The organism is Aequorivita marisscotiae (genome assembly GCF_029814825.1).
Classification (GTDB): domain Bacteria; phylum Bacteroidota; class Bacteroidia; order Flavobacteriales; family Flavobacteriaceae; genus Aequorivita; species Aequorivita marisscotiae.
Map to the genome: position 1 here is coordinate 1 of NZ_CP122379.1, position 230686 is coordinate 230686.

The 230686-nt window shown below is 37.5% G+C and carries 217 protein-coding genes, 4 tRNA genes, 3 rRNA genes, 1 pseudogene and 1 riboswitch (1 of these 226 cut by a window edge); of the genes and pseudogenes, 100 read left to right on the top strand and 125 right to left on the bottom strand.

Annotated elements, in window-relative coordinates; all coding sequences use genetic code 11:
* The 4 genes from dnaA to QCQ61_RS00020 all read left to right on the top strand — a co-directional run bounded on the left by dnaA (window position 1) and on the right by QCQ61_RS00020 (window position 4140).
* Window positions 1-1428 carry a chromosomal replication initiator protein DnaA gene (gene dnaA / locus QCQ61_RS00005; protein WP_279448651.1) on the top strand — a complete coding sequence of 476 codons (1428 nt, stop codon included), beginning with the start codon at window positions 1-3 and terminating at the stop codon, window positions 1426-1428.
* 128 nt (window positions 1429-1556) lie between these two features.
* Window positions 1557-1991, top strand: a complete 435-nt coding sequence (locus tag QCQ61_RS00010) for a low molecular weight protein-tyrosine-phosphatase (protein ID WP_279450278.1) — start codon at window positions 1557-1559, stop codon at window positions 1989-1991.
* Between the two features lie 53 nt (window positions 1992-2044).
* Window positions 2045-3424, top strand: a complete 1380-nt coding sequence (locus QCQ61_RS00015; protein WP_279448653.1) for a PQQ-dependent sugar dehydrogenase — start codon at window positions 2045-2047, stop codon at window positions 3422-3424.
* Window positions 3424-4140: an SAM-dependent methyltransferase gene (locus QCQ61_RS00020; protein ID WP_279448654.1), complete on the top strand. Its 717-nt coding sequence runs from the start codon at window positions 3424-3426 to the stop codon at window positions 4138-4140. The genes QCQ61_RS00015 and QCQ61_RS00020 overlap by 1 nt, the downstream gene beginning before the upstream one ends.
* Here the strand turns inward: QCQ61_RS00020 and QCQ61_RS00025 are convergent, their stop codons facing one another.
* The 6 genes from QCQ61_RS00025 to QCQ61_RS00050 all read right to left on the bottom strand — a co-directional run bounded on the left by QCQ61_RS00025 (window position 4141) and on the right by QCQ61_RS00050 (window position 8428).
* Window positions 4141-4788: a peptidoglycan-binding protein LysM gene (locus QCQ61_RS00025; RefSeq protein WP_279448655.1), complete on the bottom strand. Its 648-nt coding sequence runs from the start codon at window positions 4786-4788 to the stop codon at window positions 4141-4143.
* Between the two features lie 139 nt (window positions 4789-4927).
* Window positions 4928-5569 (bottom strand): hypothetical protein, encoded by a 642-nt coding sequence (locus QCQ61_RS00030; RefSeq protein ID WP_279448656.1) that lies wholly within the window; start codon window positions 5567-5569, stop codon window positions 4928-4930.
* Between the two features lie 271 nt (window positions 5570-5840).
* Complete coding sequence (gene mltG / locus QCQ61_RS00035; protein ID WP_279448658.1) at window positions 5841-6884, bottom strand: endolytic transglycosylase MltG; 1044 nt, start codon at window positions 6882-6884, stop codon at window positions 5841-5843.
* A 22-nt stretch (window positions 6885-6906) separates the two neighbouring features.
* On the bottom strand, window positions 6907-7437 hold the full coding sequence (locus tag QCQ61_RS00040; RefSeq protein ID WP_279448660.1) for a GNAT family N-acetyltransferase: 531 nt from the start codon (window positions 7435-7437) through the stop codon (window positions 6907-6909).
* On the bottom strand, window positions 7425-8207 hold the full coding sequence (gene dapF / locus QCQ61_RS00045; RefSeq protein ID WP_279448663.1) for a diaminopimelate epimerase: 783 nt from the start codon (window positions 8205-8207) through the stop codon (window positions 7425-7427). The genes QCQ61_RS00040 and dapF overlap by 13 nt, the downstream gene beginning before the upstream one ends.
* 83 nt (window positions 8208-8290) lie before the next feature.
* Window positions 8291-8428, bottom strand: coding sequence for a hypothetical protein (locus QCQ61_RS00050; protein ID WP_279448664.1), 138 nt, complete (start codon window positions 8426-8428; stop codon window positions 8291-8293).
* Window positions 8429-8465: 37 nt separating this feature from the next.
* Between QCQ61_RS00050 and QCQ61_RS00055 the strand changes: the two genes are divergently transcribed.
* From QCQ61_RS00055 to QCQ61_RS00150, 20 genes are all read left to right on the top strand, one after another.
* Window positions 8466-9854 (top strand): trypsin-like peptidase domain-containing protein, encoded by a 1389-nt coding sequence (locus QCQ61_RS00055; protein WP_279448665.1) that lies wholly within the window; start codon window positions 8466-8468, stop codon window positions 9852-9854.
* A 180-nt stretch (window positions 9855-10034) separates the two neighbouring features.
* A complete protein-coding gene (locus tag QCQ61_RS00060) occupies window positions 10035-11483 on the top strand; it encodes a glyceraldehyde-3-phosphate dehydrogenase (RefSeq protein WP_279448667.1) in 1449 nt (482 codons plus the stop codon).
* Window positions 11484-11578: 95 nt separating this feature from the next.
* Window positions 11579-13018 carry a cadherin repeat domain-containing protein gene (locus QCQ61_RS00065; protein WP_279448669.1) on the top strand — a complete coding sequence of 480 codons (1440 nt, stop codon included), beginning with the start codon at window positions 11579-11581 and terminating at the stop codon, window positions 13016-13018.
* Window positions 13019-13034: 16 nt separating this feature from the next.
* Window positions 13035-14603 carry a cadherin repeat domain-containing protein gene (locus QCQ61_RS00070; RefSeq protein WP_279448670.1) on the top strand — a complete coding sequence of 523 codons (1569 nt, stop codon included), beginning with the start codon at window positions 13035-13037 and terminating at the stop codon, window positions 14601-14603.
* Window positions 14604-14613: 10 nt separating this feature from the next.
* Window positions 14614-16047 (top strand): cadherin repeat domain-containing protein, encoded by a 1434-nt coding sequence (locus QCQ61_RS00075; protein ID WP_279448671.1) that lies wholly within the window; start codon window positions 14614-14616, stop codon window positions 16045-16047.
* Window positions 16048-16170: 123 nt separating this feature from the next.
* A complete protein-coding gene (locus QCQ61_RS00080; RefSeq protein WP_279448673.1) occupies window positions 16171-17334 on the top strand; it encodes a DUF748 domain-containing protein in 1164 nt (387 codons plus the stop codon).
* A gap of 17 nt (window positions 17335-17351) precedes the next feature.
* Window positions 17352-17750 carry a GNAT family N-acetyltransferase gene (locus QCQ61_RS00085; RefSeq protein ID WP_279448674.1) on the top strand — a complete coding sequence of 133 codons (399 nt, stop codon included), beginning with the start codon at window positions 17352-17354 and terminating at the stop codon, window positions 17748-17750.
* Window positions 17751-17896: 146 nt separating this feature from the next.
* Window positions 17897-18571 carry a tRNA (guanosine(37)-N1)-methyltransferase TrmD gene (gene trmD, locus QCQ61_RS00090; RefSeq protein ID WP_279448675.1) on the top strand — a complete coding sequence of 225 codons (675 nt, stop codon included), beginning with the start codon at window positions 17897-17899 and terminating at the stop codon, window positions 18569-18571.
* 89 nt (window positions 18572-18660) lie between these two features.
* Window positions 18661-18906, top strand: coding sequence for a DUF6364 family protein (locus QCQ61_RS00095; RefSeq protein ID WP_279448676.1), 246 nt, complete (start codon window positions 18661-18663; stop codon window positions 18904-18906).
* Complete coding sequence (locus QCQ61_RS00100) at window positions 18903-19316, top strand: type II toxin-antitoxin system VapC family toxin (RefSeq protein ID WP_279448677.1); 414 nt, start codon at window positions 18903-18905, stop codon at window positions 19314-19316. Before QCQ61_RS00095 ends, QCQ61_RS00100 begins: the two co-directional genes overlap by 4 nt.
* Window positions 19317-19347: 31 nt before the next feature.
* On the top strand, window positions 19348-19734 hold the full coding sequence (locus QCQ61_RS00105) for a hypothetical protein (protein ID WP_279448678.1): 387 nt from the start codon (window positions 19348-19350) through the stop codon (window positions 19732-19734).
* Between the two features lie 45 nt (window positions 19735-19779).
* Entirely contained in the window at window positions 19780-21579 is a 1800-nt protein-coding gene (locus tag QCQ61_RS00110) for a DUF885 domain-containing protein (protein ID WP_279448680.1), read from the top strand.
* Between the two features lie 115 nt (window positions 21580-21694).
* Window positions 21695-21949: an autorepressor SdpR family transcription factor gene (locus QCQ61_RS00115; protein WP_279448681.1), complete on the top strand. Its 255-nt coding sequence runs from the start codon at window positions 21695-21697 to the stop codon at window positions 21947-21949.
* A gap of 5 nt (window positions 21950-21954) precedes the next feature.
* On the top strand, window positions 21955-23676 hold the full coding sequence (locus QCQ61_RS00120) for an alpha/beta fold hydrolase (protein ID WP_279448682.1): 1722 nt from the start codon (window positions 21955-21957) through the stop codon (window positions 23674-23676).
* Between the two features lie 138 nt (window positions 23677-23814).
* Window positions 23815-24165, top strand: coding sequence for a 50S ribosomal protein L19 (rplS, locus tag QCQ61_RS00125; RefSeq protein WP_279448683.1), 351 nt, complete (start codon window positions 23815-23817; stop codon window positions 24163-24165).
* A 675-nt stretch (window positions 24166-24840) separates the two neighbouring features.
* Window positions 24841-27069, top strand: coding sequence for an NADP-dependent isocitrate dehydrogenase (locus QCQ61_RS00130; protein ID WP_279448684.1), 2229 nt, complete (start codon window positions 24841-24843; stop codon window positions 27067-27069).
* 65 nt (window positions 27070-27134) lie between these two features.
* The gene (locus tag QCQ61_RS00135) at window positions 27135-29495 is read left to right on the top strand and encodes a TonB-dependent receptor (protein ID WP_279448685.1); all 2361 of its coding nucleotides are present in this window, start codon (window positions 27135-27137) and stop codon (window positions 29493-29495) included.
* 4 nt (window positions 29496-29499) lie between these two features.
* On the top strand, window positions 29500-30303 hold the full coding sequence (locus tag QCQ61_RS00140) for a DUF4249 domain-containing protein (RefSeq protein ID WP_279448686.1): 804 nt from the start codon (window positions 29500-29502) through the stop codon (window positions 30301-30303).
* 59 nt (window positions 30304-30362) lie between these two features.
* Window positions 30363-31178, top strand: coding sequence for an N-acetylmuramic acid 6-phosphate etherase (murQ, locus tag QCQ61_RS00145; RefSeq protein WP_279448687.1), 816 nt, complete (start codon window positions 30363-30365; stop codon window positions 31176-31178).
* Window positions 31171-31401: a DUF6095 family protein gene (locus QCQ61_RS00150; RefSeq protein ID WP_279448688.1), complete on the top strand. Its 231-nt coding sequence runs from the start codon at window positions 31171-31173 to the stop codon at window positions 31399-31401. Before murQ ends, QCQ61_RS00150 begins: the two co-directional genes overlap by 8 nt.
* Before the next feature lie 261 nt (window positions 31402-31662).
* Here the strand turns inward: QCQ61_RS00150 and rrf are convergent.
* The 5 genes from rrf to QCQ61_RS00175 form a co-directional block, all read right to left on the bottom strand.
* Window positions 31663-31772: ribosomal RNA gene (rrf, locus tag QCQ61_RS00155) — 5S ribosomal RNA — on the bottom strand.
* Window positions 31773-31951: 179 nt separating this feature from the next.
* Window positions 31952-34781: ribosomal RNA gene (locus tag QCQ61_RS00160) — 23S ribosomal RNA — on the bottom strand.
* Window positions 34782-34954: 173 nt separating this feature from the next.
* A tRNA-Ala gene (locus tag QCQ61_RS00165) sits at window positions 34955-35031 on the bottom strand.
* 141 nt (window positions 35032-35172) lie between these two features.
* A tRNA-Ile gene (locus QCQ61_RS00170) sits at window positions 35173-35246 on the bottom strand.
* A 183-nt stretch (window positions 35247-35429) separates the two neighbouring features.
* Window positions 35430-36953: ribosomal RNA gene (locus QCQ61_RS00175) — 16S ribosomal RNA — on the bottom strand.
* Together the 16S, 23S and 5S rRNA genes with 2 tRNA genes alongside form the textbook arrangement of a ribosomal RNA operon.
* Before the next feature lie 680 nt (window positions 36954-37633).
* Between QCQ61_RS00175 and thrS the strand changes: the two genes are divergently transcribed.
* The 5 genes from thrS (at window position 37634) to QCQ61_RS00200 (ending at window position 41962) form a co-directional block, all read left to right on the top strand.
* Complete coding sequence (thrS, locus tag QCQ61_RS00180; RefSeq protein ID WP_279448689.1) at window positions 37634-39580, top strand: threonine--tRNA ligase; 1947 nt, start codon at window positions 37634-37636, stop codon at window positions 39578-39580.
* Window positions 39581-39638: 58 nt separating this feature from the next.
* On the top strand, window positions 39639-40151 hold the full coding sequence (infC, locus tag QCQ61_RS00185; RefSeq protein ID WP_279450210.1) for a translation initiation factor IF-3: 513 nt from the start codon (window positions 39639-39641) through the stop codon (window positions 40149-40151).
* Window positions 40152-40217: 66 nt separating this feature from the next.
* Complete coding sequence (gene rpmI / locus QCQ61_RS00190) at window positions 40218-40415, top strand: 50S ribosomal protein L35 (RefSeq protein WP_111844725.1); 198 nt, start codon at window positions 40218-40220, stop codon at window positions 40413-40415.
* Window positions 40416-40558: 143 nt separating this feature from the next.
* Window positions 40559-40903, top strand: coding sequence for a 50S ribosomal protein L20 (rplT, locus tag QCQ61_RS00195; protein ID WP_045081426.1), 345 nt, complete (start codon window positions 40559-40561; stop codon window positions 40901-40903).
* A 111-nt stretch (window positions 40904-41014) separates the two neighbouring features.
* Window positions 41015-41962 carry an OmpA family protein gene (locus QCQ61_RS00200; RefSeq protein ID WP_279448691.1) on the top strand — a complete coding sequence of 316 codons (948 nt, stop codon included), beginning with the start codon at window positions 41015-41017 and terminating at the stop codon, window positions 41960-41962.
* Between the two features lie 73 nt (window positions 41963-42035).
* Here QCQ61_RS00200 and QCQ61_RS00205 read toward each other — a convergent pair whose 3' ends face one another.
* The 6 genes from QCQ61_RS00205 to tgt all read right to left on the bottom strand — a co-directional run bounded on the left by QCQ61_RS00205 (window position 42036) and on the right by tgt (window position 49169).
* On the bottom strand, window positions 42036-43295 hold the full coding sequence (locus QCQ61_RS00205; RefSeq protein ID WP_279448692.1) for an asparagine synthetase B: 1260 nt from the start codon (window positions 43293-43295) through the stop codon (window positions 42036-42038).
* Window positions 43296-43341: 46 nt separating this feature from the next.
* The gene (gene dnaB / locus QCQ61_RS00210; protein WP_279448693.1) at window positions 43342-44895 is read right to left on the bottom strand and encodes a replicative DNA helicase; all 1554 of its coding nucleotides are present in this window, start codon (window positions 44893-44895) and stop codon (window positions 43342-43344) included.
* Between the two features lie 168 nt (window positions 44896-45063).
* On the bottom strand, window positions 45064-46017 hold the full coding sequence (locus QCQ61_RS00215; RefSeq protein WP_279448695.1) for an acetyl-CoA carboxylase carboxyltransferase subunit alpha: 954 nt from the start codon (window positions 46015-46017) through the stop codon (window positions 45064-45066).
* A 51-nt stretch (window positions 46018-46068) separates the two neighbouring features.
* Window positions 46069-46971: a DMT family transporter gene (locus tag QCQ61_RS00220; RefSeq protein WP_279448697.1), complete on the bottom strand. Its 903-nt coding sequence runs from the start codon at window positions 46969-46971 to the stop codon at window positions 46069-46071.
* Window positions 46958-48037: an LptF/LptG family permease gene (locus tag QCQ61_RS00225; RefSeq protein WP_279448698.1), complete on the bottom strand. Its 1080-nt coding sequence runs from the start codon at window positions 48035-48037 to the stop codon at window positions 46958-46960. Before QCQ61_RS00225 ends, QCQ61_RS00220 begins: the two co-directional genes overlap by 14 nt.
* 1 nt (window position 48038) lies before the next feature.
* Window positions 48039-49169 carry a tRNA guanosine(34) transglycosylase Tgt gene (gene tgt, locus QCQ61_RS00230; protein ID WP_279448699.1) on the bottom strand — a complete coding sequence of 377 codons (1131 nt, stop codon included), beginning with the start codon at window positions 49167-49169 and terminating at the stop codon, window positions 48039-48041.
* 257 nt (window positions 49170-49426) lie between these two features.
* Between tgt and QCQ61_RS00235 the strand changes: the two genes are divergently transcribed.
* Window positions 49427-50272: a transketolase gene (locus tag QCQ61_RS00235; protein WP_279448700.1), complete on the top strand. Its 846-nt coding sequence runs from the start codon at window positions 49427-49429 to the stop codon at window positions 50270-50272.
* 105 nt (window positions 50273-50377) lie between these two features.
* Window positions 50378-51331, top strand: coding sequence for a transketolase family protein (locus tag QCQ61_RS00240; RefSeq protein WP_279448701.1), 954 nt, complete (start codon window positions 50378-50380; stop codon window positions 51329-51331).
* A gap of 81 nt (window positions 51332-51412) precedes the next feature.
* On the opposite strand, the gene QCQ61_RS00245 is transcribed toward QCQ61_RS00240, so the two are convergent.
* Window positions 51413-52336: an FKBP-type peptidyl-prolyl cis-trans isomerase gene (locus QCQ61_RS00245; RefSeq protein WP_279448702.1), complete on the bottom strand. Its 924-nt coding sequence runs from the start codon at window positions 52334-52336 to the stop codon at window positions 51413-51415.
* 77 nt (window positions 52337-52413) lie between these two features.
* Between QCQ61_RS00245 and QCQ61_RS00250 the strand changes: the two genes are divergently transcribed.
* Window positions 52414-52812: an RNA-binding S4 domain-containing protein gene (locus QCQ61_RS00250; RefSeq protein WP_279448703.1), complete on the top strand. Its 399-nt coding sequence runs from the start codon at window positions 52414-52416 to the stop codon at window positions 52810-52812.
* Between the two features lie 17 nt (window positions 52813-52829).
* Window positions 52830-53333 (top strand): phosphoribosyltransferase family protein, encoded by a 504-nt coding sequence (locus tag QCQ61_RS00255; RefSeq protein WP_279448704.1) that lies wholly within the window; start codon window positions 52830-52832, stop codon window positions 53331-53333.
* Here the strand turns inward: QCQ61_RS00255 and QCQ61_RS00260 are convergent.
* Window positions 53325-53846, bottom strand: coding sequence for a shikimate kinase (locus QCQ61_RS00260; protein WP_279448705.1), 522 nt, complete (start codon window positions 53844-53846; stop codon window positions 53325-53327). The two genes, QCQ61_RS00255 and QCQ61_RS00260, sit on opposite strands and share 9 nt — an antisense overlap.
* Before the next feature lie 288 nt (window positions 53847-54134).
* On the opposite strand from QCQ61_RS00260, the gene QCQ61_RS00265 reads away from it, so the two are divergent.
* Together QCQ61_RS00265 and QCQ61_RS00270 are read left to right on the top strand one after the other, a co-directional pair.
* Window positions 54135-54207: transfer RNA gene (locus QCQ61_RS00265), tRNA-Lys, on the top strand.
* 588 nt (window positions 54208-54795) lie between these two features.
* Entirely contained in the window at window positions 54796-54972 is a 177-nt protein-coding gene (locus tag QCQ61_RS00270) for a hypothetical protein (RefSeq protein ID WP_279448706.1), read from the top strand.
* A gap of 129 nt (window positions 54973-55101) precedes the next feature.
* Here the strand turns inward: QCQ61_RS00270 and QCQ61_RS00275 are convergent, their stop codons facing one another.
* The 6 genes from QCQ61_RS00275 to QCQ61_RS00300 all read right to left on the bottom strand — a co-directional run bounded on the left by QCQ61_RS00275 (window position 55102) and on the right by QCQ61_RS00300 (window position 60179).
* Window positions 55102-55521, bottom strand: a complete 420-nt coding sequence (locus QCQ61_RS00275) for a DUF6557 family protein (RefSeq protein WP_279448708.1) — start codon at window positions 55519-55521, stop codon at window positions 55102-55104.
* Between the two features lie 207 nt (window positions 55522-55728).
* Entirely contained in the window at window positions 55729-56532 is an 804-nt protein-coding gene (locus QCQ61_RS00280) for a 5' nucleotidase, NT5C type (protein ID WP_279448709.1), read from the bottom strand.
* A gap of 48 nt (window positions 56533-56580) precedes the next feature.
* On the bottom strand, window positions 56581-56868 hold the full coding sequence (locus QCQ61_RS00285; RefSeq protein WP_279448710.1) for a hypothetical protein: 288 nt from the start codon (window positions 56866-56868) through the stop codon (window positions 56581-56583).
* 173 nt (window positions 56869-57041) lie between these two features.
* A riboswitch (SAM-I-IV-variant riboswitch) is annotated at window positions 57042-57139 on the bottom strand.
* Between the two features lie 143 nt (window positions 57140-57282).
* A complete protein-coding gene (locus QCQ61_RS00290; RefSeq protein WP_279448711.1) occupies window positions 57283-58644 on the bottom strand; it encodes a TIR domain-containing protein in 1362 nt (453 codons plus the stop codon).
* A gap of 11 nt (window positions 58645-58655) precedes the next feature.
* Window positions 58656-59057: a hypothetical protein gene (locus QCQ61_RS00295; protein ID WP_279448712.1), complete on the bottom strand. Its 402-nt coding sequence runs from the start codon at window positions 59055-59057 to the stop codon at window positions 58656-58658.
* 249 nt (window positions 59058-59306) lie between these two features.
* Window positions 59307-60179 carry a hypothetical protein gene (locus QCQ61_RS00300; protein WP_279448713.1) on the bottom strand — a complete coding sequence of 291 codons (873 nt, stop codon included), beginning with the start codon at window positions 60177-60179 and terminating at the stop codon, window positions 59307-59309.
* Window positions 60180-60706: 527 nt separating this feature from the next.
* On the opposite strand from QCQ61_RS00300, the gene QCQ61_RS00305 reads away from it, so the two are divergent.
* From QCQ61_RS00305 to QCQ61_RS00355, 11 genes are all read left to right on the top strand, one after another.
* A complete protein-coding gene (locus QCQ61_RS00305) occupies window positions 60707-60862 on the top strand; it encodes a hypothetical protein (protein WP_279448714.1) in 156 nt (51 codons plus the stop codon).
* A 96-nt stretch (window positions 60863-60958) separates the two neighbouring features.
* The gene (locus tag QCQ61_RS00310; RefSeq protein WP_279448715.1) at window positions 60959-62548 is read left to right on the top strand and encodes a tetratricopeptide repeat-containing sensor histidine kinase; all 1590 of its coding nucleotides are present in this window, start codon (window positions 60959-60961) and stop codon (window positions 62546-62548) included.
* A 2-nt stretch (window positions 62549-62550) separates the two neighbouring features.
* Window positions 62551-63216 (top strand): response regulator, encoded by a 666-nt coding sequence (locus QCQ61_RS00315; protein ID WP_279448717.1) that lies wholly within the window; start codon window positions 62551-62553, stop codon window positions 63214-63216.
* Between the two features lie 450 nt (window positions 63217-63666).
* Window positions 63667-64938 (top strand): hypothetical protein, encoded by a 1272-nt coding sequence (locus tag QCQ61_RS00320; RefSeq protein ID WP_279448719.1) that lies wholly within the window; start codon window positions 63667-63669, stop codon window positions 64936-64938.
* A 218-nt stretch (window positions 64939-65156) separates the two neighbouring features.
* A tRNA-Leu gene (locus tag QCQ61_RS00325) sits at window positions 65157-65239 on the top strand.
* A gap of 136 nt (window positions 65240-65375) precedes the next feature.
* Window positions 65376-66278: a MerR family transcriptional regulator gene (locus tag QCQ61_RS00330; protein ID WP_279448720.1), complete on the top strand. Its 903-nt coding sequence runs from the start codon at window positions 65376-65378 to the stop codon at window positions 66276-66278.
* A gap of 120 nt (window positions 66279-66398) precedes the next feature.
* Entirely contained in the window at window positions 66399-67862 is a 1464-nt protein-coding gene (locus tag QCQ61_RS00335; RefSeq protein ID WP_279448721.1) for a phytoene desaturase family protein, read from the top strand.
* On the top strand, window positions 67859-68701 hold the full coding sequence (locus tag QCQ61_RS00340; RefSeq protein ID WP_279448722.1) for a phytoene/squalene synthase family protein: 843 nt from the start codon (window positions 67859-67861) through the stop codon (window positions 68699-68701). The genes QCQ61_RS00335 and QCQ61_RS00340 overlap by 4 nt, the downstream gene beginning before the upstream one ends.
* Before the next feature lie 67 nt (window positions 68702-68768).
* A complete protein-coding gene (locus tag QCQ61_RS00345) occupies window positions 68769-69218 on the top strand; it encodes a sterol desaturase family protein (RefSeq protein WP_279448723.1) in 450 nt (149 codons plus the stop codon).
* Window positions 69219-69221: 3 nt separating this feature from the next.
* A complete protein-coding gene (locus tag QCQ61_RS00350) occupies window positions 69222-69920 on the top strand; it encodes a lycopene cyclase domain-containing protein (RefSeq protein ID WP_279448724.1) in 699 nt (232 codons plus the stop codon).
* Between the two features lie 122 nt (window positions 69921-70042).
* A complete protein-coding gene (locus QCQ61_RS00355; RefSeq protein ID WP_279448725.1) occupies window positions 70043-70627 on the top strand; it encodes an SET domain-containing protein in 585 nt (194 codons plus the stop codon).
* 9 nt (window positions 70628-70636) lie between these two features.
* Here the strand turns inward: QCQ61_RS00355 and QCQ61_RS00360 are convergent, their stop codons facing one another.
* From QCQ61_RS00360 to QCQ61_RS00385, 6 genes are all read right to left on the bottom strand, one after another.
* On the bottom strand, window positions 70637-71200 hold the full coding sequence (locus tag QCQ61_RS00360; RefSeq protein ID WP_279448726.1) for a TlpA family protein disulfide reductase: 564 nt from the start codon (window positions 71198-71200) through the stop codon (window positions 70637-70639).
* A gap of 68 nt (window positions 71201-71268) precedes the next feature.
* Window positions 71269-73533 (bottom strand): aconitate hydratase, encoded by a 2265-nt coding sequence (locus QCQ61_RS00365; protein ID WP_279448727.1) that lies wholly within the window; start codon window positions 73531-73533, stop codon window positions 71269-71271.
* Between the two features lie 216 nt (window positions 73534-73749).
* Window positions 73750-74703 carry an AAA family ATPase gene (locus tag QCQ61_RS00370; RefSeq protein ID WP_279448729.1) on the bottom strand — a complete coding sequence of 318 codons (954 nt, stop codon included), beginning with the start codon at window positions 74701-74703 and terminating at the stop codon, window positions 73750-73752.
* Between the two features lie 14 nt (window positions 74704-74717).
* On the bottom strand, window positions 74718-76154 hold the full coding sequence (locus QCQ61_RS00375) for a peptidylprolyl isomerase (RefSeq protein WP_279448730.1): 1437 nt from the start codon (window positions 76152-76154) through the stop codon (window positions 74718-74720).
* Window positions 76147-77004 (bottom strand): peptidyl-prolyl cis-trans isomerase, encoded by an 858-nt coding sequence (locus tag QCQ61_RS00380; protein WP_279448731.1) that lies wholly within the window; start codon window positions 77002-77004, stop codon window positions 76147-76149. The genes QCQ61_RS00375 and QCQ61_RS00380 overlap by 8 nt, the downstream gene beginning before the upstream one ends.
* On the bottom strand, window positions 77001-78956 hold the full coding sequence (locus tag QCQ61_RS00385) for a peptidylprolyl isomerase (RefSeq protein WP_279448732.1): 1956 nt from the start codon (window positions 78954-78956) through the stop codon (window positions 77001-77003). The genes QCQ61_RS00380 and QCQ61_RS00385 overlap by 4 nt, the downstream gene beginning before the upstream one ends.
* A gap of 213 nt (window positions 78957-79169) precedes the next feature.
* Between QCQ61_RS00385 and QCQ61_RS00390 the strand changes: the two genes are divergently transcribed.
* The 5 genes from QCQ61_RS00390 (at window position 79170) to QCQ61_RS00410 (ending at window position 81481) form a co-directional block, all read left to right on the top strand.
* Window positions 79170-79409, top strand: a complete 240-nt coding sequence (locus tag QCQ61_RS00390) for a hypothetical protein (RefSeq protein ID WP_279448733.1) — start codon at window positions 79170-79172, stop codon at window positions 79407-79409.
* The gene (locus tag QCQ61_RS00395; RefSeq protein ID WP_279448734.1) at window positions 79409-79852 is read left to right on the top strand and encodes a DinB family protein; all 444 of its coding nucleotides are present in this window, start codon (window positions 79409-79411) and stop codon (window positions 79850-79852) included. The genes QCQ61_RS00390 and QCQ61_RS00395 overlap by 1 nt, the downstream gene beginning before the upstream one ends.
* 66 nt (window positions 79853-79918) lie before the next feature.
* Window positions 79919-80437: an OmpH/Skp family outer membrane protein gene (locus QCQ61_RS00400; protein WP_279448735.1), complete on the top strand. Its 519-nt coding sequence runs from the start codon at window positions 79919-79921 to the stop codon at window positions 80435-80437.
* Between the two features lie 107 nt (window positions 80438-80544).
* On the top strand, window positions 80545-81075 hold the full coding sequence (locus QCQ61_RS00405; protein WP_279448736.1) for a hypothetical protein: 531 nt from the start codon (window positions 80545-80547) through the stop codon (window positions 81073-81075).
* Entirely contained in the window at window positions 81065-81481 is a 417-nt protein-coding gene (locus tag QCQ61_RS00410; protein WP_279448737.1) for a hypothetical protein, read from the top strand. Before QCQ61_RS00405 ends, QCQ61_RS00410 begins: the two co-directional genes overlap by 11 nt.
* A gap of 69 nt (window positions 81482-81550) precedes the next feature.
* Here QCQ61_RS00410 and guaB read toward each other — a convergent pair whose 3' ends face one another.
* The 10 genes from guaB to QCQ61_RS00460 all read right to left on the bottom strand — a co-directional run bounded on the left by guaB (window position 81551) and on the right by QCQ61_RS00460 (window position 94246).
* Window positions 81551-83023, bottom strand: a complete 1473-nt coding sequence (gene guaB / locus QCQ61_RS00415; protein ID WP_279448738.1) for an IMP dehydrogenase — start codon at window positions 83021-83023, stop codon at window positions 81551-81553.
* Between the two features lie 132 nt (window positions 83024-83155).
* Window positions 83156-85588: a TonB-dependent receptor domain-containing protein gene (locus tag QCQ61_RS00420; protein ID WP_279448739.1), complete on the bottom strand. Its 2433-nt coding sequence runs from the start codon at window positions 85586-85588 to the stop codon at window positions 83156-83158.
* Between the two features lie 9 nt (window positions 85589-85597).
* On the bottom strand, window positions 85598-86962 hold the full coding sequence (locus tag QCQ61_RS00425) for an HTTM domain-containing protein (RefSeq protein WP_279448740.1): 1365 nt from the start codon (window positions 86960-86962) through the stop codon (window positions 85598-85600).
* A complete protein-coding gene (locus tag QCQ61_RS00430) occupies window positions 86962-88086 on the bottom strand; it encodes an imelysin family protein (RefSeq protein ID WP_347814822.1) in 1125 nt (374 codons plus the stop codon). The genes QCQ61_RS00425 and QCQ61_RS00430 overlap by 1 nt, the downstream gene beginning before the upstream one ends.
* Before the next feature lie 65 nt (window positions 88087-88151).
* The gene (locus QCQ61_RS00435) at window positions 88152-89372 is read right to left on the bottom strand and encodes a DUF4856 domain-containing protein (RefSeq protein ID WP_279448741.1); all 1221 of its coding nucleotides are present in this window, start codon (window positions 89370-89372) and stop codon (window positions 88152-88154) included.
* A gap of 113 nt (window positions 89373-89485) precedes the next feature.
* On the bottom strand, window positions 89486-89965 hold the full coding sequence (locus QCQ61_RS00440; protein WP_279448742.1) for a heme-binding domain-containing protein: 480 nt from the start codon (window positions 89963-89965) through the stop codon (window positions 89486-89488).
* A 3-nt stretch (window positions 89966-89968) separates the two neighbouring features.
* On the bottom strand, window positions 89969-91516 hold the full coding sequence (locus tag QCQ61_RS00445) for a bifunctional metallophosphatase/5'-nucleotidase (RefSeq protein ID WP_279448743.1): 1548 nt from the start codon (window positions 91514-91516) through the stop codon (window positions 89969-89971).
* A gap of 2 nt (window positions 91517-91518) precedes the next feature.
* Window positions 91519-92382 (bottom strand): hydroxymethylglutaryl-CoA lyase, encoded by an 864-nt coding sequence (locus QCQ61_RS00450; RefSeq protein WP_279448744.1) that lies wholly within the window; start codon window positions 92380-92382, stop codon window positions 91519-91521.
* Between the two features lie 62 nt (window positions 92383-92444).
* Window positions 92445-93059 (bottom strand): LysE family translocator, encoded by a 615-nt coding sequence (locus QCQ61_RS00455; RefSeq protein WP_279448745.1) that lies wholly within the window; start codon window positions 93057-93059, stop codon window positions 92445-92447.
* A 122-nt stretch (window positions 93060-93181) separates the two neighbouring features.
* The gene (locus QCQ61_RS00460) at window positions 93182-94246 is read right to left on the bottom strand and encodes a quinone-dependent dihydroorotate dehydrogenase (protein WP_279448746.1); all 1065 of its coding nucleotides are present in this window, start codon (window positions 94244-94246) and stop codon (window positions 93182-93184) included.
* 85 nt (window positions 94247-94331) lie between these two features.
* Here QCQ61_RS00460 and pepT point away from each other — a divergent pair, with 85 nt between their 5' ends.
* Window positions 94332-95594, top strand: coding sequence for a peptidase T (pepT, locus tag QCQ61_RS00465; protein ID WP_279448747.1), 1263 nt, complete (start codon window positions 94332-94334; stop codon window positions 95592-95594).
* Window positions 95595-95675: 81 nt separating this feature from the next.
* On the opposite strand, the gene yajC is transcribed toward pepT, so the two are convergent.
* The 4 genes from yajC to QCQ61_RS00485 all read right to left on the bottom strand — a co-directional run bounded on the left by yajC (window position 95676) and on the right by QCQ61_RS00485 (window position 98666).
* Window positions 95676-95966 carry a preprotein translocase subunit YajC gene (yajC, locus tag QCQ61_RS00470; protein WP_279448748.1) on the bottom strand — a complete coding sequence of 97 codons (291 nt, stop codon included), beginning with the start codon at window positions 95964-95966 and terminating at the stop codon, window positions 95676-95678.
* Window positions 95967-95995: 29 nt separating this feature from the next.
* A complete protein-coding gene (locus QCQ61_RS00475; protein ID WP_279448749.1) occupies window positions 95996-96481 on the bottom strand; it encodes a DUF1573 domain-containing protein in 486 nt (161 codons plus the stop codon).
* A 55-nt stretch (window positions 96482-96536) separates the two neighbouring features.
* A complete protein-coding gene (nusB, locus tag QCQ61_RS00480) occupies window positions 96537-97481 on the bottom strand; it encodes a transcription antitermination factor NusB (RefSeq protein WP_279448750.1) in 945 nt (314 codons plus the stop codon).
* Window positions 97482-97568: 87 nt separating this feature from the next.
* On the bottom strand, window positions 97569-98666 hold the full coding sequence (locus tag QCQ61_RS00485) for a Glu/Leu/Phe/Val family dehydrogenase (protein WP_279448751.1): 1098 nt from the start codon (window positions 98664-98666) through the stop codon (window positions 97569-97571).
* Window positions 98667-98856: 190 nt separating this feature from the next.
* On the opposite strand from QCQ61_RS00485, the gene QCQ61_RS00490 reads away from it, so the two are divergent.
* From QCQ61_RS00490 to QCQ61_RS00515, 6 genes are all read left to right on the top strand, one after another.
* Window positions 98857-100614, top strand: a complete 1758-nt coding sequence (locus QCQ61_RS00490; protein ID WP_279448752.1) for an ABC transporter ATP-binding protein — start codon at window positions 98857-98859, stop codon at window positions 100612-100614.
* A 65-nt stretch (window positions 100615-100679) separates the two neighbouring features.
* A complete protein-coding gene (locus QCQ61_RS00495; RefSeq protein ID WP_279448753.1) occupies window positions 100680-101096 on the top strand; it encodes a PUR family DNA/RNA-binding protein in 417 nt (138 codons plus the stop codon).
* Between the two features lie 204 nt (window positions 101097-101300).
* Window positions 101301-103181: a mechanosensitive ion channel family protein gene (locus tag QCQ61_RS00500; protein ID WP_279448754.1), complete on the top strand. Its 1881-nt coding sequence runs from the start codon at window positions 101301-101303 to the stop codon at window positions 103179-103181.
* Window positions 103182-103248: 67 nt separating this feature from the next.
* Complete coding sequence (locus QCQ61_RS00505; protein WP_279448755.1) at window positions 103249-104865, top strand: SulP family inorganic anion transporter; 1617 nt, start codon at window positions 103249-103251, stop codon at window positions 104863-104865.
* A gap of 97 nt (window positions 104866-104962) precedes the next feature.
* Window positions 104963-105385: a transglycosylase SLT domain-containing protein gene (locus tag QCQ61_RS00510; protein ID WP_279448757.1), complete on the top strand. Its 423-nt coding sequence runs from the start codon at window positions 104963-104965 to the stop codon at window positions 105383-105385.
* Window positions 105382-106338, top strand: a complete 957-nt coding sequence (locus QCQ61_RS00515) for a cation diffusion facilitator family transporter (RefSeq protein WP_279448758.1) — start codon at window positions 105382-105384, stop codon at window positions 106336-106338. Before QCQ61_RS00510 ends, QCQ61_RS00515 begins: the two co-directional genes overlap by 4 nt.
* Window positions 106339-106348: 10 nt before the next feature.
* On the opposite strand, the gene QCQ61_RS00520 is transcribed toward QCQ61_RS00515, so the two are convergent.
* On the bottom strand, window positions 106349-106849 hold the full coding sequence (locus QCQ61_RS00520; RefSeq protein WP_279448759.1) for a DUF6265 family protein: 501 nt from the start codon (window positions 106847-106849) through the stop codon (window positions 106349-106351).
* Between the two features lie 220 nt (window positions 106850-107069).
* Between QCQ61_RS00520 and QCQ61_RS00525 the strand changes: the two genes are divergently transcribed.
* Window positions 107070-108023, top strand: a complete 954-nt coding sequence (locus QCQ61_RS00525) for a hypothetical protein (protein WP_279448760.1) — start codon at window positions 107070-107072, stop codon at window positions 108021-108023.
* A 2-nt stretch (window positions 108024-108025) separates the two neighbouring features.
* Complete coding sequence (locus QCQ61_RS00530; RefSeq protein ID WP_279448761.1) at window positions 108026-108835, top strand: hypothetical protein; 810 nt, start codon at window positions 108026-108028, stop codon at window positions 108833-108835.
* 10 nt (window positions 108836-108845) lie between these two features.
* Here QCQ61_RS00530 and QCQ61_RS00535 read toward each other — a convergent pair whose 3' ends face one another.
* Both QCQ61_RS00535 and QCQ61_RS00540 read right to left on the bottom strand, forming a co-directional pair.
* Window positions 108846-109184 carry a tRNA-binding protein gene (locus QCQ61_RS00535; protein ID WP_279448762.1) on the bottom strand — a complete coding sequence of 113 codons (339 nt, stop codon included), beginning with the start codon at window positions 109182-109184 and terminating at the stop codon, window positions 108846-108848.
* Window positions 109174-109485, bottom strand: a complete 312-nt coding sequence (locus QCQ61_RS00540; protein WP_279448763.1) for a phosphoribosylpyrophosphate synthetase — start codon at window positions 109483-109485, stop codon at window positions 109174-109176. Before QCQ61_RS00540 ends, QCQ61_RS00535 begins: the two co-directional genes overlap by 11 nt.
* A 190-nt stretch (window positions 109486-109675) precedes the next feature.
* Here QCQ61_RS00540 and QCQ61_RS00545 point away from each other — a divergent pair, with 190 nt between their 5' ends.
* Window positions 109676-110233, top strand: coding sequence for a thioredoxin family protein (locus tag QCQ61_RS00545; protein WP_279448764.1), 558 nt, complete (start codon window positions 109676-109678; stop codon window positions 110231-110233).
* Between the two features lie 60 nt (window positions 110234-110293).
* Here QCQ61_RS00545 and QCQ61_RS00550 read toward each other — a convergent pair whose 3' ends face one another.
* Window positions 110294-111226, bottom strand: coding sequence for a peptidylprolyl isomerase (locus tag QCQ61_RS00550; protein WP_279448765.1), 933 nt, complete (start codon window positions 111224-111226; stop codon window positions 110294-110296).
* Between the two features lie 130 nt (window positions 111227-111356).
* On the opposite strand from QCQ61_RS00550, the gene QCQ61_RS00555 reads away from it, so the two are divergent.
* The 6 genes from QCQ61_RS00555 to tnpA (QCQ61_RS00580) all read left to right on the top strand — a co-directional run bounded on the left by QCQ61_RS00555 (window position 111357) and on the right by tnpA (QCQ61_RS00580) (window position 118304).
* On the top strand, window positions 111357-112253 hold the full coding sequence (locus QCQ61_RS00555; protein WP_279448766.1) for an ABC transporter ATP-binding protein: 897 nt from the start codon (window positions 111357-111359) through the stop codon (window positions 112251-112253).
* A gap of 5 nt (window positions 112254-112258) precedes the next feature.
* On the top strand, window positions 112259-113095 hold the full coding sequence (locus QCQ61_RS00560; RefSeq protein WP_279448768.1) for an ABC transporter permease: 837 nt from the start codon (window positions 112259-112261) through the stop codon (window positions 113093-113095).
* 62 nt (window positions 113096-113157) lie between these two features.
* Window positions 113158-115584, top strand: a complete 2427-nt coding sequence (locus QCQ61_RS00565; RefSeq protein ID WP_279448769.1) for a T9SS type B sorting domain-containing protein — start codon at window positions 113158-113160, stop codon at window positions 115582-115584.
* A gap of 440 nt (window positions 115585-116024) precedes the next feature.
* The gene (gene tnpA, locus QCQ61_RS00570; protein WP_279448770.1) at window positions 116025-116486 is read left to right on the top strand and encodes an IS200/IS605 family transposase; all 462 of its coding nucleotides are present in this window, start codon (window positions 116025-116027) and stop codon (window positions 116484-116486) included.
* A gap of 349 nt (window positions 116487-116835) precedes the next feature.
* The gene (gene tnpA / locus QCQ61_RS00575; RefSeq protein WP_279448770.1) at window positions 116836-117297 is read left to right on the top strand and encodes an IS200/IS605 family transposase; all 462 of its coding nucleotides are present in this window, start codon (window positions 116836-116838) and stop codon (window positions 117295-117297) included.
* A gap of 545 nt (window positions 117298-117842) precedes the next feature.
* Window positions 117843-118304: an IS200/IS605 family transposase gene (gene tnpA, locus QCQ61_RS00580; protein ID WP_279448770.1), complete on the top strand. Its 462-nt coding sequence runs from the start codon at window positions 117843-117845 to the stop codon at window positions 118302-118304.
* A gap of 420 nt (window positions 118305-118724) precedes the next feature.
* Here tnpA (QCQ61_RS00580) and QCQ61_RS00585 read toward each other — a convergent pair whose 3' ends face one another.
* Entirely contained in the window at window positions 118725-120629 is a 1905-nt protein-coding gene (locus tag QCQ61_RS00585) for a vWA domain-containing protein (protein WP_279448771.1), read from the bottom strand.
* Window positions 120630-120795: 166 nt separating this feature from the next.
* A complete protein-coding gene (locus QCQ61_RS00590) occupies window positions 120796-121545 on the bottom strand; it encodes a lipopolysaccharide kinase InaA family protein (protein WP_279448772.1) in 750 nt (249 codons plus the stop codon).
* A gap of 48 nt (window positions 121546-121593) precedes the next feature.
* Between QCQ61_RS00590 and QCQ61_RS00595 the strand changes: the two genes are divergently transcribed.
* Entirely contained in the window at window positions 121594-122667 is a 1074-nt protein-coding gene (locus tag QCQ61_RS00595) for a glycosyltransferase family 9 protein (protein WP_279448773.1), read from the top strand.
* Window positions 122664-123245, top strand: a complete 582-nt coding sequence (locus QCQ61_RS00600) for a class I SAM-dependent methyltransferase (protein WP_279448774.1) — start codon at window positions 122664-122666, stop codon at window positions 123243-123245. The genes QCQ61_RS00595 and QCQ61_RS00600 overlap by 4 nt, the downstream gene beginning before the upstream one ends.
* A 4-nt stretch (window positions 123246-123249) precedes the next feature.
* Here the strand turns inward: QCQ61_RS00600 and QCQ61_RS00605 are convergent, their stop codons facing one another.
* The 3 genes and pseudogenes from QCQ61_RS00605 to QCQ61_RS00615 form a co-directional block, all read right to left on the bottom strand.
* Entirely contained in the window at window positions 123250-124110 is an 861-nt protein-coding gene (locus tag QCQ61_RS00605; RefSeq protein ID WP_347814830.1) for a glycosyltransferase family 2 protein, read from the bottom strand.
* A pseudogene (locus QCQ61_RS00610) lies at window positions 124102-124917 on the bottom strand (glycosyltransferase family 2 protein); the annotation flags it as partial. The gene QCQ61_RS00605 and the pseudogene QCQ61_RS00610, both read right to left, overlap by 9 nt.
* Before the next feature lie 18 nt (window positions 124918-124935).
* The gene (locus tag QCQ61_RS00615; RefSeq protein ID WP_279448775.1) at window positions 124936-125895 is read right to left on the bottom strand and encodes a class I SAM-dependent methyltransferase; all 960 of its coding nucleotides are present in this window, start codon (window positions 125893-125895) and stop codon (window positions 124936-124938) included.
* Between the two features lie 55 nt (window positions 125896-125950).
* Between QCQ61_RS00615 and QCQ61_RS00620 the strand changes: the two genes are divergently transcribed.
* Entirely contained in the window at window positions 125951-126688 is a 738-nt protein-coding gene (locus QCQ61_RS00620; protein ID WP_279448776.1) for a glycosyltransferase family 2 protein, read from the top strand.
* A gap of 73 nt (window positions 126689-126761) precedes the next feature.
* Here QCQ61_RS00620 and QCQ61_RS00625 read toward each other — a convergent pair whose 3' ends face one another.
* On the bottom strand, window positions 126762-127466 hold the full coding sequence (locus QCQ61_RS00625; RefSeq protein WP_279448777.1) for a polysaccharide deacetylase family protein: 705 nt from the start codon (window positions 127464-127466) through the stop codon (window positions 126762-126764).
* A gap of 109 nt (window positions 127467-127575) precedes the next feature.
* Here QCQ61_RS00625 and QCQ61_RS00630 point away from each other — a divergent pair, with 109 nt between their 5' ends.
* The 9 genes from QCQ61_RS00630 to QCQ61_RS00670 all read left to right on the top strand — a co-directional run bounded on the left by QCQ61_RS00630 (window position 127576) and on the right by QCQ61_RS00670 (window position 135782).
* Window positions 127576-128337, top strand: coding sequence for a glycosyltransferase family 2 protein (locus QCQ61_RS00630; RefSeq protein WP_279448778.1), 762 nt, complete (start codon window positions 127576-127578; stop codon window positions 128335-128337).
* Window positions 128338-128352: 15 nt separating this feature from the next.
* Entirely contained in the window at window positions 128353-129417 is a 1065-nt protein-coding gene (locus tag QCQ61_RS00635) for a glycosyltransferase family 4 protein (RefSeq protein ID WP_279448779.1), read from the top strand.
* Window positions 129418-129514: 97 nt separating this feature from the next.
* A complete protein-coding gene (locus tag QCQ61_RS00640) occupies window positions 129515-130426 on the top strand; it encodes a glycosyltransferase family 2 protein (protein ID WP_279448780.1) in 912 nt (303 codons plus the stop codon).
* Window positions 130416-130976 (top strand): L-threonylcarbamoyladenylate synthase, encoded by a 561-nt coding sequence (locus QCQ61_RS00645; protein WP_279448781.1) that lies wholly within the window; start codon window positions 130416-130418, stop codon window positions 130974-130976. The genes QCQ61_RS00640 and QCQ61_RS00645 overlap by 11 nt, the downstream gene beginning before the upstream one ends.
* Before the next feature lie 48 nt (window positions 130977-131024).
* The gene (locus QCQ61_RS00650; protein ID WP_279448782.1) at window positions 131025-131399 is read left to right on the top strand and encodes a GxxExxY protein; all 375 of its coding nucleotides are present in this window, start codon (window positions 131025-131027) and stop codon (window positions 131397-131399) included.
* Window positions 131400-131459: 60 nt separating this feature from the next.
* A complete protein-coding gene (locus QCQ61_RS00655) occupies window positions 131460-132884 on the top strand; it encodes a CCA tRNA nucleotidyltransferase (protein WP_279448783.1) in 1425 nt (474 codons plus the stop codon).
* A 106-nt stretch (window positions 132885-132990) separates the two neighbouring features.
* On the top strand, window positions 132991-134010 hold the full coding sequence (locus tag QCQ61_RS00660) for a COX15/CtaA family protein (RefSeq protein WP_279448784.1): 1020 nt from the start codon (window positions 132991-132993) through the stop codon (window positions 134008-134010).
* A 77-nt stretch (window positions 134011-134087) separates the two neighbouring features.
* Window positions 134088-134600, top strand: coding sequence for an IS1096 element passenger TnpR family protein (locus QCQ61_RS00665; protein WP_279448786.1), 513 nt, complete (start codon window positions 134088-134090; stop codon window positions 134598-134600).
* A 123-nt stretch (window positions 134601-134723) separates the two neighbouring features.
* Window positions 134724-135782 (top strand): nucleoid-associated protein, encoded by a 1059-nt coding sequence (locus QCQ61_RS00670; protein ID WP_279448787.1) that lies wholly within the window; start codon window positions 134724-134726, stop codon window positions 135780-135782.
* Between the two features lie 93 nt (window positions 135783-135875).
* Here the strand turns inward: QCQ61_RS00670 and QCQ61_RS00675 are convergent, their stop codons facing one another.
* Entirely contained in the window at window positions 135876-138068 is a 2193-nt protein-coding gene (locus tag QCQ61_RS00675) for a RecQ family ATP-dependent DNA helicase (RefSeq protein WP_279448789.1), read from the bottom strand.
* A gap of 202 nt (window positions 138069-138270) precedes the next feature.
* On the opposite strand from QCQ61_RS00675, the gene QCQ61_RS00680 reads away from it, so the two are divergent.
* From QCQ61_RS00680 to lptB, 4 genes are all read left to right on the top strand, one after another.
* Entirely contained in the window at window positions 138271-139236 is a 966-nt protein-coding gene (locus QCQ61_RS00680) for a KpsF/GutQ family sugar-phosphate isomerase (RefSeq protein WP_279448790.1), read from the top strand.
* The gene (gene tatC, locus QCQ61_RS00685; RefSeq protein ID WP_279448791.1) at window positions 139236-140072 is read left to right on the top strand and encodes a twin-arginine translocase subunit TatC; all 837 of its coding nucleotides are present in this window, start codon (window positions 139236-139238) and stop codon (window positions 140070-140072) included. Before QCQ61_RS00680 ends, tatC begins: the two co-directional genes overlap by 1 nt.
* A gap of 85 nt (window positions 140073-140157) precedes the next feature.
* On the top strand, window positions 140158-140508 hold the full coding sequence (locus QCQ61_RS00690) for a carboxymuconolactone decarboxylase family protein (RefSeq protein ID WP_279448792.1): 351 nt from the start codon (window positions 140158-140160) through the stop codon (window positions 140506-140508).
* Between the two features lie 319 nt (window positions 140509-140827).
* The gene (gene lptB, locus QCQ61_RS00695; RefSeq protein WP_272855090.1) at window positions 140828-141568 is read left to right on the top strand and encodes an LPS export ABC transporter ATP-binding protein; all 741 of its coding nucleotides are present in this window, start codon (window positions 140828-140830) and stop codon (window positions 141566-141568) included.
* 142 nt (window positions 141569-141710) lie between these two features.
* Here the strand turns inward: lptB and QCQ61_RS00700 are convergent, their stop codons facing one another.
* Together QCQ61_RS00700 and QCQ61_RS00705 are read right to left on the bottom strand one after the other, a co-directional pair.
* A complete protein-coding gene (locus QCQ61_RS00700; protein WP_279450213.1) occupies window positions 141711-142076 on the bottom strand; it encodes a GxxExxY protein in 366 nt (121 codons plus the stop codon).
* 196 nt (window positions 142077-142272) lie between these two features.
* Window positions 142273-143016 (bottom strand): CDP-alcohol phosphatidyltransferase family protein, encoded by a 744-nt coding sequence (locus QCQ61_RS00705; protein WP_279448793.1) that lies wholly within the window; start codon window positions 143014-143016, stop codon window positions 142273-142275.
* A 186-nt stretch (window positions 143017-143202) separates the two neighbouring features.
* On the opposite strand from QCQ61_RS00705, the gene QCQ61_RS00710 reads away from it, so the two are divergent.
* Window positions 143203-144270, top strand: a complete 1068-nt coding sequence (locus tag QCQ61_RS00710) for a putative type IX sorting system protein PorV2 (RefSeq protein ID WP_279448794.1) — start codon at window positions 143203-143205, stop codon at window positions 144268-144270.
* A 155-nt stretch (window positions 144271-144425) separates the two neighbouring features.
* The gene (locus tag QCQ61_RS00715) at window positions 144426-145565 is read left to right on the top strand and encodes a lipoprotein N-acyltransferase Lnb domain-containing protein (RefSeq protein ID WP_279448795.1); all 1140 of its coding nucleotides are present in this window, start codon (window positions 144426-144428) and stop codon (window positions 145563-145565) included.
* Window positions 145566-145871: 306 nt separating this feature from the next.
* Here QCQ61_RS00715 and QCQ61_RS00720 read toward each other — a convergent pair whose 3' ends face one another.
* The 25 genes from QCQ61_RS00720 to QCQ61_RS00840 all read right to left on the bottom strand — a co-directional run bounded on the left by QCQ61_RS00720 (window position 145872) and on the right by QCQ61_RS00840 (window position 172598).
* Entirely contained in the window at window positions 145872-147263 is a 1392-nt protein-coding gene (locus QCQ61_RS00720) for a sugar transferase (RefSeq protein WP_279448796.1), read from the bottom strand.
* A 773-nt stretch (window positions 147264-148036) separates the two neighbouring features.
* Window positions 148037-149062 (bottom strand): glycosyltransferase family 4 protein, encoded by a 1026-nt coding sequence (locus tag QCQ61_RS00725; protein ID WP_279448797.1) that lies wholly within the window; start codon window positions 149060-149062, stop codon window positions 148037-148039.
* Window positions 149025-150338 (bottom strand): O-antigen ligase family protein, encoded by a 1314-nt coding sequence (locus tag QCQ61_RS00730; protein WP_279448798.1) that lies wholly within the window; start codon window positions 150336-150338, stop codon window positions 149025-149027. Before QCQ61_RS00730 ends, QCQ61_RS00725 begins: the two co-directional genes overlap by 38 nt.
* A 32-nt stretch (window positions 150339-150370) precedes the next feature.
* The gene (locus QCQ61_RS00735) at window positions 150371-151438 is read right to left on the bottom strand and encodes a glycosyltransferase (protein ID WP_279448799.1); all 1068 of its coding nucleotides are present in this window, start codon (window positions 151436-151438) and stop codon (window positions 150371-150373) included.
* A complete protein-coding gene (locus QCQ61_RS00740) occupies window positions 151438-152550 on the bottom strand; it encodes a glycosyltransferase (protein ID WP_279448800.1) in 1113 nt (370 codons plus the stop codon). The genes QCQ61_RS00735 and QCQ61_RS00740 overlap by 1 nt, the downstream gene beginning before the upstream one ends.
* Window positions 152547-153557: a glycosyltransferase family 2 protein gene (locus tag QCQ61_RS00745; protein ID WP_279448801.1), complete on the bottom strand. Its 1011-nt coding sequence runs from the start codon at window positions 153555-153557 to the stop codon at window positions 152547-152549. The genes QCQ61_RS00740 and QCQ61_RS00745 overlap by 4 nt, the downstream gene beginning before the upstream one ends.
* Window position 153558: 1 nt before the next feature.
* A complete protein-coding gene (locus tag QCQ61_RS00750; protein ID WP_279448802.1) occupies window positions 153559-154563 on the bottom strand; it encodes an exostosin domain-containing protein in 1005 nt (334 codons plus the stop codon).
* Window positions 154564-154597: 34 nt separating this feature from the next.
* Window positions 154598-155443 carry an FkbM family methyltransferase gene (locus QCQ61_RS00755; protein ID WP_279448803.1) on the bottom strand — a complete coding sequence of 282 codons (846 nt, stop codon included), beginning with the start codon at window positions 155441-155443 and terminating at the stop codon, window positions 154598-154600.
* Window positions 155427-156986 carry a glycosyltransferase family 2 protein gene (locus QCQ61_RS00760; RefSeq protein ID WP_279448804.1) on the bottom strand — a complete coding sequence of 520 codons (1560 nt, stop codon included), beginning with the start codon at window positions 156984-156986 and terminating at the stop codon, window positions 155427-155429. Before QCQ61_RS00760 ends, QCQ61_RS00755 begins: the two co-directional genes overlap by 17 nt.
* Window positions 156983-158155 (bottom strand): glycosyltransferase family 4 protein, encoded by a 1173-nt coding sequence (locus tag QCQ61_RS00765; protein WP_279448805.1) that lies wholly within the window; start codon window positions 158153-158155, stop codon window positions 156983-156985. The genes QCQ61_RS00760 and QCQ61_RS00765 overlap by 4 nt, the downstream gene beginning before the upstream one ends.
* Complete coding sequence (locus QCQ61_RS00770; RefSeq protein ID WP_279448806.1) at window positions 158125-159522, bottom strand: CDP-glycerol glycerophosphotransferase family protein; 1398 nt, start codon at window positions 159520-159522, stop codon at window positions 158125-158127. Before QCQ61_RS00770 ends, QCQ61_RS00765 begins: the two co-directional genes overlap by 31 nt.
* A 7-nt stretch (window positions 159523-159529) precedes the next feature.
* Window positions 159530-160405, bottom strand: coding sequence for an N-acetylneuraminate synthase family protein (locus tag QCQ61_RS00775; RefSeq protein WP_279448807.1), 876 nt, complete (start codon window positions 160403-160405; stop codon window positions 159530-159532).
* A 13-nt stretch (window positions 160406-160418) separates the two neighbouring features.
* Window positions 160419-161573 carry a cytidylyltransferase domain-containing protein gene (locus tag QCQ61_RS00780; protein WP_279448808.1) on the bottom strand — a complete coding sequence of 385 codons (1155 nt, stop codon included), beginning with the start codon at window positions 161571-161573 and terminating at the stop codon, window positions 160419-160421.
* A gap of 1 nt (window position 161574) precedes the next feature.
* On the bottom strand, window positions 161575-162357 hold the full coding sequence (locus QCQ61_RS00785) for a glycosyltransferase family 2 protein (protein WP_279448809.1): 783 nt from the start codon (window positions 162355-162357) through the stop codon (window positions 161575-161577).
* 9 nt (window positions 162358-162366) lie between these two features.
* Entirely contained in the window at window positions 162367-163455 is a 1089-nt protein-coding gene (locus QCQ61_RS00790; protein ID WP_279448810.1) for a glycosyltransferase family 2 protein, read from the bottom strand.
* The gene (locus QCQ61_RS00795; RefSeq protein WP_279448811.1) at window positions 163452-164045 is read right to left on the bottom strand and encodes a methyltransferase domain-containing protein; all 594 of its coding nucleotides are present in this window, start codon (window positions 164043-164045) and stop codon (window positions 163452-163454) included. The genes QCQ61_RS00790 and QCQ61_RS00795 overlap by 4 nt, the downstream gene beginning before the upstream one ends.
* 15 nt (window positions 164046-164060) lie before the next feature.
* Window positions 164061-165086: a glycosyltransferase gene (locus QCQ61_RS00800; protein WP_279448812.1), complete on the bottom strand. Its 1026-nt coding sequence runs from the start codon at window positions 165084-165086 to the stop codon at window positions 164061-164063.
* Window positions 165087-165911, bottom strand: a complete 825-nt coding sequence (locus QCQ61_RS00805; RefSeq protein ID WP_279448813.1) for a glycosyltransferase family 2 protein — start codon at window positions 165909-165911, stop codon at window positions 165087-165089.
* Window positions 165901-166896: a glycosyltransferase family 2 protein gene (locus QCQ61_RS00810; RefSeq protein WP_279448814.1), complete on the bottom strand. Its 996-nt coding sequence runs from the start codon at window positions 166894-166896 to the stop codon at window positions 165901-165903. The genes QCQ61_RS00805 and QCQ61_RS00810 overlap by 11 nt, the downstream gene beginning before the upstream one ends.
* A gap of 61 nt (window positions 166897-166957) precedes the next feature.
* Window positions 166958-168064 carry a glycosyltransferase gene (locus tag QCQ61_RS00815; RefSeq protein WP_279448815.1) on the bottom strand — a complete coding sequence of 369 codons (1107 nt, stop codon included), beginning with the start codon at window positions 168062-168064 and terminating at the stop codon, window positions 166958-166960.
* Window positions 168045-168746, bottom strand: a complete 702-nt coding sequence (locus QCQ61_RS00820) for a class I SAM-dependent methyltransferase (protein WP_279448816.1) — start codon at window positions 168744-168746, stop codon at window positions 168045-168047. The genes QCQ61_RS00815 and QCQ61_RS00820 overlap by 20 nt, the downstream gene beginning before the upstream one ends.
* A 4-nt stretch (window positions 168747-168750) precedes the next feature.
* Window positions 168751-169647: a class I SAM-dependent methyltransferase gene (locus QCQ61_RS00825; RefSeq protein ID WP_279448818.1), complete on the bottom strand. Its 897-nt coding sequence runs from the start codon at window positions 169645-169647 to the stop codon at window positions 168751-168753.
* A complete protein-coding gene (locus QCQ61_RS00830; protein ID WP_279448819.1) occupies window positions 169640-170914 on the bottom strand; it encodes an ABC transporter ATP-binding protein in 1275 nt (424 codons plus the stop codon). The genes QCQ61_RS00825 and QCQ61_RS00830 overlap by 8 nt, the downstream gene beginning before the upstream one ends.
* 2 nt (window positions 170915-170916) lie before the next feature.
* Window positions 170917-171729: a polysaccharide pyruvyl transferase family protein gene (locus QCQ61_RS00835; RefSeq protein WP_279448820.1), complete on the bottom strand. Its 813-nt coding sequence runs from the start codon at window positions 171727-171729 to the stop codon at window positions 170917-170919.
* Window positions 171730-171731: 2 nt separating this feature from the next.
* The gene (locus QCQ61_RS00840; RefSeq protein ID WP_279448821.1) at window positions 171732-172598 is read right to left on the bottom strand and encodes an ABC transporter permease; all 867 of its coding nucleotides are present in this window, start codon (window positions 172596-172598) and stop codon (window positions 171732-171734) included.
* Between the two features lie 296 nt (window positions 172599-172894).
* Here QCQ61_RS00840 and QCQ61_RS00845 point away from each other — a divergent pair, with 296 nt between their 5' ends.
* Window positions 172895-174736 carry a tetratricopeptide repeat protein gene (locus tag QCQ61_RS00845; RefSeq protein ID WP_279448822.1) on the top strand — a complete coding sequence of 614 codons (1842 nt, stop codon included), beginning with the start codon at window positions 172895-172897 and terminating at the stop codon, window positions 174734-174736.
* Between the two features lie 415 nt (window positions 174737-175151).
* On the opposite strand, the gene QCQ61_RS00850 is transcribed toward QCQ61_RS00845, so the two are convergent.
* From QCQ61_RS00850 to QCQ61_RS00870, 5 genes are all read right to left on the bottom strand, one after another.
* Window positions 175152-177626, bottom strand: coding sequence for an exopolysaccharide transport family protein (locus QCQ61_RS00850; RefSeq protein WP_279448823.1), 2475 nt, complete (start codon window positions 177624-177626; stop codon window positions 175152-175154).
* 4 nt (window positions 177627-177630) lie between these two features.
* Complete coding sequence (locus QCQ61_RS00855) at window positions 177631-178425, bottom strand: polysaccharide biosynthesis/export family protein (RefSeq protein WP_279448824.1); 795 nt, start codon at window positions 178423-178425, stop codon at window positions 177631-177633.
* 121 nt (window positions 178426-178546) lie between these two features.
* Window positions 178547-179308: a peroxide stress protein YaaA gene (gene yaaA / locus QCQ61_RS00860; protein ID WP_279448825.1), complete on the bottom strand. Its 762-nt coding sequence runs from the start codon at window positions 179306-179308 to the stop codon at window positions 178547-178549.
* A 365-nt stretch (window positions 179309-179673) separates the two neighbouring features.
* On the bottom strand, window positions 179674-180213 hold the full coding sequence (locus QCQ61_RS00865; RefSeq protein WP_279448826.1) for a DUF3124 domain-containing protein: 540 nt from the start codon (window positions 180211-180213) through the stop codon (window positions 179674-179676).
* Between the two features lie 131 nt (window positions 180214-180344).
* Window positions 180345-181820 carry a potassium/proton antiporter gene (locus tag QCQ61_RS00870; protein ID WP_279448827.1) on the bottom strand — a complete coding sequence of 492 codons (1476 nt, stop codon included), beginning with the start codon at window positions 181818-181820 and terminating at the stop codon, window positions 180345-180347.
* Window positions 181821-182180: 360 nt separating this feature from the next.
* On the opposite strand from QCQ61_RS00870, the gene QCQ61_RS00875 reads away from it, so the two are divergent.
* Window positions 182181-182978: a HipA family kinase gene (locus QCQ61_RS00875; RefSeq protein WP_279448828.1), complete on the top strand. Its 798-nt coding sequence runs from the start codon at window positions 182181-182183 to the stop codon at window positions 182976-182978.
* A complete protein-coding gene (locus tag QCQ61_RS00880) occupies window positions 182956-183339 on the top strand; it encodes a DUF3037 domain-containing protein (protein ID WP_279448829.1) in 384 nt (127 codons plus the stop codon). Before QCQ61_RS00875 ends, QCQ61_RS00880 begins: the two co-directional genes overlap by 23 nt.
* Before the next feature lie 83 nt (window positions 183340-183422).
* Here QCQ61_RS00880 and QCQ61_RS00885 read toward each other — a convergent pair whose 3' ends face one another.
* The gene (locus tag QCQ61_RS00885; protein ID WP_279448830.1) at window positions 183423-183800 is read right to left on the bottom strand and encodes a PH domain-containing protein; all 378 of its coding nucleotides are present in this window, start codon (window positions 183798-183800) and stop codon (window positions 183423-183425) included.
* 137 nt (window positions 183801-183937) lie between these two features.
* Between QCQ61_RS00885 and QCQ61_RS00890 the strand changes: the two genes are divergently transcribed.
* From QCQ61_RS00890 to QCQ61_RS00905, 4 genes are all read left to right on the top strand, one after another.
* Window positions 183938-184615: a response regulator transcription factor gene (locus QCQ61_RS00890; protein ID WP_279448831.1), complete on the top strand. Its 678-nt coding sequence runs from the start codon at window positions 183938-183940 to the stop codon at window positions 184613-184615.
* On the top strand, window positions 184612-185892 hold the full coding sequence (locus QCQ61_RS00895) for a sensor histidine kinase (RefSeq protein WP_279448832.1): 1281 nt from the start codon (window positions 184612-184614) through the stop codon (window positions 185890-185892). Before QCQ61_RS00890 ends, QCQ61_RS00895 begins: the two co-directional genes overlap by 4 nt.
* 65 nt (window positions 185893-185957) lie before the next feature.
* Window positions 185958-186401: a PepSY-like domain-containing protein gene (locus tag QCQ61_RS00900; protein WP_279448833.1), complete on the top strand. Its 444-nt coding sequence runs from the start codon at window positions 185958-185960 to the stop codon at window positions 186399-186401.
* 2 nt (window positions 186402-186403) lie between these two features.
* Window positions 186404-186853 (top strand): PepSY-like domain-containing protein, encoded by a 450-nt coding sequence (locus QCQ61_RS00905; protein ID WP_279448834.1) that lies wholly within the window; start codon window positions 186404-186406, stop codon window positions 186851-186853.
* Window positions 186854-186935: 82 nt separating this feature from the next.
* Here QCQ61_RS00905 and QCQ61_RS00910 read toward each other — a convergent pair whose 3' ends face one another.
* The 5 genes from QCQ61_RS00910 to QCQ61_RS00930 all read right to left on the bottom strand — a co-directional run bounded on the left by QCQ61_RS00910 (window position 186936) and on the right by QCQ61_RS00930 (window position 192836).
* A complete protein-coding gene (locus tag QCQ61_RS00910; protein ID WP_279448835.1) occupies window positions 186936-187439 on the bottom strand; it encodes a DUF4251 domain-containing protein in 504 nt (167 codons plus the stop codon).
* A gap of 106 nt (window positions 187440-187545) precedes the next feature.
* A complete protein-coding gene (locus QCQ61_RS00915; protein WP_279448836.1) occupies window positions 187546-188256 on the bottom strand; it encodes a flavodoxin family protein in 711 nt (236 codons plus the stop codon).
* 86 nt (window positions 188257-188342) lie between these two features.
* Window positions 188343-188744: a response regulator gene (locus QCQ61_RS00920; protein ID WP_279448837.1), complete on the bottom strand. Its 402-nt coding sequence runs from the start codon at window positions 188742-188744 to the stop codon at window positions 188343-188345.
* Between the two features lie 135 nt (window positions 188745-188879).
* Window positions 188880-191108: a PAS domain-containing sensor histidine kinase gene (locus tag QCQ61_RS00925; RefSeq protein ID WP_279448838.1), complete on the bottom strand. Its 2229-nt coding sequence runs from the start codon at window positions 191106-191108 to the stop codon at window positions 188880-188882.
* 96 nt (window positions 191109-191204) lie between these two features.
* Complete coding sequence (locus QCQ61_RS00930; RefSeq protein ID WP_279448839.1) at window positions 191205-192836, bottom strand: ABC-F family ATP-binding cassette domain-containing protein; 1632 nt, start codon at window positions 192834-192836, stop codon at window positions 191205-191207.
* A gap of 356 nt (window positions 192837-193192) precedes the next feature.
* On the opposite strand from QCQ61_RS00930, the gene QCQ61_RS00935 reads away from it, so the two are divergent.
* The gene (locus QCQ61_RS00935; protein ID WP_279448840.1) at window positions 193193-193501 is read left to right on the top strand and encodes an STAS domain-containing protein; all 309 of its coding nucleotides are present in this window, start codon (window positions 193193-193195) and stop codon (window positions 193499-193501) included.
* Window positions 193502-194440: 939 nt separating this feature from the next.
* Here the strand turns inward: QCQ61_RS00935 and QCQ61_RS00940 are convergent.
* The 4 genes from QCQ61_RS00940 to QCQ61_RS00955 all read right to left on the bottom strand — a co-directional run bounded on the left by QCQ61_RS00940 (window position 194441) and on the right by QCQ61_RS00955 (window position 200837).
* Window positions 194441-196846, bottom strand: a complete 2406-nt coding sequence (locus QCQ61_RS00940) for a TonB-dependent receptor (protein WP_279448841.1) — start codon at window positions 196844-196846, stop codon at window positions 194441-194443.
* A 171-nt stretch (window positions 196847-197017) separates the two neighbouring features.
* Window positions 197018-197557 carry a hypothetical protein gene (locus tag QCQ61_RS00945; RefSeq protein WP_279448842.1) on the bottom strand — a complete coding sequence of 180 codons (540 nt, stop codon included), beginning with the start codon at window positions 197555-197557 and terminating at the stop codon, window positions 197018-197020.
* Window positions 197558-197701: 144 nt separating this feature from the next.
* Window positions 197702-198577, bottom strand: coding sequence for a DUF808 domain-containing protein (locus QCQ61_RS00950; RefSeq protein ID WP_279448843.1), 876 nt, complete (start codon window positions 198575-198577; stop codon window positions 197702-197704).
* A gap of 121 nt (window positions 198578-198698) precedes the next feature.
* Window positions 198699-200837 (bottom strand): S46 family peptidase, encoded by a 2139-nt coding sequence (locus tag QCQ61_RS00955; RefSeq protein WP_279448844.1) that lies wholly within the window; start codon window positions 200835-200837, stop codon window positions 198699-198701.
* 413 nt (window positions 200838-201250) lie between these two features.
* On the opposite strand from QCQ61_RS00955, the gene QCQ61_RS00960 reads away from it, so the two are divergent.
* The 3 genes from QCQ61_RS00960 (at window position 201251) to QCQ61_RS15515 (ending at window position 203567) form a co-directional block, all read left to right on the top strand.
* Window positions 201251-203008: a T9SS type A sorting domain-containing protein gene (locus QCQ61_RS00960; protein WP_279448845.1), complete on the top strand. Its 1758-nt coding sequence runs from the start codon at window positions 201251-201253 to the stop codon at window positions 203006-203008.
* A gap of 88 nt (window positions 203009-203096) precedes the next feature.
* A complete protein-coding gene (locus QCQ61_RS00965; RefSeq protein WP_279448846.1) occupies window positions 203097-203267 on the top strand; it encodes a hypothetical protein in 171 nt (56 codons plus the stop codon).
* Between the two features lie 21 nt (window positions 203268-203288).
* Window positions 203289-203567: a type II toxin-antitoxin system RelE/ParE family toxin gene (locus tag QCQ61_RS15515; protein WP_431605807.1), complete on the top strand. Its 279-nt coding sequence runs from the start codon at window positions 203289-203291 to the stop codon at window positions 203565-203567.
* Window positions 203568-203571: 4 nt separating this feature from the next.
* Here the strand turns inward: QCQ61_RS15515 and QCQ61_RS00970 are convergent, their stop codons facing one another.
* The gene (locus QCQ61_RS00970; RefSeq protein WP_279448847.1) at window positions 203572-204615 is read right to left on the bottom strand and encodes an RluA family pseudouridine synthase; all 1044 of its coding nucleotides are present in this window, start codon (window positions 204613-204615) and stop codon (window positions 203572-203574) included.
* A complete protein-coding gene (locus tag QCQ61_RS00975; protein WP_279448848.1) occupies window positions 204605-205231 on the bottom strand; it encodes a PASTA domain-containing protein in 627 nt (208 codons plus the stop codon). The genes QCQ61_RS00970 and QCQ61_RS00975 overlap by 11 nt, the downstream gene beginning before the upstream one ends.
* Before the next feature lie 180 nt (window positions 205232-205411).
* Here QCQ61_RS00975 and QCQ61_RS00980 point away from each other — a divergent pair, with 180 nt between their 5' ends.
* The 4 genes from QCQ61_RS00980 to QCQ61_RS00995 all read left to right on the top strand — a co-directional run bounded on the left by QCQ61_RS00980 (window position 205412) and on the right by QCQ61_RS00995 (window position 210372).
* On the top strand, window positions 205412-206386 hold the full coding sequence (locus tag QCQ61_RS00980; protein WP_279448849.1) for a D-alanine--D-alanine ligase: 975 nt from the start codon (window positions 205412-205414) through the stop codon (window positions 206384-206386).
* Between the two features lie 73 nt (window positions 206387-206459).
* On the top strand, window positions 206460-207575 hold the full coding sequence (gene lpxB / locus QCQ61_RS00985; protein WP_279448850.1) for a lipid-A-disaccharide synthase: 1116 nt from the start codon (window positions 206460-206462) through the stop codon (window positions 207573-207575).
* A gap of 44 nt (window positions 207576-207619) precedes the next feature.
* Entirely contained in the window at window positions 207620-208204 is a 585-nt protein-coding gene (locus tag QCQ61_RS00990; RefSeq protein ID WP_279448851.1) for a C40 family peptidase, read from the top strand.
* Between the two features lie 140 nt (window positions 208205-208344).
* Window positions 208345-210372 (top strand): ComEC/Rec2 family competence protein, encoded by a 2028-nt coding sequence (locus QCQ61_RS00995; protein ID WP_279448852.1) that lies wholly within the window; start codon window positions 208345-208347, stop codon window positions 210370-210372.
* 27 nt (window positions 210373-210399) lie between these two features.
* Here the strand turns inward: QCQ61_RS00995 and QCQ61_RS01000 are convergent, their stop codons facing one another.
* The 25 genes from QCQ61_RS01000 to rplX form a co-directional block, all read right to left on the bottom strand.
* The gene (locus QCQ61_RS01000; protein ID WP_279448853.1) at window positions 210400-210933 is read right to left on the bottom strand and encodes a thioredoxin family protein; all 534 of its coding nucleotides are present in this window, start codon (window positions 210931-210933) and stop codon (window positions 210400-210402) included.
* 85 nt (window positions 210934-211018) lie between these two features.
* A complete protein-coding gene (locus tag QCQ61_RS01005) occupies window positions 211019-212809 on the bottom strand; it encodes a peptide MFS transporter (protein WP_279448854.1) in 1791 nt (596 codons plus the stop codon).
* Window positions 212810-212843: 34 nt separating this feature from the next.
* Window positions 212844-214247: a peptide MFS transporter gene (locus QCQ61_RS01010; protein ID WP_279448855.1), complete on the bottom strand. Its 1404-nt coding sequence runs from the start codon at window positions 214245-214247 to the stop codon at window positions 212844-212846.
* A 26-nt stretch (window positions 214248-214273) separates the two neighbouring features.
* Window positions 214274-216454 carry a S9 family peptidase gene (locus tag QCQ61_RS01015; protein ID WP_279448856.1) on the bottom strand — a complete coding sequence of 727 codons (2181 nt, stop codon included), beginning with the start codon at window positions 216452-216454 and terminating at the stop codon, window positions 214274-214276.
* Between the two features lie 475 nt (window positions 216455-216929).
* Window positions 216930-217844: a dimethylarginine dimethylaminohydrolase family protein gene (locus QCQ61_RS01020; RefSeq protein ID WP_279448857.1), complete on the bottom strand. Its 915-nt coding sequence runs from the start codon at window positions 217842-217844 to the stop codon at window positions 216930-216932.
* Window positions 217845-217907: 63 nt separating this feature from the next.
* Window positions 217908-219194, bottom strand: a complete 1287-nt coding sequence (locus QCQ61_RS01025; RefSeq protein ID WP_279448858.1) for a citrate synthase — start codon at window positions 219192-219194, stop codon at window positions 217908-217910.
* 178 nt (window positions 219195-219372) lie between these two features.
* Complete coding sequence (gene eno, locus QCQ61_RS01030; RefSeq protein ID WP_279448859.1) at window positions 219373-220659, bottom strand: phosphopyruvate hydratase; 1287 nt, start codon at window positions 220657-220659, stop codon at window positions 219373-219375.
* Window positions 220660-220733: 74 nt separating this feature from the next.
* Entirely contained in the window at window positions 220734-221855 is a 1122-nt protein-coding gene (carA, locus tag QCQ61_RS01035) for a glutamine-hydrolyzing carbamoyl-phosphate synthase small subunit (protein WP_279448860.1), read from the bottom strand.
* Between the two features lie 138 nt (window positions 221856-221993).
* Window positions 221994-222491, bottom strand: a complete 498-nt coding sequence (gene rplQ, locus QCQ61_RS01040; protein WP_279448861.1) for a 50S ribosomal protein L17 — start codon at window positions 222489-222491, stop codon at window positions 221994-221996.
* A gap of 153 nt (window positions 222492-222644) precedes the next feature.
* Complete coding sequence (locus QCQ61_RS01045; protein WP_279448862.1) at window positions 222645-223637, bottom strand: DNA-directed RNA polymerase subunit alpha; 993 nt, start codon at window positions 223635-223637, stop codon at window positions 222645-222647.
* A gap of 19 nt (window positions 223638-223656) precedes the next feature.
* Complete coding sequence (gene rpsD / locus QCQ61_RS01050) at window positions 223657-224262, bottom strand: 30S ribosomal protein S4 (protein WP_279448863.1); 606 nt, start codon at window positions 224260-224262, stop codon at window positions 223657-223659.
* A gap of 191 nt (window positions 224263-224453) precedes the next feature.
* On the bottom strand, window positions 224454-224855 hold the full coding sequence (gene rpsK / locus QCQ61_RS01055) for a 30S ribosomal protein S11 (protein ID WP_279448864.1): 402 nt from the start codon (window positions 224853-224855) through the stop codon (window positions 224454-224456).
* An 11-nt stretch (window positions 224856-224866) separates the two neighbouring features.
* The gene (gene rpsM, locus QCQ61_RS01060) at window positions 224867-225241 is read right to left on the bottom strand and encodes a 30S ribosomal protein S13 (RefSeq protein WP_045079257.1); all 375 of its coding nucleotides are present in this window, start codon (window positions 225239-225241) and stop codon (window positions 224867-224869) included.
* A 3-nt stretch (window positions 225242-225244) separates the two neighbouring features.
* Window positions 225245-225361 (bottom strand): type B 50S ribosomal protein L36, encoded by a 117-nt coding sequence (gene ykgO / locus QCQ61_RS01065; protein ID WP_009779203.1) that lies wholly within the window; start codon window positions 225359-225361, stop codon window positions 225245-225247.
* 44 nt (window positions 225362-225405) lie between these two features.
* Window positions 225406-225621, bottom strand: coding sequence for a translation initiation factor IF-1 (gene infA, locus QCQ61_RS01070; protein WP_026452613.1), 216 nt, complete (start codon window positions 225619-225621; stop codon window positions 225406-225408).
* A 2-nt stretch (window positions 225622-225623) separates the two neighbouring features.
* Window positions 225624-226967 carry a preprotein translocase subunit SecY gene (secY, locus tag QCQ61_RS01075; RefSeq protein ID WP_279448865.1) on the bottom strand — a complete coding sequence of 448 codons (1344 nt, stop codon included), beginning with the start codon at window positions 226965-226967 and terminating at the stop codon, window positions 225624-225626.
* A 12-nt stretch (window positions 226968-226979) separates the two neighbouring features.
* Complete coding sequence (gene rplO / locus QCQ61_RS01080; RefSeq protein ID WP_279448866.1) at window positions 226980-227432, bottom strand: 50S ribosomal protein L15; 453 nt, start codon at window positions 227430-227432, stop codon at window positions 226980-226982.
* A gap of 13 nt (window positions 227433-227445) precedes the next feature.
* Window positions 227446-227625 (bottom strand): 50S ribosomal protein L30, encoded by a 180-nt coding sequence (gene rpmD, locus QCQ61_RS01085; RefSeq protein ID WP_279448868.1) that lies wholly within the window; start codon window positions 227623-227625, stop codon window positions 227446-227448.
* Between the two features lie 11 nt (window positions 227626-227636).
* Window positions 227637-228161 carry a 30S ribosomal protein S5 gene (rpsE, locus tag QCQ61_RS01090; RefSeq protein ID WP_237602245.1) on the bottom strand — a complete coding sequence of 175 codons (525 nt, stop codon included), beginning with the start codon at window positions 228159-228161 and terminating at the stop codon, window positions 227637-227639.
* A gap of 8 nt (window positions 228162-228169) precedes the next feature.
* The gene (gene rplR / locus QCQ61_RS01095; RefSeq protein ID WP_279448869.1) at window positions 228170-228526 is read right to left on the bottom strand and encodes a 50S ribosomal protein L18; all 357 of its coding nucleotides are present in this window, start codon (window positions 228524-228526) and stop codon (window positions 228170-228172) included.
* An 11-nt stretch (window positions 228527-228537) separates the two neighbouring features.
* A complete protein-coding gene (gene rplF / locus QCQ61_RS01100; RefSeq protein ID WP_279448870.1) occupies window positions 228538-229083 on the bottom strand; it encodes a 50S ribosomal protein L6 in 546 nt (181 codons plus the stop codon).
* Window positions 229084-229098: 15 nt separating this feature from the next.
* Window positions 229099-229500: a 30S ribosomal protein S8 gene (gene rpsH / locus QCQ61_RS01105; protein ID WP_279448871.1), complete on the bottom strand. Its 402-nt coding sequence runs from the start codon at window positions 229498-229500 to the stop codon at window positions 229099-229101.
* A 93-nt stretch (window positions 229501-229593) separates the two neighbouring features.
* Window positions 229594-229863 carry a 30S ribosomal protein S14 gene (rpsN, locus tag QCQ61_RS01110; RefSeq protein ID WP_279448872.1) on the bottom strand — a complete coding sequence of 90 codons (270 nt, stop codon included), beginning with the start codon at window positions 229861-229863 and terminating at the stop codon, window positions 229594-229596.
* 3 nt (window positions 229864-229866) lie between these two features.
* On the bottom strand, window positions 229867-230418 hold the full coding sequence (gene rplE, locus QCQ61_RS01115; RefSeq protein WP_279448873.1) for a 50S ribosomal protein L5: 552 nt from the start codon (window positions 230416-230418) through the stop codon (window positions 229867-229869).
* 2 nt (window positions 230419-230420) lie between these two features.
* Window positions 230421-230686, bottom strand: partial view of a 50S ribosomal protein L24 gene (rplX, locus tag QCQ61_RS01120; protein ID WP_279448874.1) — the 3' portion only. 49 nt of this gene lie beyond the right edge of the window; only the last 266 of its 315 coding nucleotides appear in the window; its start codon lies beyond the right edge, outside the window — the gene reads right to left on this strand; the stop codon is at window positions 230421-230423.

The following is a 230686-nucleotide window of genomic DNA, read 5'->3' on the forward strand; positions in this document are numbered from 1 at the left end:
ATGAGCAAAACTGCGGAATCGGTTTGGAACAATTGTTTGGCTTTTATCGAAGATAACATCACTTCGCAGGCTTTTAAAACTTGGTTCGAGCCAATTAAAGCGGTTAAGCTAACGGACAATGCCCTGAGCATTCAAGTGCCAAGCAAGTTTTTTTACGAATGGCTTGAAGAACACTATGTTAAAATCTTAAAAGTAGCACTTACTAAAGAATTAGGTTCCACTGCCAAATTGGTGTACATTATTAGAATGGAAAACACCTATGGCAACAAACAACCCTTTACTGAAAAAATACCGAGTGCCAACCGAAGTAACCTACAATCGCAAGAAATAGATGTACCGGTAAAGAACAAAAGCCCAGAGCTTAAAAATCCATTTGTTATTCCCGGTATTCGCAATGTAAAAATCGAATCGCAACTCAATCCAAATTATAATTTTGAAAGTTTTCTGGAAGGCGAATCTAACCGTTTGGCCCGCTCGGCCGGACTGGCTGTTGCCAACAAACCTGGCGGAACTTCATTTAACCCTTTACTTATTTTTGGAGGCGTTGGATTAGGAAAAACCCATTTGGGGCACGCGATTGGAGTAGATATAAAAGATAAATATCCCGAAAAAACCGTACTCTATATTTCTGCTGAAAAGTTTACGCAACAATATATTGAATCGGTTAAAAAGAACAACCGTAACGATTTTATTCACTTCTATCAAATTATAGATGTGTTGATTGTGGACGATATACAATTGCTTTCTGGAAAAGCAGGCACACAGGATGTTTTCTTTCATATTTTCAATCACTTACACCAAAATGGCAAGCAAGTTATATTAACCAGCGACAAAGCTCCCGTTGATATGATTGACATAGAGCAACGTCTGCTCTCGCGTTTTAAATGGGGACTTTCAGCCGAATTAAACCACCCAGATTACGATACCCGGGTTGCCATTATAAAAAACAAACTGTATCGCGACGGGGTAGAAATGCCCGATGATATTATAGAGTTTTTGGCCAATAATATAAAGACCAATATTCGCGAACTGGAAGGCGCCATAATTTCGTTGATTGCCCACTCCTCCTTTAACAAAAAGGAAATTACAATAGAACTCGCCCGAAAAATAGTAGATAACTATGTAAAACACACCAAACGCGAAGTTTCTATAGACTACATTCAAAAAGTAGTGAGTGATTATTTCCAAATGGATGTAGATACACTGCAATCAAAAACACGAAAAAGACACATTGTACAAGCCCGACAATTGGCCATGTTTTTTGCGAAGAAATTTACAAAAGCCTCCCTTGCCTCCATTGGTTCGCAAATTGGGCAACGTGATCACGCTACGGTTCTACACGCTTGTAAAACGGTTGATAACCTCTCAAGTACCGATAAGCAATTTCGAAAATACGTAGAAGATTTAAGTAAAAAATTGACACTTTAATTATAGTTGAATTGCTCCGCTCCTCCGATGAGCGTGCACTCAGGTTTACGATTCAATTTTTTCTATAAATTTTTAAATTATACTAACTTCTAAACTACAATTCAGTTTTGAAAAAACACAAAATCCTTATGGTCTGTCTTGGCAATATTTGCCGATCGCCCTTGGCCGAGGGAATTTTAAAGTCGAAGATAGACACTTCAAAAGTACACGTAGATTCTGCCGGAACAGGACATTGGCACGTGGGCGATACGCCAGATAAAAGAAGTATTGCGGTAGGAAAAAAATACAATATTGATATTACCCAACAACGCGGAAGACAATTTAATGTAAAGGATTTTGATGAATTCGATTTAATTTACGTTATGGACAACAGCAATAAAGATGATGTTTTGGCCCTTGCTAAAACCGACGCGCATCGCCAAAAGGTAAAATTGATTCTCGATGAAATCTTCCCCGACGAAAATGTAGATGTTCCCGACCCATATTTTGGCGGAGATTCCGGATTTGAAAATGTGTATAAAATGCTCGATGAAGCTTGCACGCAAATTGCCCAAAGGTTTTAATACTATTTACGGCTGATTTTCTTATATTTAATACATCACTAAAAAAATTAGCTATGAAAAACACACTACTCTCCCTACTCTTTTTTATAATTTCAGCATCGGTTTTTTCTCAAGATGTAAGCATAGAATTGTTTAAAGACAACTTTAATCAACCTTTGAGCTTACAGCATGCCAACGACGACCGTTTATTTGTTGTTGAAAAAGGTGGGCAGATAAAAGTAATTCAGGGCGATGGCACCATAAATAGCACACCATTTTTAAACATTTCGGCCCAAATATCAACAAATAGCGAGCGTGGCTTGCTTGGCATGGCTTTTCATCCAGAATATGCTAATAACGGTTATTTTTATGTGAATTACACCGATATAAGCGGCAACACACAAATTTCAAGATTTACGGTAGATAGCACAAATCCCGATTTGGCAGATCCAGCTTCAGAATTACCAATTCTTGACTATTCCCAGCCGGCTCCAAACCACAACGGCGGTAATTTGGCTTTCGGACCTGATGGGTATTTGTATATTGCTTCCGGAGATGGCGGCAGTAGTGGCGATCCTGACAACCGAGGACAGAATTTAGGTTCTCTTTTAGGAAAAATCCTGCGCATTGATATTGATAATCCCAGCGGCGGTAACAACTACGGAATTCCAGCGAGCAATCCGTTTGTGGGAAATCCGGATGCGCTTGATGAAATTTGGGCATACGGTTTACGTAATCCGTGGCGATTTTCGTTTGATTTTGTCGCGAATAATCTATGGATTGCAGATGTAGGCCAAACAAGCCGCGAAGAAATAAACAGAGTTAATGTTACCGAAGCAGGCATAAATTACGGATGGAGATGCTATGAAGGCACCCAGCCCTTTAACACACAAAATTGCCCGCCACAGTCTGAATTAACCTTTCCATTAGCAGAATATACCCATAGTAGCGGCAATTGTTCCATTTCGGGAGGATATGTTTACAGAGGCTCCATTTATACAGATATTTCTGGACTTTACTTTTTCGCAGACTTTTGTAGTGGGCTTATTGGAACTGTGGACAATGCCGGAACTTTAGTAGAACACGGCACTTTTACTGGAAGTTGGGTTTCTTTTGGTGAAGATGTTAATAACGAACTTTATATAATAGATCTTGGCGGCTCCATTTATAAAGTTAAAGGAGGCGAAATTGCCAATACTGAAGCCTTTTTAATGGAAAATAGTTTGCATATGCTTCCAAATCCCGCTTCAGAAAATGTTTCTTTTCATTTAAAGGATGGCGTTCTCAAAACTATTTCACTTTTTAATATTGAAGGGCGTTTAGTTCTTTCGGAAGAAAATATTTTAAGTAGTGAAAAAGTAATTTCGATTTCAAATTTAGAGACGGGAATTTATTTTGCCAAAATTATTTCAGCCAAGGAACAAACAACCGTAAAAAAACTAATTATTCAATAATGCATTCAAAAAAAGGAAATTTATACCTTATTCCCTGCCCGATGGGCGATGTTCAGCCCCTGGCAGTACTTCCCATTTCAGTAAAAAAGGCAATCGAAAAAATAGACCATTACATTGTTGAACACGAAAAAAATACCCGGCGCTTTATAAAAACAATTGTACCTGAAAAAAAACAACCCAACCTAAAGTTTCAGGAAATAAATAAATTTACCCAACCTGAGGAAATTCCTGCGATGCTCAATCCGTGTTTAGAGGGTTTTGATGTTGGTGTAATTAGCGATGCCGGCTGTCCGGGAATTGCAGACCCTGGCGCGCGTGCCGTACATTATGCCCACGAACTTGGCATTAAGGTGGTTCCTTTAGTGGGACCATCTTCCATACTTTTGGCAATGATGGCCAGTGGGTTTAACGGTCAGAATTTTGCATTTAACGGATATTTACCCATTGATAAAAGTGAACGTAAAAGGGAATTAAAACGTCTGGAAAAAATTTCAAAAGAGCTTGATCAATCGCAGCTCTTTATTGAAACGCCCTACCGCAATAATCAAATGCTACAAAGCCTCACCGAAAATCTTAATCCGCAGACACAAATTTGTGTTGCTTGCGATATTACTCTTGCTTCAGAATATATAAAAACCGCAACTGTGAATTCATGGAAAAAAATAAAGGTGGACCTTCATAAAAGACCCACCTTATTTATAATTCAAGGATATTAACTATATAATTCTCGGCTTTTTATTCGCCACAATATGCGAAGTATCGTAGCCGGAAAACTTGCGCAAATAATAACGAATTGAAGTACCGTTAGCATCTTCAAAACGATTTGTTCCTGCGCTTCTAAGGAATTTTTTTACATTGCCTGCTCCCGCTAAATGGGCAGCAGCTAAAATTCCCGATTCGGTAATTTTTACCCCGGCCATGGTTTTGCCAACTGAGCGCTTAATATCTTTGCGCAAAATCCACTTGTTTAATGAAGTATAGGCCATAAAGGCGGCTTCCTGTTGGCGCGTATCGTAAAGAAAATTATCGGCATTTTTAAGCCCCATCATTCTAAGGGTGGCTTTTGAAAACTGATATTTTCCCATATAACCATAATCGTTAACGATCTGGTAATCTCCTCTTGATTCTTTAAAACCAAGAGCTTCTTTAAACCCTAAATAGGATTTACCCAAAAATAAATTATATTGTGGGATCACAGGTGCTAATAATGGAGTGAGTTCAGCTTCTGTGGGAACGTGATAGTATAACTCTAATCCTTCCGTGCTAAATGCAGAAAAATCGTGGCTATCTTTTGAAATGAAACCTGTCCCTACTAGTACAGTAACGACAAGTAATACTGCAATTAGATATATTCTTTTTTTCATTAAGTTTAAAATTCGGATGTAAAATTACATCGTCGTTTCAGCCGGCAAAGATAATACTTTTTTTTAATAATCTGATTTGTAGGCTGTTAAAATAATATTAAATAAAAAACCAGGCTTGTCAACCTGGTTTCTTCAATAATTATAATGTCGCTCTAGCGTTGTTGTCAGGGAGTATATGGGAGATATCGTAATCTACAAAGCGTTTCATATATTTTGTAATGGGTACATGATTCGCATCTCTAAAAACGTATTCTCCTTGGCTATCCAGAAATTTTTTTACATTTCCGGCTCCTCCCAAATGTGCCGCAGCCAAAAGGCCCGATTCGGATATTTTAACACCATTAATAATTTTGCCGTTATATTCATCAATATAATCCCTAAGCACCCATTTGTTTTTAGAAATTAACGCTTTAAACGCTTTTTCCTGTAACAAAGGGCTGTTTAAAAATAGGGACGTATTGGTAATTCCTACCCAGTGAAGGGTAGAACGGCCAAACTGGTATTTGCCCAAATAACCCAATCTGTTCACGGCTCTGTAATTTCCACTGCTTTCGCTAAAGCCGAGGTCATGACAGAAACCCTGGAACGACTTCCCAAGAAAAGGAACACTATCTTGAGAATTCAAATTCACTTCGTATTCGTAAGGAACATGGGCTACGTTCCCTACAATATCTGTAGCGAATATAGAACTGCTGTAATCTACTCTTTTTGAAGAGAATGCCATTGCAACAAATGCTGCAACAGCCAGCAGCGCAGACAATTTCATAAAACGTTTTGTCATGTTTTACTTAGTTTTAAATTATAATTATCGCGTCATCGCTTTGTGCGAGACGAAATAAAATCTTTAAAAAAACAAACACACATTTTTGGCAAACGTATATTCGCCGCGCTATATGAAAAAACTATGCCAAAGAACGATTGACTATCGCATTTACACTTGACGGTCAATATCTTATAAATTAAAAGATAAGAAAAATGATAAAAACATTAGCAGGATTAACAAAATTTAACCTGCCTAGTAATTGGTTTTAACAAGATTTAAAAACCATTTATTACCTCATTAATCCCTGATTATTTACCCAACGCACATATTCTGCCTTGTTAACATTGTGCTGTGCTAAGCTTTTGGCAAACTTGTGATAACCAAAGTTGGTTACATCGGCAACAAAATAGTAATAGTCGTGCTTTTCGGGGTTTAATACGGCGTCTATTGAAGAAATATCGGGCATTGTAATGGGTCCTGGTGGTATGCCTGCATATTTGTACGTGTTATAAGGCGAATCTAATTCCAAATCTTTATAAAGTACTCGTTTTATAATTTGGTTATAATCACCACTTTCGCGTTTAATCGCATAGATAACCGTGGGGTCTGCCTGAAGCAACATACCCACTCGCAGCCTGTTAAGGTAAACCCCTGCCACCCTTGGCCGTTCATCTACCTTTGCTGTTTCTTTTTGTACAATAGATGCTAACGCCATAACTTGTTCTTTCGTAAGATTTAAGTTTTTAGCCTTTTTAATTCTAGCTTCGTTCCAAAATCTTTCGTATTCGGTTTTCATTCTATCGCGAAAAGTTTTCGCAGAGCTATTCCAATAAAATTCGTAGGTATTTGGGATATACATAGATAGGCCCGTTTCTTTAGTCATTCCCACTTCTTTTAAAAACTCGGGATCGGTCATTGCCTGCAAGAGCGATAGGCTATCGGCTTCAATTTGGTTTGCAATATGGCCGGCCAAATCTTCCAACCGTTCCTGATTGTTGAATTTTACATTGATAGGAATATTTCTACTTCGGAGCGTGTTTACTATATCATTATTGGTCATTCCCTTCCTAATTATAAAATGACCCGGTTTAATATTTGAAGTATATTGCTTTTGGTCTGCAATAGTTCTAAACGATTCGGCATCCTTTAAGAGCGGTTCAATTTCTTCAACCACATCAATTATTGTAGCATTGGTAGGAATATAAACATGCGCTTCCTTGTTGTTAAAAGCGGTATTTCCAGTAAATGCTGTGTCGTAAATATACCACGCAAAGAAGCCCATTACAACGGCTCCGAGGAAAAAGATGGCTATTAATATTTTTTTTATATACATTTTTTAAAGTGTGATCGCAGTACTACGAATTGTTGATTAATTGATAAAAATATTCACTTTTATATCTTCCGTTTGCAAATACCCAGTCCCTTTTTAGACCGGCTTTTATAAAACCTGCCTTTTCAAATAGATTTATACTGCCTTCATTTTCTTCCGTAATTCCCGCAAAAATCTGATGCACCTTTAAATGTTCAAAAACGTAATTGCAGGTAAGCTGCAATGCTTCTGCCGCAAAGCCCTTTCGTTTATGGGCTTCAGAAAATATTACAATACCTACCCCTACTCTGCTGTGTTTTGGATCAAAGTCAAACAAATCTATAAAACCTACTTGAGCAGAATCATTATTTTTACAAATTACGAGTCGCAATTGCTGCACATCGTAAATAGAGCGATGGCTATTTTCTAAATATTGTTGCAAAATATACTTAGAGTAGGGCGTTGTGGTATTGCTAACTTCCCAAAGCGATTCGTCGTTTTCTAGAGTATAAAGAAAATCCAGATCTGAAAGTTCCAAAGCGCGTAAAAAAATATTTTCTCCTCTTAACGTTTCCATTGCCAAATTCCTTTAAAAACCATGGTTGCAGGTCCTTCTAAATATATATCTGTATAATGCGAATCTATTTTATTAAAGCGCACTTGCAGTTGCCCGCCGGGGGTATTTAGCGTTAATTTATTTTCTGAAGTATTCTCCGTTTCAAACATTGCCAGTGCCACAGCAGTTACACCTGTTCCGCACGAAAGAGTTTCATTTTCCACTCCCCGCTCGTAGGTACGGACTGAAAAAGTGGAAGCGTTTTGCTTTTCAACAAAGTTTACATTTGCACCATCTGTTCCGTAAATTTTATTTCGAATATTTCTACCTTCCCCAAAAACATCAAAGTTTTGCAAATCTGAAACCATTTCAACGTGATGCGGTGAGCCCGTATTCAAAAAAGTATAAGCGTCTGTAACTTCAAAAGTTTCTACATCATTCATTTTTAATGAAACCCCTTCATTATTAATGGTAGCCTCGTGCATCCCGTCAACGGCTTCAAAAGTGGTGCGTCCGGAAATAATTTCCAGATAATTGGCAAAGTGAACAATACACCTTCCACCGTTACCGCACATTGTACTTAGGTTTCCGTCACTATTGTAATAAACCATTTTAAAATCTGCAGTAGGATGGTTTTCCAACAGAAGCAAGCCATCTGCACCTACGCCAAAACGGCGGTCGCAAATTTTGGCCACAAGCTGCGAATCTTTCTTCGGGAAAAATTCTTCGCGATTATCGAGAATCACAAAATCGTTGCCTGTGCCCTGATATTTGTAGAAAGTAAATTCCATAGTGCGCAAAGATATAAAAAGCCATGAGGTGTATCGTTGATATTTAGACGTTAAATGCAAGTTAAAACCAAAAACTTGGCATACTATTTTCGGACTATCTTGGTTAAATTTGTAGAGGTATTCGTAAATATTTCTTCAGAAAACAGATTTTCAGATCCATCTTCCGCGATTGAAAATGCTGAAACATTAAAAAATGAAAAACTTGAAAACAAAGTTTTCATATAAAATAAAGTTAGTATTAATTAAAAATTTTATACAATGAAGCAAACAATCCGTTTATTTCTTGTTGCGCTATTTGCTGGCGCCATTACGCTTGGAGGCTATAAATACTTTGAAGAAAAGGAGCTTATTGCCATTGAAACACCTTCACAAACTAAATTTATTCCTACCAATTATGCTGGTTCGGCGGCAGAAATGACAACCGATTTTACCGAAGCTGCAGAAAAAACAGTACACGCTGTGGTTCACGTAAAAAACACTACTGTTAGCAGACAACCCACCAATATATTCGAGTATTTGCAAGGCGGTGGCCAACCACGCGCTATGGTTGGCAGTGGTAGCGGAGTAATTATTTCGCCGGATGGTTATATAGTAACCAACAATCACGTTATTGCCAATGCTACAAATCTTGAAGTTACCTTAAACAACAACAAAACATTTAAGGCCGAATTGATTGGAACGGACCCAAATACAGACATAGCGCTGATAAAGATTGAAGACGAAAACGACTTTCCCTACATACCCTTTGGCGACTCGAACAATGTAAAAATTGGCGAATGGGTACTCGCGGTGGGAAATCCGTTTAACTTAACCTCAACGGTTACCGCCGGAATTATTAGTGCCAAGGCACGCGATTTAAATCAGTTTGACGGTAATACGCAATCCTTCATCCAAACTGATGCCGCTGTAAACCGTGGAAACAGCGGTGGTGCACTGGTAAATACGCGAGGCGAATTAATTGGCATAAACACAGCTATTACCTCAGAAACTGGAAGTTATGTGGGGTATTCGTTTGCGGTTCCATCAAATAATGCCCGAAAAGTAATTGAAGACATCTTAGAATACGGCGATGTACAGCGTGGAATATTAGGAATACAAGTTGGCAATATTAGTCCGCAAATAATTGAAAAATTTGGACTTAACGAAACCCAAGGGGTATTTGTAGGCGGCATTGAAAAAGGAAGCGGTGCCGATAAAGCTGGTATAAAAAAAGGCGATATTATAAAGCAATTGGACGGTTACAAGGTTAGAAAATTTGCCGACCTTTCGGGCTATTTAGGATCTAAACGCCCCAAGGATATTGTAGAAGTAACCGTAATGCGCGACGGAGAAATTAAGAAATTTCCTGTAAAACTTATTAAACTGGAAACTTTTTCGATTGATGATTTGGGGGTAGAAGTAAAAAATATTTCAACCGAAGAATTAAAAGCGCGCGGTCTTAAAAATGGCGTGGAGGTAACGCGAGCCTTATCACCAGAAATTGCGCGCTATAAATTGGAAGGGATTATTATTACAGCTATAAATGATGAACCCATTCACAATATTGAAGATGCAAAACGAATTATGAGTCAGCGCGATTATCGTACCCCGATAAAGATGACTTTTATGGATAATGCCGGAAACATCAATTCGTTTATTTTTAGATAGAACTATTTTTTAAAAAATTTATCACCGCTGAAATTCCAAAATTTCAGCGGTGTTTTTATTATGACTTTTTATTTCCTCAAGCCGATGAAAATAAGTAGTTTTGCACAAAATTTTAACACGCTCCACGTACTTCAAACTACACAACCAAACTGAAGACGCGGACTTAAAAAATGTATCCTTATGAGTTTTGATGACGTTTATGAAAAAGAACTGTCTTTTCAAACTGACCGCCGAAAAGCTTCAGTAGAATTTATTAAAATCATTAGCGACCTTTGGTACGATAAGTCCATTGAACTGGTACTTTTCCGCAACCAACTTATAGACCGCAATGTGAGTGAAATTTTAAACCTGCACGAATATGCAGGTGAATTTGTAAAAAAGCCAATTTCAATTTTTGATTCTGTTGAAATTGCGCAGGCGATTAAAACATTAGATCTCCCTCCAGCAAAGTTAGACATTGGGAAACTTACTTACGAGTTTCATCTAGAAGACGATAAATATTCGAATGCGTTGGCTTTTGTTTCAGATAAATTGAAAAATGCCAAAGAAGCCAAAACAGTGGTGCCAAAAGACGTAGTACTTTACGGTTTTGGACGTATTGGCCGTTTGCTCGCTCGCGAGCTTATGACACGAACAGGGCAAGGCAACCAACTTCGACTTCGCGCTATTGTAGTTCGCGGCAAGATGGACCAAACGGTTTTAGACAAGCGTGCTTCATTATTGCAATTTGATTCGGTTCATGGCGATTTCCCCGGAACTGTGCGCACAGATCTTGAAAACAACGCCTTAATAATTAATGGCACCACCGTTCATATTATTAACGCCAATAATCCAGAGGATATTGACTACACACAATACGGTATTGAAGATGCTTTAATTATTGACAATACGGGTGCATTCCGCGACGATAAAGAATTAGGCCGCCATTTAAAAGCGAAAGGCGCTGCAAAGGTATTGCTCACTGCCCCGGGAAAAGGCGTGCCAAATATTGTTCACGGTGTAAACCAGAATGAATACGACCCAAATACGGTTGATATATTTTCGGCAGCTTCTTGTACAACTAATGCCATCACTCCTATTTTAAAGGCAATTGAAGATTCTTTCGGCGTAGTTCGTGGGCATTTGGAAACCATTCACGCCTATACAAACGACCAAAATTTGGTTGATAATATGCACAGCAAATACCGTCGCGGTCGTGCTGCAGCATTAAATATGGTAATAACAGAAACTGGTGCTGGAAGTGCGGTTGCAAAGGCGTTACCTGAATTAGCCGGCAAACTTACCTCCAACGCTATTCGTGTTCCTGTTCCAAACGGGTCATTGGTTGTTTTAAATCTAGAGGTTGGAAAATCAACTTCAAAAGATGATCTTAACGCAACGATGAAACAATATGCATTGGAAGGTGATTTAGTTGAGCAAATTCAATATTCAATAAACAACGAATTGGTTTCTAGCGATATCGTTGGTTCTTGCTCTCCCGCAATTTTTGATAGCAATGCCACCATTGTTACGGAAGACGGTAACAACGTAGTGCTTTACGTTTGGTACGACAATGAATATGGCTACAGCCACCAAGTAATTCGCTTGGCGAAATATATTGCGCAGGTTAGAAGATTTACTTACTACTAGAAAATTCATTTTATTGATTAATAGGAAAAATCCCGTCGTTTGCACACGGGATTTTTTTTATATTTGAAATCTCACTTTTTAACATAATTTTAATAATGATATACTTTTTCAGAAATTATTTCTACATTCTTTTTATTCTTTCAACTTTCACCTTCATTTCCTGCTCAAAAGACAGCGATGACCCAGTGCCCCAAGAAACTGAAATAACCGTTACCACTAGTGATTTTTCCATAACAATAGATGAAAACCCAACAAATGGGCAAGTTATTGGAAGCGTTCAAGGAAGCACGAATGACGGCTCGGTTACATTTTCAATTACAGAACAAACACCTTCGGGCGCCTTTTCTATTGATGCAAGTTCTGGCGAACTAAAAGTTGCTGATGAATCTCTTTTTGATTTTGAAACAAATCCCACCATTACGGGAATTGTAAAAGTAACGAGTGAACCTGTTTCTGAGATTGCGTTGGCAACAATTTTCTTAACCGATTTGACTGAAAACCCTGTTTATGAAGGAGATATCCAATTAAAAACACAACAGGAAGTAATAGCTTTTGGAGCTCATAGAACCAAGCATATTACTGGAACGCTTACTATTGGAGAGACTCAATCTAATTATAGTAACATTACAGATTTAACACCTTTATCGGGACTTGAAAACATAGATGGCAACTTATATATTGTTTTTAATGGAGAATTGGTTTCTACAGCCGGACTTGAAAATATATCTAGTATTGGTGGTGATATTGCCTTTGTAGAAAACCTTTCTTTAGAACGGATTGAAGGCCTACAAAATATTACTGAAATTTTTGGCGGACTATCACTTCAAACAAATTTGAAATTAAAAACATTTAATGGATTCAATCAAATTAGAACCGTTGCTGACAAGATTATATTGAATGATAACCCAGAAATTTTAAACCTAGACTGGCTAAGTAATTTGGAGTCAATTGGGCAACCAATTAGTATGAGCTATAATACCAAAATCACTAATATTGATGGGCTTTCAAATTTGACGAATATGGGTATTGGTTTTTTGTCAATTCAAGAAAACCCTTCCCTTGAAGATTTGGATGGGTTAGAAAATGTGACTGCTACGGTTACACATCTTCTTATTAATAATAACGATTCATTACTCAATATTAATGGAGTGCGAAATATCACTCCCACAGAACATGTTTCCATTCAAGACAACGAGCTAATAACAAACCTAAGCAGCCTTTCAAATGTTGTGAGTTTAAATTACCTTACAATTGAAGGCAACGATTCTCTATTAAATTTAGAAGGGCTTAATAATCTGCAAAATATAAACAACGATTTATCTATTGGGGGCAATTTGAACCTAAAAACACTAACGGGTCTAAGTGGACTAACCAATGTTACTAATGAAATGAAAATTCTTGGCAACTACCGTCTTGAAGATTTATGTGAATTAAGAAATTTTCTAACCAATGGTAATCTAGGGTCATATAATGTCTATGGTAATTTTTTCAACCCCACTAAACAAGATATTATAGATGGAAACTGCAGTTTATAATTTAAATTAAAAAACAATGAATTTAGTTTATCAATACAAAATAATAATTGCTCTTTTTTTACTTACAGTTATTTCATGCTCTAAAGATGAGAGCGATTCATCACAAGAAATTCCAATAAGCGTCTTAGCTGCCAATTTTTCCAAAACAATGGATGAAAATCCAGATACTGGAGCAACTATAGGCACTATTACTGCATCAACAAATGAAGGGAACGTTACATTTTCAATCTCAGAACAAAATCCTTCTGGAGCATTTTCCGTTGATAATGCAACCGGCGAACTAAAAGTTGTAAATAAATCGCTTTTTGATTTTGAAACCAATCCAACAATCACGGGTATTGTAAAAGTAGCGAATGGATCTATATCTAAAAATGCTTTCGTGACCATAAATTTGAATGATATAAACGAGGATAGGGTTTTTGAAGGGCTAATTAATTTAAAAACTCAGGCAGAGGTAAATGCTTTTGGAGCAAATCAATATACTCATATTACTGGAACTTTAGATATTGGAGTATTCTTAGATGGCGGAGTTTCAGATATAAATGATCTTACACCTTTAAATTCAATAGTTTCAATTGGAAATAATTTAATTGTAGGTGCCAATCCTAATCTTGAAAATTTGCAAGGTTTGGAAAATGTTACCACGATTGTAGGACAACTTGTAATTCTTGAAAATGAATCTTTAAAGCATATTGAAAGTTTATTGAATGTTCGTGATTTTAATAATAACATCGTTATTATGGATAATCCCAACTTAATTAACTTAGATGGTTTAGAATTTTTTGAAAGAGCTAGGGATATTAGTATTAATGAAAATAACTCACTCCAAAATGTTGATGGACTTACAAATATTACTGAAGCTTTTACGGTTTCTATTGTAGATAATCCACTTTTAACAAACATACAAGGCTTAAATAGTCTAACAAGCGCAACGGGAGGTTTAAATATTGGAGATAACAGTTCATTAAATAGTATTAACGGCTTAGAAAACCTCACCAATTTAGGAGATCATCTATCCATTTTCAATAATGATTTAATTTTAAACATTAATAGTCTGCAAAATGTAAGTCAATTTCCAGAAAGCATTTTAATTAACGATAACCAGTCTCTTGAAAGTATCTCTGCTTTAAACGGAATTGAAATTGCCAGTTATCTCTACATTAATGGAAATCTCTCATTAAACAATTTAGAAGGATTGAATAGTATAACCATTGTTTCACAATCCTTTTCAATAAAGGATACTAAAATTCAAAACCTAGATGAACTAAATAACCTCACCCTGGTAAGATCCCTTACTATAGAGTCAAATAACAGACTAGAAAATATAGACGGCCTACAAAATCTTGAGATTGCAACAAACAGTTTGAATATAAGAGAAAATAACTCACTAACAAACTTAAATGGATTATCAAGTTTGAGAAATGTTGACAGAAATTTATCCATAAATTACAATCAATACCTTTCAGATTTTTGCGGTTTGCAAACACTACTCATTAATAATGGACTTAGGGGAAATTATTCGGTAAGTGATAATGCCTACAACCCAACAAAACAAGACATCATAGACGGCAATTGTAGGCTTTAAAAACGAAATAATGAATAGACTTTTAACTTTCAGAATAATAATAGCCACTGTTTTTCTCACCTTCATTTCCTGCTCAAAAGACAGCGATGATCCAGCGCCCCAAGAAACTGAAATAACCGTTTCAACCAGTGATTTTTCCATAACAATGGATGAAAACCCAATAAACGGGCAGGTAATTGGAAGTGTTCAAGGAAGCACGAATGACGGCTCGGTTACTTTTTCAATAACCGAACAAACACCTTCGGGCGCCTTTTCTATCGATGCAAGTTCTGGCGAACTAAAAGTTGCTGATGAAACCCTTTTTGATTTTGAATCAAATCCTACAATTACTGGGACAGTGCAAGTAGCCAATGGCGCTGTGTCTGAAAATGCTTCGATTACAATTACTTTGAATGATTTAATGGAGGAGAATGTTTATGAAGGGGATCTAATTTTAAGATCACAGCAAGAAGTAAACGATTTTGGAGCAAATAATTATGCGGCAATAATTGGAACATTGCATATTGGTGATCCTGAAGAAGGAACAACAACAGATATAATCGACTTATCTCCCCTCCAAAGTTTAAGATCGATAAATGGTGATTTAGGGATTACCAATAATCCATCATTGATCTCTACATTAGGTTTAAATATTCACTATTTATATGGCAAACTTATCATTGTAGTTAATGATACTTTAGAAAAAATCGAAGGATTTAACCGTTTAACCTCGGTTCAAGAACTGGTGTTATCTCTTAATCCAAGATTATATGATCTTTCTGGATTATATCAACTTACTTCCATAGGAGATGGATTAGTCCTAGTTTCTTGTCCTCAAATATCCAATCTTGATTGGCTAAGCAACTTGACTTCATTTGGCGGTGATTTAACTATTATAAATTGTAATTCGCTAGCAAATATTGATGGGCTCAGTAATTTAACAACTGCAACCGGAGAATATAATTATTTCCGTATTACATATAATAATTCGCTTTTAAACTTGAACGGCATTGAAAATTTAAATACTGAAATATATCACTTGGAAATAGCAGCGAATTCTTCGCTTACAAGTATTGAAGGCTTGCAAAATAAACGAGTGACTACTACATTAAAGATAATAGAAAATCCCTTTTTAGAAAATCTTCATGGTTTAGAATCAACCATCAATATTTCTCATGAACTTACCGTACAGAACAATAATTCTCTAATAAATATTCAAGGATTAAGGAATTTAGAAACTGCTGAAAGTTTTCAAATATTTAATAATGAAAGCCTACCAAATTTGGTTGGCTTAAACAATTTAGAAAGATGTCGTAATTTAGATATAAGAGGCAATAATGAACTTACAGATTTTTGTGACTTACAAAACCTCTTTATAAATGGCAGTAATAATAGCTACATCGCAATATACAACGCCTACAACCCCACAAAACAAGATATCATCGACGGCAATTGTAGTTTATAAAACTATTTCAATGAGTTTAAAAAAAAGAGATTCCTGCCTGCGCGGGAATTTTTTTTATGACTTCATTAACTGAAAATCTGCATTCTTTCAATCACATTTGGTAAAATTATTTAGTTTTTAGAAATGTCTGTAACTGAAAAGAAACGCGGTTTAAAAAAGAAGCGCTATATCGTACCAATTATAATTTTGGCGCTGCTAATTGCCTTCCGAATCTACCTTCCTACCCTCGTAAAAAATAATATAAACAAAGTTTTAGCAAACATTCCCGGCTATTACGGACAGGTGGATGATGTTGATATTTCGCTTTATCGCGGCGCTTACGTAATCAACGGAATGTATTTAAACAAAGGCACGGCAGAATCGCAAATCCCATTTTTAAGTTTTCCGAAAAGCGATATCTCCATCGAATGGAAATCGCTCTTTAAAGGCAAAATTGTCAGCGAAATAATAATGACCAGCCCTGAAGTTATCTACGTTTTTGAAGACCAAAAAGCAAAAAGTGGCGATGCAGATGTAGATGATTGGACCAAGGCGCTAACCGATATTGTACCAATAGACATAAACCATTTAAAAGTACACGACGGTAAAGTGGCATTTGTACAACTTTCGGCAGATCCGAACATAGATTTGCGAATAGACAAACTGGAGCTCACCGCAGACAACCTCAGAAACGTGGTTGAAAGAGAACGAATTCTTCCGTCTAAGATTCGCGCTACGGGAGTTTCAATCGGGAACGGGAAAGTTTCGTTAGAAGCAAATATGAATTTGATAAAAAAAATACCCGACATGGACGTTTCCTTTTCACTAGAAAATGCAGATGCTTCGGCGCTAAACGATTTCACAAATTATTACGCAGGTCTCGATTTTAACAAAGGCACCTTTTCGCTTTTTAGTGAAATTGCCATTGCGGACGGCCACATGATTGGCTACGTAAAGCCGCTTTTAACAAACACTAAATTAATTGGAAAAGAAGATGGTTTCCTTGAAGTTTTATGGGAAGGCTTTGCAGGTTTTTTCAAATTCATTCTAAAAAACCAAGGCACAGATACGCTCGCAACTAAAGTTCCTTTTGAAGGCGATCTTACAAAAGTGGAAGCTGGCGTTTGGCCTACAGTTATAAATATTTTCGGCAATGCGTGGATTAAAGCCTTTACGGGCAATATTGATGGCGAAATAGAATTTAAGGATGCTTTAAAAAAGAAAAATTTAACTCGGGAAGAAAAAAGTGAACTTCGCAAAAAAGAGCGCGAAAAACGAAAAAAAGCACGGCAAATAAAAAACGGTTAATTATAAATTATTTTAATATGAAGGTAATTGCGGCAACAATCAAAAATCTTGAACAACTGGCTCCACTATTTAATGCGTATCGTGTTTTTTACAAACAAACTCCGAATATTGATGCGGCCAGCGCATTTTTAAAAGAAAGATTCGCAAAGCAAGATTCTACAATATTTTTGTGTTTAGATGCAGCTGATAAAGGTTTGGGATTTACGCAGCTTTACCCCAGTTTTTCGTCGGTTTCCTTGCAACGGGTTTATATTTTGAACGACTTATTTGTAACTTCAGAAGCTAGAAAACAAGGCGTTGGCGAGGCGTTGATGGAACGCGCAAAACAATTCGCTATCAAAGAAGGCAGCAAAGGAATTACCCTAGAAACTGATGCCGACAATCCCGCCCAAAAACTTTATAAAAAACTGGGCTAGAAAAATGACGATGGCGTAAATCATTATACTTGGGAAGTATAATACCACTCAATTACCGTATTTTTACACTTTAAAATATATTGCAACATATCATTGCAGCCATTAGGTTTCCTTGACTGATGCGCACCGAAAAAAGAACTACCATAATGCGAATTGACATAATAACCGTAGTGCCCGAATTGCTCCAAAGCCCTTTTGAAGTTTCAATCCTAAAACGCGCCATTGAAAAAGGAATCGTGGAAGTACACACGCATAACCTTCGCGATTGGTCATCCAATGCCTATAGGCAAATTGACGATTATCAATTTGGCGGGGGCGCAGGAATGGTGATGATGATTGAACCCATTGATAAATGTCTTTCAGAATTAAAAGCCGAAAGAGATTACGACGAAATAATCTATATGACGCCCGATGGCAAAACGTTTAATCAGCACACGGCCAACGAACTTTCGTTGAAAGAAAATATAATTATCCTCTGTGGGCATTATAAAGGAGTGGACCAACGTGTGCGCGATCATTTTATAACCCGAGAAATTTCGGTGGGCGATTTTGTATTAAGTGGCGGCGAGCTAGCTGCTGCCATTGTTTGTGATGCTATTATACGATTGGTTCCGGGGGTTTTGGGCAATGAAACCAGCGCGTTGACAGATTCATTTCAAGATAATTTATTAGCGCCACCAATATACACCCGCCCAGCCGAATATAAAGGCTGGACCGTACCCGAAATCTTAACGAGCGGCAATACCGGTAAAATTGAAGAATGGCGCGAAGATCAGGCGTATAAACGCACAAAGGAGCGACGGCCGGATTTGCTGGAATAACCTCTTAACGCGTGAGTTAGCTGAAAAAAAATGAGTTCTCTCTAACATTACGTGAAAATTCATTATTTTTGTACGTAAAATATTTCACCATGGACAAAAAACTCACATTAAGTCTTAACGGAACTATTATTGAAAACGCGAAAATATACGCTAAATCGAACAATATTAGTCTGTCGAAATTAATTGAATCGTATTTAACTACACTCACAAAGCGCAAAACGAACGGTGCCAACATTACTCCATTAGTAGAGAGTTTAAGTGGTGTTATAACCCTCGATGAAGATTTTGATGCCAAAGATTCTTACACAGAGTATTTAATCGAGAAATACAAATGAGCAAAATTTTAATCGATACCAATATTGTTATAGACTTATTATCGCGACGAAAAGACTTCTATGATGAAGCTGCAGATTTGTTTTCACGAGCGGATAATAAAGAGTTACATTTAACGATTTCCGCTTTAACGTTTGCAAACACTAATTACATTCTTACCAAATTGAAATCCGCGAAAGAAGCACGAGAAATATTACGGAAATTTAAAATTCTAGTTGAAATATTAAGCTTGGACGAAAAAATAACGCAATTAGCTCTCAGCGATGATAATTTCTTCGATTTCGAAGACGGCTTGCAATATTATTCGGCATTGGAAAATCATATAGATGTTATTATCACTCGCAATAAAAAAGACTTTAAGAATTCAAAAATTCCCGTTTTAACGGCGAAAGAGTTTTTGGCAAAAAAATAATGTCAGAAGCTTTTATTTTAGAATAAACAATATGACTAAAATTATCTATACATTTATTCTCATCTGTTTTATTTCCAGTTGCTCCGAAGATTATTGTCTATTAAAAGACGGAACATATAAAGTGGAATTTGATGAGGAGTTTTTTTCCTTTCAATACAAAGTCAAAGCTGATACAATTGAAGCAAATTATGGTGACCAAACTATGACTTCTATTGTAGAATGGATTTCTGATAACGAATGTTTTCTAAATGATCTTCCTTCTCATATAACTTATAAAGATGATTTGAATAAATCTACCTATACATTTAGCAAACCATTTTATCGATTGATTGAATGTAGCAAAGACACTATTTATTTTAATTTAATGCGAAATGAAAATAATGTTGTCAATTCAGGAAAACTAATTAAAATAGATTAAAAAATTTCAGATTGTTGAAAATAGCAACCAAAAATTCAAAATAAAATGAATATCAAACAAATTGCAACAATACTACTAACAGTCGTCCTTTTCACTGCTTGTAAAAATGAAACAAAAGAAAAGGAGGATTCAAAGACAAACAGTAACGTGAGCGAAGATTTCAACACCCTATTGGATAATTATTACGAAGATGGCTTAAAGCTCAACCCACTGAGTGCTACATTTTCTGGAGATACGCGCTACAACGATAGTTTTCCAAATATCCTTTCAGACGAATATATTTCTGAATTAAAAAATTATTATACAAACTACAAAGAAGAGGTTTCAAAGTTTAATGACGAAGATTTAAACGAAACCGAAAAAATGAGTAAAGACGTGCTATTGTGGGAATGCAATAGTAACTTAGAAACGCTAACATTCAAAAATGGAATATATTTTCCCATAGACCAAATGTGGTCGGTAAATTTAGTAATGGGCCAATTGGCTAGCGGCGGCAGCGCCCAACCTTTTTCAACGGTTAAAGATTATACCAATTGGTTAAAACGCGTAGATGGATTCGTTGTTTGGTTAAATACCGCAAAAGTGAAAATGAAAGAGGGCATGGCGGCAGGTTATGTACTTCCAAAATCGTTAATTGTAAAAATAATTCCACAGCTAAAGGCGATGACTGAGCCAGATTTAAAAAAGAATCTATTTTATTCACCTATAAAAAATCTTCCCGACACTTTTTCTGAAATACAACAGCAGGAACTTTCGAAAGCCTATTCAAAAATGATTTCAGAAAAAATAATTCCAGCGTACCAAAACCTTCACGATTTTATGGCTGAAGAATATTTAAATGCCGGCCGATCTACTACCGGAATTGCAGATACTCCCAATGGCGAGGCATATTACAGGCACCAAATTAAAAAATATACAACCACCGAAATGACCGCTGATGAAATCCACCAATTAGGTTTAAGTGAAGTGGCGCGTATTGCGTCGGAAATGGAGAAAGTGAAGCAACAAATTGGTTTTAAAGGCGATTTGAAAGCGTTTTTCAATTTTGTTCGTACTAATAAAGAATTGATGCCGTACAAAGAGCCACAGCAAATTATAGACCATTTTTATGCTATTTACGATACGATGAAACCAAAACTGGAGCTGCTTTTCGACAAAAAACCGAAAACTGCTTTTGAAGTAAAACAGACCGAAAAATTCCGTGAAAATTCTGCAAGTGCCGAATACAATCCAGGCAGTTTGGACGGATCACGGGCAGGAAGGTTTTATGTGCCAATTCCGAATGCTTCAGCATACAATATTTACAGTGACGAATCGCTCTTTTTGCACGAAGCTATTCCGGGGCACCATTACCAAATTTCGCTAACACAGGAAAATGACGAGTTGCCCATGTTCCGCAAAACCCTTTTTTATAGTGGTTATGGCGAAGGTTGGGCGCTTTATAGCGAATCGCTCGGAAAAGAACTTGGACTCTATACAGATCCGTATCAATATTTCGGGATGCTGGGTGCCGAAATGCACAGAGCTGTACGCTTGGTGGTAGATACAGGAATGCACGCAAAAGGTTGGACGCGTGAGGAAGCTATTCAATATTGTCTAGAGAACGAAGCAGAGCCAGAAGCGGGAATTATTTCAGAAATTGAACGCTATATGGCAAATCCCGGACAGGCCTTGGCCTATAAAATTGGGCAATTAAAGATTTTGGAACTTCGTCATAAAGCCGAAAAGGAATTGGGCGACAAATTCCAAATCGGCGAATTCCACAACCAAGTTTTAGAAACAGGTTGCATCCCGTTGCAATTATTAGATAATAAAATAAATGCTTGGATTGCCCAAACGCAATAAAACTAAACTACAACTATTATATACTGAAAAGAGGCTTTTAATGGCCTCTTTTTATTTGGATTTATTTGGAAATTGAAAAAAGTATTTAGATATTTGTCTAAATAACTAAACAATAGTGAAAGATATTTTTAAAGCCCTTAACGACGAAACCCGAAGGGAAATACTGGAATTGCTAAAAAAAGACGACTTAACGGCGGGAGAAATTGCCGAAAACTTTAAAATTTCAAAACCAAGTATTTCGCATCATTTAGATATTTTACAACGTGCAGACTTAATATCGGGCGAAAAAAAGGGACAGTTTATTCATTATTCTATAAACACAACAATTCTTGACGACGTTTTTACGTGGCTACTAACCCTAAAAAAATAGAAATTATGAAATTCAATTTTAAAAAAGAATTGCCCCTCCTCCTACTTTCATTATTACCGGCTGTGTATCTTGCCATTGTTTGGCAAAACTTACCATCACAAGTGCCCTTACAGTGGGGATTAGACGGTACAATTAATAGATATGGCAGTAAAATGGAATTACTTTTTTTAGGGATTTTACCTTTCGTACTGTATTTATTATTTCTTTTTATCCCTAAAATTGATCCTAAGAAACGGGTGAATTCCATGGGGAATAAATATTACAGTATTCGCTTAATAACCGCCCTTTTTATCACTGTTCTCTTTGTATATATAATTTATGCCGTAAACGAACAATCGCTGGGACATCCTACATTTATCCTAATGCTTATAGGCGCATTTTTTGTTTTACTTGGAAATTATTTTAAAACTATCAGACCCAATTACTTTGTAGGCATTAGAACCCCTTGGACGTTGGAAAACGACACTATTTGGAAAAACACCCACAAGTTTGCTGGTAAGTTTTGGGTAGCTGGAGGGTTACTTATAATATTTGCATGCGCTGTTTTTAACGAACCAATAGCGGTAACACTGTTTATAATAATTACCGCAATTATAACAATTGTGCCAATTGCCTATTCATATATTCAATTTAAGAAAATGGCTTCTTTAATTGTTTTAATAATACTTTGCACGAGCAGTTTTGCACAACAAAAATTAAACCGTCCCCAAACCCCAGAAGCACCATTTTTATATACCATAGAAGAAGTAGCGTTTACAAATACCCAGGATAATGTAAAATTGGCAGGAACGTTAACCTACCCCGCAGAAGGAACCAATTTTCCTGCCGTAATTTTAATCACCGGCAGTGGCCCACAAGACAGAAATGAAGAAATTTTTAATCACAAGCCCTTTTGGGTGTTAGCAGATTATTTAACAAATAGAGGCATTGCTGTATTACGCTATGACGATAGAGGCGTTGGCGAATCTACTGGTGATTTTTCGAGATCTACTTCCGTAGATTTTGCAAGAGACGTAGTAGCCGCAATAGAATTTTTAAAAAATAGAAAAGAAATTAACACCCAAAAAATTGGGTTAATTGGCCACAGCGAAGGCGGCGTTATTGCACCACTCGTAGCTTCAGCTGGCAATAATATTGCTTTTGTAGTTACCTTGGCAGGCGTAATGATTCCCGGAAGGGAATTAATGCTTCGTCAAAAAGAAATGCAACTTAGAGCCATGGGATCTAATGAAAACTTTATTTCAAAAGAATTGGAATTTGATTCTGGTATAATGAATACTATAACTACTTCTGAAACCGATTCCTTAAAGACTAATTTAGAAAAGTACACCACCGAATATTTCGAAACGAATCCAACTTTTGCGTCAGAGCACGGAATGACTGAAGCATACTATAAAAATCTAATCGTAGGCTCCTACTCCAGTCCTTGGCTCAGTAATTTTATAAAATACGACCCGAAGAATTCACTGGAAAATCTAAATGTTCCGCTACTGGCATTAAACGGCGAAAAAGATTTGCAAGTACCAGCCACCGAAAACCTTGAAGCTTTAAGAGCAATAATGGCAAAGGACACAACAAAAAACTTCACTTTAAAAACGTACCCAAATTTAAACCATCTATTTCAGGAATGCCAAACTGGAATGTTGCAGGAATACGGACAAATTGAGCAAACTATTTCGCCTAAAGTGTTACACGATATTGCAGCATGGATACTGTCCCAAAATTAAATTTATGCCTTAGACCTATAACAATCAATAAATTTTCTTGCCTACTAACTTAAATTGCTTACTTTTGCACCCACTTAATTCAACCTCTGGCGAAAACCGCGAATGTTGTTTTAATTTAAACCTTATCAAGTTATTAAAATGGAAGCATTAATAAAATTTGTAGAAGACGAATTTGTTACAAAAAAGGATTTTCCTGAATTCGGAGCGGGTGATACAATTACCGTTTACTACGAAATTCGTGAAGGCGAAAAAACCAGAACACAGTTTTTTAGAGGAGTTGTAATCCAGGTTAAAGGAACAGGTTCTACTAAAACTTTTACAATCCGTAAAATGAGTGGTACAATTGGTGTGGAACGTATTTTCCCACTTAATATGCCAGCGCTTCAAAAAATTGAAGTCAACAAAAAAGGTAGTGTGCGTAGAGCTCGTATCTTTTACTTTAGAGGACTTACCGGGAAGAAAGCCCGTATCAAAGAAAAACGTTCATAGTTTATTCTTTGTTGAAAACTCTCAAAAGCCTTGCAATTGCAAGGCTTTTTTTATGAACAATTGTTAACAAACCGTGTTTGTAAACTGTGGATTTTTAATAGGTTACAAATTCTTGCACATTCGGTTTTCTGTTCTATATTAGCCATATCAATATATGCCAAACGGCTTATTTGATAACCTAAAGTAACGTTCTTTTACATTGTTTTTTCATAATTGTACACGAAGCTAACGCTCTTTGCGAATGTTAGCCTCTAAATTTTGAAAAAATAAAGAGAAACACACTTTACAAACTTTTTTTGATTGTTTGAGGTACTCACGATCTTTAGATTATTAGTATTGAGATCAAAAAAGTTTATGAGTCGCTTTTTTAATAGCCGCACCTGTTTTACAGCTATGCGAAACTAAAAAAATGTGAACTCGTGTAAGTAAATCACATCTGCAAGTAAATAATAAACTTGTCTTGATTCCGCTTAGACGGATTGATGGTAACGATTTACTTTACAAGGAGCCATATCACAATGTATTTATACAGTGATATGGCTTTTCTTGTTTTAGAAAATACCCCCTATCAGTGTAAAACCGAGGAGTAATTAAGGAGCTACTTCTCTTTTAAAAACGCCTCCAAATGGTTATATTTGCACTCTTAAAATTTAATATTTCCAAAAATAATTTTCAATGACAAATTCTTCAAAAATTATATATACCAAAACCGACGAAGCGCCGGCTTTGGCCACCCACTCATTTTTGCCCATTGTTGAAGCTTTTACTTCTACTGCAAACATAAAGTTAGAAAGTCGCGACATTTCGCTTGCAGCAAGAATTTTAGCAGTTTTTCCAGAATTCCTAACGGAAGACCAACGCGTATCGGACGATTTGGCCGAGCTGGGCGAATTGGCAAAAACGCCCGAAGCCAACATTATTAAACTTCCGAATATAAGTGCTTCCATTCCACAGTTAAATGAAGCTATCGCCGAACTTCAAAAAAAAGGATTTAAAATTCCAAATTACCCAGAGGATCCTAAAACCACTGAAGAAAAAGAAATAAAATTAAAATACGACAAAGTAAAAGGAAGTGCCGTAAATCCAGTACTTCGCGAAGGCAATAGCGATCGCCGAGCACCAAAAGCGGTAAAAAATTACGCTAAAAAACACCCGCACAGTATGGGCGCGTGGAGCAGCGACAGTAAAAGCCACGTGGCAACTATGCAAGACGGCGATTTTTTCCACAATGAAAAGTCGCTTACTCTCAGCGCAGACGACGAGTTACAGATTGTTTTGGTTGAAAAGGACGGAAATAAAATAACTTTAAAGGAAAATCTCAAAGTTTTAAAGGGCGAAATTATCGATGCAACGGTAATGAGCAAAAAAGCATTGGTTTCCTTTTTGGAAGATCAGGTAAAGGATGCCACAGAAAAGAAAGTATTGTTTTCAATACATTTAAAAGCAACGATGATGAAAGTGAGCGACCCAATAATTTTTGGTTACGCTGTAAAAGTATATTTTGAAGATTTGTTTAAAAAATACGCAGATACATTCAAAAAATTGGGCGTTGACGCTAACAATGGCTTGGGCGATTTGGAAAACAAACTCTCCGAATTAAGTAAAAATGAACGCGATGCCATTCTTCAAGACATTCAAAAAATAATGTCCGAAAATGCAGATTTGGCAATGGTTAATAGCGATAAAGGTATTACTAATTTGCACGTTCCAAGCGACGTAATAGTAGATGCATCAATGCCTGCAATGATTCGCAATTCTGGGCAAATGTGGGGTCCTGACGGAAAAAGCCACGATACCAAAGCTGTAATTCCAGATAGTAGTTACGCAGGAGTTTTTGAAACCACTATTGAATTCTGCAAAAAACACGGAGCTTTTGATCCTACCACTATGGGCACCGTACCAAATGTAGGTTTAATGGCGCAAAAAGCCGAAGAATACGGAAGCCACGACAAAACTTTTGAAATTCCAGCAGATGGAATAGTTCAGGTTATAGACAATTCCGGAAAGGTGATAATTAAACACACCGTTGAAAAGGGTGATATTTGGAGAATGTGCCAAGTAAAAGATCTACCTATACAAGATTGGGTTAAGTTAGCGGTAAATCGCGCCCAAGCAACCGGCTATCCCGCAATTTTCTGGTTGGACGAAAACCGTGCCCACGATGCCGAACTCATCAAAAAAACAAACAAGTATTTACCCGAACACGATACTGCTGGGTTAACAATAAAAATTCTTTCCCCTGAAAAAGCTACTGAATATACATTAGAACGCGTAAAAGCCGGACAAAATACTATTTCGGTTACCGGTAACGTTTTACGCGACTATTTAACGGATCTTTTTCCTATTTTGGAATTAGGTACCAGTGCAAAAATGCTTTCAATAGTTCCCTTAATGAATGGTGGAGGTTTATTTGAAACTGGCGCAGGAGGTTCTGCTCCAAAACACGTTGAACAATTTTTAGAACAAAACCATTTACGCTGGGACTCTTTGGGCGAGTTTCTGGCTTTAGCAGTTTCTTTGGAACATTTGGGCACAAAATACAATAACCCTAAGGCAATTGTTTTAGCAGATGCCTTAGATGAAGCCACCGAAAAATATCTCGAAAACAGCAAATCGCCTTCACGAAATGTAAATGAAATAGATAACCGTGGAAGTCATTTTTATTTAGCTATGTATTGGGCAGACGCACTTTCAAAGCAAAGTAAAGACGAAGATTTAAAGACCATCTTTACTCCCGTTGCACAAAAATTAATGGAAAACGAGGCCAAGATAAACGAGGAATTAATCGCAGCTCAAGGTGATAAAGTAGCCATTGGGGGGTATTACGAACCAACTGAAAAACTGGTTTTTGAAACCATGCGACCCAGCAAAACATTTAATACAATACTTACCGGATTAAAATAAAATCCAATTTATTCTAAAAACCTTCGGCCTCGCCGAAGGTTTTTTTTACTAATAAAATAAAGCCTTTGAAAAAAATATTCACTTTGTTGCTTTTGTTCGTAAGTATAGCTGCTTTCGCACAAGAAAAATTTACCATCAGCGGCACTATTTTGGAAGCCGAATCAGGCGAAACACTGTTTGGGGTAAACGTAATTATCCCTTCCATACAAGCGGGAACGGCAACCAATCAATATGGGTATTATTCAATTACACTTCCAAAAGGCAACTACAAAATTTATTACAGCAGCATTGGTTTTGAAACCCAAATTGTTGACGTTTCACTTACCGAAAACATCAAAAAAGATTTAGCGCTTACCACAGATTCCCAAAGTTTAGACGAAGTAGTTATTGAGGCAAATGCCGAAAGACTCAACGTGCGAAGCTCTCAAATGAGTAAAAATACGCTTTCAACAACAACCATTAAAAAAATCCCCGTGGTATTAGGCGAAGTTGATGTTATTAAAGCAATTACGCTACTTCCGGGTGTTACTAGTGCCGGCGAAGGCGCTAGCGGATTTAACGTTCGTGGCGGTGCGGCAGACCAAAATTTAATTTTACTAGACGAAGCAACCCTCTATAATTCTTCGCATTTATTTGGTTTTTTTTCGGTATTTAATCCGGATGCCATCAAGGATTTAACCCTTTACAAAGGAGGAATTCCCGCAAGATATGGCGGTCGGATTTCTTCGGTTTTAGATATTTATCAAAAAGACGGCAACAAAAAAAACTATCACGCCAGCGGTGGTATTGGGCTGGTGGCAAGCCGTTTACTTTTGGAAGGTCCCATTAAAAAAGACACTGCATCATTTTTAATAGGCGGCCGAAGTAGTTATGCGCACTTATTTCTTCCTTTATTCAACAATGATAATATTGCTTATTTTTATGATTTAAATACAAAGTTAAGTTACAATCTCAACGAAAATAACCGTTTATTTTTATCGGGTTATTTTGGAAGAGATGTTTTTGAAATCTCAGACAGTTTCGCGAATAGTTTTGGCAACACAACATTAAATCTTCGTTGGAACCATCTCTTTTCAAGTAAATTGTTTTCAAATCTATCCCTAATTTATTCGGATTATTACTACGGTTTAGAGCTGAAATTTGTAGAATTTGATTTTTACAGTGGTATTCGAAATTTCAATGTAAAGTATGATTTTACGCATTATATATCAAACAACGTAGATTTACGCTATGGCGTCAACAGTATTTACTACAAATTTAATCCGGGCGATGTAACGCCAACCACGGAAGATTCCGGAATCAACCCTTTTAAACTAACAGATAAATATGCTTGGGAAAATGCGGCCTATGTTGATGCTGAAATTAATCTGTCTGATAAAATTTCGGTCCAAGCGGGGCTTCGATTGTCAAACTTTAACCGGTTGGGGCAGGATGAACTGTTTCTGTACCAAGATAACAATCCGATAATATATAACGAAAATCTTGATATTTATCAAAAAGCCAAACCCATAGACACCGTTTCATTCAGTAGAAGTGAAACCATAAAATCCTTCGCCAATTTAGAGCCTCGCTTCGCTATTTCCTATTTGTTGAACGATAACGCTTCCATTAAGGCCAGCTACAACCGTATGGCGCAGTATATTCACTTAATCAGTAATACCACTTCGCCTACCCCTTTTGATATTTATGCCCCCAGTGGAAAATATATTGAGCCGCAACTGGCAGATCAAGTAGCATTGGGGTATTTTAGAAATTTTAAAAACTATTCCTTAGAAGTAGAAACCTTTTACAAAAAGGTACAAAACCGTTTGGATTATGTAGATGATGCAGATTTAATTGCCAACAATGCTATAGAGCAAATTTTGCTCAATGGCGAAGCACGGGCATATGGTCTTGAAGTGCTTTTTAAAAAAAATACTGGCAAATTACAGGGTTGGATTGCCTACACTCTTTCTAAAAGTGAGCAGCGTACACCGGGAAGATCGGCGATTGAAACTGGTATAAATAATGGCGAATGGTACAATAGCGCTTGGGATAAAACGCACGATATTTCTATCACTGGACAATATGAATTAACAAATAAATGGTCTTTCGGCACCAATTTTATTTTCCAAACGGGTATCCCAACAACATATCCCGAAGGACAATATAGCTACAACGGGGTGGTAGTACCGGTTTACGAAGCCCGAAATAAAAGTCGCCTCTCAACATTTAATCGTCTAGATTTGTCTGCCACGTGGACCCCAAAACCCGAAAGCACTAAGCGTTGGAAAGGCGAATGGGTTTTCAGCATCTATAATGTATATAACAGAAAAAATGCAGCGTCTATAAGTTTTAGGGAGAATACTGATATTCGCCAAAATGAAGCGGTTCGACTTTCAATTTTCGGAATAATTCCATCGGTAACTTATAATTTTAAATTTTAAGAATATGAAGAAGCTATTTATTTTTATAATTTTCTTCGGAATTTTTTCTTCCTGTGAAGACGTTATTGAAGTTGAACTTAATGAAGCTCCTCCCAGATTAGTTATAGAAGCAAATTGTAATAAAAATATTGATGAAGAACAAGTTCAAGCAACTGTGAGATTAACGACAACAAAACCGTTTTTCGGAAATGAAAACACAGAAATTGCAGATGCGGAGGTAAAGATTATTACGGAAGAAGGATTTATTATAAATCTTGAATATTTTAACAATGGGAGGTATTCTGCCACTTTTCCGATAGAAGCTGAAAAAGAATACACCTTGGAAATTGTACACCAAGGCGAAACATATAGCGCAACTGAAGTACTGTATAATGTTTCACCATTAGAATTTGTGGAACAGCGAAATGATGGCGGATTTACGGGAGAAGATATTGAACTAAAAGTATTTTTTACAGATCCGGCTGACCAAAGAAATTTCTACTTTTTTGAAGGGCTATCTGAAAAAGGTGATGTTTTAGACGTTTATAATGATGAATTTTTTGACGGAAATACGATTTTTGGATATTTTTTGGTTGACGATTTAGCGCCAGAGGACCAAGTACAATTTAATATTTACGGTGTAAGTCAAGCATATTACAACTTTATGTTTATTCTTTTACAACAAACCAGCGACCAAGGCGGTGGCCCTTTTGAAACACAGCCTGCAACCGTTCGAGGCAATATTGTAAACGAAACTAATCCGGATAACTATCCTTTGGGATATTTTAGAATTTCTGAAGTTTCTACGCTTAATTATACAGTACAGTAAAATATTATACCTTAGCAACAACGACGCTTCGGGATACATTATACAATGAATAATAAAAAATGGATTTTACAAAAACCACTGAGCAGGATTCAAAATACAACCATTTGGAAAAAATGAGTGTCTCTGAACTGCTTCAAAATATAAACAACGAGGATAAAACCGTTGCCTATGCTGTAGAAAATGCACTTCCCCAAATTGAATCGCTCACTAACGAAGTAGTTAATAAATTAAAGAACGGCGGAAGGTTATTTTACATCGGTGCAGGCACCAGCGGTCGATTAGGTATTTTGGACGCCAGTGAATGCCCACCAACCTTCGGTGTACCTCACGAATTGGTTATAGGTTTAATAGCAGGGGGCGATTCGGCCATTCGCAAAGCTGTAGAATTTGCCGAAGATTCGGAAAGACATGGTTGGAAAGACCTTCAGAAAGAAAACATTACCGATAAGGATTTTGTAATTGGTATCGCTGCTTCCGGTACAACACCTTATGTTATTGGCGCCTTAAAAAAGTGTCACGAAAACAATATTTCTACCGGGTGTATAACCTGTAACGCTGGTAGCCCATTAGCCAATACAGCACAATATCCAGTGGTTGTAGTAGTAGGTGCTGAGTTTGTAACTGGAAGTTCACGAATGAAAGCTGGCACAGCTCAAAAGTTAGTTTTAAATATGGTTTCTACAGCAGCAATGGTTCAATTAGGCAAAGTGAAGGGAAACAAAATGATTGATATGCAGCTAAGTAACAATAAGCTGGTAGATCGTGGAGTGAGAATGATTATGAGCGAATTACGCATTTCAGAAAATGAAGCACAAAGGCTTTTGGAAAAATATAAAAATGTTCGAAACGTTATAAATAATTTTAAAAATGAGTAAAACACACACAAATTTCGATTTACTAAAAAAGGGTTTAAAGTTTTTAGCATTTGCGCTACCCTTGTTGTTTTTGAGCCCTTATTTAATCACTTTATCATTTTTAAATAAAGAAACCTTTATGCTATTTGTATTTCTTTTCTTCGGAGTAATAGCTGGAGCGGGAGCTATCTTCCTCCTTTTTAAAGGTATCAATACAATTATGAGCGCCATTTTCTACAAATAGGTACCAACAAATTTTGAAGATACTTCCGGAATAAAAAAGATGTTTTCAAAAAGAATTAAAAAATTAATCAAGCTATCTGATCGAGCAGGATCACGACCTGATAGGAAGTTAGGAGCTCAAAGTTCTCGACTGCGCTCGAACAGACACCAAGAGTTACGCTTTATGTAACGACTCCCAACCCACCCACGGCAGTGGGAGCGCAGGTGCACGGGTTCAATGCAAAAAAAAAGACCCAATCAAATAAATGATTGGGTCTTTAAAGGAAGGCGGCGACCTACTCTCCCACTGGATAGCAGTACCATCGGCGCAAACGGGCTTAACTACTCTGTTCGGAATGGTAAGAGGTGAGCCCCGTCGCTATAACCACCTTAAATCAGCCCCCTAGCCCCCGAAGGGGGAACCACTTGGCGCCCGTATGGGCGCGAGGGTGTATATCGTGACATATCGGAAAACAAACAATAGAAGAAAAGTGAATTTTACTTTAAAAAAGAGTGTGCCGCCCCTGCCACCACCGGAGTGATGGCTCCCCCTTTGGGGGTTGGGGGGCTTTGTACATAAGCTTATGGGCTATTAGTACCGCTCGGCTGGGACATTACTGCCCTTACACCTACGGCCTATCAACGTGGTAGTCTCCCACGGCCCTTTAAAGAAATCTCATCTTGTGGTGGGTTTCGCGCTTATATGCTTTCAGCGCTTATCCCTTCCCGACGTAGCTACCCAGCGGTGCCCCTGGCGGGACAACTGGTGCACCAGCGGTCGGTCCAACTCGGTCCTCTCGTACTAGAGTCAGATCCACTCAAATTTCTTGCGCCCACTGTAGATAGAGACCGAACTGTCTCACGACGTTCTGAACCCAGCTCGCGTGCCACTTTAATGGGCGAACAGCCCAACCCTTGGGACCTTCTCCAGCCCCAGGATGTGACGAGCCGACATCGAGGTGCCAAACCCCCCCGTCGATGTGAGCTCTTGGGGGAGATCAGCCTGTTATCCCCGGCGTACCTTTTATCCTTTGAGCGATGGCCCTTCCATGCGGAACCACCGGATCACTATGCTCTACTTTCGTACCTGATCGACTTGTAGGTCTCTCAGTCAAGCTCCCTTATGCCATTGCACTCTACACACGATTGCCAACCGTATTGAGGGAACCTTTAGAAGCCTCCGTTACTCTTTTGGAGGCGACCACCCCAGTCAAACTACCCACCAAGCACTGTCCCCTTTTGTGAAGGGTTAGACTCTAGACAAGCAAAGGGTGGTATTTCAACAATGACTCCACCACGCCTGGCGACGCAGCTTCAAAGTCTCCCACCTATCCTACACATTACTTGTCCAAAACCAATACTAAGCTATAGTAAAGGTGCACGGGGTCTTTTCGTCCCACAGCGGGTAATCGGCATCTTCACCGATACTACAATTTCACCGAGCTCATGGCTGAGACAGTGTCCAGATCGTTACACCATTCGTGCAGGTCGGAACTTACCCGACAAGGAATTTCGCTACCTTAGGACCGTTATAGTTACGGCCGCCGTTTACTGGGGCTTCAATTCAATGCTTCGCCGAAGCTAACATCTCCTCTTAACCTTCCAGCACCGGGCAGGTGTCAAGCCTTATACATCATCTTTCGATTTAGCAAAGCTCTGTGTTTTTGATAAACAGTCGCCTGGACTCTTTCACTGCGGCCCCCCTTGAGAGGGGCGACGCTTCTCCCGAAGTTACGCGTCTATTTTGCCTAGTTCCTTAGCCATGAATCACTCGAGCTCCTTAGAATTCTCATCCCAACCACCTGTGTCGGTTTAGGGTACGGGCTGCTTCACTCGCTTTTCTTGGAAGTCGCTACTCTGGATTATCACCTTGACCGAAGTCTCAGTGTACTATCGCCGTGTTGCCACTGGCTTCAACGAACTATTCCGTCAGTTCGCACCAAATTTACGCCTCCGTCACTTTTAGCGTGAGCAGGTACAGGAATATTAACCTGTTGTCCATCCACTACCCCTTTCGGGTTCGCGTTAGGCCCCGACTAACCCTCAGCTGATTAGCATAGCTGAGGAAACCTTGGTCTTTCGGAGTGCGGGTTTCTCGCCCGCATTATCGTTACTTATGCCTACATTTTCTTTTCTGTACGCTCCAGCATACCTCACGGTACACCTTCAACGCAGACAGAATGCTCCCCTACCACTTATATAAATATAAGTCCATAGCTTCGGTAGTATGTTTATGCCCGATTATTATCCATGCCGGACCGCTCGACTAGTGAGCTGTTACGCACTCTTTAAATGAATGGCTGCTTCCAAGCCAACATCCTAGCTGTCTGTGCAGTCCAACCTCGTTTTTTCAACTTAACATACATTTGGGGACCTTAGCTGATGGTCTGGGTTCTTTCCCTCTCGGACATGGACCTTAGCACCCATGCCCTCACTGCTGATCAACATTTTATAGCATTCGGAGTTTGTCAGGAATTGGTAGGCGGTGAAGCCCCCGCATCCAATCAGTAGCTCTACCTCTATAAAACTATAAATCAACGCTGCACCTAAATGCATTTCGGGGAGTACGAGCTATTTCCGAGTTTGATTGGCCTTTCACCCCTACCCTCAGGTCATCCCAAGACTTTTCAACGTCAACGGGTTCGGTCCTCCATTTGGTGTTACCCAAACTTCAACCTGCCCAAGGGTAGATCACACGGTTTCGCGTCTACTACTACCAACTATGGCGCCCTATTCAGACTCGCTTTCGCTGCGGCTCCAGTTCTTAAAACTTTAACCTTGCTGGCAACAGTAACTCGTAGGCTCATTATGCAAAAGGCACGCCGTCACCAATAAATTGGCTCCGACCGCTTGTAAGCGTATGGTTTCAGGATCTGTTTCACTCCGTTGTTCACGGTTCTTTTCACCTTTCCCTCACGGTACTGGTTCACTATCGGTCTCTCAGGAGTATTTAGCCTTGGCGGATGGTCCCGCCGGATTCATACAGGGTTTCACGTGCCCCGCACTACTCAGGATACCACTATCGGTAACTGTCCTTACTAATACCGGGCTATCACCGTCTATGGCCACGCTTTCCAACGTGTTCTTATTCGTAAAGCACCAAATGTCGTGGTCCTACAACCCCGCACAGTCCGTAAACTGTACGGTTTGGGCTAATCCGATTTCGCTCGCCGCTACTATCGGAATCACTATTGTTTTCTCTTCCTCCGGGTACTTAGATGTTTCAGTTCCCCGGGTTCGCCTCCTTGCGGATACTATGTCTTCAACATAGTGGGTTGCCCCATTCGGATATCTGCGGATCAACTTGTATGTGCCAATCCCCGCAGCTTTTCGCAGCTTATCACGTCCTTCTTCGCCTCTGAGAGCCTAGGCATTCCCCATACGCTCTTATTTTGCTTATTGTACTTTTTTGCTCTTTAATGAGTTATTCAAAAATTCGGTATACCCTAAGTATACCTCTTTATTATTACTTTTCTCGTATTCTTTATTTCCAATATGTCAATGAACTGTCTGGATCCCCGTATTCTTCAAGCCCGGATAACGGGCAGCTAATGAAAAACAACGGTTGTTGTCCGTGGTGGAGAATATCGGAGTCGAACCGATGACCTCCTGCGTGCAAGGCAGGCGCTCTAGCCAGCTGAGCTAATCCCCCGTAATCGATTTCAGATTGTTGATTTACGATTAACGATTGTTGAACTCACTCAACTTCTTAAAATCTCTATTTTTATTTAAATGAACTTTTGCAGACCAAAAGATCGGCAATCGCCAATCTCCAATCTAATATTTCTATTCGTAGTCTCAGGCAGACTCGAACTGCCGACCTCTACATTATCAGTGTAGCGCTCTAACCAGCTGAGCTATGAGACTGTACCTAAGAGTAAAGATTAAAGAGGAAAGAGAAAAGACATCCTTGCGGCATCCCTCTTTGTTCTTTGTTCTTTCTTCTTTTCTCTCAAAAAATTATAAAATTGACAGCTAAACCAAGCAAGACTCCCTTGTTCTTTTCATATAAGAGCCTCTCTTTGTTGAATTTCGGTCGTCTTTCTCTAGAAAGGAGGTGTTCCAGCCGCACCTTCCGGTACGGCTACCTTGTTACGACTTAGCCCTAGTTACCAGCTTCACCCTAGGCCGCTCCTTGCGGTGACGGACTTCAGGTGCTTCCAGCTTCCATGGCTTGACGGGCGGTGTGTACAAGGCCCGGGAACGTATTCACCGGATCATGGCTGATATCCGATTACTAGCGATTCCAGCTTCACGGGGTCGAGTTGCAGACCCCGATCCGAACTGAGACAGGTTTTGTGGATTCGCTCCGCCTTGCGGCGTGGCTGCCCATTGTACCTGCCATTGTAGCACGTGTGTGGCCCAGGACGTAAGGGCCGTGATGATTTGACGTCATCCCCACCTTCCTCACGGTTTGCACCGGCAGTCTTGTTAGAGTTCCCGACTTGACTCGCTGGCAACTAACAACAGGGGTTGCGCTCGTTATAGGACTTAACCTGACACCTCACGGCACGAGCTGACGACAACCATGCAGCACCTTGTAATCTGTCCGAAGAAAAGGGTGTTTCCACCCCTGTCAGACTACATTTAAGCCCTGGTAAGGTTCCTCGCGTATCATCGAATTAAACCACATGCTCCACCGCTTGTGCGGGCCCCCGTCAATTCCTTTGAGTTTCATTCTTGCGAACGTACTCCCCAGGTGGGATACTTATCACTTTCGCTTGGCCACCCAGCGCACCAATGTGCGCCGGACAGCTAGTATCCATCGTTTACGGCGTGGACTACCAGGGTATCTAATCCTGTTCGCTCCCCACGCTTTCGTCCATCAGCGTCAATGCGTTGTTAGTGACCTGCCTTCGCAATCGGTATTCTATGTGATATCTAAGCATTTCACCGCTACACCACATATTCTAGCCACTTCACAACGATTCAAGACGACCAGTATCAATGGCAGGTCTACAGTTGAGCTGCAGAATTTCACCACTGACTTAATCGCCCGCCTACGGACCCTTTAAACCCAATGATTCCGGATAACGCTCGGACCCTCCGTATTACCGCGGCTGCTGGCACGGAGTTAGCCGGTCCTTATTCGTACGGTACCGTCAAGCCGCTACACGTAGCGGTGTTTCTTCCCGTAAAAAAGCAGTTTACAACCCATAGGGCAGTCTTCCTGCACGCGGCATGGCTGGATCAGGCTCTCGCCCATTGTCCAATATTCCTCACTGCTGCCTCCCGTAGGAGTCTGGTCCGTGTCTCAGTACCAGTGTGGGGGATCCCCCTCTCAGGGCCCCTACCCATCGTAGCCTTGGTGTGCCGTTACCACACCAACTAGCTAATGGGACGCATGATCATCTTGTACCGATAAATCTTTAATTATAAAGCAATGCCGCTCTATAATGCTATGGGGCATTAATCCAAGTTTCCCTGGGCTATTCCCCTGTACAAGGCAGATTCCATACGCGTTACTCACCCGTGCGCCGGTCTCTATGGTGCAAGCACCATATACCCCTCGACTTGCATGTGTTAGGCCTGCCGCTAGCGTTCATCCTGAGCCAGGATCAAACTCTTCATCGTATAATCTTCAATAATATTGCGACCATACATCAGTAAGAGCTCGACTCTCAAAAAAATCCCAGAAAATCTCACTTAGTTTAGTTTCTTTGTTGACCGACACCCTTTCGGATGCCGATCTACGCTGTCAATTTCAATATCTCAATGAACTTTTTTTCTATTCTTCTCGCCTCGCAAACTCGTGTTCTGTAGTCACTCATTCGCTAAGCGGGTGCAAATATACAACTCTTTTTTAATCCCGCAATACTTTTTAAAAAAATATTTCAAAAAAATTTCAGAGCGTCCGGCTTAACTCTTTTTGAACAGCTATCTGTCCTGCTAAGCGGGTGCAAATATAAAACCCTTTTCTGTTCCCGCAACATTATTTAAAGGTTTTTTTGAATTATTTTATTGCAATTTTATTAAGCTATTGAACCGCTATAACTTAGCTTCAAAATAATATTTCACTTCATTTATACCTTAATATATATACTATGAATCTCTATAATTTCATTTCGCACGAATAATACGCTGCGTATATAAACCTTCAACGTCTTTACGCGCCCAATATATACTATATTGAGCAATTCATCCTTAATCACACATCAAGAAAAAATTCAACAAAAAGAAGTAACAATCTATAAAGTGATTATTGCAAGGCGCCAAAACTAATAGTATCTTTGCACCCTAAAATTTTTCAGTATATGATAGCCATTACCTTACCAGACGGAAGTGTAAAGCATTTTGATGCCGGAGTTACGCCAATGGACGTAGCTAAAAACATTAGTGAAGGGTTTGCACGAAACGTTATTTCGGCATCCTTTAATGATAAAACAGTTGAAACAGCTACCCCCTTAACCGAAGATGGCAACCTTATACTTTATACATGGAACAATGAAGAAGGTAAAAAAGCTTTCTGGCATTCTTCGGCACATATTCTTGCGCAAGCACTTGAGCAGCTATATCCCGGTGTTAAATTAACGATTGGCCCTGCTATAGAAAATGGTTTTTATTACGATGTTGATTTTGGCGACAAGACCATTTCGGAAAAGGACCTCAAGGATGTTGAAGATAAAATGATTGCCATTGCGCGAGGAAAGCACGAGTTTTCAATCCGCGAAGCTTCAAAAGAAGACGCACTGGAGTTTTACAAAAAGCAAAATAACGAGTACAAAGTTGAGCTTATTGAAAATTTAGAAGACGGGACCATTACCTTTTGCGATCACGATACTTTTACAGATTTGTGTCGCGGCGGACACATACCAAACACCGGCATTGTAAAGGCGATAAAACTTATGAGCATCGCAGGGGCCTATTGGAGGGGCGATGAAAATAACAAACAACTAACCCGTATTTACGGTATTAGTTTTCCAAAACAAAAAGATTTAATCGAATACCTAGAACTTCTAGAAAAGGCCAAACAACGCGATCACAGAAAACTTGGAAAAGAACTTGAGCTTTTTACTTTTTCGCAAAAAGTGGGTCAAGGTCTTCCACTGTGGCTTCCCAAAGGTGCTGCACTTCGTGAAAGACTTGAAAATTTCTTAAAGAAAGCTCAGAAAAAAGCGGGTTACGAAATGGTAATTAGCCCACATATTGGCCAAAAGGAACTTTACGTAACCTCCGGGCATTACGCAAAATATGGCGCCGATAGCTTTCAACCTATACACACCCCCAACGAAGGCGAAGAGTTTCTGTTAAAACCCATGAACTGTCCGCACCACTGCGAAATTTACAACAGCAAACCGTGGTCTTACAAAGATTTACCAAAGCGATTTGCCGAATTTGGCACCGTTTATCGTTATGAACAAAGTGGCGAACTTCACGGCTTAACGCGTGTTCGCGGATTTACCCAGGACGACGCGCATATTTTTTGCACCCCTGACCAACTAGACACAGAGTTTAAAAAGGTAATAGACTTAGTATTATATGTGTTTGGGTCTTTAGGTTTTGAAAACTTCTATACCCAAGTTTCATTACGCGATCCAGAAAATCCTGAAAAATACATAGGTAGTATCGAAAATTGGGAAAAAGCCGAAAAGGCCATTATAAGTGCTGCCGAAGCTAAAGAATTAGATTATAAAATAGAGTATGGCGAAGCTGCATTCTACGGCCCAAAATTAGACTTTATGGTGAAGGATGCACTTGGCAGAAGCTGGCAGCTAGGCACCATACAGGTAGATTATAACCTTCCGGAACGATTTGAACTGGAATACAAAGGCAGTGATAACGAAACCCACCGCCCCGTTATGATCCATCGTGCCCCCTTTGGTAGTATGGAGCGTTTTGTAGCAATTTTATTAGAACATACGGGCGGAAATTTTCCGCTTTGGTTAATGCCTGAACAGGTAACTATCTTATCATTAAGTGAAAAATATGAAAAATACTCCCAAAAAGTTTTAAATTTGCTTGAAAATGACGAAATTCGCGCCCTTGTTGATAATAGAAACGAAACAATTGGCAAGAAAATCAGGGAGGCTGAAATGAACAAAATCCCATATATGTTGATTGTTGGAGAGCAGGAGGAAAAAGATGGAACGGTTTCTGTACGTAAACACGGCGAAGGCGATCTAGGAACTATGACTCCCGAAGCTTTCTCAAGGTTGATTCAACAAGCAGTAAAAGAAGAATCGAAAGAATTTAATGTTTAACTAAAATTAGTAAGCCATAGCAATACGAAGAAAAAGAAGTAGAGGACCTGCAAGGGTAATTAAAGAAGATCAACACAGAATCAACGGAAAGATTCGTGCAGAAGAAGTCCGTCTTGTAGGAGACAATGTTGAAATAGGAATTTATCCTTTAAAAAAAGCACGTGAAATTGCGCAGGAACAAGAGTTGGATCTTGTAGAAATTTCACCAAATGCAAACCCTCCCGTTTGTAAAGTAATAGATTACAAAAAATTTGTTTACGAACAGAAGAAGCGTGAAAAAGCTTTAAAGGCGAAAGCCACTAAAGTAACCATTAAGGAAATCCGCTTTGGTCCGAATACAGACGACCACGATTACGAGTTTAAAAAGAAACACGGCGAGAAATTTTTACAGGAAGGCTCAAAATTAAAAGCATACGTTTTCTTTAAAGGCCGTTCCATAATCTACAAAGACCAAGGTGAAATTTTGCTTTTGCGTCTTGCCCGAGATTTGGAAGAATTCGGAAAGGTAGAGCAAATGCCAAAATTAGAAGGGAAACGAATGATTATGTTCATTGCCCCTAAAAAGAAATAAAACTTCATTTTACAACAGAAATGTAAGTTCACAATAAAGCGAAATAATATATAAAAAGAAAGAAACATGCCGAAACAAAAAACAAAATCCAGTGCCAAAAAGCGTTTTAAGCTTACAGGTACCGGTAAAATCAAAAGAAAGCATGCGTTTAAAAGCCACATCTTAACAAAGAAAAGCAAAAAACGCAAACTTGCATTAACCCATGATGGGTTGGTAGACAAGGCCGACGAAAGCAATGTTAAGCAAATGCTTCGACTGAAGTAATAATGCCTAACCGGTTAAAACAATTATTTAAACCCTGGAGTAGTGCCAAAATGATTTTAAATTAACGATTTACGATTGTTGATTTAAGAAGTTTGAAAACAAGTGTCGATTATCGACCGCCTGCTACAAAAACAATTAAAATTATGCCAAGATCAGTAAATTCAGTTGCGAAGAGAGCCCGCCGTAAAAAGGTTCTTAAACAAGCCAAAGGTTACTTTGGAAGACGTAAAAACGTATGGACAGTTGCAAAAAACGCTGTGGACAAAGCAATGCTTTATTCATATCGTGACCGTCGTGCAAAAAAGAGAAATTTCAGATCCTTATGGATTACCCGTATCAACGCGGGGGCAAGACAGCATGGAATGTCTTATTCACAGTTTATGGGAAGTTTAAAAAACAGTGGAATCGAACTTAACCGTAAGGTTTTGGCAGATTTGGCTATGAACCACCCAGAGGCTTTTGCCGCAATCGTTAAACAAGTAAAATAAGACAATAACTTATATTATTTCGCCTAAAAACCGCTTCAGAAATGAGGCGGTTTTTTTATGCGCTTAATTCATAATTAAGAAGTTTCAGTATCTTCGTTAAAAATAGCCCTAATGTTGCGTTTCAATTTGCTGCTTTGTTTTCTTTTTCTTTTACCGGGCAAACATCTATTTGCCCAAAACCAAACCGGAAAACGTTATAAAATTGATCGCTACAACTCTATTTATCTTCCGTTGGGGGAAATTTCATTTGCAGATAAGTTGGTTCAATTTAAAGTAGGAAACCCGCCGCCAATAAAAAAATACAGAGATAGCACACAATGCCTGCACGAACCAAATTACCGAAATTACCAAACCCCAAATTTTATTTCCTTGGGTTGTGGCGGCACTTTAACCGTGGCATTTACCGATAACGGGTTTATGAACCTTCCCGGCGACGACCTTTATATATTTGAAGTTGGCCCGTCTCGAGAAGCTGCTAAAATAGAAATTTCACAAAACGGCAAAGAATGGGTGTATGCAGGAAAAATAGCTGGGGGAAAATCGTCTATAGAACTTAGTGATGCAGGAATTGACAATGAAACTGTGTTTTATTTTCTTCGAATTACAGATTTAAAAGAACTCTGCAGAAGCATTAGCGCCGGCGCCGATATAGACGCCATTGGAGCTATAAACAGCGTTATAAAACTTACCATAAACGCCGACGTTCTCTTTGATGTGGCAAAATACAACCTAAAGGAAACCGCCAAAGAAAGTCTAGATTCCTTGGCAAAAATCATTAAAAAAGTTGATAAAGCAACCATATTAATTGAAGGCCACACCGACAGCGATGGCGATGAAATTTCAAATTTAACCCTATCTAAAAATAGAAGCATTTCTGTAAAGGAACGATTGCTGAAAATTTTTAATAATTATGAAGGATACGATTTTGAGGTTAAAGCTTTCGGTGAAAGCACTCCCCGATTTCCGAATGATTCTGATGAAAATAAACAATTAAATAGAAGGGTAGAAATTACCGTTCTCCCCCCAAAAGATTACTATGAAAACTTAATTAATAAATAACTATTTGGAATTTTACCCTTCGACTGCGCGCAGGGAGACAAAAATAGAAATTGTGATTTGGAATTTAAAAAACCTACGTTTTCTGCTTTTTCTTCTTCGCTGCCGGAAATAAAACATTGTTTAAAATAAGTCTGTATCCCGGTGATTTTGGATGGAGCGCTAATTCGGTTTTCGCATCCCCTACCCTGTGCTGATAGTCTTCGGGATCGTGACCGCCGTAGAAGGTAAAAAATCCTTTTCCTTTTATTCCGTGAATATAGCGTGCTTCGCCATTAGTTTTATTTTCGCCCATCACCAAAACATTACTTTTAATGAGGTTGGCATCAAACGAAGTAGTTTGTCCCATAAATCCTTTAACCAAAGATGTGTGGTTTTGGCAGAGCATTGTAGGTATGGGGTCCCATTTTGCCGAATAATCCATTAGTGAAAAATAGTCCGACTCCTTGATTATTCGTCTTTTTTCGGTCATATCTATACTTGAAAATTCGTAAACCATTGGGCTCCGTTCCAAAATATAATCCTTAAATGCAAAGGTTTTATTGTAATCTATTTTGCTTTGGTAATTGGGTTCGCTGGGGTCGCCATCAAACATAGGCTCACAAATATCTACTCCTTCGGCAGAAAGTGCAATGTCAAAACTATCGGTAGCGCTACACATGGCAAACATAAAACCACCCCCGATTACATAGTCGCGAATTTTTTTTGCCACTGCCAATTTTGCTTCCGAAACTTTATTGAAGCCCAATTTTGCGGCAAGTGCTTCGGCCTTGGCTTTTTCTTCTATATACCAAGGTGCGGCACGATAGGCACGGTAAAATTTTCCGTATTGCCCGGTAAAGTCTTCGTGGTGTAAATGAAGCCAATCGTAGAGAATTAATTGATCGTTTAACACCTCTTCGTCATAAATTACGGTATATGGAATCTCGGCATAGGTTAAAACCATGGTTACTGCATCGTCCCAAGGCAAATTACCCTTAGGGGAATAGACTGCAATTTTTGGTGCCTTTTCTAAAACTACAGCGTCCATATTTTTTGACGGACTGCTTATTTCTGTAAGAATTTGTTCGGTTTTGCTGTTGGAAATTACTTCAAAAGAAACCCCGCGAACCTGGCATTCCTTCTGAATTTCGGCAGAATCGGGCATTAAAAAGGAACCGCCTCTATAATTCAGCAGCCATTTTACTTTTTGATTTTTTTCCAAAACCCAATAAGTAATTCCATAGGCCTTTAAATGCTCCTTTTGGCTCTCGGCATCCATGGGAATTAGGATATAAGAAGCTGAAGCTTTTATTGAAAAAAGGAATAGAAATACAATTATAATAATACGTGCCATTGTGCGAATATAACGACAATTTCCAAGCCAAAGTACTTATACAATATTAAAACGGCACATCATTGTCGTCATCTGTCAAAAAATCTTCATTCATTGAACTTCCGAAGGCTTCGTTTGCAGAAGGGAGGTTTTTGGTTCTAAACGTATCGTCGTTTGCAGCGTCGTTCATTCTGGAGTGAATTTCGGTAGGATGATCAAAGTGCTCCAAATTATCAAATTTACCGAGGTTTCCAATAAATTTAAGCCGTATTTCATCTAAACCACCGTTACGGTGCTTTGCTATTATAAGTTCGGCCTGGCCTGCGGTTGGGGTGTGTTCTTCATCATCCCACTCATCAATTTTATAATATTCCGGACGGTAAATAAATGATACGATATCTGCATCCTGTTCAATTGCTCCAGATTCACGAAGATCTGAAAGCAGCGGTCTTTTACTGCCACCACGGGTTTCCACTGCACGAGAAAGCTGGGATAGTGCAATTACGGGAACACTCAATTCTTTGGCCAGGGCTTTTAGGTTTCGTGAAATGGTAGAAATTTCCTGTTCCCTATTGCCTCCTTTTTGGCTTCCACCTGCGGTCATTAATTGCAAATAATCTACTATTATTAGCTTAATACCGTGTTGCGAAGAAAGTCTTCTTGCCTTGGCGCGTAAATCGAAAATTGAAAGCGAAGGAGTATCGTCAATAAAGAGTGGGGCTTTTTCGAGGCCTTTAACTTTTACATTTAATTGTTCCCACTCGTGTTTCTCGAGATTTCCGGTACGTAATTTTTCGGAACTCAATTGCGTTTCTGAGCTAATTAAACGAGTTATAAGTTGAACGGACGACATTTCCAAAGAGAAAAAAGCAACAGGAGTATTGTGCTCCACTGCCATATTTCGGGCCATAGAGAGCGTTAATGCGGTTTTACCCATACCTGGACGAGCAGCTATAATAATTAAATCGCTGGGTTGCCAGCCCGAAGTAAGTTTATCGAGTTTTGTAAATCCAGACGGTACTCCAGAAAGTCCTTCTTTGTTGGCAATTTCCTCAATTCGTTTTTTTGCTTGTATTACAAGATTTTGGGCCGTTTCGGAAGAACGCTTTATATTTCCCTGTGTAACTTCGTAAAGTTTTGCTTCGGCATTGTCTAAGAGGTCAAAAACATCTGTACCTTCATTATAGGAATCTTCAATAATTTCATTCGAGATTTTTATTAAACTTCGCTGAATATATTTTTGAAGTATGATGCGCGCGTGAAACTCAATATGTGCCGAAGAAGACACTTTTTGGGTTAATTGTATTAAATAAAATTCGCCTCCTACGAGTTCTAATTTCCCTTGTTTCTTTAATTGCGTAGAAACGGTTAATAAGTCTACGGGTTGGCTATCTTCAAACAATTTATGAATAGCCTCAAAAATGTATTGGTGCGCCTGTTTATAGAAAACTTCGGCGTGTAGGATATCTATTACCTCATCTACACCTTTTTTATCAATCATCAAAGCGCCAAGCACAACCTCTTCTAAATCAAGCGCTTGTGGCGGTATTTTGCCTTTTTCGAGCGATATAACTTGCGAAGGTCGAGTTGAAAAACTGGTTTGAGGTTTGATTTTTTCCATGAAGCGAATGTAAAGAAAATGTTAAGAGAAATGAAGTGTTTCTGGTCTTACTATATTAACCATTCTTCAACAATTGAACTGTTGAAAACTCCAAATTATTGTTAATAACCCGTAAAAAAATCCAAGGCTCTCGCCTCGGATTTACGGTAAGATAAGCTATAGTTCAATTTAACCTTTGAACTCGCCCATTTCTAAATATTTATTCATTCTATTTTTAACCAAATCGGTTGGGGATAACATTTTTAATGCGTTATAAGTCTTATCAATTACCCCGGCAACGGTTCTAAAAGTTGTTTCCCGATCGCTATGTGCACCTCCTAGAGGTTCTTTAACTATTTCATCAATAAGTTTAAGCTTTTTCATGTCTTTTGCCGTAAGTTTTAGGGCTTCGGCAGCTTGCTCTTTAAATTCCCAACTTCGCCATAATATAGACGAGCAGCTTTCTGGACTAATAACGGAGTACCACGTATTTTCCAACATTAAAACCTTATCGCCAACGCCTATTCCGAGTGCACCGCCGCTGGCTCCTTCTCCAATAATTACGACAATAATTGGCACTTTAAGGCGTGTCATTTCCAAAATATTGCGAGCTATTGCCTCGCCTTGGCCGCGTTCTTCTGCCTCGAGCCCCGGAAATGCTCCAGGCGTATCTACAAAACACACAACGGGAATTCCAAACTTTTCGGCAGATTTCATTAATCGTAATGCCTTTCGGTATCCTTCTGGATTTGCCATCCCGAAATTTCTATACTGGCGTGTTTTGGTATTATAACCTTTTTGCTGGCCCACGAACATATAACTTTGATCGCCTATTTTTCCGAGGCCACCAACCATAGCTTTATCGTCTTTAAAGGCACGATCTCCGTGTAACTCCAAAAACGAATCGCCACAGATAGCTTTTATGTAATCTATAGTATATGGCCGATCTGGGTGGCGGGATAATTGTACGCGCTGCCATGGGGTTAGCTTTTTATAAATTTCCTTTTTAGTATCCTTTAGCTTCTTTTCAATCTGTTTGCAGGTGTTGCTTACATCTACATCGCTCTCCTGGCCAATAAGGCAGGCTTTTTCGTATTGCTCCTGCAATTCTTTTATAGGGAGTTCAAAATCAAGATATTCCATAATTTTTTCCTTCTTTTAATAAAGGTTTGCTTACAAAGATAAAATTTTGTTTTAGGTGTTACTCAATCTTCTTCGATTTCTTTCTTGAGTAATTTTAATGATACCGTTGGCAATAACCGTAATTAATATTATTACAGCTCCGTAATAAAATTGCGCGCTCATATTTTCTGAATCGCCAAGGACAATAAGCGCCAAAATAATACCGTACACTGGTTCCATATTTATGGTTAGCATTACGGTGTACGGACTTATCCATTTCATTACATGTATTGATGCAATAAAGGCATAGGCGGTGCAAACGGATGCCAAAATTAGTAAATAGATCCAATCGTGGGCAGAGATTGTAAAAAATTCAGTTGTAAATTTTTCAGCAAATGCCAGATAAATAGTAATTCCCAGAACTCCAAACATTAATTCGTAAAATGAAATTGCTGACGCTTTGTATTTTAAAACAAATTTGCCATTAATTACCGAAAACAAGGCACTTAAAAATGCTGATATTAATGCAAGAATAATTCCTAAAGTATATGAACCTTCAACGTCAAAAATAATATATAAACCGCCCACTACGATGAGGCCGAAGAGCACTTCGTAAATAATTATTTTGCGTTTATAAAAAAGCGGTTCCAAAATTGAGGTGAAAAATGCGCCGGAAGAAATTACCGCCAACGTTACCGATACGTTCGAAGCTTTAATGGCTCCGAAAAATGTGAGCCAGTGCAGGGCAATTATAATTCCCGCCAAGGCAAAGCCACTCAACGTTTTTAGTGAAAACTTTAAATTTTCCTTTCTAATTTTTAAAAATGCAAATATAATTAGGGTAGCTAAAAGCATGCGGTACCAAACCAGCGGAATGGCTTCTAAGGTAATTAAGGCGCCCAAGACTGCGGTAAACCCCCAAATAAAAATTATAAAGTGGAGATGGAGATAGTTTAATAATTTATCGTTTCGCATTTCTTAGAAGATAAATTGCCAAAATTGCAAATAGAAAATTAGGAAACCAAGTAGCAACGAGGGGTGAAAAATCGCTCTGTTCGGCCATGGTGCCAAATACCTTATCGAAGAACACAAAAATCATCCCAATACTAATGCCTATTGCCAGATTAAGCCCCATTCCTCCGCGTCTTTTCACCGAAGAAACAGCCACTGCAATAATGGTTAATATATAGGCCGAAACTGGCAAACTCCAGCGTTTGTAGCGCACCACTTCATACCTATTAATATAAGACGAACCACGCGCTTTTTCCTTTTCAATAAAGTCGTTGAGCTCCGTAAAATTCAAGGTTTCGGCTATGTATGTAACCGGTGTTAAATCTTCCAAATCGAAGGAAAAAACGGTATCTAATTTAGGCTTGCTTTCCAAAATATCGTTTTTCTCGCCAATTATTCGTTTTTTATAATGAAATAGGGAATATGTGCTATCCTTTTCATTGTATTTTATCTGTCCGGCCGAAATTTTATACGTCATCTCATTTCCTTCAAAATGTTCCAATGTAAAGTTGCTTCCAATTTTATCGGAAACATTAAAGTAGCTTACATATATGTAGTCGTTTTCATTAATTTGCGTATAAACATTACTTTGATCCCTATCCTGTTTTCCCTTTTTTAAATACGTATATGCAAATTCGTTAAATCCCTTGCTAGCCTTTGGCGCTAAATACATACTGAAAACAAGCGCGGCAATACAAACTATGGTGGCTCCAATAATATACGGACGCAGAAAACGATAATACGAAACACCACTGCTTAAAAATGCAATTACCTCCGTATCGTTGGCCAGTTTTGAGGTAAACCAAATAACTGAAAGAAAAAGAAACAACGGAAATAACAAGTTGGCAAAATAAATAGTGAAATTATAGAGATAGATCATCACCTCCATAAACGGCACTTCATTTTCAAGGATTTTGTCAATTTTTTCGGCGAGATGAACTGTAATACCAATTGGTATAAAAAGCAATAACAGCAGCGTAAAAGTGCCCAAATATTTCTTTAATATGTACCTATCGAGTATGCTGAGCATTTTACAATCTTTGCGCGAGTTTTTTAACCATGCCGTTTTTCCAATCCAGAAAATCTCCTGCTAAGATATGTTTTCTGGCTTCGCGAACCAACCACAAATAGAAACCGAGGTTGTGAATGGTAGCTATCTGTCTTCCCAACATTTCATTTACGGTAAATAAGTGGCGCAGATACGCTCTGTTGTATTCTGTATCTACCCACGTAATTGCCATCGGGTCTATTACCGAAAGATCGGCTTCCCACTTTTTGTTTTTTATGTTAATAATACCTTCCGAAGTAAAGAGCATTCCGTTCCTCCCGTTTCGCGTAGGCATTACACAGTCGAACATATCTACTCCAAGTGCTATATTTTCAAGAATATTGGCGGGAGTTCCTACGCCCATTAAATAGCGCGGTTTATCCTGTGGAAGAATTTCGGTTACCACCGCCGTCATTTCATACATCTCATCTGCTGGCTCGCCAACTGAAAGTCCGCCAATAGCGTTGCCCTCTGCTCCAACCGAAGCAATGTACTCTGCCGATTGTTTTCGCAAATCTTTATAAGTACTGCCTTGAACAATAGGAAAAAACGTTTGTCCGTAATCGTATTTTAGAGGGGTTTTATCTAAATGTTTTATGCATCGGTCCAGCCAACGATGCGTCATATGCATAGAACGTTTTGCGTAGTTATATTCGCATGGGTACGGTGTACACTCATCAAAGGCCATAATGATATCCGCGCCAATTGTACGCTGAATTTCCATAACATTTTCTGGCGTGAAAACGTGATAACTGCCATCTATATGGCTCTTAAATTTTACGCCTTCCTCCTTAATTTTTCTATTTGCTGAAAGCGAATACACCTGATACCCTCCACTGTCGGTTAAGATATTTCGGTCCCAGTTCATAAATTTATGAAGGCCGCCCGCCTTCTCAAGGATTGTAGTTTGCGGTCTTAGGTATAAATGATATGTATTTCCCAAAATAATATCTGGATTAATATCTTCCCTTAGTTCGCGTTGATGTACGCCTTTTACAGTACCTACGGTACCAACGGGCATAAAAATAGGAGTTTCAATAACGCCGTGATCGGTCGTAATAGTTGCGGCGCGGGCGCTACTTTGCGGGTCTGTGGCTTCTAATTTAAATTGCATGCAGCAGATTTTATTGAGGGGGCAAAGATAACGGTTATTAAATTCCAAATCCCAAATTTCAAATAACAAAATTACACAACGGCTCTTCCGATTTAAGTATGGCTGATGTAGTGATTTTGTAATCTTCTGTCTTCGTGCATCGCGCATCAGACAGTTTTCTGTTAACAAAACCCTGAAATCGTTAATAAAAGCCTTCGTGTACCTTTTGCCTCCCCCCGATAATACATTACTTTTGACACTGAATTTTAAAACACATTATGGCAGATTATAAAGCACTTGAGGATTTGGTAGTTCAAGTTCGAAGAGATATTTTACGGCAGGTACACAAAGTGAATTCTGGGCATCCGGGAGGTTCACTTGGTTGTGCCGAGTTTTTCGTTGCACTTTATAACGAATTGATGGAACGCAATGATACTTTTGAGATGGACGGCATAGGCGAAGATCTTTTCTTCCTATCAAACGGGCATATTTCACCAGTATTTTACAGTGTTTTAGCACGTGCGGGTTACTTTCCGGTAGAAGAGTTAAATACCTTCCGCCTTTTAAACTCGCGTTTGCAGGGGCATCCAACTACCCACGAAGGCTTACCTGGGGTTCGTATTGCGTCGGGATCACTCGGACAAGGAATTTCAGTTTCAATTGGAGCGGCACTCACAAAAAAATTAAATAACGATAACCACCTAATTTACACACTTTGTGGCGATGGCGAATTGCAGGAAGGTCAGAATTGGGAGGCAATTATGTACGCGGCAGGAAATGGGGTAGATAATTTAATTTTAACTGTAGATTTAAATGGCCAGCAGATAGACGGTTCCACAGACAATGTGCTACCCATGGGCAATGTTAAAGCGAAATTTGAAGCATTTGGTTGGGATGTAATGGAAATTAAGAAAGGAAATGATCTAAGTGCAATTATTTCTGGCATGAAAAAAGCAAAAGACAAATCGGGTAACGGAAAGCCAATTTGCGTTTTGCTTCATACGGTTATGGGCAATGGTGTAGATTTTATGATGCATACGCACGATTGGCACGGAAAAGCGCCCAATGACGAGCAATTAGAGAATGCTCTTTCACAAAACCCTGTAACCTTGGGTGATTATTAAAGCCCCCCTAGCCCCCGAAGGGGGAACTCAGACTCTAAAATGAAATTATTAATTTAAAATATAACCCGCTATAAGCCCCTCCTTCGGAGGGGTTTGGGGAGGCTTATGAAAAAATACACAGATACAGGTAAAAAAGACACACGTTCAGGTTTTGGTGATGGACTTACGGAACTGGGAAAGAAAAACAAAAACGTTGTAGCACTTTGCGCAGATCTTACAGGATCCTTAAAAATGGACGACTTTAAAGCAAACCATCCGGAGCGCTTTTATCAAGTAGGAATTGCCGAAGCAAATATGATTGGTATGGCAGCAGGGATGACCATTGGTGGGAAAATTCCATTTACGGGAACATTTGCTAATTTTTCTACCGGAAGGGTTTACGACCAAATTAGACAGAGCGTAGCATACAGCGGAAAAAATGTAAAAATTTGCGCATCGCACGCAGGTTTAACTTTAGGGGAAGACGGGGCAACGCACCAGATATTGGAGGATATTGGCTTGATGAAAATGCTTCCAGGAATGACCGTAATAAACACTTGCGATTACAATCAAACTAAAGCTGCAACTATAGCAATTGCAGATTATAATGGTCCTGTTTATTTACGTTTTGGAAGACCCAAAGTTGCAAACTTTACACCTGCCGATCAAAACTTTCAGATAGGCAAGGCGGTACAATTGCAAGAAGGTACCGATGTAACTATTGTAGCAACCGGTCATTTAGTTTGGGAAGCGTTACAAGCTGCAGAAACTTTAAACGAAAACGGAATTACGGCAGATGTTATAAACATTCACACCATAAAACCCTTGGACGACGCCGCGGTTTTAAAAAGCGTTAAAAAAACCGGCTGCGTAGTTACTGCCGAAGAGCATAACTTTTTAGGCGGTCTTGGCGAAAGCATTGCACGTTTGCTAGCAACTCAGCATCCTGCACCCCAAGAATTTATTGCCACCAACGATACCTTTGGTGAATCTGGCACACCGGAACAATTAATGGACAAATACGGTCTAAATGCCGCAGCAATTGTAGGTGCGGTAAAAAAGGTAATTGCTAGAAAATAGCATTTTAAACTATGGTAAATTAAAAAGCCCTATGCTAGAATTGCATAGGGCTTTTTATATACGTTCTATCTAAACGCTTCTTTAAATAGTAGGGTCTAGATAATCTGGAGTTCCGTTTCCGTTGGTATCTGGGAAGGTAATATTGCCGTCGCCATCTATCTCTATTTCATACTTGGTTAAACGGCCGTCGCCATCGTCATCGTCATCCAAATAATTCGGGATTCCATCCCCATCGGTATCTTCATCCATTAAATAACCATTGCCGCTAAGGTCTTCCATATAAGACGGTATTCCGTCATTATCGTGATCTGCCACTTCAGAATCAAACAATTCAAAAGAGAAAATAAGCTGATCATAAGCATTCAAACCGCCTGTAGCTGGAGGATAATTATAGTATCCCAAACCTGATGGAATAAAAACGGCACCTATACCAAAATCTTCAAAAGAAAGTGTGCCGTCAGGATTGGAGATTACGTTTGCAGCCCCTTTAAACTGAATAATTGCTTGCTGCAAACCTCTAATTATACCTGAGGTAGTTGGAGAGTCAACCAAGCTAAACCGAACGGGAATAACCGAACTATCAAACAAATCCAGGTTCATAAGCCGCCCTTCATAAGTGTTAATGGTATAATCTGAAAAATGGGGTTTGTCGCCCCCACCCTCGCGAACGTTTAGGTAATACAGTTTATAGGTAACATCGGTATCAATTACATCGGCAACTTCTATAAAATCTACTTGTTCAAATAAGGGGGTTTTTCCAGCATTGTCTCCCGCAATGGTATCAAACTTAATTTTAAAATTTTCGGGATCTGTCTGAAAATCCTCGTAATTATAGAAATGGGTTTTTAAAAACGTTTCAATTTCATCTTGCGCTCTTGTTGCCTCTACGCTACGATCTCTGGGCGGGGGTGGTTCTGGCCCGTCATCTTCATTCTTTTTACAGGAAACTGTAACAACTAGCATTACAACTAATAAAGCAAAAGCATATTTAATTTTTATCATCATCAATTTTTTGTGGGCGCAAGATACAATTTTCCGCTATTTTTGCACACTACATTAACGTTGTTTTGAACATATTAATTATGAGGATTGACAAATATTTATGGGCCGTTCGATATTTAAAGACTAGAAATATCGCCACACAAGCTTGTAAAAAAGGTGCCATTCGGGTTAACGGCGATATTGTAAAAGCTTCGCGAAATGTATATCCGGGTGATAAGATTACACTTCGAAAAAATCAAATAAATTACCAGTTAGAAGTTTTAGACCTCCCCCAAAGCAGAGTTGGCGCCAAGTTAGTAGATCTGTATAGAAAAGACACAACTCCCAAAGAAGCTTTTGAAACAAATGAAATGCTGCAATATGCAAAATCGTACTACCGTAAAAAAGGCGTGGGAAGACCTACTAAAAAAGACCGTAGGGATTTAGAAGATTTTACTGAAGAAGCAACCAATGACGACATTGACACCCAACAACCATAATTTTTAAAATTTAGACAATGCAAGAAATAACATCCGTAATACTAGACAAAAAGCAAATAGCCCACAAGATTAAAAGAATTGCTTACCAAATTTACGAAACCAACGTAGAAGAAAAAGAAGTTGTAGTAGCCGGTATTACGGGCAACGGTTTTATATTGGCAGAAAAAATTAAGGTAGAAGTCGAAAAAATTTCGCCTATAAAAGTTTTGCTTTGCGAAGTTTTAATCGATAAAAAAAATCCTGCTGAGCCTCTGGAAACCACTCTGAAAAAAGAGAATTACGCGAATAAGTCACTTCTATTGGTAGATGATGTATTACATTCTGGAACCACTTTAATTTACGGCGTAAAACATTTTTTAGAAGTGCCTCTTAAACAATTTAAAACTGCGGTATTGGTAGATAGAAATCACAAAAAGTACCCAATAAAAGCAGACTTTAAAGGCATTTCGCTCTCTACATCCTTAAACGAAAACGTCTCGGTTATTTTTGAAAAAGGAAACGATAGAGCAATTTTAGAATAGACGTCCAACTATTTCTTCGGTAGTTTCCGCTATATTTTTAGCACTACTTTCTACAATAATATTGGCTTGATTGTAATAAAAAGTTCGTTCAAAAAGATGTTTTCGTATAAAATCATTAACCTCCTCTTCCGAATTTAAATGCGCCAATAGCGGCCTGTGCTCCTTTTCTAAAAGCAATCTATTGGTTAAAACTTCTAATGAATTTTTTAAATACACCAAAATTGTATTGGGCTCTTCCAACATAAAGGTAAGCGAATCTGCATAGCAGGGAGTGCCGCCACCGGTAGCCAAAACAAAGCTGCCAGCCTGTTTTAACAAAGTCTTTAATACTTTGTTTTCTGTTTTTCGAAAATAGATTTCTCCCTTTTGTGAAAAAATTTCAGAGACAGACAGATTTTCTGATTGTTCAATTTCGGTATCCAAATCCTTAAAAGGCAAGTTTAATACCGAAGCGAGTTTTTTTCCTACGGAAGATTTGCCGCTTCCCATATATCCTATTAAAATTATTTTCATCAGTATATTATATTTGAGAAATAAAGAGATGGAATGCCCCACTATTCATCTTCGGGTATTTTAAATTTGGTTTTGGGCATTTTATAGTTGTAAAATTGCAAAGTTCTCCTTTTTTACGACAAGAATCTTTAAAAAGAGTAAAGATAATTCAGAAAATATCGAAAAATTTAAAAATAATTCATTTGTGAAGCCTTGTTTTTCAGAGGTTTTAAAATTTCTTTAAATTTATTGCAGTTTCGTTTTGAGAATTTAATTTAATGATAGTATATTTGCACCCGCATTAAGGAAGACCTGGTAGCTCAGTTGGTAGAGCACCTCCCTTTTAAGGAGGTGGTCCTGGGTTCGAGCCCCAGCCAGGTCACTAATAATGTTTAAAGCCTCTTGAGTTCTTCAAGAGGTTTTTTTATTTAGACACATATATTTAAGGCGAGAAGTTTAGGGATCAAGACCAATTGTTGTGTTTATACAGAGCGGGTTTTTTTATGGCTATTCTGAAATGTTTTGGGTTAAGAAGCCGAATCGAGATCTAATCTTGTGCTGATGAGCCGTAAAAACTCTTGTAAATCTATTGCAGAAGCGTGATTGGGCAGACGAAATTGAAACTGACATAAGACCGCTGCGCGGGATGGATGCGCCAGCCGGGTTCGATAGCCTTTTGCTGGGCTACTTGGCTCCTAAAATTTTGACGGTAGATAGTTTTAAATTGAGTATTAATTAGCAGGTACTGCACAGAAAGGGAGTTTAAAGACCTATAATATTTTATAGTATTTTAATACTATAAACATACTATACAGATACTATAAACATACTATATAGATACTATAAATATACTTTACACATATTATACTATTATTTTAACCACACTATAAACTTGACCTACGGTGCTTAATGTGTTGTATTAGTTATATTTAAATTTTAGATTATGGTATAGCAGGTAGGAATTATAAAATTGAAAGGAACTATTGGAGGTATTAATCTTTACGAAACCAATAATGGAGAACGCTTAGACAGTGAAGCGGGAGGTGTTTTAGTAAAAGCAAATAAGAGAGACCTGTGCGAACCGTGGAGAATGCTTCGGAATTTGAACGTTGCAGTAAGAGCAAATTTTTATAATTGCGAAGGATAGTTTGACAAATTTTAGTTTATGAGTTAATGCAGGTTCTAAGGGAGTGTACATTAAAGTGAGTCATCGGTTAGAAATTCGTTTTCAAAATAATCTACATGGTTAGGAATATGTGTAAATAAAATATTCGTACTATCTCTCTCTATGTATTGCTTTTTGAATATCTTCCTCAGACAGGCTAACATAAGTCATCTCATAAAAACAATGCACAAGGATTTCCGGTTCTGAAAAGTTTATTAGACTGTCTTTACTAATCTCCATTCCCAACCATTGGCACCAGGGTAAAAATTCAATGCCTTGCGGATACTTTTCTTCCAAGCTTTTGGGATGGTTATAAATTCCCGCAACATCTATAAAGTAATCGCCATCGATAATATCGGTTTCCTTAGAAATCACAATAGCCATAGCTATACTTTTCGGATCCATTTCTTTCAATTTTTCGAACACCATTTTATAGCCTTCCAAATTGTTTTTTGCTTCTGGGTAGCTTTTTAAAAATTGGACTGAAATGGTTTCCCAAGTATGGTTGTGCATTAATTCATTTAAGATCATTACTCTTGTTGTTTAGAATTTTTAATTTTAGAATGTCTAACTTATAAGTTTGAATTTCTGTTCGAGCCCTTCCGGCAGGCTCGAGATAGAATATAGGCGAGAGCTACAAAATCCTAACGATAAATAAGGTCTCGACTGCGAACGAACGGACATTGCCAAACGGTTTCCCGATTAGAGATATTTGTTAATTCCTTTTGTATGCCGCAGTTATGCCAGGTTTTTCATATAGCTAATTACCGCCTTCCAATCGGCAAAGTCTTTTCCTTCTGGACCAAAGTGAATGTGTTTTCCTACAAATGCTCCGGCCCCATTTGCGGTTCTATCGTCGATAAGGAAATCCCCTTTCGCCAAATGTTTGTTATGCGAAAGAATCAATCTTTTATGGGCTGCCTTCGGCAAGTATTTCTTCACCCACAGTAATTTATCAGACCAGGCACTCGGATTCTCCCAAGGCGCGGTTGATAAAATGTAGGTGTCAAAATTCGCACACAACCATTTATATCCTTCAATAGCGCCGTCATATGGATCCATCAGAGAGAAAATGCCCGGAACCTCATCCAGCTTCTTATCATATTTTAATTTATCTTCCTCGCTAATTTTATCTATTCCACTTTGGAAATCTACCAGCACACTGTCCATATCCACAAAGACAGTTTGCTTGGCATTTCGCTTCTTCAGTTCTAACAGCTCATTGTAATTTTTAGTGTGGCGCACTACTTCCTCACAGAATAGTTTTGAGGAACTATCCGCTCCAAATCCCGAAGCGTCCACGGGATTCACCCCGAAGGCTTTCCTTTTTCTATTAACGCGGTTCGTAGCTTCCTGTGACATTGGATTGCGGGCAGAATCCATCATAAAATCCCATTCCTCCGCAAATAGCGCCAATTGTAATTGTTTTACCTGTGCAGCAAAGTCTGTTTTTTCTCTTTGGACTTTTCTTAATTGTTCAATTTCATAATCCGTTAAATATTCTTTGTATTCTTTTAAAATTTTTCCAATAGTTAAATGCATAATTTGTTTTTTGTTAAGTATTAATAATTGATAGTTAAGGGTTTTTGGTTAATCGCTTGTTACAAAATTAAAATTTACAAAGGTGTACTTCTCCCCTTTTTTGTAGGTCATTTCGGTATTTTCCTTTACCAATGCTGTGCATAGGGCCACTTCGTGCCTTACTTGGTCTTCATTCAAATGGGCAATGTCGTCATTAAGAAAGATTACGCTCTCGGCATAGATTCCATCCCAGTACCATTTTTGATACACTACATCAAAGTCTTCTATTACGGCTTCGGTGCTTAAAATAATTTTTGTGCCTTCCTCGACGGGCAGGTCTTTAAATTTTTCTGTCATAATTTTAGTTTTAGGGTTATTAATAAATTAATTTTTAATGCGTTTTTCGCATAGCTTTCCCACCTGACACTTAGCGTCGTTCCCAGTATTGGAACGGCGGTGGCAGCAGCAAATTTTGTTTAGTGTTTTTAGTTTTAAAAACACTGTTTTTTGTTGTTATCGGTAAAAAAAGGAATAAGACATATTTTTCCTAAAAGTAGGCTCATTGTTTAAGCACCTTCGCCTGCTTGGGCAGGTTGCTATCACTTTCTTGTGATTCGTAATGACGATTAAATATACGGAATTTTTATTTTTTGGGCAAGGGGTTTTAGGGAATACTTAATTCAGATGGAAGTTATTAATTACAGATACATGAAGCGTTATAATTAAAACTAGAAATATCATGTGAGAATTCTAATTCCTTTAGTTTGAAGATTATACCAAAATTAACTCTAAGCTAGAACTATGTGCAATTTTTTTTATTATTACTAAATCGTTTGAGGTAAGGTCTTCAGTCGTGATTACTTTAATGTCATCATTAAAATCAACAAACTTATTTTGCTCCTGTATTTTCAATTTTGAAGAATCGATTACAATAAACTTATTTTTACAGTTCTTTAAAATTTCACTTTTTGACCTTATTTCGTAAGTGCTATGTACGGCAAAACCTTCATTTCTATAAACGCCGTTTGCACCCACAAAACAGATGTCCGCCCCGCCAAGTTTCGATATTGTTTCTTGAAAACCCGAATCTACATTTTGATATATTTCATCATCATTAACTACAGCGAGTGAATTGGGCCTAATACGACCTTCTGTCATGAATACACTCAAAATATTATTATTATCCACAAGCCCTAATTTACTTGAATACATGAATAGCTCTTGTGCAATAGGAATTGAATTCGTAACAACTTTTAAGTTATCCCATAGTCCCATTTCTAGTCCTTTATTGATTTCTTTGGCTATTGCCAAAGTTGTTGAACCTGAATCTAAGGCTATAATATAATTTGAATTTATAAATTTAATTGCTCGTTTCGCAATTTTCTCCTTATTTTTTGAATGAATAGCTAATTTCCAAGAATAATGTTCTTGTTTAACCCAGATGTACTCACCATCACTAACTATTCCTGTTAAATGATTCTGTTTTATTATTCTTGCAATTAATTCTTTAAAAGTAAATATAGAAATATCAACTAGCTCATTTTGTTCTTTTAACATATCTAAAAGTTGCAGTAAATCGAGAGGGTTGTTTTGACGATAGGGATAAACTAACAATCTTACCTTTTCAGCAATTTCCTTTATAAAATTGTCGGCTTCATCCAATAAGTCTAAAGATGATTTTTGATCTGATTCTAACCCGCTTCCATATAATTCTTTACACGTCCATGCAAATAATTGATTAATTAAATTTTTAGCGGTCACGGCAATAGCTTCATCCGAAAACTCATAGCAAGGAAGAAATAATCGCTTTTTAATATTATTATCTTCAAGTGAATCCCAAATATCCTTTTCTAACACAATGGGAAGTACGAATGGTCTACTAAGTTTAAGTTCCTTTTTTATGCCCCATTCAAATTCTTGCATTACCCAATTTGATTCAACGGCATTCCTGTCAATAATCAATACCAAAAAATGAATATCCTCGTCGATCGTTTTCTTTATGGTATTTTGGACTTCCTCTCCAATAAGAAGTTTCTTTTCGTCAATCCATAATTCAATAAAGTCAGGCAAATGTTTTCTTAACTCCTTAATAAATAATTTTTGTCTTTGACTATGACTAATAAATATTTTCATTTTATATACATTTAAGAGTTTCTTAAAAATAAATATGCGCCTATAAGTAAAATGATTAATATTAAATACAATAAGAAAATTGAGAATCTAAACAATAACGGGGAAAATAAAATTTCCTTTTTCAATGAGGTGATATCCATGTTAAAATTAATTTGGTGATTTTCAATTTCGATGGTATAATGTGCTCGGTAGATTTTTTCCAACCATAAGTAATAGGTATCTAAAAACCAAAAAATAACAATTATTGGTAACCCTATAATCAGAATTACAAACTTTTGATTATCCAAACTTAATGCAATTAAACCTGTAATCAGTGTTATGCACCATCCTTTAATTAAAAAAGAATTTGTGCTCAGGCGAGAAATAACATTCTGAATAAATTCAAGATGTTTGATTTTCAATTGTTCACTCATTAATTTTCAATTTAATGCTTATATGCATTTATTATATCATTGATAGATATTTTAATTATACATATCAGCAAGCTATTCTAAAATAAGTATTTCCATTAAAGATATCCTGAAAACACCTCTTAGACAATGGTTAAATTAATTAGGGAGAGTAGTAAATATATAAAAAATTGGCTTATGAGCAATAGACGTTTCTTTTTCTTCTATAAGATTTCAAATGCTATTAGAGAGAATTGACCAATGTAATCTTATTCAATAATACTCCTTAATATACCCATAAGCCCGCTCAAAAAGCACCTGATCTTTATGAAGCTTATATTTCAATAGCGCCTTTCTAAGCGACTGCTGAACTTCCCGCTCACCTGAACTTGTTGTTTGCCAACCGGGAAAACTTACCATCCTTACAATACCATCTATATCATTTACAATTCGTTCTACAACCGCAGGGGTTTGATCGGTTTTAAGTTCTAAAAACAATTCAGTTAATGCTGCTTGCGGCGTTTTTTCCTGTATCTTTTCTTCAATTTCCTTTTCCGCTTGAACTGTTTCCTTAGCAAGTTTACAAAGTTCTTTTACAAACTCTATGGAAGTAATTAATCCCTGTTCGGCTTGATCTCTTAACGCTTCCAAACGCTCACTTAATTTTTTAAATTTTGGGTCACCAGAATGCTTTTTAAATCTCTTTACTAGTATTTTCTCAAGCTTTTTGGCATTGGCAGGATCGGGATTATTAAAAATGGTCTCAATAACATCTGCATCAAGTCTATATTCTTCCAAAGTATGTACATCGCCCACATGAATATTTTCATGCATTAATTTAGTGGTCTGGGCTCCCAAAGCAATCCATAACAATTTACCCAAATTGTCACCAGCAGGCCTAACAGACTCGAAAACTTGAGATAACCATTTATAATCTTCTTGATAAATATCAAGCATTCTATCTGGTGATAAAGACTCCCATAATTTGGATAGATACTTATAATCTTTTGCAAAGGCATCTTTCTTTACGTCATCCTTAATAGCATTTTGCGCTTTTTCCAATCCCTCAAAGCCCTCAATCGTTCTATCTACTCCTTCAAAATGAGCTAAAGCATTCTTTACAGCTTCAGGTAGTTTAGTTCGCAATAAGGATAGATTGGTAATTTATAATAATCTCTCAACCTTCTTTCACCAAACTGAAAATCTTGGTGTTCTTCAATATAATCTGACAAAATATTAGCCAAACGGGATTTAGAAGGATTCAAATTTCCTAAAACCTCTTCCTGTTGTAAAGCCTTTTCAAAGCTTTCTATTATTAATCTGTTATGCACCTTCAGCGATTTATCCAATGCTTAAAACTACAAAATTCACTTGGAAATTCTTTGGAAGATCATTTCCAAGTTGTTTCCAATCCTTTTCCAACTCTTTTTTCAGTATCTCTCTTTATTTGTTCCATCATTGAGAATCTAGAAGCTTTAAAGATTTTAATATCAGTAAGGAGGCAATAAGTAATGCCATTAGATGAAGTGGGGAAATAAGTCTTCCGCATAACTTCAGTATCTCCTTCTTCCCCTTTACGAGACAAGACCAGTCCTCAACATTTCATTTTAAAAAATCACAACAGATTTTTTAAAACAATCACCCTATTGTTTATCCAAAAAATTCACGTTCAAATGAAAAAAGCAACATTATTAATCGTCATGTTACTATCTATTATTTCGATAAGCTCTTGTACACCAGAAGCTAGAATAGACCAAATAGAACCACAAAGCTGTTGTGGTGATGATGGAAATCTTCCTCCACCACCTCCATTTGGTGGCGGCAATTAACAATTTCCAAAAATAAGTTCCTATTTTTGAGGAATGAAGAAGCCCCAATTTTCATTCCTCCTTTTTTGTTTTGTATCAATCATTTTACCACAAAAAATGATTGGTCAATATAAAATTGACAGCACTGCCTATCACTTCAAACGTATTCTAAATCCGCAGCACAGCTCAGATTTCCCGAAAGCAATTAGTTATTATACCCGTTTAAAGGAAAAGCATCTAAAAGATAAAAACACTTATAAGGCCATCCAAGACCTACAGATGATCGCCATTGCTGAATTTGAAATGGGCAATAGTTATGATAGTGAAGCCGCAACCGTGGAAGCTTTTGAATTAATAGATACGTCCTTACATACAGATACTTTAGTTGATGCCAAAAAAGGTTTGTACAATCAATTGGGTAGAATTTACCGGGCTACTTACAGATATGAGGAAACTATAAAAGCCTACACGAATGCCTTAAAATTCTCTTCAAATAGAAACGACAGCCTTACGCTTTTAAACAATACCGGCAATGTATATATGGATATGGGCCGCTATAAAAAAGCTTTGGAAAAATTTAACCTTGCTTTGCTAAAAAAGGGAGTGAAGCAAAACACGCTTTCCTATGCTAGGTTATTGAACAATAAAGGTGTGGCACAGGCCAAAATTGGTAATAATGAGGAGGGTCTAAATAATATGCAACAGGCCTTAGAACTAAGAGAACTCAAAAACGATATGCCTGGTAAATATTCCAGCTATAAAAGTTTGGCGCGCTATTATTTTGAGCAAGGGGATAAAAAACAGGCTTTGGAATTTGCAAATAAAGCGTATGGGGTGGCTAACAACATTAACAGCCTTTCCTTTTTAGAAGATGCCCTTTCGCTTTTTGCAAGTATGAGTGAAGATATAAAAACAGTACAGTTTGAAAAAATTACCGATAGCATAACCAAGGAAAAACAACTGGCAGAAAATAAGAATGCTTTTATGAAGTACAATGTGGAGAAGGAACGCAAAAATACCCTTGCCGCCCAGTTGGAAAAAGAGAGGCAGAAAACGTGGACTATTTTAATATTGGCATTGGCCATAGTGGGATTTTTGATGAGTATTGTTCTTTATTTCACTATAAAGAACAAGCACAGACAGGAGAAGATCAAGCAGGTACATATAACTGAAAAGCGCATCTCCAAAAAAGTACACGACGAAGTGGCAAACGATGTATATAGACTTATGGCGAAACTACAGAGCAAGCCTGCTGGAAAGGATGAAATTTTGGATGATCTGGAATCTATTTATGATAAGAGCAGAGACATTTCTAAGGAAAACAGTGCCGTTGCTGTTGAAAACTTTCAAGATACCCTGTCTGATTTGTTGTTGGGTTATGAAAACGAAAATGTGTCTGTAATCCAAAGAGATAGTTCTCCTATTGATTGGAGCAAGGTAAGCACTATTAAAAAAACCAATCTCTTTAGGGTATTGCAGGAGTTGATGACGAATATGGCCAAGCACAGCAACGCCACCGCGGTGGTGCTGAATTTTGAGCAAAAAGGAAAAACTATTGCCATTAAATATGCCGATAATGGGAAGGGCTGTTTATTAAATAGCAAGAATGGACTTCAGAATGCGGAATCCCGCATAAAAGCGATTAACGGAACGATTACTTTTGAATCAGAACCAAATAAAGGGTTTAAGGCAACTATAATTATTTGAGTATGTTTAAGAAAGTGCTAATTTCAGACGACCTCGATTGTATTAACCAAGGCGTAATAGCGGTATTGCAAGCCTTAAAGGTTGAGGCTATTGCCGAAGTTGTGTATTGCGATGATGCTTTCCTAAAAATAGAAAAGGCAATTTTAGAGAAAGCCCCGTTTGATTTGTTGATAACAGATCTATCATATACCCCTGACCATAGGGAACAAACCTTTTCGTCTGGCGAAGACTTGATAGCTGCACTAAAGAAAAAGCATCCCGAATTACCTATTATAGCCTATTCGGTAGAAGACCGATTGCAACGAGTGCGTTCCCTTGTTGTCAATCACAAGCTTAACGGCTACGTATGTAAAGGCAGAAGAGGCCTTGAAGAATTGAAGACTGCAATACATAAAGTATTTGAGGGAGAAACCTATCTATCACCACAAGTTGAAAATGCACTCTCTAAAAAGTCCACCCCTATTATAGAAGATTATGATATTGCGTTAATGGAGCAATTGGCAAATGGGCTGTCTCAAAAGGAAATCAGTGAACATTTTAGGAGTGTAAATATCGTGCCTAGTAGTTTAAGCTCCATAGAAAAGCGAGTAGGAAAACTTTGTATTCATTTTAAAGTGAAAAATGCCATTCACCTCGTAGCAACGGTTAAAGACCTAGGATTAATTTAGTTAAATGGCTTTTGGATTTAGGGAGGCTTAGAATTTGTAAAAAAAATCGCCGCTTTACGGAATCCCGCAAAGAAATGGTTTGATAACTCCCTTTATTTGTAAAGGGAATAAAAGTTCGTATTCTGGGGAGAACTATTTTGAACTTTCCCGATAGCCGTTCTATCTTTTGATAGAACGGTTTTTTTTAAAGTTGTATATAGGGTTTAGCCAAATATCTTTCTGTATTAGCATATCACCTATTTTTTTGGAAAGAATGAGTTAAGTATGGTAAGCTGCAAATTTGAGAAGTCCGTGCCGAGAAAAGCGATCAAATTATTTTTTAAACTTTAAACTAAGGATTAGCTGGCTAATTTTTTAAATACTTCAAAGTCGCGTTAAAATTTTCCTATAATTTATTTTGAAGCTTTCAATAATTATGATGTTTTATACTTTTATGTAAAACAATCTATTTTGAAAAAAGCAATACTCGTATCTCTTGGGCTTATTATAGCTATTATTGGGATTATTTACATTTCATTATGGAGCAAGCCAGCTAATCCGGAAACCGACGTAATTATAGCTGCAGACAACATAGATGCAATCGATTTTAATAAAATTGATAGCGTTACCGTTGCAGCCAGTACTTTGTATAAAGGAGATATGCTAAAAAAGCTTATGCAAGGCGAACAATATAGAGATGTATGGGCAACCCCGGTAAAAGTACCCGTAGTTTATTTAGGCCAACTACACGGAGGTCTCTCTATTATAAAAAAGGGCGGGGGAAAACAAACTAAATCGTTGCGCCTAAAAAATGAAAAAGGAGTGGTTTATACCCTTCGGAGCGTTGCAAAGGATCCCGATCCGTTAATTCCCGAATTCGCTAAAACCCTAGGTATTGAAAATATAATAATTGATGGGGTTTCGGCGCAACATCCATACGGCGCAATGGTTGCTGCAAAATTATCAGAAAAGATAAATATTCAACATACACATCCATCGTTGGTATTTGTACCTAAACAAAAACAACTCGACCAATATAATGAGGAATATGGCAATAAGCTGTATTGGTTGGAATATGAAACTAAAGGAGAAAAAAATTGGTCTAATCTAGAAAATATTATTGATCTCATTGACACCGAAAAATTACAGGAAAGAAAACTTAAATACCGAGATAGCCTCAAAATAGACAAAGCAGCCTTAATACGAAACCGATTGTTTGATATTGTTATTGGCGATTGGGACAGACATGCCAAACAATGGGGATGGTTTTTTCAAAAAAACCAAAATCACTATACCGCAATTCCATTAGCGAGCGATAGAGATAATGCATTCTTTTCCATAGATGGGGTTTTGCCTAGCATTATTTCATCCAAAAATATACAACCTCGGTTGCGACCTTTTGAGCGGGAGATAGCGTATATGCCCGGTCTTGTATATCCGTTTGATGTATATTTTTTAAAAAACACACCAAAGGAATTATTTATAGAAGAAGCTAATTATATTAAAGCCAACTTATCGGAAACGGCAATTGACGAAGCATTTGCAATATGGCCTAAAGCAATTTACGATATTCACGGTGAAAAAATTAAAGAAATACTAATCTCCCGCCGCAACGATTTAGAAAAATACGCTGTGCAATTTTATGAAGTTCTGCAAACAAACGAATATTTACAAAAGCCGTTAAAAGGTTCAGAAGATACTGATATACCTAAGAATTTGCAGCAGTGTTTTGAATGCCTATAAACCTTCAAGATTTCAACATTCAATACAAAAATACTTCATTATTTAATTGCATTCGTCAGCTATTTTATTGAAAGCATTTTAAAAGTATGCTTCATTTTTTTGCTTGTCTATTAAGGTGATTAGTTTTACATTTGCGCTCGCACTAAAAAAGTTGCACTTACCGTTTCAATTTTACTTAAAGCACAGATATTGCTTTATAAAAACTGAAAAATGTATCCACCCGGGTGCTGGAATTGGTAGACAGGCATGGTTGAGGGCCATGTGTCCTTTGGGCGTGTGGGTTCAAGTCCCATCCCGGGTACAATTTTAAATACTTCACTTTTAAAATTATCTTTTGTAGTTATATATTACACTGTTTGTTTAGAGTTTTTGAACTTTATATAAACAATCTCACTTCTTTTTTGTACTTTTCCCTTTAAATAATAAATTATTGTTCTGTGATTAAAACTCAATTTGGTATTAAGGATCTAGAAAATCTTTCAAATGTAAAGGCTCATACCATCAGGATTTGGGAAAAGAGATACAACCTGCTTGAACCTGACAGAACAGATACAAATATTAGAAAGTACGACCTTCAAAACTTAAAAAAACTCCTCAATGTAACCTATCTCTACAATGCAGGTTATAAAATTTCAAAAATTGCAAGTTTAGATCCGGCGCAGATGCAAGCGTTGATAATGCAAAATATTGATGGTATTGATTCTGAATATTTAGGCAATGTTTTTAAATCTGCCATGTTCGAATTTGACGGCGAACTTTTTGACGCTACTTTGGAAAAGCTTTTAGAGAAAAAATCGTTTCGCAGTATTTTTGCCGAAATATTCGTTCCACTGCTTAATGAAATGGGCATACTGTGGCACTCGGGTACTATTGACCCCTCTCACGAACATTTTATTTCAGAAAAAATTAAGCAGAGTATCATTGTGCACTCGGCAAAAAATAAAAAAACGCAGATCGATAAAAATGCGCATTTGTTCGCACTTTATTTACCCTATCGCGAAATCCACGAAATTAGCCTGCTTTACGCCAATTTTGAATTGATTTCTGCTGGCTTTAGAACCATCTATTTAGGTGCTAATATTCCATTAGACAGCTTAAAGCACATTCTTAAAACCAAAACGAAAGTAATTTTCGTAACCTATTTAACCGTACTTCCGGAGAACGATAATCTTGAAAAATATCTGAAGGATTTTCAAAATGAAGTGGGCTCCAAAGGTCCAAGCGAAGTTTGGGTATTGGGTCGCAAAGCGAAAAACAATATTAAGAATTCAAAAAACATAAAACTTTTTAGGGAAATTGAAAATTTCACCGAAAAAGTAGATAGTCTTTCAAACCCGTAGTTTTATTAACTATACCACTAAATTTTAATCATTTATAATTCGATTATTTTCATAATTAAAAGCCAAAAAATTTTCAAACTTCTTTTTTTGTTTAAATAATACGTACTTTTGTTAAACAATATGAAAGAAATAGCAATTATTGGTTCCGGATTTTCATCTATTGCAGCTGCTTGTTATCTAGCACAGACGGGCGCTACGGTAACTATTTACGAAAAAAACAGTACTATTGGCGGTAGGGCAAGACAGCTAAAAAAGGATGGCTTTACTTTTGATATGGGACCTACTTGGTATTGGATGCCCGACGTTTTTGAACGTTTTTTTAATGATTTCGATAAAAGTCCTGCAGATTATTACGAACTCGAAAAACTAAATCCTGCCTATCGCGTTTATTTTGGCAAGGACGACTTTATAACTATTGAAGATACATTAGAAAAAATTTGTATCGCCTTTGAAAAAGAGGAGGCTGGAAGTTCAAAAAAACTTCGCAAATTTATGGCGCAGGCTTTAGACAATTATAACATAGCTATAAAAGACTTGGTTTACAGACCTGGGGTTTCGCCTTTAGAATTGGTAACGGCTGCGACTATGAAAAAAATTGGGCAGTTTTTTAGCACCATAAGCAGAGATGTACGCAAGGAGTTTAACAATCCAAAACTGATTTCCATTTTAGAATTTCCCGTGTTGTTTTTAGGTGCAAAACCTTCTAAAACGCCTTCGTTCTACAGTTTTATGAATTACGCCGATTTTGGCTTGGGCACATTTCACCCTAAAAAAGGAATGTACTCCGTTATAGATGGCATGAAAACCTTGGCCGAAAATCTTGGAGTAACCATTAAAACCAATCAAAATGTAGAAAAAATTTGCATTGAAAACGGCAAAGCGAACGCCCTGATTATTAATGGAGAAAAAATAAATGCCGATGTTGTTTTGAGCGGCGCAGACTACCATCATACCGAAACGCTTTTAGACAAATCGTTCCGGCAATATTCTGAAGAGTATTGGAATAAAAAAACCTTTGCGCCTTCAGCATTACTATTTTATGTAGGATTTAATAAAGAACTTAAAAATGTAGATCACCACACATTGTTTTTTGATGTAGATTTTGAAAAGCATTCACAGGAAATATACGACTCCCCACAATGGCCGGACTCCCCTTTGTTTTATGCCAGTTTTCCTTCCAAAACAGACAAAAGTGTTTCGCCTGAAGGCAAGGAAGCTGGCATTTTTTTAATCCCATTGGCCCCGGGCTTAGACGATATTCCCGAAATTAGAGAAGAATATTTCGAAAATATAATGGATCGCTTTGAAAAAATTACAAACCAAGAGGTTACAAAAAACGTTATATTTAAAGAATCCTTTTGTATTAACGATTTTGTTTCAGATTACAACAGTTATAAAGGCAATGCATATGGGCTGGCCAATACTTTGATGCAAACAGCCTTTTTAAGACCAAAATTGAAAAGCAGTAAAGTGAAAAATTTGTTTTTTACTGGCCAACTTACCGTTCCGGGACCGGGGGTTCCACCAGCACTCATTTCTGGAAAGTTAGTAGCAGGATTAATTGAAAAAGAAAACCAACATTGAAAGAACTTTTTGACATAGTATCTAAAGAATGTAGCAAAAAGGTTACTGAAACTTACAGCACCTCCTTTTCGCTCGCCACGCGTATGCTTGGCACCTCAATAAGGCAAGATATTTATAACATCTACGGGTTTGTGCGTTTTGCTGACGAAATTGTAGATTCGTTTCACGAGTACGACAAAGAGGTGCTTTTTAATAGGTTTGAAACCTCCTTAGATCAAGCCCTGTTGGATGGTATAAGTTTAAACCCAATTCTTAATTCCTTTCAAGAAACCGTTCGCAAATACGATATTGACAGAGAACTTATAGATACTTTTATGGCGAGTATGCGGTTAGATTTAACCAAAAGCGTTTATAAAACTACCGAAGAATTTAACCAGTATATTTATGGCTCTGCAGATGTGGTTGGCCTTATGTGCTTAAAGGTTTTTGTAAAAGGCGATAAAGAAAAATACAACCAATTAAAAGACGCTGCGATGAGCTTAGGCTCGGCTTTTCAAAAAGTGAATTTTTTACGCGATCTAAAGGACGACTACGAAAATTTGAGTAGAACGTATTTTCCCAATACCAATTTAGATGCGTTAAACGAAGATTCAAAAATCGAAATAATTAAAGAAATAGAAGCAAATTTCAGTCACGGGTATCAAGGTATTTTAAATTTGCCCCGCGAAGCAAAATTGGGGGTTTTTGTGGCGTATAGATATTACAAGCGCTTACTCAGAAAACTTCAACAAACGCCAGCAATAGAAATTAAAAATGCCCGTATTCGAGTTCCAAATACCGAAAAAATTGGACTTTTAACGCGTAGCTATGTAAAATATCAATTAAATTTGGTGAAGTAAATTTCGGGAATGTTGCTACTATAAAAATTCACCATAGCATTACAAAAACTATAAATTACAAGTAAAAATGACGACAGTTCTTTGGATATTAATTTTCATACTTACATTTTGTATTATGGAATTTATGGCGTGGTTTACGCATAAATACGTAATGCACGGGTTTTTATGGAAATTGCACAAAGATCATCACCACAAAGACCACAGCAGTTGGTGGGAGCGCAACGATTTCTTTTTTATATTTTATGCTTTGGTTAGCATTTTTTGTTTTGTAAGTTGGAGTTTTTACGGCTTTTGGGCCGGGTTGCCAATAGGTCTTGGAATATTTGCATACGGACTCACCTATTTTTTTGTACACGATATTTTTATTCACCAGCGTTTTAAAATGTTCCGAAATGCCAATAATTGGTACGCTCGCGGTATTAGGCGTGCACATAAAATGCATCATAAACATTTAGGAAAAGATAAAGGTGAGTGCTTCGGAATGTTGTTCCCCCCATTAAAATATTTTAAAAAGTAAACCATGTGGCACCTATATTTTATGCTCAATCTCGCTTCGTTGAGCATTCCTTTTATATTTAGCTTTCATCCAAAATTGAAGTTTTATAGACTTTGGAAATACTTCTTCCCTGCCACCTTTATTATGATGGCATTTTTTATACCTTGGGATATTATTTTTACCCAAAATGGTATCTGGGGTTTTAATGAAAAATACTTGTCGGGAATAACTATTGCCAACCTGCCTTTGGAGGAATGGCTTTTCTTTGTTTGTATTCCCTATGCCTGTCTTTTCACCATTTATGCGTTTAAGGATTTAATGCCAAAGTTTCAACTTTCAAATAATACTACAGCTGTAGTTTACTTCAGTTTACAGACTATTTTAATCGTGCTCCTGCTATATTTTTACGATCGCTGGTACACTGCTATAAATTTTGGATACGCTATTGTACTATTAGCTTTAGTGTATAATTATAAGAGGGCGATTTTAAATGTATTCTTTCCGGTGTTTAGTATTCTGTTAATTCCATTTTTTATAGTGAATGGATTTCTTACAGGCAGTTGGATACAGGAACCGGTAGTCTGGTATAACGACGCCGAAAATCTAGGAATCAGGCTCGGCACCGTACCAATTGAAGATAGTATCTACGCTTTAACTATGCTTTTAACCATTTTTGTTTTGATGGAAAAATTTAAAGAGAAGTACAGTTCAAAAATCGGTTAAAGGGTAACTTTTTTAAAAAATACCTCCAAAATAACCACAATAAAATTTGCTATACAATAGATAGGTTTTGTAAAACGATTGAGATTTTGTACTACATTTAATCCCAAAAATTACAATTGTTTATGATTCATCCTAAAACAGAACTTAAATTTATTAGCGAACAAATAGGGTATGGCGTTGTTGCTACTGAAATGATTCCCGCCGGCACGATAACCTGGGCATTAGACGATTTAGACAGGGAGTTTTCTCCAGCTAAAATCAGCAAAATGAACCCGCTATATCAAGATATTTTAGAAACCTATTGCTACAGAAACAGAAAAGGCAATTATGTACTTTGCTGGGATTACGGTCGCTTTGTAAACCATAGTTTTAAAAGCAATTGTCTATCTACCGCCTATGAATTTGAAATTGCGATTCGCGATATTCAAGCTGGTGAAGAACTTACCAACGATTATGGCTATTTAAATATTTCCGAACCATTTAAGGGAATTGATGAAGGTACGCGTCGTAAAACGGTATATCCAGATGACCTCTTAAACCACTACGAGGTTTGGGACAAAAAGCTTATTAAAAACTTTCCAAAAATTACGGAAGTGGAACAACCCTTAAAATCGTTGATAAACGAAAAGTTATGGAACGATATTCAAGCTATTATAAAAGGCAAAAAAACAATGAAGTCTATTAAGGAAATTTACTTTGCAGGATAATTTTAAAATCTATTCTGAAAGAAGTGTCTCTAAAAGTGCTCTCATTTTTTTACTGTTCCAATCGGCCGCGCCTTCTTCATCTATAACTATTTCACCTGTTTTTGAAATTAAATAAGTAGTAGGTAGTGCTTGCGATTCCAACTGTTTTGGAGCTTTATATTGCTGAATAAATACCGGCAATGTATATTCGTTCTTCTGAAGAAATTTATGCACCTTTTCAGAATCTTCGGACGTAACAAAATAGAAATCTACCCTTTCGCCATAACTATCATATAATTTTTGAAACGATGGCATTTCGGCAACGCAGGGCGGACACCATGTAGCCCAAAAATTTACCACTACAACCTTTCCTTTAGATTTTGAGAAATCTACACTCTTGCCATTTAAAAGCTGTAAATTCCATTGATAATCCTGTAGTGTTTCGCGTTCGGCCTCCGTTTTTTCAGACGGTGAAAACGAAATAAGCCGCTGTACGAAAACCTGAATGGGCATTCGTGTTTGTGGAATTATCAGCAATGCCAAAAATGTAAAAAAGAGCACGTTGCTCCAGTTCTTCTTTAAAAAACCTTTCATATTTTAATTGAATAAAAAACCTCACAAATCGTGAAGATCGGTGAGGTTTAAATAATAATATAAAAAAACTATGCGTTCTGTTTTTTAATCAAATTTAATGCAGACCCTTCTCTATACCATTTTATTTGTGCATCGTTATAGGTATGATTAACCTTTATGGTGTCTTTACTGCCATCCTTATGCACAATTTCCAAAGTAAGCGGTTTATTGGGTGTAAATTCGGTAATATCAACAAAATTAAAGGTATCGTCTTCTTGAATTTTGTCATAGTCCGCTTCATTGTCAAAAGTAAGACCCAACATACCTTGTTTCTTTAAATTGGTTTCGTGAATTCTGGCAAAAGATTTTACCAAAACCGCTGCAACACCCAAATGTCTAGGCTGCATTGCTGCGTGCTCGCGAGACGAACCTTCGCCGTAATTATGGTCGCCCACAACAATTGTTTTAACACCTTTTGCTTTGTACTCACGTTGCACATCCGGCACGCCGCCATACTCACCAGTGAATTGGTTTTTAACAAAATTGGTTTGCTTGTTAAATGCATTTACAGCGCCAATTAGGGTATTGTTTGCTATATTGTCCAAATGTCCGCGGTAACGCAGCCACGGCCCAGCCATAGAAATATGGTCGGTAGTACATTTTCCAAAAGCTTTAATCAATAATTTTACACCCTGTAATTCCGAGTCCTTTATAGGAACGAACGGCTCCAATAGCTGTAAACGTTCGCTATCGTTGGCTACTTTTACTTCAACGGAACTTCCGTCTTCTCTTGGCGCCAAATATCCGTTATCGTCCACCTCAAAACCTTTTGGCGGCAATTCCAAACCACGTGGCTCATCGAGTTTCACCTCTTGTCCCTCGTCGTTTAGAAGCGTATCGTTCATCGGATCAAAATCTAAACGGCCCGAGATTGCAATTGCGGCCACCATTTCTGGAGAGCCAACAAATGCATGTGTATTTGGATTTCCATCGGCACGTTTTGAAAAGTTTCTGTTAAAAGAGTGTACAATGGTGTTTTTTTCATCGCCCTTTCTATCGCTTCGGTCCCACTGACCAATACAGGGGCCGCACGCATTTGTAAAAATTGTAGCGCCTAAATTTTCAAATACATCTAATAGTCCATCCCGCTCGGCAGTAAATCGAATTTGTTCCGAACCAGGATTTATCCCAAAGTCGCTTTTTGGCTTTAATTTCTTATCAATGGCCTGTTGCGCGATAGAAGCAGCACGCGTTAAATCTTCATAAGAAGAGTTGGTACAACTACCAATTAATCCCCAATCTACTTTAATTGGCCAATCATTTTTCTTGGCCTTGTCGCCCAATTGCCCAACAGGAGTTGCCAAATCGGGTGTAAATGGACCATTAAGATGTGGACGCAATGTGGTTAAATCTATTTCGATAACTTGATCAAAATATGTTTCGGGATTTGCGTAAACTTCATCATCGCCCGTTAAATATTCACGTATTTTATTGGCCTCGTCTGCAATATCGGCTCTGTCTGTAGCTCTTAAAAATCGCTCCATGGCATCGTCGTACCCAAACGTAGAAGTAGTTGCTCCAATTTCGGCACCCATATTGCAGATGGTTCCTTTTCCTGTACAGGAAAGATTTTTTGCCCCAGGGCCAAAGTATTCAACAATAGCACCTGTTCCACCTTTTACGGTAAGGATTCCGGCTACTTTTAAAATAACATCTTTTGAAGCCGTCCAACCGTTTAGTTCGCCGGTTAATTTAACTCCTATTAACTTTGGAAATTTTAATTCCCAAGGCATGCCAGCCATAACATCTACCGCATCTGCTCCACCAACACCAATTGCCACCATCCCCAGACCACCTGCATTTACAGTATGGCTATCGGTACCAATCATCATTCCGCCAGGAAATGCATAATTTTCCAGTACTACTTGGTGAATAATTCCTGCGCCCGGTTTCCAAAAACCAATTCCATATTTATTTGAAACAGATTCCAAAAAGTCAAAAACCTCGTTACTGGTTTCGTTGGCGCGTTTTAAATCCGGTGCAGCACCTTGTTTAGCTTGTATTAAGTGGTCGCAGTGTACGGTAGTTGGTACTGCTACAGTTTTTTTTCCCGCTTGCATAAATTGCAGAAGTGCCATTTGTGCTGTTGCATCTTGACAGGCAATTCTGTCGGGGGCAAAATCTACATAATCCTTTCCGCGTTGGAAAGCTTTATCGGGATTGCCATCCCAAAGGTGGGAGTATAATATTTTTTCAGAAAGGGTAAGTGGTTTTCCCGTGATTTCGCGCGCTTTATCAACACGTTCAGCCATTTGGGCGTAAACCTTTTTAATCATATCAATGTCAAATGCCATAGTTGTATTTTTTGTAAGTGCAAAATTACAAAATTTTATAATATTTAAAAAGTATTTAATGAAATTGCTTATTCAGTGAATATAATTCACTGAATATCAATTTTTATTGCGCAAAATTATCGAATTACTAATTTTGAATGTCTAATATTAAGAAATTCAAAATTTTTAATGATCGTAGTCGAATGAAATTCGGAACAGATAAATAAAAGTCATTAATTAATAAAGACTCTTTATAATTTCTTCAATCGTTAGACCTTCTGCTTCCGCTTTGTAATTTTTAATTAATCTGTGGCGTAGAATTGCAACTGCGGCTTTTTGTACATCCTCAATATCCGGGGAATATTTTCCGTGAATTGCAGCGTTTGTTTTAGCCGCCAAAATCAGGTTTTGCGACGCGCGTGGCCCTGCGCCCCAATCTATGTAATTTTTAACCATTTCAGGCGCTGTGGGACTATTGGGACGGGTTTTGCCCACTAGGCCTACAGCATACTCCACTACATTATCCGCAACGGGGATTCTTCGAATTAGTTTTTGATATTCAATAATTTCTTGAGCGGTAAAAAGTGCATTAACAGTTTGTACCTCACCGGTAGTGGTTTGTTTTACAACTTCCACTTCTTCAGCAAAAGAAGGGTATTCAAGATTAATGGCAACCATAAAACGGTCTAATTGTGCCTCCGGCAATGGGTACGTTCCCTCCTGCTCTATGGGGTTTTGGGTAGCTAGTACAAAATAAGGCAAATCTAATTTGTAGTGATGGCCGGCAACAGTAACCGCACGTTCCTGCATAGCCTCCAAGAGTGCCGCCTGCGTTTTTGGTGGAGTTCTGTTAATTTCGTCTGCAAGAATGATATTGGCGAAAATTGGCCCTTTAATAAATTTAAATTCGCGATTTTGGTCTAAGATTTCAGAACCTAAAATGTCGCTGGGCATTAAATCTGGCGTAAATTGAATTCTTTTAAATTGCAGTCCAAGTGCTTCGGCAACAGTATTAACCAATAAGGTTTTTGCCAGTCCGGGAACGCCTATTAGCAGTGCGTGGCCACCAGAAAAAATAGCGATCAAAACTTGGTCCACCACTTCATCTTGACCGACGATTACTTTTTTTATTTCTTTTTTTAGGGCGTTATATTTTGAAACTAGTTGTGTTACCGCTGCTACGTCTGACATAGTATTTTTCTATATTATTTTTTTAACCAATCGCCTGCAAACTCGCAATCTTGGTAGTCTTCATTAATGCTAATATACGTATCTTTTATCTTCTCGTTCTGCCACTTATTTATAACCTTAATTTGCTTTTCGCGCAATGCCAATTTTTTTATTCGCTCGTAATCCTTAGAAAAATCTGCTTTGTGTTCTTCGTATTTTTGGGTTACGGTTAAAATCTTTAAGCTACTTTTCCCTGTTCTGTCGCGATCTGTAAATACTTCAGACACTTCCCCTTCTTTTAAGTTATAAACCTGCTGGCTTAGCGTTGGATCCATTTTGGTAAGATCAAACTTTGTGTCGAAAGAAATAGGATTTACCAATTGGCCACCGTTATTGCGTGTTTCCTTATCGTCAGAATTTTTTCGAGCTGCTTCGGCAAAGGAAATTTCACCTGCCTCAATCTGGTTTTTTAAGTCTTCAATTTTCTTTTGAGCTTCATCAATAGATTTTTGTGAAACCTCTGGAAACATTAAAATATGCCTAACATCTACTTCTTGACCACGAATTTTTTCAACATAAAGTAAGTGCCAGCCAAATTCAGTTTCAAACGGCTCGCTAATTTCACCTTCTAAAAGTGAGAATGCTTGATCCTTAAACTCTTTTGCCCAAGGAGAATCGCGTTTAACGCCCGTGTATAATCCACCTTTTGAATTAGACCCGGGATCTTTGGAATAAAGCACAGCTTTTGTAGAAAAACTGGCGCCATTATCTATAATATCTGCGCGAATGGCATTTAGCCGTCCTTTTACCTCGTCAATTGCTTGTTTTGTGATTTTTGGATCTACCACTATTTGGGCAATTTCAATTTCAGCTCCAAAAACAGGACGTTCTTCTTCAGGTATGGAAAAGAAAAACGTGCGTACTTCTTCGGGAGTTACTTCTACTTTTTCAATTACTTTTTGCTGCATTAAACTCGCTAGCTTTATGCTTTTATTGGCTTCAAATAAATCTCTTCTTAAATCGGCAATGTTATCCTTTCTGTAATAGGCGGCAACTTTTTCTTCACTTCCCAATTCGCCAATCATATATTGTAATTGCTGATCTATCATTCCATTAATTTCGGCATCTGGAACCATAATACTGTCCTGTTTTGCTTGATGGGCATATAATTTATCTTCCATTAGTTTGCCCATTAACTGGCAGCGGGTAATGTCTTCAATAGACATTCCTTGCGATTGCATTTCTACATATGCCTTGTCTATATCGCTGTCTAGAATAACGTATTCGCCAACTACGGCGCTTACACCTTCGGCTTTAAATCTTTCAAAAGGTTTTACAGTGTCGCGCGTTGTTGTTTTTTGCACAACCAATGAATCATTGCTTTTTACCACACCGGTGCTATCAGGTTCTACAACGGTTTGTGCTTGAAGCATTGCCGTAGAAAAAAGCAATACCAATAAAAATTTATTCATTTTTATAGATTTCAAAATTATTTGTTTCAATAGCATCTTTTGTAATATCTGTTTCTAATTTTTTTATAAGTTCAAGCTTTCTTTTATTGAGAATTATCTGACGTAAAGTAGGCTTAATATAGGAGATTGGCGCTGTATCGTTTAGATTGAGCACATCTTCAATTTTCACCAAATATACTCCTAATGAATCTTGCAATTGTGTAAAATTGGATTTTTTTAACACTTGTTCGCTGTTGTCTCTAATTATTGGCAGCGCACTTAAAAGCACATCCTTTTTTACCCAAACCGAATCGTTAAAGTTTGATGAAATAAACTGGTAGTTTTGACCGGTAAGAGCCGCTTGATCTTTTTCATTATAGCGGTTCAACTTTTCCTTAACAGCTGCCAATCCATCGAAGTTTAAGGGTAATTGAACATACCGTATTTTTACGAGTAAATCTTTTAATTTAAAGTTTTCCTTATTTGTATTGTAATATTCTTGAAATTCCTGTTCAGTAATTACACTGTCTAATTGCTTGCTTACGATTACATTTTTATACGCTTCGGTGAGCAAATCGTTGTGATATTCCTGAACAAGTTTGTCGTATTGTTCGAGCTTATCGGCCGGAATATTTATTCGCGCCTGACCAATAAGCAATTGTTGCGTTGCCCAACGATTAATGTAATTGTTTACTATTAGGGTACTGTCTTCGGGCGAGGTACCTGCGTCTATTAGTTTTTTAAGATCTGCTTCGTATAAATAGGTGTCGTTTACACGAGCAACCACGTTCTCTTCTGTTTTCCTTTGGAAATATTCGCAGGAAACAAAGCTAACACTGGCAAGCAATATATACAACAGCGATTTTATCACTTCAATTCTCTTTTAACGTGTTTTAAAGCTTTTTTATCTACTTTAACGGTGTATTTTTTTCGAAGGCTTTCCATCCAAGATTTTTCCAAATCGGTTTGATAATTGCTCAATACTTTTCCCTTCACTTCGTCTAAAGTTTTGTAACCAGAAGCGAGCACCTCTTTTACAAAAACCACGACAAAAGAATCATTACTCGGGTAAATATCGGAAACCCCTTCTTTTATTGCCAAATTGGTTGGCAATTCTGATTGGTCTATTTCAAAAATACCGGGAGTTATTAAAACATTTACTTTGTCTTCGGTATTTAGCGCTGCTTTTATTTCTTCGGAAGTTTTGCCTTGCGCGAGCATTGTTTGAATTTGCTTTGCGAAACCGTCAGAAGTAGCGGCATAAATTTCGGCATCAACGCGCTGTTTCCACTTATAATTATCTTTGGTTTTTGCGTAATATTCCTGAACGGCCAGGGTGTCTTCCTTGGCTTTATTCCAAATATTTTTATTCATTACGTCAAAAATCAAAAGGCCGTCGCGGTATTCCGTAAGCACAGCGGCATACTCTTCATTGTCGTCTTTTAATTTATCTTTAAAGTATTCTTTTAATTGCTCTGTTTCAAATTCATCGTAAAGTTCAACAAGCAGGGCATCTTTCTGTCTAAAAAGTCTTGTGGTTTTTTGACGGGCATCTATAAAGTTTGCAAAATCTGAAAACTTTACGGCTTTATCGCCAATGGTAAAGAGGGTTTTATCTTCAGCCGTTGGAATTGGTTCCATTTTCCATTTTCTTTTTAGTACTTCGTCGCTTACATAATTTGTAAAATACGAAAGAAAGTTGGCTTCTTTTTTATAACCGTACTTTTCCTTTATTTTATTGTTGGTAGCAGTGGTTACCAATTTTGAACGGTCGCCTTCCGAAACTCTTTTCTCCAAACTCAGTCTTTGCTCCTCAAATGTTTCCATCGGTAACTTTTCATCCAAACGGATAATATGCCAGCCAAAATCTGTTTTTATGGGCTTGCTAATTTCGCCAATGTTTTTGAGGGCGTACGCCGCCTCCTCAAATTCGGGAGCGCGAAGATCGCCTTTGGTAAAGGCTTTTAGCTTTCCTCCTTTTACTGCGGAATTTTTATCGTCAGAAAATTGTTTTGCCAAACTTTCAAAAGATTCGCCTTGCTTAAGCATAGTGTAAAGCTCGTTGATGCGTTCCTCTGGATTGAAGTTGCGCGCACCCTTTTTATCTGAAATCATAATATGCGACACAACAATCTTCGGCATTTTGGCTCTGCGGTCGTTTACTTTTATAAGGTGATATCCAAAACTGGTACGGACAATATTCGAAATTTCGCCCGGTTTTGTATTATATGCTTCGGTTTCAAAAGGGTAAACCATATTAAAAACCGTAAAATAGCCCAATGCGCCCGCTCGTTCTTTGGCCCCAGGTTCTTCGGAAAACGTTTTTGCCAACTCGCCAAAATCTTCGCCTTTTAATGCTCTTTCGCGAATCGTCTTCATTTTGTTGTAGGCCGCCAGTGTATCCTGTGGCGCAGATTCATAATCTACACGGATTAATATATGCGAAGCATCAATTTCAAATTTACTGCGTTCAAATGCTTCCTTTGCCAATTCTTCGGTTACCTTATCTTCAAATAAATAGTTTCTTGAAAGCTGGTCGCGATATTTGGAAAACTCACTTTTATAGGCACTTTCTTTGTCTAAGCCTTGCGCTTGTGCCTCGGCAATTTTTAATTTGTAATCTATAAAAAGTTGCAAATAGCCATCTATGTCTTTTTGCGATTCGTCTTGAACAAGGTCGAGGTTCTTTTTATAAACGCGCTTAAATTCGCTGGTATAAACCGGCTCATCGTTTATGGTCATCAACACTTCCTTTTTATTTTGTGCAACTACCGCGGTGGCACTCAAAAGGACCAAAATAAATAGGGAAAGAAAATTTTTCATCGTTTAATTGATTGTTTATTTTTAATTGAAGCGTGGCAAAAATAGCAAAAAGCTACGGTAACACACATCAGAAAGGCTAACGAATTTAATATAATTATAGTGTTTTGCAGTTTTAATAAATATGTTGAAAACCCGTAACTTGCACTAGTTTTTAAAATGAAGGAATTCTTTGAATTTACTGAGACTTAATTATTGATAAAAAATGCTACTTAAATGACTGAAAGAGTAAAACTTATATGGGATTTTCGAGGTCCAAATGCAAAGCATATTGCCGAACATCACGCCAAGCATCTCAATGAATTTATAGAAACAAAAAATCTGCAACACAGTTTTACCGGACACGAAGAAATTTCGCCTATGTTTTCTATCGCTTTTATGGTGGTTGAAAAATCGCTAATGCAAAGTCTGCGCGAAACCTTAAAACCCACACGTGGCCAACTTTACGATGAGTGATGAAAACTTTCTTTAAAGATAAATTTGAATATACCCATCATTGCAATCAGCAATTAATTAAACTGTTGCTTAAAAACCCGACGGTTTATCAAAACAAGATAAGCGCCCTAACCAGCCATATCCTCAACGCCCATCATATTTGGAACCACAGAATATTTGGGGTTGCACCGGCCCTTTCAGTTTGGCAAAATCTGGAAATAAATCACTTGAAAAAAATTGATGCCGAAAACGCAACACACAGCTTACAGCTACTTAAGCAAAAAGAATTAAGCAACACAATTAATTATACCAATAGCAAAGGGCAAGAATATACCAATACTGTTAGCAACCTACTGTTTCATATTATAAACCACAGCACGTATCACCGAGGACAACTAATGAGTTTTTTAAAACTTGAAAATGTGGAACCTATTGTTACAGACTATATTTTTTACAAACGATAAATTCTTGGCCTTACATTTGCAATATTTATAGTAATATTGTGCTCTAAAATTTAAAAACCCATTACAATGAAATTTCTTAAAATCGCTATATTCTTTATTAGCATCTCCACATTCGCCCAAAGTAAAGTAGGCGCGGTAGATGTAGAGTATATTCTATCTAAAATGCCAGAATTGGAAAATGTAAAAACCCAATTAGAAACTTATGGCAAACAATTAGATATTGATCTCAATAAAAAAATTGACGAATACAAAGTTTTGGCCGAAGGCTATAAAGCCGGTGAAGCTACTTTTACGCCAACCCAGAAAAAAGAAAAACAAACCGAACTGATGACTTTGGAAGCCGATATCCAAAAATTTCAACAAAATGGCGCCAAACTGTTGGAAATAAAGCGTCAAGAGAGCCTTAAACCGCTTTATAGAAAAATAGGTGTAGCTTTGGAAAAAGTGGCGAAAGCACAAGGTTATACTCAGGTAATGCAAACAACGCAAGACGTGGTTTTTCTAGATCCAAATTACGATCTTACCATGCCCATTTTGGCCGAATTGGGCATTAGTGTTACAGCCGATGATGAAGAAGGAAAATAAACATTTTCTGTTTTAAGATACAAACGTGAGGTACTTCAACCTCACGTTTTTTTATGCCAGAACTTTTAAAAAAAGGTATATTTGGAAAATCCCAATGAACCGAATTGATGAATCTTATTAAGAATTTTGCCGAAAACGAAGGCGGAAGCTATGAAGAAGAAAGCGTTAAAAATGTGTTTTCGCAAATTGGCCGACTGATTTACCAGCCCAAAAAAGCATTGTTTAAAATTGGCAATTCTCAATTCAGTATAAATCTGGATGAAGTGGGCGGCGCCATTCCTACGGCAGAACCTTTTAGGATAACACTTCACTTAGATAAAAATTTCCAAAATACCCTGGAAATTTATCCTTCAAGTTTTGTGGAAAAAATTCTTCAAAAAATGTTATCAGCTAAAAAAAAATTACGCAACAACTATACCTTTATCGGCAACGCCAGTATAATTGAACAATTAATAAAAAACAAGCTATTGCTCACACGGCTTCAAAAAAACCGTGTTTATATAAGAATTCCAAAAGAAAATACTTCAAAAATAATCTTAACGCCTCCATATGGAATTAAAGACGAAATGCAACTGGCAGATTTTATTGAAATTTTAAAATGTATTGAAACAACTCTTAAAACTAAGTATGGTTCTTGAGATTATTGAAAGAATTAAAAAAAATGCATCGGGAGAAAGTGAAGATTGCATCAACATAAACGGAGTTGCATTTCAGCTACACTGCAAATGGCGTAAACGGGTTTTTATTTCTATTTCACCGAAACAGCCAACGCTTATTGAAACCACCGTTTCTACCATAAAAAAAGCGCCCTTAATGAGTATTATTGTACGCACTCCACAATACAGAATTCAGGGAGCACGAACTAAGACTACCGAAAATTTATTGGCCAATAAATTTACGCCCGCGCTGCTACACTATCCTTTTTCCGAATTACGTTGTATTAATAAAAATATAGCATTTACCGCCACTCTTAAAAAAAAGCACATTATTCAATTAGAAAAAATGGTATTATATTTTGAAGCTTTGTTGCGCACGGTAAAATAATTAGTTCCAAAACCAAAAAGCGTCTAGGAAGTACCCGACGCTTTTGTTTTATACTTTACTAATATATAATTATCTGCTGTAATTTGGGGACTCGCTGGTAATGGTAACATCGTGCGGATGGCTCTCATTAATTCCTGAAGCGGTAATTTTTACAAATTGTCCCGATTGTTTTAAAGTTTCAATATCTTTTGAACCACAGTAGCCCATACCTGCTCTAAGTCCGCCAATAAACTGTGTCATGCTCTCAAACAATTCACCTTTATAAGGTACGCGACCCACGATTCCTTCCGGCACCAGCTTTTTAATATCGTCTTCCACATCCTGAAAATAACGATCTTTAGAACCTTCGCGCATAGCTTCTACAGAACCCATTCCGCGATACGATTTATATTTTCTTCCTTCGTAAATAATAGTTACTCCGGGCGATTCTTTAGTACCTGCCAATAACGAACCTAACATAACACAATCTGCACCTGCAGCAATTGCTTTTGGAATGTCGCCAGTATAACGAATTCCACCATCGGCAATCACGGGCACACCGCTATCTTTTAACGCTGCAGCAACTTCCAGCACCGCTGAAAATTGTGGAAAACCAACTCCGGCAACTACTCGCGTTGTACAAATAGAACCTGGTCCGATGCCTACTTTAACCGCATCTGCGCCGGCATCTACTAGATATTTTGCCGCTTCGGCTGTTGCAATGTTTCCAACAATTACATCTAAATCCGGGAATTTCTGTTTTACTTTTTTCAACACCTCAACCACGCCCTTTGTATGTCCGTGTGCGGTATCGATAATTACGGCATCAATCTGTGCGTTTACCAATGCCTCGGCTCTTTCAACAGCATCGGCAGTAACGCCGAGCGCAGCGGCAACGCGAAGTCTTCCGTATTGGTCTTTATTTGCATTGGGTTTTTGGGTTAGTTTGGTAATATCCCTAAACGTAATTAGCCCCAATAATTTGCCATCGTCGCTAACAACGGGCAGTTTTTCAATTTTATTTTTTTGAAGAATTATCTCCGCCTCTTTTAAAGAAGTACCCTGAGCCACCGTTACTAGATTCTCGGTAGTCATTACTTCGCTCAGCGGGCGCTTTAAATCTTTTTCAAAACGCAAATCGCGATTGGTTACAATGCCAATTAAACTTCCGTTTTTGTCGGTAATTGGTATTCCGCCAATGCTGTATTCGCGCATTGTGTTTTGGGCATCGCCTACCGTATTTTCTTTGTGAAGCGTAATTGGATCTATAATCATTCCACTTTCAGCACGCTTTACTTTGCGCACTTCGGCAGCTTGCTCCTCAATACTCATATTTTTATGAATTACCCCAATACCACCCTCACGTGCAATGGCAATAGCCATGGCGCTTTCGGTAACGGTATCCATAGCTGCGGAAACAATTGGAACGTTTAATGAAATATTACGAGAAAACTTTGTGGCGATAGAAACTTCGCGAGGTAAAACTTCAGAATAGGCAGGCACTAAAAGTACATCGTCGTACGTAAGGCCTTCTCCTAGAATTTTGTTGTTGTGTGCGGTCATTGCAATTAAATTAATATCCGAGGCTTAACGGTAGAAGTAACAGGATCGGAATGTGATTATGGCTTAATTGCGTGCAAATGTACGGTAATTAATTCAGAATTATGAACTATGAATTATGAATTATGGATTGTTTTACAATCGCACCTGCACCGTAGCATACCAAGTACGCGGTTGGCTGGGAAGAATTCCAGGGCCTGGATAGCCAGTAGCCCTTCGTGTAAAATAGCTATTATCCAACACATTGTTGATTCCACTTTCCAACTTAAACCGGCCAAAGGTGTAAGAAAGTGAAAGGTCTAGAATATCATAAGCCGGGATTTCGCCAACAATACCGCTCTGGCTTTCAAAATCACGCCCGCTGTTGGTGGCATCGGTAAATTGCTTGCTCAAATATGTATATTGCAAACTTCCCAAAAAGTTTTTATAGCCGAAACCAAGACCCGTTTTTAGATTGATTGCAGGAATAAATTCCACTTTTTTGCCTTCCACATTATTTTCTTCGGATGAAGTGTACTCGCTATCGGTTAATGCCAGATTCACGAAATAATTCATCCTGAAATTTCGGTTTGTTGAAAAGGTTTCCATAATATTCCAATCTATAAAACTTTCCAGACCATAGGTAACCGCATCGCCAATATTACCACGGAAGCGCTCCTCTTGAATATCGCTCACTTCGCGAACAATAACCCCTAACCTATCCTGATAACTTAGAAAAAATCCACCGATATCATACGAAAGGTATTTGCCAACCCTGCCGCGTGCGCCTAAATCAAAAGTGTAACCTTGTTCATCGGTAATATTTGGATCCACTACCAAAGAAGGATTTGTAATCCGAATGTCATTAAAAGTTACCGATCGGTAATTCTGGCTAAGGTTTCCGTACACCTCTAAGGATTTCACGGGTTTGTAGCTCAACCCCACTCCCAAAAGCACAAAAGCACGATCAAACATGCGGTTATCTGCAATATCCTCGTTTAAAATTGGATTGCCAGCAATGTCGAAATTTATTTTTTTGTACTCCCCTTTACTCTGTGTTTTTATATATTCAAATCGGAAACCGGGCGTAACCGAAAACTTTGGAGTAAGGTTGAAGATATTTTCTCCAAAAGCAGCAAAATTCAGGTTCGGGAATTCAAAATCGCTTTGGCGGGGATAATTCGGAAATGCTTCCGAAGCAAAATCAAAATTTGCGTCACTACCATTGGTTCCCGGGCCTTGGCGTTCGCTATTGTTGGATTGGTAATATTTTCCGCCGAACAGCACCACATGCTCCTTTCCAAATAAATTATAGTGCGTTAAAAGTCTAGCCTCGGCACCCCAATTATTGAAATTTCCAGAAATCAATTCTCGCGGCGCATCCAAATTATCCTGCTGCGAAACCCTGTTTTCACGGAAACCCACAGATTTTCTAAACGCATCCAGCGCAAAAAGATTAATGCTTACATCTGTTTTTTCAGAAAAACTGTGGTCCAAGCGCAACGAATACAACTTCCAATCTACCTTAAACCAATTCCGTGTCCGGTTGCTAAATGTTGGATCCTCCTCAAACTGACTATCCGTAAGTCCTCCCGGCTGCTGTGCCAAATAGTTTAAATAGCTCATTTCAAAAGCGAGCTTTGTGTTTTCAGAAAAATTATATTCCAAATGGGCGTAGGCGTTGTGCGAATCAAACTCAGAATTTGGCCTAAAATCGTCGCCTGTTTTAAAGTTGTAATATGCGTAATAGCCAAACTTCCCCACTGTGCCGCCCAGGCTGTTAAAACTGTTGAAAAGGTTATACGAACCTAAGGATTGTCGGGAAACCCATTCTATTTTTTTCTTCGAATTGGGTTGGTGCAATTTAAAATTTATCAATCCGCCAAACTGCGTTCCGTACTGAAGGGATGCCGCGCCCCGCACTACTTCAATCTCACTAATAGCATCTGCCGGTGGCGTATAATAACTTTCGGGATAGCCCAAAACATCTGCCGAAATATCGTACCCGTTTTGGCGTGTATTAAAGTTTGCGGTTCGGTTTGGGTTTAAACCGCGTCCGCCAATGTTCAACTGTAAACCGCCGTCGTTGTTTTCATAAATATTAAGCCCCACAACCTGCGCATAAATCTGGCGCGCGTTGTTTGTTGCCGTATTAAGGGTAAGGTTTTCTACCATAACCACTTCGCTCTTTTTCCCTGCGTAAATGGCAGTGCCTTCTACCTGTTTTAGATTTCGCAAAGCAAAAATTTCCTCTTTACGTTTTGTGATCAGTACTTCGGAAAGCTGCTCGCCCAGCAATTCCAATTCAAAGGTAATTGCAGTATTTTCCGAAATGGTTAGTTGGTTTTTTAGAACTTCATATTCCAAATTGAAAACCGCAAATTCATAAGTTCCCGTGGGAATATCAAGAAATTCAAAATTTCCTTCGGCATCACTTACTTTAGACCTTCCGAGGTCGAGAATATACACTTCGGCATAGGCTATAGGCGTTTTGGTTTCCTTTGAAATCACTTTTCCGGAAACAGAAAATTGTGCAAATGCCGAAATATTTGCAAATACGAATAATAAAAATAAGGCGTTTTTCAACATTGTATTATATTAAAATCCTTTAATGGTATCGTTAAATGGCAAAATCCAATCTTTTCTTCGGAAGGATTCGCGTTGTTTCATCAAATCTGTATTTGGGTTTACGTAGGGCTGGCTCAACCTGCCGTTAAGTGCTACGTAACTTTCTGCATACACCGCTACATTTTGGTGACCTTGGGCTTTAAAATGATTTCCCAAAAAATGTGCGTATTGCAATATAAAATCCGGTTGGGTGCTCATTTGCTTCTCCTGAAATGGCGACAGAAAATCTGTATTATCTACTAAAAATTGCTCTCCCGTTTCAGTATTTTTTATTTTGAATTGTGCATATCCAGCTTTCTCCATTAACATAACCCGCCACGAAAAACGATAGCCTTCTTCCGTCCAAAAAAGTTCGTTGGGATACGCCAAATAGCGCCACGGAAACAATAGCTGAATCACGAAAAACACAGCTAAAATTGGCAGGGCAATATTTCTTTTAAAACGGTATTTCTTTGTTTGGGACAATGCTACCATTTTAGAATAATCAATTCGCAATAATTTTGAAATAAAACGAATTATTTTTTGATGAAAACCCGCGTCAAAAAAGATAAGCGTACTAACAATCATTATATAGGGGAACATTCCGATAGGAAATAAAACCCGCGTCATTACGTGAAAAATTACGACCAAGGCAAAAGCAAACCAACGCGTAGGCCGATAAAGCAATAAAAAGGGAATAGCTAAATCATACAAGGCACCACTCCAACTGAAAGCGTAATGCACCCATTGCTGCTGCATCAAGTCTCCCAAAAAAGGAAGGTCGTATTTGGAGGGAAGCCAAATTTTCAGCGGCATAGCGTTAAAGAGCCAATCGCTATTCAGTTTTGCCAAACCTGCATAAAAATACACGGTACCCAACATAAGCTTAATACTGTCCACCGTCCATTTTGGAACAAGCTGAAAGGCTTTTTCGGGATTTCTGTAGGCATCTACCGAAAAGTATGCATTTGCGGGAAGAAAAATCATTAAAAACGCAACGCAGCTAATAAAATAATAATGGTTGAGATAAGTGGTTTTATCCATCAACTCAATATAGGTGAAGCTTAAAAAGAAAACGATTATTGCAATTCGGTATTTATATCCCAAAGCCACAAACAGCGCTGCAACTCCACAGATTAAAAATAAAAGATATGTGTAATCGCCAATTGGCTTTATCCATTCAAAACCATAATAACTGAAGAAAAATTTGGGTTGGATATAAAGTTTTTCAATCCAACCATTCATCCAAAAACGAACAATGGACAAAGCCATCATAAATCCGAAAAGAACACGAAAGACCGCGAGAGGTGCGGCCTGTGTGTGTTTTCTAAAATATGTTTGAAAGGCTGTAAACATTAGTCGCCGTCGGCATCAACGTAATCTATATTTACGTCCAAAGCCTGTATCATATCAACTTTTAGCAATACTACCAAACGCTGCAATTCGTCGTAAGTCTCGAGCATTTTTGAGTTATCGGTCTCAATCTGCTGCACAAAGTTGGCATTAAGCTCGTTCGCTTTATTTTTTGCAACTGTGAATTGATTGTTTATTAAAGCACTTAGATTTTCACCATTTTTAATAGTATTCAAATAATCTAAATATGTTTTAAAACTCTGTCCAGGGGTGGCTCCGTTAAAACTTTTCCCGTTGAAGAAATTTACACTGGCATCAATAGCTTCCAGCAAAAGTTCTTTTGAAATATCCTTTTTGTAAAAAGCTTCTACGTTTTGTGGCAAAGTGCCGTTTGAAAATATTCCTGCGGGAATACCCACTTTACCTGCCCGAAGCGCTTTTTCAAAATAAAAAATATAGTCATTCGTGAGCTTATCTACCGCCCCGGAAGCCGATGAACTTGTATTTGTCACAAAGGTATCGCGATAGCCACCTGTCCAGCTAGCAAGCACCTCGCTGCTTAAACTTTTTATGGTTTGCGAAAGGGTTGAAAGGTAGTTTTTGTACCCTTCAGCATTGGAATTTGTAGTGTAAAAAGTTACAATTTCGGCATCATTTTCGGCTAGACCGTTCAGCATATAATCCAAAGCCGGAAAACCTTGTTTGTCTATAGTAGAAGGCAAGTTGAAATCATAAGTACCGCTGGCGATGAAATCTTCAATCTGTGCCACTTTTGTAGGGTACACGTTTAAACGATTTCTAAAACGGATATCCTCTGCTTTACCAATTTCAAACATAGAAACATGTTGAAACGACACATAAGCATCTTTCCAGGCCGCACGCAACGATTGCAGATTTTCTACTGTGGGTGCTGCGTTAAAGGCAGCGGTGGCAGCTTCCATTTCAGCTACTTTTGAGTTAAAGCTTGTATATGCCGGAATGATGATATTATCGGCCCAATTGGCGAGCATAGCGCCCCGATCAAAATTATCGTTAGTTTCTGCAGGGCCGTCATTATCGCTGGAACAAGCTGAAATTGCCACAGCTATAATTGCCAAAAGGATTCCTAGTTTTAAAAATTTCATCATAAAATATTTTAATTAAAAACACAATCGGCCAGAATAACTGACCGATTGTTTATAAAATTACTAAATTACATACTACCGGCCTCCGCAACGGTGAAGTCGAACTTCTCCGCCATAGCTTCCGATACCGCATCCAAGGTTTCTGGAGTTATGTCCCAGAAGCCGTTATTGGATGATTCAGTTAACAAATCTAATAAGGTGTCAACCTCGGTTCTCGTAAAAAGTGGGGTACTATTATCAGAACTTCTGGTGAAACGGAGACTGTAAACAAAACCGTACGCTTCTGAAAGTGCGTGAAAAGCACCTTCGCGATTGCCATCTACTATTTTGTTTTTGCCAGCTTGTAAATAATAAATACCACGCACGGCGATTACTTCGGAAACTTTCTCTCGAATAATTGCTACCTGCTCGTCACGCACCTCGTAATTTTTAGCTACAATTGCCGCACGACCTAATTTAAAGGCATCAAATATTTCTGCCGCGATGGTATTAAAATCTGGATCATCATTTACTCGACCAACATATTCATTTAAGAACTTATCGTCTTCACCGATGGTTAAATTTGGATTTTCAGGATTTGCAGATGCTCCATACAGATATCCATAAGCCTCATCCCACTTGTGCTCCATGGTAGTGTAGGTTTTGCCTTCTTCGGTAATATTATTGTCGTTTTTTTCGCGATTATCTCCTTCATCGAGAACAGCGGTACTTAGATAGTTGTTCAACATTTGGTCTGTCATCAAGGCACCTAAAAGGCTTTTTGCAAATGCTTGATTATACTCTAAGCCTTTGCCATTTACGTAACGTGTTTTAGTGCCATCGGCAATCTGACCGGCAACGCCTGGCGAAGCTACCGTCATTCTGTTTGGAAATACCTCGTTGAATTGTGCAGAAATGTACGAGTCAAAAGTAGCTTTAATAGCAGCACTTTCAGAAGTATTTGTAAAGAAATAATCGTAGGAAGCTGCAGTTTTGCTTCTAAGATTTTTATCGGATGCGTTAAGATCTGCGTCGCTAAAATCGTTGTTTCCCGCCTGGTGATTGAACATTGCAAGCACTGAGGCTTCCGTACTATTATCAAAATCGGTAAATGCACTCGATGTTTCTCCTGCCATTAATATTCTGGTTGTCTGTCCGTTAAAACTAACTGTGGACTCGGCACCTCGCATAAAAGTGTAGGTAGCGGGAGCCTCAACTGTATTTTGTACGATAGGCTGATCGTCATCGGATGAGCAAGATGCGAAAAGAAGTACTGATAAAACTGATATTGAAAGAATTAAATTCTTCATTTAAGTTATTATTTAGACTGAATTAAAATAGATTGGTTTTTCAGCCGCAAAAATAATAGTGAAAAATAAACCTCACAAGTTTATTTAGAACAAATTTAAATAAACTTTAAAAATTATTGGTTTGAGGAAACCTCCAATTGTTGCTTATATTGAAGTCTTGCTACCCCTGCCCATTGCAGCAATAGTTTTTTTTCCGCTTCGGAAATATCGCCGTGTAGGATAGTGTACGATTCCAAGGGCATTTCACCCTCTTCAACCATTTCAACGAGTTCTTCTAGTTTGTGCTCTTTCTTTTTAAGGGTATAATCGTTCCAAGCCGAAACATTGAAATGTTTTTTTCCGTGCTCAATATGATCGTCGAGCCAAAATGACATTGGAGCAATTTCGGCATACCACGGATATACCGTTTGATCACTATGGCAATCGTAGCAGTTTTCTTTTAAAATAGCAGCTACTTTTGCCGAAGGTTTTGTTTCTGTTTCAAATAGTGTAACATTTTCATATCCGCCACTATTTTTTTCAGGACGAATAAATTGAATTGCCACCAGTGCAATGAGCGCTACTATTAATACAATTTTTATAACTCTTTTCATTTCTTAGTTTTTTTGCGACTTTAAATAATATATAATTGCTTTTCGGATATCGGCCGGTGTTTCAGAATCTTTTGGGTAATAAATTTTTACAATGCCTTTATTCTCGGGAGTTAAAAAAGGTATGTCCAATCCTTTCAGCAAAAAGTCGCTAAAAGCTACGGTATATGTTTTTGAATCGACAATAGTTTCAATGCCATCGCCAATTTGCCAAGCACCTTTATTATTTCTTGAAAAATTATAGCGCTGTAAATACGCTCCTTCACCACTCTGTAATTCGCCATAATCTAATATTTCCTTTAATAGCTTTCCTTTTAAAGCTACTTTTAACACACTTCCACCAAAGGGAAGCACTCTAAAAATATCTATACTTGTAATATCGCCTTCCAGTTTATCGTCAATTCTAATAGAGCCACCATTTACTAAAGCGCCTGCCACTTCATTATTATATGAATACGCCATTGAACGCGCAATTAACTCACCCAAATTGGTTTGTTTGCTTCGGCTGGGGGTGTCTGTGCCATCTAATGGAATTGTGGCGGTGTAAATAACTTCTTCTGGATTTTCAACTACTTCCTTTAGTTTTTCATCTACAATTTCAGTCCATTTGTCCACCACAGCTTTTACTTTTGGCGAAGACGCTATCTTATCGGTTACCATTACCAATTCAGAATCTAGCTGGAGGTATTTATTTTTTAAATTATATGTAAATGTATGTACATACAAGCTTTTAGCATTGGCATCTGCTTTGCTAATTATTGTATTGCCAACTTTTTCCAACATGTTAAAATGTTCGTGTCCGCCCATTATTAACGGTACTGATCCTACTCTTTTTGCAATTTCAATATCTTCATCAATCGCTACATGGGTGAGCCCTACAACAAAGTCTGACTCCTGCAAGGCCAAATTATATGCTCTTTCAGCTTCGTTATAAATATCGCCGTAAAAAACATAATCTTTGGGGTTTGATGGTAATGTTACCCCAAAAACTCCAAACTTTAAACTATTACCGGCTGCATTATTCGCTTTAAAAATTGAATAATCTGTTGCTGGAACTGTAGTGTTGTTTTGTTTGCTTTTAAAAAATTTGTTTCCACCTTCAGAAACTTGGCGCACGTTTGCCGACGTCCATTCAAAAGTTGATTCGTTTAATCTTTTTTGCAAATCGTCTTCGTCCAAATCAAATTCGTGGTTGCCAAATGTTACCAAATCTATCTCCATCGCATTAAGCACTTCCACCATCTGTTTGCCATTTACACGTTCGCCATCTACTTTTAGTGTTCCTATTAAAGAAGGGTTTAAAAAATCGCCTGCTAAAAACATATAGGTATTTGGAAATTTTTCTTTGATTGAATCCCGAATATGTGCTACTCGTGCCAAACCTCCGTATTCGCCACCGCTTAAGGGTGCAATTTCATAAACATCGTTAATTTGAACAAATTTTAGCGTAACTGTCTCATCACCTTTATTTTGCTCATTAACCGTAGGTTTCACTGAGGAGCAGCCTACCGCGAAATATCCCAGAAGAATTGCAAAAAATATTGTTTTATTCATAATCAATGGTATTTAGTAAAAATTTTTGTTGCTTCGTTATGTGCACTTTCAAAAGACATAGGATTAATATTGCTCGAAATCTTTTCAGCCGTAAAATAACTCAGCATTTTTTCGGTGGGCATATTTCCCGTTAACTCATCTTTTGCCATCGGGCAACCACCAAAACCTTGAATAGCACCATCAAACCTTCTGCAACCGGATTTATAGGCAGCATCCACCTTTTCGTACCAAGCCGTTGGCGTGGTGTGCAAATGCGCGCCAAACTCTATGTGGGGATATTTGGGTATTAAATTACTAAATAAATATGAAATAATCTCGGGAGTGGATGAACCCACGGTATCGCTTAACGAAAGTATTTTTACCCCCATGCCTGAAAGCTTTTCCGTCCACTCGCCTACTATGTCAACATTCCAAGGATCGCCGTAGGGGTTTCCGAAGCCCATAGATAAATAGGCAACCACTTCCTTGTTATTTTTATGGGCGAGATTTAATATATTTTGAAGTATTACTAAAGACTCCGCAATAGTTTTATGCGTATTGCGCATTTGAAAATTTTCTGAAATGGAAAAAGGATATCCCAAATAATCAATTTCAGGGTGTTTTACCGCATCTTCGGCACCGCGAAGATTGGCTATAATTGCAAGCAGTTTACTTTTGGTCGTTGATAGATCTAGTTTTGAAAGTACTTCGGCAGTGTCTTGCATTTGCGGAATTGCCTTCGGGGAAACAAAACTTCCGAAGTCTATTGTATCAAAGCCACAGCGCAAAAGCGACTGTATATATTTCACTTTTTGATCGGTGGGAATCCAATCTCTAATGCCTTGCATGGCATCGCGCGGACATTCTATAATTTTTACGTGCTGCATTGGTTCAAAGATAGCAATTCCTACGCAGGCAGGAATCTTTCAATTTTAAAAAATTAATAGGTTTATGGAATTAATATAAAAACAGCAATACCTACAAATACCAGTATTTGCAGCCACTTTAAAACTACCCCCATATTTTTTGAGTCCCTAAGCAAGCTTGAAATTCTACCGGCAGCAAGGGCAATTGTGCTAAAAGTTAAAAAGGAAACTACCATAAAAGTAATTCCCAAAATATAAAATTGAATGACCGTATTTTCGGTTTCATTCCACAGAAAACCAGGGAAAAAGGCCAAAAAGAATATCATCACTTTTGGGTTAACCAAATTCATTATCACCCCTGTTTTAAAAAGTTGGACGTATGATTTTTTAGGAGCATTTTCTGCCAATGAAATATTCACATCGCTTTTGTAAACTTTATAGGCCAAGTAAACCAAGTAGCAAGCTCCCAAAACTTTTATAGCGTAAAACATGTTGTCGGAAGCAGTTATAATTGCAGAAATACCAAAAGCCAAAAGTGTAGTGTGTACAATGCAACCACTTATTAAACCAGCAGTTGTAGCAATACCGCTTTTGGTTCCATTTACCAAGGATTGCGTAAGCACATAAATATTATCTGGCCCTGGGGAAATGGCTAGCGCTAAAGTGGCGATTGAAAAAGAAATTAGCGTTTCGAGCATAAAATAAGACGTAAGACCGCTGCGCTAAAAGACGTAAGATTTAAGACTCGCAGTTCATTGAATTCGGGATATATATTTAATGTCATTTTATTATTATAAAAATTGTCCTACGTCTTAAGTCTTCAAGTCCTATGTCTTTTCAATATCGCTTTGTTAATTTGCTTTATCAATCCCGGTCCTTCATAAATAAAACCTGTATAAAGCTGCACCAAGCTGGCGCCGGCTTCGAGTTTTTCCAAAGCATCAGCAGCAGAATGAATGCCCCCAACCCCAATTATCGGGAAACTTTTATTGCTTTTTTCAGAAAGAAAACGGATTACCTCAGTTGCTCTCTTCGTTAGAGGTTTGCCACTTAGGCCGCCCATTTCTTCTCTGTTTCCTGAAGAAATCCCTTCGCGCGAAATAGTTGTATTGGTTGCGATTACACCGTCAATTTTGGTTACGGCAACAATTTCAATAATGTCTAAAAGTTGCTCATCGGTTAAATCTGGCGCAATTTTTAAAAGAATTGGTTTGCGTTTTGCTTTTAAATTATTTCTATCTTGAAGTGTTTGCAGCAAATCTGTCAATGGTTTCTTTTCCTGCAACGCGCGAAGATTAGGCGTATTGGGCGAACTTACGTTTACAACAAAATAATCTACATAATCAAAAAGTGCTTCAAAGCAAATAAAGTAATCGTTTACAGCTTCCTCGTTGGGAGTGATTTTGTTTTTGCCTATGTTTCCTCCGATCAAAACCCTTCCATGGGGCCTGTCCTGAGTGGAGTTGAAGGGCTCCGAGTGACAGTTCATCTTCAATCTTTCAACCGCTTCATCTACTCCACCATTGTTAAAACCCATCCGATTTATAATTGCGGAATCTTCCTTTAAGCGAAACAATCGTGGCTTTTCATTTCCGGGTTGCGGTCTTGGCGTAACGGTACCTATTTCAATAAAGCCAAAACCAAAATTTGAAAGTTCTTTATATAACTTTGCATCTTTATCAAAACCCGCTGCGAGACCTACGGGATTTGGAAATTTTAACCCAAAAACTTCGCGCTCCAACTTCGGATTTTCTACCTTATACATACTTCGGAAAAGACTTCCGAAGCCAATTTTATTAAAAAATCGAATTAAGGTAAATGTAAAATGATGAATATTTTCAGGATCGAATCGAAAAAATATAGGACGAATAATACTTTTGTACATAGTTGAAAAAATGTGCTACAAAAATACACAAACAATGTATTTGTTATTTTGAATATGCGTTATTTTGCAGAGTAAATATAAAGTTATGATTAAAAAACAACATATTATTGACCGCTTTACCGGGTATGTAAAAATTGATACTGAAAGCGATCCAAACAGCAACTCCACACCTAGCACCAAAAAGCAATGGAACCTTGCCAATACCCTGGCCGACGAATTAAAAGCCATTGGGATGGAAGACGTTACTATAGACGAAAACGCCTATATTATGGCAACTTTGCCTTCTAACGTTTCGCATCCGGTTCCTGTTATTGGTTTTGTTTCGCATTTTGATACTTCGCCAGATTTTACCGGCGCCAATGTAAATCCGCAAATAGTTGAAAATTATAATGGAAAGGATATTGTTCTCAACAAGGAGCAAAATATTATTCTTTCGCCAGATTATTTTGAAGATTTGTTGCTTTACAAAGGGCAAACCCTAATCACAACAGACGGCACCACCCTTTTGGGAGCAGATGATAAAGCGGGTATTACCGAAATAGTTTCGGCTATGGAGTACCTTATAAACAATCCCGAAATAAAGCATGGAAAAATACGTGTTGGCTTTACTCCCGACGAAGAAATTGGCCGCGGAGCACATAAATTTGACGTGAAAAAATTTGGGGCAGATTGGGCTTATACCATGGACGGTAGCCAAGTAGGCGAGCTTGAGTACGAAAATTTTAATGCTGCTGGGGCCGTAGTTACCATAAAAGGAAAAATTGTTCATCCGGGATACGCAAAAGGCAAAATGGTGAACAGCATGTATATTGCCACAGACTATATAAATTCGTTACCTAGACTTGAAACCCCAGAACACACCGAGGGTCGCGAAGGTTTTTTTCACCTTCACAATATTAACGGGACGGTAGATGAAACCAAATTGCAATACATTATTCGCGATCACGATAAAAAGCATTTTGAAGCCAGAAAACAAATGGTTCAGCAATTAGCAGACGAGCTAAATGAACAATTTGAAATGGAGGTTATTTCTGTTGAAATTAAGGATCAATATTTTAATATGCGCGAAAAGATTGAACCTGTAATGCACATTGTAAAAATTGCCAAACTGGCGATGGAACAAGCAAATATAAAACCGCTCATTAAGCCAATACGCGGCGGTACGGATGGGTCGCAATTAAGTTTTATGGGGCTTCCGTGCCCAAATATATTTGCAGGCGGGCACAATTTTCACGGAAGGTTTGAATATGTGCCGGTTGAAAGTATGATAAAAGCGGTAGAGGTAATTGTAAATATTGCACAAATTACCGCCCAGGATCTTTCAAAATTTAAAAACGAAGAGGAGTAAATTTTAAGATTTCCAATAATAAAAAAAGCACCAAATTTCAAGTTGAAGTTTGGTGCTTTTCTTTTGGAATTTTAGTTTTACCTATTTCTTTTCCTTCACTGGTGCGTTTAGTTTTGCCGTTCTTTCCATAGAAATGGCAGAACGTTCAAACTTCATTTTTCCGGCTCCACTTTCAATAATGCAAGTGCCGTCGTCATAAAGTTCAAGTACTTTACCGTGCAAACCACCCGTGGTAATAACTTTATCGCCTTTTTTAAGTTGAGCGACAAACTGTTTTTCCTGTTTGGCCTTTTTCATTTGTGGGCGTATCAAAAAAAGATACATTACCAAAAACAATAGGATTATAGGTAAAAAATTTTGTATTTCTGCCATAGCAATTATTTATTCCTAAGCTTTATAAATTAGGATGTTGGGGTTTTTATTGGTTGTGCAGCCGCCGCACCTGCTTTAGGATTTACAAACGCTTTAATGGTTAAAGTTTCGGTTCCAGCTTTTGTGTTTGTAGTTAGGGTAACTGTTTTACTAACTTGGTTTTGGCCGCTACCGTTAAATTTCACCAACAATTGACCTTCTTCTCCTGGTGCAACTGGCTCCTTGGTATATTCTGGCACAGTACAACCGCAGCTACTTTTTGCGTTTACGATCATTAAAGGTGCTTCGCCCGTGTTTTTAAATTTAAAAACGTGCTCCACATTAGTTCCTTGATCGATAGTTCCAAAATCGAACTGACTTTCTTCAAAAGTAATTACAGGAAATTTGCCCGATTCTGCGTCGCGAGCTTCTGCAGTAGCAATGTTTTCTTCATTTACTTTGTCTGCAGCGTTGTCTTTACAAGATGAAAAGGCAAAAACAGATAGTATTGCTACTAATAAAACTGATTTTTTCATGATAATTTAGATTTTTTATGTTTTTAGCACGCCAAAAATAAGGATTTTTTTACTCTTATTGAAGCCCCCGCCCAATTTTATTAAGTTTTCCATTTTCCTCAAATTCCTTTACAATTTTATCTAAAATACCGTTGACGAAAATACTGCTTTTGGGGGTTGAATATTCTTTGGAAACCTCTAAATACTCATTGATGGTAGCTCGTACTGGAATTGAAGGAAAGTATAGAAATTCGGCTATACCCATTTTTAGAATTATTAAATCTAAATCGGCAATTCGCTCTTGATCCCAGTTTGGAGTTTTACCTTCAATCTGTACGTTTAACTTAGTGTCGTTTAAAATTACTTTTCTAAAAAGTTGAAGTGCATATTCGCGGTCTTCAGAATTTTTATACAAATTAGGCACCAACAGTGCTGAAGCGTTGTTTTCTGAAAGTTTGCTGAGCATTTTAACAATTGCCGTGTTCACTATTGGAAAATCATCTATCCACGTTAGGCGTTTGTCTTCCAGATATTCGTAGATTTTTTCATTGGGCGCAATCACTTCTTTGTAAACACGAAGTACAAAATCTTTGTCTTCTTTAAATGTAGTTTCATTTAAAGTCAGATAGGTTTCGTACCAATCTAATTGACGCAGTTCGTTAAAAAGCAAAACTGCGTATTCGTTATCTAACTGCCAATAATTGAGTTTTTTCTTTTCAATTACATCAGAAAAAGTAGTGTTGTCGGCAATTATTTTCAGTAACTTATTATCGACAAAGGTGCGACTCGGATTTTTTTCTATTGCCGTGGCAAGGTGCTTTTTTTGGGAGCGGCTTAAAAAACTCTCGGCTTGATCCTGCATGGCCAATAGCAACTGAATCAACAATAAATACAGATCCTGCATTTGGTCTATACTGTGTAGTAGAAATTTTTCCTGAATATCAATATTCGGATCGGGACGCTGATTATAAGCATAAACGGATTGCAAAACTTTTACGCGGATATGTCTTCTTGTAAGCATATATTTTTTGAAAGAACGGGTTTAAAGAAACAACGCACAAGATACATCCTGTGCGTTGCAAAGATAGTGTTTTAAGAAAAAAGAATGTTATTTTTCATTTTTTCTTGCATCAATTCGGGCTTGAGCCACGTTAAATGCTGCTTGATAGGTAGTAATATTATCGGTATCGGCTTTCTTTAAAATTTCGATTGTAGTATTGTATATATTTTCAGTTTTACGCATTATTTCCTTTCGGTCGTAATTTTCTAGTTCAGCATATACATTAATAATTCCTCCAGCGTTTATAAGAAAATCTGGTGCGTACACAATACCTTTTTCACGAAGCATGGTTCCGTGCTTTTGTTCTTCAGCTAACTGGTTATTGGCAGCGCCCGCAATTATTTTAGTATTTAATTGGTTAATGGTAATATCGTTTATGGTAGCTCCCAGTGCGCAAGGCGCATAGATGTCCATTTTTTCTTTGTAGATGTTATCGCCACCGTAAATCTGAACACCGTACTTATCGCGAACTTCTTCCAAACGCTCTTGATTTATATCGGTAATATAAACTTTGGCGCCTTCGTTGCTTAAATTTTCAACCAAAGCTTCGCCTACATTGCCAATTCCTTGAACATACACTATTTTATCTTCAAGAACATCGCTTCCAAATTTATATTTTGCCGCAGCTTTCATTCCCATAAACACCCCGTACGCAGTAATTGGGGATGGATTTCCGGCTCCGCCGTTTGCTTCAGAAATACCTGTTACATACGGAGTTACCGTACGCACCAAATCCATATCTGAGGTTGCCATACCCACATCTTCTGCAGTTATGTATTTACCGCCCAAGGAATGTACAAACTCACCAAACTTTAACATTAGTTCGGGTGTTTTCTGTGTTTTTGCATCTCCAATTAAAACAGCTTTTCCGCCGCCGAGGTTTAAACCTGTAATTGCGCTTTTATACGTCATACCACGCGATAGGCGAAGCACGTCGTTCAGGGCTTCCCATTCACTGGTGTAATTCCACATTCTAGTACCGCCAAGCGCTGGTCCTAAAACGGTATTGTGAATACCAATTATTGCTTTTAAACCAGTATCTTTGTCATTGCAAAAAACGATTTGCTCGTGATTGTCAAAGGACATTTGCCCAAAAACGGGGTCCATTTTATGAAGTTCATTCGTATTTATTACCTCGGTTACCATAGCTTATTTATTATATTATATATCCTTTAAAACGGCGGTGCAAAAGTAACCCTTTGTTGTTAATTTCACAAAGCATCGACCTATAATTTAAGAATATTTAAATAATACACAAATCTATAAAATGAGGCGTAGTGTGGGCAGCATATTTTGCAGGGTAACAATAGTGTGTGCAATAACTCAAATAGAGTAAATGAAAGAATTAAAATATCTAAATAAATATTTTTTAAAATATAAAGGACGCCTACTCTTGGGCGTTTTTATAACTGTAATCGCCACTGTTTTTAAATTGGTAGTACCAATGAAAGTAGGCGATTCGGTAACCTCGGTAAAACAGTACTTAAATGGTGAAATATCAAGTATAAGCGTTGTAGAGCAACAGCTTCTTATTAATATCCTATTGCTTTTAGGTGCCGCATTACTCTCGGCGTTCTTCACTTTTATGATGCGCCAAACCTTTATTGTGGTTTCCAGATATGTAGAGTACGATCTTAAAAACGAAGTGTTTCGGCATTACGAAAAACTACATCTTGGCTTTTACAAACAAAACCGTACAGGCGATTTAATGAACCGCATTAGCGAAGATGTTTCAAAAGTACGTATGTATGTAGGCCCTGCATTAATGTACAGCATAACCACAATTACTTTATTTGTGGTGGTAATTAGCTATATGTTTTACAAAGCCCCAGTTTTAACTTGGTACGCTATTGCGCCATTGCCCATTTTGTCTATTGCTATTTACAGATTGAGCGTTTTAATAAACAGGCGTACCACAATTGTACAGCAATACCTTTCAAAACTCACCACCTTTACACAAGAAAGTTTTAGCGGAATAGCCGTAATAAAAGCCTATGGAATAGAATCTCGTACCAATACTAATTTTGAAGAGCTCGCAGAAGGCAGCAAAGTAAAAAATATAGATCTGGCAAAAGTTCAAGCTCTGTTTTTTCCGCTAATGATGTTGCTTATTGGCGTTAGTAACATTCTGGTTATTTATATTGGTGGCACACGGTATATTAATGGCCAAATTGCCGAATTTGGAACTATTGTTGAGTTTTTAATCTATGTAAATATGCTCACCTGGCCCGTTGCAGTCGTGGGTTGGGTAACCTCTATGGTGCAACAGGCCGAAGCTTCGCAAAAACGTATAAACGAATTTTTGAAAACCGAACCTGACATTCAAAATTTAGTTTCAGAAAGCACTCCTATAAACGGTTTAATTGAATTTAACAAGCTCTCCTTTACCTATCCAGATACGGGAATAACGGCGCTAAAAGATGTTTCATTTACGGTAAAACCAGGCGAAACCTTGGCTATTATTGGCAATACGGGTTCGGGTAAATCTACCATTCTAGAATTAATAGGAAGGCTTTATGACGTAGAAGAAAACATGTTAAAAATTGATAGCAAAGCCATAAAAAACCTCAACCTCGATAATTTGCGCGATAGTATTGGCTATGTGCCACAGGACGCCTTTCTGTTTAGCGATACACTTCGCAATAATATTCGTTTTGGAAAGGAAAATGCTGTAGAAGAAGAAGTAATTGAAGCTGCAAAAAATGCGGCCGTGCACAAAAACATAATTGGTTTTTCTAAAGGGTACGACACCGTTCTGGGCGAACGGGGCATATCATTGAGCGGAGGACAAAAACAACGTGTTTCCATAGCACGCGCGTTAATTAAAGATCCACAGATTTTGCTTTTTGACGATTGCCTCTCGGCGGTAGACACTGAAACGGAGGAGGAAATTCTTCAAAATTTATATAAAATTTCAAAAAATAAAACTACCCTCATTGTTAGCCATAGAATCTCGTCGGTTAAAAACGCAAATAAAATAATAGTATTGGAAAACGGTAAGATAATTCAAAATGGAACGCATAATGAGCTGGTAAATTCTGAAGGATATTACAAAGAACTTTACGCCAAACAACTCTTGGAAAAAGAAATGTAAATTTACCTTGGCAAGTTTGGATTTTTTTTGGATTTTTGGCACAACCTAAGCAAAAAACAGAAATTATGAGTGAGCACTATACGATGGAGCAAGAAGAAATTTTTTCAAAAGTAATGCGCGCCGGCAGACGCACCTATTTTTTTGACGTAAGATCTACAAAGGCGGGGGATTTTTACCTAACCATTACTGAAAGTAAAAAATTTACCAACGACGATGGTTCCTATCATTACAAAAAACACAAAATCTATCTTTATAAAGAAGATTTTAGTGAATTTAAAGATACCCTAGCAGAAATGATAGATTATATTATAGACGAAAAAGGGGAAGAAGTAATTAGCGAACGCCACCAAAAAGATTACAAACCCGCTCAGCCCGCAGATGAAAATGAAAAAACCGAAACACCAGTGGCTGCAAAAGCAACAGACGAAACATTAAAGACAGATACCAGCAATTTTACCGATATTGAATTTGACGATATTTAAAAAATTGTATTCCAACTACAAAACCGGCACGGCTAAAACCGCTGCCGGTTTTTTTATTGTAATATTCTGTTTGCCTTTTGCAGCTAACGCATTCATATTCTTAAACTTCCTCTTTGGATTAGAATAACCTATAAATTTTTCAAACTTGTAAAAAGCGCGTAAACAGCTTGGTTTTTTGATTACTTTAGCCCAAATTTTAAGCGTATGAAGCAGTTCAAAAAATGTTTACCCTTTTTAGGAATAATCTTTAGCATAGCCCTAGGTTATTCGCAGGAAGACACGGCTTCGGTTAAAAAAGATTCCGTTAATATCGCATTGTTGGAAAACTACAACAAACGACTTTCCGAAATTGAGAAACAACGGGTAGAAGACTCCATAAATAAAAGTAATCTTGAGGCACAGATTAACGCGTTAAAAACTACGGATAACCTTAAGAAAGAAGAGCTACAAGCACAACTTACGGCCCTCACGCTAAAAGAAAAAACACGCATAGCCAACAAAAAGGCGAAAATAGATTCATTAAAAAATACTACGCAGGGGTTTCCGGTAATAGGCTTTTTTAACGATACCCTCTTTGTGCTCTATTCCAAATTGGGCAGTTTTTCTCCGAAGGAACGAGCCGATATTATTTCGGAAAGAATAAAGAAGTTAGTAAACAATTACGACTTTAAAGCCAACTCATTAAAGGTTGAAGACGCCGAAACTGTAAAAGATATTGTCTGGGATTCAAACATAATTATGAGCATTTCAGAAACCGATGCGCTTTGGAACGACACCTCCAAAACTGAGCTTGCAGAAGTGTACCGCGAAAAAATAACCGCGGCCGTTTTGGAATATAGGGACCAAACCAGCTTTGCAACCCTGGCCAAACAAATTGGGCTCGCGCTATTAGTATTGCTGGTAATTATTCTATTGATCTACTATATTTCAAAAGCCTTTAATTGGACCGCTCATAAAATTCAACTGCAAGAAAACCAAAAAATTCAAGGTATAAAAATCAAAAACTACGTTTTATTCGATGCCAAAAGACAGGTAAACGCACTGCTTTTGGCGAATAAATTAATAAAGTGGTTTGTAATTCTTATTGCCGTTTATATTGCATTACCTATTCTATTTGGTTTATTTCCGTGGACCGAACACTTTGCAGATACCCTGTTTGGTTATATTCTGAACCCACTGAAAAACATTCTAATGTCTTTCTGGAACTACTTACCAAACCTAATTACCATTCTAGTAATTATTATCGTGTTTAGGTATGCCCTAAAAGGAATTAGCTTTTTAAAAGATGAAATAGCCAAAGGCAATTTAACAATTAATGGGTTTTATGCAGATTGGGCCGCCCCCACCTATCAAATAATCAGAATTTTGGTAATTGCCTTTATGTTTATCGTTATCTTTCCGTACTTACCGGGAAGCGAATCGCCAATTTTTAAGGGAGTTTCGGTCTTTTTAGGTTTTCTATTTACCTTCGGCTCAGCGGGTTCACTCTCTAATATTATTGCTGGTTTGGTATTAACGTATATGCGTTTGTTTACCATTGGGGATCGCGTTAAAATTGGCGAAGTTACAGGCGATGTAATTGAAAAATCGTCGTTGGTAACACGTGTACGTACGGCTAAAAATGAAATTATTTCCATTCCAAATTCCACGGTAATGAATAGCCATACCATTAATTACAGCAGTGACGCTCCCGCTAAAGGGCTTATAATTCATACTACGGTAACTATAGGATACGATGTACCTTGGAAAGATATGTACGAAGTTTTAATTGAAGCTGCATTGCGCACCGATTTAGTTTTAAAAGAACCCAAACCCTTTGTTTTACAAACTAGTTTAGAAGATTTTTATGTGGCATATCAAATTAATGCCTACGTTCGGGAAGCCAATAAACAAGCTACAATTTACTCAGATTTGCATCAAAATATACAGGATGTTTGTAATGAGCGCGGCATAGAAATACTCTCACCCCATTATCGTGCAGCCCGCGATGGCAACGCAACCACAATTCCTTCAGATTATTTGCCTAAGGATTATGTAGCACCTAGTTTTAATGTGAAAACCAAAACTGAAGATAAACAAACTTAATTTTTAACTTTAAGCCCATTCATTTTCAAAATCATATCTTTGCCGCCTTTAATTAAAAAATAACTAAATGCTCGCAAAATACTTATTATCGTTTACCCAAAACCCTAAAAACGATATCCTCTCCGGATTAACGGTAGCCTTGGCTTTGGTTCCAGAAGCGGTTGCCTTTGCGTTTGTTGCCGGAATTGACCCGTTGGTGGGGCTTTATGGCGCATTTATTATGGGGCTTGTAACCGCACTTTTTGGCGGCCGCCCTGGAATGATTTCTGGTGCTACTGGCGCTATGGCTGTGGTCATGGTCCATTTAATTCAAAAGGGAAACGAAGTAGGCCTTTCACTGGCAGATCCAGTAGAATATCTCGGACTACAATGGTTGTTTATAACGCTTCTTTTTGTGGGAGCCATTCAAATAATGGCAGGTGTTTTTAGGCTCGGAAAATTTGTTCGGCTAATTCCGCATCCAGTAATGATGGGTTTTGTAAACGGCTTGGCCATTGTTATTTTTCTTTCGCAATTAGGACTTTTTAAAGAAAGTCGCGGCACGGTTCCACAATGGCTTTCTGGCATGGATTTATGGGTAATGTTAGCCTTGGTCGGACTTACCATGGCAATTATGTTCGGGCTACCAAAACTAACCAAGAAACTACCCGCAGCCCTTATTGCAATAATTGTGGTAGCCTGTATTACCATTTTCGGAAATTTAGATGTGAGTACCGTAGGCTCCTTTATTCGCGATGGTGGAGGAAGTGGCCTAAAAGGATCCCTACCTGTTTTCCAAACCCAGATTTTTACGTTTATTGATACCCTAAGTGGGCATTGGGATTTAATACTTTCCACGGCATTTCTATTGGCTGCCGTTGGTTTAATTGAATCGTTAATGACGCTAAATTTAATTGATGAAATGACCGAAACCCGCGGTAGCGGCAATCGTGAATGTGTTGCTCAAGGCGGCGCAAATATATTAAACGGACTTTTCGGTGGGATGGGCGGTTGTGCCATGATTGGGCAATCAATTATCAACGTGAGCTCTGGTGGACGCGGCAGACTATCGGGCGCTACCGCGGCAATTGCGCTTTTATGTTTTGTGCTTTTTGGTGCACCACTCATTGAAAAAATACCTATTGCGGCATTAGTAGGCGTAATGTTTATGGTGGTAATTGGCACCTTTGCTTGGAGCAGCTTTAGAATATTGCACAAAATTCCAATTGCTGATGCAGTTGTTCTAATTACCGTTTCGGCTGTAACCGTTTGGCAGGATTTGGCAATAGCCGTATTTGTAGGTGTAATTATGAGCGCTCTCGTTTTTGCTTGGAAAAGCGCTACGCGAATTCGCGCACGCAAACGAATTAAAGACGATGGCACAAAAGTTTACGAAATCTGGGGCCCTTTATTTTTTGGTTCCACTACCGCTTTCAATACAAAATTTGATGTGTCTGACGATCCAAATTCTGTGGAAATTGATTTTATAGAATCAAAGATTTCCGACCATTCGGGTGTGGAGGCAGTGCGAAATATTGCCAATAAATATTTAGATAGCGGCAGACAAATTAAGCTAACACATCTGAGTCCAGACTGCAAGGCGCTACTTTTAAAATGGAATCCGGAATTTGATACCATTATTGAAAACTCCATTGAAGATCCACGGTATTATGTTGTTACCGACACTTTAGATGCAGAGGCATAATTGCAGTAAAAAGTTATACAGTTTCTGTTAATCTGCATTTTAGCAAAAATTTATAATTGCCCTTATAACATTCTTTATAATTTTATAAGAAAATGTTATGCGCGAAATTACCCTATTGGGAATATTGCTAATGTTCGTATTTTTTAGCAGCTCATGCAATTTCCCAAAAGACCCGAACAATTCTTTCGAAAACGCAAAAAAATCTTCCCTGCGGATAGGAGTTGTTCCGAAAATTGATTCCACTACTATTTCATTCGAAAAAAATCTAATCGAGCGATTTGCCCAAAAGGAAAATCTGCAGACGCAATTTATTAGTGAAAATGAGACAGCATTGGTAAAAAAGCTGGAAAACTTTGAATTAGATATAGTTTTGGGTGGATTTGAAAAGAAATCGAATTGGAAATCTAAGGTAGGGATGACCAAGCCCTATGATGGCAAACATGTATTGTTTATTCCGCGCGGGGAAAACCGATTACTTTTTCAGCTTGAAGAATTCATCGAAAAAAATCAAAAGCCATGAGAACAGAAGCCTTTGAACTACCCGAGGATTTAAAACCGAAACTAAAAAAAGCCAAAAGATTGGAATGGATTACGCTGGTGTATTTGGCAACCGTAGTTGTGCTTATGTACTTGGTTATGGGTTCATCCCAAGCCATGAAAACCGCTTGGTTGGAAGACGCTTTAAGTATGATTCCGGCAATTTCATTTTTAATAGCATCGTGCATTTATAACAGAAAACCCAACAAAAAATTTCAATTTGGCTTCCACCGTGTGTTTACCATTGCATTCTTAACGGGAAGCGTTGCCCTGTTTGGAATGGGTCTTTTTTTAATGGTAGATTCGGCTATTACCCTTATGAAGGCCGAACATCCTACCATTGGAACAATAATGCTCTTTGGCAAGCAAATTTGGATGGGTTGGATTATGATTGCAGTATTGATTTATAGTTCGCTGCCCGCGATGTATTTAGGCTATAAAAAATTACCCTTGGCTAAAAAACTTCACAATAAAATTTTATATACAGACGCCAATGCACAAAAGGCCGATTATATGACCGGTTTTGCGGCCATGGCCGGAATTTTGGGTATTGGTATGGGTTGGTGGTGGGCCGATGCCAGCGCCGCGCTGTTTATTTCCCTTTCGGTTTTAAAGGATGGATATACCAATTTAAAAGATGCCGTGGAAGATTTAATGGACAGACAGCCGCTACATATTAAAGACGAAAAACCCGATGAATTGGTAGTGAAAGCAGAAAACTTCGTAAAATCGTGGGAATGGGTTTTGGATGCAAAAGCACGGTTTAGGGAGGAAGGACAGGTATATTTTGGCGATGTGCAAATAATAGCGAAACCGGGCACAGATATTCCGAAAGCCATTGAAGAAGGATTAAAAAAACTTCACGAATTTCATTGGAAAATATACGATGTAACCCTTATGCCAGTAGAAAAAATAAAGGACTATTCAGAAAAATAATTCCAAATTTTTAATGTTTTGCAAAATAAAAATCGATTTTTTTAGGTTCTCCGTTTTCAGTTCCTTCAATCCAAGCGTGGAGTGAGTCTTTGGCAGGATTTGTATAAATTATGCGCTGTGGAAAATCGTGGCTTTTATTTTCAAAGGTGAAATGTCCTTTTTCTGAATTTATCATTCTAAAAGTAACAGGTTTTTTCTCCTTTGTTTTGGCAGAAGCAACTGTTAATTCTAAATTGTTTCCTTTCAGCTCCAGCGCCATGGTTTCTGCAAAAACAACTTTCCCGTCATGTTCCACAAAACTATAGCCGGTAAAAGTACTGTCATTTTCGCGCGACCAGGTTTCTTGCGAAAAAATGGTATCAACTTCCTTAGTCCAAGTACCTAACATCCATTGCAAGTTTTTAAGTTTTTCAAATCTATTTTCATCGAGAGCAGTAGTTTCAGTTGTATTGTTTTTACACGAAACAAAACCAATAGCCACGAGGCTCAATAGAATGATAGTATTTTTCATAATTACTTTTTTATTATTTTAAATTGCCAAATCTTTAAAACTTAAATGGCGCAGCGCATCTGCTTATGCGAAAATAGTTTAAAAATTGAGATTGGTTGCAAATAGCTTTAAAAGCTCATAATAAAATTGGGCTACTACATTGTTTAAAAACAAAATTCATATATTTATCTACGTATTAGTTACTTAATGCAGCGCTCCCCACTTTTTAAATATTTAATCCATGATAAAAAGTATTGCCATACTTATTTTAATGGTTTTCTGTTTCAACGGAAATGCGCAAGTCACGGAGCCCATTGACGATCTACGTTTGGGTTTTGGTATAAATATTACCGCAGAATATCAGGTAAAACACGGATTAAAATTTAGAGTAGCTGCTACAGGTGGCGTTGCCAATTACGTACCGTTGGCAAAAAATAATTTTGGAGTTTTACCAGCCGTACATATTGGGGTATTGTTTTATAATAAAGGGATTTTAGGGAGCAATCTAAACAAAGATTATTACCGATCTACCTTCTTCGATTTTTTTGCTAATGCAACCGTAACCCCCGGATTTACAAATAATACGACCACATCAGAGTTAGAATATAGGTTTGTACCACTCTATCATTTTTCAGATTTTGTTGCCAATCCTTTACAAAACACATTTGATTATTCCTTTTCAATTGGTTCTAATTGGTTAATGAATCCCGATAAAAACAGAGCTTCGCAAACGGTGGGTTTCTTTAACCTAAACATTGCCAGACGCGTGCAAATTTCGTATTACAATGACGGCGGACCCGTACTTGATTATTTTGGCGATCGGGAAGATCGGTTTTATACAGGCGGACTTGTACTCTCGGCGCATTTTAACGAAACCGCATATATAGGTTTGGTAGAGCTCAGCTTTCATAAGTTTACCGGTTGGCAGCAATATGCTGTAGATACTGCGGACAAGTTGCAATTAGACCATATTCCCTATAATAATGGAGATGCTTTTGGTTTTAACCAACAACAATGGAAACTCAACGCCACCAGCTTTCGCCAAGGCTATAGCGCATACATAACCCTGTACGATTTTAATGCTTTTGACCTTCAGGATTTTTTACACTTTAACTCAGATTTTCCGTATCATCCCGATTATTATTGGGGTTGGCGTATTGCCGGTGGAGTTTCTTCACAATTTAAAACCGACTAATTATGAAGCTACTTCAATACATTTTACTAACGGTTATTTTAATTAGCCTTTCGTATTCCTGCAGCAGTTCGAAAAATATTCCGGTAACTGAAACTATTGCTATTTCAGAATACAATATTTATGTTTTTAGATTGTGCGAATACAGAAATTCATACGGAAATGAACGTTACTTTCTTTGCGATGAGCCCTGTACTACCAACAATGTGCAGGCCGTTGATACCACCCAGATAATTGAAGAATTATATATTTTGCGTTCGCGTGCCAATCCACAGGATATAATTTACATAACCTCTAAATCTGATAAGTACATTCAAAGAAATCGCGGTATTTTTAACGATACGCTCTACAAAAAATATATTATGGCGTCAGATTTTGAGTATGTGTATTTCGGCACAATTACCAATTCTGATAAAATTGATTTTATTAACCCCACCGAAAACCTGTTGTTTACCTATAAATCTGAATCGGATAAATGTAGTTTTATGTTAGACAGTATTTATTGTCAAACTGCAGTAAAAAACACAATTCGGAATCAGCAATTAAAAATTTCCGAACTTTTTAAGGTGCCTATTCAGTTTTTAGAATCTGAACGCAAAATAGTGGTGAACAAAAAAAGTTTAGATCCCGTTAAAACGTTGCAGTTAAAAGACAACCGAATGTATTTTAATGGCGAAACTAAAAGTATAAGTTTATCGCAACGCAAGCGCTTAAAATATCACCCAATTTATCGCCCAATTTACAAATCGGCTGTAAGAAAAATTATTAGCGATAGCCTACAAAATCAAGTTATTTTAAAAGGAAAGGCTTTTTAAAATTATAGCATTACAAAATTCGCAAACCATTTTTTACCAGTTTTTCCGGCTGAAGTAAAGTAACGTCCTTACCTTCAACGGCGCCGAGAACCAGACATTCGCTCATAAAATTGGCAATTTGTTTCTTCGGAAAATTAACTACGGCAATTACTTGTTTGCCAATCAATTCTTCCTTTGAATAGAGCGAAGTGAGCTGCGCCGATGTTTTTCGCCGCCCCAATTCATTTCCAAAATCGATTAAAAGTTGAAACGAAGGATTTCGCGCTTCGGGAAAATCATTGACCTCAATGACGGTTCCTACCCGCATTTCTACTTTTTCAAAATCGGCCCAACTAAGGTTATTCGTCATGGTGAAGGGAAAGTTTTTTAATCAATTCTGGAGAAATTTCGCCTTGGTCGGCACCATAAACATCTACGAGCAAACCTCTCTGCCCGTCGTGGGTTTCTATTAAATAAAGAATGGTGTTATCTCCCGGATCCGTCATTCCTTCAAAGCGATAAAACTTTATAACATCCAGTTCTCCGGCCTTCCATTCCCTTTTCAGATTTTTAGATTCAATACCTTCACCCACAAGATTAAAATCTTCGGTAAAGCCGTTTTTTTGTAAATCTTCTATTGCTACTGATAATGATGAATATGAATTTTTCATAGTATTAAGTTTAAATTTTAAAGTTAGTAGAGTTATTCTTTAACAACAAACTTTTATAACTTCTTTAATAGAATTTGAATTACTTTTTGAAACTTGTACAATTGCAGCTAACCGATATTTCATACGGCAAGTACTGCTTAAAATACGTAACTTTATTCCGTGATTTGAAATTAATATCGAAAAGAAAAAAATGGCGAGAACAGAATCTAAAATGCTTCCTTTAGGCACTGAAGCACCCGATTTCACACTAGTTGATTCGGTTACCAACAAGCCGGTTTCACTAAAACATATTCAAGGTGAAAAAGGCACTGTGGTTATGTTTATATGCAATCATTGCCCTTATGTAAAGCACGTGCTGGACGAACTTGTACGCATAAGTAATGATTATCGCGTAACTGGTTTCGGATTTGTAGCGATAAGCAGTAACGACGTTATTAAATATCCGCAAGATGCCCCCGCCGAAATGTGGCGAACTGCGCGAAAATACAACTTTTCCTTTCCGTACTTATTTGACGAAACCCAAGAAGTAGCCAAGGCTTACCACGCTGCTTGCACTCCGGATTTATATCTTTTTAATGACGAATTAGCGCTTGTATATAGGGGACAGATAGACAATAGTCGCCCGGGGAATGGTATTCCCGTAAACGGTCGCGACCTTCGTGAAGCACTGGATAATATTCTTAACAACAATCCACAACGAAAAGATCAAAAACCAAGTATGGGGTGTAATATTAAGTGGAAGGAATAAATTCAGGAGTCGTTAATTGGGGATCGGGATTCGAATTTACAAATCCCGAATCCCGAATCACTATTTTACGTCCATTAATTCAACATCAAAAATTAAGGTAGCGTTTGGAGGAATTACCCCGCCGGCACCACGTTCGCCATAACCAAGATGCGAAGGGATTACGAAACGTGCTTTATCGCCCACCTGTAACAATTGGATGCCTTCATCCCAACCGGAGATTACCTGCCCAACGCCCAATTGAAAATCGATTGGTTGTTTTCTTTTGTAAGACGAATCAAATTCAGTTCCATCAGTCAAAGCACCTTTGTAATGCACGGAAACAGTTTTTCCCTTTTCGGCTTTTTTCCCGCTTCCTTTTTGGATTATTTTATATAGCAAGCCGCTATCGGTTCTATCAAAACCTTCAGAAACTTTCTTCAGCTCTGCTTCTTGGGCTGCTTTCATCTTTGCAATTCGCTGTTCCCTTTCACCCGTAAAACTTCTAAAGGCTTCCACGGCGTTCCAGTTTTTGGCTTCTTCGCCTACACGGATAATTTCAACCTTTTGCATGGTATCGCCCTGCGCAACACTATCAACAACATCCTGACCTTCTACAACATTTCCAAAAACCGTGTGTTTGTTATCTAACCAAGGAGTAGCTACATGCGTAATAAAAAATTGGCTCCCATTACTTGCCGGTCCAGCGTTTGCCATAGAAAGTACACCCGGCGTATCGTGGCGCAGGTCTTGGTGGAATTCATCCTCAAAATTGTAACCTGGCCCTCCAGAGCCCGTTCCATTGGGATCGCCTCCTTGGATCATAAAATCTGGAATTACACGGTGAAATTTTAACCCATCGTAATACGGTGTTCCCTGTGGTTTTGCTGAATTTTCCAAGTTTCCTTCTGCCAAGGCCACAAAGTTCCCAACTGTTCCCGGGGTTTTGTCGTGAGTAAGTTTTATTAGGATTTCTCCTTTTTCGGTAGTTATTTTCACGTAGATTCCGTCTTGCATTTTTCTAAGTTTTTTAAAAGATGTGCAAAGTTACTTAATTCTAAATTTAGAATTCTAAATTGCAGTTGAAATTGTAACAAATACATTCCCCACTCGTCATACAAACAAGAACCATCCAAAAAACAATTCCGTGGAAAATATTCTCACAATAAACAATCTCACCAAAAAATTTGGCTCGCTTACCGCTGTGGACAACCTTTCCTTTTCTATTGAAAAAGGTAATGTTTACGGCATCCTCGGTCCAAACGGCAGTGGAAAAAGTACCACTCTCGGTATCGTGCTGAACGTGGTAAACAAAACCGCTGGCGACTATAAATGGTTTGATGGCACCATCGATACGCACAACGCATTAAAAAAAGTAGGCGCCATTATTGAACGGCCCAACTTTTACCCGTATATGACTGCGGTCCAAAACCTGCAATTGGTCTGTAAAATAAAAGAAGTTTCTGATAAAAAGATTAACGAAAAACTGGAACTTGTTGGGTTAATAGACCGGAAAGACAGCAAGTTTAGCACTTTTTCCTTGGGGATGAAACAACGTTTGGCAATCGCTTCGGCATTGTTGAACGATCCCGAAATTTTGATATTGGATGAACCTACAAATGGCCTTGACCCGCAAGGGATTCACCAAATTAGGGAAATCATAAAAACAATTGCTTCACAGGGAACCACTATTTTATTGGCTTCACATCTATTGGACGAAGTAGAAAAAGTCTGCACACATGTAGTGATTTTAAGAAAGGGTGTTAGTTTGTATTCGGGCAGTGTAGATGGAATGATTGCAAGTCATGGATTTCTAACCATGCAGAGTAATAATATGCAATTGTTGCAAAATGCTTTGGAAGGAAACACGGCCTTTGGCACGGTAAAACGCGAAGGCGATTATCTAATCGCTTACCTAAACGCTCCAATGGATGCTTCGGAAGTAAATAAATTACTTTTTGAAAAAGGCATTACACTATCACACCTCGTAAAACGCAAGGAAAGCCTTGAAGAACAATTTCTTGAACTTACCAAACAAAACTAACCGCAATGCTACGATTATTAAATATAGAACTCCAAAAACTGCGCTATAACCGTTCAGCAAAGGTTATTTCCATTATCTATTTTATTCTTATAACCTTTATTGCCCTTATTGCTTCCATAGAATTTAATTTTGGCGATTTTCACTTTCGGGTTGCCGATCAGGGCATATTCAACTTTCCGTATATCTGGCATTTTAACACTTATGTGGCGGCAATTTTAAAACTGTTTTTAGCTATCGTGATTGTTTCCATGATGAGCAACGAATACAGTTACCGAACGCTAAAACAAAACTTGATTGACGGCCTTAGCAAGAAAGAATTTGTACTGTCTAAATTTCTTACTGTCTTGCTTTTCGCTGGTATTTCAACCGTATTTATTTTTTTGGTATCGCTTATTTTGGGTTTAAGTTTTTCAGATTATAACGAAATCGGAATCATTTTCAGCGATTTGGAATATATTGCAGCCTATTTTGTAAAATTAGTCGCCTTTTTCTCCTTCTGTCTCTTCCTTGGAGTTTTGGTAAAACGCTCCGCCTTTGCACTTGGTTTTTTAATTGTTTGGCAAATTGTGGAATGGCTTTGTTACGGTTTAATGAAATGGCAATTTTTTAAGGACACGGAAATTGCCGATACTGTTGCACAATTCTTTCCGCTAAATGCAATGGCGAATCTTATAAAAGAACCGATGAGCCGTTTGGGCGCCATTCAATCTGCCGCGAACCAATTGGGTGAAAATTTCACAAAAGATTATCAGGTAACCTGGCTTAATGTTTTGATAGTTCTTGTTTGGACTTCTCTTTTTATTTATTGGTCGTACGCCATTTTAAAGAAAAGAGACTTGTAAAAAAGTAATTACTCGTTGATTTTTTGCCTATATTTAGCAAGCAATCAACCTTTATATTTTCTTTGAAGCGATATCTTTCTATAGTTTGTTTCCTGATTTACAACCTAATCTTTTCACAGGACATTTCGCTGTATCAACAGTTTAATGGGCAATATGATTACACCGCTTTTGGAAATACCTTAAATGTGGAGGAAAACGGCCAAGGTGGGCAATGTTTTATACTTACCAGCAGCAGTGCAGACTTTCAATTACAACCTAATCAAGAAGTAGTTGCCGCATATCTGTATTGGGCGGGATCCGGTCCGGGAGATTTCAATGTTACCTTCAATCAAGTTCCAATTATTGCGGAACGCACTTTTAATGTTACTTACAATAGTGGCGGTAATGATTATATCTATTTCTCGGCTTTTGCCGATGTTACGCAGCAAATTCAATCTACCGGAAATGGCAATTACACCCTTGCCGATTTAGATCTTACCTTCATAATTCCGGCCTATTGCAGTCCGCCGGGCTCGGGTACAAATTTTGGCGGCTGGGCCGTGACGGTGGTTTATGAAGACCCGTCGCTTCCCAATAACCAACTAAATGTTTTTGATGGGTTAGAAAGTGTTTCTCGCAATAACCAAACGCTCGAAATTACCCTGGATAATTTAATGGTTTTAGATTCGCAGGGAGCAAAAATTGGCTTTCTTGCTTGGGAAGGCGACAGCCAATTGGCCGTGAACGAAACCCTTCGTATAAATGGAAACATTCTTAGCAATCCCCCGCTAAACCCTGCAGATAACGCCTTTAACGGCACCAATAGTTTTACTGGCAGCGATGTGCTTTATAATATGGATATTGATGTGTACCCTATTTCAAATTATATAAATCCGGGCGATACTTCGGCAACAGTTCAACTTACCAGCGGGCAGGATTTTGTAATGGTGAACAACATAATTACCGTTTTAAATACCGAACTGCCCGATGCAACAATTTCCATAGACAATATAATAGGTGGCACCGAATGTGGCAACCGGGAACTCAGTGTAAATTACACAGTTTATAATCTTAACAGCACTGAAGCCTTGCCCGCCGGAACGCCTATTGCTTTTTATGCGAATGAATCCTTGGTTGCGCAAACTGCGACCGTAGCTATAATTCCTATTGACGGGGAAGAAAGTGGAACGATTACGTTTACAGTTCCCAGCAATATTGAAGCAGATTTTATTCTGAAAGCTGTAGTAGACGATACTGGAAACGGCACCGGAATTGTACACGAAATAAACGAAGATAACAACGAAGACCAAACACCTATTCATCTACTAGTAAACCCAATTATTACAGGCCTTCACAACTTAGAAACCTGTGATGTTATAGGGGAAGAATATTTCAATTTAACCGAAGCTACTTCCGAAATAGACCCCTTGTACGAGCTGAGTTTTCACCTTTCGGAAGTAGATGCACAAAACAACGAAAACCCAATTACTAATCCCGAAAACTTTCAAAATACCGAAAATCCGCAGACTATTTACATTCGTGTTTCAAACCCAGATTGTTTTTTAACGGCGAGTTTTACGGTAAAAGTTGTCCCCTGCCCGCTTCCAGATGCTACTATTGTAATTTCAGAAGTTTCAGCCTGTCGCAATAGAGTTTTACCATTACCTTTCACAGTTTTTAATTTGGAAGCCACAGGGCCACTTCCTGCAAATACTTCCATAGCATTTTATGTTGAAAACGTGCTGTTGGCACTTTCACAAACAAGGCAGAGTATTCCCATAGGCGGGAGCGAAAATGGCGAAGTAGCACTCCTCTTGCCCAACGGTTTGCCAAATACTTTTACAATTACAGCGATAGTTGATGATGACGGCAATGGCAATGGTACTGTGGAAGAACTTCGGGAGGACAACAATAGTTTTACCCAAGTTATTTCTTTTGAAAGCATCCCTCCCATTCCCAGTTTACCAAATCTTTTAAAATGCGACAAAGGGTTTGACACCGCAATTTTCGACTTAACCCAGCAGGATGATTTAATTAGAATGGGGCCGGAAGATGTGGTGCTATATTTCACTACCGCCGAAGATGCCCTGCAAAATGCAAACCCCATTACAAATCCAACCGAATATGAAAATGAAACAGATCCGCAGACCATATATGTTCGTCTAGAAAACGAAATCTGCTTTGCCACATCCTCCTTTTTATTGACGACTGAAAACTGCGCTCCCTTTATCCCGCAAGGCTTTTCACCAAATGGCGATGGTATAAACGATACTTTTGAAATAAGTAATCTACTGAACATTTACGAAAACTTTGAATTGCATATTTACTCCCGTGATGGCAATTTAATTCACACAGCCCATAATGCCGATGGCTTTTGGGATGGCATAGCTACACAAGGATTATTGTTCACAGGAAGCGTCGTTCCCGTAGGCACTTATTACTATGTGCTAATTTTAAATGACCCGAAATATCCAGAACCATTTATTGGTTGGGTTTATGTGAATTATTGATTTTTTAGAATTATATTTTATTGTGTTTTAATCGTGAACATTTGTTATACCTAACCGCACAATAAGACCTCTTTTCGTACCTTTTGCTACCCATATGTTGTCCCTAATAGAGCATAATATAGGCATATTATGATTTCGAAAAGAAGTGAAACCTGTTTTGTAAAGACTATATTTGAATAAAATCGACAAACCAACAAAAGTATATCTTATCCCGTTAGAGGCGCCATATCGGTAAAAGAAAAAACCAAATCAAAAACTAATCGTGTCAGCAGAAAATACGGGTAAACAAATAACGCGAGAAAGCCTGTCCCGTTAGGGACAAAATATGGGTAAAAGCGTCCAAATCAAAAACCAAAAACTTGTCCCGTTAGGGACAACATATGTGTAACCAACACAACAAACTAAAGAACCTTTCCTTTTAGGGAGAAAACATCAGTAAAATGGCAAATACTTATACACAAATTCACATTCAGGTAATTTTTGCAGTACAGAACAGACAGAGCCTGATAAAACCGCAGTGGAAAGATGAGTTATACAAGTATATCACAGGGATAGTTCAAAGTTACAACCATAAGGTTTTACAGATAAATGGAATGCCAGACCACATCCACATCCTTTTTGGAATGCGCCCCACGCAGTCGATTTCTGATTTGATGAAAAAATTAAAACAAGATTCCTCAAAATGGATAAACAATAAAGGATTTGTAAACGGAAAATTTTCCTGGCAAGAGGGTTATGGTGCATTTTCATATTCAAGATCACATGTTCCAAAGGTCATTAAATATATTGCAAATCAAGAGGAGCATCATAAGTCAAAAACATTCGGTGAGGAATATTTGGAAATATTAAAAGAATCAGGAATCGATTACGATGAACGTTATATTTTGAAATCAATAACATAATATATGCTGTACCTAACGGCACAGAAAAACATTTTCCCTCCAATTTCTACCGATATATCGTCCCTAACGGGACATTAAATAGCACATTTATGGTGTCAGAAAATAACGAATCCTGAACCGTTAACGATCCACAGGCTGGGTATGGAATAATAATTTTTAAAATAATTCATCTAGTCAGCAGAAAATGCGGGTAAACAACTAACGCGAGAAAGCCTGTCCCGTTAGGGACAAAATATGGGTAAAAGCGTCCAAATCAAAAACCAAAAACTTGTCCCGTTAGGGACAACATATGTGTAACCAACACAACAAACTAAAGAACCTTTCCTTTTAGGGAGAAAACATCAGTAAAATGGCAAATACTTATACACAAATTCACATTCAGGTAATTTTTGCAGTACAGAACAGACAGAGCCTGATAAAACCGCAGTGGAAAGATGAGTTATACAAGTATATCACAGGGATAGTTCAAAGTTACAACCATAAGGTTTTACAGATAAATGGAATGCCAGACCACATCCACATCCTTTTTGGAATGCGCCCCACGCAGTCGATTTCTGATTTGATGAAAAAATTAAAACAAGATTCCTCAAAATGGATAAACAATAAAGGATTTGTAAACGGAAAATTTTCCTGGCAAGAGGGTTATGGTGCATTTTCATATTCAAGATCACATGTTCCAAAGGTCATTAAATATATTGCAAATCAAGAGGAGCATCATAAGTCAAAAACATTCGGTGAGGAATATTTGGAAATATTAAAAGAATCAGGAATCGATTACGATGAACGTTATATTTTGAAATCAATAACATAATATATGCTGTACCTAACGGCACAGAAAACATTTTCCCTACAATTTCTACCGATATATTGTCCCTAACGGGACATAAATAGCACAACAGATAGACATTTATGGTGTCAGAAAATAACGAATCCTGAACCGTTAACGATCCACAGGCTGGGTATGGAATAATAATTTTTAAAATAATTCATGATCGTTACAATACGCTGCCTAACGGCACAGAAAACATTTTCCCTCCAATTTCTACCGATATATTGTCCCTAACGAGACATTAAATAGCACAACAGATAGACATTTATGGTGTCAGAAAATAACGAATCCTGAACCGTTAACGATCCACAGGCTGGATATGGAATAATAATTTTTAAAATAATTCATCTCGTCAGCAGAAAATGCGGGTAAACAACTAACGCGAGAAAGCCTGTCCCGTTAGGGACAAAATATGGGTAAAAGCGTCCAAATGAAAAACCAAAAACTTGTCCCGTCAGGGACAACATATGGGTAACCAACACAACAAACTAAAGAACCTTTCCTTTTAGGGAGAAAACATCAGTAAAATGGCAAATACTTATACACAAATTCACATTCAGGTAATTTTTGCAGTACAGAACAGACAGAGCCTGATAAAACCGCAGTGGAAAGATGAGTTATACAAGTATATCACAGGGATAGTTCAAAGTTACAACCATAAGGTTTTACAGATAAATGGAATGCCAGACCACATCCACATCCTTTTTGGAATGCGCCCCACGCAGTCGATTTCTGATTTGATGAAAAAATTAAAACAAGATTCCTCAAAATGGATAAACAATAAAGGATTTGTAAACGGAAAATTTTCCTGGCAAGAGGGTTATGGTGCATTTTCATATTCAAGATCACATGTTCCAAAGGTCATTAAATATATTGCAAATCAAGAGGAGCATCATAAGTCAAAAACATTCGGTGAGGAATATTTGGAAATATTAAAAGAATCAGGAATCGATTACGATGAACGTTATATTTTGAAATCAATAACATAATATATGCTGTACCTAACGGCACAGAAAAACATTTTCCCTCCAATTTCTACCTATATATCGTCCCTAACGGGACATTAAATAGCACATTTATGGTGTCAGAAAATAACGAATCCTGAACCGTTAACGATCCACAGGCTGGGTATGGAATAATAATTTATTAAAACAATTCATCTCGTCAGCAGAAAATGCGGGTAAACAACTAACGCGAGAAAGCCTGTCCCGTTAGGGACAAAATATGGGTAAAAGCGTCTAAATCAAAAAACAAAAACTTGTCCCGCTAGGGACAGCATATGGGTAACCGCTATAATACACGAAAAAACCTATCCCATTACGAAAATAAATTTGGGTAAAGTAAAAAGAGCGCTTTCGCGCCCCCTTCTTCAAAAAAACCAAACCACCAATCAAGATTTGCGTTCAGGATTATTTACTACTTTTCACCAAGCGGATAAACTCGGCTCGGTAGCCGTCTTTGTCGGTTCCCTTGCCCGCTTCGGCCAAAGCAATTACGTCTGCTTTCTTTTTGGTGTCAATAAACTCCGAATTGCGAAGCTGCATCCCGAAAAGTGCCACTGCTGCCGAAAACTTTAAATCTTCTGAAGCATTTTCTATAGTGCTATTTTCATCTTTCACCGTTTTTACAATGAGTTTACTCACATCGCCATCGGGTTCCTTATAGCGAAACTTTACTGTGAGCATTTCGTCTGTGTAATTTCCTGCAACCTGTTTCGTGTATTTCAAATTATCGATATCTTTCAAATACTTACTTTTTATTCCAACCGGGATTATTTCATATAAAGCCGTTACGGTGTGGCCGCTACCCAATTCGCCAGCATCTTTGGTGTCGTCTTTAAAATCTTCATCGTTCAGCAATCGGTTTTCGTAGCCAATTAATCGGTAGGCTTGCACTTTTGCCGGGTTGAATTCTACTTGAATTTTTACATCTTTCGCAATGGTGTAAAGCGTTCCAAAAAACTCTGTACCCAGCACTTTCTGAGCTTCTTGCATAGTATCAATATAAGCGTGGTTTCCGTTGCCTTTATCGGCTAAGGTCTCCAATTTGCTGTCTTTGTAATTCCCCATTCCAAAACCTAAACAGGTTAGGAATACACCGCTTTTGCGCTTTTCTTCTATTAAGTTTTCCATGGAACGGTCGCTGGATTTACCCACGTTAAAATCGCCATCGGTAGCAAGTATAACACGGTTATTTCCATCTTTGCTGAAATTTTCAGCGGCGATTTTATATGCCAACTCAATGCCAGCTCCGCCTGCAGTAGAACCGCCAGCTCTTAAGTTTTCAATAGCATTTTTTATTAGCTGCTTTTCCGCACCGGAAGTTGGAGGCAGCACCAATCCCGCCGCCCCTGCATAAACCACAATGGCGACTTTGTCTTTTTCACGCAACCGGTCCACCAGTACATTTAGGGCAGCTTTTAGCAATGGTAATTTGTTGGGCGAATCCATAGATCCGGAGACGTCTAATAGGAATACCAGGTTTGAGGGCGGCACATTTTCCAAGGAAATATCCTTTCCTTTTAAACCAATCCGCACCAATTTGGCATCTGCATTCCACGGCGAATTAACCATATCTGCCGTTATTGAGAAAGGATCCTTTCCGCTGGGTTGTGGGTAATTATATGCAAAGTAGTTTACCATTTCTTCAATCTTTACGGCGTCCTCAGGTACTTTTTGCCCGTTGTTGAGCATACGGCGAATATTGCTATAACCCGCTTTGTCAACATCAATTGAAAAGGTTGAAAGCGGTGCGGTGGTAACACTTTTAAAGATATTTTCCTCTATGCGACCATAAGATTCGTTTTCGGAAACGGGGTTTGAAATATTGGAAGATGTTCCACGAATAACAAAAGTGGGTGACGCTCCTACATTACTATTTGTTACTTTAACTCCTGCTGCTTTGCCCTGCAATTTACTCTCCAAATTTGCAGTACGGCTCCTATTTCTTCGAATTCCATACCCTTTTGCATTTCGTATGGCATCATTATTTACAGAATATGCCGTAACAACAACTTCACTTAAACTAGCACTGGGCAGCAATGAAACATCTATAATTTTGTTTGTTCCTACTCGCACTTCTTGGGTTTCAAAACCTACGTACGAATAAACCAGTGTTTGTCCTAGTTGCGCTTCAATGGAATAACGCCCATCAAAATCTGTTTGTGTGCCGGTGCTGGTGCCCCTAATTATAACGTTTGCTCCCGGTAGTGGCAGTCCGCCGTCATCGGTTACCGTGCCGCTTATGGCAACGTTCTGTGCATGCAGTTGGAATCCCAACAATGCTATTGCTAAAAATGTGAATAATGCTTTCATACTATGTGGTTTTAGTGTTAAACTTGAAGTAAAACTACCACGCGAGAAAGCATAATAAAATATGCAATGAGCGAACGGGAGGTTTGAATGAGGGAAGTATGGGTGTAAGTAATTTAAATTTGAAATAGTAAAAGGCTTCAAACATTTAATCAAGTGTAACAATAAATTATCGCTTGCGCCTTCGCAGTTTTTTACTGTTTATTTTTTTCTGGAATGCCCTGCTGTGCTTCAACATTAATTGGTGTGTTTCTGAGTAAGTCTTGCCGTAAAGTTTAGCATATTCCGCAGCCATTATTTTTACCATTGTTTTTGAAAGCCACAACCTGCGGAAGTTATGCATGCGTTTTTCAAAAGTCATTTTTTCAAAACGCATCCGGTTTAAATCAATTAAATAAAATTCGTAATTGTCGTTTCCGTTGTCCATTATCAGCGTATTTCCTGGAGAATGATCCAAGAAATTAACGCCGTTTTCATGAAGCTTAAAAGTGAATTGTGTAAACTGATTTAAAATTTCTTTACGCTTTTTAAATTGCGGATTGTGGATAAGTTCACGAAAGTCAAAATCGTAATTAACCTGTTCGCTTACATAAAAACTCTCTTTTAGCCCGCCAGAAAAACGTTCAAAATACGCGACGGGAAAAGGTGTTTTTATTCCAAAGCCAATCAGTTTTAGGGCGTATTCATAGGAGCGTTTCGCCTTACTTTTTCGCAAATATTGATATACTTGGGATTGAAAGACATTCGGCGTTTTAAACTTTTTTATATTTAATGAATTACCTTCAACAACCACCGTTTTTATAACATTGCGCTCCCCTTTGGTTACGTATTCCCCTTTTTTGGAAAAATTGTTAAGCACATGGCGTAGCTTTGTAGCCATTTGCGAATAATCTGGGTGAATAACAAAATTTTCCTGCATTTTTAAAGAAGATAAAACCAAAAAAGGTATTTTGCGAAGGTAATCTATATGAAGAAAATTCTCGTTATACAAAACAAAAGAATTGGCGATGTTCTAATTAGCTCCGTCATTGCCAACAATATAAAAAAAGTCTTCCCACAAAGTGAAGTAACTTATTTTGTGTATGATTATACCACAGGCGTATTGGAGCAAAACCCAAATATAGACCGCGTAATTTCAGTAAAGGAAAAGGAACTTAAAAAATTCCCGAAACTGTTACAGACCATTGCAAAAATTAAAAAGGAGAAATACGATATTATTTTTGATCCGTATTCAAAATTCCAAAGTAGGATGATCTGTTTGTTTTCTGGCGCCGAATACCGCATTGGCTTAAAACGGGCACACAAGGAATTAAAACTTCCTTTTTACACCCACCCCATTAGCTTTTTGGATCATCGTTCCAAAAATTGTGGCAAGGCAATTGAAGACCGAATTAATATGATTGCTTCGGTTTTCGATTTAAAAGCACCCGAATACGCCCCAAAAATATTCTTAACTGAAGAAGAAACAAAATACTCCAAAGTCCATTCCCTTCAAAAACCAATAATAATGTTGGGCATTTTGGGCAGCACGCCGCAAAAATCAATGCCGTACGATTATATGGTTGAAATAATAGATTTTATTACCGCGCATTACAAAGCCACGATTCTTTTTAACTATGCACCGCACCAAAAAGAAGAAGCGTTAAAGGTTTACGAAATGTGCCAAAATAAAGACCAAATAAATCTTGATATTTACGAAGATTCAATCCGCGGATTTATAAAACTGATGAACCAATGCGACCTTTTGGTTTCCAACGAAGGTGGCAGTGTACATATTACAAAAGCGCTTAAAAAGCCCACATTTACCATTTATTCGCCTTATGTAAACAAGGAACATTGGTGTAGTTTTGAAGATGGCGACCAGCACGATTCCATACATTTACTGGAAGAAAAACCCAATCTCTTCAGCAGTTTTACATTAGAAGAGCGAAGACGCATTGAGCAAGACCCGCATTCGCTCTACAAACAATTGACCCCCGAAATGATTTTTGAAAAGCTAAAGCCATTTTTGGCACATCACCTCCAAAAAACCCATAGATGAATTTACTCGACAAATTTCATAATTGGAGACGCAAACAACGGTGGAACCGCCAATATAAAAAAGGGCGATGGGAAAGCCTACGGAGCGAAAAAGAAGCCAGTCGCTACCATAAGATCATTGAATTTATCAATCGTTTTTCACCTAAAAATCCCAGTATTTTAGATATTGGTTGCGGCGATGGTTTGCTTACCGAACGGATGGCTCCAGAAGCGTATTCTTACTTTTTGGGATTGGATTTTTCAAAAGAATCCATAAAAATAGCTTCCAAAAAGAAATTGCCAAAAGCTGAATTTCTTGCTGCCGATGCCGTAAAATTCCAACCAAAACAATCTTTTGATGTAATCGTTTTTAACGAAGCCTTTTACTATATCCACGAAACGGAAAAGCAAAATGTTTTAGACAGAATGTTGAAGAGCCTCACAAAAGACGGAATTATTATAACCTCCATTTATCGGGAAGGTCACGGCTGCTGGGAATATTTTAAGGAAGATAAAAGGTTGAAAGAACTCGATTTTACTACAGTAACTACCGATGAAGAACTCCGGTATTGGAAAATTGGCGTTTATAAAAAGAAATGAAATATCAATTGGCGGCGTCAGTTTCCTTTTCGGTGGACACAATACCGTAATTTGTCCAAACCCGCTTCTCCTTTTTTGTCACTCTCCGGATGGCTTTGTTTTTAATAAACATTTCCTTTCGCACATAACCGCGTTCATGGTCCAGATGCAGGGTAACGGTACTATACCTAATTTGCAGTGGTTTTATACCGTAATTCATCAAACGCTCGCCCATTTCGCGATCTTCACCACCGTATTGCATCCGCTCGTCAAAGCCATTAACGGCAAGTACATCCTTTTTCCAACCCGAGGCATTATTGCCATCCCAAGTAGCGCTGGTAGGGGTAAAAGTGTTTAAAATATCTTCCTTTAGGCCGTAGGAAGTCAGTTTGTTTATTTTAAAGGTTTTCTTTAGGCCGTGTTTTAAGAGCCATTTCGCATTAAAGCAGCGTTGGGTTTCAATATCTTCCCGAGTAATTTGTTTTGAAATTTTCATCGATAATTTAAAATATCCTGCGGAAAGAAAACAACCCGGACGGCTCAATCCCAAGTGGGTTGAAACCAAATCGTTTCTCGGAATACAGTCGCCATCGGTAAAAATTAAATATTCGCCCTTAGCCACTTTTATGGCTTTATTTAAAATTTTCGTTTTTTGGAAACCGTGGTCCTCTTGCCACACATGTTTTATTTGCAATGACGAATTCGCAATAAAAGAATCTATCAAATGCTTGGTTTCTTCCGTAGAACCATCGTCGGCAATTATTATTTCAAAATTCTTTTCCAGTTGTTGTTCAAATCCCCAAAGCGCTTTTTTAAGCCATTCCGGCTGATTGTAGGTACTTACAATTACCGAAACAAAAGGAGCTATATTGTCGTCCTTTACAATTCCGAAGGGTGTCCATTGCTTTTTTTTATCGCGCGTTTGTTTACGGATCGCCAAGTTTTTATTGATGGAATCTTCGTTTTTATAGCCCCGCGGATGATCTAAATGAAGCACCACTGCGTTATAGCGAATCTGTTTACTTTTAATTCCAGAATTCATCAATCGCTCGCCAAGCTCACGGTCCTGCCCGCCGTATTGCATGCGCTCATCAAATCCGTTTACGGCAATGATATCCTTTTTCCAACCCGAAGCATTGTGTCCGTTCCAACTGGCGTTGGTGGGCGTAAATCTGTTGAGAAGAAATGCTTTAAATGGTCCAGAATACAGCTTGTTATTTTTAAATGAAGATTGTAAGCCGTGCTTTTTAAGCCAGGAAACGTCAAAACATTTTTCAGAATAAATATCATCTTTGGTAATATCTTTAGAAATACCCAAGGGTAGCATAAAATACCCGCCCGATAAAAAATAGCCTTCCTCGCGATATTTTACGTGCTGCTCCACAAAATCCTTTCGCGGAATACAGTCGCCATCGCTCATAATAATATATTCGGTATTGCATTGCTGAATTGCCTTATTGAGAATCTGTGATTTTTGAAAACCTTTGTCTTCATGCCAAACGTGAATTATGGGGTAAAACATTTCGGCCTCCAACCTTTTTAATAGCTGCCGCGTCTCGTCGTTAGAGCCATCATCTGCAATTACAACCTCAAACTGTCTGTATGTCTGATTGTTATACCCATAGAGTACTTTTTCCAGCCATTCGCAGGAATTGTAGGTACTGATAATTACCGAAGTATCAATTACAGTCATAGTTTGGCAAAGATAAAGTTATTTCTTGCGTAAATAAAAAGCCGCCTGATCGCCACTTTTTTCTTTGTTGAGTTGTTTGGCCTTTTGACCGTATTGATAATTTTGGACTTTACGCTGTAGTGAAGCCGAAAAACCTTTTGTTTTTGGCGCCGAAAGCGGAATATCCTTTATATATTTTTCGCTTCCCGTAAACTGGAAGTGGGTAGAATCGTATTCAATTTTATACAAATCAAAATTAGAATTGTCTGCCAGTAGCTGCATGCTTTTTTGCGAATGCAGAAAAAAGTGCCGGGGCGCATCCAATTGAACCCAATTAACGCCATAATGCTTCCAGGCAAAGGAAGAAACCGTTGGAATACGAATAATGCAAACGCCGCCGGGAGCAAGTAGTTCGTGTACTTTCTGAAGGTTCTCCAATGGGTCGGGCAGATGTTCAAAGGCGTGATGATATGTTATTATATCAAATGTGCCATCCATATCAAACACACTGCTTTTCTTTATTGTTAGCCCATTTTCATATTGAATTGTTTCCTTTAAATACGGGTCGCATCCCATTACGTTTTTAAACCCGACTTCCGCCAGCGGATACACAAAATTGCGGCCATTTCCACAACCCACATCAAGAATACGAGTTATTTTTGTTACATCGAGGTCGTTAAAAATTTCATATTCCTTTTTTCCAATTAAATGGGCCAAAGTATTTTTATAGACGGTTCCACCTATCGCAGCATATTCGTACTGCTTCTTTTTTATGGCGCCTTTTGCTCCTTCAAATTTCTTACCGTCATAGGTATCGAAACTGTAATAGTCCCCTGGATAATATTTACCCATATCTGCAGGAAATTCACTAATCTGCAAACAACCGCAATTGGAACATTCAAAATATTCAAAAGTTTCCCGCAGGCCGTACATCATTTCTTTTGCCACGAAAGTTTTGTTTTCTTCGGAATTGCCACATATTCTGCAAGTGTTTGCCATAAAGCGAATTTAATTTTAAGCATCAAAGATAAAGTTATTTACTAATTTTGCTGTAATGGCGAAACTTTCAGTTATCATCCCAACTTTCAACGAAGAAGCATACATTGAAGACGCCCTGTTTTCAGTTGCTTTCGCCGATGAAATTATAGTAATTGATTCCTTCAGCACCGATAATACTCCAGAAATTGCCAAGAAATACGCCACCAAGTTTCTTCAGCGAAAGTTTGATAATTTTTCAAATCAGAAAAATTTCGCTTTAAAAGAAGCTACTGGCGACTGGGTTTTATTTTTGGATGCCGATGAACGGGTGACGCATTCTTTGGAAGCTGAAATTAAAGCAACCCTTCAAAATCCAAAGCACGGTGGTTACAAAATAAATTTTCCGCATTTTTATATGAACCGTTTTCTCTATCATCACAGCGACGACGTGCTTCGGCTCGTAAAACGTGAAGGTGCGCAATATGCCGGCTCGGTACACGAAAAACTTACTTGCAATGGTAGCGTCGGAAAGCTGAAAAACAAAATGCTCCATTTTACCTATAAGGGATTGGAGAATTACATCTCAAAAAAAGAATCGTACGCTTGGTTTCAAGCACAGCAACAGTTTGAAAAAGGTAAAAAAGCAACGTGGCTCCATCTTTTATTTAAACCGAGCTACCGGTTTTTTCGTTCCTTTATTTTAAAGGGCGGGTTCCGTGATGGCGTTCCGGGAATGACGGTTGCTGCCGTGAATGCTTATGGCGTTTTTGAACGTTACGTAAAATTGATGCTGCTTAAAAAAGGGATGCGTTAGCCAGTCCCCTTAACCCCCAAAGGGGGAGATTACAACATTGCCTTCCTCTCCCCTTGGGGAGGCCGAAAGGGGACTAAAAAAGCTTCCCAAACCGAATTTTCTGCCGAAACTTTAACATTGAAAATTCGCCCTTTACATCAATTCGCTGGATTTCATAGGGTTTTTTAAAAGGGAAAGGGTTAATTCTATTCCCGATGCGTAGCCCATATTCAATGCCGTTTTGGGAAAGCATCTTCTTAAAGATTTCATTTAACTTTTTTTCCTTCGGAAATTTGCCGTAGGGATATGCCAAAACGGGTGAAAAATTCAATTTGTTCTCTGCAACAAATTCTACGCAACGGCGGGTATCGGCTTCAATTTCGGCATTGGAAAGCGCTGTATATTTTTTGTGATAAAAGGAATGAAAACCAAGCTCCACAATTTTAGGGTCTAACTTTTTTACTTGTTCCAAAGTCATAATTTCCAAAGAAGAAGTATTCCAAGTATCGGTTTTGCCCAAAAAATTCAAAGGCACAAAAAATGTAGCTTTTAACTTGTATTTCTTCAATAACGGCAGCGCCAGTTCCATTTGGCTTACGTATGCATCGTCAAAAGTAATAACGATGTTTTTGCCTTTTGGCAATGCTTTCAACTTATGCAATTCGCTAAAATGATAGGTTTTATAACCATTTTCGGCTAGATATTTAAATTGCTTTTCAAGGTTTACTACCGAAATGGTCAAACCATTCCCCTTTTCGGCAGTAACGTGGTGGTACATCAAAATAGGAAGTTTTGCCATGGACTACTTTATAAATTCTAAAAAAAACATTTTAACTTAAACTTCTCCCCGCTTACATCTCCCGTCTCAAGTCTAAAATTACTACTTTTACGCAAACTACAAGTTGTTTTTGGAAAACCCTGTAAAAATCTCTGCCATTGCCATTACGCTCAACGAGGCGCACAATATTGAAGGCTATTTAAAAAGTCTTTGGTTTGCGGATGAAATTATAATTGTAGATTCCTTTAGCAGCGATAAAACGGTAGCTTTGGCTTCCGCGCACAAAAAAGTAACGGTTTACCAACGGGTGTTCGACAATTTTTCGGCACAGAAAAACTTCGCCATTTCAAAAGCTAAAAATGAGTGGGTAACATTTTTTGATTTAGATGAAGAAATAACTCCCGAACTCGCCAATGAAATTGTAGCGAAATTTAAAAATCCCGCTGCCATTGCCTATTTTGTTAAACGCGACTTCTATTTTATGGGGAAACGCATTAAATACAGTGGTTTGCAAAACGATTTTATCATTCGTTTCTTTAATAAAAACCACTGTCGTTACAACGCAAATTTAGTCCATGAAACTTTAGAAGCCGACGGTAAAACCGAAAATTTAAAAAATAGTCTACCGCACCACACCTACAAATCCTTTGACGATTATACCGCCAAAATGCACCAATACAGTGCGCTACAGGCTAAAATGCTTTATAAAAAAGGAAAGCGACCCAATTATTATCATTTCCTGTTCCGACCGTTTTACAGATTTTGGAACCAGTTTATTTTCCGATTGGGAATTTTGGACGGAAAGGAAGGCTTTATCCTCGCTTATGTAAGCGCTTTTTCAGTGTTTAAACGGTATGTGAACCTTTGGCTTTTATATCGAAAAATTGACTAATCTTAAATTGCAACTTTGAAACAAGTTTTTTTAGAATCGCATAATTTAAAAAACCGTTATTCTGGCTTTGGGCAGTTTAACTATCACTTTATTAAAGCTTTGGCAGCAGAACGGCCAAATGATTTTGAAATAGTTTTAAATGCGAAGAATATTTCAGAATTAAAAAATGAATTCGGCGATACTTTTAAATACCGAAAATACAATTCGCTTACACGCCATAAACCTTTCCGCATAAAGAAAAAGTACAATCTTTGGCATTGCTTAAACCAAAATATAAAGATTGAACCATTTTTCAATATTCCGTATTTACTCACGGTACACGATGTACATTTTGTAACCGAAGGTTCTGCGGAATTGCAGCAAAAATTAAAAAAACAATTTGACGAAAAGCTTAAACGCAGCAGCGCCATCGCCTATATTTCAGAGTTCGCAAAACAGGATACACACGCACATTTTGAAGTTCCCAATATTCCCGAATACGTAATTTACAACGGCAATACAATTACCGATATTTCAATTCCGACAGATTACAAACCTTCCATTTTACCACCAAAACCCTATCTTTTTTCCATCGGGGATTTCAGCGAACGGAAAAATTTTATGAGTCTGGTAGAAATGTTGCGGTTTTTGCCGGAATATAATTTGGTGCTGGCAGGCAGTAACAGTTCGAATTACGCCGAAAAGCTTTCTGAAAAAGTAAAACATTTCGGTTTTGAAAACAGGGTATTTCAACCTGGAAAAATAGCCGATTTAGACAAACAGTATTATCTGCAAAATTGCGAAGCTTTTGTTTTCCCATCGCATCGGGAAGGTTTCGGCATTCCACCAATTGAAGCAATGCGTTTTGGGAAACCAGTATTTCTTTCAAATAACACTTCCCTACCCGAAATTGGTGGCGAGCACAGCTTTTTTTGGGATCACTACGAGCCCGAATATATGGCGAATGTGTTGAAAGATGGAATGAATACGTATAACAACAACAAAGCGTTTTATGAAAATTGGTACATCGAACGCGCCAAAAGTTTTAGTTGGCAAACAACCGCCAAAAAATATATTGAGGTGTATAAAAGCTTGCTATAACCATATAAATATTTAAAATTTTCGGCCATCTGCCACAGTTGGTAATTGTATCTTTGCCAAAATAAATCTTAAAAATTCCGCTGCTAAAAATTATGGGATGGATGTAGCCATTATCATTGTTAATTACAACTCTTCAAAATACACTTTGGAGTGCGTAAACACTGTGGTTGAAAAAACTTCAGAAGCCATTTCCTACCAAATAATTGTGGTGGATAACAATTCCACAGCTGTAGAATATAAAATTTTAAAGGAAGGTTTTCCCACCAAACCTAACATTTCACTGCACCGAAGCAACATAAACACGGGCTTTGGCGGCGGCAATATGTTCGGGGCGCAATTCGCAAATGCAGATTATTTACTTTTTCTGAATAACGATGCAATGTTGCTCAACGACTGCTTGCATATTTTGCTGAATTTTATGAAAGCGAATCCAAAAGTGGGGGTTTCAACAGCGCAAAATTTTGATGAGAACAATGATTTTGTTCCTTCTTTTGACCATAATAAAGGCTTGCGAAGATTACTTTTCGGTAGAAGTTTTCTTGAAAAAAACAATCCGGAATTATATCCCAAGCGCAAAAAAGAATATTCCGAACCAGTAAAAGTAAATTGGGTAAATGGTGCTTTTCTTTTTTTTGACAGCAAGGCATTTGCAGAGGTAGGCGGGTTTGACACCAATATTTTTCTGTATTGGGAGGAGATGGATATTTGCCATCGCTTAAAAAAATTGGGGTATGAAAGTTGGCTGGTCCCCGAAGCGCAAATTTTGCACCATCAAGGGGTAAGTACGGGTACTTCGCAAGCGATGAATAGGGAGAGTTATATTTCGTATTTATATGTGCTTCGGAAAAATTACGGCTTTGGAAAGTATTTGCTTATCAGAACTTATTTGTGTGTGGCACTATTGCTGAAACCCAAAAAATGGCACTTGTTGCCGATAATTTTAAAGAGCAACAACCAAACACAATCTTTAAAACGAAAACAAAAAATGAGCTTTTTAGATGAAAACTGAAATTGAAAATTGTTTGGATATTTTAAAAAAGGGAGGGTTAATTCTTTATCCAACTGACACTGTTTGGGGCATTGGCTGCGATGCCACTAATCATGAGGCTGTTGAAAGAATATTTCAACTTAAAAAACGAAGCGATAAAAAGTCGCTAATCTGCTTGGTAAGCGATTTTAGAATGCTGAACGAATATATTGAAAACGTACCCGAAGTGGCATACGATATTTTAAAATATGCCAAAAAGCCCACGACAATTATTTACGACGACCCAATTCGCGTAGCGGAAAATTTAATTGCCGAAGACAATTCGCTTGCAGTGCGGGTTCCAAAAGACGATTTTTGCAAAACATTGATCAAGAAATTACGGCATCCATTGGTCTCAACTTCCGCAAATATAAGCGGCACAAATACGCCGCAAAGTTTTAAGGAAATAGACCCTTTAATTTTGGAAGGCGTGGACTATGTTGTAAATTTGCATCACGAAAAAAAATCGGGAAAACCCTCGGCTATTATTAAGTTGAAAAACGATGGTTCCGTAAAGGTTATTCGGAAGTAAGTATTGCCACGAATTCACGATTTTTTTTTTAAACAACACTCTAATACAATGGCAAATATTATATATAAAGAGGATAGCTATGCTATTGTCGGCTGTATGTTTGACGTGTATAATGAATTGGGTAGTGGTTTTTCCGAAATTGTTTATAAAGATGCTATTGAATATGAATTTAAACAAAAGGATATTCCATTCGAAAGAGAAAAGCAATATTCAGTAAAATATAAAGACATTACTTTACCACATAAATTTTATGCAGATTTTGTGGTTATGGATAAAATAATTTTGGAAGTTAAATCTGTTGAAATGCTTAACGATAAACATTTAGCTCAATGCATTAACTATTTAAAAGTTTCAGAATGTAAGCTGGCACTTTTAGTGAATTTCCAAAAAGAATTTTTAGACCATAAGAGAATTGTCCTATAAATAAAAATAATAAAAGCCCACCACACCATATTAGTGTATTCGTGGCAAAAAAAAATATTAGTGGTCAACCCATCCTACATATCAGCATTACAAAACCCAATCTTTAGAACCATTTCCAAAGCCGCTTCAAACTTAAACTTGGAGAGCTATGTAATTGGGGGCTATGTGCGCGACTATATTTTAAATCGCGGTGAAGCCAAGGATATTGATATTGTTGCTGTAGGAAGTGGCATTGAACTGGCACAGGAAGTTTCAAGATTGCTTCCGGGAAAACCAAAAGTTTCCGTCTTTAAAACCTATGGCACGGCCATGCTGAAAAGTGGGGGGATAGAGCTTGAGTTTGTAGGCGCACGTAAGGAATCGTATTCCGAAGAAAGCAGAAATCCTGCTGTGGAAAACGGCAGTTTGGCTGACGATCAAAACCGAAGGGATTTTACCATTAACGCCCTAGCCTTGAGTCTGAATGATGAAAATTTTGGTAAGCTATTAGATCCTTTTAACGGAATTGCCGATCTGGAAAACCATATAATCCGAACTCCGCTCGATCCAGATATAACGTATAGCGACGACCCATTGCGGATGTTGCGGGCCATTCGTTTTGCAACCCAATTAAATTTTATTATTGAAAAAGATTCCTTGGCAGCTATTAAGCGAAATGCCAAAAGAATAAAAATAATTTCAAAGGAACGAATTGTTGACGAGCTGAATAAAATGCTGCTCGCCGATGTACCTTCAAAAGGTTTCGCTCTTTTGCACAAAACGGGTTTATTACCCTATATACTACCAGAATTGGTGGCATTACAGGGCATTGACGAAAAAGAAGGGCAAACCCATAAAGACAATTTTTGGCATACACTGGAGGTGGTCGATAATATTTCAAAAGCAACGGACGACCTTTGGCTTCGATGGGCTGCATTGCTTCACGATATCGGAAAAGCGCCAACAAAAAGATTCGACAAAAAATTGGGGTGGACCTTTCACACACACGAGTTTGTTGGTGCAAAAATGGTTTACAAACTTTTTAAAAGGCTGAAAATGCCGCTGAACGATAAAATGAAGTTCGTTCAGAAAATGGTTTTAATGAGCTCCCGTCCCATCGCCTTAGCCAGCGATGTAACCGATAGTGCCGTGCGTCGCTTAATTTTTGACGCAGGTGAAAATGTAGAAGATCTAATGACTCTTTGCGAGGCCGATATTACTACGAAAAATCCGAAAAAGTTTAAAAAATATCACGCCAATTTTCAATTGGTGCGCGATAAAATTGTAGAGGTTGAAGAACGAGACCATGTTCGCAACTTTCAGCCCCCAGTAAGCGGTGAAGAAATCATGAAAACCTTTAATTTAAAACCTTCGCGCGAGATCGGACTTATTAAAGACGCCATAAAAGAAGCAATTCTCGAAGGAGAAATCCCAAATGAATACGAAGCGGCAAAGGAGTTTATGTTGAAGAAAGGGGCTGAAATTGGATTGACGATTGATGATTAACGATTGAGGATTGACGATTGTTGATTGCTGAACTTAAATCTGTCACCCTGAGCGCAGTCGAAGGATGGAATACAAAAAATAGTATCATATAATAATTAGTGAATTCGTGGTAAAAAAAGACAACAAAAAAGTAATTTACTGGCTCCTCACAGGATGTTTCCTGATTTTTATAATGGTTGTGGTTGGCGGTATAACGCGGCTTACCCATTCGGGGCTTTCAATTTCCAGTTATAAATTGGTCTCTGGCACCATTCCGCCGTTAAACGAAGCCGAATGGATAGCCGAATTTGAACATTACCAGCAATTTCCGGAATATCAAAAACTTCACAATCACTTCGATTTGGAGGATTTTAAGGATATTTACTTCTGGGAATACATTCATCGAGTTTTGGGCAGATTGTTGGGTATCGTATTTCTAGTGCCGTTTTTCTATTTTCTGCTGAAAAAACAACTCACCAAACCCACTATTAAAAAAGCGATCATCCTCCTATTTCTGGGTGGTTTCCAAGGGTTTTTGGGCTGGTATATGGTAAAAAGCGGGTTGATAGATAGGCCTAGTGTGAGTCATTACAGGCTGGCCATGCATCTTACAACCGCCTTTTTAACTTTTGCATATACCTTTTGGGTAGCCTTAGATTTAATTTATCCGGTTAAAAAAGAAATAAACACCCATATCCGAAACATTATTCGTTTTGGAATGGCGGTATTGCTCATTCAAATTATATGGGGCGCCTTTGTAGCTGGGCTCGATGCGGGTTGGATTCACAACCATTGGCCCTTTATGAACGAAGGAAAATTAATACACGAAACTGTTTATACAGAGCAAGTGCCCCTGTGGAAAAACTTTGTAGAAGGTAAAAGCGGGGTGCAATTTGTGCATCGCTATATGGCGTATTTGGTGGTTGCCGTAATACTATTTATTTGGTACAAAACCCGAAAATTATCCCTAACAAACCTGCAACAAAAAAGTATAAACGCTTTACTTATCTTGGTTTTCACACAGTTTATATTGGGTGTTTACACATTGATTCTGCAAGTTCCCGTAGTTTTGGGTGTGTTGCATCAGGTTACCGCCTTTTTTCTCTTGGCCTCTATGACTTTTGTGCTACATAGATTTTCAAAATAAAAGGAAGTCAAAAACCGTAAATTACAACTAAAACTGCCTACTTTTTAATACCTTTGCAACCCAAAAAATTAAACAAAATGATTTACCGTTTCAGAGTTATTTTAGACACCCACGAAGATGTTTTTCGCGATATTGAAATTAACGCTTCTGCTTCATTGGAAGATTTTCACAACGCAATAACCCAATCTTTTGGCTTTGATGGTCTGGAAATGGCTTCCTTTTACATCAGTAACGATTTATGGGAAGAAGGTGAAGAAATCTCACTATTTGACGTTAGCGACGAAGAAGGAGGTACGCGCGTAATGAACGAAACCTATTTGAAAGATGTAGTTGATGAAAATAGCACCCGATTGCTTTATGTGTACGATTTTCTAAATATGTGGACGTTTATGGTGGAACTTGCCGATATTGCCGAAGCGGAAACCGGGCAGATATATCCAAACTTGATGTACTCGCACGGTCAAATTCCCGAAGAAGCTCCAGAAAAAGAATTTATTGCAGAAGAAATTGAAGACGACGACCTTGACGAAGAATTTGATCTTGATCCGGAAGATTACGACAATCTCGATTTTGACGAAAACTGGAATTGATTCGGTTGTCGGTTGTCGGTTGTCGGTTGTCGGTTGTCGGTTGTCGGTTGTCGGTTGTCGGTTGTCGGTTGTCGGTTAAAAAATTTTACTTATTTACATATTCACTTACTCACTTTTTAAAAAATGATCAATCTTTTTAGCACCCATATTGCATCCCTTTCCATTCATAGAGTGGGTAATAAAAGTAGAAACGAAAGTATTTTCCTTTCTGAAAGTCCGTATAAAATGGACGACGAAATTACGCCATTGCTCAAAGAGTTTTTTCTAAAACCTTTCCGTGAAAAAGAAGAAAATTACTTCCAATTTGCGCACGAAGCCGATTTGGAATTTCACGAACTTTACAACAGTGCCACTAAGATTTTCGACAATCCGAATAGCATTCACGAAGAAAGCCGAAAGATTGCAACCTACCTTTACAACCAATCGGAACATCCGCATATAAAAAGCGGCGAAGTGTATGTTGCCTATCTTGAAAATGTGCAATTGGACAATGTAAAGATGGATGCCATCGGTATTTTTAAGAGTGAATTAAAACAGGATTTTCTTCAATTTGCAGAGGAAGGAAATCAGTTGGAAGCGATGTTACAGCACGGGGTTAGCTTGAATAAACTAGACAAAGGCTGTATTATTTTCAATTCAAAAAAAGAAGAGGGTTACAAAATTCTTTCGGTAGATAGCAACCGTTACGACGCACGCTATTGGCTGGAAAGCTTTTTAGGTGTGGAAGCTTTTGCCGATGATAATTTTTACACAAAAAAGTATTTAAAATTCTGCCAGGATTTTGCGAAAGATGTTGTTCTGCCGGCAGAAGACAAAAAGCAGGAGGTAATGTTTATGAACCGCGCTGTAAATCATTTTGCGAAAAACGACCAATTTGAAGAGACGGCTTTTATGAATGAGGTAATAGACAATCCCGATTTAATGCCGGAGTTTCGACACTATAAAACCGAAAAAGCACCTAAATACAGCATTGAGGACTTAACTACTTTCCCCATTGCAAACACAGCCGTTACAGCTGCGCGAAAGAAAATAAAAAACATTATTAATCTCGACACCAACATTCAGATAAAGTTAGATTTTATAAATCCCGAAAGCGCCGAAAAATTTGTTGAAAAAGGTTGGGATGAAGAAAAACAAATGTATTACTACTTGGTGTATTTTAACAAAGAACAAAAATCGTAGTAGAGACAGATTGCAATCTGTATCTACTACGGCAATCTGTCTCTACGACTACGGCAATTCGTTTTTACGGCAATCTGCCTCTACGGCCAAATTTTAATTTCCTACTTCGCTGATAAATTTAATTCGGTATAGCCGCAATTCTTCTTCGTCGTAATCGCCATCAAATTCGTCGAGGGCATCTTCAATTTTATCGGTTTTGGCCTCTAAAAAATAATCGTGGATTTCTTCCTGTTGGTCTTCGTCTAATATTTCATCGATCCAATAACTTATATTAAGCTTGGTACCGCTAAAAACGATCGCTTCCATTTCTTTTATAAACTCTGGCATTTCCAGCCCTTTTGCATCGGCTATATCGGGTAGGGCAAGTTTGCGATCTACGTTTTGAATAATATACAATTTTAACGAGCTATTGCTGCCTGTAGATTTTACGACAAAATCCTCCGGCCGAATTATATCGTTATCCTCAACGTAATTTTGAATTATTTTCAGAAAAGGTTTTCCGTATTTTTTGGCCTTCCCCTCGCCTACGCCGTGCACATTTGAGAGTTCGTCAAGGGTGATTGGGTATTTAAGCGCCATATCTTCCAAAGAGGGTTCCTGAAAAATCACAAATGGCGGTAAATCTAAATCGTGAGCTACTTTTTTCAATTCGGCTTTTAGAAGCTTAAACAGATTTTCATCTACCACATCGCCTCCTTTTTGTACTCCCACAATTATATCGTCATTGGCATCCTTAAAGGAATGATCTTCGGTCATCATAAATGAAGTTGGCGATTTTATAAATTGTTTCCCCTCTTCCGTTAACCGAATTACGCCATAAGTTTCAATATCTTTTTTTAAGTAACCCGCCACTAAAAGCTGTCGGAGTAGCGCCATCCAATAGGCAGCATCCTGATCTGCACCTGAGCCAAAGTAGGCTTGGGTATCGGTGCGATGCGATTTAATTAGTGCATTTACTTTTCCTATTAAAACATTTACAATTTCCTTGCTTTTATATTGTTGGTTAGATTTTGACACAACGTCTAACAGCAATGCCGCTTCTGTTTTTGCCTCGTGCTTCTTTTTTGGAAACCGCATATTATCGTCCATCATTCCACCTTCTCCAGTTTCATTGTCAAATTCTTCCCCAAAATAATGCAGGATAAATTTTCTACGCGACATAGAAGTTTCGGCAAAACCAACTACTTCTTGCAAGAGTGCGTGACCAATTTCCTGTTCGGCCACGGGTTTGCCGCTCATAAACTTTTCGAGTTTTTCAATATCCTTATAACTGTAAAATGCCAGGCAATGCCCTTCGCCGCCATCCCGTCCAGCGCGTCCGGTTTCTTGGTAATAGCTTTCAATACTTTTTGGGATATCGTTATGGATTACAAAACGCACATCTGGTTTATCTATACCCATTCCAAAAGCTATGGTTGCCACCACCACATCTACGTCTTCCATTAAAAACATATCCTGATGTTTTACCCGCGTTTTCCCATCGAGTCCGGCGTGGTATGGCACGGCTTTTATACCGTTTACCTGCAAGGCTTGCGCGAGTTCCTCTACTCTTTTTCGGCTTAAGCAGTAAATAATCCCGCTTTTACCTTCGTTTTGTTTTACAAAGCGAATAATATCCGCATCAACACTTTTTGTTTTTGGACGTATTTCGTAGTAGAGATTCGGGCGATTAAAAGAAGCTTTAAACGTATTGGCATCTGGCATGCCCAAGTTTTTAAGAATGTCTTCCTGCACCTTTGGCGTAGCGGTGGCGGTAAGCCCTATAATAGGTATATTATCGCCTATTCGCTGAATGATATTTTTTAAGTTTCTATATTCAGGTCTAAAATCGTGGCCCCATTCGCTAATGCAATGTGCTTCATCTATTGCCATAAATGAAATTTTCTGGGTTTGCAGAAAATCTACATATTCTTCTTTTGTGAGCGATTCGGGGGCAACGTAAAGCAATTTTGTTATACCGCTGGCAATATCGCTTTTTACTCTTTTTACTTCGGTTTTGTTAAGGGATGAGTTTAAAACGTGGGCCACGCCTTCTTCTGAAGAAAGTGCACGTAAGGCATCTACTTGGTTTTTCATCAGCGCTATAAGCGGAGAAACAATTATTGCTGTTCCGTCTTGCATTAGTGCCGGAAGCTGGTAACAAAGCGATTTTCCACCGCCAGTAGGCATAACCACAAAGGTGTTTTTGCCATCGAGGATGCTTTTTATAACCTCCTCCTGTAACCCCTTAAAGCGGGTAAACCCAAAGTATTTTTTTAGGCCTGCATAAATGTCAATTTCTGCCACGCTGCTTTAGTTTTTTAAAGACAATTCAGTTTTAGTTAACAATACATTGTTTTACAGATTAACAATTGTAATTTTGCAACCGTATTACGTTTACTGCATCTTAAATGAAAGTATCACTAGTTAAGATATCTGAATTGATATAATTCTATTCTAAATATACTAATTTCTGAAACAGTTACAAACATTCAAAAGCATTAAAATTTTGAACAAGCAAAACAGAATCATTTCCGTAGCCCAAAATACCATAGAAACTGAGAGTAAAGCCATTGCGAATTTGGCGCATTTAGTGAACGAAGAATTTGCAGGGGCAGTAGAATGCATTTACAACTCCAAAGGGCGGGTAATTATTACCGGAATCGGCAAAAGCGCTATTATAGCCACTAAAATAGTAGCAACTTTAAACTCTACGGGCACGCCTGCTATCTTTATGCATGCGGCAGACGCCATCCACGGAGACTTAGGTACAGTGCAAGAAACCGATACCGTAATATGTATTTCTAAAAGTGGAAATACCCCCGAAATAAAAGTACTCGTACCTTTAATTAAAGCCATTGAAAATAAACTAATAGCCATAACTGGTAATAGGGAATCGTTTTTAGGGCAGCAAGCAGATTTTGTATTAAATGCCTTTGTTGAAAAAGAAGCGTGCCCAAACAATCTGGCACCTACAACCAGTACTACGGCACAACTTGTAATTGGCGATGCCCTGGCTATGTGCTTGTTGGATCTTCGCGGTTTTTCGAGTAAGGATTTTGCTAAATTCCATCCCGGAGGCTCCTTGGGAAAAAAATTATACCTGCGGGTAAGCAATCTTACTTCGCTAAACGAAAAGCCACAAGTAGCTCCAGACACCGACCTAAAAAAGGTTATTATTGAAATTTCTGAAAAAATGCTCGGCGTAACCGCAGTGGTGGAAAATAATACTATTGTAGGAATAATTACCGATGGCGACTTGCGACGTATGTTAACCAAAACCAATAACTTTACAGGATTAACCGCCAAGGATATTATGACCCATAACCCCAAGAAAATAGCGAATAATGCTATGGCAGTTGAAGCTATGGAAATGATGGACAAATACGGCATCACTCAAATTCTCGCAGAAGACAAAGGCAGGTATAGCGGGGTAGTACACATTCATAATCTTACCAAAGAGGGCATTATATAATGAAGAAAATTGGTTCCCCAGAAAAAGAAATGTCCTTTTTAGATCACTTAGAGGAACTGCGTTGGCACCTTATTCGTTCAACGGCAGCAGTTATGATTCTGGCGGTATTGGCCTTTATTTTTAAAGATTTTGTTTTTAACACCCTTATCTTCGGACCCAAGCAACCCGATTTTCCTACCTATAGAATGTTTTGCAACATTTCGCAAGCCATGGGTTTAGACACCTTTTGCTTTCAGGAAATGCCTTTTAGAATTCAGAGTAGAACTATGGCCGGACAGTTTTCGGCGCATATGTGGACATCCATTTACGCGGGAATTATCGTAGCTTTTCCATATATTTTATACGAATTTTGGAAGTTTATAAGCCCCGGACTTAAAGAGAAAGAACGCAAAACCAGTCGCGGCTTTATTTTTATAGCCTCCCTCCTATTCTTTATTGGAGTTCTATTTGGATATTACCTAATTACCCCGCTTTCAATTAACTTTTTGGGAAATTATCAAGTGAGCAAAGAGGTTTTTAACGATTTTGATTTAGACAGTTATATTTCACTGGTTCGCACCTCGGTATTGGCCTGCGGCATTGTTTTTGAACTGCCCATCATTATGTATATTCTTACAAAAATTGGCTTGATAACGCCCGAAATACTTCGGAAGAACCGCAAATTCGCCTTAATAATTGTTTTAATTCTTTCGGCTATAATTACACCTCCAGACATTGTAAGTCAGATAATTGTAGCTATTCCTATAATTATATTATACGAAGTGAGTATATATATTTCGAAAATTGTAATTAGAAATCAGAAAAGAGAAGAAAATAGAAGAAAGAGGAAAGATTAAAGGGGAAAGAGAGAATTGACTTTGAATGTTATATATCTCGATTTAGCATTTAATAAACTAGAAAACTTCCATATTTACACATATAATGAAAAATAATATAGTTGAAGAATTTAACGCCTATCGCGAAAAGATGAATGAAAAGATGCTTGCGGATAACAACAAGATCATCAAGCGAATTTTTAATTTAGACACCAATGCCTATATGGAGGGCGCCCTACCTAAGAAAACGAAGGAGTTGTTGGGCTTGGGAAACTCACTGGTACTTAGATGCGACGATTGCGTGCGGTACCATTTGGAGGAATGCCACAAACTAGGTTTAACCAAGGAAGAAGTAGTTGAAGGCATGAGTATTTCCCTACTTATTGGCGGCACCATTGTGATTCCACATTTACGCAGGGCTTTTGAATATTGGGAAGCCTTGGAAGAGAAAAATTAATTTTCCGGATCGCTCATTTGTTTAATTCACTAAAAACATAGAGCAGCCGTACAGACTCGCAAAAGATATTACCCCTTCGAATTCACGAATTATTGATATATTCGTGTGTTTTAATTGAATACTTTAGTGAGAAGAAAGACTCTAGACTGTAGAATAGAGAGAAGAGAATAGAGACTAAAGAGGCGTGGAACACTTATAGTTAGGAGCTCAAATATTTGTGGCAAAAAACATATAGCTCAACAGCATTCGTGTATTCGTGGCAAAAAACATTCAGCCGAGAAAAATAGTGGTTGTTGTATCAAAATTTTAATCCTATTAAATGAAGCTAAAAGCCGAAAATTTAATGAAATCCTATAAAGGCCGAAAGGTCGTTAAAGGAATTACTGTAGAAGTAAATCAAGGAGAAATTGTTGGGTTACTGGGTCCGAATGGGGCTGGTAAAACCACTTCATTCTATATGATTGTGGGCTTAATTAAACCCAATGGCGGCAGGATTTTTTTGGAAGGAACCGAGATTACCAAATACCCAATGTACAAACGCGCACAACACGGAATTGGTTATTTGGCGCAGGAAGCTTCTGTTTTCAGAAAATTAAGCGTGGAAGACAATATTTTAAGCGTTTTACAACTTACAAAACTTTCAAAAAAAGAACAGCGCGCCAAAATGGAATCGCTAATTGAAGAATTTGGCTTAGGGCACATTCGCAAAAACCGGGGCGATCTTTTAAGCGGTGGCGAAAGAAGGCGTACCGAAATTGCTCGCGCCTTGGCAACCGACCCGCATTTTATTCTTCTGGATGAGCCCTTCGCTGGCGTTGACCCTGTTGCAGTGGAAGATATTCAGCGAATTGTAGCGCAACTTAAAAACAAAAACATCGGTATTCTTATAACCGATCACAACGTTCAGGAAACACTTGCTATTACAGACAGAACGTATTTAATGTTTGAAGGAAGCATCTTAAAACACGGCGTCCCCGAAGAACTTGCTGCAGACGAAATGGTGCGAAAAGTATATTTGGGACAAAATTTTGAACTTCGGAAGAAGAAATTGGAGTTTTAAGTTTTTGCCACTAATTCACAGTTTTTTTTTAAATAGTATTCGTGTATTCGTGGCAGTTTTTACAATGCAACTTAATGAATGCTTATCCCTAATTAACCACAAAGAACACAATGGTTTTCACAAAGAACACAAAGTTTTAATTTTACAGGTCTCCATTTATAACTCTTTTAATACCCTGTTTTAATAGACTTACGTTAAAATTTATAAGAAGTCCTAACTTAAAACCGCCAAGTCTCATATAAGTCAGAGTCTGTGCTAAATGAACATCCTTTAAAGATTCCACACTTTTTATTTCTATAATGACTTTATTTTCGACTAATAAATCAATTCGATAACCAATTTCTAGTTTTACATCTTCAAAGATTAGAAGCATCGGTTTTTGTTTCTCAACATTTATTCCCTTCAGCTTTAATTTATAAAATAAGCATTCTTGGCAGGCAGATTCTAATAAGCCGGGCCCAAGTGCCTTATGAACTTCCAATGCACAGCCTATAGTTTTATTAGCTATTTATTTTTCGGTCATTCTAAATAAAATAAATTCTTAATGCAACAACTATGGCCACAATGGTTTTCACAAAGAACTCACTGATCTGCGTATAATAAATCCTTCTTTGTGCACTCTGTGACTTCTTAGTGTACTTTGTGGTTAATACCCTTAAACTCTGAGAAGATAATCGTTTCTTCTTTGTGCACTCTGTGGCATCTTAGTGTACTTTGTGGTTAAACATCGAAAGCACGATATATAGCACTATTATAAAAGGGATTGCTAAAAACTTCAGCAGTACTAAAAGCACCAAACAAAGTATTAAAAATACATATCGGATGGCATTGCTTTTAAAATCCCAAGTTTTAAATTTTAATGCGAAAAGGGAAATTTCGGCATTTAATAGGATACAGCTAATAAGGGTTATTCCAATTAAAAACCATCTATTTAATATTATGGTTTCGGCCAATTCGGAATATTGAAATTGCAGAATTAACGGTAAACTTAAAACAAAAAGTGCGTTCGCAGGCGTTGGAAGGCCTATAAACCCAGTAGTTTGACGGGTATCTACATTAAATTTTGCCAATCTATATGCCGAAGCAATAACAATGAGCAAACCAATTAATGGCATATAATTTTTAAAACCCACATTCCACCCATCCATCGAAAAGGTTTCGGTTAAGGTTTGCATATGTCCGAAATACGATAAATTCAGCATTTGATACATTATAATTCCCGGTGCAACGCCACTGGTAATAACATCTGCCAAGGAATCCAATTGCAGACCAATTTCGCTTTGCGCTTTGAGCAATCGCGCTGCAAGCCCATCAAAAAAGTCGAAGAAAATTCCGAGGAAAACAAAAAAGGAAGCTGTAATCAAATCGCCCGAGGTTGCAAAAAGTATAGCAACGCATCCACAGAGGATGTTTAAGGAAGTGATAATGTTTGGAATTTGTTTTAGCATATGGTATAGTAAATAGGTCTAGACTGCGCTCGAGCGGACAAAACACAAGTTCTTTTATATAAAAGAAAAATTTTTATGTAAAAATAACAAAGTATTTTCGTCCAATGCTACTAAAACACAATATGTGCACAAATTTAAAGTTTAGTATTCTGTAAAATTGTGCCATATTTGTCCAAATTTTTTAGCTTGAAAGAAAAATTTTTCCTCCTTTTATTACTTGCTTCAGCCACGCTGAGCGCACAAACAGTGCGTAAATATTCTAACGAATTTATGAATATTGGAGTAGATGCCGCTGCTTTTGGCATGAGCAACGCCGTGGTGGCTTCTTCTGCCGATGTAAACTCGGGATACTGGAATCCGGCCGGCTTGGTAAATTTGGAAGACAAACAAATTTCGTTGATGCACGCTTCCTATTTTGCGAATATTGCCAATTACGATTACGCTGCCTTCGCCATGCCGCTAGACGATAAAAGTGCGGTGGGCCTTTCCTTAATTCGTTTTGGAGTTGACGATATTTTAAATACCACCCAACTTATAGACAGTGAGGGCAATATAGATTACAACCGGATTAGTTTATTTTCAACAGCCGATTATGGGGTTACTTTTTCGTACGCCCGGAAACTGCCTCTCGACGGCTTAAATTACGGTGTGAATGCCAAAGTTATTAGACGAATTATTGGCGACTTCGCCTCCTCCTGGGGCTTTGGGTTGGATGCTGCGGTTCAATTTAGAAATGATAAATGGATGTTCGGTATTATGGCGCGCGACATTACCACCACTTTTAACGCTTGGAGTATAGACGAAGAAAAATTTGCCGAGATTCAAGGCGCCGTAGAAGGTCAAAATCAGGAATTGCCCGAAACTACCGAAATTACTATTCCAAAGCTACAATTTGGTATAGCGAGAAAGTTTGTTTACAATTACGATTACACCTTATTGGCCGAAGTAGATCTAAATTTTAGATTTGCAGAAACCAACGATGTTATTGCAACTTCAGTTGCCAGTATAACCCCTTCCTTAGGCCTCGAATTTGCTTATATAGATATGGTTTATGTACGCGGTGGCGTTGGGAATTTTCAAAATATAAAACAATTGGACGGCAGTGAATCTGTAGGTTTTCAGCCTAATATTGGCGTGGGTTTTCGATATAAAGGCATTCAAGTAGATTACGCTTTAACCGATATTGGCGATCAAAGTGCGGCGCTTTATAGCAATGTTTTTTCGTTGAAATTGGATTGGGATTTGTTTAGATAGAAAATGAAATCGAAATCGAAATCAAAATCAAAAATGAAACTGGAACTTTCGTTGTGGAGCTATTGAAAAACAATTAAAACATTCGTGTATTCGTGGTGAAAAATTATTTATTCATATTTATTCTTCTATTAAGTGTTTCGGTAAAAGCGCAGTTTATGCCTTTATCTGAAACTTCAGAAATCAGCATTTTAACTATCGGTCCGGGAGCCGAACTTTACGATAAGTTTGGGCATAGTGCTTTCAGAATACAAGACACTTTAAATGAAGTTGACGTAGTTTTTAATTACGGGAAGTTCGATTTCGACACGCCCAATTTTTATACAAAATTCGCACAGGGAAAATTGCTTTACGAGCTGGGAGTTAATTATTATCAGCCATTTTACAATAGCTATGTCGCCCAAAACCGTTGGATAAAAGAACAGACCCTCAACCTCAACTATGCCGAAAAGCAGGCTGTTTCAGACTTTTTGTGGAACAACGCTAAGCCAGAAAACAAAAAGTATAAATACGATTTCTTTTATGACAATTGTGCCACCAAGATTCGCGACGTGGTGCAGATTGTACTTGGCGATAAGTTGGAATTTAAGGAAGATCATATAAAAGAAGAATTGAGTTTCCGCGAACTTATTCAGCAAAATCTCAACGCCAATACGTGGGGCAGTATGGGCATAGACATTGCGCTTGGTGCGGTTATAGACAGAAAAGCACGTCCAATAGAGTATCAATTTTTACCCGATTACGTATTTGCAGGCGCTGAAAATGCTGTTATCCATAGAAATGAAGAAACCGAGAATTTGGTAAAGGAAACAACCGTACTTTTTGATAACGACCCTAGCTCCCCAGAAAATATATTTTTAACCAGTCCGCTATTTATACTGGGATTATTAGGGGGATTAATCGTTTTTAAAACCTACCTCGACTATAAAAGAAACTCTCGAAGCCGATATTTAGATACGGCCATATTTACATTTACAGGGCTCGTGGGCGTACTGTTGTTGCTACTCTGGTTTGCAACAGATCATACTGCCACCGCCAATAATTACAATCTATTATGGGCGTTTCCAATTTCTCTATTTTTAGTGTTTGCAATTTCTAAAAAACGAGTCTCCGTTAAACTGAAGCGTTATGTACTGCTGTTAATCCTGCTCTTGGTGCTATTAACCATACATTGGATAACAGGGGTACAAGTATTCGCAATCGCGTTACTACCTTTATTGATAGCCTTGGCCATACGCTATGTGTGGCTGATGTATTTTATTGCAGCACAAACCTCAGCAGACTCAGAGATTAGGTAAACATCCCTCCCAGGCTCCCTTCTACGAGAGGGCAATTTCGGAAATGGAAAATATGAGTATGTCTAAATGGAAGGTTTTCTACGCTTATTTATGGCTTTTTAAATGAGCTCCAAAATTTGTAGGAAAAAATGATCATTTTCTTACAGTTTAATGGCTTTGCTATGGCTTTGCTATGACTTTGCCACGGCTTTGTTCTAAACTATCCGTTTAAATGGATACTCGTCGTTCTTTAGTCGTGGGTCTAAAAGTCGTGGTTCCTGTTTCCCATCATTGAAGGTGTTATAAACATAAGTCGAAAGTTCAATTTTACTGCCCTCTATAAAAAAGAATGGTACTCAACGTTTTAACGATTATAGTAACATCCAGGAAAAAGCTTCGGTGTTTTATATAGTATAAATCGTATTGCAATTTTTCCAGGGCATCTTCATTGCTTGAGCCGTATTTGGCATTTACCTGCGCCCACCCTGTTAATCCGGGTTTTACCAGATGGCGTATTTCGTAGAATGGAATTTGTTCTATCAGGTCCTTTACAAATTCAGGGCGTTCGGGACGAGGGCCTATAACGCTCATTTCGCCTTTTATTACATTTATAAATTGTGGGATTTCATCGAAGCGGGATCGTCGTAAAAATCGGCCAAATTTTGTTACGCGCTTATCTTTCGATTTTGCGAATTGCGCCCCATCCTTTTCGGCATTCTTCACCATACTTCGCAATTTATAGATTTTAAAACGCTTTCCATTTTTACCAACCCGTTTTTGGGTGTAAAGCAAAGGACCTCTGTTTCCGAGTAAATTTCCTATTAAAAAAAATGGCAAGAGAAGAACACCAAAAGTTAGCCCCAATACAGAAATAAACAAATCAGAAAATCTACTGTAGAATAAGTAGAGTTTATTTTGATTGCTTCGACTAAAGGGAAAGTAGCGATAAAAATCCTTTTCTACGTGCTGTACGGGGATTCGGTGGGTTAATTCCTCGTACACTTGGGTGTATTCGCGAATGGGAATTCCGTTTTCCAACAATTTAATCAGCTGGTTGTTGAGTTCAACTGTCATTCCTTCAGATAAAGGCGCCCCCACCACCACTTCAGAAACATTTGTTTCCTTCGCCAATCGGCTTATTTCAGAAATAGAAATAGAGTCTATTTCCAAACTGTGAATAATTCTACCATCTCTGGGCGACGTATTAAAATAGCCTATTACCCGATAATTGGGATCCGACTTTTGGAGGGAAGCTACTATGGCATCCACATCCTGTCCGTGGGCAATTAACACCACTCTTTTATAAAACCGTGGGGCAGAGATAAGCGTAATATAAGCATAACGCCAAGCGAGCAAAGCTACATTAATGGCGAGAAAGAAATAGACTATCTGCAATCTATTAGACGGCAAAGTGGGGGTGTAAAAAGGGGTGAGCAAATAAAATAACACCGTTACCGAGGAGGTGATGATTACGTTCTTTACTACCACATTAAATCTGCTTGCCTTTTGCAAGTCGTACAATTCAAAAATGGTTGCAAAGGTTGTGAGATATACAGCCAGTACAACAGACCACATCCAGTGTTGGGCATTGATCTTAAAGTAATCGAAATCGAACCCAATTCCCATTACATATAGCAGTCCCAATACATGAACAATATCAAAGATGCGCAAGAGCACCTTTCTTTCTGAGATATCAAAATGGATTCGGTTTTTGGCCATTTTCGGGTATCGGTTGTCGGTTATCGGTTGTCTGTTGTGGGTTATCGGTTATCGGTTGTCAGTTGTGGGTTATCGGTTATCGGTTGTCTGTTGTGGGTTATCGGTTATCGGTTGTGGGTTATCGGTTATCGGTTGTCGGTTGTGAGTTATCGGTTGTCTGTTGTGGGTTGTGGATTATGTTTTCCAGTTTTTCTTTGGGAGTGTTCATTAAAGTGTGTCATCGGTTAAAAATCGTTTAGAATAAAAGTAAAAATTCTTGCGCCCTGACTATCAAATTTTACAATTAATTCGGGCACTTTTGGTACGTTTCAAAGCATTTGTATTGTTGCCATTCGTCCTTTACTTTTAAGTAAAGTTGTATGGAGATAAGTCAAAAAAATTACTGAAATCCTATTTGTATTTTCTTCTACCATAAACCTCTATAATATTATTCTAAACACGCTTTGACGACCTTCCAATTTAGCTGCCCTACTCATAAAGTTCAAATTTTGGCATTGTCAGCGACATTTGATGAACTTCTATTGCATACTCCAAAGCCAAATAATAAATATCCAAATCTTCATAATAATCGGTTGTTAAACCGACAACAACCAACAGACAACAGCCAACAGCCAACAGACAACAGTCAACAGTCAACAGACAACAGACAACAGTCAACAGACAACAGTCAACAGCCAACAGACACCCGACAACAGTCAACCGACAACAGTCAACAGACAACAGTCAACAGACACCCGACAACCGACTCCCCCCCCTTCAAATTTAGTCAATTTTCACGCCTTCCCAATAAGCTCCATCCAACTATGTTTAACTATCTGCCAATCCAGTTGTTCCACTTTTATCCTTGCGTTTTTTGTAATTTCCTCTACTTTGGGAGGGTTGGCACATAATTCTTCAATAACATTAACAAATAGTTCGGAATTATTTGGTGGGACCAATATACCATCAATATTGTCTTTAATTAAAAACGGCATGCCCCCTACGTTTGTGGATACTACCGGTAACCCTAACGCCATTGCTTCCATTACACTTACAGGCATATTGTCAAAATTAGTGGTGTTTATAAAAATAGTGTACTCCTTTGAAAGGGAGATCCACTCTTCTTTTTTAAGCAGCCCTGGAAAGACAACCGGCAATTTTAAATCTGCCGCTATTTTTTTACAGCGCGCCATAGATCCGTCCTTATCGGGGCCAACCATACAAAGAGATACTTTTATACCGCGTTTTAATAAGCCTTCTACAATTTCCAAAGCCAAGAGCGGATTGTATATTTCGGCAAAGGAACGCACCCATAATAATTTAGGAGTTATAATTTTTCTAGGTTGAAAAGGATAGTTTTTAATTTCCAAGGTATTGGGAATATAGGTCAGATTTTGAAATCCCATCGTTTTAAACTGTTCCAATATATATTCTGAAGGAGCCACATTTGTATAGGCTTTTCCAAAGAATATATTGCTAAACCCTTTATTCTTACTTAGTCTTTTGGGAAGGTTGCCCCCGTGCAATACAGGCACATAAGGCAGATCGAGGAGGCGACATATTTTACCGATTATCAAGGCGTAATAGAAATTCTGCGTACTATAGGTATCTATTAAGACCAAGGAAATTTCGTTTTTATTTTTTAGGGTTGTCCAAATCATATCGAACATCCTTCCTAATCTATTCTTTTTAGACGAAGCCATAATAACCGAATAGCCTTCGTTTTCAAATTTTACTGAAAGCGAATCGATAGCCGTCGGCGGCTTTCCGTGTTCCGCCAGCTTATTTCCTATGTATAGCAGTTTTTTTCTTTGGTGCATAATCTATCTTCAACAAACTTAAGGCATAAATAAAGGCTGGGGCGGCAATCCGCATGGAGGAATGGTTAATGGTAAAAAACCAAAAACACAAAAATGAATACAAATATATATTAGATCTATGCTGCAAGCCAAAAGCAAGCGGCGTAACCAGTAAAATTACCAATGCCAAAATACCAAATAGGCCGTGTTCAGACAGCAGCCTGCTGACTTCATTATGGCTAGCGGCTTCAATATTGGTGCGTTTTTTTCTGTACTCCTTAGATTTACCTACCCCTATTCCGGTGAAGGGTGCCTCTTTAAAAGCTTCCAATTCCGTTTGAAATATGGCCGCCCGTCCAGTACCCACATCCCCCTTTTCCCTTCCGGCTGCATCTTCATTGGCATATCTGTTTTCAATCAACCCCATAGTAGCAAATGAACTTATTACCCAAATCCCGACAATTACTGAAACCAACAAAACTATTTTGGGCAATAAATTTACTTTTTGCTTTACGCCAGATTTCAAATAAAAAACTATTAAAAATAAAACAGCGCAGGCTATCGCGGTAATAACGCCCCCGCGCGAAAAGGTAATAAGGGCACGATACCCTATAACAGCCAATAAACCAACATCTACTATATTTATAAACCTATTTTTAACGGTGAATATTCGAGTAAAAAGAATAAAGGCCCCCAACCCCAAGACCGTTGAAACCTGATTAGGCCCATATCCACCCGAGGCTGCAAAATTGGAAGCAGTTCCCGTTAGTACTTCCCGAATACTCGGGGAATAGAGAAATAGATAAACCGTAATAGATACAATTGGCAAGAGTACCGCCAATAAAATAGTTTGCAGACGTGCAATTGGTATTTTTCGGTCGTAACAGTATAAGGCTGCAATCCCCAAGCACACCGGCCCACTTAAATTAAAGCCGATAGCATTCCCCACTTTTGCTTCATAACTTAAGTTGATTGCAGAAAACACAATCCCGGGCACTAAAAATATTGTATAAAGCAAATAGGGCCAAGAGGTGAGTTTAAAACCTTTAAAAAACATCCCTATTAGCACAAAACCAATAACCGCGTATTTGGCAAATTCATAGCTTATGGCACCTCCCGTCATTCTGGATAACACCTCAAACCCCGTCATATACCCAGCGGCAAGAAGTATTTCGTCCTTGCGATTGGCGTTCGTTATAATGCGATAAAGAAAGTAAAAACAAATTGCAATTAGATAATATTTGGAAAAAGCATTAAATATATAAACTGCAAAGCCCAAGGCAATATGAAAAGCCAAGAGTAGAAAATATAATATGTTATTGGAGAATTTTATTTGCTTGTATTTTTATAAATATCCAGCAATTTAGGAATAATAGTGTCTTCTGCGTAATTTTCTTTTATATGTGTTGCAAATGCTAGACCGTCTGCCCTGCGTGCCGCTTTATTTTCAATATAAAATAGCAGGGCTGCTGCCAAGGCTTCTGGATTTTTGGGTGGCACTATTTTGCCTAAGCCGTTTATCACTTCCTTACATTCTCCTACATCGGTACTTACTACGGCCAAACCCGCAGCTCCGTATTCCAATAACGCTATTGGCAACCCCTCAGAAATTGATGATAAAACTCCAATATCAGCAGTTTTTAATAGCGCGGGAATTCCGGCTTGCGACCCGTATATGTACACCTTTAAAGTTTTAGAATGATATATAAATTCTTCTATGTTTTTTAAATATTGGTTGTCATCCACCCTTCCGACAATATGCAGGGAAACATTTAAATATTTCTTCTGAATGATTTTAAAAGCTTCAAATAGATTTATATGATCCTTCTGTGGCCGAAGGTTGGCAACACTTATTATTTTTATTGAATTACTATCTTTAAGAGCGATAGTTGGCTTCAATTTATTAGGGCTAACAAAATTGGAAAGATAAAACACCTGCCTTGTCTTTAATTTTTCTTCGGACCAATTCTTTAAAATCTTGTTGACTGAAATTATAGCTGTAAAGTAAAAGCTACAAATCTTTAAAAATCTATGCTTTCGATTATTTAGCAACTCACTATTTCCATAATGGTCATGCCAGACTATTTTTATATTGTAAAGGGTAATTTTTAAAAGAGTGGCAAAAAAGAAAGATGTGGAATGCGCGTGAACAATTTCAATTTTATGTTGCTTTACAAATTTTATCAATTTTAAATATGCCATAAAGTCCAAAGCGTTTCGTTTTTTGAGAAAACAAAACCCTACGCTTGGCGCCAACTCCTTTTTAAGCTCACCTTCTTCCCGCGTTGCACACAAATACGAAGCCACTCCCGCCTTGTCTAAAGCATTGGCAATATTAACCGCCATCCGTTCGGCACCACCAGGGTTTAAAGAATCTATTAATTGCAATACCCGCATTATATCAACTTTTTTATTTCGGCTTCAAATTTTTCTAAAGTGTATTGATTACTCCAGCTTGAAGCACGTGCAGCCATTTTTTGTAAAACCTCATTTTGTTTAATTAAAGTAATCAATTGTTGCGCATCGGTGGCTGTATTTAAATTTAAAAGAATTCCTCTTTCTCCGTGGGCCATCATCCAAGGAATACAGGAAACATTAGTTGCTAATGGTATTACACCCCAAAACATGGCTTCGGCCACAACTTTGGGCCATCCTTCAGACTTTGAAGCTAATATTAAAAAATGACTTTTTTTATAGGCAGTTTCAACTACTTCGGAAATTTGATTTCCAAAAAGCGTGATTACCGACTTTAAATTAGATTTTTCTATATACTTTTCAAGTGCCCCCCTTTCTTCTCCTTCACCGTAAACTGCCAATCTGCACAATACTCCTCGCTTTAATAATTCTTCAACCAATTGTACAGCGTAAAGTGGACTTTTCCCTTTAGAGAGTGTTCCTACGAAAACAAACTGGATAATGTTGTCATAATTTCTAATTGGAATATTGGCTATCTTATTTTTGGCATAACTAGCAGTAAAAAATGGCAGAACATTTTTAGTTTGTTTTGGCCATTCGCCGTAAACTAAAACCTGCATATTCCGAGTTAAAAAGGTGTTGGAGAGAATCCATTTTTGTAGACGATAACTCCACGGCTGCTTCGCCTTCGGATCCCAGTTGCCAGCGTATTTGGCTGTTTTCTTTTTCTTCGGAAATAATAATTGAACAAAGCATCCTAAAAGTCCAATATTGCCCGGACAACGAAGATGAATATGGTCGGCACGTTTGCAAGCTTTATAAAGCGTAACAAATATTATAGGAATTTTAATAACCGATTTAAGACTTGCTTTAACCGAAGTAAAAGCTATTGCCGGCACCCTATTTAAATAAATATTGTTGTGCTTATAAGGCATATCTATCTTTGAAACTGCCCTAGTTACTTTTGGTGCAATTATTTCGACCGAATCAAAATTTTTTATCCATAAGTTCATTTCCTTCACATAGGGCGCATAAGCAAAATATTGCGCCTTTTTAAAAAGATGTGGTGTATGTGTTATGATTAGGAAATTCATAAATGCACTTTAGGTTTGTTAAAAAACAATGACCACCACCCTACTACTCTACCCATACTTTCGGTTAGGGCTTCTTTCTTTTGGTTTGTGTTTATAACATTAGTAAACCTAATAATCGTTAATAAAAACGACGTGGTGTGCCACTTTATTCTGGCTCTTATAGTTGGATTTGGATATTTTACACGCCATACATACCACCCATTTTTAACTACCATTTTACCATATTTATATTTATTTGGTCTACCGGAAATATTATGATAATGGTTTAATTTAGCAGCAGTATTAATAACATTTGTTCCATACCTTAATGCGCGTAAACTGAAATCAGCATCTTCGTATAAACCGTACCCTTCAAAATAGATTGAAAATTTGATGTGTTTAAATATGGATTTTCTAAAATTAAAGGACATCCCAATTAATAAATCTACAGGGTATATTTTGTTATTAAGAGGATAACTATATGTTCTGCCGTGTGAGAAATCAGGCATAATACCTGGTCTAAAAGGAGATTGTAATCCTAACTTATTTCTTACTAAATTTCTTGAACTTTCTTTTATCGCATATCCATCAATAACATAATGTTTACTTAAATCAATAGATTGGTTTTCATCTATTTTAAACCACCTATTCTCATTTACTGCAACACCACCTACACCAACACAATTTGAATCATTTTTAAAGGTATCTATAATAGCTTTAAAATAATTTCTATCTAACTCTGTATCATCGTCTAAAAAACAAACAATTTCTGAGTTTAAGTCAACTTTTTCAATACCAAAGTTACGTTGTTTGGTAAGACCTCTCTCATTTTCTTCAACTTTATAATATTTAAGATTTTGAAATTCATGTGTTACAAGTAACCGTTCTGTTTTATCATCAATAGAGCCATCAACGATCAAAATCTCACTTGGATACAATGCTTGTTTTTTCACCGAATTTAGTAATTTAAGCAATGGTTCAGGTCGCTTGTATGTGCAGACTATTAAAGTAAATTTAGTATCGCTCATATTAATTCAGTATGTTACAAAAAATGTCGTGCACTTCTTTAAAATAGGTATGTCGCCTTAAATAATTATTCCATAATTCTCGATTGCTCTTTTGAAGCTTTAGAAAGTCTTGATTAGACAATTTAGCATGAAATTGAACAATTGTTTCGGGCATTGTTTTGATATTAGCTTCATTAATAATTAAGCAATGCTTATCCCAATTTATTTTATTGTCTAACGGCAATAGACAATCTGTATTAATTAATATAGGAATTCTACCAGTAGCTAAAACCTCATAAAAACGAACCGAAAAGTTCCCTGCCCCACGCAAACAAAAGGTATAGGGATTGTTGTAAATATTTTGATAAAACTCTTGAGTTGTTTTATGTTTTTCAGCTAAAGTTTTAACGCCTGCCCTATAACTGTTTCTAAGAATAAAGTGAGTTTGTAGATGATTGCTTTTTTTTAATAATTCCAAATATTTTGCTCTCTTAGTAATAGATGGATAAAAAGCTTGATAATCTCTAAGTTGTTTAATTACAAATCTTTTTATATTGGTTTTTGCAAAACTCAATAGCTCTTTTAAATATTTTAAAAAGCCTCCTTTTGCTTGTCCAACAAAACCAATTTTTGGTTTAGGTTGTTTATTTATTGTTGAAAATTCTTTATTAATGTGTAATCCATAGGGGTCGTTAACAAATGCTGGTAATAAAAATGTTCTGCGGTTCAATTTACTTTTAAATCCTGAAAATCTAAAATTATATACATTTTGGTTTTTTAATGAATAACCAAAATCACCACCAGAGTATACCCAAATAGGCTTACCAATTTTTAAAGCTTGGTTAATTAAATCCTGAACAATATTGTTATATTTTTTCATAGAATAGCTATACTCTAAGGGAACAACAATAATATTAGCGGCTTCAATATGATTTACAATTTTATAGCATGTTTTTAACACGTCATTTTTTACATAATGTAAATCCAATAATAAAGGAAAAACATATTTTCGGTTTTTCTCAGTCAACAAATTAGTATTTGTATAAAGTTTAAGCATTTTACTATAAAGCGCTTTTTCGAATAAACAATGTGTTAAACTTGTCTTTATTGTAACTATTTATAACATTTATTAATTTCAAGTCAACATTATATTGCACTGGCACAAAATTGTAACTCATTATTAAATTAAAAACGTCTTCATCCTTTAAATTAAACTTCTCTCCAGAATTATTAAACTCTACTAATAAATATTTAAGAGAAGCTTTATTTAAGGTATTTAAAGCTCCTTTTAGCACTTTGTATTCATAACCTTCAACATCAATTTTTATAAATGTTGGGTTTTCATTTTTTAATAATTCATCTAAAGTTTTAACGTCAATTTTTATAGTATTCTCGTCTTCAGTAAGAGACACACTATTCATAGTTGTTCTATTCGTTGTGAAGTTAAGCACTTCATTCTTATCGCTAATACCGCAATTAAATATCTTCACTTTATTAGATAAATCATTTATTTCTACATTGTTTATTAATTTCTTTAATGCGCTTTTAATGGGTTCTATTGCAAAAACGTTTGCATTGCAAACCCCACTGGCCAGTAGAGTGTAGTGTCCTAAATTGGCTCCAACATCAATAAATAAATCATTTTTTTTTAAATGATGAATTAAAAACATAGAATCTTCATAATCCATTAGTTTGTAATAAATATTACCAACTAATCCCGCGTCTCCTTTCTCCGCATAAAACTTTAGATCGTTTATCCAGTTAAAAAGTCTTGGTTTTTTTAAAAATATTTGGGATATATTAAAATATATATATCTATACATTGCTTTGTATGGCGAAGATTTAGTTAGGGGATGCTTATTTATCATCGCATACCTTAAGCGTAATCTATCAATTATTTTTTTCAACCCCATTATAATTTATTTTTTCAGCCCAAGTTAAACTAACACACCATCCTTTGCGCATATTTTTAACATAGTTAATTGGATTTTTTATGGATTGAGATTTATAATTTTTTACAAATAACATCAATTTATAACCCAATTTTTGTTGTTTCGTAAAGTATTTGAGGTTAAACAACATAACCGTTGGCGATGGCTTAGGCAATTGTTTTTCAGATTTCCATGGGCTTGCAGGCTTTTTCCTAAAACCACCAACTGGCGCTTTTAAATGTGTAATAATTAAATCTGGAATAAAAATAACATCCTCTCCTAACCATCTTATCTGCATTCCAAAATCTGAATCTTCCCTATATCCATACTCATAACTTAAATCGAATTTAATATTTTTAAATAATTCAGATTTTACTACGCTTGATCCAGAACCAAAAATTGGTGTTTGTGCTATTTTAAAATATGTTTGCTCTTCTAAGGGTTGTAAACACGTAAAATTAATCGCTCTTACTCCTAAATTTTTAATATTTATAAAGGCTTTCTCAACTAACAATTTATTAAATCTAATATCATCATCACCAAAAAACACCCATTCGCTTTCAACTAAATCAATAGCAATATTTCTAGCATTGCACACTCCCATTTTATTGATGAATCTATGTTTAATGTTGAAAGGCCATTTTTCATTATATAAATAATTGAGCTCTGAGACAGAGTTTTTAATTGGATTTTGTTCAACTATAATCACATTTTTTGGCAATAATGTTTGTCGAGATAAATCTTTTAAAACATCGTATAAATATACCTTTCTTCCTATGGTTGGTATTATAACATCAATTTCTCTTTTATCAATAATATTTCTTGAAGTTTGAAAAGGAATTTTAGTAAAATCAAAATCGTACTCTATCTTTTTATAGAATAAGCTTTTTAAAAGTGGAATAATCGGAAATTTCTTTTCAAAAATTATAAAAGCTGTAAATAATATATAAACCCAATTCCACTTATAATGTTCTTTTACAAATTGAAACAAAACAAAGGTTGATGCTTGTTTTACTTGATTTACAGTATTTGGCTTGCCCAATAATAAATTAGGGTGTGAATAGCAAAATAAACCTTGATGCATTGCGGTTTTTGCTAATGCATTTAAAAAATAATGAAAATTGGAATACGTGTTAAAATCTTTTGAAATAGCATTTAAGACTTCTGCATGAACTCCCCCAACATCACCGCTTAGCAACCAAGTTGGATAACAAACTTTCTTATTTATTTTTATATAAATTGATAAGTCTACGTAACCAATTTGATTCGGAAGAAAATTATTGTCAGAAAAGCTAAATGAAGCTAAAATTCCCCTATGATGGAAAATATCGGGCAACGCCTTTAAATTGATGTAATCAAAATAATCTCTATTACACCATATAATTAAATTATTTGGAAATTGTGTTGCTAAATTAAATAACGTATCGGCTATTGACTTTTTTCTATTAAAAGCAATTTTATTTTGCTTATTATCAAGCACCTTTAGCACCCTATTATTTTGGTGGATTATGAAAATCATACCACAATACTTTTATAAAACGCAATATTTATATCGACGGTTTTTTCAATATCAAAAAGTGTTTCCACTTTTTTTCTAGCTGCTTTCCCAATTTCCATACACAACTTTTCATCATTAAGCAATTCAATAATTCTTGTTGCATAATCATCTATTCTTAATGGATGCACCAAAAATCCATTTACACCATCATCAATTAATTCATTGGCCCAACCTATGTTGGTATTTACGACTGGTTTATTCAATGCCATAGACTCAATAGTAACCATTCCTAAGGTTTCGGCAAAGGATGGGAAAACACATATATGGGCGTTTTTAATATGCTCTATTACATCAGCGTAAGGAATCTTTCCCAAATAAATAGATTGTGCTTTGGCCTTGGCAGAAAACAGCCCCTTCATTAAACTATAAGTTGACGCATTACCTGTTTTAATATCTGAGGAATCATCACCGATAATAATTAATTGCGCTTCCGGATTCGCTTCAACTACCATATTGAATATTTGAGCAAGTTCTAAAACGCCTTTCTTTCTTATAATAGTACCTATATACAATATGGTATTTTTATTATAAAATTGTGGCGTATCATTCTCAAAGCTATCTAATTGTAATCCGTTATGAATTGTTTTAATCTTTTGTTTGTTTAAGCTAAAAATCTTGCTTGTTATAAGACCTGCATAATTAGTAGGTGCTATATATGCCCCCCCCCCCATAAGGGCTAGCTTTTCAAATAAAAAATTTTTAAATTTTTGATTTCTATTTTCAAGTTTGCAAAAGTAAGCGTCGCTTCCGTGAAGTCTAATTACTAAAGGAATTTTAAAACGCATAAAAGCAGTTATTCCCGTCCAATCTGGAGCTTCTAAAATCTTTATATTTTTTCCTTCAATTATACTATTTACGTAATTCTGTATGTTTAGTCTGTAAAAAAACCAAGTAAAAAGTTTATACTTTTTCTTTTTTACAAGATGGATTTCTACACCTTCGTCCACAATAATGTTATTTTCATTTTGATGATAGACGAAAACTGTAACTGAAACATTTTTTTTAACTAAAGCTAGAGCGAGATTTTTGATACTAGTACCTATTCCTGCTGCATGTTGAACTTTAGGATGTGGATACTCGGGGGTTATAAAACCAACGCTTAGCTCAGTATGTCGTGGATTGCTTTCCATATATTTGTTGACGCCATAGTTGGAGTGTTACCAGCTACAATTTTAAACCATTTTCTTCCTTCATCTACATTAGATAATTGTCCTTCTAAAATTTGTGTTATTAAATCTTCCAAATCATTTTTATTTGTACAAAATATAGCAGCTTGCTGACTAGGCATGCTTCTAAAATGAACGTATTTATAATTCTGCCCAATATCACGAATTCCCTTTCTTAATTGTGGTTGTTCATAATTATAATAAATGCAAGGCTTGTTATGGATAACAAAATCGAAAACAGTTGAAGAACACACATTTGTTACAAATTCGCTATGTTCGCAAACATTGTAGAGCAATTTAAAATCTTCTGGAGTTGGTAACACTTCATTCCATTGATTCCCAACTTGTTTCCAAATGGGATCTAAAACTTCAATAATATCTTTATGTGTTTCAATTACCGCATTATATCTTGAAGTAAAATCTACTGGGCATTTTCTATATATAATACCCAGATTTGCCCCTTTACTATTTAAACTACTAACAGCCTTCGCTAAATCTTCTAAATAAAATTGATCTAAAGGCGACGTGGTTTCATCATCTCCCGAATAACAGATGTATTTTTTATTAACATCTAAATTATAGGTTTCAAAAAAAGCTGCTCTACTCTGTTTTAAATTCAAATTGTAATGCGGTTCAAACTGTGGCGTGCCAGTTACAAAAATCTGTTCTTCTTTCACAAACGGATAATATTGCAACACCTGAGCTTTCATTAAATCACTCCACACAAAATAATAATCGGTCTCCACAACCTGCATGGCTTTTGGGATATTATCCCAAGAATAAACAAATGCAACTGTTGGGATTCCCAAATCTTTTGCTGCTAAAAGTGCACTAATAGATTGTGTGGCACGTTGTGTTGTACAAAATATTAGGTCAGGTTTATGTTTATTTAATTGTGCTTTACAATAGTGATATTTAGAGGTAGATCGTTCAAGTTTATTAATTTTTTTTCTAAGTTTTACTATACCTTTTTCTGAAGAATACAACCAAATTAGTAGCTTAGTATATAGACTTTTTAGAATGTTTTTTAAACCTCTATATTTAAAAGGAAACTTGTACGTAGCATACACATCATCCTTAAATTTTTTTTGCGATATATTAAGTTCTACTCGCTTTCTTGCTCTTGAATATATTGGTAAAAGAGGATGTACCGAATGGTCTTCTATTTTAACTTCATTAAAGTCTAAATTGTCTTTTAATGAAAAAATGGTATTGTTCCAATAGATAATATCAAAGCCATTTTGTTCACCAACATTTTTAAAATCGGTAAAAGCAAAATTTCTTAAACCAACGCCATCTGGAAAAAAAACAAATACTTTTTTCTTGTTCAAAATAACGTTATCCTTTTTGGTTTTTTAATTTATCTCTTTGTATTTGTTCAATTGGTAGAATATCTTGATTTTTATACTTTAATGCGTTATATACTGCATTTAAATCTCTCGATAGCTTACGCAATCCCATTGGTTCCAAAGATGCAGCGTGGTCGGTCCCTTTCCAAGTACGATCTAAAGTGTAGTGTCTTTCAATAATGTTCGCGCCTAATGTATAGGCAGCAATATCGACAGCAATACCTAAATGATGTCCAGAAAAACCAAGATGTTTAACGTCATTTTTATATCTTTCCATTAACAAATTAATGTCTAAAAGACATACATTTTCAAAAGGAACAGGGTATCCCGAGGTACAATTATAAAGCACCAAATCTTTATTTCTGTTATTATTTTTAAACAAAGTGACCAAATCTTCAATTTCAGCTTTTGTAGTCATACCTGTTGAAACGTGAAGTTCTCCATTGTAATTTTTACATAGCCATTCCAACATGACTGTATTATTATTGCACGCCGAAGGAATTTTAATAAATTCTGGTTTAATTGAGGCTATTTCCTTTGCGGAGGTTAAATCCCAAACCGAAGTTGAATATGTTATACCAATGTTCTCACAATATGCCTTTAATTTTCGATGTTGATCAATATTAAACTCTAAGAATTCACGATGTGCACCGTAAGTATTACCATAGGAATTTACAGGGTTCGGGTGTGGTTGATTATACTGCTTCTCTGTTAAAAGTTCTTTATTATGTCGCTTTTGAAACTTTACAGCATTTACATTACAAAATATTTTAGCGACTTTAATTAACTCTTTAGCAATTTTGATATCGCCCTTGTGGTTGCATCCTATTTCGGCTATAACATAAGGTTTTTTATATGTTTTCATTAAATTAGGGCATTTAAAATCTTTTATTATAATTAATTACAAACTCGCAGGCATCACGTACGGCTCCTGCTCCCGAGTTTTTTGATAATACTACATCGGCATGTAGTTTAACAATATCTATAGCATTTTTTGGAGTTAAAGACCAACCCACGCTACAAATATTAGTTAAATCATTAACATCGTCGCCTAAATACGCTACATTATTAAGGGAGATATTCTGGTTTTGAATAAAATTTTGAAGCAAGCTATATTTATCTTTTACACCTAAATATACATTCTCAATTTTTAACTTTTGCATGCGTTTTACAACCAAATCTGACTGCTCTGAAGTCATAGCAATAACCTCAACACCAAATTGCCTTAAGATCTCGAGCCCCATACCATCGCGCATATCAAAATTTTTGGTATGTTCGCCATCTTTGGTGTATGTGATTGTGCCATCTGTAAAAACACCATCAACATCTAATATTAAATGTGTTATCTTACTGGGTATTCTTCCTCTTTTTTGCCGATTAATAAGTAATTGTTCTACTATTGTCCAATCAGTTTCAGAATCAATTTCGCACAAAGAATCTTCGGACATTTTTATCAAGGCAATATTTCCACTAATTCGGTTCTTACTTTTTTGTAATGCTAATTTTGTAGTACTATAAACTGCACCATTTTCAACCAACAAACCATCAAAATCCTGTCGTCTCGGACGCTTGGTAACGTCATAATTAACTGGTGTTCCATTGTTATTCCATGTAAATCTGTGTGTGTTTACAACGGTTAAAGCAGAATCGTAATTATCATCTAATTTATTTAAACAGGCGTTAATATTTTCCTTGGTGGTAAGTGGCGAAGTAGCTTGAAGCAAGCAAAAGATATCGAAATCATAATTGATAGATTTAGCAAATTCTAATATGGCAACTTCTGTTGATACGTGGTCGGTCGCACTTTCCGCACTTCTTAAAAGTGCTTTCACCTTATTTGACCAATGATATTCTTTATTTATAAAATCGATGATATCTTGATCGTCTGTATAAACATAAATTTCATCCAAATCAGAAAAAATAGCTTCACCCAAAACCCAAGTAAATAATGGTCTACCAACCATTTTACGCTTGTTCTTATTTTTAATCCCCTTGGAGCCCTTCCGAAGTGGTAAAAAGCCTATTTTTTTCATATCAATCGAACTTTTGGGGTTTATTAAATACAAAGCTTATATTAAAAAAAAACCGCTTAACAATGTACCAAAAATCACTTACAAAATTTACCAATAAACTGAATACACCTATAATTAAACCATTAAAAGCATTTTTTAAAGTTAAATCTTGATGCCACAATTGGTAATTTCCAATTACATCGTTTTTAAATCTAAAAAAGTTTTGTGCTTTTGTTCTTTTAATTTCATAACAGAAAATAGATGGAACGAACTCTATATCATAACCAGCTTCAATAACTCTTTTAGACCACTCTTTATCTTCGAAAGTCGCTACATCTTCCCTAAACTTATGTTTTTTCCAAACGTTTTTACTAAATGCAGAGCCAGAAAATATTAATCCAGATTTGTTTGGGTCAGTTTGCGCATTCACATTATTTATAAAATTCCTATAATCATTCGGGCTGTGCAAACAACGTAAACCTGCTAAACTATTACGTCCATCAAATTTATTCTTTATTAATTTAAAAAAATCGTGACTCACAGGGTACGAGTGTGCGCTAAAGATAACGACAATATCATTTGAGGCCTCACTTGCAGCTATATTAGCGCTACCACCATAACTAAAATTGTGCACAGTTACAAATCTTGCACCGTATTGAGATGCGATATCTTTACTATCATCTGTGGATAGATTATCAATTACAATGATTTCAGAAATATCATCTAAATAACGCTGCGTTAAATTTTTAAGTAAAAATTTAAGTGCTTTATCTTGATTTTTATTTCTTATTACTACAGATATCATTTTGACAATTTACAATTTGTTAATAACAAACGTAATACTTTTTAAATCTTTTGAAACGCGGTAATAATAAGGATTATTTCTATAAAAAGTGATGAGATGGAATAATAGTTTATCATTTATGTCTTTCAATGAGTAATATGAATATTTACTTTTTTTAAGAACATTTTTTAAGGTTGCTTTCAATGAAATGTTTTTTTGATCTGCGGTTATTTTAAAATTATATATTCCAGGTTTTAAATTTGGTAATTCATGAAATAGAAAGTAATCTATTTTCACACAGCTGCTACTTATTTTTTTACTGGTTGTATTAGAATATTCAACTAACTTTTCAAACTGTTCTTTCGACTGTGTTTCTCCCCAAACATCATTATTCACAACCGCTTTTTTATCTCGAGCGGTTTGCTCTAAATAGTAATGATTAAATTGTACGATACCAGATATTTGCAGGTTAGCAGTTAAATTTGCACTTTCTCTGTTTCTATATATTTCATGCCATTGATGCAGCATTAAAAGTTCCTCATCAAAATATTTGACAATACAACCAGAATTTTTAAGCCGAATGTGAAAATCAGTGTCCTCGCCTCCCCAAAAATGATAAAACTCGTCGAAACCGCGTATACGTTTAGCAGCTTTTACAGGACATAAAGTTAACCCTGTTGCGCCCTTATTACTTTTAAATTTTATGTTATAATCTTCAAACTTTTTTGATGTTTTTGATTCCCCTTCTCCTAAAAACCCCACCTGGAAATACCACGCCTCATTGGTTTTTGATAACCTCAATGCCTTCTCAATAAAAGTTGAATGAAAAATCATATCGATATCAGCCACAAAAAAACAGCCAGTTTCTAAATTTTTCAAGACACTATTTATGGCTTTAGATTTGTTCCATGGTTGAAATAGTGTATATAAGTAAGAATATTTTACAAATTCAAAATTTTTCAGCAGACTTTCAATTTGGTTAGTATAAATTGCATCTGATCCATAATTCACAAAATAGACTTCAAAATTTTTATTTGTTTGAGATTGCAATGATTTCAAAGATTTTTGCACTCTTAAAATATCTCTATTTCGATATGGATAAATTATTGAAAGCTTCATCTTTCTACCTTATCAAAAATGTAAATAGTTTGTTTTCTCCAAGATTCAGTTTTAACTAGATCAAAATTATTTTTTTTAAAAATGGTTATAATTTCGTCGTTGGTAAATGCGTTGACCCAACCATTTATCTTACGGTGTTTTTTACTATTAAATACATCAAAAGTAGCATAGGAGATTATAAATCGTTTTGTTTTACCAGACAAGTTTTCTATCAATTGCGGCATATCGTAGATATACTCTAAAACTCCACTACAAAAGATAATATCTTGAGGATTAAAATTGGGTGTTTCTTGGTTTAAATCGCATACCAGAGTACCTTCACCTCTATAAACAATATCGGAAGGTGTATACGTCACACCCTTGGGTAAATATTGTTTTAATGCCAGTTTCGCAGCACCAAACTCTAATACTTGTGAATTAGGTTTAATCCATTGTGCCATGATTTTGGTGCGCTCATTCCAATCGTCGAAAAGCCATTTTTCCTGCTTCCACCTATCGACATCCGATTTGTTTTGCTTCGCGTTTAAATTGGTTATAAACCTACGTTTTAAATCGGTAATCATAGTTTTAAAATAGTTGTAAATCTTCATTAACTCAAACGTTTTCTAAACAAAATCGGTAACTTTATTCTTGTTTAAACCTTTCCTCAAATAATACCATTTTCTCATTGGTTTTCGAGCCATTATTTTTTTAAAAACCACATTTTTTACAATATGTTTGAGTATAGATTTTTTTAAAATTGGTGCATTAATTGTGAAATCTATTTTGTCTGATTCTTTTAAATCATTAAAAGAATCAATCATCCAATCTTCTAATTTATTTCCTAAATGATACGCATAACTATCGTAAGTTGCTAGCCTGTAACCATCGTAGAACATAGATGGTTTATCTAAATATACACCTTCGCTATCCCCACCTAATTTATATTTTGAATTGCAATTGGGAATGCTTTCAAAAATTTCTCTTTTATATGTTACCGTACAATGATTACAACCCACAACAGCTTTTAAATCGCCATTCGGAGCATCAAGAGTCATTATAACATCTTTCCACTTTTCGTCTAGCCACTCCCAGCCAATACTTTTAGCAAATTTAGTTAATGCTTCTGGGTTTTGAACTTTTGAAAATTTGATTTTGTTTGAAAAATAAAAATCAAAGATAATGTTTGAGGTGTAGTGATTTTGCGTTCTAAATACCGGAATTGGACTTACTGCCGCTGCTTTGGGGAATGTCTCGAACACTTTCATAATTTCACTCTCCCAATCATTCATAAACAAAATGTCAGCGTCGGTGATAGTCAAAAATCGTTCATCTGAAGTTCTTAAAACTTTTAAAATACAATTTAATTTTCCTATTTGTTCTTTTTCGATAATGAGTTCGTTTATCAAGCCTTCTTTATACAACCTTAACAATGCATCATTTACTGCGTTACTACTTCCGTTACTCACAACAGAGACGGCAATATTAGAACTTGCCGTTTTGTTAACAGATTTCAAGCATATCTCGAAAATTGAAAATGCATCTTTATAATACCCTTGGTTATTTGGAATATACAAAGGCACAATAACCCTATGATTATAAGATGTTTTATCAACTAATTGGTCTCTCGCTATGTTTTGGCCTTCGCGCATTTACTTTTTTAATAACTTTTTAAACTTGGCATATATTCTAAAAAGAATATTCTTCTTTACCTTTTCATTAAAAGTTTTAAGTTTTAAATAATCCTTGTAAACAAATATAAAGTTTGGGAAGGCCTTTAAATACAAATCGATGTGCTTTTTAAAAACATAATCGTATAAACCGTAGTAAAAATCGCCGTCAGTATAAAATCTGTTGGAGAGTGAGTTGGCTTCATGTTTTCGGTAGTAATATAGAACCTCATTAATAACATGAGCTTTACCGCCATGTTTTAAAACTGAAATCCATAAGTCCCAATCTTCAAAAGATTTTAGGTTTTCATCATAACCACCAACTTTTAGAAAAGATTCTTTTTTAAAAATAGAACAGGCTATAAAGCAATTTTTAAGCAATAGTGTTTTAAAAGTATAAATTGGTAAGTGATATATATGTTCTTTTACTCCAAAAAATTGCACTTTTGAGGTCAACACTTCAATTGCTTCATCATTTTCTAAAATAGGTATTGCTTTTTCTAAATATTCTGGATGCAATTTATCATCGGCATCCAAGGGTAAAATATATTTTGCTTGACTGTTTTCTATACCTTTATTTCGTGCGCTGGATAAGCCTCCGTTTGATTTTGAAATATATTTAAAACGTTCGTCTTTTTGCACCCACTTAGATGCTATTTCTTCGGTATTGTCTGTACTGCCATCATTTACAATAACACATTCCCAATCTTTAAAAGTTTGATTGTAAACTGAATTTAAAGCTTCAGACAAAAAACGAGCTTGATTATAACAAGGAACAATTATAGAAGTTTTTGGACTATTCCCCATGTCTTAATCCTTTCATTATTATCTTATTAAACCTATTAATACCGAAGCCCTTTTTGTTTATTAAACCATTAACTGTTATCCTTTTTTTGACTTTTAATAGGTACAGTTCTTTTGAAGAAAATAATTTGGAATTCTTTATAATCTTTTCAATTTTATGAATCTTCAATTTATGATTTTTATAATTTGGATACAGGTAATTTACTAAAAAAAACAGGATAAAGTTTTTAAAACTATTTGGATATTTTTCCTGAATATAATCTTGGTTAATATGCTTTTGAAGAAAGTATTCTAGGCTATTAATAACCTTAGTTACATAATTATTACTTGTTACTTTATCGTCATCATCAACTCTGTAATAAGTATCAATCTGATTTAATCTTTTTATGTTATATTCTTTTTTTGAAAGAATTGAAATATGATAATCTAAATCTTGCAACCGCATTAGTTTTTCATCAAACTTAAAATCTTTAATAGTTTCTTTTTTCCAAAGTACACCCATAGTAGAGGCCCATGGCAATCTATAGCTTAAAAACAATTTAAGATATGCTTCTGAACTAAAATTGCTTGGAAACTCACAAATAGGTTTATTATAGAATTTACCATTTTTTATATAAGATGAATTTGCAATGACAAAGTCTATATTGTTTGATGTTTTGAACATATTCAATCGCTTTTCTAAGCAGGTGTCTTTTAAAACATCATCAGAATCTAGAAACAAAACATAATCACCTTTACTCAACCTAAAACCATAATTTCTACAGGCGTTGGCACCTTTGGGTTTCTCTGAGGGTCTTTTTTTGATTGTAAATCTAGAATCTTTGTTTGCGAATTTTTTAACGATTTCTATGGCATTATTAGTCGATCCATCATCAACGATTATACATTCCCAATTTGTGTAAGTTTGGTTTAAAACGCTGTTTAAAGTTTCGCTAATTAATGACGAGCGGTTGTAAGAGGGAATGATTATAGATATCAATGAATCCATTAATTCAGACAAGTTTAAGGTATTTTGCTAATATAACAAATGATTAATAGCTAAATTGGAATTAAGCTAATTCAATAGTTTTTTGCAAAACTTCTAAATGTTTTTCTAAATTGAATTCTTCTTGGACTTTAACTTTTCCAGATGCACCTAATTGTTTTGTTAGAGCTAAATTATCTATTAGTTTTAACATGTTTTCACTCATAGTTTTTACATCGTGTTCGTTAGACAGCAGCCCCGTTTTCCCATTTTCTATAACATCTGGAATACCTGCATGATTTGTTGAAATTACCGGTAATCCTGCAGCACTCGCTTCTAAAACTGCTACGGGTGTGCCTTCGCTATCTCCATCCTCTGCAGTTATGGAGTGCTGTACAAAGGCTAAAGATTCTTCTAATAAATTTATAAATACTTCTCTATCAATTACCCCAATAAATTGCACATTATTTTCTAAGCCATAAAACGATACCAAGTTATTACAGGTATTGAGCAATGCTCCGTTTCCTGCCATAATTAGTTGCGCATCCGGATGTGTTTTCACAACTTTTTTAAAGGCTAGAATAATATAGTAGGGTGCTTTTTTATTGGTAAATCTTCCAACAGAAACAAATTGTTTTTTTGCAAATTTTGGATCTACTTTAAAAAAATCGCTATGTGGTGCACAAGGATTAAGAACGACTTTCTGAGCGTTACAACCTAAAGCAATCAACTTTTTTTGCATCAGTTTAGAAACTGCTATAACTCTTGATGCGTACTCAAATACTTCTTTGTAATAATTATGCTGCTCCACAATACTTTTTACACTAGCATCGTAGCCATGAAAATGAACTACTAACGGCAACTTTAAAAATTTACAAATGTTAAGTATTCTATGCGCGGTTGGCCCGTATTGTGCTAAAACGACTTGAATTTTATTCTTTTTTAATGATTTAATAAAAGCAGCTTCATTAGCCGAAAATTGAGATAGTTTTAATAACTGTTTTAATTTATTAACAACTGAAATACTGGTAGAAAGCAATAAACCATAATTTTCTAAATATTTGGGTAATGCACCATCGTAATAATAGAATACATTGCCTCGAAGCCCATGTTTTTGCACTTGTATAAAAGTCTCGGAATACGAATGCTTTGAGGGCGATACAAGTGCTATTCTACTTTTTTGCAAATCCATATAAGCCAGTTATCATTTGTCCTTCTTTAAAAACTACTTTCTCAGGATTGTCTTTCTTAATTAATCGTTTTATTAAAGGCTTTAAAAAAAAAGAAATCCATATACTTTTTTTACGTGAAATTCCGCTTCTTTTAACCCATAAGCCCAACATTTGCGCCAAGGCTGCATGCCAACCGCCAGTCGCTTGAATTTGGATGTCTTTAAAACCGCAATTCTTTAAATGACGCTCTAAGGAAAAAGGAGTGTATCGATAGGCATCGTTAGGAACTTCGTGCAAAGGCCATAAAAAAGGTACTGTAAAAAAGAAAATTCCTCCGGGTTTTAAAACACGATAAGTTTCTTTTAAAATGACTTCGGGCTCTGGGCAATGCTCTAAAACCTCTGTTCCGAAAGCACAATGAAACAAATTATCTTCGAAAGGCATATTAATGGCATCCCAAAAGAAATCTGGTTTAACTTTGCTATCATAGGGCAAAGCAGTTTCGATATCTAATCCCGTATAATTTTCAGCTTTTGAATGCTGCAAAATATAATCTTTATACGGCATTTTACCACATCCAACATCTAATAAATCACCTTCAAATAAATCAATGTTTTCTTTTATCGCATTAAAAATGGCAGTTCGAATGATATAATCATCTAAATTAGAATTTATAAACGGCACATTAATAAAGTTATCCATTTTATTATTTTTTGAAAACCGCTATAATATTTCTTCCGTTAACAAACCTACACATCAACTTTTTTAGCAATCTAGGTGCAATTTTATTAATTGACTTAATTAAAAAAGCGTTGATAGCATTGGTGTTGGCTAAATATGTAGGTAAAAACTGATTGTAAGTTTTTTCTAAAGGCTCAAAGGTTAACGAATCTAACGAAATATTGAATATTTTTTCTAAAGATTTTAAAGAATTTTTATCCCACAGTCCAGCGTGATGGGGCGGTAAATTTAAGGTATGAAATTTATCATTAATAAATAAATATGGATTATTGTTAGGCACTCCAATTATAAGTCGTCCGCCGGGTTTTAATGCTAATAATGAATTGGAAATAAAGTCATAAATATTTGTAATATGCTCTAAGACTTGAAAGTAGCAAACCACATCAAATTGTTCAACACTATCTTTTACAAAGTCTTCTATAAGCTGGTTGTGAACTTTTAATTGTTGTTCTTTACAATTATTTAAGGCTTCAGGATTTAGCTCTATTCCTTCTGCAGTAATTCCTTTACCTTTTAATAAGTTTAAAAAAACACCAAAGCCAGACCCTATTTCTAATATTTTCTGGCTTGTATTTAAGGAAGGTAAAATTTGTAAATGCTCCCACCGTGTAGAATAATAATTTTCGCGTTTTAAAGATAGCTCTTTATAAAACTCAGCATCCCCAATAACTGAAAATGGATAGTAAAATTTATATCCTGTACTTCGGCACTGAAATAACTCAATCTCTTTTAAATCTTTAAAATATCGAGTTACATCAATACCCATAGCCTTATATGCTCTGCAAATTTTTTGGGTTTCGAAAGATTCAATCTTGTCTGAAAGCGCATCAAATTTTAAAGGACTTGGAACCGTTTTACTCATTTGTTTCTGAAATTACCCAACAGGTTTTATTTTCTTTATAAATAGCAGATCCTTTCTGCCAATAATAGGGCCTTTTAAAACTATTAATAATTTCGAAATGACAAATTTCAAACAGTCTTTCGTAAGTGTTTTTTGTAAAATTATCTGCAAAGAAAACATTTAAGCGATATTCACCTTCATACAATTTTAAATTTGAAATTTCTGAAGTTAAAATATAGCTTCCTTCCCTTTTGCCAAACTCTTGTTCGTTACTTAAAACTAATTCGTGAATAAGTGGTCTATTTTCATTATCGATAATTTGATATGAAACTGCTGCAGCCTCTATTATATTACGACAATATACTTCGATCCTTACCTTAAAATCCCGATTAAATTCTTGGAAACCCTTATTGCTAGTAACGACCTCAACACTTTTTACAAAGTTTGTATTAAAATTCTCTTGCTTCGCGTAATAAGTATTCGATTTATCTTTAGTCTGATTTAAATAAAAGTCAACAGCTTCATCGGTATCTCCATTAAAAACTGTTGCTCCATTCTCCAAAACAATCCCTCTACTACACAAACTTTTTACCGCCGGCATATTATGGCTTACAAACAGTACCGTTCTGCCCTCTCCTTTTGAGATGTCTTGCATTTTGCCAATGGCTTTTTTTTGAAATTCGGCATCGCCTACTGCCAGCACTTCGTCTACCACCAAAATATCGGGTTCGAGATGAGCGGCTACAGCAAAAGCGAGGCGTACTCGCATACCCGAGGAATAACGTTTTACAGGAGTATCAATATACATTTCGCAACCAGAAAAATCGATTATTTCATCGAGTTTGGCAGTTATTTCGCTGCGCGTCATCCCTAAAATAGCACCGTTTAAATATATATTCTCACGGCCTGTAAGTTCGGGGTGAAACCCTGTGCCTACTTCGAGCAGAGATGCAATTCGACCTTTAGTTTTAATAACACCCGTCGTTGGACTCGTTACTCGCGAAAGAATTTTAAGCAAGGTGGATTTTCCCGCACCATTTTTTCCAATTATTCCTAAAACCTCCCCTTCTTTAACTTCAAAATTAATATCGCGTAAGGCCCAAACGTAATCGGTTGTAGATTTACTACTCCTGTCATTTACGGCTCCTACCTTTAAATACGGATCTTCCTTGCCACGCACCCTATGCCAAAACCTATTTAAATCGTGAGAAAGCGTACCCGTTCCAATAGTTCCGATGCGGTACTGTTTGCTTATATTTTCGACTTTTAGAATGATGCCGCTACTCATAATTAATTATTAAAAGGACAAGTTTTTAATAAATTCGATTTGCATTTTTCCAATAAAAATTTATCAGGCAATAACATATTACTATATTCATTCAACAAGCTTTTTATTGCTCTTTCATCTAAATAATCTGGACTTATAAAAATCTCTTTTTTAAAAGGTATACCCACCGACTCAAAATAATCAAAAAACTTAATATTGTCACCAGATAATTTATTTGAAAACTTAGTCCATATTGCAGGAATATTATAACTATGCGCTACAATAACACCATGCAGAGATGATGAAATAATATGTTCGCACTGTAAAATATCACGCGTTGTTTTTTCAACGTCGTAAGTTAACAAATCAATAACTTTTACTCGTGTATTGTCTTCAAATTGTGCTTTTACCTCTTGGTAATCTACATAATGCGGTATAATACCAATCGAATGTGTTTTTTCTATTTTTGGATCGTAAAAATTTGGCAATAAAATAGCAGGATCACCATATATTTCAGGGCAAAAATATCCAGTCTCCAAAATTCGTTTTCTAGTTTTTGGACCTCTTACGGCTAGAAATTTTGCAGGCCTAATAGTATCCTCTTTCTTTATTATGCCACTACCCCAAACAATCGAATTTCTATTGGCAGAAGATATAATACTGCCAATTACTAAATAATGCTTTAATAAATATTTATTTACTCTGGTTGAGGGATGAGAGATGGTTTTCACCCTTTTTTGTGAAACTTTTTCAACTATGTATTTTGACAGTAAATCGCCGTAATTTTCAGTTCCGTTGTCACGCTTTTCTTGCCACCAGTAGAGTCTAATTCCCATAGTTACACCGTATCAATAAAACTTTTTTCGGTTCTGTTAAAAATTATTAATCCCAATAAAAATATACCAAGACTCACCGCCAAAGTGTACACAAAGCCAATCCAGCTAAAGCTGCCAGTATCGAGTAGCATAAAGCGGAACCCTTCAATAATTTGCGTCAACGGGTTGTATGCCACAAAGTTGGCTATATAGCTCGGTAATTTTTCTTTTGCCTCGGCTAAGGGGTATGGCACTGCAGAAACATACATTAACAGTGACACGGCAAAGCCCACAAGCACGTTTAAGTCGCGGTACTTAGTTGTAAGTGATGAAATTATCATTCCCAAGCCCAACCCTAGCAAAGCCATCATTAAAATATAAATAGGAAAAAGACCTAGAAAAATATTGGGCTGTAAATCAAATCCGCTTAGCACAAAATAGCAATAAAAAGCAATAAAAATAAGCAGTTGAATTCCAAATTTTACCAGATTACTAATAGTTACCGACATTGGCATAATTACCCTTGGGAAATACACTTTTCCAAAAATATTTTGGTTTTTGGTAAATGTATTCGAAGTGCCCGTAAGACATTCTTTAAAATAATTCCACGCAGTAATACCGGCCAAATTAAACAAAAATGGCGGAATAGCACCCGTACTAATACTTCCCAAATTATTAAACACCAACGTAAAAATAACCGAGGTGAATAACGGCTGAATAAAATACCACAGCGGCCCCAAAATAGTTTGCTTATACACTGTAGTTATATCCCTTTTTACAAAGAGAATAAGCAAATCGCGATAGCGCCAAACTTCCTTTAAATTAAGGTCGAGCGCTTTTCGTTTGGATGAAATTTCGTAGAGCCAGGTGTCGTTTTCTCGAGAAGTCAAATGTTTATTTTAATTGGGAGCTAATATAAGTAATTTGAATACATTTTCATTCCCTATTAAAGTGCTTAACAGTAGCCAATATAAAATCTCTTCTGTTTTTAAAGCAATCAATTTCAGGCTCATTTTTCTTCAAAATAGAATTAATACTGTAAAAAATCTCCAATTTTTATAATTTTGAAATCCAATACCCAAAGCTGTAATTAAAAGAAAGGCAGCTAGGTAAAAAAGTCATGCAACATTCTTTCAAATTTGCGTTTCAATTATTTTCGATAAATTTGAACTCCCACATAATTTGTATGAAACAATTTTTAGCCTCACTTTTTATATTTCTGCTTTGCGGTTCGCTCTCCGCCCAAACCGAAGAAATTTCCGAATTGGAATCGGAAATTGAAAAATATATCTTTAAAAAACCCGACTCCGCAAAAATTTATTTATATAAACTTTTGGCCTATTCCAACCAACGTCCGGACACCACAGTTGCTGAAACCTACAGTAAATTGGGCATTACCTACAATCAATTAGCGGTTTACGATTCGGCCACTTATTACTTTGAAAAAGGAATTAAAAAGTCTGCTGGTTTTCCGAAAATTCAAGCCGGCATTTATTCAAACAATGCGATAAATTACCGCACTTCTGCCAATTATACCGAGTCTTTGGCTGCCTTGGAAAAAGCTATGGAACTTTACCAAAGTATAGGCGACCGAATTGGCGAAGGCGTGGTTTACGGCGAAATGGCTTCTAATTTCAGCTATATGGCCGAAAAGGAAAAGGCAATTACCCACCTAGAAACAGCCATTGAAATATTTAAGGAAGTTAATGAACCCCGACTTTATATTTTACAGCAAAAATTGGCCAATGCCTACTACAACAATGAAAACTATGAATTTGCAGTAGATTTATACGAAGAAGTGTTGCCCGAATTTGCCAAACAAAAAGGACCTCCCTATTATTTTACCCTGCTTGCCTATGCTGAAAGTTTGGTTAAACTCGGAAAGATTAAAGAAGGCGAAAAGCGTTTGATGGAAGCCAAAGACGGCCTGGAGGCGATTAACAATTTAGAGTATATGCACGTGGCTTGGGGGAAATTGGGGAAAATTTACAAAGTAACCAATCGCCCTGTTTTAGCGTCTAAAGCCTTTGCTTCAGCTTTTGATTATCTCCTTAAAATCCAGTCCACCCGATTTATGGAAATTGCCCGGGAATACTTAGATTTCCTAAACCTTCAAGGCGATTACAATAAAGGCTTAGAGGTTATAGAACGTGTTAAAAATAGTACCAATAACTTCCAGCGTACTATGAACGTGCAAGATGAAATGAATTTTTTAGTCAGCGCCCGCGAAACATTTCGAAAAAAAGGACTGTTTAAAGAGTCGCTAACCCTCTTTGACCGAATTGACTTTTTAAAAGATTCATTAAAAACTGCCGTAGATAGAGTTAAAATAAAACAGCTCGAGGAATCCTACCAAAATAAAATCCAACGCGATAAAAATATTGCCCTTGAAGAAAGCAACGCGCTTTTAAAAAAATACAATGCAAAGCAGCATACCACAACTATTCTGAGTTGGCTCCTTACTATTTTAACACTTATACTCAGTGTAGTTATTTATACGTATCATAAAAAAAGACTCTCACTACAAAAAGTGGCCGTTACAAATTTGGAAAAGGCAAACACTATTTTAAATGAAAAACGGGAATTGGAGCAAGAACTTTTAGCCGAAAAAGAAAAAAACCTAGCCGATAAAGAACGGGAATTAGTGGCAATTTCTTTGGAAGTGGCAAACATACAAAAGCAGATAAAAGATTTAATTGAAGCCAGTAACAAAGAGGAAATCTCTGATGAATTATCAACGCAAATTATCAATACCTTAAACCAACTTAATTATTGGAAACATTTTAAATCGAAATTTATCGAGGTGCATCCCGAGTTTGGATATAACCTCATCGAAATGTTCCCAAGCTTATCTGAAGACGATATTGCTTTCTGCTCCCTGTTAAAACTGCAACTAACCGACTCCGAAATTGCATCGCTTATGGGCGTCACAGAAGAAAATGTTACCGCTACAAAGTACCGAATAAAGTCGAAAATGCAACTTCAAGACAACGATGAGGACTTTGAAAAGTTAATCCGTGAGTTGTAAAACATCCCTCCCAGCCTCTCTTTAAAGGGAGGAGCAGTTTCGGAAACCACCAATAATTATCTGACGGGAATACAAGTCCCTACTTAAAAGTGATGTGCCAATTTTGTCGAAGTGCGGGGATTTAGGGGAACTATTCACAAAAACATCCCTCCCAGCCTCTCTTTAAAGGGAGGAGCAGTTTCGGAAACCACCAATAATTATCTGACGGGAATATAAGTCCCATCTTAAAAGTGATGTGCCAATTTTGTCGAAGTGCGGGGATTTAGGGGAACTATTTGCAAAAACATCCCTCCCAGCCTCCCTTCAAAGGGAGGAGCGGTTTCGGAAATCACCAATAATTATCGGACGGGAATATAAGTCCCTTCTTAAAAGTGATGTGCTGAGCTTGACGCAGTGAGGGGATTTAAGGGAAGTATTACTTCTTCCTAAAAACCCGCAAAATTCTGTGCAACAGCGAACTTGGCTTTACTTTATCGTGGTAGCCACTGCCGTAATTGCCATAGGTGCCATAGCCATAACCGTAGCCGTAGCCATAACCGTAGCCGTAGCCATAAACGCGGCCAGATTTTTCAATATAATCGTTTAGTACAATACTTATATGTTTTACTTCTCCCGTTTTATACTTCTCATTTACGAAGGCAAACATATTTTTGTGGGTATAGTTAAAACGCGCCATATAAAGGGTGGCATCAACGTGTTTCATCAGTTCCAACGAATCGGAAACAATTCCCAAAGGAGGGGAATCCAATATGATATAGTCGTAGCGCTCCTTTAATTTATCAATAAGCTCATCGAGCTTTTCACTAATCAATAATTCGGAAGGGTTTGGCGGCACCGGACCAGAAGTAATTACATCTAAATGTTCAATTTCCGTTTTTTGAATTATCGTGTCTATGGCAGTTTCATTTATAAGAAAATTCACTACCCCTATTTCATTATTGATATTAAAATCGCCAAAGATCTTCGGCTTTCGAAGATCGAGCCCCACCAAAACGGTTTTCTTTTCGCTTAACGCAAAAACCGATGCGAGATTAATGGAGCAAAATGTTTTACCCTCCCCACTCACCGAACTGGTTACCAAAACCGTTTTAGATCCTGTAATACCCTGCTTTTTATAAATAAATTGCAAACTGGAACGCAAGGCCCTAAACCCTTCGGCTATTGCGGATTTCGGTTTTTGGAGCACAACTAAGTTATTGTCAATAGGGCTTTTCCCAATTATGCCCAACAACGGAATGGGGGTGATTCGCTCCAAATCCTTCACTTTACTTATTTTGGTATCAAAAAACACCCGCAAAAACACAAATAAAAACGGCAATAACCCGCCCAGCAGCGCAGCCATCATATAGTTTAACTGTGTATTCGGGCCTATTTGTCCGCCGCCGGTGTCTTTTGCAGAGTCTATTACCATCACGTCGCTTACGTTGGCGGCTTTTACCAATCCGGCTTCACTGCGTTTTTCCAAAAATAAATTGTAAGCCCCCTGACTTAAATTATAGCGTCTTTCAATATTTAAAAGCCCCTGTTGTTCCTTTGGAAGTTTTCTGATTTCGGCTTCGTATTTAGCAATATCGCGATTAATGGATGAGAGCTCCTGATTTTTTAAGCTTTTAGAGGAACGAATATTTTCTAACAATACAGATTTTACCGCATTAATCTGTCGGTCTATATCGTTAAAGATAGGCGCACCTTCCTTGTACGAATACTGAAGTTTGTTGCGCTGCTCGGCAAGCGCAATTATTTTGCCAACCCCGCTTACCACACTTGCTTCCGAAATACCTGCAACCGATGGCGCCGGCACATCTCTGTAATCTGTGCGGTTGGTGAGATAATTTTCCAGGGTGTTGTAGTAATTCAATTCGCGACTTGCAGCCTCTTTCCGAAGGTCCAATTCGTTTAGTTTGCTATTTATTTCGGTTCCTTCGCTTTCAAGATCAAAAATTGCATTTTTGTTCTTAAATTTATTCAGCTCGTCTTCAACCGTAGAAAGTTCGGCCGATTTAATCGCTAGGCTACTGTCTATAAACTTGATTGTTTTGGTAGCGAAAAGGTTTTTGCGATCCAGCATATTTTCACTTAAAACCTGCACCGAAGTGTTTAAATAATCTACCAATTCGGCCTTATTATTGCCCGTGAGCCGCATGTTTAAAACAGAAGACCCTTTGCTCTCGGCATCAACCCGAATTCCGGCATAACGCTGTACTACGCCATCAAAGTTTTTAAAAACAATATAGTAAGGCGTTCCGGGCTGCGACACCACCTCGGGATTTGCAACAAAGGTGCCGCTAAAAAAAGGCAGGTTAATTTGCTCCCCAATTTTAAACGATTGTGAAAATTTGCCCGCGTCAATAAAAAGGGTGCTGATTTCTTTGGTGGTATAGTTTTGTAAGCTAACGGTCTTTCCATTTTCAAAAGCAAAGCTTAAGTCGAAATTTACAGAATCCTTAAAAACAACTTTTATTTGCTCATTGAGCATTTGGGGTTTCGAAGCGTCAACTTCTACCATAAAAGGAGTTTGTTTGTAGGCGTTTACCTGCTGGTATTTTCCGTCGCGCAAATAGGTGGTATAGTACTGCAATCGCTCTACTACCTTTTCGTTATGCGATCGCGACTTTAACGAAATAACCGCTGTATTAACTTTATCGGTGGTTCCGCCCCAGTTAAAAGTAAGACTGGTAGTACTGGTGAAAAACGGATTTTGATCATCTTTTATGGAGATTGTATTCTCCATTATATAAATAGGCAGCTTGCGAACGTTTATGTAGTACGCTATTCCGAAAGCGATAAAATATGAAACCAAAAACAACGGCCAATGGTGCAAAAGCCGCAAGAGAAAACCTTTAAAATCAAAGGTAACCTGGTTTTCATTTTTTTCGAATTCTTCGTTCATATTTTTATAATCGGGTAAACAACAAAATGGTTGTAACCAACGCTGTTGTAATTGAAATAATTGTGGTAAAAGACTGCAACCCGGTTGTACCCGTACCCAGCGCCTTTTGTGGCAACGGATTTATTAAAATTAAATCGTTTGGTTTTATGTAATAGTACGGCGAATTCATAGCATCTAACTTTGTGAGGTCTATGTGGTGCACCTTTTGCCCTGCGGGATATTGCCTAATAATAACTACATCGCTACGATCTCCGGTTAAGGTTATATCGCCACTATTGGCAATAGCTTCCATAATGCTTACTTGGTCGCGATAAATAATATTGGAGCCCGGACTGTTAATTTCACCGTTGATAGTGTAACGGATTCCGGCGAGTTTTACGGTGACAAATACATTGGCTTCAGCTTTAAAATAATCGCGCAGCAAACGTTCTTCCAGCATTTCCCGAACTTCATCTACCGTGTAGCCCAAAACGTTTATCAGCCCCAAACTTGGAATGCGAATGTTGCCGTGATCGTCAACCTTAAATCCGTCGTAGTACAGACGTTCTTCGCCTGTAACATTTGGATTCTCGTCGTTAATGGGGTTAAAGATGCCCACGGTTTCCTGATCTAAGGCCTTAACGCGAATACTTAAAAGGTCGTTTATTTGAAGTCGGTAGGGCTCCTGCTTTTTGCGCAAAAGCGCCAACGTATCGGTGCCACTGGTATTTTCCTGCAAATAAGTAAGCTGTTTGGTGGTTACGCAAGAAGTGAAACTTGCTGCAACAATCAAAAACAACAGTAGGGACGTAAATTTCATATAGCAGGGTTGATAATGAACAAATATAAAGTAACGTCTTTAATAATAAAATATATTTTCAGGAAAGCCGGTTTAATTAAAATTATGGCGAAAATGCTTTTGTACAACCTATCTATTTCTCTTAACGAATAAATACCGGCTCATTGGCGTTTTCGGTATATTCCTCGCTATATCCGTAGCCATCATAATCGAACGCCTTTAAATCGTCTGCAGTTTTTATAGCGTTGTCTATGGCGAAACGCGCCATACTTCCTCTCGCCTTTTTGGCGAAAAAGGAAATTATTTTAAGCTCCCCATTTTTAAAATCCTTAAACACCGGAGCAATAACCGGCACTTTTAGTTTTTTTGAATCAATTGCCTTAAAGTATTCTACGCTGGCGAGGTTTAAGAAAAGCTCATCAGCTTCCAATTCGTTATTTAAAGTTTCGGTAAGGGATTTTTTCCAAAAGGCGTATAAATCCTTTTTGCGGTTTACGGAGAGTTTGGTGCCCATTTCCAATCGGTAGGGCTGTATTAAATCTAAAGGTCGCAACAAACCGTACATGCCCGAAAGTATGCGAAGGGAATCCTGCAAAAGATCTATTTTTTGGGAAGGAATAGTATATGCATCTAAACCGGTATATACGTCGCCAGCAAAGGCGTAAATCGCAGGGCGGGCGTTTTCTTTGCTAAATGGAGTATTAAATTCCTTGTACCGCTGGTAATTGAGTTCGGCCAATTTATCACTGATATCCATCAACTTTGCAACTGCCTTTTTGCTTTTGCGTTCCAGTTTGTTATTGATTAATTCGGCTTCCTCCAAAAATTTGGGTTGGGTAGCGCGAGTGGTGGGAAGTTTTGATTCAAAATCCAAGGTTTTGGCTGGGGAAACTACTATTTTCATTACAATTATTTTGTTTCAAAAATAGCGAAAACTATTGGGATTTGTGATTCGTGGATTCGGGATTCGTGGATTCGGGATTTGTTAATTGGTTGATTCGTTAATTCGTGGATTCGGAAACATTTTTGTCCGATAAAAGTAATGACTAACTCTGGAAAACCCCATATTATATGTAGTCCCTACGGGACTAGGCATTGAGGAGGGTATTATTTTTTACCCATATTTAATGCCTAACGGCATACGGCTCCAGCTGGGCAAAATATTGGTAATCAAGAGATCGCGCCTAAACAAATGTCCCGTAGGGGAAAAACATGATTTTTAATCGGACAATACTGATTTGTGATTTGGAATTTGTGATTTGGAATTTTTCACTCCATCCTTCTCCCCACAGTAGTAAAACTCAATCCCTGCGAACTGCGCAACGACGTCATAATTGCTTCAAAATACGGTTCGGGGGTCGTGGCTTTGGTTGTCCATTTAAAAATAAAATTGGCACCGCTGCCGCCGTGGTTATCCCTTTCGTCTATTACAATTTCCACGGTTTCCAATGGATTTAAATAAATAGGCTGTTTAAAATAATTTCGAATTAATTCCCCTTTAGTGTTGTAATAATCAGCTTTTGAAATATAAATCGTATCGGTGTCGCTCACATTCCGAAGGCTAACCATAGCAGTTAAACTCTGCGATTGCTTCATCGAAATACTGTAAATATGTGAGTAAATGCTCAAATAGGTTTTTCCCGCCGTCAGCGAATCTTGTGTAGAAAGAAAGTCTTCGGAAGTCACATAGTGATCTTCCCAATGATTATAATTGTAGGTACTAATTTCTTTAGATTCTTCGCACCCTAAACCTATTCCCAAAAGGAAAACAAAAGCCGCAGCTCCAAATATTTTAAACAGTCTTTTCACAATGTATTACGGTATCTTAATTACACATTAAAACTACGGTTTTTTATTGATTTTGTACTTTATAACCCAAAAGTTCGCTTGTTTGCCAATCTTTTGTTTGCACTTGGAGGGCAAGCGCTATTGCTTTTTTGTTAAGCCGCAGAAAACTGTTGAATGTTTAAAGCCTTAAAAACTTTTTTGATTCCCTTTTTGTTTTCTGAAAGTACAATTAGCACATCGTCGGCATTTATCACGGTGCTGCCATTGGGGGTGATGTATTTTTCATTCCTTTTTATCATTGCGATAATGGCGGTTTTGGGGAATTCAATATCTACAATTTGTTTGCCCACAACTTTATTTCCGTTTGAAATACCTATCTCCCGCATCTCGGTTTTGGGGTGTTCTTCTAAAAATCGTTCGGAGGGGGTTCTAATTTTTTCTTCACTCGGAATACTCACGTTTAACCATTTTGCCACTACCGAAAGGGTTGTGCCCTGAATTAAAATAGAGGTAAGCGAAATAAAAAAAACAATATTAAACATCATATTCGCCTTGTCTATTCCCGCCAAGAGTGGGTAGGTTGCAAATACAATGGGCACGGCGCCACGCAAACCAACCCACGATATATAAAACCGTCTGCGCAACTTCATCTTAAAGGGAATTAAACTAATAAATACAGCCGCCGGTCGCGCCACAAATATTAAAAACAACGAAATAATTAGCCCTATGCCAATCACCGGTACAATCTGCGACGGAAACACCAAAAGTCCCAAGGTTAGAAAAAGTACAATCTGCATAAGCCACGCTAAACCATCGTACATTCTAAGGATGGTTTTTTTGTGAATTAAATATTGATTTCCTAAAAATACGGCACAGATATAAATGGCCAAAAAGCCGTTTCCACCCACAAAATCGGTTACGGAAAATGTTATAAACATCAAGGCAATTACCAAGACGGGATATAGGCCTTCAAAATCTAGTTTTATTCGGTTAATTACAATTTTGCTAATTTTCCCAAATCCAAATCCAGCTACGGTTCCGATTATCATTTGCTGAAAAAATAACGGAATCATCGCTGCCAGTCCCTTGTCCTGATTTACCACCAATCCCAAAAAAGCGATGGTTAGCACATAAGCCATCGGGTCGTTACTCCCGCTTTCCATCTCCAGCGTAGGCCGTAAATTAGCACGGAGCGCCAAATTTTTGGAGCGCAGAATTGAAAACACGGCAGCCGCATCTGTAGAAGAAACGATACTTCCCAACAGCAAACTTTCGTAAATGGTAAAATCGGTTACATAATAAACAAAGGTTCCCAAGCCAATGGCGGTTAAAAATACCCCCAAGGTAGAGAGCGCAAACCCTTCCTTCATAATGGGTTTTACTGCTTTCCAGTCTGTATCCAACCCCCCGGAAAAGAGAATAAAGTTTAATGAAATTATACCAATTAATTGGGCTATTTGCGGATCGTTAAAACTTATACCTATACCATCTTCGCCCGCCAGCATACCAATGCCTAAGAAAAGCACCAAGGTTGGCACGCCAAATTTATAGGATGTTTTTCCCGCTATAATACTTATAAAAAGTAAGATAGAGCCAACTAATAAAATGTTTTCTATGGTTAGATTCAATAGGATTCGGTTTTAATTCGCATTCTGCAAAATACAAATTTATCCCTTTAATAATAGTTCAATTTTATTTTAATAAGAATCATTGTTGTCCGATAAAAGTAATGACTAACTCTGGAAAACCCATATTATATGTAGTCCCTACGGGACTAGGAATTGACGGGGCTCTATTTTTTTACCCATATTTAATGCCTAACGGCATACTGCTCCAGCTGGGCAAAATATTGGTAATCAAGAGATCGCACCTAAACAAATGTCCCGTAGGGGAAAAACATGATTTTTAATCGGACAATACTGAATAAGAATATAAAACATCGCGATATATTTTCGGTAGCGTACACAAATAATCCTAATTTTGTACTAATGACAGCAAACAAAATAGAACTGCGCTCCGTAAACGTAACGCGCTATATAACGCCACTTCGCGAAGGAGGCTCCCTGCCTGCCTTGGCCGAAGCCGACGACGATTTTAAATACGTTTTAAAATTTAAAGGCGCTGGCCACGGAGTAAAAGCGTTAATTGCCGAATTATTGGGCGGCGAAATTGCGCGGACCTTAGGCCTAAAAGTTCCCGAGTTGGTTTTTGCCAGGCTGGACGAAGCCTTTGGCCGCAGTGAAGGCGATGAAGAAATTCAAGATTTATTAAAAGGTAGCCAAGGCCTAAACCTCGCCCTGCATTTTCTCTCTGGCGCGCTTACTTTTGATCCTGTTGTAACCCAAGTAGATCCTACCCTGGCCTCAAAAATTGTGTGGTTAGACGCCTATACCACTAATATAGATCGCACCGTAAAAAACACAAATATGCTTATTTGGCATAAAGAATTATGGTTGATAGACCACGGCGCAACGTTTTACTTTCACCACGCTTGGGATAACTGGGAGAAAGCTGCAATGAGCCCGTTTCCTTATGTTAAGGATCACGTGCTGTTGCCGCAAGCAGCTTTAGTTGAAGAAATAAACGACGAAATGATCGCCCTGCTCCCCGATGAAAAATTGCGCGAAATAACCAACCTCATCCCTGCCGAATGGCTTTCTTGGGAAGGCACCAACACAAATGCCGACGCAATTAGGGAAGTGTATTTTCAGTTTTTGGTACAACGCAGAAATAATGCAAACAACTTTGTAAAACAGATTCAACATGCCCGGGAAACACTTGTATGAATATGCGGTAATTCGTTTGGTGCCACGCGTTGAGCGCGAGGAATTTCTAAATGTGGGGATTGTTCTCTTCTGTAAGGGCGCCAAATATTTAAACTGTAAATATCAAATTAACGCCGAAAAACTAAAGCTTTTTCCCTGCGAACTGGAAGTGGAAGATTTTGAAAAAAACCTCCTTGCCTTTCAAAAAATCTGTTTGGGATTTAAAGAAGGAGGGCCGGTGGCACAATGGGAAACGCCAGATAGGTTCCGATGGTTAACAGCCCAACGCAGTGCTTCTATTCAAACTTCGCGACCGCACAGCGGCTTTAGCGATGATTTGGACGCTACTTTGGAAAGACTCTTTGAAGAATTGGTGCTTTAAAAAACCACAAATACTTTTGTTTACAACGAATACGCGAATATTTCCGGCTTATTCCAATGAGTGAACCCGTTAAAAACAAAAAGCTACAAAACTTTAGAAGCCAAATATTTCTGCACTTCGTAAATATCAATGCTTTTGTTGAATTTTTTACTCACCGTTGGCGTGTCTTCACTGCTAATCCAAATTTTTAGTTCGGCATCCAAATCAAAAGTGCCAGCAGTTTCCAGTGAAAAGCGCGAAATATGTTTGTAGGGCAAGCATTTATATTCGGCCTTGCTGCCCGTTATTCCCTGAACGTCTATTAAAATTAAGCGTTTATTGGTAAACATAAACACATCGCGAAAAAGCTTAAAACCCAATTCTACTACTTCCCCTTCAATTAAAAGACGGCGGTATTTTTCGTTTAATTTTTCTGAGGATACTTCGCTGGCATTTCCTAATATATTGTTGAATAAACTCATAATTTTTTCGAATTACTTATAATTAAAAACTCAAGTTTTAGCCGCACAGGCTAAACATTAGTTCAAAAATATGCGCAAAGTTTTTAATATTCCAAAAATTCCCAAATCTTTCCCATGTTAATTTCTATTTTTAGGCGATGAAAATCTTATTAGTCGAAGACGAAAAGGAATTGCGAAACACGCTTGTTGCTTCACTTCTAAAGGAACAATTTGTGGTAGAAACCGCCGAAAACTTTAGTGAAGCAATATCAAAAATTGCTATTTACGATTACGATTGTATATTGCTGGACGTTATGCTTCCCGATGGAAGCGGCCTAAACATCTTATCTGAATTAAAAGCAATGGGCAAATCTGAAAATGTTATCATTATTTCGGCAAAAGACGCTTTAGACGATAAGTTAAAAGGCTTGGAGTTGGGCGCAGACGATTACCTTACCAAACCCTTCCACATCGCCGAACTCAATGCGCGAATTAAAGCCGTGCTACGCCGAAAAAGCTTGGATGGTAAGAACAGTATTGAATTGGGCAACCTCATTCTTAATATAGATGAACGCACCTTAACTATTGAAAAAAAAGACATCCATTTAAATAGAAAGGAATTTGATATACTGAATTATTTTCTACTCAATAAAAACCGCTTAATTACTAAAACGGCCTTGGCAGAATATGTTTGGGGCGACCAAATAGACCAGGCAGATAATTTCGATTTTATATATTACCAAATTAAAAATCTCAGGAAAAAACTGCAACAATCAGAAGCCGATGTTAGTATAGAATCTATTTATGGTATAGGCTATAAATTAATAGAGAAATGAAACTTTTAAACCGCTCCCTTTTATATCTTTCCCTGGCTTTCTTTTTTATAATTGGAATATGGGCGATAATATTCTATTTTAATCTAAAAGATGAAATCCGCGATAGTATAGACGACGGTTTGGAAAACAACAAACTGCTCTTAATCCAAAAAATCCGTACCGATACTACCTTGCTTTCCCAAAATCAATTTGGTGGCAATAATTTTGAAATACACCCAATTTCAAAACAAACGGCGCTCCAACAACGAGATGTTTATAAAGACACTTTAATGTATCGCGCCAATGAAGACGATTTAGAGCCCGTGCGTATTTTACATTCGGCTATTAAATATGGGGATAAATATTACAAACTAAAGGTTATTTCATCCTTAGTAGAAGAAGACGATTTAATAGAAGATTCCTTTTGGAGCGTGGTCTGGCTTTTTGTAATCCTAGTGGGCAGCACTCTTGTGATAAACAACCTAATTTTACGAAAACTATGGAATCCGTTTTACGATATTTTAAAACGTTTGAAAAATTATAGGTTAGACAAAGAGGAATCTGTAATAAACACTCCCACAAAAACTGCCGAATTTCGTGAACTCCAACAAGCTTCCAATACGCTCATTCGGCATACCCAGGAGGTTTATACTTCGCAAAAACAGTTTACTGAAAATGCTTCGCATGAACTCCAAACGCCCCTTGCCATTATTTCCAATAAATTGGAGCTTTTATTGGAGTCTGAAAATTTGGTGCAAACAGATGCGCAAACAATAGCAGAAGTAATTACGTTGGTGCAACGGCTTACCCAATTAAACAAATCCTTACTGCTGCTGGCTAAAATTGAAAACAAACAATTTCCAGAACAATCTATTATCACTATTAATGAATTGACAAAAGAAAGCTGGAACAATTTTGAAGACTTCGCACAATACAAACAGCTAAAAATAAATTATGACGAAGCGGCAAAATTAAAAGTTATCATGGATCCTTCCTTAGCCGCTATTCTTATTTCAAATTTGATGAAGAATGCCATTTTTCACAATACAGCGGGCGGGTCTATTCATTTAAAATTTAACAAACACGAATTTTCAATTTGCAATACAGCAACTAATACTCCTTTGCAGCAGGAATACATTTTTACCCGCTTTCAAAAAGATGCGTCAAAAACACAAAGTACCGGACTGGGATTGGCCGTTTGCAAAGCAATTTGCGATTTTTATAATCTGCCCATCAACTATAGCTTTTTTGAAAACCAACACTGTTTTACAGTAAATTTTAAAAATATTCTCCCATAAAATAGATTCCAAATTCCTTCCAGATTTGCCTGTTACATTTGTTTTATAATTTAAAAAAAGAACTTATGAAAACAGTAACATTTTTAGCGGCAATTCTATTTGGAACCGCAACATTATTTGCTCAGGACATCCCTGAAGGCGATGTACCATCGGTAGTATTAAACAATTTTAAAAAAGAATTCGCTAAAGCCAGCGATGTGGAATGGGAACGCCAAGGTGAACATTATGTAGTAGATTTTGAAATTGGTTGGTTTAACGACTACGAAGCGTGGTTTGACGCCTCGGGAAATATGATAAAACATTCCGAAGAAATTTCTGAGGGCGATTTGCCACAGGCCATAAAAGAATCTATTAAAACCCAGTTTGTAGGGTACACAATAGACGATGCCGATAAAATTACCGAAAACAAAACGGAAACCTTTTTGGTAGAAATTGAAAAAGGAAATGATGAAAAACACCTTCACTTTTCAAAGGATGGAAAACTACTAACAAATACCAAAACTCAATAAATATGAAAACGTTTTCCTTAGCGCTTTGCGCCCTAGTATTGACCTTTTCGTCTTGCAGTAATAACGATGATGCCGAAATGGATACTACACTGTCTGAAGCCGAAATACCCGTGGAAATTAAAACATACGTGGATACTCATTTCGCGCCAAATTCAATAAATCGCGCTATACGTGAAACTGAAAATAACGAAGTTTCGTACGATGTGTTTTTGAATGAAAATATCATTCTCGAATTTAATGGCGATTTAGAAATTACGGCTATTGACGACGATTCGCAACTTCCCAATTCGGTTATTCCAAACTCAATTTTAGAGTATGTGGCACAAAACTATGCCAGCAATTTTATAACCGATTGGGAATTGGAAAACAACCACCAGCAAGTAGAATTGAATAATGGCACAGAGCTGGAATTCACTTTAAACGGAGAATTTATTAGAATTGACAACGATTAGCAACTATCGTTAAGATCACAGTCAATAAAAAAAGCGGCACTGGAATTTTCCAAGCCGCTTTTTATGTATTGTTTTATGAGGGTTATTCTGCAATTTGCACAACTTCGCCGTGATAATTAATTGCTTCCTTATTTCTATTTTTAATGGTAAGTGTGGCATACCCCGATTTTTTCACCGTTAGTAAAAGCGTGTATATTTCCGAATCATCTTGTACCCTAGCGGTTACTGTACTGGTATTTCCCTGCATTTCAATTGTAAATTCCTCGGGAGCTCCTTTAAAGCGCATCCCTTTATCTTTGCCCATTGCAAAAGCACTGTACGAACGACCATAAAATGGCATATTGCTAATAATTTCATCGGGAGTAAAGACTACGGAGTAATTGCTGCCTACCAAATTTTTTGAAGGTTGGCCCATAGGCAACATAGTGTTGGCAATAAATTCGAATTTCTTTGAATTTAATATAGTTGCTGTTTCACTTTCTTTAATTTTGGGAGCGAGTTGTGCTTTAGCGGTTTTATCCTGTGCTTGCACGCCTCCAAGAATAAAACAAAATAGCACTGTAAATAAAATATGTGGTGTTTTCATAATTATAATTTTTCTTTAAAGAAGCAAGCATTATGCCGAAATGAATTGGTTATCAAGTTTGCTCAATAAAAAAAATGATTGTTTTAATTGAAAAACAGCGATGACATTAGCGATATTCGGGGTTTTCAAAATTCCAACGTGTTCCGTCATCCCATTCTTCTCGCGAATTTCCGTATTTTGGATAGCCGTCCTGCTCCTTTAACATCTTTGCCAAATGAAGCAAATTATAAGTCATAAACGTAGTATTCCTATTGGTGAAATCGTTATTCTTTGCGTTGCTTTCTTCATCCCTATAGCTTGGACCCGGGCCGGCCTCGCCTATCCAACCACAATCTGCCTGCGGCGGAATACTATAACCCACGTGCTGCAAGGCGTATAAAATACCCATTGCACAATGCTTTATACCATCTTCGTTTCCAGTAATAATACAACCTCCTACCTTTCCATAAAAGCAATATTGTCCTTTTTTATTTTGAAGACTACTCATGGCGTATAACCGCTCAATTAGCTTTGATGCCACAGACGATTTTTCCCCCAACCAAATTGGCGTTCCTACAATTAAAATATCGGCGGCCTCCACTTTTTTCCATATTTCTGGCCAGGCGTCTTCTTTGGCGCCGTGCTCTGTCATATCTGGATATACGCCATAAGCCACTGGGTGATCTACAAATCGGATATTTTCAAATGTAACCCCCTCGGCTTCCATTATTTTTTGTGAAACATTTATAAGGCCTTGCGTATGGCTCATTCGAGGCGATTGTTTTAAAGTACAATTAATATAAAGGGCCTTTAAATTTGAAAAGTCTGGTTTTGTCATAAAAATATTCTTTAATGTGAACTCATTAGAAAACGGTAAGTGCTTCCCCTAAAATACTTAAAATTTTTAACTTGGCTTAAAACAGTTTATTCAGCAATTAGAATATTGCGAATACTTTCGGAAGACAGCGGTTTTGCCATTAGGCTATTTACAAATTCGTGTTCTTTGGCTCTTTCCAAATCTTGCTGCTCTATAGATGAAGTAAGGATATAAATAGAAAATTGCTGTTTTATTTTTTGCGAATAATTCTTGAAATGTTCCAAAAACTCCCAGCCCGATATTCCGGGCATATTAATATCTAAAAATAATACGGTAAGTGTATCCAATTGTTCGTTTAAATAGGCATCGTCTATAAACCGAAGTGCTTCCTCCGGATCCATAAAAGTTTTTATCTCCGTAGCAGAAGATACTCGTCGGCACGCCATTTCGCAAAGCATATTACTGATGCGATCATCGTCAACTATCATAAATCGTTTTGGTAATTTCATCAATATAATTTATAAAGACGTACAATCGCAATCTAAAAAAAGTCCTGTTGCGCTTTTGGTAATTCTATTCCGTAATTAAATATACTTAATCGGCGGAGTTAGCCGAATGTGTAATTGATATTTAACATTGCTTTATTAAACAAGGTGTTCAAATTCAATAGTAAACTCAGTTCCTTTGTTGAGCGTACTGGCAACTGATATTTTACCACCCAGTGTTTCAACTTGTGTTTTTACCATATATAAGCCCATTCCCCTGCCTTCTGTATTGGCGTGGAATCGTTTATACAGTTTAAACAACTCATGGCCTTTTTCATTCAAATTTATTCCGCTACCATTGTCCTTAAAGATTAAACGCAGCTTATCTTCAGTGAGCTGCGAACGTATTTCAATAACTGGCTTAACGCCTGCTCGTCGAAATTTAATACTGTTTGAAATAAGGTTGTAAAAAATGCTTTGCATATAACTTTTGATAGTGTTAAAACTATCTATAGCCGAAAAATCCGTGATAATCGTAACCTCCTCCTCGTTCAATAACCCACTAATACTAAGTTTAATATCCTGCGTTAAGTCTGAGAATACCACCTGCGATTTACGTTCTGAATTTTCCGTTTTTGTTTGCAGAATACTGTTTAGATCGGCGATTACGTTTTGAAGCCTATGGGCATCAGAGATAAGAGCTTCTCTAAGCATTTTCTTTACTTCTACACTGTGTGTTTCATCTTTTAGTTCTTCGGTTAAACCAATAATATTGGCAACTGGCGAACGAAGATTATGCGACACTATATACGAAAATTGCTCAAGATCCTTATTGCGCTGATGCAGGTCTGATATCATATTAAGGCGTTCCATTTCGGCCTTTTTTTCTTTTGTTAAATCGCGGAGAATACCTGAAATATACAAGGGCTTACCTTCATCGTCGTACTCATATCGCCACTCCGATAGTCCATAAGCTATTTCATTATTGGGTTTTATAAACCGAAAATTAAACGAGGCGCCTTCGTGTTGTGTAATGGCCTGATCAATAGATTTGGCGACAAACTCCCTGTCTTCGGGGTGAATAAATTTTAAAAATGCTTCCGGCGATGGAGTTATGCTGGTATCTGCCCCAAGAATTCTATACATTTCCTCAGACCAGTATTGTACATTTGTAGTTAGTTCTACCTCCCAACTTCCCACGCGAGCTACGGTTTGCGCAATTTTTAACTTTGCTTCACTGCGAACAATTTTATCGAGGGCATTTTTGCGCTCTGTGATATCCTGAAAACTCCCGTAAATTTTGGTACACTTGCCGTTTGTAAAAACCGCTTCGCCAATGGTCCGAACCCATTTTAAATTTCCCTTAAAAGTGCTAAACTGCAGCTCTTCATCCCACGGCCTGCCAAATTCTATGCATTCCTTAACGCGCTGCGCTATTATTTGCTGATTTTTTCCTTCAGTAAAAAAACCAATTCCGGTAGAAAGATCCGGTACGTAGTCTTGATCTACTTCGCGAATTTCCTTGGTTATATCCGACCAAAAAACAGTACCCTTAACTACATCTATCTCCCAACTGCCAATTCGAGCAAGTCTGTTAGATTTTTCCAAAAGTTTTTCCAGATGTTCCTTTTCGGTAATATCGGAAAGCATTCCCAACGATCCATTAAAATTACCCTTTTCATCAAAGATAGGATTGGCAGATACCTTTGTAATAATTTGTTTTCCGCTTTTAGAAACAAACTTGTATTCTAGTTGTTCGGCTATTCCTTTTTTTCTTCGCTTTAAAGCACTGAGCGCATTTTCTTTCTCGCCCGAAACCATAAAATCGTAATTGGTTTTCCCCAACATTTCAGCCTCTGTGTATTCAAGAATCTCACATATTTTTTTATTGACGAAAGTGGTCTTACAATTTTCGTCAAGCAGCCAAATTCCTTCCTGTGAAGTTTCTAAAATACGACGATATTGCTTCTCGCTCTTCTCAATTTCCTTTTTAGAGATTACTTGCTCGGTAAGGTCGTTTATAAAAAAAAGAACACCTATTATATCCCCATTCACATCTCTATAGGGCTGAAAAAGAAAGTCGACAAAAAATTGAGTGAAATTACCATTTCCTTCCCTGTCTATTTCAATAAGCATCTCTTTACCGGTACACACGCTGCCCGTTTGGTAAACCTTGTCTAAGATACTTACAATTCCCTGCGCCTTAATTTCGGGAAAAACCTCTGCCAATGATTTTCCTATTACATCAGATTTGCCCGTTAGTTGTAAATAAAGCGGATTAACAATTTCAAATACGTGATTGGCACCCTTCAGCATGCCTATGGCCGACGGTGCATTTAATAGCATTTCGTAAAACTGATCTTTCCTTTTATCGATGGCTCTTTCCATCTTTTTAACCTCCTTCTGCTTTTTTATTGCAATATACTAAAACTGAATACTTATTAGCAGTATTTGTAGCAAATTGATTAGCAATAAATTCCATGCCTATAAATCAATTTCCTTTAAGTTTTCAATTCTATTTCGCTGAAGGAAATCGTCTATGCTTTCAAAATGTTCTATTACCCGTTTGTCCTTAAACTCGAAAACTTTTTCCGATAGTCCCTGCAGGAAATCGCGGTCGTGGGAAACCAAAATCAAGGTGCCATCAAATTGAAGCAGGGCTTCTTTTAAAACATCTTTCGATTTTAAATCTAAATGGTTTGTAGGCTCATCGAGAATTAAAACATTTACGGGCTCTAACAACAATTTCACCATTGCCAAACGCGTTTTTTCACCCCCGGAAAGCAAGCCTACTTTTTTATCAATATCATCGCCACTAAACATAAACCGGCCGAGAATATTTTTTATCTGCGTTCTTATTTCGCCTTTGGCTACCTCATCTACTGTTTGAAAAACAGTGAGGTCTTTGTCTAAAAGTGCTGCTTGGTTTTGAGCAAAATAACCCACTTTGGCATTGTGGCCAAGGGCACATTTTCCTTCAAAATCAATTTCGCCCATTATGGCTTTTATCATAGTAGATTTTCCCTCGCCGTTTCTGCCCACAAAACTCACTTTTTGCCCACGTGAAATACTTAAATTGGCGTCTTTAAAAACCACCAGATCGCCATATTTTTTAGAGAGTCCTTCAACAACAACCGGATAATCGCCACTGCGCTGAGCCGGTGGAAAACGCAGAGCCAGTGCCGAAGTATCTATCTCATCAACTTCAATAAGCTGTAACTTTTCGAGCATTTTTTCGCGAGAGTTTACTTGGTTGGTTTTAGAATAGGTGCCTTTAAACCGCTCAATAAATTGTTGTGTTTCCGCAATAAATTTCTGTTGTTCCTCGTAGGCTTTTATTTGATGCGCCCTCCTTTCGGCACGTAATTGCAAATAGTGACTGTAATTGGCTTTATAATCGTAAATGCGGCCCATTGTAACTTCAATGGTTCGGTTGGTAATATTGTCTATAAATTTTCGGTCGTGCGAAATAACAATTACAGCCTTTGCCTTGTTCAGCAAAAAATCTTCCAACCAAATAACCGATTCAATATCTACGTGGTTTGTGGGTTCATCCAACAAAATTAAATCTGGTTTTTGAAGCAATAGTTTGGCCAATTCTATCCGCATGCGCCATCCCCCACTAAATTCTGAAGTTGGGCGGTGTAGATCGCTTCGTTTAAAACCTAAACCGCGCAGTGCCTTTTCAATTTCGGCCTCATAATTTATTTCTTCCAGCGCGTAATACTTTTCGCCCAGTTCGGCCACTTTGGTAATGATGTTCATATACGCATCACTTTCGTAATCGGTTCGGGTTTCGAGTTCTTTGTTTAAGCGGTCTATTTCGTCGCGCATTTCAAAAACCTGCTTAAAAGCCTTAGATGCTTCTTCAAAAACCGTTGCAGTATCGTCAGTTAATAAATGCTGCGGCAAATAGGCTATCACTGCATCTTTCGGGGCGCGTACATTGCCGCGCGTTGGGGTTTGTTCGCCAGCAATAATTTTCATCATTGTGCTTTTGCCAGCGCCATTCTTACCCATAAGGGCAATTTTGTCGTTTTCGTTTACCACAAAAGAAACATCGCTAAAAAGCGTATCGCCACTAAACGCCACCGCTAAACCATCTATTGAAATCATATGCCTGTATATATTTTTAAAATGTATAGGTAAAAAGACTTGAGACTTAAGTTTTTCTAAATGGTTAAAGCGCTTTTACTGCCTGCTCCTATTTACGTCTATGTCCTTTTTTTTAAAGGTTGCAAAACTATTAAAAAGAAGTGGATTGGCTAATAGCTTTAATAAGTTGTTGGCAATTTTAATTGAAATTAGCGCCAAAATACAGGGGTTATTTCGTAATATTCTTCGCACAATACAACGGCTGAAAATTGAGGAACATTTTGTAAATTCACTGTTTCGAAATTTTCTTCCCCAATTCAAAGTTGCCCACAAATTCCTACGCAAACCTATGTGATCATTAATTTAAATCACTTAGTATGAAATTGCATAGTTTTTTTACCAATCGGTTTTTGAGTTTAGAAGGCAAATTATACAGTGGCAATCTTACCGAAGTTCAGCATAAAATTGAAACTGCGCTAGATAAAACTTCTTCCCTAATCATAGATTTGGATTTACTCGAAAAATTTGATGCTGCCGGAGCCTATATGCTCTACATTACCAGTGAAAACGCCCGTGCGAACAATAAGGAAATTATCTTGTTTTGTAGGAAAAACAAAATGGTAAAACGTATTTTTTCATTTGTTGGCATCCGTTATTGCACTAAAATTCCAAAAGTTGCACTCTAGCTTAACGCTATTTGTTTTCTTACAAAAAATTGCATATGTTTACTTCTAATTAATAATGTTCAATTAAAAAACGTGTTTATGTACACGGCATTTGTTGAGTCGCTATCTTTAAATTACCATAATTTTGCCATCATTAGGTCAGAATATCGTTTGGCATTTTATATGTAGTTTTTAAAAGTTGGCAATTCTTTTATCGAACATCAATGTTTTAATTTTCAAAGTTTTCGCTATGCCCTGTTTAATTCAACTTTCTAAGAGCATTTGTAACCTAACGGGGCTGCGGAAATCATTAGTTTCATTTTTTAATTTGAAAATTATCTTCCCGAAGTAAGGCACACCTGCGAGTGTGCCGTAACGGCTTCTTTTTATTGTTTATTTCATCTACTGTTTTACACCATAAATTATGGTGTTTTAAATGCGTTGTAAATTTTATTCGCAAAAAGAGTAGCCCATATGTTGTGTTGCCAATTTAACTAAGATTGCACCATGGCTAACGGCTAAAGCCCAAAATTTTCCAATAAAGTTATAAATGCATTAAAAAAAAACATTGAAAAAACTGGAAGTAAAAAAATAGAAAAACGAAAATCGCTTGTTTGATTATTTTTTGGTTTGTATAGTTAGTTGATGATTAAAAGGGTTTGAGTCAAATTTGTTTATTGGCCGGCCCTTTTCTTCCTTTTACCCAAAGCGATTTAAAATAAAGAGCCCACACCTAAAATAGGCGCGGGCTCTTTTCAATTAATTGGGGAGATATAAGCCAAAAGGCCTATTCCAAAGATACATATTTTTAAATTCTAAAAGCTTTATTATGAAATCATTAACTAATTCAGTTTATAGATTTCAGGTTAAAATCATTGCTTTGGCATTCTAGGAAATTTCCTGTTATATCTTAAAAATACAAACGGTGTTTTAACTTTTGTAAGCTTTTAATTACAATCGCTAAAAATGTGCGGTTACCCCCAGAATAAAGTTTCTTCCTGCGCCAGAAATGCCAGAGCTGTACGGGCGGTATCGTTGATCGGTAAGGTTCTCTATTCCGCCGCTAACATCAAAGGTGTCTGTGAGTTTGTAAAGCGCCTTTAGATTAAGTGTGTACCACGCCGGGGCGTAAGGGTTGCCGTTGTTGTCTATTGCATAAATTTCAGTTTTGCCTTTTTCACCTTCGGGCAGCTCTTCAAAATCATATTGGCCTTGAAAATTCACATTCAGCTCCATACTCAATTTATTGGCTTTATAATTTAAACGCGATACCGCAAAAAATGGCGCTGCGTGCCGCGAGTTACTGGTTTTTCCATTGTCTATTTCTTCTTCGCCCTTTTGAAAATTTACATCGGTAGAAAACCCAAACCCTTTAGGCAGTTTTACCTCAACCCCTGCTTGTACCCCATAAACATGTGCCACAGCAGCATTTTGAATTGCTTGCACTTGGCTCAATTCACCTTGATATACAATACTGTCCTGCCCGTTTAATTTAAAATCCCTTCGTACCAAAGCATCTTTTAACGTAGTGTAGTAGGCCGTTACATCTACTTTTACGATATCATTAAAAACTTTTGCCACACTTAGATCGGCATTATAGGCATATTCAGGTTTTAAATCTGGATTTGGCACCACTACGCTGCCCGGTTCCGAATCAAAAACCTTTCCTACGTCATCTACATTTGGCGCTCTAAAAGCCGAGCCCAAATTAGCGCTTAACACCCAAGAGCTGCTTGGGCGATACACGCCGCCTATACTTCCGGTAAGCGCCCCATTTTTTAAACTGGCCTCGGTAAACGGAAACGGATAAAAAGAAGTATCGAATTCCGAATCTAACAAAACATAGTTGTACCGTGCGCCACCGCTTAGTGTAAAGTTATCCGAAATTTTAAATTCATCGGTAATATACGCTGCCAAAGATTGCCATTTAGAAGCAGGATAGCGCGAAGGCCCCTTTTCTGAAATAGCTGTTGAAATATCTGTCAATACCCCTTCAGAATTTACATCGTTTAGCACATATTCAAGACCATAAAAAAGGGTGTTTCTTTCTCCGGTAGCTTTAATAAAATCGATATTGGCAGAATACGCGCTAACTTCCTCCGCCTGTGTACTGCGTTCGGTTTTGTTAAAACCTCGGTCTATTCTACTTTCTTCAAACCATTGATGTGCCAAACGCAGGCTCATTTGGTCGAAAACCGAATTATTGGCAGTATGGCTAATACTAAGGTTGTTCATCATCCAGATTTGTGGCCCGTAATCCCATTCGGCATAACGGGGCGAACCATTGCGAAGGCGTTGGTGCCTGTCATATCTGCCATAAGGCGAAGTTTGAGAAAAATGAAACCCATACTGAAAATCCCAACGTTCATTAGGTTGAAAACGAATTTTCTGCATCATATTTATTTGCGAATAAGCCGAAGGAATTTGCAACAGTTTATCTTCTTGCGTAATTACCACATCGGTGCTGTCCTGCCGTTGTACGTAATAATCTTTTATATATTCCTCTGGGCCGTGGCTTCCTTGGCGTAAATTATCGTAATCCCATGACGTAATGCTGGTTACCAATGCCCATTTTTTAAAACCTAAATTTACATTAAAATGACCCGTCTTTTCGTTGTTAGCCGATGAATAGCGCAGATTGGCCTTGCCTGTTACCAATGGCGCATCAGTTAACGAAAATCGGGGTGTTAAGGTTTGAAAACTCATTACGCCGCCAATAGCATCGCTTCCATAAATTACGGATCCGGGACCAAAAAGTACTTCGGCACCTTCAATAGCAAAAGGATCTAAATTAATTATATTCTGGAGATTTCCGGAGCGAAAAATTGCTGTATTCATCCGTACGCCATCTACCGAATAAAGCAACCTGCTAGTTGCAAACCCGCGAATCATGGGGCTTCCACCTCCCTGTTGACTTTTTTGAACAAATACTTTTCCCGAAACACTTAAAAGATCTGCTGCAGTCTGCGGATTTTGAAGCGCAATATCCTTTGTGGAAATAGATATAATCTTAGACGGCACATCGTCGCTGCTTTGTCGCCAGCGCGAACCCGAAATTACCACTTCGTCTAAACTTAAATTTGAAACTTCCATCATCACTTTAAACCCGTCTGCCTGTAATTGGTCGTAACTTTTTATGAGGGTTTTATAACCTAAGGTGCGAATTTCAATCTGTTCATCATTTTTAAAAGCGGAAACATCTGCTTGTCCCTTTGCATTGGTGGTTACAAAATGTTTGGCATGGGCGCTGCTAAGCGTAACCAATTCTATAGGTTCATTGGTCTCTGCATCTTTTACGGTTATAGTTTGGGCATAGGTGGTTCCCACCAAACCCAACAATAGCCATAGTATATATAATTTTTTCATTGTTTTAATTTGGCTTGTTTTAGTTAACTAAAAATTAGAAACTACGATAAAAATACAGATTCCAAAAACCCACTGGCTCGGTCTGATTTTATATAAAAAACGCAGTTTCTTTAATACTGCAAACCATTTCTGTCTTAAAAAACGGCAACAATACTTTAAATAATATTTGTGCTAACCAAACTTGGGAGGGGGAGTTGGCGGACTAATAGACGCGGATACAAATGTAGTTTCGTGCATTATATCCTGATATATTTCGGCAGGCACAATAAATGAAGCAGCGTGCCAGTCTAAAAGTTCTGTGCAAAAAAAGGATTGCAAATAATGGTACAGATGTTTTTGATTATTTTTATTCTCCGTATCGGAGCCGAAAGCGTCGGCTACCAGTTTTTGAAGTTTTTTGTTTAAAGCCGTTTCGTCGTGATCCCACCAGCAGCGATAATAAATAGAATCTCCTTTTATTTCTTTGGAAACAATGTCGTACATCTGCCCGTTGTATTCAAATTCCTTTGCATGCTTCCACCGTAGTTTTGTTTGTGTTTCTTCTTTTGAAAACTTTAAAAGCACTAATTCCTCTTCGTCAATTCCAGCAATCATCTTCCACTTTATTTCGCGTTTTATACTCGATTTTTGATAGCGAAGAAACAAAAACATGCTTACCGCCGGAGCAAACATTACAAAGAGAAGTGATATGGCTACAAATTTTTTTTTCAACCTAATTAATTATGCGAATTCAAATGTCGTGAAATTGAAAGTTTTAGGCTACCCATAGCACAGATTATTGCTTTAGTCTTTAAAAATTTACGCGATCCAATTAATGCTGTCACACAAATTGAACCTTACGTCTTTATGCTGCTGTTATTTTTTATATAATTTCCAGATTTTCTTAAACCCCATCACCAGCAATAAACATATAAAACCCACAAGTAACCCAACAATAAATTCATTAATTATTGAAGGAATGTTCGGCAAGTAATGATGAACAAATTCAATATTGTGAACAAAAATACCCCCCGATACTAAAAGAAGCGCAATTGTTCCAATTACGGTAAGCGACTTAATTATCTTCGGCAACGCTTGCACCAAAAGCATCCCTAACCACTTTGTAAAACTTTTTTTATTCTTGCTGTATTTTATGAGTTTAAAACCCAACTCGTCCATACGCACAATAAGCGCTACGATGCCGTAAACACCTACTGTGGCTACTAATGCAATTAAGCTTACCACAATTATTTGGGTAACCAAAGCTTGTGTTACCACGGAGCCTAAAGCAATGATTATAATTTCAACCGAAAGAATAAAATCTGTTACAATTGCAGATTTTACGCGTTCCTTTTCAATGGCTAGAATTTCACTTTCAGTGAGGCCTTCTGCTACTAACGATTCCTTTGCATGTGCGTGGGGGAAGAAAAATTCGTATATTTTTTCAGCACCCTCGTACGCTAAGTATAAGCCGCCAAGTACCAGAATAACAGTTACTGCCGCTGGAAGAAAAGCACTTAACAAAAATGCGAGTGGCAGGATAATTAGCTTATTTAAAAAAGAACCCTTGGTAATTGCCCAAAGTACAGGAATCTCGCGCGCCGAAGCAAACCCTGAAGCCTTTTCGGCATTTACCGCCAAATCGTCGCCCAAAATGCCCGCTGTTTTTTTTGCGGCTACCTTACTCATTAATGCTACATCGTCTAATAGAACGGCTATATCATCTAATATTGCGAAAATTCCTGAAGCCATATTCTTAGATGTCCGTTATAGGTTGAAAAATTAATTTTGAAAACACAAAGAAAAACAAAACCCTGCAAATCTAACTAGTGATTTGCAGGGTTTTTATAAGCGAATGCTCTATTTTTTGTGACTATTTAGCCAAAGTCAATTCATCAATAATATGGCTTGCGCCTGCTAGTTTGTCTATTAAAAACAATACATATCGAATATCTACATTAATAGTGCGCTGCAATTGATCGTCAAAAATAACGTCGCCTGCCATTGCTTCAATATTTCCATCAAAGGCCAAACCTATTAATTCACCTTTTCCGTTTAGTACTGGCGAACCGGAATTTCCACCCGTAATATCATTATCGGTTAGAAAGTTAACTGGCAAATAACCGTCTTTGTCGGCATACTGACCAAAATCCTTTTTCTCATAAAGATCAATTAGTTCTTTCGGCATATCAAATTCGGCATCGCCTGGTTGGTATTTTGCAACTGTACCTTTTAAGGTTGTATAGTAATTTTTATCTGCATCGTTACGCTTATCTGCAGGTAATGCAATTACTTTTCCGTACGTTAATCGCAACGTACTATTGGCATCGGGATAGTATTTTTCATCAGGATTTTGTAAACGCATACCCTGCACCATCATTCTGTAAGCGCGTTCAAAATCGCTGTCTAATTGCTTTTCCTCTTCCGTTTTAAAACGGTACCGCGTTAATAAATCTACAGAGAGTTGATATAGCGGATCATTCTTTAAAACTTCGGCATCTGGATTTGCCATAAAAGCTTCAAGTTTTTCCTTGGTTTCAAAAATACTGTTCGAAAAAATAGTGTTTACATACTCCTTCCAAGCCGTTTCGGTGTTGTTTGCTGCGGCAACTTTCGCAACTAAAGGAGCAATATTTTCGGCTTTAGTTGAATAAAGCTTTAACTGTGCGGCCAAAACATCTTTTTCTAACGGTAGGTAGAGTCCGTCGTACAGATTGTTGATCTCCTCTTCCAATTTAGGTTTTACTTCGGCCTGCTTGGCTTCGTTTTGTTGCAAGTAATAGTCTATACCGCCACCGATACGATACGGAATAACCGCCATATTGGTTCTGAGTAACATTCTTAGGTAATTATCATGACGGCTGGCTTCGTTCGTCTTTTCATAATAATTATTAATTACCGGAATTACATCTGCGTATTCACCGTTGCCTTTCTTTTTGGCCCATTTCTGAAAAGCCTTTTCATCCTTTCGTTTGCTATCTGCGGTTTTGTGTTGTTTTAGCGCATCGATCATTCCTTGTCGATTTTTCCAATAATTGGCTGTGGAGGCATAGCTAGAAGCATAATCGAGCTTAACTTGCTGATCTTTATCCATATATTTCTTCATCACATCCATAGCTGTTTTTGAAGCTTCAACCCACGCGGGATATGCGTATTTTACGTTTTGCTCGATTCCGCCAGCAGGCATCCAACGGTTGGTTCTGCCCGGATACCCCATAATCATTGCGAAATCATTTTCCTCAAAACCTTTTATACTCGTAGTTAAGTGGTGTTTTGGCTTAAGTGGCACATTGTCCTCGGAGTATTCAGCAGGATTTCCATCTTTATCGGCATACACTCTAAACAGTGAAAAATCGCCAGTGTGGCGTGGCCATTCCCAGTTGTCGGTATCGCCACCAAATTTTCCAATGCTCGCCGGCGGAGTTCCCACCAAACGCACATCGTTGTAATCTTGGTAAACAAAATAGTAAAACTCATTGCCTTGGTAGAATGATTTTACCGAAACGGTATATTTTCCACCTTCGTTATTTTCTTGCTCAATTTTTGCAATCTCACGGTTAATGGTGGCCTCGCGTTCTGCCTCTGTCATTTTATCATTTACCAACGCCAAAATACGTTTTGAAACATCGTCCATTCTAACAAAGAAACGAACTGATAAACTTTTAGGTTTAAGTTCTTCGCTGTGATTGGCTGCCCAAAATCCGTTTGTTAGGTAGTCGTTTTCGGCCGTAGAAAGTTCTGCAATTTGGCTATACCCACAGTGGTGGTTAGTAAGCACCAAACCGCTATCTGAAATAATTTCGGCAGTACACCCACGGTTAAACTGTACAATGGCATCTTTAAGGCTGGCATTGTTTATACTGTAAATTTCTTCGGCAGTAAGTTGAAGACCCATTTTTTGCATATCCCGGTAATTTAACCGTTCTATATGCATTAAAAACCACATACCTTCATTGGCCTGAACAGGCATTACAAAGGCTGTTAGCAGGAAGCAAATAATTAATTTTTTCATTATTAAAAGATGTTTTTATTTATAAAAAAGCGATAAATAATAGGCTGCATGCACTAAATATTTATCGGCTGGTAAATATAGAATGATATGTCTTTTTTACTGCGGAAACGTTACTGAAAAGAACAACTTTAACTTTTTGTTAAGAGTAAAGAGCGCTCTGCGCCGTGAATGGATGGAGTGCCCGAAGAGTGGGGTGGATAAACAAGAAAAATAAAATATTAAAAACTCCTGCCGCCTTTTGGCAGAATAGGCCAAAAGTAACCTTCCCCTTATAACAGATTTGAACTTTTAATGGAAATTTTTACAGTGTGAAAGAGCTATAAGGCACTAAAAAACAAATTAGCGATAATTTTTTAATGGATAACTGAACATTTATTAATAGCTTTATAGAAATTAACTTCAAACTATGCCAAATGAAAAAAACAATTACCCTCCTAGCGCTGCTCTTTATTGGAACAGCCACTATTGCCACCGCCCAGCAACAAGGCAAAAAAGCAAGCCTAAATGAAGACGGCACAATTTCCGTTGAAACTGTGATGCTGCCTGAAAACTATTACAATAGCGAACAAACACTAGTACTCGATAGGATTTGGCGCTTCGGGGAGCCGGCACACCCGAACATTAAAAACAGTCGCGGGGTAACTTTGGCCGATATAGACAACGACGGTATAGACGAAATACTCTACGGAATTTGGAATACCTTATACGCTCTTAAGGGCGACGGAACTGTTCTTTGGGAAAAAACCGTTAGCGGTACTATATTGCTTCCTCCGTCCGTGGCAGATTTAGATGACGATGGCACACTAGAAATTGTACTAAATACTGGCGGAGTACCCAATGCAGGTCGTGTTTACTTAATGGATCCCCAAGGTGCCGATTTACCCGGTTGGCCCCTAAACTTTGACGACCACTGGATGATTAATGCCCCCGCCATTGCCGATGTAGATGGCGATGGAATACTGGATATAGTTACAGGCGAACGTGTGGCCAGCGCCCAGGGTTTTGTACATGCCATAAAAATGGACGGCACACCAATTAATACCAATTGGCCCGTAGAAGTTCTCGCCACACCCGCTTTTACGCCTTCAATTGGAGATGTTGATAATGACGGCAATGCCGATGTGGTTATTGCGGCATCTTCTGCAGGGATGTATATTTTTGACAACCAAGGACAAGTTTTCCCTGGATTTCCAGTGGTAGATCCAAACGTTAAATATTCGTACCAATCCCCTATGCTCGCTGATCTTGACGACGATGGCGATTTGGAAATTATAGGAAGCAATCACGGCGACACTCCTGGCTTTTATGTAATGGAACACGATGGGAGCTATAAAGCTGGCTGGCCCATTGCCACTAGCGAATGGACCTACTCTCCTTCCACAGTTTGGGACGTGGATAACGATAGTACTTTTGAAATATTTATGTCTGATAGAAACACCAGCGGAACGCAAGGCGAGGAACTACCCGTACTTTACGGGCTTGATCCCGATGGCAATAATCTTCCTAATTTCCCAATAGAAAAATATGGTGGTACCGAAGGTGTTATTTCAATAGCAGATGTAAATGCCGATGGCAACCTAGACCTTATTTTCCCAAGTATAATGACTGATGCAAATGGCTTTGGTTACATACATGCCTATGCTATGGATGGCAGTGGCGAAATTGACGGCTTCCCTTTACGCACCCGCGGTTTTACATTTTTAAATGGCGCTGTTTTAGGCGATGTAGATAACGACGGACTTTTAGATTTAACTGCTAATAGCTATACTTTAAATTTTGGTGCGGGGGTAGATTCTACCTTTGTAAATGTTTATAATTTAAATGTGCCGTATAACCCCGATAGCATAAAACGAAATGGTTATAAAGGCAACAATACCCGCAATGGTTTGGTTGAATTAGAGGCTATTGCAGGTTTATCAGATTTAAATGCAATTTCAACAATTAATATTTTTCCAAATCCTTCTGAAGGTATCTTGACTTTTAAAATTCCTTCTGCAATTCAAAATGCGAAAGTGAAAATATATAGCATTGATGGAAAAGTGGTGTTTTCGGAAGAAAGAAATCTGGAAACCACAAGCAGCTATAATTTAAAACATTTAAATAGCGGCTTGTATTTTGTGTCAATTTCAGACGGGAAAAATATAACTACAGCTAAGTGGGTCAAAAAATAGGTAGATTTAAAATTTTTAAATACACTCAGTCCCTTTTTCTTTGTTTGGAAAAGGGACTTGTTTTTTATAAAAACTGCATTTTAAAACAATGGAAGAGTTTCAATTGTATTTGATGATGCAGGAAAGAATTCAACCTGAGGATTATTCCTTAATTGATGCCCATAAAAAAATTATTGATGACCGCGTTGCGGAAGCCGATGCCAATCCAGATAATTACGTAACATATCAAGAATTTAAAGATACATTCAAAAAAAAATAAACGTATCAGCTGCGAATTCGCATACTCGCCCATCAAAATGCTGATGAAATATTTGAATATTACAGTGGAATTAATTTGTCTTTAGCAATGCGTTTTTTAAGTGAATTATACAAAGAGATTGATACAGTTGCGAAAAATCCAGAACTGTTTCAACTAAAATATAAAAACACAAAAGTTCGTTATTTGAGAAAATTCCCTTACGGAATTTACTATAGAATCGTTGACGAAGAATTAATTGAAATACTATCTGTTATCCACACAAACCGCAACCCAAAAATTTGGACAAAACGAAATAGATAAATCCCTACTCAATAACATGCTGCGAATAATTTCGCCATTTCTCCAAACACGCTTCCATATCTTCTGGAATTTCACATTCAAAGCGCATAAAACCTCCAGTAGTGGGGTGTACAAATCCTAATGTGCGCGCGTGCAACGCTTGTCGTGGCAATACTTTAAAACAGTTTTCCACAAACTGTTTGTATTTTGAAAAAGTAGTTCCCTTTAATATTTTTTCGCCACCGTAGCGCTCATCGTTAAAAAGGGTGTGGCCTATGTATTTCATATGAACCCTTATCTGGTGGGTACGGCCTGTTTCCAATCTACACGAAACAAGGGTAACGTAGCCCAATCGCTCCAAAACCTTGTAATGCGTAACGGCTGGCTTTCCTTTTTCTTCTTCGTCGTTTTCGTAAACGGTATTTTGCAAACGGTTTTTGGGATGGCGGCCAATATTACCCTCAATGGTACCTTCGTCTTCTTCTACATTTCCCCAAACCAAAGCCACGTATTCACGCTCAGTGCTTTTGTCAAAAAACTGTTTGGCAAGGTGGGTCATGGCTTCCTCAGTTTTTGCAATAACCAAAAGACCGCTTGTGTCTTTATCTATTCTATGAACCAGACCCGGCCTGTTGCTGGAGTTATTGGGTAGATTTTCAAAGTGATACGTTAAAGCATTTATGAGTGTGCCGCTATAGTTGCCATGTCCGGGATGCACGACCATTCCGGCGGGTTTATTTACTACGAGCACATCGTTGTCTTCATAAACTACGTCAATCGGGATATTTTCAGGCACCAGCAAAAATTCATAAGGAGGATGTTCAAAAAGCACCGTTACCACATCATTGCCCTTTACTTTATAATTGCTTTTTACCGCAACTCCATTTACGTGAATATTTCCGGCAACTGCTGCTTTTTGGATTTTATTACGCGTAGCTTTTTCAATAAGATTCATCAGGTATTTATCTACCCGCAGTGCCCGCTGTCCTTTATCTGCCGTAAAACGATAATGTTCGTAAAGCTCATCATTACCGTCGGTATCTTCTATTTCTTCTTCGTTAAAACTCATCACTGCTCTCTTCCTGAATTGGGGTGTTGTCTGGGTCCGTATCAATCGAATCTTCCGTTTGAATCCGGTTTTCGGATTGATCGCCCACAATTAAGTCTATCACCGACGTTTTTTGAAGCGAGGTGCCTGGTTCTAGTTTTTCACCTTTAAAACGCATTTCCAAAACGTTATCGCTAATATGGGGGCGATAGCTAATTTTACCAATCTTAAAGCCCATTGCCAATAGCGTGGGTTCTGCTTGGCGACGTGTACGACCTACTATGTTTGGCACTTCAATTTTGCGATAGCCCGAGGGATTTAAAGTTAAGTACAACTTTCTATTTTCCTTTACAAACTTTCCCGGTTTCGGAATTTGTTCAATAACCGAGTATTTAGGATATTCAGGATTGTAATTTGCCGAATCTAAAATTTCGTACCGCAGATCCATTTCATCTAACTTCTCCTCTACTTTGTCTAAAGACAGTTTTGCCAAATTGGGCACTTCAATTGTTTCGTTATGGTTTGTACTCATTCGCAACCACCACAAGGTTAAAAAGCCCAAAACAAGCAAGGCTACTATAGCCAATAGCAATTGTTTTAAAAATGCTTTGGAAAACACGAACTGGATAAAAGTCATAGATTTCTTTGTTTATAAACAAAAATACAAAAGCCAAAGGTAGTATCTTTTAACGAAATTGATCGCCAAGCATTGCCAGAAATTAAAATTATAATCCTTTGTCGATATATAACTGACAACTGATAACGGTCTCCTCTAACTTTTTAATACTTTTGTAAACGCAGCTTTTAATAGTTTGTTATGGGAAAAAAACATATTGCCGTAGCTATGGGCGGATATTCTAGCGAGTTCGAGATTTCAATTAATAGTGGCGCAATAGTTTGTAACGCCCTCGATAAAAGTAAATACGAAATATATCCTATCCATATTTTGGAAAAAGGGTGGTTTTTTGTTGCCGCAAATGGTACAAAATATCCGGTAAATAAAGCCGATTTCAGTTTTAAAAGCGGGGAAGAAACTATATGTCCCGATGCTGTTTTTAACACTATTCACGGTACCCCCGGCGAAGACGGTTATTTACAGGCCTACTGGGAGTTGTTGGGCATTCCCCACACAAGTACCGATTACTATTCGGCTGCACTGAGTTTTAATAAACGCGACTGCCTGTCTGTACTTAAAAACTTCGGCGTGCGCGCGGCAAACTCATATTTTGTAAATCGCGGTTCAGAGGTAAAAGTCGAAGAAATAATCCTAAAAACTGGTCTGCCGTGTTTTGTAAAACCCAACCGTTCCGGTTCCAGTTTTGGCATTAGCAAAGTAAACGATATATCTGAAATGGAGGCCGCCATAGAAAAAGCCTTTACCGAAGATTCTGAAATAATAATTGAAACGGCTTTAGTAGGTGTTGAAGTGAGCGTTGGGGTTTATAATGAGGGTGAAGAAATAATTGCCTTACCGGTAACCGAAATTGTTACAGAAAATGAATTCTTCGATTATGAGGCAAAATACCTGGGAAAATCCCAAGAAATAACGCCCGCCCGAATTTCAGAAGAAGAAACCGAAATGGTGCAAAAAGAGGCCATTCGCATTTACAAATTACTGAACATGAAAGGTATTACCCGCAGTGAATTTATCATTGAAAAAGGAAAACCTTTCTTTTTGGAAATAAACACCAACCCAGGACTTTCGGCAGAAAGTATTATCCCAAAACAAGCGCGGGAAGCCGGAATGTCACTAACCGAATTTTTTGATATCTTGGTGCAGAATGTGCTATAATTGTTAAAGTTTGCAAGTTTCAAGTTTAAAAAAAACTCGACAACTCTTAACCCATAACTCATAACTTTTTAAAATGAAATACTACCTCATAGCAGGCGAGGCCTCTGGCGATTTGCACGGTGCAAATTTAATGAAAGCTTTAAAAAACGAAGATCCCGATGCAGATTTTCGGTTTTGGGGTGGCGATTTAATGAAGGCCGTTGGCGGCACGGAAGTAAAACATTATCGCGAACTTGCGTTTATGGGTTTTGCAGAGGTTATTATGAATCTCGGCACCATTTTAAAAAATATAAAACGCTGCAAAATAGATATAGAAGCGTATAATCCAGATGTAATTATATTTATAGATTATCCCGGTTTTAACCTTCGTATTGCAAAGTGGGCGCGTTTAAAAAATTACAAAACACATTATTATATTTCACCGCAAATCTGGGCCTGGAAAGAAGGCCGGATTAAAGAAATAAAACGCGATGTAGATGAAATGTATGTTATTCTTCCTTTTGAAAAAGAGTTTTACGAAGAAAAACACAACTTTCCGGTTCATTTTGTAGGGCATCCTTTAATAGATGCCATTTATAATAGAAAACAAGTTATACCCGAAATATTTAAAAAAGAAAATAGATTAGACGAACGTCCGGTTATTGCGCTGCTTCCCGGGAGCCGCAAACAAGAAATTAAAAAAATGCTCGAAATTATGATTTCGGTGGCAAAGGATTTTAAAGATTACCAATTTGTAATTGCCGGCGCCCCAAGTCAGGAACAATCGTTTTACGAAACTTTTCTCAGCACCAAAAATGTGCATTTTGTAACGAATAAAACCTACGATCTATTAAGTATTTCGGAAGCTGCTTTGGTTACTTCGGGCACTGCCACATTAGAAACGGCATTGTTTAAAGTACCGCAAGTAGTTTGCTACAAAGGGAACAGAATTAGTTACGAAATTGCAAAACGCGTAATAAAATTAGACTATATTTCGTTGGTGAATTTAATCTTGAATAAAACTGCCGTCACTGAACTTATTCAAGCCGATTTTAACAAAAAAAGATTAAAGAAAGAGTTGACAAATATTTTAGATCCCTACACCCGCGCCACGGTTTTTCTAGATTATTACGAGTTAGAAAAAGCACTTGGCGGACGCGGTGCCAGTGAAAAAACTGCCAAACTAATTTATTCAGCAATTTCGAAGTAAATAAAATTTCATATTTTTAAACGTTAATTCACAATGCGCTTCAAATGAAAAAACTCGTACTTCTTTCTTTTTTTGCACTATTTCTTATTTCCTGCGGAAGTACTAAGAATACCGGCAAAGTTCCCGAAGCCATTATTGGCACTACCGAACCCCCAACTAAAAAAATAGACACCCACAATAATCACCGCAATAGTGGAAGAAAAGCGAAAGTAGTTACAACGCCAGAGATTGTTGAAGAAAGTCCGAAAGAAATAAAGCAGGAAATTATAGCCTACGCCAAAACTTTTGAAGGCACACGCTATAAATACGGCGGCACCACGGAAGCTGGTATGGATTGCTCGGGATTGGTGTGTACTGCCTTTGGGAAGGAAAACATTTCGTTACCCCGAATTTCGCGCGATATGGCAACCAAAGGAATTCTTATTTCCTTTAAGGATATTGAGGCGGGCGATTTGGTATTCTTTAAAACAAGTAGGCGAAATACAATTAATCATGTAGGCCTTGTAGTTGAATCTAAACGCGGCGAAGTAAAATTTATTCACTCTACCACAAGCGCCGGCGTTATTATTTCATCACTCGATGAAGCCTATTGGAAAAAAGCCTTTGTTGAAGTTAGAAGGGTTATTTAAAACAGATTTTTGTATTTTAGAATAAATTTTATGCAATTAATCCTAAGAATTTGGGATAGTAGGCAAAACCCAGATTCCTTTAAATTGTAAAAATTAATTCTCCCCAGTAAATTTTAAGTGTTCAACTTAAAACTTGGGATATGAAATTTATAAACTTCGCAGTTGTAAAGTTTTCCGCCTGTATTGTAATGGGGATACTTGCAGCACACTTTTTTCCTACTACCACGATTTCAGCCTACTTGGTTTTGCCGCTTCTTTTTGGCGTACTTATACTTTGGTTCTATAACAGAAAGCAGTTAATAGAAACCACTTACTTCGGGATTGCAGCGTATCTCTGCTTTTTCGCAATTGGCTATTGCAATTATCAAATTAGGTTACCACACTTTCAAGCAGAACACTTTTCGCATATACTTAATGCGAATGACGATTTTAAAATTATTCAGCTTAAAATCACCGAAGTTTTAAAACCGGATACCTACAATACAAAATATTTTTCAACGGTAAACGCCATTCAAGGCGAAGCTGCAACGGGTAAAATCCTACTGCAAATTTCAAAAGATTCATCAAATACTTCGTTTTCCGTAGATGATATTCTTTTGGTTTACGGCGCCATATCAAAAATTCCAGAACCATTAAATCCGCACCAATTTGATTATTCAGAATATATGAAATCTTTGAGTGTTTACGGACAAATAAAAATTTCAGAAAAGGAAATTGTACATACTACAACTGGAAGAAAAACGCTATTTGGAATAGCCCAAAACTTTAGAAGTACTATTGTAAGCAAACTTCAAAAAACCGAATTACAATCCAATGAACGCGCGATAATACAAGCCTTGGTTTTAGGTGAAAAAAAAGATATAGACACCGATCTTTACAATGCCTATGCTGCAGCAGGAGCTGTGCATATCTTAGCGGTGTCGGGGCTTCATGTGGGTATTTTATATCTTGTACTCGCGTTTCTTCTTAAACCGTTTTTACAAATAAAATACGGCGCATTTTTACATGCACTTGTAATTGTGCTTCTTCTCTGGGGGTTTGCCTTACTTTCCGGACTTTCACCTTCGGTAACGCGCGCGGTTACCATGTTTAGCTTTTTTGCTGTAGCGAAACTTCTCAACCGCGAAACAAATTCTATTAACACGTTATTTCTTTCCTTTTTAACCTTGCTTTTAATTAATCCGCTTTGGTTGTTTCAGGTTGGGTTTCAGTTGAGTTTTTTGGCGGTATTCTTTATTGTTTGGCTGCAACCTCTTTTTTATAAAGTTGGATTTTCCAAATACACCGTAGTGCGTAAAATATGGGGGATAATTACCGTTACCCTCTGTGCCCAGATTGGCGTATTGCCGCTAAGTTTGTATTATTTCCATCAGTTTCCCGGCTTGTTTTTATTGACGAATATTGTGGTGCTACCCCTACTAACCGTGTTGATGTGCGGTGGCATATTGATTGTAATTTTGGCTGCACTCCAAATGCTTCCCCATTGGTTGGCCCAGGCTTATAACGCAGTAATAGAAAGTCTAAACAATTTTATAACCTGGGTTTCGGTACAAGATGAATTTCTCTTTAAAAGCATTCATTTTTCCGAAGTAAAAGTATTGGGAGCTTATATACTAATAATTGCGGTAGCTCTGTTTTTTAAAAAAATGAAATATCGCAAATTGATGGTTTCGTTATTGGCATTCGCAGTATTTATTACAATTTATATTTTTGAGGAATACAGAACCTCAAACAACCAATTAGTGGTTTTTCAAAAAAATAAGCAGACGCTAATAGGTTATAAAAATGGAAAGAAACTAATTGTTTATAAAAGCGACACCATTTCGAGTAGTTCCGAAATATACCCTATAAAATCGTTTAAAACAGCAGTAAATAGCACTGCCTATTCCGAAGAATTGCTGCCGAAAGTATTTCAATATAAGCGCAAAACTATTTTAGTTTTAGACAGTTTGGCGGTTTTTCCAACCCATAAAAAAGTACATACTATTATACTTACCCATAGTCCAAAAGTAAATTTAAATAGACTTATTGACAGTTTACAACCTAAACAGATTATAGCAGACGGGAGCAATTATTTTACATATGTAACCCGTTGGGAAAAAAGCTGTAAATTAAAAAAGCTCCCGTTTTGCCATACAGCAAAACAAGGAGCTTTCCCAATAGATTAGCTAGAATATGAAACCGAAATAGCTAACCTAAAAAGTAGGTTTAAAATTTTTCTGATACGCTGCCCATGCTTCGGCAGTGGTAACTTTTAAATAATCATCTGTGTGTATCATTTTCAAAAATATTTCGAGCTGTGGCGGGGTTCTATAGCCCGGAACTGCTTGGATTAAATCTCCATTTTCCTTAAAAAATACAACCGTGGGATAGGCATTTACCTTTAGTGCGTGTGCAAACAAATGCTGCGAATTTCTTCCTTTTCTATTTGGATCGTAATTTGGGTTGGTGTAGGTGAAATCGTTAAAAGTCACCTCTTCGGTACCTTCGGCGTTAAACTTTACAGCGTAGTAATTTTTATTTACGTATTCAATAACGTCTGCATCGCTAAAGGTATTTTTGTCGAGTAATTTACATGGCCCGCACCAAGTAGTATAAACGTCCATAAAGATTTTTTTAGGTTCTTTTTTCTGGGCTTCAAGCGCTTCGTTCATTGTCATCCAATTTATTTTTTGCGCATTGATGTTGGTTGCGGAAACTAAAAGAAAAAGTAGTAGTATATATTTCATTCTAAAGGCTTTAAAAAATTTTATGTTTTTGAAACAAAAAGCGTTCCATAAAAAGGAACGCTTTTTTATTGTAAAGTATTGTGTATTAACGAATGCCGTGCATTAGTTTTTTTAGAACAGGGTTTAATAACATTGAAATAATCCCAACTCCTATAGGTATTAGCGTAAATATTAAAAAGAATGTTCCCATAGAATATTCAGACGAAATTTTATCGATCATACCTCCCATTGTATTGGCTGCTTTTTGCCCGACCGCTATGGCGAGGTACCAAACACCAAACATAAAACCAATCATTCGGGCGGGCACTAATTTACTTAAATATGAAAGCCCCAATGGCGATAAACAAAGCTCGCCCATCGTGTGCATTAAATAAGCTAGTATAAGAAATATCATACTCACCTTTGCGGTCATAGCTCCCGGAGGAATGTCTGATGCGCCATAGGAAAGAATGGCAAAGCCCAAGCCCAAAAGTATAAGCCCGATGCCATATTTTACGGCCGCACTGGGGTTATACTTGCTCTCCCACCATTTTGAAAATATAGGTGCCAAGGTAATAATGAAGAACGAATTTAAAATCCCGAACCAAGTGGCATCTACCTGCAATTCAGTTTGATTGAATTTATCGTACAATCTATAAATAACCAGCCCCCAAATACCAATAAATGCGATCACCAAAGCTACATTGGACAAGGCAATTCTACTATACGTTTTCTTGACGAGCAAATAAATGACCCAAGAAATAATAATCAAGGGAACGGTCGTTAATAGCGCATCTATAATTTTGAAAATCATGGCAGAATTTCCGGTTAAGTCCCTATCTGTATAATCCTGTGCAAAAAGCGTCATTGAGCCTAAGGATTGTTCAAAAAATGCAAAAAAGAATACCGTAAAAAGTCCGAAGATTGAAACGGCAATAAGCCTGTCTCTAACAATTGGCAAATAACGTGCAATACGGGTAACCAATAGTATTAAAAACATTGCCAAAGCAGCGAGCACGACAATATTGGTTCCGCTCATTCCGCCAATTTCAAAAGGCACCAACGATTTAGAATAGATAGTTTCTAAGGGATCATTAAACAGATATAGTAATCCGCCGATAGAGGATAATACTATAAGTACATAATCAAACACCGTAAATGGGTTGAGTTTAATTGGCGCTTCCTCTACTTCGTCTTGGCGTAGTTCCGGCCTTTCTTCGTTTATATTTTGAGGTATTTCAACTTCGTGGACTTTGGAAGGTTTTGCACCAATATTTCCAAATATTTTATGTGCCAATAAAAATTGAAGCATTCCTAAAAACATAAATATTCCAGCAAGACCAAAGCCCCAAGCCCAACCTTTATTTTCGGCTAAGTACCCGCAGAGCATCATTCCAAAAAAAGCTCCGGCATTAACACCCATATAAAAAATAGTATAAGCGCCATCTTTTTTTGATTCCTTGCCCTTGTACATTTCGGAGATGATAGACGTAATATTGGGCTTAAAAAAACCTGTACCAATAACCAAAAGTGCAAGTCCAAGATAAAATGACGAAGTAGTTTCGAGTGCCATAGAGGCATGCCCCGAGGTCATAATAATACAGCCAATAACCACTGCCATTCGGTAACCAGTTATTTTATCTGCAATATAACCGCCAATTATTGGCGTTAGGTATAAGAGCGATGCGTAGGTACCAATAAGCGCTAAAGCATGTTCTCTTGGCCAGTCCCAACCTGGGTTGTCGCTCATAAGCGGTGCCGTTAAAAACAACACTAAGAGGATTCGCATTCCGTAAAAGGAGAAACGTTCCCACATTTCGGTAAAGAAAAGTATAAAAAGTCCGGCTGGATGTCCTAAAACTTTGTCTTTAAATAAATTTTCAATATCGGTATTCATGACTCTCAATTTTGGTTAGATAGTTAATGAAGGATTAGTTCGCTTTATTGATGTCTGGATCTGCAAGTTCAAACGGTTCATTATCATGAAGCTCACGTTCGTTATCTTCCGCTCCGTGGGTAAGGTTTTCCAATTTCTTACGTATTAACAGAACCAATAGACCAAAAACTATACAGAATATTGCAATACCTGTAAAGACAGTGTATTCTCCTAAATCGGATGCAGATTCGCCTAATAGCCCGGCCACTTTATTTCCGAAGCCAGTCATTGCAAAGTAAACTCCCATCATAAGAGAAGCGTACTTTAGAGGAGCCAATTTTGTAATATATGAAAGCGCCACTGGCGATAGGCATAATTCGCCAATAGTGTGAAATAAATACGCCAAGACCAACCAATACATTGCAGACGAACCTTCTATCTTAAATTCAGCAGCAGCGGCAGTCATAAAGAAGAATCCGGTTCCCATTATAATTAACCCAATACACATTTTAAAGAGAGACGTAGAGATTTTTCCCTTTAGTTTTCTTTTGGCCCAATATGCAGCTACAACTGTACCGAATATAATTATAAACATGGCATTTAGAGACTGAAACCAAGATGCTGGAACAGTAAAACCCATCAACATACGATCGGTTTTTTCTGAAGCGTAAATGTTCATCAAACCGCCAGCTTGTTCAAAGGCACCCCAAAATACAATTACAAGCACAAAGGAGATAAACAATACGATCATTCTATCCTTTTCAATTTTATTCAACGGTCTGGCCATTGCTGCCTTTTCTTCCGGATCTATAGATTTATTGGTGTTGTTTCCAACATATTTTAAATGTTTTTGACCAACTAAATACTGAATTAATCCCAACGCCATACCAATTGCGGCAAGACCAAAACCATAGTGCCATCCATAAACTTCACCTACATAACCAACAATTAAACTGGAAAGGAAGGCGCCAATATTTATACCGATATAGAATATGGTAAATCCCTTATCTCTTCTAATATCGCCAGGCTTATACAAACCACCAACCATAGTAGAGATATTTGGCTTAAGCATACCCACACCAGCAACGATTAGCCCTAAACCGGTATAAAAAGCCCACATATATTCAAAAGATAAAATTCCGTGACCAGCAACCAGTAAAATTCCACCTACTAGCACCGATTGTTTTTGCCCTAAGAATTTATCGGCTATCCAACCACCGGGAATAGATGCTACATATACAAACATGGTGTACCAGCCATATACTGATAATGCTTCGGCATTTGTCCAACCCAAACCTGGGTTTCCACCAGTAGATTCTGCCACTAAGTAAAGTACCAAAATAGCACGCATTCCGTAATAGGAAAAGCGTTCCCACATTTCGGTAAAAAACAAGATGTAAAGACCAACAGGATGGCCAAATAATTCCTTTTGCTTTTGATATTGTAGTGCGTCTGACATAAGATTTATTATTAGTTGTTGTTGTTTTATAAGTTTTTCTTGATGAAATCGGTCATTAATGTATAAAGATGAAGTCTGGTATTTCCGCCGTAAATACCGTGGTTTTTATCGGGGTAAATTCGCCAATCAAATTGTTTATTGGCCTGTACCAACGCTTCTATTAAACGCATGCTATTCTGCACATGTACGTTGTCATCAGCGCTTCCATGAACCAATAAAAACTCACCTTTAAGTCCGTTAACGTGCGACAATGGTGAATTTTCATCATAACCCGTGGGATTTTCCTGTGGGGTTTGCATATAGCGCTCGGTATAAATGCTGTCATAAAATCTCCAACTGGTTACTGGAGCCACCGCAATGGCCATTTCAAACGTTTCGGGTGCTTGAAACAATGCGTTTGACGACATAAACCCACCATAACTCCAACCCCAAATTCCAGTACGAGAAGCGTCTATATATGGTAACTCACTTAACTTTTTAGCAACCGTTATTTGGTCTTGGACTTCATATTTACCCAATTCCTTTTGCGTCATCTTCTTAAAATCCCTTCCTTTAAAACCTGTTCCGCGACCATCTACACAAGCCACGATTATATCTAACTCATTGGCGAGCATTTCATGCCAGTAATCATTTGTACCCATCCAACTGTTTGAAACATTTTGCGAACCGGGACCTGAATACTGATATAAAAACAATGGGTATTGTTTGGTTTCATCAAAATCTACCGGTTTAATGGTGTACATGTTTAAATCTTCGCCATTAATATGTATAGTTGAAAATTCCTTCGGTGAAATCTTAAACGCATCCAACCGATTTTTAAGGTCGTTGTTATTTTTTATTTCGCGTAGCAACTTCCCTGTTCTTGCGTCGTGCAATGTATATACATAGGGTGTTGTGGCATTTGAAAAAGTATTTATAAAGTACGAAAAGTCTGCGCTAAAATCTGCTGCATTGGTTCCCGTCTGTTGGGTTAAACGCACTTTGTTCTTTCCGGAAGGAAGAATAGAATACACATCGCGGTTTATACTGCCATTTTCGGTACTTTGGTAATAAACGCGCCCCGTATTTTGATCAAATCCGTAATAGGCGGTAACTTCCCACGGGCCGCTGGTTACTTGGTGTAGCAATTTTCCGTTTTTGTCGTACTGATAAATATGGTTCCAGCCATCCTTTTCGCTGGTCCAGAAAAAACTGTTGTTGTTTAAAAAAGTAAGATTGTCGGTAACGTCAACGTATGCATCATCTTTTTCGGATAAGATTAATTTTGAAGTATTGTTTGAAGCATCTACAAAAACCAAGTCGATTACATTTTGATGCCTGTTGGCAAGCTGTACACTTAACAGATTATTGTCTTCGGTCCAAAGCAATCTGGGGATGTAGTAATTGTTGTAGTTTGAAAGATTTACTTCCGAAGTTTTCCCACCATTAAGATCATAAAGATGCAAGGAAACTTTAGAATTTGCCTCTCCCGCTTTTGGGTATTTAAAAGTATCTGCCGTTGGGTATAATTGATTGCCGTACAGATCCATATTAAATTGTGGCACTTCGGATTCATCAAATTTTATGTAGGCCAGTTTATCGCCACTTGTGCTCCATTCAAAAGCGCGAACAAAGGCAAATTCTTCTTCGTAAACCCAATCTGTAATTCCGTTAATGATACTATTTTTTTTACCGTCGGAAGTAATTTGCTTTGTTTCCCCGGTATTTAAATCTTTTATGTACAGATTATTTTCAAAACCGTACGCAATCTTACTGCCGTCATTACTAAAAGTAGGTTCTTGTATTTTATTGGTAGAAACTAAACTGAACTGTTTGGAGGCAACATCGTAAACGTAAAAAGTACCCCGGGACGAACGACGGTATATTTGCTGCAATTCGGTAGTGAAAAGAATTTTAGATTCATCGGCGCTAAATTCGTACGAAATAACGTAGTTAATTCCCTTTAAATCGTTTGTGTTTAAAAGTGTTCGCACCTTTTCGCCGCTTTTATACTCAAATACATCTACGGTTGACGCCTTATTTTGCCTATCGTAATTTAGTACGGCGTATTCCTTGCCGTTATTCATGGAATGCAGGGCATCTAAACCTTGGGTTCTAAATGCACCGCCCCAAATTTCTTCAAGGCTTATGTTTTTCTGTTGGGCATTAATGGTAGTAATTGCTGTTAGAAACAGCAATAAAAAAGGAAGGGATTTAAATCTTTTCAAAGTGTTAAAATTTTAATACGCCAAGTTTACTAAATTTTTGTGAAAGTGGGGGTCGTTTTTGTGTTAAATAAGCCTTTGCAGCCCTATTTAATAGTAATAACAATTTGTTGCAATAGCTTACAAATTGTACATTGTAGAATGAATTTTAAATAACTCCCTCAAGATAAAGGCCAAAAGCGTTTTTAATGAAGTTTTTAGTATAATTTCAAAATTGCAAACATCAATAAGCTTGAAGTAATAATTTTACCATAAAACATCTTCCACGGAAATTTTTGATTTCAAAAAACATTTAAAAACGTTTGTCGCACCAATCTTTGTTTAATCCTCTGCAAAATTATTTCATTCGAAGTTTTAAAAAGAAAGTTTAAACAAGCATCTCGTAAATTTAATGTGCTATTTCGTCTTAATTTAAAGGTATATTTATGTCGAGATAGTTATTAAGTTTTGTTTGGCAGCTAAGCTTTAACAACTTGGTTCAATCCCGAATTAACGGCATTGTAGTACAGCGCAGCAATCCTTCCTGCTTGGCGATTTCGGCATATGGAACTTCTTCAACAGTGAAGCCTTGTTCGCGAAGCCAAGTATTTAAACGGGTAAAGTTTTTTTCAGATATAATTACGTCGGGCGAAATAGAAAAAACATTGCTATTCATATTATACATTTCGTCTTTTGTAATATGGAAACAATTGTCTTTCCCAAAGAAATCCACCAACCATTCGTACTCTTCTTCAATCAAGAAACCTTCTTTATGAATAATTGCTTTTCCCTTGCCCAAAGGCTGAAAGCAGCAATCTAAATGCAAAGCGTTTTCATTGGCAACTGTATTGCTCTTTTTTAAGTTGAAGGATTTTACTTTTTTATACGGGAACAGTTTTTGAAGATGTTTTACAGCCTTCATATTTGTTCGAGCTGTAATAAAATTTTCATAATCGTCGCCGTAGTAAGTACCCACAAAAATATATTCGCCCCAGGGCATCACATCGCCACCTTCAATATGGGCGTTTTCCGGAAATTCTATAACTTTTGAAGGATCTATTTGATTAATTACGTGCTCAATGGCCTCAATTTCTTTTGAACGATCGTCGAGTATGTTGGCAATTATAAATTTGTCTTCAATAACAAAAGCGATGTCTCGCGAAAAAATCTGGTTGTAATCTTTTATGGAATGGGGTCTGTAAACCTTTACGTTGTACTTGCTAAAAACTTCGGCCACAGCGTCTATTTCCTTCACCATATCTTCATCTTTGGGGTAGGTCCCCGCTTTAATGTGTTCGGCAGATTTTGGGTCGTATGCATCTTCCAATTTTGGCACGGGGCCATTGCTATCTGCGCGGCCCAATATTACGGCGCGCAATCTAGAAATTTCGTCTGTAACGTTCAGTTTAATCATACGGCAAATATAAAAAAAGCACCTCGATACCGAAGTGCTTTTTTGCGTATTAAAAATTTAGTATTATCTTTTTTCTACTGGCACAAATTCACGATGCGTTTTCCCAACGTAGATCTGTCTTGGACGGCCTATTGGTTCTTTGTTTAGGCGCATTTCCCTCCATTGTGCAATCCAACCCGGCAAACGCCCAAGAGCAAACATTGGGGTAAACATTTCAACGGGAATGCCTAGAGCTCTATAAATTATCCCAGAGTAGAAATCTACATTCGGGTACAATTTTCTTTCTACGAAGTACGGATCTTCCAAAGCTTCCTTTTCAAGTGCTTTAGCAATATCTAATATTTCATCGTCTATGCCCAAATCGTCTAAAACAGCATCTGCCGCTTTCTTAATAATTTTTGCACGTGGATCAAAATTCTTGTAAACTCGGTGTCCGAAGCCCATTAAACGGAACGGATCGTTTTTATCTTTGGCTTTTGCCATAAATTTTTTGGTATCGCCACCATCTTCTTTAATTGCTTCCAGCATTTCAATTACCGCTTGGTTAGCACCTCCGTGAAGTGGCCCCCATAAAGCGGCAATTCCAGCCGAAATAGAAATAAACAAGCCTGCGTGCGAAGATCCTACAATACGCACCGTAGAGGTAGAGCAATTTTGTTCGTGATCTGCGTGAAGGATTAACAACTTGTCTAATGCCTCCAAAATAATATCGTTTGTGGCGTAATCGGCACTGGGCTTTTTGAACATCATTTTAATAAAGTTGTCTACATATCCTAGAGAATCGCCACCGTAGTCTAGCGGAAGCCCCATACGCTTTCTATAAGTCCAAGCCGTTAAAACAGGAAATTTCCCCAGAATCTTTACAATGGCCTTATACATATCTTCTTCGCTATCTACGTTTACCGAAGATGGGTTAAACGCTACCAAAGCCGAAGTTAAGGAAGACAAAACCCCCATCGGGTGGGCAGATTTCGGAAATCCGTCTAATATTTTTTTCACATCCTCATCTACGTGGGATTGTGCTTTTATATCTGCGTGAAATTTATTTAGTTGTGGGGTGGTAGGTAATTCCCCAAAGATAAGAAGATAGCATACTTCTAAAAAGTGGGCTTTCTCGGCCAGTTCCTCAATAGAGTAACCACGATATCGCAGCACTCCTTTTTCACCATCCAAAAAAGTGATTGCACTTTCGCAAGCGCCCGTATTTTTATAACCTGGGTCAAGGGTAACAACACCTCCGGTGTCTGCTCGAAGACTTTTAACATCAATTCCTAATTCATTCTCAGTTCCCTCTACGATGGGGAAATCATATTTTTTACCTTCAATCTCGAGGGTCGCCATCTTTGCCATAAAATATAGTGTGTTTTTTAATTATTCAGAATCGCTAAATTACAAAATCTAAAGCAAATTTTTTAACAATTGCACGTAATCTTAGGTTAAAAAAACCTTAAATAAAATGAGGTGAAATATTATACAAAACAAAAAAAACCTCGCGAATAGCAAGGTTTTACAAAGAATTAACTCCTTCTTATATTTTAAAGGCCTTTTCCTGCGGAAAATAAGCCACATCGCCCAATTGCTCTTCAATTCGAAGCAATTGATTGTATTTGGCCATTCTATCACTTCGCGAAGCGGAACCTGTTTTAATTTGACCACAATTTAAGGCCACGGCCAAATCTGCAATTGTGTTGTCTTCGGTTTCCCCACTTCGGTGACTCATTACTGAAGTATAACCAGCATTGTGCGCCATATTTACAGCTGCAATGGTTTCGGTAAGCGTACCAATTTGGTTTACTTTTATTAAAATTGAATTGGCTATCTTTTCAGATATACCCTTCGAAAGTCTTTCAACATTGGTAACAAATAAGTCGTCTCCCACCAATTGTACTTTATGGCCCACTTTTTCGGTTAAGTATTTCCAACCGTCCCAATCATTTTCGTCCATCCCATCTTCAATTGAAATTATTGGATATTTGTCGCATAATTGCGCTAAGTAATCCGCCTGTTCTTTTGACGTTCGCACCTTACCTTTTTCCCCTTCAAATTTTGTGTAATCGTATTTATTATTCACATAAAATTCGGCAGCGGCGCAATCTAAAGCAATCATAACATCATCGCCTAATTTATAACCCGCATTTTGAGTAGCTTTTGCAATGGTGTCTAAGGCATCTTCTGTTCCGTTTAGCGTTGGAGCAAACCCTCCTTCGTCGCCTACGGCCGTACTCAACCCACGATCGTGCAATACTTTTTTCAGATTGTGAAATATCTCAGATCCCATTTGCATGGCATGTGTAAAACTTTTCGCCTTAATTGGCATGACCATAAATTCCTGAAAAGCAATAGGGGCGTCGCTATGCGAGCCTCCGTTAATAATATTCATCATGGGCACAGGGAGTGTTTTGGCACTTACCCCGCCCACATAACGGTACAGAGGCATGCCTAGTTCGGCTGCAGCAGCTTTGGCACATGCTAATGAAACGCCCAAAATGGCATTGGCTCCGAGTTGCGATTTATTGGGTGTACCGTCTAACTCTATCATAGTTTTGTCTATGAGCTCCTGTTCAAAAACTGAAATCCCCAAGAGTGTCCCAGCTATTTTACCCTGTACATTTTCAACAGCTTTTAAAACCCCTTTTCCCATATATGCTTTGTCGCCGTCGCGAAGCTCCACAGCTTCGTGCTCGCCTGTTGAAGCTCCCGACGGAACGGCGGCGCGGCCCATAAATCCGTTTTCGGTGATTACGTCTACTTCTACGGTTGGATTTCCTCTTGAATCAAAAATTTGTCTGGCGTTGATGTCTATTATGATGCTCATTGGAATTATTAGTTAGTGATATTTGTTAATTGAAAGACCCCAAAAGTTTTAAAAACCTTCGGGGTCTATTGATTTTATACGGTTTGTAATTTATATTTTTCAATACTTTCGATAAACTGATCAAAAAGATACGAAGCATCGTGCGGTCCGGGACTTGCTTCGGGGTGATATTGTACCGAAAAGGCAGGTTTATTTTTTAAACGAATTCCTGCCGCAGTATGATCGTTAAGATGTTCGTGCGTAATTTCGATATTTGAATTGGCTTCCGCTTCTTCTCTATTTATAGCAAAACCGTGATTTTGCGAGGTAATTTCACCTTTACCGGTGATTAAATTCATAACAGGATGGTTTATACCGCGATGCCCGTTGTGCATTTTATAAGTTGAAACGCCATTTGCCAAAGCTAACATTTGGTGTCCCAAACAGATTCCGAACATAGGTAATTCCTTTTCCAAAATAGTTTTTACAACTTCTATAGCGCTATGGAGTGGCTCCGGATCACCGGGACCATTAGATATAAAATAACCATCTGGATTAAATGCTTCCATTTCTGAAAAACTAGCATTGTAAGGAAATACCTTTATATAGCAATCCCGTTCGGCAAGTCTGCGCAGAATATTCTTTTTTATCCCTAGATCCAAAGCCGAAACTTTATATTTAGCATTTTCGTCGCCATAGTAATAAGGTTCTTTAGTTGAAACTTTTGAGGCAAGTTCAAGACCGTCCATATTAGGTACAGCGGCGAGTTGTTGTTTAAGACCTTCAATATTATCAACTTCTGTAGAAATAACGGCGTTCATCGCACCATTGTCGCGAATGTAGCTTACCAGTGCGCGGGTGTCAACGTCACTTATTGCCAATAAATTATTTCTGTTTAAAAATTCTTCCAAGGAATCATCTGCCGCGGGACGCGAATAATGGTAACTAAAATTGCGCACCACCAATCCTGCAATTTTTATTCCTTCAGATTCTACTTCGTCTTTATTGGTGCCATAGTTCCCGATGTGGGCGTTTGTGGCGACCATTATCTGTCCAAAATAGGAAGGGTCTGTAAAAATCTCTTGATACCCGGTCATTCCGGTGTTGAAACAAACTTCACCGAAGGCTGTACCTTCTTTGCCACCTACAGCTTTTCCGTAGAAAATGGTGCCGTCTGCCAGTAAAATAAGTGCTTTTTTTCGTGTTTGGTATTTCATTCCTTTAAAGGTTTCAACCCTGCGACAAGTTCAGGGTGACAATTATTAGGTTTCTCAAAAATCTTTGCAAAAATAGTATAAAAAAAAGGGATAAACGAAAACGCTTATCCCTTTGTTATTTATTGAATTGGAATTCATTTATTCCTCTTCCTTTTTAGCTTCTTTTTCAGTTTTTGCTGGAGCAGCTTTTGCAGCAGGAGCAGCTGCTGAAGAACCGCTTCCACGACGACTTCTACGCGTAGATTTTTTCTTGGTTGCTTTACCAGCATTGTAAAGTTCGTTGAAGTCAACAAGCTCTATCATGGCCATATCAGCGTTATCACCAAGACGGTTACCCAATTTAATGATACGAGTATAACCACCCGGACGGTCACCAACTTTTGGCGCAACAGTTCTAAACAGTTCTGCAACTGCATCCTTTTGACGCAATTTTGCAAATACCAAACGACGGTTGTGTGTAGTATCTTCCTTTGACTTTGTTACTAATGGCTCTACAAATTGTTTCAACGCTTTTGCTTTTGCCACAGTAGTGTTGATTCTTTTGTGTTCTATTAATGAACTAGCCATGTTAGCCAACATTGAGTGTCTATGGGCAGTTTTTCTACTTAATTGATTTATTTTTTTTCCGTGTCTCATGACATTTTTGTTTTCATCATCTTGCTACCAGATCCGTTTGTCGGAGAGCAAATTATGATGGGTTAATTTATTAACGATTGTTGATTTATGATTGTTGATTTCAGATTTACAACTTCAAAAATCTGAAATCATAAATCGGAAACCGTTAATCAACTAGTCTTTATCTAATTTATACTTTGCAAGATCCATCCCGAAGTTTAGGCCTTTTACGTTTACAAGCTCTTCTAGCTCTGTAAGCGATTTTTTACCGAAGTTACGGAACTTCATCAAGTCGTTTTTGTTATATGATACCAAGTCGCCCAAAGTATCAACCTCTGCCGCTTTTAAACAGTTTAGCGCACGAACCGAAAGATCCATATCTACTAGTTTTGTTTTAAGCAACTGACGCATGTGAAGGGATTCTTCATCATAGGTCTCGGTTTGTGCAATCTCATCCGCCTCCAAGGTAATGCGCTCATCGCTGAACAGCATAAAGTGGTGGATTAAGGTTTTTGCAGCTTCGGTTAAAGCATCTTTTGGATGAATAGATCCGTCGGTAACAATTTCGAAAACTAATTTTTCGTAATCTGTTTTCTGCTCTACACGGAAGTTTTCAATACTGTACTTCACATTTTTAATTGGAGTGTAGATAGAATCTGTAAAGATGGTTCCCAAAGGAGCGTTTGCTTTTTTGTTCTCTTCTGCAGGAACGTAACCGCGACCTTTTTCGATAGTGATTTCCATATTAAGGTTCACTTTCTTATCCATATTACAAATAACCAATTCTGGGTTCAATACTTGGAAACCTGAAATGAATTTTTGGAAATCGCCTGCTTTTAACTGTTCGTTTCCAGATACCGAAATAGTAACGGTTTCGTTATCTACTTCGTCTATTTGTCTTTTAAAACGAACTTGTTTAAGGTTCAAAATAATTTCGGTAACGTCTTCCACTACACCAGCGATGGTAGAAAATTCGTGATCCACGCCTTCCATGCGAACTGAAGTAATGGCGAATCCTTCCAAAGAGGAAAGTAATACGCGTCTTAATGCGTTACCAATGGTAAGTCCGTACCCCGGTTCTAAGGGACGAAATTCAAATTTCCCTTCAAAATCGGTAGAATTTACCATTATAACTTTATCAGGCTTCTGAAAACTAAATACTGCCATAATTGACTTGCTGTTTTTATTATTTAGAATATAATTCGACGATCAACTGCTCGTTGATGTTTTCTGGAATTTGGATACGTTCTGGAATAGAAACAAATGTTCCTTCCTTCTTTTCACCATTCCAACTAATCCACTCGTAAACGTGACTTGCATTGGCCAAAGAATCGTTAATCGCTACAAGCGACTTAGATTTTTCTCTAACGCCTACAACATCTCCAGGTTTAAGCTGGTACGATGGAATGTTTACTTTTTCACCATTAACGGTGATATGACGGTGAGAAACTAGTTGTCTGGCACCTGAGCGACTAGGAGATATTCCCATTCTGTACACTACGTTATCCAAGCGAGACTCACACAATTGTAGCAATACAGTACCGGTAATTCCTGGCGCTGCTGTTGCTTTTTTAAACATATTTCTGAACTGGCGCTCTAAAATACCATACGTGTATTTTGTTTTTTGCTTTTCAGCAAGTTGGATTGCGTATTCAGATTTTTTTCCACGACGACGGGTATTACCGTGTTGCCCTGGAGGATAGTTTCTTTTTTCGAAAGATTTATCATCTCCGAAAATTGCTTCCCCGAATTTACGGGCTATTTTAGTTTTTGGACCAGTATATCTTGCCATTTCTAATTTAAGGTTATGAAGGAAAACTAAATTAAGGTCTTTGTCGAGACAGGATATATCCTGTCTTTACTATCCTTTAGTTTTTGATTTCTTCAGATTGATACTTGTTATTAATTATTGTCTATTATTATTTTTTATTTCTTAGCTACTAATACCTTAGGTAGTAATAAGCAATAGAAAATAAAAAATAATTATACTCTTCTTCTTTTTGGTGGACGGCATCCGTTGTGTGGCATTGGCGTAACATCGATAATTTCGGTTACTTCAATTCCGGCATTGTGGATGGAACGTATTGCAGATTCTCTACCGTTTCCTGGACCTTTTACATAAACTTTTACTTTACGTAAACCAGCGTCGTGTGCAACTTTTGCGCAATCTTCTGATGCTAATTGAGCTGCATACGGTGTGTTTTTCTTAGATCCACGGAAACCCATTTTACCGGCTGAGGACCAAGCGATAACATCGCCGTTTTTATTTGTTAACGACACAATAATGTTGTTGAAGGAAGCGGTAATGTGCGCTTCACCAACAGATTCAACATTAACTTTGCGTTTTTTAACTGCTTTTGTAGTTTTAGACGTTGTCTTTGCCATAACTCTAGGTTTTATTTAGTTGCTTTTTTCTTGTTAGCAACAGTTTTACGTTTTCCTTTTCTAGTACGAGAGTTATTCTTAGTACGTTGTCCTCTTAGCGGAAGACCCGATCTGTGACGAATACCTCTGTAACAACCAATATCCATTAAGCGTTTAATGCTTAATTGAACTTCACTACGTAATTCACCTTCAATTTTAAAAGAGCTTACAGCGTCACGAATAGCACCGATTTCATCATCGTTCCATTCGCTTACTTTTTTGTCTTCGTCAACTCCGGCTTTGTTCAGAATATCTTGGGCACGGCTCTTACCGATTCCGAAGATATACGTTAACGCGATTACACCCCTTTTGTGCTTCGGGATATCTACACCTGCGATTCTTGCCATAACTTATCCTTGTCTTTGTTTGAACTTTGGGTTCTTTTTGTTAATTACATATAATCTGCCTTTTCTGCGAACAATCTTGCAGTCGGCACTTCTTTTTTTTACGGATGCTCTAACTTTCATCTGTTTTCGTTTTTATAGTTCAATGAACCGTGAGGTCCGTTGTATTAGTATCTGTATGTTATTCTTGCTTTCGTCAAGTCGTACGGACTCATTTCTAGCTTTACTTTATCTCCTGGCAACAACTTAATGTAGTGCATTCGCATTTTACCAGAAATGTGTGCGGTTACAATGTGACCGTTTTCCAGTTCTACACGGAACATTGCGTTTGATAGTGCTTCCACTATGCTACCATCTTGTTCAATTGCGCTTTGTTTTGCCATAATTATGCTACTGCTTTTCTGTTTTTGCCGCTTTTCATTAAGCCATCGTAATGACGGTTTAATAAATACGAATTTACTTGTTGCATTGTATCGATAGCTACCCCTACCATAATAAGTAGTGAAGTACCACCGTAGAATAATGCCCATCCCTGCTGAATTCCCATTAACTTAACAACGAAGGCAGGAAATATTGCGATCAGTGCTAGGAAAATAGAACCTGGAAGGGTTATTTGGGACATGATTCGGTCTAAGTATTCAGCGGTTTGCGAACCTGGTTTAATACCAGGAATAAACCCACCACTACGCTTAAGATCGTCTGCCATTTTATTGGTTGGTACCGTAATAGCAGTATAAAAATATGTGAATATTATAATCAATATTGCAAATACCAAGTTGTACCAAAATCCGAAGATATCGCTAAAAGTAGCTTGAATGCTTTGTGATAAATCACTATCGTTTAAACTAGCTACTGCCGACGGAACAAACATAATTGCTTGCGCAAAGATAATTGGCATTACCCCAGAAGCGTTTAGCTTTAACGGAATAAACTGTCGGGCTCCAAAGATGTTTTTTTCAAAACCACCGGTTGCTGTTCTTCTTGCGTACTGCACCGGAATCTTTCTTACCGCCATTACCAACATAATTGATAATAGGATAATAACGAACCAGATAACCAACTCAATAAGAATCATAATTAAACCACCGTTTGATTCCATTACTCTCGAAACAAATTCCTGAGCGAATGACTGAGGTAAGTTTGCAATAATACCAACCATAATTAATATGGAGATACCATTACCAATACCTTTATCGGTAATTTTTTCACCTAGCCACATTGCAAATATTGTTCCAGTAACAAGTATTATAACTGAAGAAACATAGAACATTAAGCTTTGGCCCATAACAAAAGCTTCGGCTGGCACTCCCATTGCCGGAAGACCTGCAAGGTAACTTGGCGCTTGTACCAAACAGATACCGATGGTTAACCAACGCGTAATCTGATTGATTTTTTTACGACCACTCTCACCTTCTTTCTGTAGTTTTTGCAGGTATGGTACAGCAATTTGCATTAACTGTACTACAATAGATGCAGAAATATATGGCATAATACCCAATGCAAAAACAGAAGCGTTGGCAAAAGCCCCTCCTGTAAATGCGTTCAGTAAACTACCAATTCCGCCTCCATCAAATTTACCGGCAAATTGCGCTAGCATATCTGCATCGATCCCTGGAAGAACTACCTGGGCACCAAAACGATATACCAAGAGCATTCCTAGGGTAAGAAGAATACGGTTACGCAATTCTTCTATTTTCCAAACATTTTTTAAGGTTTCAATAAATTTCATCCTTAGCTGTTGTTACAATGTTACTACTTCACCTCCGGCAGCTTCAATAGCTTGTTTTGCCGAGGCAGTAAACTTGTGTGCAGATACTTTTAGTTTTGCTTTTAATTCTCCTCTACCTAAAATCTTTACCATTTCGTTCTTTCCAGCAAGACCTAAACCAAATAAGGTTTCAAAGTCAACGGCATCTTTTATTTTCTTGTCGTCAACCAATTGTTGTAGGGTATCTATGTTAATACCTTTGTACTCTTTACGGTTGATGTTTGTAAATCCAAACTTAGGAACACGACGTTGTAAGGGCATTTGTCCACCTTCAAATCCAATTTTCTTTGAATAACCTGAACGTGATTTTGCTCCTTTATGTCCGCGGGTGGCAGTACCACCTTTACCGGAACCTTGTCCGCGACCTACTCGCTTGCCTTGATTTTTCACCGATCCCTCGGCGGGTTGTAAGTTACTTAAATCCATTTTTCGTGTTTCCTTATTTAGTTTCTACTGAAACTAAGTGATTAACTTTATTGATCATACCAAGAATGCTTGGCGTATCGTCGTGCTCTACGGTCTGTCCCATTTTGTGTAGGCCCAGTGCTTCCATAGTTTGCTTTTGGTCTTTCGGGCGTTTTATAACGCTTCTTACCTTTGTTACTTTAATTTTTGCCATCGCTCTGATATTTATCCTTTAAATACTTTTTCAAGTGAAATTCCTCTTTGATCAGCAATAGTTTGCGCGCTTCGCATTTGCAATAGGGCATCAAAAGTTGCTTTTACCACGTTGTGTGGATTGGAAGATCCTTGAGATTTTGATAATACATCGTGAACACCTACTGCTTCCAAAACGGCACGTACTGCACCACCAGCAATTACTCCGGTACCAGGCGCGGCTGGAAGAAGGTTTACACGGGCTCCGCCGTATTTTCCTTTTTGTTCATGTGGAAGCGTTACCTTGTTAAGAGGAATGCGAACTAAGTTTTTCTTAGCATCTTCAATAGCTTTTGCTATTGCGCTAGCTACATCCTTAGATTTCCCAAGTCCGTGGCCTACCACACCTTTTTCGTCCCCAACAACTACAATAGCTGAAAATCCGAAGGCACGACCACCTTTGGTCACCTTGGTTACACGTTGTACACCTACCAAACGGTCTTTTAATTCAAGCCCTCCTGGTTTTACTAATTCTACGTTTTTATAATCTTGATACATAATGCTACTTAGAATTTAAGGCCACCTTCGCGTGCACCTTCAGCTAATGATTTTACTCTTCCGTGGTATAGGTAACCGCCTCTGTCAAAAGCGATGGTTTCTACACCGGCTTTAACAGCTTTTTCTGCGATTGCTTTTCCTACCATTTTTGCAGCTTCAACTTTATTTACTTTTGAAGCGTCAATATCTTTATCTCTAGAAGATGCAGCGATAATGGTTTTTCCATTTACATCGTCTATAATCTGAGCGTATATTTCTTTGTTGCTACGGAATACAGCTAAACGTGGGCGACTTTCGGTACCCTCAACCGTTTTTCTGATTCGCATGCGCAAGCGCTCTCTTCTTTCGTATTTTGATAATGCCATAACTCTATTTGTTATGCAGATTTACCTGCTTTTCTTCTTAATTGTTCACCTACAAACTTAATACCTTTTCCTTTGTATGGTTCTGGTTTACGGAAAGAACGAATTTTTGCCGCAACTTGCCCTACTAATTGTTTGTCGTGCGAAGTTAATTTTACGATAGGGTTTTTACCCTTATCAGATACGGTTTCCACTTTTACTTCTGGCGCAATGTCCAAAACAATATTGTGCGAAAAACCTAAAGCCAAATCTAATTTTTGTCCTTGGTTGCTAGCGCGGTAACCCACACCTACCAATTCTAATTGTTTGGTCCATCCGTTATTTACTCCTTCGATCATGTTATTGATCAGCGCTCTGTATAGACCGTGCTTTGCAGTGTGGTCTTTAGAATCTGAAGGGCGTTCCACCAATACGTTTCCGTCTTCTACTTTTACGGTTAGATCAGAATCAAATTCTTGAGATAACTCGCCTAATTTTCCTTTTACGGTAATTACGTTGTCTTTTACATCAACTGTAACTCCTTGTGGGATTGATACCGGGTTTTTACCTATTCTTGACATTTCTTTGTCTATTTTTTAGTAAACGTAACACAATACTTCACCACCTATGTTTTGTGCTTTTGCTTGTTTGCCTGTCATAACTCCAGATGAAGTTGAAACGATGGCAATACCAAGACCATTAAGCACACGAGGAAGCTCTGTTGAACCTGCGTATTTACGTAAACCGGGTTTACTTATTCTTTGAATTTTCTTAATTACCGACTCCTTAGAAAGTTTGTCGTACTTTAAGGCTATCTTGATGATACCTTGTGGGGTACTTTCGTCATCAAATTTATAGCTTAAAATGTAACCTTGATCGAAAAGGATTTTTGTAATCTCCTTTTTAAGATTAGACGCTGGAATCTCTACTACGCGATGCCCAGCTTTTGCAGCATTTCTAACACGCGTTAGATAATCTGAAATTGGATCTATATTCATTTATTTGAATTTGCGGATGTGGTTTTCCTTTCAGAACCTTCAACCAGTTAATTTTTGTTTTACTAAGACACACAATTGGGTGTCTTTACTTTTTTACCAAGATGCTTTGCGCACACCAGGAATTAACCCAGAATTTGCCATTTCACGGAAAGTAACACGTGAAATACCGAAAGTTCGCATATACCCTCTTGGTCTTCCGGTAAGTTTACAACGGTTGTGTAAACGCACTGGTGAGGCATTTTTTGGTAGTTTCTGCAAACCTTCCCAGTCGCCAGCTTCTTTTAGAGCTTTGCGCTTGGCTGCATATTTTGCTACCATTTTTTGTCTCTTAACCTCGCGGGCTTTCATTGATTCTTTAGCCATCTCTTAGTTCTTTTTAAAGGGTAATCCCAATTCTTGTAATAATGATTTCGCTTCTTTATCGGTTGCAGCCGAAGTGATAAACGTAATGTTCATTCCTTCAATTTTCTTCACTTTATCAATATCGATTTCTGGGAAGATAATTTGCTCGGTAATTCCTAAAGAGTAGTTTCCTCTTCCGTCAAAACCTGTTGCTTTAATTCCGTTAAAGTCACGTACCCTAGGCAAAGCCGAAGTTACCAATCTGTCTAAAAATTCGTACATACGCTCTCCACGCAACGTAACTTTCACACCAATTGGCATGCCTTTACGTAGTTTGAAGTTTGCAACGTCTTTTTTAGAGTTTGTTGAAACCGCTTTTTGCCCGGTTATCTTTGTAAACTCATCAACCGAATAGTCAATAAGTTTTTTGTCTGCTACCGCTGCACCCACTCCGCGGGAAACAACAATACGCTCCAATTTTGGTACTTGCATGACGTTTTTGTAACCAAATTCGTCGGTAAGGGCGTTAACCACTCTGCTTTTGTACTCTTCCTTAAGTCTTGGTGTATATGCCATAACTATATTGCTTGATTCGATTGTTTTGAAAACCGTACTTTTTTACCATTTTCAGTTTTATACCCTACACGTGTTGCTTTACCAGATTTTGGATCTACTAATGAAAGGTTAGAAATATGGATAGGAGCTTCTTTTTTTACGATTCCGCCCTGTGGGTTTTTCGCGCTTGGTTTCTCGTGTTTTGAAACCATATTTACTCCTTCTACGATTGCTTTGTTTTTGTCAAGGATTACCTTCATCACCTTTCCTTCAGAACCTTTATGGTCTC

What these genes read in the sequence shown, in the direction of transcription:
- QCQ61_RS01010 (WP_279448855.1), bottom strand. Translation starts at nt 214,247, where the DNA reads ATGTCAGACGCACTACAATATCAAAAGCAAAAGGAATTATTTGGCCAT.
- QCQ61_RS00310 (WP_279448715.1), top strand. Translation starts at nt 60,959, where the DNA reads ATGATTGGTCAATATAAAATTGACAGCACTGCCTATCACTTCAAACGT.
- QCQ61_RS00335 (WP_279448721.1), top strand. Translation starts at nt 66,399, where the DNA reads ATGAAAGAAATAGCAATTATTGGTTCCGGATTTTCATCTATTGCAGCT.
- QCQ61_RS00560 (WP_279448768.1), top strand. Translation starts at nt 112,259, where the DNA reads ATGCTACGATTATTAAATATAGAACTCCAAAAACTGCGCTATAACCGT.
- QCQ61_RS00285 (WP_279448710.1), bottom strand. Translation starts at nt 56,868, where the DNA reads ATGACAGAAAAATTTAAAGACCTGCCCGTCGAGGAAGGCACAAAAATT.
- QCQ61_RS00015 (WP_279448653.1), top strand. Translation starts at nt 2,045, where the DNA reads ATGAAAAACACACTACTCTCCCTACTCTTTTTTATAATTTCAGCATCG.
- QCQ61_RS00855 (WP_279448824.1), bottom strand. Translation starts at nt 178,425, where the DNA reads ATGAAATTTACGTCCCTACTGTTGTTTTTGATTGTTGCAGCAAGTTTC.
- QCQ61_RS00930 (WP_279448839.1), bottom strand. Translation starts at nt 192,836, where the DNA reads ATGATTTCAATAGATGGTTTAGCGGTGGCGTTTAGTGGCGATACGCTT.
- QCQ61_RS00215 (WP_279448695.1), bottom strand. Translation starts at nt 46,017, where the DNA reads ATGGAATATCTTGATTTTGAACTCCCTATAAAAGAATTGCAGGAGCAA.
- QCQ61_RS00910 (WP_279448835.1), bottom strand. Translation starts at nt 187,439, where the DNA reads ATGAAAACACCACATATTTTATTTACAGTGCTATTTTGTTTTATTCTT.
- rpsH (WP_279448871.1), bottom strand. Translation starts at nt 229,500, where the DNA reads ATGAATATAGATCCAATTTCAGATTATCTAACGCGTGTTAGAAATGCT.
- QCQ61_RS00775 (WP_279448807.1), bottom strand. Translation starts at nt 160,405, where the DNA reads ATGAAAACATATAAAAAACCTTATGTTATAGCCGAAATAGGATGCAAC.
- QCQ61_RS00505 (WP_279448755.1), top strand. Translation starts at nt 103,249, where the DNA reads ATGCTCGCAAAATACTTATTATCGTTTACCCAAAACCCTAAAAACGAT.
- QCQ61_RS00950 (WP_279448843.1), bottom strand. Translation starts at nt 198,577, where the DNA reads ATGGCTTCAGGAATTTTCGCAATATTAGATGATATAGCCGTTCTATTA.
- rpmI (WP_111844725.1), top strand. Translation starts at nt 40,218, where the DNA reads ATGCCGAAACAAAAAACAAAATCCAGTGCCAAAAAGCGTTTTAAGCTT.
- dapF (WP_279448663.1), bottom strand. Translation starts at nt 8,207, where the DNA reads ATGGAATTTACTTTCTACAAATATCAGGGCACAGGCAACGATTTTGTG.
- tgt (WP_279448699.1), bottom strand. Translation starts at nt 49,169, where the DNA reads ATGCAATTTAAATTAGAAGCCACAGACCCGCAAAGTAGCGCCCGCGCC.
- QCQ61_RS00590 (WP_279448772.1), bottom strand. Translation starts at nt 121,545, where the DNA reads ATGCAGGAAAATTTTGTTATTCACCCAGATTATTCGCAAATGGCTACA.
- QCQ61_RS00490 (WP_279448752.1), top strand. Translation starts at nt 98,857, where the DNA reads ATGAAAGAATTAAAATATCTAAATAAATATTTTTTAAAATATAAAGGA.
- QCQ61_RS00080 (WP_279448673.1), top strand. Translation starts at nt 16,171, where the DNA reads ATGTCTGTAACTGAAAAGAAACGCGGTTTAAAAAAGAAGCGCTATATC.
- rplQ (WP_279448861.1), bottom strand. Translation starts at nt 222,491, where the DNA reads ATGAGACACGGAAAAAAAATAAATCAATTAAGTAGAAAAACTGCCCAT.
- QCQ61_RS01000 (WP_279448853.1), bottom strand. Translation starts at nt 210,933, where the DNA reads ATGAAATATATACTACTACTTTTTCTTTTAGTTTCCGCAACCAACATC.
- rplS (WP_279448683.1), top strand. Translation starts at nt 23,815, where the DNA reads ATGGAAGCATTAATAAAATTTGTAGAAGACGAATTTGTTACAAAAAAG.
- QCQ61_RS00150 (WP_279448688.1), top strand. Translation starts at nt 31,171, where the DNA reads ATGAGTAAAACACACACAAATTTCGATTTACTAAAAAAGGGTTTAAAG.
- QCQ61_RS00400 (WP_279448735.1), top strand. Translation starts at nt 79,919, where the DNA reads ATGAAATTTCTTAAAATCGCTATATTCTTTATTAGCATCTCCACATTC.
- QCQ61_RS00735 (WP_279448799.1), bottom strand. Translation starts at nt 151,438, where the DNA reads ATGCGGGTATTGCAATTAATAGATTCTTTAAACCCTGGTGGTGCCGAA.
- QCQ61_RS00010 (WP_279450278.1), top strand. Translation starts at nt 1,557, where the DNA reads ATGGTCTGTCTTGGCAATATTTGCCGATCGCCCTTGGCCGAGGGAATT.
- QCQ61_RS00530 (WP_279448761.1), top strand. Translation starts at nt 108,026, where the DNA reads ATGAAGCTACTTCAATACATTTTACTAACGGTTATTTTAATTAGCCTT.
- QCQ61_RS00355 (WP_279448725.1), top strand. Translation starts at nt 70,043, where the DNA reads ATGATTCATCCTAAAACAGAACTTAAATTTATTAGCGAACAAATAGGG.
- yaaA (WP_279448825.1), bottom strand. Translation starts at nt 179,308, where the DNA reads ATGAAAATAGTAGTTTCCCCAGCCAAAACCTTGGATTTTGAATCAAAA.
- QCQ61_RS00425 (WP_279448740.1), bottom strand. Translation starts at nt 86,962, where the DNA reads ATGTTTACAGCCTTTCAAACATATTTTAGAAAACACACACAGGCCGCA.
- QCQ61_RS00485 (WP_279448751.1), bottom strand. Translation starts at nt 98,666, where the DNA reads ATGGTAACCGAGGTAATAAATACGAATGAACTTCATAAAATGGACCCC.
- QCQ61_RS00690 (WP_279448792.1), top strand. Translation starts at nt 140,158, where the DNA reads ATGAAAAATAATATAGTTGAAGAATTTAACGCCTATCGCGAAAAGATG.
- QCQ61_RS00365 (WP_279448727.1), bottom strand. Translation starts at nt 73,533, where the DNA reads ATGGCATTTGACATTGATATGATTAAAAAGGTTTACGCCCAAATGGCT.
- QCQ61_RS00510 (WP_279448757.1), top strand. Translation starts at nt 104,963, where the DNA reads ATGCGCGAAATTACCCTATTGGGAATATTGCTAATGTTCGTATTTTTT.
- QCQ61_RS00445 (WP_279448743.1), bottom strand. Translation starts at nt 91,516, where the DNA reads ATGAATAAAACAATATTTTTTGCAATTCTTCTGGGATATTTCGCGGTA.
- QCQ61_RS00520 (WP_279448759.1), bottom strand. Translation starts at nt 106,849, where the DNA reads ATGAAAAATACTATCATTCTATTGAGCCTCGTGGCTATTGGTTTTGTT.
- QCQ61_RS00875 (WP_279448828.1), top strand. Translation starts at nt 182,181, where the DNA reads ATGACAGCAAACAAAATAGAACTGCGCTCCGTAAACGTAACGCGCTAT.
- secY (WP_279448865.1), bottom strand. Translation starts at nt 226,967, where the DNA reads ATGAAATTTATTGAAACCTTAAAAAATGTTTGGAAAATAGAAGAATTG.
- QCQ61_RS00290 (WP_279448711.1), bottom strand. Translation starts at nt 58,644, where the DNA reads ATGAAAATATTTATTAGTCATAGTCAAAGACAAAAATTATTTATTAAG.
- QCQ61_RS00785 (WP_279448809.1), bottom strand. Translation starts at nt 162,357, where the DNA reads ATGATATCTGTAGTAATAAGAAATAAAAATCAAGATAAAGCACTTAAA.
- QCQ61_RS00245 (WP_279448702.1), bottom strand. Translation starts at nt 52,336, where the DNA reads ATGATGATAAAAATTAAATATGCTTTTGCTTTATTAGTTGTAATGCTA.
- QCQ61_RS00810 (WP_279448814.1), bottom strand. Translation starts at nt 166,896, where the DNA reads ATGGATTCATTGATATCTATAATCATTCCCTCTTACAACCGCTCGTCA.
- QCQ61_RS00820 (WP_279448816.1), bottom strand. Translation starts at nt 168,746, where the DNA reads ATGGATAACTTTATTAATGTGCCGTTTATAAATTCTAATTTAGATGAT.
- QCQ61_RS00800 (WP_279448812.1), bottom strand. Translation starts at nt 165,086, where the DNA reads ATGCGCGAAGGCCAAAACATAGCGAGAGACCAATTAGTTGATAAAACA.
- lpxB (WP_279448850.1), top strand. Translation starts at nt 206,460, where the DNA reads ATGAAATACTACCTCATAGCAGGCGAGGCCTCTGGCGATTTGCACGGT.
- dnaA (WP_279448651.1), top strand. Translation starts at nt 1, where the DNA reads ATGAGCAAAACTGCGGAATCGGTTTGGAACAATTGTTTGGCTTTTATC.
- QCQ61_RS00955 (WP_279448844.1), bottom strand. Translation starts at nt 200,837, where the DNA reads ATGAAAAAATTAATTATTTGCTTCCTGCTAACAGCCTTTGTAATGCCT.
- QCQ61_RS00925 (WP_279448838.1), bottom strand. Translation starts at nt 191,108, where the DNA reads ATGGAAAGAGCCATCGATAAAAGGAAAGATCAGTTTTACGAAATGCTA.
- rpmD (WP_279448868.1), bottom strand. Translation starts at nt 227,625, where the DNA reads ATGGCAAAAATTAAAGTAACAAAGGTAAGAAGCGTTATAAAACGCCCG.
- QCQ61_RS00050 (WP_279448664.1), bottom strand. Translation starts at nt 8,428, where the DNA reads ATGAAAACTTTGTTTTCAAGTTTTTCATTTTTTAATGTTTCAGCATTT.
- QCQ61_RS00880 (WP_279448829.1), top strand. Translation starts at nt 182,956, where the DNA reads ATGCCCGGGAAACACTTGTATGAATATGCGGTAATTCGTTTGGTGCCA.
- QCQ61_RS00375 (WP_279448730.1), bottom strand. Translation starts at nt 76,154, where the DNA reads ATGAATAAATTTTTATTGGTATTGCTTTTTTCTACGGCAATGCTTCAA.
- QCQ61_RS00345 (WP_279448723.1), top strand. Translation starts at nt 68,769, where the DNA reads ATGACGACAGTTCTTTGGATATTAATTTTCATACTTACATTTTGTATT.
- QCQ61_RS00940 (WP_279448841.1), bottom strand. Translation starts at nt 196,846, where the DNA reads ATGAAAAAATTATATATACTATGGCTATTGTTGGGTTTGGTGGGAACC.
- QCQ61_RS01025 (WP_279448858.1), bottom strand. Translation starts at nt 219,194, where the DNA reads ATGGCAAAGATGGCGACCCTCGAGATTGAAGGTAAAAAATATGATTTC.
- QCQ61_RS00725 (WP_279448797.1), bottom strand. Translation starts at nt 149,062, where the DNA reads ATGCACCAAAGAAAAAAACTGCTATACATAGGAAATAAGCTGGCGGAA.
- QCQ61_RS00815 (WP_279448815.1), bottom strand. Translation starts at nt 168,064, where the DNA reads ATGGATTTGCAAAAAAGTAGAATAGCACTTGTATCGCCCTCAAAGCAT.
- tnpA (WP_279448770.1), top strand. Translation starts at nt 116,025, where the DNA reads ATGGCAAATACTTATACACAAATTCACATTCAGGTAATTTTTGCAGTA.
- QCQ61_RS00055 (WP_279448665.1), top strand. Translation starts at nt 8,466, where the DNA reads ATGAAGCAAACAATCCGTTTATTTCTTGTTGCGCTATTTGCTGGCGCC.
- thrS (WP_279448689.1), top strand. Translation starts at nt 37,634, where the DNA reads ATGATAGCCATTACCTTACCAGACGGAAGTGTAAAGCATTTTGATGCC.
- QCQ61_RS00370 (WP_279448729.1), bottom strand. Translation starts at nt 74,703, where the DNA reads ATGTCAGACGTAGCAGCGGTAACACAACTAGTTTCAAAATATAACGCC.
- rpsE (WP_237602245.1), bottom strand. Translation starts at nt 228,161, where the DNA reads ATGTATCAAGATTATAAAAACGTAGAATTAGTAAAACCAGGAGGGCTT.
- QCQ61_RS00460 (WP_279448746.1), bottom strand. Translation starts at nt 94,246, where the DNA reads ATGTACAAAAGTATTATTCGTCCTATATTTTTTCGATTCGATCCTGAA.
- QCQ61_RS01020 (WP_279448857.1), bottom strand. Translation starts at nt 217,844, where the DNA reads ATGATTAAACTGAACGTTACAGACGAAATTTCTAGATTGCGCGCCGTA.
- QCQ61_RS00900 (WP_279448833.1), top strand. Translation starts at nt 185,958, where the DNA reads ATGAAAACAGTAACATTTTTAGCGGCAATTCTATTTGGAACCGCAACA.
- QCQ61_RS00070 (WP_279448670.1), top strand. Translation starts at nt 13,035, where the DNA reads ATGAATTTAGTTTATCAATACAAAATAATAATTGCTCTTTTTTTACTT.
- murQ (WP_279448687.1), top strand. Translation starts at nt 30,363, where the DNA reads ATGGATTTTACAAAAACCACTGAGCAGGATTCAAAATACAACCATTTG.
- QCQ61_RS00790 (WP_279448810.1), bottom strand. Translation starts at nt 163,455, where the DNA reads ATGAAGCTTTCAATAATTTATCCATATCGAAATAGAGATATTTTAAGA.
- QCQ61_RS01045 (WP_279448862.1), bottom strand. Translation starts at nt 223,637, where the DNA reads ATGGCAGTATTTAGTTTTCAGAAGCCTGATAAAGTTATAATGGTAAAT.
- QCQ61_RS00895 (WP_279448832.1), top strand. Translation starts at nt 184,612, where the DNA reads ATGAAACTTTTAAACCGCTCCCTTTTATATCTTTCCCTGGCTTTCTTT.
- QCQ61_RS00450 (WP_279448744.1), bottom strand. Translation starts at nt 92,382, where the DNA reads ATGCAGCACGTAAAAATTATAGAATGTCCGCGCGATGCCATGCAAGGC.
- QCQ61_RS00885 (WP_279448830.1), bottom strand. Translation starts at nt 183,800, where the DNA reads ATGAGTTTATTCAACAATATATTAGGAAATGCCAGCGAAGTATCCTCA.
- QCQ61_RS00535 (WP_279448762.1), bottom strand. Translation starts at nt 109,184, where the DNA reads ATGACGAATAACCTTAGTTGGGCCGATTTTGAAAAAGTAGAAATGCGG.
- QCQ61_RS00020 (WP_279448654.1), top strand. Translation starts at nt 3,424, where the DNA reads ATGCATTCAAAAAAAGGAAATTTATACCTTATTCCCTGCCCGATGGGC.
- QCQ61_RS00795 (WP_279448811.1), bottom strand. Translation starts at nt 164,045, where the DNA reads ATGAAGATTTACAACTATTTTAAAACTATGATTACCGATTTAAAACGT.
- QCQ61_RS00620 (WP_279448776.1), top strand. Translation starts at nt 125,951, where the DNA reads ATGGCGAAACTTTCAGTTATCATCCCAACTTTCAACGAAGAAGCATAC.
- QCQ61_RS00585 (WP_279448771.1), bottom strand. Translation starts at nt 120,629, where the DNA reads ATGAAAGCATTATTCACATTTTTAGCAATAGCATTGTTGGGATTCCAA.
- QCQ61_RS00745 (WP_279448801.1), bottom strand. Translation starts at nt 153,557, where the DNA reads ATGAGCGATACTAAATTTACTTTAATAGTCTGCACATACAAGCGACCT.
- carA (WP_279448860.1), bottom strand. Translation starts at nt 221,855, where the DNA reads ATGAAATACCAAACACGAAAAAAAGCACTTATTTTACTGGCAGACGGC.
- QCQ61_RS00260 (WP_279448705.1), bottom strand. Translation starts at nt 53,846, where the DNA reads ATGAAAATAATTTTAATAGGATATATGGGAAGCGGCAAATCTTCCGTA.
- QCQ61_RS00670 (WP_279448787.1), top strand. Translation starts at nt 134,724, where the DNA reads ATGATCAATCTTTTTAGCACCCATATTGCATCCCTTTCCATTCATAGA.
- QCQ61_RS00515 (WP_279448758.1), top strand. Translation starts at nt 105,382, where the DNA reads ATGAGAACAGAAGCCTTTGAACTACCCGAGGATTTAAAACCGAAACTA.
- rplT (WP_045081426.1), top strand. Translation starts at nt 40,559, where the DNA reads ATGCCAAGATCAGTAAATTCAGTTGCGAAGAGAGCCCGCCGTAAAAAG.
- QCQ61_RS00845 (WP_279448822.1), top strand. Translation starts at nt 172,895, where the DNA reads ATGAAACAATTTTTAGCCTCACTTTTTATATTTCTGCTTTGCGGTTCG.
- QCQ61_RS00650 (WP_279448782.1), top strand. Translation starts at nt 131,025, where the DNA reads ATGGCAAATATTATATATAAAGAGGATAGCTATGCTATTGTCGGCTGT.
- QCQ61_RS00960 (WP_279448845.1), top strand. Translation starts at nt 201,251, where the DNA reads ATGAAAAAAACAATTACCCTCCTAGCGCTGCTCTTTATTGGAACAGCC.
- rpsN (WP_279448872.1), bottom strand. Translation starts at nt 229,863, where the DNA reads ATGGCTAAAGAATCAATGAAAGCCCGCGAGGTTAAGAGACAAAAAATG.
- nusB (WP_279448750.1), bottom strand. Translation starts at nt 97,481, where the DNA reads ATGCTTACAAGAAGACATATCCGCGTAAAAGTTTTGCAATCCGTTTAT.
- QCQ61_RS00935 (WP_279448840.1), top strand. Translation starts at nt 193,193, where the DNA reads ATGAAATTGCATAGTTTTTTTACCAATCGGTTTTTGAGTTTAGAAGGC.
- QCQ61_RS00315 (WP_279448717.1), top strand. Translation starts at nt 62,551, where the DNA reads ATGTTTAAGAAAGTGCTAATTTCAGACGACCTCGATTGTATTAACCAA.
- QCQ61_RS00095 (WP_279448676.1), top strand. Translation starts at nt 18,661, where the DNA reads ATGGACAAAAAACTCACATTAAGTCTTAACGGAACTATTATTGAAAAC.
- QCQ61_RS00665 (WP_279448786.1), top strand. Translation starts at nt 134,088, where the DNA reads ATGATTTACCGTTTCAGAGTTATTTTAGACACCCACGAAGATGTTTTT.
- rplR (WP_279448869.1), bottom strand. Translation starts at nt 228,526, where the DNA reads ATGGCATTATCAAAATACGAAAGAAGAGAGCGCTTGCGCATGCGAATC.
- QCQ61_RS00500 (WP_279448754.1), top strand. Translation starts at nt 101,301, where the DNA reads ATGAAGCAGTTCAAAAAATGTTTACCCTTTTTAGGAATAATCTTTAGC.
- QCQ61_RS00645 (WP_279448781.1), top strand. Translation starts at nt 130,416, where the DNA reads ATGAAAACTGAAATTGAAAATTGTTTGGATATTTTAAAAAAGGGAGGG.
- tnpA (WP_279448770.1), top strand. Translation starts at nt 117,843, where the DNA reads ATGGCAAATACTTATACACAAATTCACATTCAGGTAATTTTTGCAGTA.
- QCQ61_RS00275 (WP_279448708.1), bottom strand. Translation starts at nt 55,521, where the DNA reads ATGATCTTAAATGAATTAATGCACAACCATACTTGGGAAACCATTTCA.
- tatC (WP_279448791.1), top strand. Translation starts at nt 139,236, where the DNA reads ATGAAGAAAATTGGTTCCCCAGAAAAAGAAATGTCCTTTTTAGATCAC.
- QCQ61_RS00130 (WP_279448684.1), top strand. Translation starts at nt 24,841, where the DNA reads ATGACAAATTCTTCAAAAATTATATATACCAAAACCGACGAAGCGCCG.
- QCQ61_RS00390 (WP_279448733.1), top strand. Translation starts at nt 79,170, where the DNA reads ATGACTGAAAGAGTAAAACTTATATGGGATTTTCGAGGTCCAAATGCA.
- QCQ61_RS00545 (WP_279448764.1), top strand. Translation starts at nt 109,676, where the DNA reads ATGGCGAGAACAGAATCTAAAATGCTTCCTTTAGGCACTGAAGCACCC.
- QCQ61_RS00225 (WP_279448698.1), bottom strand. Translation starts at nt 48,037, where the DNA reads ATGCTCAGCATACTCGATAGGTACATATTAAAGAAATATTTGGGCACT.
- infA (WP_026452613.1), bottom strand. Translation starts at nt 225,621, where the DNA reads ATGGCAAAACAAAGCGCAATTGAACAAGATGGTAGCATAGTGGAAGCA.
- QCQ61_RS00110 (WP_279448680.1), top strand. Translation starts at nt 19,780, where the DNA reads ATGAATATCAAACAAATTGCAACAATACTACTAACAGTCGTCCTTTTC.
- rpsK (WP_279448864.1), bottom strand. Translation starts at nt 224,855, where the DNA reads ATGGCAAAGACAACGTCTAAAACTACAAAAGCAGTTAAAAAACGCAAA.
- QCQ61_RS00360 (WP_279448726.1), bottom strand. Translation starts at nt 71,200, where the DNA reads ATGAAAGGTTTTTTAAAGAAGAACTGGAGCAACGTGCTCTTTTTTACA.
- QCQ61_RS00525 (WP_279448760.1), top strand. Translation starts at nt 107,070, where the DNA reads ATGATAAAAAGTATTGCCATACTTATTTTAATGGTTTTCTGTTTCAAC.
- QCQ61_RS00395 (WP_279448734.1), top strand. Translation starts at nt 79,409, where the DNA reads ATGAAAACTTTCTTTAAAGATAAATTTGAATATACCCATCATTGCAAT.
- QCQ61_RS00040 (WP_279448660.1), bottom strand. Translation starts at nt 7,437, where the DNA reads ATGGAAACGTTAAGAGGAGAAAATATTTTTTTACGCGCTTTGGAACTT.
- QCQ61_RS00830 (WP_279448819.1), bottom strand. Translation starts at nt 170,914, where the DNA reads ATGAGTAGCGGCATCATTCTAAAAGTCGAAAATATAAGCAAACAGTAC.
- QCQ61_RS00435 (WP_279448741.1), bottom strand. Translation starts at nt 89,372, where the DNA reads ATGAAGAATTTAATTCTTTCAATATCAGTTTTATCAGTACTTCTTTTC.
- QCQ61_RS00975 (WP_279448848.1), bottom strand. Translation starts at nt 205,231, where the DNA reads ATGACTTTTATCCAGTTCGTGTTTTCCAAAGCATTTTTAAAACAATTG.
- QCQ61_RS00250 (WP_279448703.1), top strand. Translation starts at nt 52,414, where the DNA reads ATGAGGATTGACAAATATTTATGGGCCGTTCGATATTTAAAGACTAGA.
- rplF (WP_279448870.1), bottom strand. Translation starts at nt 229,083, where the DNA reads ATGTCAAGAATAGGTAAAAACCCGGTATCAATCCCACAAGGAGTTACA.
- QCQ61_RS00990 (WP_279448851.1), top strand. Translation starts at nt 207,620, where the DNA reads ATGAAAAAACTCGTACTTCTTTCTTTTTTTGCACTATTTCTTATTTCC.
- QCQ61_RS00720 (WP_279448796.1), bottom strand. Translation starts at nt 147,263, where the DNA reads ATGGCCAAAAACCGAATCCATTTTGATATCTCAGAAAGAAAGGTGCTC.
- QCQ61_RS00780 (WP_279448808.1), bottom strand. Translation starts at nt 161,573, where the DNA reads ATGAAAAAAATAGGCTTTTTACCACTTCGGAAGGGCTCCAAGGGGATT.
- rpsM (WP_045079257.1), bottom strand. Translation starts at nt 225,241, where the DNA reads ATGGCAAGAATCGCAGGTGTAGATATCCCGAAGCACAAAAGGGGTGTA.
- pepT (WP_279448747.1), top strand. Translation starts at nt 94,332, where the DNA reads ATGATTAAAAAACAACATATTATTGACCGCTTTACCGGGTATGTAAAA.
- QCQ61_RS00255 (WP_279448704.1), top strand. Translation starts at nt 52,830, where the DNA reads ATGCAAGAAATAACATCCGTAATACTAGACAAAAAGCAAATAGCCCAC.
- QCQ61_RS00625 (WP_279448777.1), bottom strand. Translation starts at nt 127,466, where the DNA reads ATGGCAAAACTTCCTATTTTGATGTACCACCACGTTACTGCCGAAAAG.
- QCQ61_RS01005 (WP_279448854.1), bottom strand. Translation starts at nt 212,809, where the DNA reads ATGAATACCGATATTGAAAATTTATTTAAAGACAAAGTTTTAGGACAT.
- QCQ61_RS00970 (WP_279448847.1), bottom strand. Translation starts at nt 204,615, where the DNA reads ATGAGTTTTAACGAAGAAGAAATAGAAGATACCGACGGTAATGATGAG.
- QCQ61_RS00440 (WP_279448742.1), bottom strand. Translation starts at nt 89,965, where the DNA reads ATGAAAAGAGTTATAAAAATTGTATTAATAGTAGCGCTCATTGCACTG.
- QCQ61_RS00200 (WP_279448691.1), top strand. Translation starts at nt 41,015, where the DNA reads ATGTTGCGTTTCAATTTGCTGCTTTGTTTTCTTTTTCTTTTACCGGGC.
- QCQ61_RS00085 (WP_279448674.1), top strand. Translation starts at nt 17,352, where the DNA reads ATGAAGGTAATTGCGGCAACAATCAAAAATCTTGAACAACTGGCTCCA.
- QCQ61_RS00615 (WP_279448775.1), bottom strand. Translation starts at nt 125,895, where the DNA reads ATGGCAAACACTTGCAGAATATGTGGCAATTCCGAAGAAAACAAAACT.
- QCQ61_RS00030 (WP_279448656.1), bottom strand. Translation starts at nt 5,569, where the DNA reads ATGACAAAACGTTTTATGAAATTGTCTGCGCTGCTGGCTGTTGCAGCA.
- QCQ61_RS00220 (WP_279448697.1), bottom strand. Translation starts at nt 46,971, where the DNA reads ATGCGAAACGATAAATTATTAAACTATCTCCATCTCCACTTTATAATT.
- QCQ61_RS00835 (WP_279448820.1), bottom strand. Translation starts at nt 171,729, where the DNA reads ATGGGAATTAGACTCTACTGGTGGCAAGAAAAGCGTGACAACGGAACT.
- QCQ61_RS00405 (WP_279448736.1), top strand. Translation starts at nt 80,545, where the DNA reads ATGAATCTTATTAAGAATTTTGCCGAAAACGAAGGCGGAAGCTATGAA.
- rpsD (WP_279448863.1), bottom strand. Translation starts at nt 224,262, where the DNA reads ATGGCAAGATATACTGGTCCAAAAACTAAAATAGCCCGTAAATTCGGG.
- QCQ61_RS00705 (WP_279448793.1), bottom strand. Translation starts at nt 143,016, where the DNA reads ATGCTAAAACAAATTCCAAACATTATCACTTCCTTAAACATCCTCTGT.
- eno (WP_279448859.1), bottom strand. Translation starts at nt 220,659, where the DNA reads ATGAGCATCATAATAGACATCAACGCCAGACAAATTTTTGATTCAAGA.
- QCQ61_RS00205 (WP_279448692.1), bottom strand. Translation starts at nt 43,295, where the DNA reads ATGGCACGTATTATTATAATTGTATTTCTATTCCTTTTTTCAATAAAA.
- QCQ61_RS00540 (WP_279448763.1), bottom strand. Translation starts at nt 109,485, where the DNA reads ATGAAAAATTCATATTCATCATTATCAGTAGCAATAGAAGATTTACAA.
- QCQ61_RS00410 (WP_279448737.1), top strand. Translation starts at nt 81,065, where the DNA reads ATGGTTCTTGAGATTATTGAAAGAATTAAAAAAAATGCATCGGGAGAA.
- rplE (WP_279448873.1), bottom strand. Translation starts at nt 230,418, where the DNA reads ATGGCATATACACCAAGACTTAAGGAAGAGTACAAAAGCAGAGTGGTT.
- QCQ61_RS00760 (WP_279448804.1), bottom strand. Translation starts at nt 156,986, where the DNA reads ATGATTTTCATAATCCACCAAAATAATAGGGTGCTAAAGGTGCTTGAT.
- yajC (WP_279448748.1), bottom strand. Translation starts at nt 95,966, where the DNA reads ATGGCAGAAATACAAAATTTTTTACCTATAATCCTATTGTTTTTGGTA.
- ykgO (WP_009779203.1), bottom strand. Translation starts at nt 225,361, where the DNA reads ATGAAAGTTAGAGCATCCGTAAAAAAAAGAAGTGCCGACTGCAAGATT.
- QCQ61_RS00060 (WP_279448667.1), top strand. Translation starts at nt 10,035, where the DNA reads ATGAGTTTTGATGACGTTTATGAAAAAGAACTGTCTTTTCAAACTGAC.
- QCQ61_RS00385 (WP_279448732.1), bottom strand. Translation starts at nt 78,956, where the DNA reads ATGAAAAATTTTCTTTCCCTATTTATTTTGGTCCTTTTGAGTGCCACC.
- QCQ61_RS00965 (WP_279448846.1), top strand. Translation starts at nt 203,097, where the DNA reads ATGGAAGAGTTTCAATTGTATTTGATGATGCAGGAAAGAATTCAACCT.
- QCQ61_RS00715 (WP_279448795.1), top strand. Translation starts at nt 144,426, where the DNA reads ATGCCTTTATCTGAAACTTCAGAAATCAGCATTTTAACTATCGGTCCG.
- QCQ61_RS00765 (WP_279448805.1), bottom strand. Translation starts at nt 158,155, where the DNA reads ATGGAAAGCAATCCACGACATACTGAGCTAAGCGTTGGTTTTATAACC.
- QCQ61_RS00980 (WP_279448849.1), top strand. Translation starts at nt 205,412, where the DNA reads ATGGGAAAAAAACATATTGCCGTAGCTATGGGCGGATATTCTAGCGAG.
- tnpA (WP_279448770.1), top strand. Translation starts at nt 116,836, where the DNA reads ATGGCAAATACTTATACACAAATTCACATTCAGGTAATTTTTGCAGTA.
- QCQ61_RS00025 (WP_279448655.1), bottom strand. Translation starts at nt 4,788, where the DNA reads ATGAAAAAAAGAATATATCTAATTGCAGTATTACTTGTCGTTACTGTA.
- QCQ61_RS00140 (WP_279448686.1), top strand. Translation starts at nt 29,500, where the DNA reads ATGAAGAAGCTATTTATTTTTATAATTTTCTTCGGAATTTTTTCTTCC.
- QCQ61_RS00740 (WP_279448800.1), bottom strand. Translation starts at nt 152,550, where the DNA reads ATGAATTTCCTAATCATAACACATACACCACATCTTTTTAAAAAGGCG.
- QCQ61_RS00240 (WP_279448701.1), top strand. Translation starts at nt 50,378, where the DNA reads ATGAAAAAATACACAGATACAGGTAAAAAAGACACACGTTCAGGTTTT.
- dnaB (WP_279448693.1), bottom strand. Translation starts at nt 44,895, where the DNA reads ATGGAAAAAATCAAACCTCAAACCAGTTTTTCAACTCGACCTTCGCAA.
- mltG (WP_279448658.1), bottom strand. Translation starts at nt 6,884, where the DNA reads ATGTATATAAAAAAAATATTAATAGCCATCTTTTTCCTCGGAGCCGTT.
- QCQ61_RS00305 (WP_279448714.1), top strand. Translation starts at nt 60,707, where the DNA reads ATGAAAAAAGCAACATTATTAATCGTCATGTTACTATCTATTATTTCG.
- QCQ61_RS00920 (WP_279448837.1), bottom strand. Translation starts at nt 188,744, where the DNA reads ATGAAATTACCAAAACGATTTATGATAGTTGACGATGATCGCATCAGT.
- QCQ61_RS00905 (WP_279448834.1), top strand. Translation starts at nt 186,404, where the DNA reads ATGAAAACGTTTTCCTTAGCGCTTTGCGCCCTAGTATTGACCTTTTCG.
- rplO (WP_279448866.1), bottom strand. Translation starts at nt 227,432, where the DNA reads ATGGATTTAAGTAACTTACAACCCGCCGAGGGATCGGTGAAAAATCAA.
- QCQ61_RS00280 (WP_279448709.1), bottom strand. Translation starts at nt 56,532, where the DNA reads ATGCATTTAACTATTGGAAAAATTTTAAAAGAATACAAAGAATATTTA.
- QCQ61_RS00475 (WP_279448749.1), bottom strand. Translation starts at nt 96,481, where the DNA reads ATGAAAAAATCAGTTTTATTAGTAGCAATACTATCTGTTTTTGCCTTT.
- QCQ61_RS00640 (WP_279448780.1), top strand. Translation starts at nt 129,515, where the DNA reads ATGGATGTAGCCATTATCATTGTTAATTACAACTCTTCAAAATACACT.
- QCQ61_RS00595 (WP_279448773.1), top strand. Translation starts at nt 121,594, where the DNA reads ATGAAGAAAATTCTCGTTATACAAAACAAAAGAATTGGCGATGTTCTA.
- QCQ61_RS00430 (WP_347814822.1), bottom strand. Translation starts at nt 88,086, where the DNA reads ATGATGAAATTTTTAAAACTAGGAATCCTTTTGGCAATTATAGCTGTG.
- QCQ61_RS00420 (WP_279448739.1), bottom strand. Translation starts at nt 85,588, where the DNA reads ATGTTGAAAAACGCCTTATTTTTATTATTCGTATTTGCAAATATTTCG.
- QCQ61_RS00235 (WP_279448700.1), top strand. Translation starts at nt 49,427, where the DNA reads ATGGCAGATTATAAAGCACTTGAGGATTTGGTAGTTCAAGTTCGAAGA.
- QCQ61_RS00550 (WP_279448765.1), bottom strand. Translation starts at nt 111,226, where the DNA reads ATGCAAGACGGAATCTACGTGAAAATAACTACCGAAAAAGGAGAAATC.
- QCQ61_RS00805 (WP_279448813.1), bottom strand. Translation starts at nt 165,911, where the DNA reads ATGGGGAATAGTCCAAAAACTTCTATAATTGTTCCTTGTTATAATCAA.
- QCQ61_RS00850 (WP_279448823.1), bottom strand. Translation starts at nt 177,626, where the DNA reads ATGAACGAAGAATTCGAAAAAAATGAAAACCAGGTTACCTTTGATTTT.
- QCQ61_RS00105 (WP_279448678.1), top strand. Translation starts at nt 19,348, where the DNA reads ATGACTAAAATTATCTATACATTTATTCTCATCTGTTTTATTTCCAGT.
- lptB (WP_272855090.1), top strand. Translation starts at nt 140,828, where the DNA reads ATGAAGCTAAAAGCCGAAAATTTAATGAAATCCTATAAAGGCCGAAAG.
- QCQ61_RS00100 (WP_279448677.1), top strand. Translation starts at nt 18,903, where the DNA reads ATGAGCAAAATTTTAATCGATACCAATATTGTTATAGACTTATTATCG.
- QCQ61_RS00120 (WP_279448682.1), top strand. Translation starts at nt 21,955, where the DNA reads ATGAAATTCAATTTTAAAAAAGAATTGCCCCTCCTCCTACTTTCATTA.
- QCQ61_RS00600 (WP_279448774.1), top strand. Translation starts at nt 122,664, where the DNA reads ATGAATTTACTCGACAAATTTCATAATTGGAGACGCAAACAACGGTGG.
- QCQ61_RS00915 (WP_279448836.1), bottom strand. Translation starts at nt 188,256, where the DNA reads ATGACAAAACCAGACTTTTCAAATTTAAAGGCCCTTTATATTAATTGT.
- QCQ61_RS00890 (WP_279448831.1), top strand. Translation starts at nt 183,938, where the DNA reads ATGAAAATCTTATTAGTCGAAGACGAAAAGGAATTGCGAAACACGCTT.
- QCQ61_RS00455 (WP_279448745.1), bottom strand. Translation starts at nt 93,059, where the DNA reads ATGCTCGAAACGCTAATTTCTTTTTCAATCGCCACTTTAGCGCTAGCC.
- trmD (WP_279448675.1), top strand. Translation starts at nt 17,897, where the DNA reads ATGCGAATTGACATAATAACCGTAGTGCCCGAATTGCTCCAAAGCCCT.
- QCQ61_RS00065 (WP_279448669.1), top strand. Translation starts at nt 11,579, where the DNA reads ATGATATACTTTTTCAGAAATTATTTCTACATTCTTTTTATTCTTTCA.
- QCQ61_RS00350 (WP_279448724.1), top strand. Translation starts at nt 69,222, where the DNA reads ATGTGGCACCTATATTTTATGCTCAATCTCGCTTCGTTGAGCATTCCT.
- QCQ61_RS00995 (WP_279448852.1), top strand. Translation starts at nt 208,345, where the DNA reads ATGAAATTTATAAACTTCGCAGTTGTAAAGTTTTCCGCCTGTATTGTA.
- QCQ61_RS00075 (WP_279448671.1), top strand. Translation starts at nt 14,614, where the DNA reads ATGAATAGACTTTTAACTTTCAGAATAATAATAGCCACTGTTTTTCTC.
- QCQ61_RS00825 (WP_279448818.1), bottom strand. Translation starts at nt 169,647, where the DNA reads ATGAGTAAAACGGTTCCAAGTCCTTTAAAATTTGATGCGCTTTCAGAC.
- guaB (WP_279448738.1), bottom strand. Translation starts at nt 83,023, where the DNA reads ATGACCGCACACAACAACAAAATTCTAGGAGAAGGCCTTACGTACGAC.
- QCQ61_RS00295 (WP_279448712.1), bottom strand. Translation starts at nt 59,057, where the DNA reads ATGAGTGAACAATTGAAAATCAAACATCTTGAATTTATTCAGAATGTT.
- QCQ61_RS00495 (WP_279448753.1), top strand. Translation starts at nt 100,680, where the DNA reads ATGAGTGAGCACTATACGATGGAGCAAGAAGAAATTTTTTCAAAAGTA.